The 230,686-nt window shown below is 58.3% G+C and carries 205 protein-coding genes and 2 tRNA genes (1 of these 207 cut by a window edge); 105 read left to right on the top strand and 102 right to left on the bottom strand.

Going from position 1 to position 230,686, the window contains the following annotated elements:
* A protein-coding gene (locus AC5S3R_RS04935) for a choice-of-anchor D domain-containing protein (protein ID WP_494265762.1) crosses the window boundary here: on the bottom strand, positions 1-420 show its beginning. 4,521 nt of this gene lie to the left of the window's left edge; the window shows 420 of its 4,941 coding nt (coding positions 1-420); its start codon is at positions 418-420; its stop codon lies off the left edge, out of view.
* A gap of 188 nt (positions 421-608) precedes the next feature.
* Between AC5S3R_RS04935 and AC5S3R_RS04930 the strand changes: the two genes are divergently transcribed.
* Positions 609-1,118: a GNAT family N-acetyltransferase gene (locus AC5S3R_RS04930; protein WP_494265760.1), complete on the top strand. Its 510-nt coding sequence runs from the start codon at positions 609-611 to the stop codon at positions 1,116-1,118.
* Between the two features lie 53 nt (positions 1,119-1,171).
* Here AC5S3R_RS04930 and AC5S3R_RS04925 read toward each other — a convergent pair whose 3' ends face one another.
* From AC5S3R_RS04925 to AC5S3R_RS04870, 12 genes are all read right to left on the bottom strand, one after another.
* Positions 1,172-1,516 (bottom strand): cytochrome C oxidase subunit IV family protein, encoded by a 345-nt coding sequence (locus tag AC5S3R_RS04925; RefSeq protein ID WP_494265758.1) that lies wholly within the window; start codon positions 1,514-1,516, stop codon positions 1,172-1,174.
* A 35-nt stretch (positions 1,517-1,551) separates the two neighbouring features.
* Positions 1,552-2,286 carry a cytochrome c oxidase subunit 3 family protein gene (locus AC5S3R_RS04920; RefSeq protein WP_494265756.1) on the bottom strand — a complete coding sequence of 245 codons (735 nt, stop codon included), beginning with the start codon at positions 2,284-2,286 and terminating at the stop codon, positions 1,552-1,554.
* The gene (locus AC5S3R_RS04915) at positions 2,276-3,946 is read right to left on the bottom strand and encodes a cytochrome c oxidase subunit I (protein ID WP_494265754.1); all 1,671 of its coding nucleotides are present in this window, start codon (positions 3,944-3,946) and stop codon (positions 2,276-2,278) included. The genes AC5S3R_RS04920 and AC5S3R_RS04915 overlap by 11 nt, the downstream gene beginning before the upstream one ends.
* Entirely contained in the window at positions 3,943-5,025 is a 1,083-nt protein-coding gene (gene coxB, locus AC5S3R_RS04910) for a cytochrome c oxidase subunit II (RefSeq protein WP_494265752.1), read from the bottom strand. The genes AC5S3R_RS04915 and coxB overlap by 4 nt, the downstream gene beginning before the upstream one ends.
* A gap of 4 nt (positions 5,026-5,029) precedes the next feature.
* The gene (locus tag AC5S3R_RS04905; RefSeq protein WP_494265750.1) at positions 5,030-5,947 is read right to left on the bottom strand and encodes an SCO family protein; all 918 of its coding nucleotides are present in this window, start codon (positions 5,945-5,947) and stop codon (positions 5,030-5,032) included.
* A gap of 39 nt (positions 5,948-5,986) precedes the next feature.
* On the bottom strand, positions 5,987-6,592 hold the full coding sequence (locus AC5S3R_RS04900) for a hypothetical protein (RefSeq protein WP_494265748.1): 606 nt from the start codon (positions 6,590-6,592) through the stop codon (positions 5,987-5,989).
* The gene (locus AC5S3R_RS04895; protein ID WP_494265746.1) at positions 6,579-7,865 is read right to left on the bottom strand and encodes a hypothetical protein; all 1,287 of its coding nucleotides are present in this window, start codon (positions 7,863-7,865) and stop codon (positions 6,579-6,581) included. Before AC5S3R_RS04895 ends, AC5S3R_RS04900 begins: the two co-directional genes overlap by 14 nt.
* Before the next feature lie 50 nt (positions 7,866-7,915).
* Positions 7,916-8,692: a c-type cytochrome gene (locus tag AC5S3R_RS04890; protein WP_494265744.1), complete on the bottom strand. Its 777-nt coding sequence runs from the start codon at positions 8,690-8,692 to the stop codon at positions 7,916-7,918.
* The gene (locus tag AC5S3R_RS04885; RefSeq protein WP_494265743.1) at positions 8,692-9,234 is read right to left on the bottom strand and encodes a DUF3341 domain-containing protein; all 543 of its coding nucleotides are present in this window, start codon (positions 9,232-9,234) and stop codon (positions 8,692-8,694) included. Before AC5S3R_RS04885 ends, AC5S3R_RS04890 begins: the two co-directional genes overlap by 1 nt.
* Before the next feature lie 112 nt (positions 9,235-9,346).
* Entirely contained in the window at positions 9,347-10,783 is a 1,437-nt protein-coding gene (gene nrfD / locus AC5S3R_RS04880) for an NrfD/PsrC family molybdoenzyme membrane anchor subunit (RefSeq protein ID WP_494265741.1), read from the bottom strand.
* Between the two features lie 6 nt (positions 10,784-10,789).
* Complete coding sequence (locus tag AC5S3R_RS04875; protein WP_494265739.1) at positions 10,790-13,939, bottom strand: TAT-variant-translocated molybdopterin oxidoreductase; 3,150 nt, start codon at positions 13,937-13,939, stop codon at positions 10,790-10,792.
* Entirely contained in the window at positions 13,936-14,787 is an 852-nt protein-coding gene (locus AC5S3R_RS04870; RefSeq protein ID WP_494265737.1) for a cytochrome c3 family protein, read from the bottom strand. The genes AC5S3R_RS04875 and AC5S3R_RS04870 overlap by 4 nt, the downstream gene beginning before the upstream one ends.
* 543 nt (positions 14,788-15,330) lie before the next feature.
* On the opposite strand from AC5S3R_RS04870, the gene AC5S3R_RS04865 reads away from it, so the two are divergent.
* Positions 15,331-16,074 carry a DUF4397 domain-containing protein gene (locus AC5S3R_RS04865; RefSeq protein WP_494265735.1) on the top strand — a complete coding sequence of 248 codons (744 nt, stop codon included), beginning with the start codon at positions 15,331-15,333 and terminating at the stop codon, positions 16,072-16,074.
* The gene (locus AC5S3R_RS04860; protein ID WP_494265733.1) at positions 16,075-16,851 is read left to right on the top strand and encodes a glutaminyl-peptide cyclotransferase; all 777 of its coding nucleotides are present in this window, start codon (positions 16,075-16,077) and stop codon (positions 16,849-16,851) included.
* 403 nt (positions 16,852-17,254) lie between these two features.
* On the opposite strand, the gene metF is transcribed toward AC5S3R_RS04860, so the two are convergent.
* Positions 17,255-18,112, bottom strand: coding sequence for a methylenetetrahydrofolate reductase [NAD(P)H] (gene metF, locus AC5S3R_RS04855; RefSeq protein WP_494265730.1), 858 nt, complete (start codon positions 18,110-18,112; stop codon positions 17,255-17,257).
* A 123-nt stretch (positions 18,113-18,235) separates the two neighbouring features.
* Positions 18,236-19,660 (bottom strand): adenosylhomocysteinase, encoded by a 1,425-nt coding sequence (gene ahcY, locus AC5S3R_RS04850; protein WP_494265728.1) that lies wholly within the window; start codon positions 19,658-19,660, stop codon positions 18,236-18,238.
* 110 nt (positions 19,661-19,770) lie between these two features.
* Here ahcY and AC5S3R_RS04845 point away from each other — a divergent pair, with 110 nt between their 5' ends.
* Positions 19,771-20,706 (top strand): ArsR/SmtB family transcription factor, encoded by a 936-nt coding sequence (locus AC5S3R_RS04845; RefSeq protein WP_494265724.1) that lies wholly within the window; start codon positions 19,771-19,773, stop codon positions 20,704-20,706.
* Here the strand turns inward: AC5S3R_RS04845 and AC5S3R_RS04840 are convergent.
* The 4 genes from AC5S3R_RS04840 to AC5S3R_RS04825 are packed head-to-tail and all read right to left on the bottom strand — an operon-like array spanning position 20,703 to position 23,489.
* Positions 20,703-22,124: a radical SAM protein gene (locus tag AC5S3R_RS04840; RefSeq protein WP_494265721.1), complete on the bottom strand. Its 1,422-nt coding sequence runs from the start codon at positions 22,122-22,124 to the stop codon at positions 20,703-20,705. The genes AC5S3R_RS04845 and AC5S3R_RS04840 overlap by 4 nt on opposite strands.
* A 3-nt stretch (positions 22,125-22,127) precedes the next feature.
* Entirely contained in the window at positions 22,128-22,436 is a 309-nt protein-coding gene (locus AC5S3R_RS04835) for a hypothetical protein (protein ID WP_494265719.1), read from the bottom strand.
* Positions 22,433-22,759, bottom strand: a complete 327-nt coding sequence (locus AC5S3R_RS04830; protein WP_494265717.1) for a hypothetical protein — start codon at positions 22,757-22,759, stop codon at positions 22,433-22,435. The genes AC5S3R_RS04835 and AC5S3R_RS04830 overlap by 4 nt, the downstream gene beginning before the upstream one ends.
* Positions 22,743-23,489 carry a prolipoprotein diacylglyceryl transferase family protein gene (locus AC5S3R_RS04825; RefSeq protein ID WP_494265715.1) on the bottom strand — a complete coding sequence of 249 codons (747 nt, stop codon included), beginning with the start codon at positions 23,487-23,489 and terminating at the stop codon, positions 22,743-22,745. Before AC5S3R_RS04825 ends, AC5S3R_RS04830 begins: the two co-directional genes overlap by 17 nt.
* Positions 23,490-23,559: 70 nt before the next feature.
* Here AC5S3R_RS04825 and AC5S3R_RS04820 point away from each other — a divergent pair, with 70 nt between their 5' ends.
* The 3 genes from AC5S3R_RS04820 to AC5S3R_RS04810 all read left to right on the top strand — a co-directional run bounded on the left by AC5S3R_RS04820 (position 23,560) and on the right by AC5S3R_RS04810 (position 25,022).
* Positions 23,560-23,910, top strand: coding sequence for an ArsR/SmtB family transcription factor (locus AC5S3R_RS04820; protein WP_494265713.1), 351 nt, complete (start codon positions 23,560-23,562; stop codon positions 23,908-23,910).
* A 111-nt stretch (positions 23,911-24,021) separates the two neighbouring features.
* Positions 24,022-24,771, top strand: coding sequence for an SDR family NAD(P)-dependent oxidoreductase (locus AC5S3R_RS04815; RefSeq protein ID WP_494265711.1), 750 nt, complete (start codon positions 24,022-24,024; stop codon positions 24,769-24,771).
* A gap of 50 nt (positions 24,772-24,821) precedes the next feature.
* A complete protein-coding gene (locus AC5S3R_RS04810) occupies positions 24,822-25,022 on the top strand; it encodes a hypothetical protein (RefSeq protein ID WP_494265709.1) in 201 nt (66 codons plus the stop codon).
* Positions 25,023-25,051: 29 nt separating this feature from the next.
* On the opposite strand, the gene AC5S3R_RS04805 is transcribed toward AC5S3R_RS04810, so the two are convergent.
* On the bottom strand, positions 25,052-26,086 hold the full coding sequence (locus AC5S3R_RS04805) for a bifunctional transcriptional activator/DNA repair enzyme AdaA (RefSeq protein ID WP_494265707.1): 1,035 nt from the start codon (positions 26,084-26,086) through the stop codon (positions 25,052-25,054).
* Positions 26,087-26,182: 96 nt separating this feature from the next.
* The gene (kdsB, locus tag AC5S3R_RS04800) at positions 26,183-26,968 is read right to left on the bottom strand and encodes a 3-deoxy-manno-octulosonate cytidylyltransferase (protein WP_494265705.1); all 786 of its coding nucleotides are present in this window, start codon (positions 26,966-26,968) and stop codon (positions 26,183-26,185) included.
* 330 nt (positions 26,969-27,298) lie between these two features.
* Here kdsB and AC5S3R_RS04795 point away from each other — a divergent pair.
* The 35 genes from AC5S3R_RS04795 to AC5S3R_RS04625 all read left to right on the top strand — a co-directional run bounded on the left by AC5S3R_RS04795 (position 27,299) and on the right by AC5S3R_RS04625 (position 54,488).
* A tRNA-Met gene (locus AC5S3R_RS04795) sits at positions 27,299-27,375 on the top strand.
* Between the two features lie 155 nt (positions 27,376-27,530).
* Positions 27,531-28,622, top strand: a complete 1,092-nt coding sequence (locus AC5S3R_RS04790) for a hypothetical protein (protein ID WP_494265703.1) — start codon at positions 27,531-27,533, stop codon at positions 28,620-28,622.
* Positions 28,619-30,481, top strand: coding sequence for a ParB/RepB/Spo0J family partition protein (locus tag AC5S3R_RS04785; RefSeq protein ID WP_494265701.1), 1,863 nt, complete (start codon positions 28,619-28,621; stop codon positions 30,479-30,481). Before AC5S3R_RS04790 ends, AC5S3R_RS04785 begins: the two co-directional genes overlap by 4 nt.
* Complete coding sequence (locus AC5S3R_RS04780; RefSeq protein WP_494265699.1) at positions 30,481-30,777, top strand: hypothetical protein; 297 nt, start codon at positions 30,481-30,483, stop codon at positions 30,775-30,777. The genes AC5S3R_RS04785 and AC5S3R_RS04780 overlap by 1 nt, the downstream gene beginning before the upstream one ends.
* Positions 30,774-31,106 carry a hypothetical protein gene (locus AC5S3R_RS04775; protein ID WP_494265697.1) on the top strand — a complete coding sequence of 111 codons (333 nt, stop codon included), beginning with the start codon at positions 30,774-30,776 and terminating at the stop codon, positions 31,104-31,106. Before AC5S3R_RS04780 ends, AC5S3R_RS04775 begins: the two co-directional genes overlap by 4 nt.
* Before the next feature lie 84 nt (positions 31,107-31,190).
* Complete coding sequence (locus AC5S3R_RS04770) at positions 31,191-31,484, top strand: hypothetical protein (RefSeq protein ID WP_494265695.1); 294 nt, start codon at positions 31,191-31,193, stop codon at positions 31,482-31,484.
* A 3-nt stretch (positions 31,485-31,487) separates the two neighbouring features.
* Positions 31,488-31,757: a hypothetical protein gene (locus tag AC5S3R_RS04765; RefSeq protein ID WP_494265693.1), complete on the top strand. Its 270-nt coding sequence runs from the start codon at positions 31,488-31,490 to the stop codon at positions 31,755-31,757.
* Complete coding sequence (locus tag AC5S3R_RS04760) at positions 31,747-32,124, top strand: hypothetical protein (RefSeq protein ID WP_494265690.1); 378 nt, start codon at positions 31,747-31,749, stop codon at positions 32,122-32,124. The genes AC5S3R_RS04765 and AC5S3R_RS04760 overlap by 11 nt, the downstream gene beginning before the upstream one ends.
* Positions 32,124-32,819 (top strand): hypothetical protein, encoded by a 696-nt coding sequence (locus AC5S3R_RS04755; protein ID WP_494265689.1) that lies wholly within the window; start codon positions 32,124-32,126, stop codon positions 32,817-32,819. The genes AC5S3R_RS04760 and AC5S3R_RS04755 overlap by 1 nt, the downstream gene beginning before the upstream one ends.
* A 145-nt stretch (positions 32,820-32,964) precedes the next feature.
* Complete coding sequence (locus AC5S3R_RS04750) at positions 32,965-33,318, top strand: hypothetical protein (protein ID WP_494265687.1); 354 nt, start codon at positions 32,965-32,967, stop codon at positions 33,316-33,318.
* Complete coding sequence (locus AC5S3R_RS04745; protein WP_494265684.1) at positions 33,318-33,950, top strand: hypothetical protein; 633 nt, start codon at positions 33,318-33,320, stop codon at positions 33,948-33,950. The genes AC5S3R_RS04750 and AC5S3R_RS04745 overlap by 1 nt, the downstream gene beginning before the upstream one ends.
* Positions 33,934-34,653 (top strand): hypothetical protein, encoded by a 720-nt coding sequence (locus AC5S3R_RS04740; RefSeq protein WP_494265683.1) that lies wholly within the window; start codon positions 33,934-33,936, stop codon positions 34,651-34,653. Before AC5S3R_RS04745 ends, AC5S3R_RS04740 begins: the two co-directional genes overlap by 17 nt.
* Positions 34,654-34,780: 127 nt before the next feature.
* On the top strand, positions 34,781-35,602 hold the full coding sequence (locus AC5S3R_RS04735; RefSeq protein WP_494265680.1) for a helix-turn-helix domain-containing protein: 822 nt from the start codon (positions 34,781-34,783) through the stop codon (positions 35,600-35,602).
* 250 nt (positions 35,603-35,852) lie between these two features.
* Positions 35,853-36,134, top strand: coding sequence for a helix-turn-helix domain-containing protein (locus tag AC5S3R_RS04730; protein WP_494265678.1), 282 nt, complete (start codon positions 35,853-35,855; stop codon positions 36,132-36,134).
* 149 nt (positions 36,135-36,283) lie between these two features.
* Positions 36,284-36,598, top strand: a complete 315-nt coding sequence (locus AC5S3R_RS04725) for a hypothetical protein (protein WP_494265676.1) — start codon at positions 36,284-36,286, stop codon at positions 36,596-36,598.
* A gap of 8 nt (positions 36,599-36,606) precedes the next feature.
* Entirely contained in the window at positions 36,607-36,834 is a 228-nt protein-coding gene (locus AC5S3R_RS04720) for a hypothetical protein (RefSeq protein ID WP_494265674.1), read from the top strand.
* Between the two features lie 44 nt (positions 36,835-36,878).
* Positions 36,879-37,754 (top strand): hypothetical protein, encoded by an 876-nt coding sequence (locus AC5S3R_RS04715; RefSeq protein ID WP_494265672.1) that lies wholly within the window; start codon positions 36,879-36,881, stop codon positions 37,752-37,754.
* Positions 37,755-37,884: 130 nt separating this feature from the next.
* On the top strand, positions 37,885-38,202 hold the full coding sequence (locus tag AC5S3R_RS04710) for a zinc finger domain-containing protein (RefSeq protein WP_494265670.1): 318 nt from the start codon (positions 37,885-37,887) through the stop codon (positions 38,200-38,202).
* 117 nt (positions 38,203-38,319) lie between these two features.
* Positions 38,320-38,760, top strand: coding sequence for a lysozyme (locus AC5S3R_RS04705; RefSeq protein WP_494265668.1), 441 nt, complete (start codon positions 38,320-38,322; stop codon positions 38,758-38,760).
* Positions 38,757-39,014, top strand: coding sequence for a hypothetical protein (locus tag AC5S3R_RS04700; RefSeq protein WP_494265666.1), 258 nt, complete (start codon positions 38,757-38,759; stop codon positions 39,012-39,014). Before AC5S3R_RS04705 ends, AC5S3R_RS04700 begins: the two co-directional genes overlap by 4 nt.
* Positions 39,011-39,562 (top strand): terminase small subunit, encoded by a 552-nt coding sequence (locus tag AC5S3R_RS04695; RefSeq protein WP_494265662.1) that lies wholly within the window; start codon positions 39,011-39,013, stop codon positions 39,560-39,562. The genes AC5S3R_RS04700 and AC5S3R_RS04695 overlap by 4 nt, the downstream gene beginning before the upstream one ends.
* On the top strand, positions 39,562-41,202 hold the full coding sequence (locus AC5S3R_RS04690) for a hypothetical protein (RefSeq protein WP_494265660.1): 1,641 nt from the start codon (positions 39,562-39,564) through the stop codon (positions 41,200-41,202). The genes AC5S3R_RS04695 and AC5S3R_RS04690 overlap by 1 nt, the downstream gene beginning before the upstream one ends.
* A complete protein-coding gene (locus AC5S3R_RS04685) occupies positions 41,196-41,651 on the top strand; it encodes a GNAT family protein (RefSeq protein WP_494265658.1) in 456 nt (151 codons plus the stop codon). Before AC5S3R_RS04690 ends, AC5S3R_RS04685 begins: the two co-directional genes overlap by 7 nt.
* Entirely contained in the window at positions 41,644-42,108 is a 465-nt protein-coding gene (locus tag AC5S3R_RS04680; protein ID WP_494265656.1) for a hypothetical protein, read from the top strand. The genes AC5S3R_RS04685 and AC5S3R_RS04680 overlap by 8 nt, the downstream gene beginning before the upstream one ends.
* Positions 42,108-42,461, top strand: coding sequence for a hypothetical protein (locus tag AC5S3R_RS04675; RefSeq protein WP_494265653.1), 354 nt, complete (start codon positions 42,108-42,110; stop codon positions 42,459-42,461). The genes AC5S3R_RS04680 and AC5S3R_RS04675 overlap by 1 nt, the downstream gene beginning before the upstream one ends.
* 8 nt (positions 42,462-42,469) lie before the next feature.
* A complete protein-coding gene (locus AC5S3R_RS04670) occupies positions 42,470-44,185 on the top strand; it encodes a portal protein (protein ID WP_494265651.1) in 1,716 nt (571 codons plus the stop codon).
* A gap of 5 nt (positions 44,186-44,190) precedes the next feature.
* On the top strand, positions 44,191-44,532 hold the full coding sequence (gene gp10 / locus AC5S3R_RS04665; protein ID WP_494265649.1) for a capsid staple protein: 342 nt from the start codon (positions 44,191-44,193) through the stop codon (positions 44,530-44,532).
* 6 nt (positions 44,533-44,538) lie between these two features.
* Positions 44,539-44,844, top strand: a complete 306-nt coding sequence (locus AC5S3R_RS04660; RefSeq protein WP_494265647.1) for a Bbp19 family protein — start codon at positions 44,539-44,541, stop codon at positions 44,842-44,844.
* Positions 44,834-45,502 carry a hypothetical protein gene (locus tag AC5S3R_RS04655; protein WP_494265645.1) on the top strand — a complete coding sequence of 223 codons (669 nt, stop codon included), beginning with the start codon at positions 44,834-44,836 and terminating at the stop codon, positions 45,500-45,502. The genes AC5S3R_RS04660 and AC5S3R_RS04655 overlap by 11 nt, the downstream gene beginning before the upstream one ends.
* Before the next feature lie 22 nt (positions 45,503-45,524).
* Complete coding sequence (locus tag AC5S3R_RS04650) at positions 45,525-46,520, top strand: major capsid protein (RefSeq protein WP_494265643.1); 996 nt, start codon at positions 45,525-45,527, stop codon at positions 46,518-46,520.
* A gap of 82 nt (positions 46,521-46,602) precedes the next feature.
* On the top strand, positions 46,603-47,016 hold the full coding sequence (locus AC5S3R_RS04645) for a Bbp16 family capsid cement protein (RefSeq protein ID WP_494265641.1): 414 nt from the start codon (positions 46,603-46,605) through the stop codon (positions 47,014-47,016).
* 212 nt (positions 47,017-47,228) lie between these two features.
* Positions 47,229-47,897, top strand: coding sequence for a phage connector family protein (locus AC5S3R_RS04640; protein ID WP_494265639.1), 669 nt, complete (start codon positions 47,229-47,231; stop codon positions 47,895-47,897).
* Positions 47,898-51,317: a phage tail protein gene (locus tag AC5S3R_RS04635; RefSeq protein ID WP_494265637.1), complete on the top strand. Its 3,420-nt coding sequence runs from the start codon at positions 47,898-47,900 to the stop codon at positions 51,315-51,317.
* Positions 51,318-52,097: a hypothetical protein gene (locus AC5S3R_RS04630; RefSeq protein WP_494265635.1), complete on the top strand. Its 780-nt coding sequence runs from the start codon at positions 51,318-51,320 to the stop codon at positions 52,095-52,097.
* Entirely contained in the window at positions 52,098-54,488 is a 2,391-nt protein-coding gene (locus AC5S3R_RS04625; RefSeq protein WP_494265633.1) for a M23 family metallopeptidase, read from the top strand. It abuts the gene before it with no gap.
* Positions 54,489-54,490: 2 nt separating this feature from the next.
* Here AC5S3R_RS04625 and AC5S3R_RS04620 read toward each other — a convergent pair whose 3' ends face one another.
* Together AC5S3R_RS04620 and AC5S3R_RS04615 are read right to left on the bottom strand one after the other, a co-directional pair.
* Positions 54,491-54,928: a hypothetical protein gene (locus AC5S3R_RS04620; protein ID WP_494265632.1), complete on the bottom strand. Its 438-nt coding sequence runs from the start codon at positions 54,926-54,928 to the stop codon at positions 54,491-54,493.
* 32 nt (positions 54,929-54,960) lie between these two features.
* Positions 54,961-55,185 (bottom strand): DUF3761 domain-containing protein, encoded by a 225-nt coding sequence (locus AC5S3R_RS04615; RefSeq protein ID WP_494265809.1) that lies wholly within the window; start codon positions 55,183-55,185, stop codon positions 54,961-54,963.
* A gap of 404 nt (positions 55,186-55,589) precedes the next feature.
* On the opposite strand from AC5S3R_RS04615, the gene AC5S3R_RS04610 reads away from it, so the two are divergent.
* Genes AC5S3R_RS04610 through AC5S3R_RS04600 form a run of 3 tightly spaced genes read left to right on the top strand, consistent with a single transcriptional unit; the run spans position 55,590 to position 65,910 of the window.
* Positions 55,590-62,591, top strand: coding sequence for a hypothetical protein (locus AC5S3R_RS04610; protein WP_494265630.1), 7,002 nt, complete (start codon positions 55,590-55,592; stop codon positions 62,589-62,591).
* A 59-nt stretch (positions 62,592-62,650) separates the two neighbouring features.
* Positions 62,651-63,391 carry a hypothetical protein gene (locus AC5S3R_RS04605; RefSeq protein WP_494265628.1) on the top strand — a complete coding sequence of 247 codons (741 nt, stop codon included), beginning with the start codon at positions 62,651-62,653 and terminating at the stop codon, positions 63,389-63,391.
* A gap of 8 nt (positions 63,392-63,399) precedes the next feature.
* Positions 63,400-65,910, top strand: coding sequence for a hypothetical protein (locus AC5S3R_RS04600; RefSeq protein WP_494265626.1), 2,511 nt, complete (start codon positions 63,400-63,402; stop codon positions 65,908-65,910).
* Positions 65,911-65,980: 70 nt separating this feature from the next.
* On the opposite strand, the gene AC5S3R_RS04595 is transcribed toward AC5S3R_RS04600, so the two are convergent.
* Positions 65,981-66,190 carry a hypothetical protein gene (locus AC5S3R_RS04595; protein ID WP_494265624.1) on the bottom strand — a complete coding sequence of 70 codons (210 nt, stop codon included), beginning with the start codon at positions 66,188-66,190 and terminating at the stop codon, positions 65,981-65,983.
* A gap of 251 nt (positions 66,191-66,441) precedes the next feature.
* On the opposite strand from AC5S3R_RS04595, the gene AC5S3R_RS04590 reads away from it, so the two are divergent.
* Positions 66,442-67,731 carry a tyrosine-type recombinase/integrase gene (locus AC5S3R_RS04590; protein ID WP_494265622.1) on the top strand — a complete coding sequence of 430 codons (1,290 nt, stop codon included), beginning with the start codon at positions 66,442-66,444 and terminating at the stop codon, positions 67,729-67,731.
* 265 nt (positions 67,732-67,996) lie between these two features.
* On the opposite strand, the gene AC5S3R_RS04585 is transcribed toward AC5S3R_RS04590, so the two are convergent.
* Entirely contained in the window at positions 67,997-69,910 is a 1,914-nt protein-coding gene (locus AC5S3R_RS04585; protein WP_494265619.1) for a sensor domain-containing diguanylate cyclase, read from the bottom strand.
* Positions 69,911-70,171: 261 nt separating this feature from the next.
* Here AC5S3R_RS04585 and AC5S3R_RS04580 point away from each other — a divergent pair, with 261 nt between their 5' ends.
* Complete coding sequence (locus tag AC5S3R_RS04580; protein WP_494265617.1) at positions 70,172-71,353, top strand: S41 family peptidase; 1,182 nt, start codon at positions 70,172-70,174, stop codon at positions 71,351-71,353.
* 212 nt (positions 71,354-71,565) lie between these two features.
* The gene (locus tag AC5S3R_RS04575) at positions 71,566-74,253 is read left to right on the top strand and encodes a penicillin-binding protein 1A (RefSeq protein WP_494265615.1); all 2,688 of its coding nucleotides are present in this window, start codon (positions 71,566-71,568) and stop codon (positions 74,251-74,253) included.
* Here the strand turns inward: AC5S3R_RS04575 and AC5S3R_RS04570 are convergent, their stop codons facing one another.
* The 4 genes from AC5S3R_RS04570 to ygfZ are packed head-to-tail and all read right to left on the bottom strand — an operon-like array spanning position 74,254 to position 77,770.
* On the bottom strand, positions 74,254-75,216 hold the full coding sequence (locus tag AC5S3R_RS04570; protein WP_494265613.1) for a bifunctional riboflavin kinase/FAD synthetase: 963 nt from the start codon (positions 75,214-75,216) through the stop codon (positions 74,254-74,256). It lies immediately after the preceding gene.
* A complete protein-coding gene (locus AC5S3R_RS04565) occupies positions 75,213-76,058 on the bottom strand; it encodes an MBL fold metallo-hydrolase (protein ID WP_494265611.1) in 846 nt (281 codons plus the stop codon). The genes AC5S3R_RS04570 and AC5S3R_RS04565 overlap by 4 nt, the downstream gene beginning before the upstream one ends.
* A gap of 6 nt (positions 76,059-76,064) precedes the next feature.
* Complete coding sequence (locus tag AC5S3R_RS04560) at positions 76,065-76,664, bottom strand: DUF1844 domain-containing protein (RefSeq protein ID WP_494265610.1); 600 nt, start codon at positions 76,662-76,664, stop codon at positions 76,065-76,067.
* 23 nt (positions 76,665-76,687) lie between these two features.
* On the bottom strand, positions 76,688-77,770 hold the full coding sequence (gene ygfZ / locus AC5S3R_RS04555) for a CAF17-like 4Fe-4S cluster assembly/insertion protein YgfZ (RefSeq protein ID WP_494265608.1): 1,083 nt from the start codon (positions 77,768-77,770) through the stop codon (positions 76,688-76,690).
* 148 nt (positions 77,771-77,918) lie between these two features.
* On the opposite strand from ygfZ, the gene AC5S3R_RS04550 reads away from it, so the two are divergent.
* Positions 77,919-79,493, top strand: a complete 1,575-nt coding sequence (locus AC5S3R_RS04550; RefSeq protein ID WP_494265607.1) for a hypothetical protein — start codon at positions 77,919-77,921, stop codon at positions 79,491-79,493.
* On the opposite strand, the gene AC5S3R_RS04545 is transcribed toward AC5S3R_RS04550, so the two are convergent.
* The 3 genes from AC5S3R_RS04545 to AC5S3R_RS04535 are packed head-to-tail and all read right to left on the bottom strand — an operon-like array spanning position 79,482 to position 81,862.
* A complete protein-coding gene (locus AC5S3R_RS04545; protein WP_494265605.1) occupies positions 79,482-80,531 on the bottom strand; it encodes an AI-2E family transporter in 1,050 nt (349 codons plus the stop codon). The genes AC5S3R_RS04550 and AC5S3R_RS04545 overlap by 12 nt on opposite strands.
* A gap of 26 nt (positions 80,532-80,557) precedes the next feature.
* Complete coding sequence (locus AC5S3R_RS04540) at positions 80,558-81,097, bottom strand: hypothetical protein (RefSeq protein ID WP_494265603.1); 540 nt, start codon at positions 81,095-81,097, stop codon at positions 80,558-80,560.
* Positions 81,098-81,862: a TIGR00266 family protein gene (locus AC5S3R_RS04535; RefSeq protein WP_494265601.1), complete on the bottom strand. Its 765-nt coding sequence runs from the start codon at positions 81,860-81,862 to the stop codon at positions 81,098-81,100.
* A gap of 219 nt (positions 81,863-82,081) precedes the next feature.
* Between AC5S3R_RS04535 and AC5S3R_RS04530 the strand changes: the two genes are divergently transcribed.
* Both AC5S3R_RS04530 and pyk read left to right on the top strand, forming a co-directional pair.
* Positions 82,082-82,969 (top strand): YihY/virulence factor BrkB family protein, encoded by an 888-nt coding sequence (locus AC5S3R_RS04530; RefSeq protein ID WP_494265599.1) that lies wholly within the window; start codon positions 82,082-82,084, stop codon positions 82,967-82,969.
* A gap of 134 nt (positions 82,970-83,103) precedes the next feature.
* Positions 83,104-84,633: a pyruvate kinase gene (pyk, locus tag AC5S3R_RS04525; RefSeq protein WP_494265597.1), complete on the top strand. Its 1,530-nt coding sequence runs from the start codon at positions 83,104-83,106 to the stop codon at positions 84,631-84,633.
* 193 nt (positions 84,634-84,826) lie between these two features.
* Here pyk and acnA read toward each other — a convergent pair whose 3' ends face one another.
* Positions 84,827-87,607 (bottom strand): aconitate hydratase AcnA, encoded by a 2,781-nt coding sequence (acnA, locus tag AC5S3R_RS04520; RefSeq protein WP_494265595.1) that lies wholly within the window; start codon positions 87,605-87,607, stop codon positions 84,827-84,829.
* A 438-nt stretch (positions 87,608-88,045) separates the two neighbouring features.
* On the opposite strand from acnA, the gene AC5S3R_RS04515 reads away from it, so the two are divergent.
* Positions 88,046-89,146 carry an alpha/beta fold hydrolase gene (locus AC5S3R_RS04515; RefSeq protein ID WP_494265593.1) on the top strand — a complete coding sequence of 367 codons (1,101 nt, stop codon included), beginning with the start codon at positions 88,046-88,048 and terminating at the stop codon, positions 89,144-89,146.
* A 48-nt stretch (positions 89,147-89,194) separates the two neighbouring features.
* The gene (locus tag AC5S3R_RS04510; protein ID WP_494265591.1) at positions 89,195-90,613 is read left to right on the top strand and encodes a chloride channel protein; all 1,419 of its coding nucleotides are present in this window, start codon (positions 89,195-89,197) and stop codon (positions 90,611-90,613) included.
* A 613-nt stretch (positions 90,614-91,226) separates the two neighbouring features.
* Here the strand turns inward: AC5S3R_RS04510 and AC5S3R_RS04505 are convergent.
* Entirely contained in the window at positions 91,227-92,321 is a 1,095-nt protein-coding gene (locus tag AC5S3R_RS04505; RefSeq protein WP_494265588.1) for an energy transducer TonB family protein, read from the bottom strand.
* A 170-nt stretch (positions 92,322-92,491) separates the two neighbouring features.
* On the opposite strand from AC5S3R_RS04505, the gene AC5S3R_RS04500 reads away from it, so the two are divergent.
* Positions 92,492-93,103: a YqaA family protein gene (locus tag AC5S3R_RS04500; protein WP_494265586.1), complete on the top strand. Its 612-nt coding sequence runs from the start codon at positions 92,492-92,494 to the stop codon at positions 93,101-93,103.
* Between the two features lie 21 nt (positions 93,104-93,124).
* Here AC5S3R_RS04500 and AC5S3R_RS04495 read toward each other — a convergent pair whose 3' ends face one another.
* Both AC5S3R_RS04495 and AC5S3R_RS04490 read right to left on the bottom strand, forming a co-directional pair.
* Positions 93,125-93,664, bottom strand: coding sequence for a DUF6580 family putative transport protein (locus AC5S3R_RS04495; protein ID WP_494265584.1), 540 nt, complete (start codon positions 93,662-93,664; stop codon positions 93,125-93,127).
* Between the two features lie 104 nt (positions 93,665-93,768).
* Positions 93,769-94,845: a metal-dependent hydrolase gene (locus tag AC5S3R_RS04490; protein WP_494265582.1), complete on the bottom strand. Its 1,077-nt coding sequence runs from the start codon at positions 94,843-94,845 to the stop codon at positions 93,769-93,771.
* A gap of 71 nt (positions 94,846-94,916) precedes the next feature.
* Here AC5S3R_RS04490 and ligA point away from each other — a divergent pair, with 71 nt between their 5' ends.
* Complete coding sequence (gene ligA, locus AC5S3R_RS04485; RefSeq protein WP_494265580.1) at positions 94,917-96,959, top strand: NAD-dependent DNA ligase LigA; 2,043 nt, start codon at positions 94,917-94,919, stop codon at positions 96,957-96,959.
* Here ligA and AC5S3R_RS04480 read toward each other — a convergent pair.
* The 10 genes from AC5S3R_RS04480 to rpmI form a co-directional block, all read right to left on the bottom strand.
* Positions 96,956-97,564 (bottom strand): hypothetical protein, encoded by a 609-nt coding sequence (locus AC5S3R_RS04480; RefSeq protein WP_494265578.1) that lies wholly within the window; start codon positions 97,562-97,564, stop codon positions 96,956-96,958. The two genes, ligA and AC5S3R_RS04480, sit on opposite strands and share 4 nt — an antisense overlap.
* Positions 97,565-97,952: 388 nt before the next feature.
* Positions 97,953-98,975 carry a VWA domain-containing protein gene (locus AC5S3R_RS04475; RefSeq protein ID WP_494265576.1) on the bottom strand — a complete coding sequence of 341 codons (1,023 nt, stop codon included), beginning with the start codon at positions 98,973-98,975 and terminating at the stop codon, positions 97,953-97,955.
* Positions 98,976-99,018: 43 nt separating this feature from the next.
* Positions 99,019-100,059, bottom strand: coding sequence for an RluA family pseudouridine synthase (locus tag AC5S3R_RS04470; protein ID WP_494265575.1), 1,041 nt, complete (start codon positions 100,057-100,059; stop codon positions 99,019-99,021).
* Positions 100,052-100,846, bottom strand: a complete 795-nt coding sequence (locus AC5S3R_RS04465) for a prolipoprotein diacylglyceryl transferase family protein (RefSeq protein ID WP_494265573.1) — start codon at positions 100,844-100,846, stop codon at positions 100,052-100,054. The genes AC5S3R_RS04470 and AC5S3R_RS04465 overlap by 8 nt, the downstream gene beginning before the upstream one ends.
* A 368-nt stretch (positions 100,847-101,214) precedes the next feature.
* Positions 101,215-101,526: a cell division protein ZapA gene (locus AC5S3R_RS04460; RefSeq protein ID WP_494265571.1), complete on the bottom strand. Its 312-nt coding sequence runs from the start codon at positions 101,524-101,526 to the stop codon at positions 101,215-101,217.
* A 5-nt stretch (positions 101,527-101,531) separates the two neighbouring features.
* Positions 101,532-101,912 (bottom strand): hypothetical protein, encoded by a 381-nt coding sequence (locus tag AC5S3R_RS04455; RefSeq protein ID WP_494265569.1) that lies wholly within the window; start codon positions 101,910-101,912, stop codon positions 101,532-101,534.
* Between the two features lie 67 nt (positions 101,913-101,979).
* The gene (gene pheT / locus AC5S3R_RS04450) at positions 101,980-104,088 is read right to left on the bottom strand and encodes a phenylalanine--tRNA ligase subunit beta (RefSeq protein WP_494265567.1); all 2,109 of its coding nucleotides are present in this window, start codon (positions 104,086-104,088) and stop codon (positions 101,980-101,982) included.
* The gene (gene pheS / locus AC5S3R_RS04445; RefSeq protein ID WP_494265565.1) at positions 104,085-105,191 is read right to left on the bottom strand and encodes a phenylalanine--tRNA ligase subunit alpha; all 1,107 of its coding nucleotides are present in this window, start codon (positions 105,189-105,191) and stop codon (positions 104,085-104,087) included. Before pheS ends, pheT begins: the two co-directional genes overlap by 4 nt.
* A gap of 118 nt (positions 105,192-105,309) precedes the next feature.
* A complete protein-coding gene (rplT, locus tag AC5S3R_RS04440; RefSeq protein WP_494265563.1) occupies positions 105,310-105,681 on the bottom strand; it encodes a 50S ribosomal protein L20 in 372 nt (123 codons plus the stop codon).
* A 183-nt stretch (positions 105,682-105,864) separates the two neighbouring features.
* Positions 105,865-106,062 carry a 50S ribosomal protein L35 gene (gene rpmI, locus AC5S3R_RS04435; RefSeq protein WP_494265562.1) on the bottom strand — a complete coding sequence of 66 codons (198 nt, stop codon included), beginning with the start codon at positions 106,060-106,062 and terminating at the stop codon, positions 105,865-105,867.
* 186 nt (positions 106,063-106,248) lie between these two features.
* On the opposite strand from rpmI, the gene AC5S3R_RS04430 reads away from it, so the two are divergent.
* On the top strand, positions 106,249-107,064 hold the full coding sequence (locus AC5S3R_RS04430; RefSeq protein WP_494265560.1) for a hypothetical protein: 816 nt from the start codon (positions 106,249-106,251) through the stop codon (positions 107,062-107,064).
* A 182-nt stretch (positions 107,065-107,246) separates the two neighbouring features.
* Here AC5S3R_RS04430 and AC5S3R_RS04425 read toward each other — a convergent pair whose 3' ends face one another.
* The 4 genes from AC5S3R_RS04425 to AC5S3R_RS04410 form a co-directional block, all read right to left on the bottom strand.
* A complete protein-coding gene (locus AC5S3R_RS04425; protein WP_494265559.1) occupies positions 107,247-109,391 on the bottom strand; it encodes a S9 family peptidase in 2,145 nt (714 codons plus the stop codon).
* A gap of 175 nt (positions 109,392-109,566) precedes the next feature.
* Positions 109,567-110,127 carry a translation initiation factor IF-3 gene (infC, locus tag AC5S3R_RS04420; protein ID WP_494265807.1) on the bottom strand — a complete coding sequence of 187 codons (561 nt, stop codon included), beginning with the start codon at positions 110,125-110,127 and terminating at the stop codon, positions 109,567-109,569.
* A 144-nt stretch (positions 110,128-110,271) separates the two neighbouring features.
* Positions 110,272-110,685, bottom strand: coding sequence for a hypothetical protein (locus AC5S3R_RS04415; RefSeq protein ID WP_494265558.1), 414 nt, complete (start codon positions 110,683-110,685; stop codon positions 110,272-110,274).
* Positions 110,686-110,870: 185 nt separating this feature from the next.
* Positions 110,871-112,283, bottom strand: coding sequence for a MiaB/RimO family radical SAM methylthiotransferase (locus AC5S3R_RS04410; protein WP_494265556.1), 1,413 nt, complete (start codon positions 112,281-112,283; stop codon positions 110,871-110,873).
* Between the two features lie 70 nt (positions 112,284-112,353).
* On the opposite strand from AC5S3R_RS04410, the gene AC5S3R_RS04405 reads away from it, so the two are divergent.
* The gene (locus AC5S3R_RS04405; RefSeq protein WP_494265554.1) at positions 112,354-113,559 is read left to right on the top strand and encodes an MFS transporter; all 1,206 of its coding nucleotides are present in this window, start codon (positions 112,354-112,356) and stop codon (positions 113,557-113,559) included.
* Positions 113,560-113,708: 149 nt separating this feature from the next.
* On the top strand, positions 113,709-114,974 hold the full coding sequence (locus tag AC5S3R_RS04400; RefSeq protein ID WP_494265552.1) for an ankyrin repeat domain-containing protein: 1,266 nt from the start codon (positions 113,709-113,711) through the stop codon (positions 114,972-114,974).
* Between the two features lie 54 nt (positions 114,975-115,028).
* Here AC5S3R_RS04400 and AC5S3R_RS04395 read toward each other — a convergent pair whose 3' ends face one another.
* A complete protein-coding gene (locus AC5S3R_RS04395) occupies positions 115,029-116,006 on the bottom strand; it encodes an SDR family NAD(P)-dependent oxidoreductase (RefSeq protein ID WP_494265550.1) in 978 nt (325 codons plus the stop codon).
* Positions 116,007-116,148: 142 nt separating this feature from the next.
* On the opposite strand from AC5S3R_RS04395, the gene AC5S3R_RS04390 reads away from it, so the two are divergent.
* Positions 116,149-116,745: a TetR/AcrR family transcriptional regulator gene (locus AC5S3R_RS04390; RefSeq protein ID WP_494265548.1), complete on the top strand. Its 597-nt coding sequence runs from the start codon at positions 116,149-116,151 to the stop codon at positions 116,743-116,745.
* A 7-nt stretch (positions 116,746-116,752) separates the two neighbouring features.
* On the opposite strand, the gene AC5S3R_RS04385 is transcribed toward AC5S3R_RS04390, so the two are convergent.
* Entirely contained in the window at positions 116,753-118,117 is a 1,365-nt protein-coding gene (locus tag AC5S3R_RS04385; RefSeq protein WP_494265546.1) for a hypothetical protein, read from the bottom strand.
* A gap of 322 nt (positions 118,118-118,439) precedes the next feature.
* On the opposite strand from AC5S3R_RS04385, the gene AC5S3R_RS04380 reads away from it, so the two are divergent.
* A complete protein-coding gene (locus AC5S3R_RS04380) occupies positions 118,440-119,189 on the top strand; it encodes a hypothetical protein (RefSeq protein WP_494265543.1) in 750 nt (249 codons plus the stop codon).
* A gap of 126 nt (positions 119,190-119,315) precedes the next feature.
* On the opposite strand, the gene AC5S3R_RS04375 is transcribed toward AC5S3R_RS04380, so the two are convergent.
* Entirely contained in the window at positions 119,316-121,298 is a 1,983-nt protein-coding gene (locus AC5S3R_RS04375; RefSeq protein WP_494265542.1) for a 30S ribosomal protein S1, read from the bottom strand.
* A gap of 499 nt (positions 121,299-121,797) precedes the next feature.
* On the opposite strand from AC5S3R_RS04375, the gene AC5S3R_RS04370 reads away from it, so the two are divergent.
* Positions 121,798-122,391, top strand: a complete 594-nt coding sequence (locus AC5S3R_RS04370) for an HIT family protein (RefSeq protein ID WP_494265540.1) — start codon at positions 121,798-121,800, stop codon at positions 122,389-122,391.
* Here the strand turns inward: AC5S3R_RS04370 and AC5S3R_RS04365 are convergent, their stop codons facing one another.
* A complete protein-coding gene (locus AC5S3R_RS04365) occupies positions 122,392-123,033 on the bottom strand; it encodes a TetR/AcrR family transcriptional regulator (protein ID WP_494265538.1) in 642 nt (213 codons plus the stop codon).
* A gap of 84 nt (positions 123,034-123,117) precedes the next feature.
* On the opposite strand from AC5S3R_RS04365, the gene AC5S3R_RS04360 reads away from it, so the two are divergent.
* The 3 genes from AC5S3R_RS04360 (at position 123,118) to AC5S3R_RS04350 (ending at position 126,267) form a co-directional block, all read left to right on the top strand.
* The gene (locus AC5S3R_RS04360; protein ID WP_494265537.1) at positions 123,118-123,996 is read left to right on the top strand and encodes an aldo/keto reductase family oxidoreductase; all 879 of its coding nucleotides are present in this window, start codon (positions 123,118-123,120) and stop codon (positions 123,994-123,996) included.
* Between the two features lie 368 nt (positions 123,997-124,364).
* Positions 124,365-124,991 carry a hypothetical protein gene (locus AC5S3R_RS04355; RefSeq protein ID WP_494265536.1) on the top strand — a complete coding sequence of 209 codons (627 nt, stop codon included), beginning with the start codon at positions 124,365-124,367 and terminating at the stop codon, positions 124,989-124,991.
* Between the two features lie 97 nt (positions 124,992-125,088).
* Positions 125,089-126,267, top strand: coding sequence for a class I SAM-dependent DNA methyltransferase (locus AC5S3R_RS04350; protein ID WP_494265535.1), 1,179 nt, complete (start codon positions 125,089-125,091; stop codon positions 126,265-126,267).
* Positions 126,268-126,270: 3 nt separating this feature from the next.
* Here AC5S3R_RS04350 and AC5S3R_RS04345 read toward each other — a convergent pair whose 3' ends face one another.
* Entirely contained in the window at positions 126,271-127,749 is a 1,479-nt protein-coding gene (locus AC5S3R_RS04345; RefSeq protein ID WP_494265533.1) for a DNA recombination protein RmuC, read from the bottom strand.
* A gap of 307 nt (positions 127,750-128,056) precedes the next feature.
* Here AC5S3R_RS04345 and acpP point away from each other — a divergent pair, with 307 nt between their 5' ends.
* Both acpP and fabF read left to right on the top strand, forming a co-directional pair.
* Complete coding sequence (gene acpP / locus AC5S3R_RS04340) at positions 128,057-128,305, top strand: acyl carrier protein (RefSeq protein WP_494265530.1); 249 nt, start codon at positions 128,057-128,059, stop codon at positions 128,303-128,305.
* A 4-nt stretch (positions 128,306-128,309) separates the two neighbouring features.
* A complete protein-coding gene (gene fabF, locus AC5S3R_RS04335) occupies positions 128,310-129,557 on the top strand; it encodes a beta-ketoacyl-ACP synthase II (protein WP_494265528.1) in 1,248 nt (415 codons plus the stop codon).
* 75 nt (positions 129,558-129,632) lie between these two features.
* Here fabF and AC5S3R_RS04330 read toward each other — a convergent pair whose 3' ends face one another.
* The 3 genes from AC5S3R_RS04330 to gyrA all read right to left on the bottom strand — a co-directional run bounded on the left by AC5S3R_RS04330 (position 129,633) and on the right by gyrA (position 134,461).
* On the bottom strand, positions 129,633-130,409 hold the full coding sequence (locus tag AC5S3R_RS04330; RefSeq protein ID WP_494265526.1) for a YIP1 family protein: 777 nt from the start codon (positions 130,407-130,409) through the stop codon (positions 129,633-129,635).
* Between the two features lie 159 nt (positions 130,410-130,568).
* Complete coding sequence (locus AC5S3R_RS04325) at positions 130,569-131,708, bottom strand: DUF5715 family protein (RefSeq protein ID WP_494265524.1); 1,140 nt, start codon at positions 131,706-131,708, stop codon at positions 130,569-130,571.
* A 155-nt stretch (positions 131,709-131,863) separates the two neighbouring features.
* A complete protein-coding gene (gene gyrA, locus AC5S3R_RS04320; protein WP_494265523.1) occupies positions 131,864-134,461 on the bottom strand; it encodes a DNA gyrase subunit A in 2,598 nt (865 codons plus the stop codon).
* 197 nt (positions 134,462-134,658) lie between these two features.
* Here gyrA and AC5S3R_RS04315 point away from each other — a divergent pair, with 197 nt between their 5' ends.
* On the top strand, positions 134,659-135,939 hold the full coding sequence (locus AC5S3R_RS04315; protein ID WP_494265522.1) for an MFS transporter: 1,281 nt from the start codon (positions 134,659-134,661) through the stop codon (positions 135,937-135,939).
* Positions 135,940-136,075: 136 nt separating this feature from the next.
* On the opposite strand, the gene AC5S3R_RS04310 is transcribed toward AC5S3R_RS04315, so the two are convergent.
* The gene (locus tag AC5S3R_RS04310) at positions 136,076-137,293 is read right to left on the bottom strand and encodes a glycosyltransferase family 39 protein (RefSeq protein WP_494265520.1); all 1,218 of its coding nucleotides are present in this window, start codon (positions 137,291-137,293) and stop codon (positions 136,076-136,078) included.
* A gap of 156 nt (positions 137,294-137,449) precedes the next feature.
* On the opposite strand from AC5S3R_RS04310, the gene AC5S3R_RS04305 reads away from it, so the two are divergent.
* The 3 genes from AC5S3R_RS04305 (at position 137,450) to AC5S3R_RS04295 (ending at position 140,047) form a co-directional block, all read left to right on the top strand.
* Positions 137,450-138,361, top strand: coding sequence for a glycerophosphodiester phosphodiesterase family protein (locus AC5S3R_RS04305; RefSeq protein ID WP_494265519.1), 912 nt, complete (start codon positions 137,450-137,452; stop codon positions 138,359-138,361).
* A 72-nt stretch (positions 138,362-138,433) separates the two neighbouring features.
* Positions 138,434-139,471 carry a Holliday junction branch migration DNA helicase RuvB gene (gene ruvB, locus AC5S3R_RS04300; RefSeq protein ID WP_494265806.1) on the top strand — a complete coding sequence of 346 codons (1,038 nt, stop codon included), beginning with the start codon at positions 138,434-138,436 and terminating at the stop codon, positions 139,469-139,471.
* An 18-nt stretch (positions 139,472-139,489) separates the two neighbouring features.
* Positions 139,490-140,047, top strand: coding sequence for a thioredoxin family protein (locus AC5S3R_RS04295; protein WP_494265517.1), 558 nt, complete (start codon positions 139,490-139,492; stop codon positions 140,045-140,047).
* Positions 140,048-140,113: 66 nt separating this feature from the next.
* Here AC5S3R_RS04295 and galU read toward each other — a convergent pair whose 3' ends face one another.
* The 3 genes from galU to mfd form a co-directional block, all read right to left on the bottom strand.
* Positions 140,114-140,989 carry a UTP--glucose-1-phosphate uridylyltransferase GalU gene (gene galU, locus AC5S3R_RS04290; RefSeq protein WP_494265516.1) on the bottom strand — a complete coding sequence of 292 codons (876 nt, stop codon included), beginning with the start codon at positions 140,987-140,989 and terminating at the stop codon, positions 140,114-140,116.
* Positions 140,990-141,051: 62 nt separating this feature from the next.
* On the bottom strand, positions 141,052-142,767 hold the full coding sequence (locus AC5S3R_RS04285) for a DUF885 domain-containing protein (protein ID WP_494265514.1): 1,716 nt from the start codon (positions 142,765-142,767) through the stop codon (positions 141,052-141,054).
* 55 nt (positions 142,768-142,822) lie between these two features.
* On the bottom strand, positions 142,823-146,401 hold the full coding sequence (gene mfd, locus AC5S3R_RS04280) for a transcription-repair coupling factor (protein WP_494265512.1): 3,579 nt from the start codon (positions 146,399-146,401) through the stop codon (positions 142,823-142,825).
* Positions 146,402-146,485: 84 nt separating this feature from the next.
* Between mfd and AC5S3R_RS04275 the strand changes: the two genes are divergently transcribed.
* Positions 146,486-147,355, top strand: a complete 870-nt coding sequence (locus tag AC5S3R_RS04275; protein WP_494265511.1) for a Nif3-like dinuclear metal center hexameric protein — start codon at positions 146,486-146,488, stop codon at positions 147,353-147,355.
* 23 nt (positions 147,356-147,378) lie between these two features.
* On the opposite strand, the gene AC5S3R_RS04270 is transcribed toward AC5S3R_RS04275, so the two are convergent.
* Together AC5S3R_RS04270 and AC5S3R_RS04265 are read right to left on the bottom strand one after the other, a co-directional pair.
* Positions 147,379-147,987 carry a thymidine kinase gene (locus tag AC5S3R_RS04270; RefSeq protein WP_494265510.1) on the bottom strand — a complete coding sequence of 203 codons (609 nt, stop codon included), beginning with the start codon at positions 147,985-147,987 and terminating at the stop codon, positions 147,379-147,381.
* A 2-nt stretch (positions 147,988-147,989) separates the two neighbouring features.
* Positions 147,990-149,435 carry a M20/M25/M40 family metallo-hydrolase gene (locus AC5S3R_RS04265; protein ID WP_494265509.1) on the bottom strand — a complete coding sequence of 482 codons (1,446 nt, stop codon included), beginning with the start codon at positions 149,433-149,435 and terminating at the stop codon, positions 147,990-147,992.
* Between the two features lie 281 nt (positions 149,436-149,716).
* On the opposite strand from AC5S3R_RS04265, the gene AC5S3R_RS04260 reads away from it, so the two are divergent.
* From AC5S3R_RS04260 to gatB, 3 genes are all read left to right on the top strand, one after another.
* A complete protein-coding gene (locus AC5S3R_RS04260; protein ID WP_494265507.1) occupies positions 149,717-150,649 on the top strand; it encodes a VOC family protein in 933 nt (310 codons plus the stop codon).
* Between the two features lie 173 nt (positions 150,650-150,822).
* Entirely contained in the window at positions 150,823-151,701 is an 879-nt protein-coding gene (locus tag AC5S3R_RS04255) for a creatininase family protein (protein WP_494265506.1), read from the top strand.
* A 1,078-nt stretch (positions 151,702-152,779) separates the two neighbouring features.
* Positions 152,780-154,255, top strand: coding sequence for an Asp-tRNA(Asn)/Glu-tRNA(Gln) amidotransferase subunit GatB (gene gatB / locus AC5S3R_RS04250; protein WP_494265505.1), 1,476 nt, complete (start codon positions 152,780-152,782; stop codon positions 154,253-154,255).
* 64 nt (positions 154,256-154,319) lie between these two features.
* On the opposite strand, the gene AC5S3R_RS04245 is transcribed toward gatB, so the two are convergent.
* Together AC5S3R_RS04245 and AC5S3R_RS04240 are read right to left on the bottom strand one after the other, a co-directional pair.
* Complete coding sequence (locus AC5S3R_RS04245; RefSeq protein ID WP_494265502.1) at positions 154,320-154,688, bottom strand: carboxypeptidase-like regulatory domain-containing protein; 369 nt, start codon at positions 154,686-154,688, stop codon at positions 154,320-154,322.
* A complete protein-coding gene (locus AC5S3R_RS04240) occupies positions 154,685-154,894 on the bottom strand; it encodes a hypothetical protein (protein WP_494265501.1) in 210 nt (69 codons plus the stop codon). Before AC5S3R_RS04240 ends, AC5S3R_RS04245 begins: the two co-directional genes overlap by 4 nt.
* A gap of 340 nt (positions 154,895-155,234) precedes the next feature.
* Here AC5S3R_RS04240 and AC5S3R_RS04235 point away from each other — a divergent pair, with 340 nt between their 5' ends.
* Positions 155,235-156,074, top strand: a complete 840-nt coding sequence (locus tag AC5S3R_RS04235) for a rhomboid family intramembrane serine protease (protein WP_494265500.1) — start codon at positions 155,235-155,237, stop codon at positions 156,072-156,074.
* A 111-nt stretch (positions 156,075-156,185) separates the two neighbouring features.
* On the opposite strand, the gene AC5S3R_RS04230 is transcribed toward AC5S3R_RS04235, so the two are convergent.
* Both AC5S3R_RS04230 and AC5S3R_RS04225 read right to left on the bottom strand, forming a co-directional pair.
* Positions 156,186-156,716 (bottom strand): FUSC family protein, encoded by a 531-nt coding sequence (locus AC5S3R_RS04230; RefSeq protein WP_494265499.1) that lies wholly within the window; start codon positions 156,714-156,716, stop codon positions 156,186-156,188.
* A gap of 156 nt (positions 156,717-156,872) precedes the next feature.
* The gene (locus AC5S3R_RS04225; protein ID WP_494265498.1) at positions 156,873-157,613 is read right to left on the bottom strand and encodes a hypothetical protein; all 741 of its coding nucleotides are present in this window, start codon (positions 157,611-157,613) and stop codon (positions 156,873-156,875) included.
* 149 nt (positions 157,614-157,762) lie between these two features.
* On the opposite strand from AC5S3R_RS04225, the gene fabD reads away from it, so the two are divergent.
* Entirely contained in the window at positions 157,763-158,707 is a 945-nt protein-coding gene (gene fabD, locus AC5S3R_RS04220; protein WP_494265497.1) for an ACP S-malonyltransferase, read from the top strand.
* A 205-nt stretch (positions 158,708-158,912) separates the two neighbouring features.
* On the opposite strand, the gene AC5S3R_RS04215 is transcribed toward fabD, so the two are convergent.
* Together AC5S3R_RS04215 and AC5S3R_RS04210 are read right to left on the bottom strand one after the other, a co-directional pair.
* Positions 158,913-159,338: a RidA family protein gene (locus AC5S3R_RS04215; protein WP_494265496.1), complete on the bottom strand. Its 426-nt coding sequence runs from the start codon at positions 159,336-159,338 to the stop codon at positions 158,913-158,915.
* Between the two features lie 663 nt (positions 159,339-160,001).
* Positions 160,002-160,520, bottom strand: coding sequence for a hypothetical protein (locus tag AC5S3R_RS04210; RefSeq protein WP_494265495.1), 519 nt, complete (start codon positions 160,518-160,520; stop codon positions 160,002-160,004).
* 213 nt (positions 160,521-160,733) lie between these two features.
* Here AC5S3R_RS04210 and AC5S3R_RS04205 point away from each other — a divergent pair, with 213 nt between their 5' ends.
* Positions 160,734-161,891, top strand: coding sequence for a D-alanine--D-alanine ligase family protein (locus AC5S3R_RS04205; RefSeq protein WP_494265493.1), 1,158 nt, complete (start codon positions 160,734-160,736; stop codon positions 161,889-161,891).
* A 91-nt stretch (positions 161,892-161,982) separates the two neighbouring features.
* Here the strand turns inward: AC5S3R_RS04205 and rpoC are convergent, their stop codons facing one another.
* The 6 genes from rpoC to AC5S3R_RS04175 all read right to left on the bottom strand — a co-directional run bounded on the left by rpoC (position 161,983) and on the right by AC5S3R_RS04175 (position 175,178).
* Entirely contained in the window at positions 161,983-166,173 is a 4,191-nt protein-coding gene (rpoC, locus tag AC5S3R_RS04200) for a DNA-directed RNA polymerase subunit beta' (RefSeq protein ID WP_494265492.1), read from the bottom strand.
* Positions 166,174-166,406: 233 nt separating this feature from the next.
* Positions 166,407-170,882 (bottom strand): DNA-directed RNA polymerase subunit beta, encoded by a 4,476-nt coding sequence (gene rpoB, locus AC5S3R_RS04195; RefSeq protein WP_494265491.1) that lies wholly within the window; start codon positions 170,880-170,882, stop codon positions 166,407-166,409.
* A gap of 695 nt (positions 170,883-171,577) precedes the next feature.
* Positions 171,578-171,955, bottom strand: a complete 378-nt coding sequence (gene rplL / locus AC5S3R_RS04190; RefSeq protein ID WP_494265490.1) for a 50S ribosomal protein L7/L12 — start codon at positions 171,953-171,955, stop codon at positions 171,578-171,580.
* Positions 171,956-172,081: 126 nt separating this feature from the next.
* Positions 172,082-172,618 (bottom strand): 50S ribosomal protein L10, encoded by a 537-nt coding sequence (gene rplJ, locus AC5S3R_RS04185; RefSeq protein WP_494265489.1) that lies wholly within the window; start codon positions 172,616-172,618, stop codon positions 172,082-172,084.
* 193 nt (positions 172,619-172,811) lie between these two features.
* On the bottom strand, positions 172,812-173,519 hold the full coding sequence (rplA, locus tag AC5S3R_RS04180; RefSeq protein WP_494265488.1) for a 50S ribosomal protein L1: 708 nt from the start codon (positions 173,517-173,519) through the stop codon (positions 172,812-172,814).
* A gap of 213 nt (positions 173,520-173,732) precedes the next feature.
* Positions 173,733-175,178, bottom strand: a complete 1,446-nt coding sequence (locus tag AC5S3R_RS04175) for an esterase-like activity of phytase family protein (protein WP_494265487.1) — start codon at positions 175,176-175,178, stop codon at positions 173,733-173,735.
* 414 nt (positions 175,179-175,592) lie between these two features.
* Here AC5S3R_RS04175 and AC5S3R_RS04170 point away from each other — a divergent pair, with 414 nt between their 5' ends.
* On the top strand, positions 175,593-176,162 hold the full coding sequence (locus AC5S3R_RS04170; protein ID WP_494265486.1) for a nuclear transport factor 2 family protein: 570 nt from the start codon (positions 175,593-175,595) through the stop codon (positions 176,160-176,162).
* Positions 176,163-176,820: 658 nt separating this feature from the next.
* Here the strand turns inward: AC5S3R_RS04170 and mnmG are convergent.
* Together mnmG and AC5S3R_RS04160 are read right to left on the bottom strand one after the other, a co-directional pair.
* Positions 176,821-178,764 carry a tRNA uridine-5-carboxymethylaminomethyl(34) synthesis enzyme MnmG gene (gene mnmG / locus AC5S3R_RS04165; protein ID WP_494265485.1) on the bottom strand — a complete coding sequence of 648 codons (1,944 nt, stop codon included), beginning with the start codon at positions 178,762-178,764 and terminating at the stop codon, positions 176,821-176,823.
* Between the two features lie 30 nt (positions 178,765-178,794).
* Positions 178,795-180,240, bottom strand: a complete 1,446-nt coding sequence (locus tag AC5S3R_RS04160; protein ID WP_494265483.1) for a PQQ-dependent sugar dehydrogenase — start codon at positions 180,238-180,240, stop codon at positions 178,795-178,797.
* A gap of 53 nt (positions 180,241-180,293) precedes the next feature.
* On the opposite strand from AC5S3R_RS04160, the gene AC5S3R_RS04155 reads away from it, so the two are divergent.
* From AC5S3R_RS04155 to AC5S3R_RS04145, 3 genes are all read left to right on the top strand, one after another.
* Positions 180,294-180,590, top strand: coding sequence for a hypothetical protein (locus AC5S3R_RS04155; RefSeq protein ID WP_494265481.1), 297 nt, complete (start codon positions 180,294-180,296; stop codon positions 180,588-180,590).
* A gap of 92 nt (positions 180,591-180,682) precedes the next feature.
* On the top strand, positions 180,683-184,081 hold the full coding sequence (locus tag AC5S3R_RS04150) for an Ig-like domain repeat protein (protein ID WP_494265480.1): 3,399 nt from the start codon (positions 180,683-180,685) through the stop codon (positions 184,079-184,081).
* Between the two features lie 56 nt (positions 184,082-184,137).
* Positions 184,138-184,725, top strand: a complete 588-nt coding sequence (locus tag AC5S3R_RS04145; protein ID WP_494265479.1) for an outer membrane beta-barrel protein — start codon at positions 184,138-184,140, stop codon at positions 184,723-184,725.
* On the opposite strand, the gene AC5S3R_RS04140 is transcribed toward AC5S3R_RS04145, so the two are convergent.
* The 5 genes from AC5S3R_RS04140 to AC5S3R_RS04120 form a co-directional block, all read right to left on the bottom strand.
* Positions 184,726-185,502, bottom strand: coding sequence for a DUF3108 domain-containing protein (locus AC5S3R_RS04140; RefSeq protein ID WP_494265477.1), 777 nt, complete (start codon positions 185,500-185,502; stop codon positions 184,726-184,728). It lies immediately after the preceding gene.
* Positions 185,503-185,571: 69 nt separating this feature from the next.
* A complete protein-coding gene (locus tag AC5S3R_RS04135; RefSeq protein ID WP_494265476.1) occupies positions 185,572-186,192 on the bottom strand; it encodes a methyltransferase family protein in 621 nt (206 codons plus the stop codon).
* Positions 186,189-187,223, bottom strand: coding sequence for a glycosyltransferase family 9 protein (locus AC5S3R_RS04130; RefSeq protein ID WP_494265475.1), 1,035 nt, complete (start codon positions 187,221-187,223; stop codon positions 186,189-186,191). Before AC5S3R_RS04130 ends, AC5S3R_RS04135 begins: the two co-directional genes overlap by 4 nt.
* Positions 187,224-187,283: 60 nt before the next feature.
* Positions 187,284-188,270 (bottom strand): tetraacyldisaccharide 4'-kinase, encoded by a 987-nt coding sequence (lpxK, locus tag AC5S3R_RS04125; RefSeq protein WP_494265474.1) that lies wholly within the window; start codon positions 188,268-188,270, stop codon positions 187,284-187,286.
* Positions 188,267-189,556: a 3-deoxy-D-manno-octulosonic acid transferase gene (locus AC5S3R_RS04120; protein WP_494265472.1), complete on the bottom strand. Its 1,290-nt coding sequence runs from the start codon at positions 189,554-189,556 to the stop codon at positions 188,267-188,269. The genes lpxK and AC5S3R_RS04120 overlap by 4 nt, the downstream gene beginning before the upstream one ends.
* A gap of 58 nt (positions 189,557-189,614) precedes the next feature.
* Between AC5S3R_RS04120 and AC5S3R_RS04115 the strand changes: the two genes are divergently transcribed.
* Both AC5S3R_RS04115 and AC5S3R_RS04110 read left to right on the top strand, forming a co-directional pair.
* Positions 189,615-190,277, top strand: a complete 663-nt coding sequence (locus tag AC5S3R_RS04115) for a hypothetical protein (RefSeq protein WP_494265470.1) — start codon at positions 189,615-189,617, stop codon at positions 190,275-190,277.
* A 79-nt stretch (positions 190,278-190,356) separates the two neighbouring features.
* On the top strand, positions 190,357-191,082 hold the full coding sequence (locus AC5S3R_RS04110; RefSeq protein ID WP_494265469.1) for a class I SAM-dependent methyltransferase: 726 nt from the start codon (positions 190,357-190,359) through the stop codon (positions 191,080-191,082).
* A gap of 60 nt (positions 191,083-191,142) precedes the next feature.
* Here the strand turns inward: AC5S3R_RS04110 and queD are convergent, their stop codons facing one another.
* From queD to pncA, 3 genes are read right to left on the bottom strand one after another with little or no spacing between them, the layout of a single operon-like run.
* Entirely contained in the window at positions 191,143-191,523 is a 381-nt protein-coding gene (gene queD / locus AC5S3R_RS04105) for a 6-carboxytetrahydropterin synthase QueD (protein WP_494265467.1), read from the bottom strand.
* A 43-nt stretch (positions 191,524-191,566) separates the two neighbouring features.
* The gene (locus AC5S3R_RS04100) at positions 191,567-191,830 is read right to left on the bottom strand and encodes a hypothetical protein (protein WP_494265466.1); all 264 of its coding nucleotides are present in this window, start codon (positions 191,828-191,830) and stop codon (positions 191,567-191,569) included.
* 16 nt (positions 191,831-191,846) lie between these two features.
* The gene (gene pncA, locus AC5S3R_RS04095) at positions 191,847-192,482 is read right to left on the bottom strand and encodes a bifunctional nicotinamidase/pyrazinamidase (RefSeq protein WP_494265465.1); all 636 of its coding nucleotides are present in this window, start codon (positions 192,480-192,482) and stop codon (positions 191,847-191,849) included.
* 359 nt (positions 192,483-192,841) lie between these two features.
* Between pncA and AC5S3R_RS04090 the strand changes: the two genes are divergently transcribed.
* Positions 192,842-194,170, top strand: a complete 1,329-nt coding sequence (locus tag AC5S3R_RS04090) for a phosphatase PAP2 family protein (protein WP_494265463.1) — start codon at positions 192,842-192,844, stop codon at positions 194,168-194,170.
* A 93-nt stretch (positions 194,171-194,263) separates the two neighbouring features.
* Here AC5S3R_RS04090 and yoaA read toward each other — a convergent pair whose 3' ends face one another.
* A complete protein-coding gene (gene yoaA / locus AC5S3R_RS04085; RefSeq protein ID WP_494265461.1) occupies positions 194,264-196,243 on the bottom strand; it encodes a DNA repair helicase YoaA in 1,980 nt (659 codons plus the stop codon).
* A gap of 115 nt (positions 196,244-196,358) precedes the next feature.
* Here yoaA and der point away from each other — a divergent pair, with 115 nt between their 5' ends.
* Complete coding sequence (gene der, locus AC5S3R_RS04080; protein WP_494265460.1) at positions 196,359-197,876, top strand: ribosome biogenesis GTPase Der; 1,518 nt, start codon at positions 196,359-196,361, stop codon at positions 197,874-197,876.
* Positions 197,877-197,884: 8 nt separating this feature from the next.
* Here der and AC5S3R_RS04075 read toward each other — a convergent pair whose 3' ends face one another.
* Together AC5S3R_RS04075 and rlmB are read right to left on the bottom strand one after the other, a co-directional pair.
* Entirely contained in the window at positions 197,885-199,843 is a 1,959-nt protein-coding gene (locus AC5S3R_RS04075; protein WP_494265459.1) for a M1 aminopeptidase family protein, read from the bottom strand.
* Positions 199,840-200,643 (bottom strand): 23S rRNA (guanosine(2251)-2'-O)-methyltransferase RlmB, encoded by an 804-nt coding sequence (gene rlmB / locus AC5S3R_RS04070; protein WP_494265458.1) that lies wholly within the window; start codon positions 200,641-200,643, stop codon positions 199,840-199,842. The genes AC5S3R_RS04075 and rlmB overlap by 4 nt, the downstream gene beginning before the upstream one ends.
* 78 nt (positions 200,644-200,721) lie before the next feature.
* On the opposite strand from rlmB, the gene AC5S3R_RS04065 reads away from it, so the two are divergent.
* From AC5S3R_RS04065 to AC5S3R_RS04055, 3 genes are all read left to right on the top strand, one after another.
* Positions 200,722-201,420, top strand: coding sequence for a YdeI/OmpD-associated family protein (locus AC5S3R_RS04065; protein WP_494265457.1), 699 nt, complete (start codon positions 200,722-200,724; stop codon positions 201,418-201,420).
* Positions 201,421-201,495: 75 nt separating this feature from the next.
* Positions 201,496-202,161, top strand: coding sequence for an RNA polymerase sigma factor (locus AC5S3R_RS04060; RefSeq protein ID WP_494265456.1), 666 nt, complete (start codon positions 201,496-201,498; stop codon positions 202,159-202,161).
* Positions 202,158-202,514 carry a hypothetical protein gene (locus AC5S3R_RS04055; protein ID WP_494265455.1) on the top strand — a complete coding sequence of 119 codons (357 nt, stop codon included), beginning with the start codon at positions 202,158-202,160 and terminating at the stop codon, positions 202,512-202,514. Before AC5S3R_RS04060 ends, AC5S3R_RS04055 begins: the two co-directional genes overlap by 4 nt.
* Before the next feature lie 21 nt (positions 202,515-202,535).
* On the opposite strand, the gene AC5S3R_RS04050 is transcribed toward AC5S3R_RS04055, so the two are convergent.
* The 3 genes from AC5S3R_RS04050 to AC5S3R_RS04040 form a co-directional block, all read right to left on the bottom strand.
* Positions 202,536-202,865, bottom strand: a complete 330-nt coding sequence (locus AC5S3R_RS04050; RefSeq protein ID WP_494265453.1) for a DMT family transporter — start codon at positions 202,863-202,865, stop codon at positions 202,536-202,538.
* Positions 202,866-202,943: 78 nt separating this feature from the next.
* Positions 202,944-203,237 carry an FmdB family zinc ribbon protein gene (locus AC5S3R_RS04045; protein ID WP_494265451.1) on the bottom strand — a complete coding sequence of 98 codons (294 nt, stop codon included), beginning with the start codon at positions 203,235-203,237 and terminating at the stop codon, positions 202,944-202,946.
* A 123-nt stretch (positions 203,238-203,360) separates the two neighbouring features.
* Entirely contained in the window at positions 203,361-203,918 is a 558-nt protein-coding gene (locus tag AC5S3R_RS04040) for a DUF2911 domain-containing protein (protein WP_494265449.1), read from the bottom strand.
* A gap of 217 nt (positions 203,919-204,135) precedes the next feature.
* On the opposite strand from AC5S3R_RS04040, the gene AC5S3R_RS04035 reads away from it, so the two are divergent.
* From AC5S3R_RS04035 to AC5S3R_RS04015, 5 genes are all read left to right on the top strand, one after another.
* The gene (locus AC5S3R_RS04035; RefSeq protein WP_494265448.1) at positions 204,136-205,092 is read left to right on the top strand and encodes an amidohydrolase family protein; all 957 of its coding nucleotides are present in this window, start codon (positions 204,136-204,138) and stop codon (positions 205,090-205,092) included.
* Between the two features lie 66 nt (positions 205,093-205,158).
* A complete protein-coding gene (gene prpB, locus AC5S3R_RS04030) occupies positions 205,159-206,046 on the top strand; it encodes a methylisocitrate lyase (RefSeq protein ID WP_494265447.1) in 888 nt (295 codons plus the stop codon).
* A 23-nt stretch (positions 206,047-206,069) separates the two neighbouring features.
* Entirely contained in the window at positions 206,070-206,453 is a 384-nt protein-coding gene (locus AC5S3R_RS04025) for an EVE domain-containing protein (RefSeq protein WP_494265446.1), read from the top strand.
* Positions 206,454-206,516: 63 nt separating this feature from the next.
* Entirely contained in the window at positions 206,517-206,774 is a 258-nt protein-coding gene (locus AC5S3R_RS04020) for a type II toxin-antitoxin system ParD family antitoxin (RefSeq protein WP_494265445.1), read from the top strand.
* Positions 206,775-206,838: 64 nt separating this feature from the next.
* Positions 206,839-207,057, top strand: a complete 219-nt coding sequence (locus AC5S3R_RS04015) for a type II toxin-antitoxin system RelE/ParE family toxin (protein ID WP_494265443.1) — start codon at positions 206,839-206,841, stop codon at positions 207,055-207,057.
* Here AC5S3R_RS04015 and AC5S3R_RS04010 read toward each other — a convergent pair.
* Together AC5S3R_RS04010 and AC5S3R_RS04005 are read right to left on the bottom strand one after the other, a co-directional pair.
* On the bottom strand, positions 207,048-208,037 hold the full coding sequence (locus AC5S3R_RS04010; protein WP_494265441.1) for a 3'-5' exoribonuclease YhaM family protein: 990 nt from the start codon (positions 208,035-208,037) through the stop codon (positions 207,048-207,050). The two genes, AC5S3R_RS04015 and AC5S3R_RS04010, sit on opposite strands and share 10 nt — an antisense overlap.
* A gap of 91 nt (positions 208,038-208,128) precedes the next feature.
* Positions 208,129-209,955 carry a peptidylprolyl isomerase gene (locus tag AC5S3R_RS04005; protein WP_494265440.1) on the bottom strand — a complete coding sequence of 609 codons (1,827 nt, stop codon included), beginning with the start codon at positions 209,953-209,955 and terminating at the stop codon, positions 208,129-208,131.
* Positions 209,956-210,213: 258 nt separating this feature from the next.
* Between AC5S3R_RS04005 and AC5S3R_RS04000 the strand changes: the two genes are divergently transcribed.
* Positions 210,214-211,875, top strand: a complete 1,662-nt coding sequence (locus AC5S3R_RS04000) for a S41 family peptidase (protein ID WP_494265439.1) — start codon at positions 210,214-210,216, stop codon at positions 211,873-211,875.
* 72 nt (positions 211,876-211,947) lie between these two features.
* Here the strand turns inward: AC5S3R_RS04000 and AC5S3R_RS03995 are convergent, their stop codons facing one another.
* From AC5S3R_RS03995 to AC5S3R_RS03985, 3 genes are read right to left on the bottom strand one after another with little or no spacing between them, the layout of a single operon-like run.
* The gene (locus tag AC5S3R_RS03995; protein ID WP_494265438.1) at positions 211,948-212,199 is read right to left on the bottom strand and encodes a DUF2442 domain-containing protein; all 252 of its coding nucleotides are present in this window, start codon (positions 212,197-212,199) and stop codon (positions 211,948-211,950) included.
* Positions 212,183-212,425 (bottom strand): DUF4160 domain-containing protein, encoded by a 243-nt coding sequence (locus tag AC5S3R_RS03990; protein ID WP_494265437.1) that lies wholly within the window; start codon positions 212,423-212,425, stop codon positions 212,183-212,185. The genes AC5S3R_RS03995 and AC5S3R_RS03990 overlap by 17 nt, the downstream gene beginning before the upstream one ends.
* Before the next feature lie 25 nt (positions 212,426-212,450).
* Positions 212,451-213,518, bottom strand: a complete 1,068-nt coding sequence (locus AC5S3R_RS03985) for an isoaspartyl peptidase/L-asparaginase family protein (RefSeq protein WP_494265435.1) — start codon at positions 213,516-213,518, stop codon at positions 212,451-212,453.
* Between the two features lie 80 nt (positions 213,519-213,598).
* Between AC5S3R_RS03985 and AC5S3R_RS03980 the strand changes: the two genes are divergently transcribed.
* Together AC5S3R_RS03980 and AC5S3R_RS03975 are read left to right on the top strand one after the other, a co-directional pair.
* Complete coding sequence (locus tag AC5S3R_RS03980; RefSeq protein ID WP_494265433.1) at positions 213,599-214,654, top strand: purine nucleoside permease; 1,056 nt, start codon at positions 213,599-213,601, stop codon at positions 214,652-214,654.
* 136 nt (positions 214,655-214,790) lie between these two features.
* Entirely contained in the window at positions 214,791-215,519 is a 729-nt protein-coding gene (locus AC5S3R_RS03975) for an MIP/aquaporin family protein (RefSeq protein ID WP_494265432.1), read from the top strand.
* A gap of 6 nt (positions 215,520-215,525) precedes the next feature.
* On the opposite strand, the gene AC5S3R_RS03970 is transcribed toward AC5S3R_RS03975, so the two are convergent.
* A complete protein-coding gene (locus tag AC5S3R_RS03970; protein WP_494265429.1) occupies positions 215,526-216,260 on the bottom strand; it encodes a 16S rRNA (uracil(1498)-N(3))-methyltransferase in 735 nt (244 codons plus the stop codon).
* 433 nt (positions 216,261-216,693) lie between these two features.
* Complete coding sequence (locus AC5S3R_RS03965; protein ID WP_494265428.1) at positions 216,694-218,106, bottom strand: L-serine ammonia-lyase; 1,413 nt, start codon at positions 218,104-218,106, stop codon at positions 216,694-216,696.
* 105 nt (positions 218,107-218,211) lie between these two features.
* On the opposite strand from AC5S3R_RS03965, the gene AC5S3R_RS03960 reads away from it, so the two are divergent.
* The 8 genes from AC5S3R_RS03960 (at position 218,212) to AC5S3R_RS03925 (ending at position 226,291) form a co-directional block, all read left to right on the top strand.
* Positions 218,212-219,771, top strand: coding sequence for a YifB family Mg chelatase-like AAA ATPase (locus tag AC5S3R_RS03960; protein ID WP_494265426.1), 1,560 nt, complete (start codon positions 218,212-218,214; stop codon positions 219,769-219,771).
* A gap of 174 nt (positions 219,772-219,945) precedes the next feature.
* Positions 219,946-220,152: a hypothetical protein gene (locus tag AC5S3R_RS03955; RefSeq protein WP_494265424.1), complete on the top strand. Its 207-nt coding sequence runs from the start codon at positions 219,946-219,948 to the stop codon at positions 220,150-220,152.
* Between the two features lie 525 nt (positions 220,153-220,677).
* Positions 220,678-220,896 carry a DNA-directed RNA polymerase subunit omega gene (locus AC5S3R_RS03950; protein ID WP_494265422.1) on the top strand — a complete coding sequence of 73 codons (219 nt, stop codon included), beginning with the start codon at positions 220,678-220,680 and terminating at the stop codon, positions 220,894-220,896.
* Between the two features lie 242 nt (positions 220,897-221,138).
* A complete protein-coding gene (rho, locus tag AC5S3R_RS03945; protein WP_494265421.1) occupies positions 221,139-222,389 on the top strand; it encodes a transcription termination factor Rho in 1,251 nt (416 codons plus the stop codon).
* Positions 222,390-222,468: 79 nt separating this feature from the next.
* Positions 222,469-222,930, top strand: a complete 462-nt coding sequence (locus AC5S3R_RS03940) for a hypothetical protein (protein ID WP_494265419.1) — start codon at positions 222,469-222,471, stop codon at positions 222,928-222,930.
* Positions 222,931-223,006: 76 nt separating this feature from the next.
* The gene (locus tag AC5S3R_RS03935) at positions 223,007-223,780 is read left to right on the top strand and encodes a DUF3142 domain-containing protein (protein WP_494265418.1); all 774 of its coding nucleotides are present in this window, start codon (positions 223,007-223,009) and stop codon (positions 223,778-223,780) included.
* Positions 223,777-226,164, top strand: a complete 2,388-nt coding sequence (locus tag AC5S3R_RS03930) for a hypothetical protein (RefSeq protein WP_494265417.1) — start codon at positions 223,777-223,779, stop codon at positions 226,162-226,164. The genes AC5S3R_RS03935 and AC5S3R_RS03930 overlap by 4 nt, the downstream gene beginning before the upstream one ends.
* Before the next feature lie 51 nt (positions 226,165-226,215).
* A tRNA-Ala gene (locus AC5S3R_RS03925) sits at positions 226,216-226,291 on the top strand.
* A gap of 209 nt (positions 226,292-226,500) precedes the next feature.
* Here the strand turns inward: AC5S3R_RS03925 and AC5S3R_RS03920 are convergent.
* Positions 226,501-227,814 carry a radical SAM protein gene (locus tag AC5S3R_RS03920; RefSeq protein WP_494265416.1) on the bottom strand — a complete coding sequence of 438 codons (1,314 nt, stop codon included), beginning with the start codon at positions 227,812-227,814 and terminating at the stop codon, positions 226,501-226,503.
* An 89-nt stretch (positions 227,815-227,903) separates the two neighbouring features.
* Entirely contained in the window at positions 227,904-228,416 is a 513-nt protein-coding gene (locus AC5S3R_RS03915) for a hypothetical protein (RefSeq protein WP_494265414.1), read from the bottom strand.
* Between the two features lie 87 nt (positions 228,417-228,503).
* Here AC5S3R_RS03915 and AC5S3R_RS03910 point away from each other — a divergent pair, with 87 nt between their 5' ends.
* Positions 228,504-230,303, top strand: coding sequence for an ABC-F family ATP-binding cassette domain-containing protein (locus tag AC5S3R_RS03910; protein WP_494265412.1), 1,800 nt, complete (start codon positions 228,504-228,506; stop codon positions 230,301-230,303).
* Between the two features lie 101 nt (positions 230,304-230,404).
* Here the strand turns inward: AC5S3R_RS03910 and AC5S3R_RS03905 are convergent.
* Positions 230,405-230,686: transposase (locus tag AC5S3R_RS03905; protein ID WP_494265411.1), on the bottom strand; the 282-nt coding region annotated here is incomplete at its 5' end.

Genomic DNA, 230,686 nt, shown 5'->3' with positions numbered 1-230,686 from the left:
GTTTGAGAACCAGACGCCGCCTCCGGTGGTTCCGATGTAGGCGGAATTGCCGGTTGTGTCAGATGGGTCGAATGCGATGGAAGAGATGCGGCCGCTTATCGTGCCGTAATAGGTCGAGGTTACGCCGGTCGGGCCGAGAGATTGCCACACAGCAGTGCCGGAAGCATATTGCGGATGCGCGGGGATGTGTTGCGCTTTCAGTCGAGGTGCGCGGCCAGATGGCATGCCGGGGCGTATGCCGCGATGCGCGAGAAACCGCTCCGCCTGTGCGGCGCGCGGAGGGATTGCGAACCTGCGCGGGCTGGTTTGCGCTGCATTATTGAGAACAGCGAAAAGCAGGGCGCACAGCACGGGTGCTACGCGGTTCAATTGGCCAAGGCACTTACGAAACGGCAAACAAAATACTGCAAAGACACGCATCCTGACTCCATCCGGAGGCTAAGCCGAAAAAGAGATGAGAAGACACGCAGCGGTCAGGGACGAAATTCTGTTACGAAATCGTGTAAGGCTTATGTTGTGTGTGAAATCTGATTTCATTCTAGGACAAAGAGCCAGCCTGCGCCCGGTCGCGAAGCGAATTATTCTGTCTAAGCATCGAATGATTTGGAATGCAGATTCGACTTCAACTCGCCACGGATGATGACGCGCTTTCGCTTGTGGCGCTGCGCACGGCTGTCAACGAACGGTTGACAGAGAGGTTTGGCTGCGGATACTGGTGTGAAAACCTGAGCGAGCGCGGCGCGCTTTCCGCCGTACGCGGTTCGCCCGTATATGTGGTGCGGAGCAAGGGACGGGTGCTGGCGACAATGACGCTGGCGACGCGCAAGCCGTGGGCGATTGATCCGGACTATTTTGCATTGCGGCAGAGGCCGTTTTATCTAACGAATATGGCCGTGCATCCGGATTTTCAGCGGCAAGGGTTGGGGCGAGAAACTATTGCGGAGGCGCAGAGGATCGTTATTGAGTCCGGCGGGGATGCGATTCGGCTTGATTCCTACGATGTGCCTGCAGGGGCCGGCCCTTTTTATGCCAAGTGCGGCTTTATGGAAGTAGGGCGGGCGGTATATCGCACCGCGCCGCTGATTTATTTTGAAATGCCCTTGAACGGAGCCAAATAAAAAGGCCGCCCTGGGGCGGCCTTTTTTTAGATTCACGCCCCTGTGAACTGCTTTTACCAGCGCCCCCAGGCGCGGCTGATGTAGTCCGAAAGCGTCATGGCAATCAGCACCAGAAACATGAAGATGCCCGAACCCACCGCCAGCTTGGTCAGCTTTGGGCTGTACTTGACGTGCATGAAGAAGAGAATCACCAGTGTTGCCTTGATAACCGCAATCGCAATGGCAACGATGGGGTTCAGCGGACCCATTTCCACGTAGGAGGCCGCAACCGTCAGTGCGGTTCCTACAAGGAGCGCAAAAAAAATCAGCAGGTAAATCTTCGGGCTGACAATGTGACCTTCGGTTCCGTCATGGTGTTCCGTCTCGCCATGCTCAATTTCGTTGTCGTGTTCGCTCATGCTTCTAATCCTTCCAAGAGATTGCCGGTTTCCTGTCACTGATGCCTGCTGATGAGATACAGCAGCGGGAAGAGGAAGATCCAGATGATATCGACAAAGTGCCAGTAAAGACCGAAGTATTCGACAAAACTGACATGGCCGCCGGTATATGCACCTTGATTTGCCTTCACAATCATGAAGCCAAGGATGCAGATACCGATAATCATGTGCAGCGCGTGCATTCCGGTCATAGCGAAGTAGAGCGAGAAGTAAATTTCCGTGTGGCGTGCCATGTCGAGCGGTAACGGCTTGTCGTCCGCAGCCTTTGCGGCTTCATCCGAAGAGGGATTCAGGAACGACTGCAGGCTGTAATGCGCGCCGGGGACGTGGTGCTTCTCAAACTTCTCCTTGTACTCAATTGTCTTGATGCCAAGGAAGGTCAGGCCGAGGATAAGCGTGAGAACAAGGCATAGGACCAGCTTGCCCTTTTCACGCATCTGCGCGAAATAGACGCCCATCGCCATCGTAAAGCTCGACGTAATAAGGACGCCCGTATTGAGCGTGCCCCAGAAGATGGAGAGCTGGTGCGACGCAGCTACGAACGCCGGATAATACCAGTTGCGGTAAATCAGATAGGCGCAGAACATGCCGCCGAAGAACATGATTTCCGTCAGCAGGAAGAGCCACATGGCAAAGCCGGTGGCGTCCACCTGCTGCTCCATGGTCTCAAAGTGATGCCGCTGATACGGAGGATGCGCATGCTCAGCGTGCGCAAGAGTGCTATCCGACACTAGGGACCTCTTTCTGCTTCTGCTGATTTTCCAGCCACTCGTAGTCGTAGGCGTCGTGATCGACGATTGGCATTTCGAGGAAATTCTCCGTGAGCGGCGGGGACTGAATCTGCCACTCAAGGCCCGTTGCCTGCCACGGATTGTCGCCGGCAATTTCGCCGTACTTCAGCGACCAGGTCAGGTAGAGAATCGGCAGCAGATAACCGATGCCGAGGATGGTTGCGCCAGCGGTAGAGAAGACGTTGAGAATCTGGAACTCCGGCGGATACGAAGCGTAGCGGCGAGGCATGCCGAGCGTGCCAAGAATGAACTGCGGGAAGAAGGTGAAGTTGAAGCCGATGAATGTAACCACGGCTGCCAACTGCGAAATCTTCTCCGGATACATGCGCCCCGTAATCTTAGGCCACCAGAAATGGATACCCGCAAGGAAGGCCATCAACATGCCACCCACCATGACAAAGTGAAAGTGCGCGACGATGAAGTAAGTTTCCGTCAGATGAATGTCCGTGCCAGTGGAGGCGAGAAATACGCCAGTCAATCCGCCGATAGTGAACAGGCCCATGAAGCCGAAGGAGTAAAGCATCGGCGTCTCAAACGTGATGGAACCTTTGTAAAGTGTGAAGGCCCAATTGAAAATCTTGATAGCTGAAGGCACCGCGACCAGCATTGTCAACAGTGAGAAGACCAGCGTGGAGTAGTTGGAGACACCCATGATGAACATGTGGTGTTCCCACACAAAGAAGCCGAAGATCGCGATGGCTACCGAACTGAACGCGACCGCTGTGTAACCGAAGACTCGCTTGCGGGCAAATGTTGAAACCGTCTCGGAGATGACGCCCATGCCCGGCAGAATCATGATGTATACAGCCGGATGCGAGTAGAACCAGAACAAGTGCTGGAAGAGCAGCGGATCGCCGCCCTTGGCCGGATCAAAGACGCCGATGCCGATGGTGCGCTCGAGAGCCACCAACACAATTGCAATAGCCAGAACCGGCGTGCCGAGCACCATGAGGATGCTGGCTGCGTAGTTGGCCCACACAAAGAGCGGCATCCGGAACCACGTCATGCCCGGTGCGCGCATCTTGTGGATGGTCACGATGAAGTTGAGGCCCGTAAAGATGGAGCTGAAGCCTGCGATGAAGATGGTCAGGCCCGTAGTCAGCACGTTGGTGTTGACGTAGTGCGTGGAGAGCGGAGTCGTAAAGGTCCAGCCTGTGTCCACACCGCCGGTCATCATGTTGTAGAGCGTCAACAGGCCGCCGGCCATGTAGAGATACCAGCTCAGCAGGTTAATCTTCGGCAGCGCAAGGTCCTTTGCCCCAATCATGATAGGGATGAGGAAGTTGCCCAGCGTGGCCGGCACCGAGGGCACCAGGAACAGAAAAATCATTACCACGCCGTGCAGCGTAAAGACCTTGTTATAGGTGTCAGTGGCCATCAGGTCCGACTGCGGCGTGAGCAGCTCAAGACGGATGAGGCCCGCGAGCGTACCGCCAATCGCGAAGAAGAACGTAATCGAGATGAGATACAGAATCGCGATTCGCTTGTGGTCGCCGGTCAGCAGCCAGCTAAGAATTCCATTTTCCCTTGTGAGGAAGTTGTCCTTCGGAATCCTGGCCGTTGACTGGTCGGGAAGACTGACAATTGTAGCGCTGCTCATTGTGTCACCGTCCCTTGTGCTGCAGGCTTGGGCGCTGTTGCGGCTGGAGTAGCCTTGCCCTCGCCTTCCGGCAGCAACCCGGTTGTGTTGAGCGTCTGTTCGACGCGGTAGTTCGAGTTCAGAGTCTTGATGTATTCCACGAGCGAGATGACGCCGTCCTCGCTGATCTGTCCTTGATAAGTCGGCATGATTGGAGCGTAGCCTTGCGTGATATGCTCCGACGGATTCAGGATTGCATCGCGGAGATAGGCTTCATCCGCCAGCTGCTGCTGTCCATTGCTTAGACGCAGCCGGGAACCATAGACGTTCGCAAGCGAAGGACCGCGTGCATCGGGTCGGCCATTGTGGCAGGCATTGCAGCTCAGGCTGGCGAAGAGCCGTTCGCCGTTCTGCGCAAGGCTCATGCCGCTGGTCGATTGCGCGAGCCACTTCTTGTAGTCCTCGGGGCTGAGCACCACGATATCGCCAATCATGTGCGAGTGCTCCGTACCGCAGTACTGCGTGCAGAAGAGATGATAGGTGCCAACCTGCGTGGGCTCAAACCACACCGTTGTATAGCGGCCGGGAATCGCTTCGCGCTTTACGCGGAAGGCGGGAATCGAGAAGCTGTGGAAGACATCCTGCGAGATGAGTGTGAGCTGAACCGGCTGGCCAGTGGGAATGTGCAGCGAGTTGATCTCGTGCTGGCCGCCGGGATGCTCGGCCTTCCACATCCACTGCTTACCGACGACATAAATGTTCATTGCGTTCGCTGGCGGCGTGTAGACGCGGAAGTAAATCAGCGAGCCCCATACGAACATGATGAGGAACAGACCCAGCGGAATGATGGTCCACGTCGCTTCGAGGATGGTTGAGCCCTCGATCTGCACCGCAACCGGGTGGCGCTTTTTGCTGTAAAGGATGGAGAAGCCAAAAATCAGCAGCGCAACGAGCGTGAGACCGACAAGGCTCACCAGCACCATGAAGAAGTAGAGCGCGTCCATTTGCGGCGCGATCTTCGACGCTTCCGGCGGGAAGAGCGCAAAGTTCGTCATCCACTTGACGAGAAATTGCCAGAGTACTGGGCTAATATGATCCATTCCGTTATCCGTTCACCTTTGTTGCGGGTCTCTGGAGATCTACTTTGTGTTCACGTTCGCGTTTCGCATCTGCCCGGAACATCATGTACATAAATCCGGCCAGTGTAAGCACCGTAACCAAGCCACCCAACTGAACAATCCGGGCAATAATCAGCGAGTGCTTATTGGTGCCGGGATCGTAGTGGTAGCAGTAGGTCAAAATGTTGTCCACCGGCGAGCCGATGCGATTGTCCGACGCCTCTGCCAGGCCGAGACGCAAATCCTTCGGGCTATACTCCACACCCATGTAGTACTGCGCTATGCGACCCTGCGGCGTGATAATTTGAATGGCGCTGGCGTGCGCATATTGCGTCAGTTTTCCATCGGGGCCGGGAATCTTTGTGTAGCCAAAACCCACTGCCTGCGTCAGCGCGTTGATGTTTGGTTCCGTACCAGTAAGGAAGTGCCAACCATACGCCGATTCCGGATGACCATAGCGCTTTACATAGCTGCGCTTCTTTGTCGCCGCGAGGTCAGTGCCTTCCGTGGGATCAATGCTGACAACGATAATGTTGAAGTCGCGGCCCGGCTTTTCATCCACCATCATCAGCGCGCCGGTGAGGCCGTTCAGCTCCTCAGAGCACAGCATCGGGCACTGGTAATAGACGAGCGCAAGAATGGCCGGCTTAGCGCCGAAGTAGCTTGCTAGCTGGACTTGCTTGCCTTCATCATCGGTGAAGGTTGCATTCAGCGGCAGCGATTGATTCAGATGCTGTGAGATGCCAACCTTGTCGAGAATCGACGATTTCTGATTCGCCGGGCCCATCTGCTTGTCGCCGTATCCGGCAACCTGGGCCTGCAAAGCTGCGGACAGCACTAGCGCAGTGCCCGCGGTGAAGATTGCTCCGCGAAAGACGCTCCGAGTTGTGCTCTGCAACTTCATAGTGAACCTCAGAAAACTTCGTCTCAACCGTGCGTTAAGTTACTGCTTCTCGCCCTGGACCTGCTCGGCTTTCTTCTGTGCTGCCTGTTCCTGCTCAAATGCTGTACGCGCAAAGCCTGTCGTCAACGGAGCTGTCACCATGGGCACGCTGTCCCCTGTCAGCGGCTTTTCGGTTGTCGCAGCGGGCGCAACCGGCAGGCCCTTCTGTGCAATCAGCTCGATGGCACGCTCAATCGGGATACGAACCTTGTCGGAGCCATCCACCTTGGAGTAGTGGTCGAGTAATAAATCCTCGCGCTCGTGCAAATCCGCTACATCCTGGTTGCCGTCGTCGGTCTGCACGCGCGGCGCAGGAAACTGCTGTGTCAGCTCCGCCACTTTGCTCTGGAGCTGCGGGTTTGTCGGCAGGTTGCCCAACTGGCGCTCATCGGCAACCTTGGCCCACTTGGAGTTCGGCCCGTCTTCCTTGTCCATGGCAAGGTTGATGACCTTGCCGATGCCCCAGCAAAGGACCGCCGCCACCACGACAAAGGTGCTGAGCGCGGTGAGAAAGACCACGATGCCAGTGACGCGAACATCGCTCTTCTCATAACCGTGCGAGGTATCTACCTGCTCGGGCTCGTGTCCGTCATTAGGCGTGTGCATGTTCGGGCTCCAGAATTTCCGCCAGGTGCGGATCGTTGACTTGCACCACGGGGCGGGTCTTCAACTGGATGGAGAAGAACGCAATCCAGAACGAGACAAGCGCCACGGGTACTGCAATGTATTCAAGAATGCCGAAGCTGAAGTGCAGATTGCGCGCGGCATCTTTGAAGTTGGGCTCGATGAGCCAGAAGAGATCGAATGCTTTGGCGAAGATCATCCACTGGCATACGCGGATGAGGCGCTTCTTATTGCGCTTCAGATCACGCGAGAGCAGCATGGTGAACGGGATGAGCCAATGAAAGAGGAAGTCCAGCGTGACGATGATGCCCCAGTGGCCGCGAATGCGATCGAGGTACCACGGAATCTCTTCCGGCGAGTTGCCCGACCAGATAATCAGGAACTGCGCGAAGGCGAGGTAGATGTTCAACATGACAAAGCCGAAGGTGAATTTGCCAAGATCATGCTGCTCGGTCTGGCGCAGAACCGTTTTGAATGGCTCGTATTTCGAGAGGCTGATGGCCGTGATGATGGAGAAGGCCAGCACCTGGTAGCCCTGCCCGACGAGGAAGAGCAAGCCATAAACTGACGAGTACCATGTCACATCCAGCGACATAACCCAGTAGATAACCGCCGCTGTCATGGTGAGCGCGTAGATGACGATGCCCAAGCCGCTCAGATTCTCGAACTTCTTAATCCAGACGGGCGTATTTTCCGGAGAGTCGGCATCGCGCTTGAGGCCGAGCGCGTTCAGCCTCCACATGTAGAAGGTCCAGATGACGAAGCAGATGAGGCTGACGACAACGAAAGCTGTCGGATTCAGCATCGGCGCTTTCCACTTGATGGCGTGGTCGATTGCTTCAACCTGCGCGTCGGTGATCTGCCCGAGCTTGAGAGCCTGGTCAACGAGGCCGTGATTTGCCCACTGGTAAAGCTTGCCCTGAAAGAATGCGATGGGCAGCCAGTAGATAAAGACCAGCGGAAGAGTGCGGCTCATTGCTTCGAGAGGACGGCGCAGCAACAGGCCCCACTTGCCGCCAGTGCAATACTGCAGCATCAGCAGGCACATGCCGCCGCAGGCAAAGCCGAAGGTCAGCATCAACCCAAGCAGCCATGCACGCACTACATGGTCAATCGACCCGTCCGCAAAGGCAAGGCCAGCAGCGATAACCGCAAAGACAACTCCGACGAGCAGTGCACGGGTCCTCCAGGTATTGACGACCTCGGGTGCGCTCAGATCGGCGGGCAGCGTCTTGGTATGAGATTCGTGAGCCATTGTTATTCCTTATCCCTGCTCCCAGTTCCGTTAGCTTCTGGTTCCGTTCTCTACTTGCCTACTTTGGTTGCGGGCACCTTAATCGTCGGGTCCGCCGGGTTGGCCGGAGCCATGCCGGGGGTGCCTTCCGCATCCTTATGCGGATAGGCTTGAACCGCTGTCTCGGGCAATGTCCATGGCTTTGCATAATCCGCAGGCAGGCCCTCTTGCGCAGCAATGTCCTTGAGGCTTTCCACCTTTGCGCCTGCTGGGACGTCACTTGCTGTCGCGGCCTGACTCAACTGCAGAGCGCGGATGTAAGCGGCAACCGCCCAACGGTCCGTGGGTGTAAGCTGCGCTGAATAATCCGGCATTGCGCCGTAGCCGTTCGTCATTACCCAGAAGTAGTGCGAGAGCGGCTGAGCGGTGCGCACCTGATCGTGGAAGTTGGCGGCTGGCTTGTAGCCACGCTGCACAATCTCTCCCAAGCCATTGCCTACGCGTGAGTGGCAGGGTGTGCAGTACACGTTGTAGCGCTCCTGCCCGCGCTTGAGCAGTGCGATGGAGACGGGTAGCTCCGCGGGAAGCTGGTCATGCTCTTCGCGATAGCCGCTGGCGCCCTCGGTCACGCCGGTGTAGAAGTAGCTGTCTTCATGAAGCTGGCCGCGGGCCACGGTGTTCACGACCTGCGGGCGTGCGCCGCGACCGTCATCAAATATCACGGAGCCGCGCTGCGGAAATATCTTCGGCTGATTGTGCATGTCCTGACGGCAACCGGCGATCAAAACAAGCGCGGAAGCTGCGGCGAGGCCCAGTACCTGCGAACTGGTGAGGCGGCGCATTGGCATTAGTACTCCACCTCCGTAATCGAAACCGGCGCGAGCGTTTCAAGGTAAGCCCGGGTTTCGATGAGGTCGAACTTGGGGTCCAATGCCTCAAGGCATAGGAAGAATTTGTCATCCAAGGCGCCGGCACGGAAGTTGGGCGCGTTGAAGAGCGGGTGATAGGGCGACGGCAGGCCATTCAGCGCCAGCATGCCGAAGGCCGCTGAAAGACCTGCCCACAGAATCGTCCATTCGTAGGCGGGCACAATGAATGCAGGCCAGGAGTACATCGGGCGTCCAGCAATGTTCAGCGGATAAGCCAGCGTTGAGACCCACGTCTCAAGGGAGAACATGGCAACCAGACCCATCATGCCGCCGATGAGTGTAAGCAACGGCACCTTGTTTTTGTGGAAACCGATAGCCTCAGCCGCTTCTTCCACCGGATAGGGCGTGTAGCAGTCCAGTCGGCGCCATCCCTCTTTGCGCGCCGCAGTGGCCGCGCGGACGAGATCGGAAGGCGTGTCGAATTCAGCCAGAAGACCGTATGTTCCTTGACGAGGAGGCATTAAAGAAGTTCCTCCGATTTAATCGCGGTTGAAAAGTTCATCCAAGGTGTTCTTTTCTTAAGGAAAAGAACACTTAAGATCCGTGACTTCGATGAGCTGCAATCGGAGAACTTCATACGTGGCTCTCTCCTGCTACCGCTTCTTTGGGCTTAATCTTGGCCCCCGGCAGCATCATCTTGATTTCGTTCATCGGAATCATGGGCAGGAAGCGCACGAACAACATAAAGAGCGCGGTAAAGAGGCCCAAGGTTCCGATATACGTCATGTAGTCCCACTTGGTGGCGCGATACGTGCCCCACGAGGACGGCAGGAAGTCGCGGTAAAGGCTGGTGACGACGATAACGAAGCGCTCGAACCACATGCCGGTGTTGACCACAATCGAAATGAAGAACATGAAGCCGATGTTGGTGCGCAGCTTGCGCCACCACAGCGTAGTCAGCGGAATCACGATGTTGCAGGCAATGAGCATCCAATAAGACCAGCCCATGGGCCCGAACATGCGGTTCCACATCATGAAGAATTCCCAGTGCGAGGCCGAGTACCACGCCATGAAGACTTCCATGCCGTAGCCGTAGGCGACGATGCCACCTGTTGCCAGCATGACCTTGCCCATGTTGTCGATGTGGCGCTCGGTCACCAACGATTCCAGGTGATAGAACTTGCGCAGCGGGAGAGCCAGCGTCAGCACCATCGCGAAGCCGGAGTAGATAGCGCCGGCAACGAAGTAGGGCGGGAAGATTGTTGTATGCCAGCCCGGCATGGCAGCCACTGCGAAGTCAAAGCTGATGACGGTGTGCACCGAAAGCACCAGCGGAGTGGCGAGACCAGCGAGAAGCAGTGATGCTGTCTCGTAGCGAATCCAGTGGCGAACCGAACCACGCCAGCCAAGCGAGATAAGGCCGTAAGCGTATTGTGCCAGTGGCGTCTTCGCGCGATCGCGCATGGTTCCGAAATCGGGAATCATGCCGATGTACCAGAAGACCACCGAAATCGTTGCATACGTCGAAACCGCGAAGACGTCCCAAAGCAGCGGCGAGCGGAACTGCGGCCACACCGTCATCGAGTTCGGATAGGGCAGCAGCCAGTAACCGAGCCACGGGCGGCCTACGTGAATGAGCGGGAACATGCCGGCGCAGACCACGGCGAAGATTGTCATAGCCTCGGCAAAGCGGTTAATCGAGTTGCGCCAGCCCTGCTTGAAGAGCAACAGAATCGCCGAAATCAGCGTGCCTGCGTGGCCAATACCAATCCACCACACAAAGTTGATGATGGCGAAGCCCCACGCGACGGGCTGCGTAATGGCCCAGATGCCGGTGCCTTTGAGAAAGAGCCAGGTAACGGCCGTCAGAAGAAAAACCGCCACCGCGCCGCCCATGCTGAAGAGCGCGAACCAGCCAAGAGGCGTGTTCGGCGTCAGCACAATATCGCTGATCTTCGCGGTGACAGACTTGAAGGTCTGTCCGGGCTCTAATACCCGGAATTCGCCCGTGGCCGGATCTATCCAGCGGTCGCTTTCCGGATTGCCAGGTCTCAGTTCGCTCGTTGCCATTGTGGCTTAACCCTTTACCGGCGCGTGTTCCACCGGAGTTTCTTCGAGTTCGCTGTTCGGATTGATGACCGCGGCTACATACGACGTCCTCGGTCGGGTATTGATGTCGGCAAGCACCTGATAGCTGCGCTCGTCTGCGCGAAGCTTTGCAACCGCGCTGCTCTTGTCGTTGAGATTGCCGAAGGTGATGCACTCAGACGGGCAGGCCTGCTGGCAGGCAGTCTTGATTTCCCCGTCGCGAATTGTGCGGTTCTCTTTGTCGGACTCAATCTTGACGGCCTGGATACGCTGCACGCAGTAGCTGCACTTTTCCATCACACCACGCGAACGGACCGAAACATCCGGGTTGCGCATGAGCTTGAGGCTCTCGGTCTCAAAATCAGAGAAGAGCAGGAAGTTGAAGCGGCGCACCTTGTACGGGCAGTTGTTGGAGCAGTAGCGGGTGCCCACGCAGCGGTTGTAGACCATCGTGTTGAGGCCTTCCGGCGTGTGAACCGTTGCGCCTACCGGGCAAACCTGTTCGCAAGGCGCGTTTTCGCAATGCTGGCAGGCCATCGGCTGGAAGTGCGCGCGAGGTGCAGACAAATCGCCCTCGTAATAGGTGTCAATGCGGAGCCACTGCATGTTGCGGCCAATGCGAACCTGCTGCTTGCCCACCACTGCAATGTTGTTCTCCGCGTAGCAGCCCACGATGCACGCGTTGCAGCCAACGCAGGAGTTCATGTCAATTGACATGCCCCACGCATTGCCTTCGTATGTCCAGTTGGGGAACAGCGAATTCCCCATCTCGGTCTTTTCGTAGTCCTTGTGTTTCTCGTCAGACTCATTGGCAAAGCCGGGATGCGCTTTGTACTCATCGAGCGTTGCGTAGCGAATGATGCCGCGCTCACCGATGGCCTCATCGCCTTCAATCGAGTTGTTGCCGTTGCCCTCTCCGCCGAAGAACTTGGAACGGTGGTCCTGATAGTGGCTCTTGGTAATCGCCACCCCCCACTTGCCGTCCACCTTCTTTACTGAGCCGGTCGCATAGAACGGCGCGTCTGTCGAGCGAATCAGGTATGCATTGAAGCCCGCCCCCGAGCCCACGCGACCTGCAAACGAACGTCCATAACCGAGGTAAACCGTGACGCTGTTATCCGGATGGCCCGGCGCTACAACAACCGGAGCCTTCACCTTGCGGCCATTCACGGTGATTTCGAGGATGTCGTCTTCTTCAAGATTGAGCTTGGTGAGTGTTGTGCCGGAAACCAACGCTGCATTATCCCAACTCAGGTTTGTGACCGGCTTAGGAAGCTCCTGCAGCCAGCCGACGTTCGAGAAGCGGCCATCATAAACATTCGGGTCTGGCCGGAAGATGATTTCGATAGCGTCTTTCGACGAAGGCGTGGGAACCGCCCCCTTCAAAGCTTCTGCCGTGCCGCCCGCCGTGAAGGCCGTTCCGTCAATCCAGCCCGAGTGCAGCGCTTTGCGCCAGCCTGTCTCAAAGTCGCCCTTGATGCTGATCTTCGCCGTCTCGCGAACTGCGTCGTAGGCGCTCAGCAGCGTGTCATTCAGCAAAAGCTGCAGAACATTGTGCGCGGTCTTGCCACCATAAAGCGGGTCGATGAGCGGCTGAATGATGGAAATGGTGCCGTCATAGCTGCGCGCATCCGACCATGACTCCAGCGAGTGCGCCGCAGGAATGTGCCAGTCAGCAATCTGCCCTGTCTCATCGACGTGGGAACCTAGATGTACCGTAGTCTTCGCCTTACCGAAGGCCGTGGCAAAATCCAGGTCCGCAGGAGCGTTGTAAATCGGATTGGTGTTCAACATCACTAGCCAATCCACCTTGCCCGCATTCAAATCTGCGACGAGCGACTTGAAGTCCGCAATCTGATCGCTGGGAATCGGGTTTATCGGCTGCGAAACCTGTACCGTCTTGCCCGTGTTGCCAAGCGCCTGGTTAATGTCTGCCGCAATCGCCGCCACTGAAGCATCCTGATAGAGCCCCGGAATCACAACTGACTTGCCAGCGTGCGCCTTCAAATCCTTCGCCAAGGCTGTCAGATACTTCTGCTGCTCACCTGTCCAGCTATACGAAGGAGCCGTCACAGCCGAAGCACCAACCGCCGCAGCCAGTGCCGCCGCGAAAGCCGGGACTTCGCTCGCTCGCAGTCCCAGGCGATGCTCCGCCTTCAGACCTGTCGTCGAAGGTGTGCTCTCAATCACATACAGCCGATTGAGGTTTTCGGGATTCTTACGTCGAGCTGCATATTCACGAACCAGCTTATGGAAACCCGGATACGCAGAGCCCGACAGGAAATCCGCATCGAGCGAGACAATCACGTCCGCATCGGTCAGCGAATATTGCGTCGAGTTAGCGCCGGTCAGCGCCGTCCCCGCAGCCGCCGGGTCATACTGCACCAGCCTGGCCTTGGGATATGCCTTCTGTACCTCGCTCCACTGCCGCGCCAGTGTTGGAGAAGTGACCGTCGCGCTCAGGAAGTAAATGCCCGTCCCATCCTTCGACTCGCTCACCGCATGCTGAAAGACTTCGGCAAACTCGTTGAACTCGCGGTTCTCACCGTCAAACGTAACTTTCTGCGAGCGGTCGGGGTCGTACAAATCCAGCAGCGAACCCTGCGTGAAGACATCCGAGGAGCCGGTGTTATAGGGATGCTCCGGGTTGCCGTCCACCTTAATAGGACGGAAGGAATCCGCCTTGACCAGCGTTGGCACAGCACCCGTCACAAAGGGATACGCCGTAGCAAAGTAGTTCGGCTTGCCGAGAATCAAATCCTCCGGCGCCTTTACATAGGGATAGATCGGCTCGTCAGGCTGCTTGGCGCAACCGGCCAATCCGGCCAACGCCATGCTTGCGCCCATCAGCTTCATAAAGCCGCGGCGCGAAACCGGGTCTACCCATTCCTGTGCGGCAGAGGGAAACTCGCGCTCCACGGCAGCCTGAAAATCAGGCGTGTTCGCCAGCTCATCCACCGAGCGCCAGTAGCGTTTCCCTTTGGTATTCTTCAGCTTCTCGCGCACCTGGACCAAAGTCATTCCAGCCGCGGAGCCGGCAGCCTGCGGATGCTTATTGTCTTTATCCACGCCGCTCCCCATAAAGTTGTTTCCGTTTTCCGCAGGCCCAATCCCCATGCTGCTTGTCAGATCGCTCATCGATGGCAAACCTCGCAGCTTGTGAGATCACGCGGAGTGCGAATCTTGTACTGCTTGACCAAGAAGTGTCCGAGCGCATCCTGGCTATCAAACTTCTGGTACACCGCCGGAACCGGCATCGCAGCAGGCGTATCACTCGCCGTTCCTGCAGCAGCCGTCTGCAGCAGAGCAACCTGTGGACCAGAGCCTGCCGGGTCCTTCGTCACGCAGTCAACCGACTGCGCCGTCGGCACACCATCCTTCGCATCCTTCACCGAGCACCAGACCGGATGGTCAGAGGAGGGCTTCTCCCATGCCATGTTGTAGATCTGGCTGGTCGGGCGAATGTTCTTGGAGGGATTGCGATGGCAGTCCAGGCACCACTCCATCTGGAGCGTGTTTTGCGCATACATCAGCGGCATCTGGTCCACGCGGCCGTGACAGGTGGCACATCCCATGCCTTTATTTACGTGAATCTCATGATTGAAGTAGGCAAAATCCGGGAGGTCATGCACGCGCATCCAGTTAATGGACTTGCCTGTCGCCCAGCTCTGGCGAACCGGTTCAAGCAGCGCCGCGTTGGTCCAGATTTGCGCATGACAGTTCATGCAGGTCTTGGTGGGAGGGATGCCGGCGTAGCTCGATTTCTCTACGGTGACGTGACAGTACTGGCATTGAAGTCCCAGTCCCTGCACATGGTGCTTGTGGCTGAACGGCACCGGCTGGTCCGGGCGCTGCCCCTGCCGCGTCACCCAGGGGGAACGCTGCAGTTGGTCGAGCGTAACTCCCAGGGCAATCACGATCAACCCCGTCAACACAAGGCTCATGCGAGCAAGTGCATTGGAGCTGCGGTCAAATATTTGCGCCATGAATGGTTTCCCTAGTTCTTACTGCGCTTGTTTATCGATAGGGGAATGCCGCTCGACGGGGCGAGCCAGCACACGCCCAAATGTGCTTGCCTGCTACTTTTCTTAACTTCCGAAGAAATTAACCGCATCTGCCAGGGGCAGAAATTCCGACGACCCAATATAGCAGTCCAATCACATTTCAGTCGCTACGTCTTTTCGTTTATTCCGAAAAAACCTCTCAGCATCTCACTATGTAATCCGCTGAAAAGAAATGGATTGGGTAAATAGCAAAAACAGGCCATAGACCGCCTTCCCGTTTCAGCCGTCGTTACATGTCCTGAAATCTTGTGGCAACAAATTATCACGGCAATCGCACAATTGACCACTACAGATTTTTTCTCGCATTGCGCGTGCCAAGAATGACACCCCTTGCCTAAGCTTCCCGCAACCAACTGGATTCCTCCATTGCATCTATAACGCGAATCCTCTCCTGCGCATCCAAAACTGCATGTACCATGAGGGGGAAGCTGGTCGCCTTGAATAAGGTGCACGCTGCCGAAAGACATGGACACAAAACAACAAATCAAGCGCAAGATCAGCCTGCCGTTTCTGGCAGTAGCGGCTGTTGGCTCACTTTTCGCGGCATTTGGGCTTTCCGCCTGCCAGACAGTGCAGGGATTTACCCCCACGGCGCTTGTTCGCGTCATCGATGCCTCTTATATCGCTCCAACCGCGAACGTCTACGTTGATGGACAGCTTTTCGCCAGCAATATCGGCCAGGGATATATCGGCACGTACGGCACGGTTAAGCCCTCAACTGCGGCAACCATTAAAGTGACCCCCGTTTCCGGGAAAACACCGGCAGTTACGGCAGCAGCCACACTCAGCGCTGGCACGCAACACTCTGTCTTTATTACGGATAACGGCGCGTCTGCTACGCAGTACGTGGTGAATGTGTTGGAAGACCAATCCACTCCAGCTTCGACCGGCCACTCTACTTTCCGCTTTCTCAACCAGGCGCCCCGCACCGGAGCCGTGGACGTATATATGGTTCCCTCCGACTCCACGCTGGCCGATGCAACTCCGCTCTGCACCAATGTGGCAGTGGGAGCCACTTGCGGCTACGTCAGTTTCTCTTCGCAGACCGTGACCATGGTGATTACGCCCACAGGCGTTACGACCGCAAAGACTAACTACTCCGCGCAGCTTGCACTCACCGGAGGCGAAGTTCGCACCGTGGTCGTCGTCGATAGCCAACTCACCACCAACCCTCCACTGTCCGCCATCATCGCTGACGACCTGAACTAAATGCGGCGACTTCCCTTTCTGCTCGGAGCGCTCATTTGCACGGCGCTGCATACGCAGTCCGCGGATACCTATCGCGTTCTCCATACTTATCCGCACGATGCGCATGCCTTCACGCAAGGCCTGCTCTATATGGACGGCCATCTCTATGAAAGCGATGGGCAGTATGGGCAATCTTCGCTGCGCATGGATGACCTTGAAACCGGGCGCATCCTGCAGCAGCTTCCGGTGGCAAAGGAATACTTCGCTGAAGGCCTCGCCTCCTACGGCAGCACACTCATTCAACTGACATGGCAAGAACACGTCGCTTTCGTCTATGACCGCTTCAGCTTCCGCCTGTTGCGTACACTCCACTATCCCGGCGAGGGCTGGGGCCTTACCTCAGACGGCAAGCATCTTATCTTCAGCGACGGCACTCCCGACATTCGTGTCCTCGACCCCACCGACCTGCATGAACTGCGCCACATCACGGTGAAAGACCACGGCACACCCGTCAAAGAAATCAATGAACTGGAATACATTCACGGCCAGATTTACGCCAACATCTGGCACTCCGACCGTATTGCGCGCATCTCTCCGCAGACCGGAGCCGTGCTCGGCTGGATTGATCTAACTGGCTTGCTGCCTGATAATTTACGCTCTTCACAAGAGGCCGTGCTGAACGGAATTGCCTATGACACCGCGCATGATCGGCTCTTTGTAACCGGCAAACTCTGGCCGCGGCTCTATGAAATCCGCGTGACTACAAGACAAAAACCACACGCTTCGAAGCAAAAATAACTAGCCAAAGTTTTATATCGTTACATTCTGTTACATTATTTTTGTTGAATTCTTAGAATTTGCAGGGTAGCGTCAAATCAGGCCGAAGAAAAATAATTCACCCTGACAGGCCACCGAATCCAATTTTTATATTCGCAATGCTTTGCTCGTTAGGCTATCGAGCTTCAGTCTGCGTCATTGCGGAGAGGTTTAAGGCCCATGGTTTGCCCTCGATGCTCATCCGAAAAAGTTAAAGCTTCTCGTGTTCAGAGTTGGGACTTATTTCAGCGCCTGGTTTTGCTCTCGCCGGTTCGTTGCCACACCTGCAACCATCGCTACTATGTGCCGCTGCCATTGCTGCTTTGGCAGCAGTGGGCCAAGAAGCGTAACGAACATCCAAATAGCTCGCACACAGCCTGAAAGATTACGCCGTAGCTCCCACAGCGAGATTGGCGCACAGCCGCAGCGTCGGGTCTGCCTGATTGATTGTGTAGAAATGCAGGCTGGGCGCGCCGTGCTTCAGCAGCGTCTTGCATAGCCGCGTCACTACTTCCAATCCAAACTCCTGCAGAGCGGGCTTATCGTCCTGCAAGTCTTCCAGCCGCAGCTTCAGCCAGCGCGGCAGGTCTGCGCCACAGCCTGTGCAGAAACGCACAATGTTGGCATAGCCCGTGATGGGCATAATGCCCGGCGTAATCGGGATTGTAATGCCGGCCTTCGCGCAGCGCTCGATGAAGTCAAAGTACGCATCCACGTTGTAGAAGAGTTGCGTAATCGCGCCATTCGCACCTGCATCCACCTTGCGGCGGAAGTTATCAAAGTCTGCCTGCGCACTCGTCGCCTGCGGATGCATCTCCGGATACGCCGCCACTTCAATCGTGAAGTAGTCTCCATGCGTTTTGCGAATAAAGCTCACCAACTCATTCGCATAGTTGAACTCGCCCGGCGCAGCCGCACTCATCGCCGTCGCAGGCAAATCTCCGCGCAGCGCAACAATCTTCTTCACGCCCACCGTGCGATATTTATCGAGAAGCGCGCCAATCTTTGCTTGTGTTGAGCCAATGCAGGTGAGATGCGGCGCAGCCACAATGCCGCACTCGCGCACCACGGTCAGCAGCGTTTCATACGTGCCGTCCTGATCAGAGCCACCCGCTCCATGCGTAACGGAAAAGTAGGAGGGCTTTGCCTCTGCAAGCTGGCAAACAACCGCGGGAAGCTTCGCCACACCTTCCTGCGTACGTGGTGGAAACAGCTCAAACGAAATAGGTGTAGACGCGCTCATAAATGCAAGTCACAGATGACAGGTTAGAGGTGATAGCTAAAAACAATAGCAACGGAAAACAGGCTACAGATGGCTGCGACAACAAGACTGTCACCGGTCATCTGTAACCTGTCACCTTGCTTCTTAGTAGCGATAATGCTCCGGCTTGAACGGCCCATCCACCGACACGCCGATGTAATCGGCCTGCTTCTGCGAAAGCTTCGTCAGCTTCACGCCGATCTTCTCCAGATGCAGGCGCGCTACTTCCTCGTCCAGCTTCTTCGGAAGCGTGTAGACGCCGACCTTGTAGACATCCTTGTTCTTCCAGAGGTCAATCTGCGCCAGCGTCTGGTTGGCAAAGCTGTTCGACATCACGAAGCTCGGGTGGCCAGTGGCGCAACCAAGGTTCACAAGACGGCCTTCGGCGAGGATGAAGATTTCATGCCCGTCGGGGAAAGTGTACTTGTCTACCTGCGGCTTGATGTTCAGCTTCTTCGCATCTGAAGCATTCAGGCGGTCCATCTGGATTTCGTTATCGAAGTGGCCGATGTTGCAAACAATGGCCTGGTCCTTCATCTTCTGCATGTGCTCAAAGGTGATGATGTCCACGTTGCCGGTCGTTGTTACATAAATGTCGCCGCGTCCCAGCGTGTCTTCCGTCGTGGTCACTTCAAAGCCTTCCATCGCCGCCTGCAGCGCGTTGATGGGGTCAATCTCGGTAACAATCACGCGAGCGCCCATGCCGCGCAGCGAATGCGCGCAGCCCTTGCCGACGTCGCCATAACCGCAGACCACAGCCACCTTGCCCGCCACCATCACATCAGTAGCGCGCTTGATGCCGTCGGCCAGTGACTCACGGCAGCCGTACAGGTTGTCAAACTTGCTCTTCGTCACCGAATCGTTCACGTTGATGGCGGGAACAAGCAGCTTGCCCTTCTCTACCATCTGGTACAAGCGATGCACGCCCGTCGTCGTCTCTTCCGAAACTCCGCGCCATGCCGCCACAACCTTGTGCCAGTGCTGCGGGTCCTCGGCATAAACACGCTTCAGCAAATCCTTAATCACCTGCTCTTCGTGGTTGCCGCTCGGAGTATCAACCCACTTGTCGCCGTCTTCCAGCTCATAGCCCTTGTGAATCAGCAGCGTCACATCGCCGCCGTCATCCACAACCAACTCCGGCCCCGTGCCATTCTTATGGCTCAGCGCCTTGTAGGTGCAGTCCCAATACTCTTCAAGCGTCTCGCCCTTCCACGCAAACACCGGAACACCCGCTGCGGCAATCGCAGCCGCCGCGTGGTCCTGCGTAGAAAAGATATTGCAGCTCGCCCAGCGAACTTCCGCGCCCAGGCTCACCAGCGTCTCAATCAGCACCGCTGTCTGAATCGTCATGTGCAGCGAGCCAGTCACGCGCACGCCGTCCAGCGGCTTCTCCGCCGCATACTTGTTGCGAATCGCCATCAGACCGGGCATCTCGTGCTCGGCAATGGAAATCTCCTTGCGGCCCCAGTCGGCCAAGCTCATATCGGCTACTTTGTAGTCAGCCGCGCCAATCTCCAGCGTTGTCGCCATTTCGGAACTCCTTATCCTTGCGTCTTTCGCGGATTCTGAACTTCTGCACCCACTTTGCACTCAATCCATCGACGCATCGTGATATGTTGATATGTATCAGAGTGCAATCCATGGCGTCAACACCCTCCATTGTGAAAATTCTCCGCGCCTCTGCCGATCCCAATCGGCTGCGCATTCTCCTTCTGCTCAAAGCCGAGGAGCTTTCCGTCGCGGAACTGCAGGAGATTCTCACCATGGGGCAAAGCACAATTTCTACGCATCTGGCCCAGCTCAAACAGGCTAGCTTAGTGGAAGACCGCCGCACGGGAAAGAGCAGCTTTTACAGCCTGAACAACACTACGGCTAATGGATTCCTCGAAGAAATCCTTTCCAAAGCCCGCAAAGAAACGCCGGAATGTGAGGCCGACCAGGCCGCCATGCGCCGCGTCGTGAAAAAACGCCAGGATCGCATGAGGGCCTTCTTCGACGATATGGCCGGGCGTTTGGGCCGTGACTATGTTCCCGGAAAAAGCTGGAAATCGCTCGCCGAAGCACTGCTGCGCCTCATGCCGCCCATGACCATCGCCGATCTCGGAGCAGGCGACGGTGGGTTTGCTCTCTTGCTTGCCCCAAGAACCCGGCGGGTTATCGCAATCGACTCCTCAGAAAAGATGCTGGAAGTGGGCCGTGAGCAAGCTTTCCGCGCGGGCGTCTCTAATATTGAATTCCGCCTGGGCGACATGGAAGAGCTTCCCATCGACACCGCAGCCGTGGACATCGCCTTCTTCTCGCAGTCGCTCCACCACGCCATGCACCCGGCCAAGGCTCTCGAAGAAGCTTTTCGCGTGCTGGTCCCCGGCGGACGGATTGCGATTCTTGACCTCGCAAAACATCGCTTTGAAGAGGCTCGCGAGCTTTATGCCGACGAGTGGCTGGGCTTTGGCGAAGCGGAGTTGGAGCAGATGCTGACCACTGCCGGCTTTAGCCAGATTGACGTCTCCATCGTCGATAAATCCGTAGAAACGCCGCAGTTTCAGACGCTGCTCGTCATCGCCATCAAGCCTTAAACCGCAGTCAGCTCCTCACGCCGCAAGCCCGCAAGCCGAGTCGTTTCCAACTCGCCGCGATAAAACATATTGAAAGTGTCGAACGGAATCAGCCGCTTCCCATCCGGATGCGCAATATGAATGCAGCTCTTCTTCACGCTGCGCACGTCAAAGGCCTCCGCATCGATGAACTGCACAATCAATATCCGGAACAGGTTCTTATAACCAATATCCTTCGGAATTAAAACCTTTGGCAGACAGCAAAGCAGCTCCCGCAGCGTAGAGGCCTGCGAACTCGGTGAATGATTCGTAGAAAACAGCTTGAAAATCTGCTCCCTCAGCCCTGCTTCCTGCTCATAGACAATCGTGTTCCGTGCGCCGTCAATCAGCACCTCCGGCGGAACCATCCCCGTCAGCGGAACCGTCTTCCCGCCCAGCTTCAGCGCATAAGCCATCGCCAGCGCATCCGGATGACAAGGCACCGGAATCAGATCCTCCGGGCGAAACACATCCGTCTGCTCCAGAATGCGCCGCCGCACTTCGGTCAGCGTCAGCCTGTGCTGCACCGAATCAAACCCCTGCACGCGCCCCGCCTGCTGCACCGGCTGAAACGTTACGCCGCGTACCGCCGGCTGTTTCAGCGCAAACTCGACAATCGCGCCCAGCTCGCCGTCATTCACGCCGCGTTCGACAGTCACAACCAGCGTCGTCGAAATCCCCAGCTTATTCAGCCGCTCCAGCGCCTTCTCGCGAATGCTGCGTAAATCCGCCCCGCGCAATTGCATCAGTGGCTCGCGTTGCAGCGAATCAAACTGCAAGTAAATCTCAAACTGCGGCATAAAATCAGCAAGTCGCTTCGCAAACTCCGCATCCTGCGCAATGCGAATCCCATTCGTATTCACCATCAGGTGGCGAATCGGCCTCTCCTTGCACATCTCCAGCACGCGAAAGAAATCCGGATGCAGCGTCGGCTCGCCGCCGGAAATCTGCACCACGTCCGGCTGCTTTTCATTGCGCACCACGCAGTCCAGCATGGCTTCTATCTGTGGGAGCGAGCGAAACTCCGTCCGATGCTGTCCGCTTCCCGCATAGCAAATCGGACAAGTCAGGTTGCACGCATCGCAAATCTCCACCAGCGTCAAACAGCTATGCTGCTCATGATCCGGGCAAAGCCCGCAATCGTAAGGACAGCCATATTTAACGGGCGTGTTGTAAACCATCGGCTGTTCCGGCGTTTTGATAAACACCTCGCGCGACCGCCGGTAGTAGTCCACATCGTCAGCCACCAGCACGCGCTCATGCCCATGCCGCGGACACCGCTTCAACATCCACACCTTGCTGTCTTCAAAAACAATCTTCGCGTCCACCCGCTGATAACACGTCGAGCAAATCGAAATCGCCACGTCATAAAACAGATAAGGCCGAAGCTTCTCAGTCATCCTTCACTCCTTAGGCCGCGAAAGCCGCTCAACAAGGTAAGACAAAACATAAGAGAACACAGCAACAGCAAGAGCAAGCCCTGTCACCGCCGCCAGCCCGGCCTCAACAATCATGTATCCAACGCCCGGACCAAATTCCTCATTAGCACTGGGCTTGATATGAAAAATAGCCTGGTAAAAGTCCACAAAAGATGGCGTCCCAAAGCAAAGCCCAATCTGCAAAATCAGCAGCGTCGCCAAAACCGTAATCGTCTTGGCCTTCCCGCTCTTATTCCGCCACCAATCCCGAAACCCCATCGCACCCCACTTCACTTCTTCTCATCATCAGAGCCATCAAGCAACTTCTGCAGATCATTACTGCCTCTACCAAAACCATTCACCACCGACGAAATCACCCACAGAACTGTAAAACCTGCTAATCCGAACGCTGATATTGCCATCGCAATCAGTTCCAGCACACCCCCAAGCATCAGCACCGAACTGACAAATGCCCCAACAGAATTTGTTGCGCTAGATAGGCGCGTTGAAGTGGTCACAAACCATGTAGCCCCACACAGCCCCAGCGCAATCCCAAACACGCTCGCCAGAATCGCAATCACTTTTGCAAAAGGAAAATTCTCAAGCAGCCGCGGCATCTTCCCGCACCCTCCAGTCGGCAATCCCCAAAACGCCAAGCACTCCCAGTCCCACCAGGCACGCCCATTGAATCACGTTCAGCCCGCCCACCAGCGGCTGCGGCTTCAGAAAATCAACCGCCACACGCCACGCCAAATATCCCGCCAGAAAAATCCGAAACCGCGCCCCGTCCGGCAAATCCCACTTACGCGAAACGACAAAGCCCAGCAGCGCCAGGAAAACAATCTCGTAAACCTGCACCGGATGCCGTCCAATCCCATCTCCCCAATCCACGGCCCAGGGCAGCGCCGTCGGCTTGCCATACGTATCATCTGCAAGCCCTGCAATCAGACACCCAACACGCCCCACCGCAATCCCCACGCACAGCGGCAGCGCAAACAAATCCCCCGTTCGTTCCCGAATCCCCACCACCAGCTTCATCGCTTCCACGCCGAGCCACCCACCCAGCAGCCCGCCCACAATTGTCTTCCCGCCCGGAGCCATCAGTAACGCCAGCCAATGTCCCGTCCGCCACGCCTCCACCACCATCGGCCACTGCTCCGCCAGCCCCAGCACGCGGCTGCCCACCAACGCCCCCACAGCCGCGGCGGCAATCACATTCCACCGCGCCGGCTCCGCAATCACATCGCCCTGCTGAGCCCGCAGCCGCCGATACACCGCATACCCTGCCATATACGCCAGCGTTTCAAAAACCGGATGCCAGAAGGGATGCGAGCCAATGCGCAGCATGGCGGCAGTATATCCGCCCCTCTGAACCTTCGCTGCGATACCATACATCTAACAAGACCGGACATTGACCATGAGCACCATTCCCCAACCCGAAACCGCGCCGAAAGCCAGCATGACGAATGAACGCCGCACCGCCATTCTCAAAGCGCTGGCCGACCCGCGCCGCTTCGAACTGCTGGAACAGATCGCCAAATCCGGCTGTCCTATGAACTGCTCCGCCGCCCGTGCCGCCATGCCCATCTCCGCCGCCACCATGTCCCACCACGTCAAGGAGCTTGAATCCGCAGGCCTTATTCGCGTCGAGCGCGACGGCAAGTTCCATCTCCTCAGTCTCGAACCCGGCGTTCTGGAAGCCATCGCCGAGACCCTGCAATCCCTCTCTACCGCCGTCTGCCCTCAGCCTCCAGCACCGCGAAAATAAATTTCCACAGCCAGTTTGAATCCTTTTCCTCTCGCCGCGAATCATTTCGATAGTTGTCGAAATGTCGAAACGATACCCGCTCCGGCATGCGACCAAAAAGGAGAAACAATCATGGCAAATCTAAAGGGTAAAGTCGCGCTGGTCACTGGCGCATCCAAGGGCATCGGGGCGGAAATTGCACGCGAGCTGGCTTCGCGCGGAGCCGCCGTTGCGGTTAACTATTCGAGCGACAAGGCTGGCGCGGAAAAGGTCGTTGCCGACATCACTGCCAAGGGCGGCAAGGCCATCGCGGTCAAAGCCAACGTAGCGGACACCGATACCATTGGCCCGCTCGTAAGCACCACGGTCAAGGAGCTCGGCCCCATCGACATTCTCGTCAACAACGCCGGCATCTATGAGTTCGGTCCCATCGAAGTCGTCACGCCGGAGCACTTCCACAAGCAGTTCAACGTCAACGTGCTCGGACTTCTGCTGACCACGCAGGCCGCGGTTGCCAGCTTCAGCCCCAACGGCGGAAGCATCATCAACATCGGTTCCGTGGCGGCAAATGGCGTACCCGGCGGTTCGGTTTACAGCGCCACCAAGGGCGCTGTGGACTCCATCACGGTCTCGCTCAGCAAGGAGCTTGGCGCCAAGAAGATTCGCGTCAACTCGCTGAACCCCGGCATGGTGGAAACCGAAGGCGTACACACCGCAGGCTTCCTCGGCACGGATTTCCATCACCAGGCAGTCAAGGACACGCCGCTTGGCCGCATCGGCCAGCCGCAGGACATTGCTTCCGTTGCCGCGTTCCTCGCGTCGGATGAGTCTTACTGGCTCACCGGCCAGACAATTCAGGCATCCGGCGGCGCGCGTCTTTGAACGTGGCTGAAGCACCCAACATTTGCAAGCCAAAATAAGGAGTTAAAACAATGACACTTGCATTCCTTCCTGAAATCGCGGCGGCAGCGGTAGCGCTGTTCGCCGTGAAAGCGGGCGACAAGCTCCGCAACCCGTTCTCCAAGCGCAACGAATGCGAGAACGCGGAGCAGAAAGCCGTTGCGTGGAGCTATGCTCCTGCAGCCAACGGCAAGGAAGCCTGGCGCCCAGTCATGCGCCACGGTTCCTGCTAAGTACGTCGCTCGTCTCGATGAGCAGAAGCTCAACCACGCTTCTGCTCTGCTTCGAGCAATTTCCTCTTCCGTTCCACGCCCCATCGATACCCGGTAAGCGAACCACTCACACCCACCACGCGATGACACGGCACCAGCACGGCAACGCGATTCACTGCGCAAGCCCTCGCCACAGCCCGCGTAGCCTTCGGCATTCCCATCTCTTGAGCAAGCTGGCTGTACGTCTTCGTCTCTCCGCGCGGAATCTGGCGTAGCGCCTGCCATACGCGAAGTTGAAAGACAGTCCCTCGCAAGTCCAGCGCGTCATCCCGCAAACGTCCCTCGCTCAAGTCATTGCCTTCCTGCACAAAGTTAAGAGCCGCATCCACCAGCGTGGATAGCGAAGAATCCCGCCGCAGATCTGCCGCCGGAAACTCTTCGCTCAGGCTGGCTTCGGCCTCCGCTTTCGTCGCGCCAAGCGCCAGCCAGCACAGCCCGCGCTCCGTCGCTCCCACAACAATCCACCCAAAGGGAGTACTCGCGGAAGCATAGCCGATCTGCTCGCCTTCGCCGCCACGGGCAAAGCGCGCAGGCTGCATTCCTAGCTGCGCCCCAGCATAGGCACGGCTCGGCGAACTATATCCGGCATCATAGATTGCATCGGTCACGGTATTCCCTTCTTTCAATGCGGAGCGAAGGCGCTCGGCACGCAACGCACGCTGGTACTGCAATGGACTCACGCCCATCTGCTGCTTGAAAAGCCGCTGCACGGTAAACGGGCTTAGCCCAGCTATTCGGGCGAGTTCCGCAAGCGGAACGGCGCGGTCAAAATGGCGCTCAATGTGCGCCCGAACCTTCTCCAGCACATCGCCGTCCGCAACACTTTCCGGCTTACACCGCGCGCATGGGCGAAATCCCGCCGAGCTCGCCTCCGCAACTGTATAGAAGAAGCGAACATTCTTCCGCAATGGCGGACGACTGGCGCAGCCAATGCGGCAGAAGATGCCTGTCGTAATGACAGCGTAGAAGAAACCAGCGCTTCGGTCGCGGCACAAAAGCTGCTGCCAGGCAGCGTCAGTGTTCATAACGAATTCAGAAACGGGTTGGGCGGTCGCGCTCATGGAAATATCGTGGACTTTTCCGGTCTCGCACGCACCCCATTTCTTGCGCGCAATTCTTTTTCAGTGCGAGCCGCGCTCAAGCAAAAGCGCCTCAGCTCTGCCGAGGTCTTCTTCCGTGTCCACGCCGATAGTATCGCCCGGAGCAGGCGCAACATAAATATCGATCCCGTTTTCAAGCAGGCGAAGCTGTTCGAGCCGTTCAACCTGCTCCAGCCATCCCGGCGGCAATGCGGCAAAGCGCTCCAGGGCCGCTTTGCGATAAGCATAGATACCGAGGTGCTTGCGGTAACCGGCGTAGCCTTGCGCATCGCGGTCAAAAGGAATGGTAGAGCGCGAAAAATAGAGAGCGCGGCCATCCTGCGCCGTAACCACCTTCACGGCATTGGGATTGGCAATCTCTTCCGCCGGGCACCGAACCGCCAGCGTACTCACCTGCACTTCAGACCGCTCAAACAAAGCCAGCAACGGGGTGAAGAAATCCGGCGTCAGTGTAGGCTCGTCCCCCTGGATATTGACATAAATATCCGCATCCACACGCGTCGCCACTTCGCGAACACGGTCAGACCCGCTGGCACAGTCAGGCGAGGTCATTTCAAGGGGAATTCCGCGCTCGCGGCAGACGGCAGCCACCTCTTCAGAATCCGTGGCAACGACAACAGGATTCATCAGGCCGCTATCCTGCGCGGCACGCCAAACCCACTCCACCATCGGGCGGCCGGCAATTGGCCGCAACACCTTGCGGGAGAGACGGGTAGAACCAAGCCGGGCGGGGATTACGCCGGCAATGCGAAGCGCGGGTTTCATTCTGACGAGTGTAATGGGGAGGGCTGCAGGGAGGGAAACCACATCTCCGTCCGGCCCATCTGGGGGAGGGGACCGGGCGGAGAATCGGTTTTATATAGGGGGAGGGACTACTGTTTACTCTGATGCCACGACACCATGTCAGGTTGTCCTGTTTCGGGGCACGCATACTGCATTCTGCGATGGCTTTTGTATGTGCTTGAAAGGAATCAAGCTCGGGACATCTACGTACGGGTATTTTTCCGAGAAAGCCTGCGGTGCAATTGCAGCCGTACCCTGAAATTCGGCGCACGCCGCCCAGTTTGACCGCAGGGCCAAGCACCCGTATCATGAGTAATTGGAGCCTATGGCGCGTTTCGCGCCGTTTTCCCTCATGGCGGAGTAGCTCAGATGGTTAGAGCGTGGGATTCATAACCCCAAGGTCGAGCGTTCGATCCGCTCCTCCGCCACCAGCAAAGTAAAAATCGCAGATTCTAAAAGGAATTTGCGATGATGCGTGGAACTCCAGACATTCAGAAGCGGTGGACCATGGGATGCCAGTCCCAGGGTCGGCCGCTTTTCGTGTTTTCGCGCTCTCGTCGATCGCTCCCCTTCGAAAAGGAGAAGCATGACGAGTATTCCGGGTACTCCAGCGCTCACCGCCTCTGAACGTGAGCTATTCGAATCAGGCGGCGCAGAGCCCTGCGCCGAAGCATCCGCCCACACGCAACCCATCCCCGCTGCCGGCCAGGCCGCGGCGCACCCGCTGGTCGAATATTTCAGTGCTGTATCCCGTCGACGGGTCGCGCACGCGCGGCAGACGGCCGAGCGTATCGCCGACGAAATTCGTGTGCTGATCGCGGAGATGGACGAGGCGGCCCAGAGTCCCGCGCAACGTGACGATCTGGACTGCCAGCGGCTATTCGGTGAGCTGCTTACCGCTGCGCAGCGGCTGGCGCTCAAGTGCGTTTCGAGCTCGCTGGCGTTCGCGTATGAGCACCTCGCCAGGGCGCCTTTCTTCCGGCAGTGCCAGATCTGCTTTCGGCATGCTGCCGGCGGCGCGGAGATCACACACGAAACCGAGTGCTGGGTCGGCCGCGTCGAGCGGCTGATTAACCACGTCCTCGAGTCGGAGGTTCCAAGCAACGCTGCCCCTGTCGGCCTTGGCGGCGCGGAGCAGCCGGAAACAGTTGCACCCGCCGCGGCGATGGGCACGATAAACAGGCAATGCGGACGGTGTCGGCAGAAAAACATCGCATGGATACCATCGAGCGCGCGTTTCAAGCTCAGGGACATGAAAGCGAATCAGTGCGCGACGGTCAGTGTCGAACGCGGTACGAGCTTATGGACGCACATGTGCTCTGACCTCACGCAGCGGCTCGTGAATGATGCGCTCACATCTGCGCCTGAGACGGCTCCGGATGCGCCAGCCCTGCTCAAGCTCGAGGATGGCGACGTGGAGGACCTGCGGCAGTTCGCGGCCCTTGAAACGGACCGCAACAAGCTGCTCATCCGCCTGATGTTTCTGGCGCGGACAAAGGTGGCGCGAGATCTGCGCACCTCGTACTGCGGGGAGTGCGGCGGGTATCTCGGCATCAATGGCCACGCGAAGACGTGCCTGACCGGAGAGATCTTGCAGGTGCTCCGCGGCCTGTGCTCACTGACCGGCGAGACATTGCCGAGCAGCGTTGACGCGTCTGCCTGCGGGGGTGTCCTGTGACGGCTACCGCGGTCGTAATGGCCGCTGAGCACGTACAGGAGATCGGCATTGAGCTGCTCTATATTGCGCCGGAAGAGACGCGCAGGAGTATCAACCAGGAGGCACTGGAAGACCTCGCGGAATCGATCCATGTCTCCGGCGTGATTGAGCCGATCCTTGCGCGGCCTGTCGCCAAGCGTTTCGAGATTGTGGCCGGGCAACGCCGCTTCCTCGCCTCGCAGAAGGCCGGCAAAAAGACCTGCCCATGCATCGTCCGCGAGATGTCAGATCTGGAGGCGCAGGAGATCCGGACTGTCAGCAACCTGCAGCGCGAGGACCTGTCGCCGCTCGACGAGGCGCGGGGATTTGAGCTGCTGATGCGGAGGCCAGGCACAACCGTCGAGAGCGTGGCGGCGCGGCTGGGCAAGAGCGCGAGCTTTGTGGCGCGCCGGCTGCGGCTGCTGGATGCGATCGAGCCCGTACGTCTGGCGCTCGAAGCGGGCGCGATTGAAGTGGGGCATGCGCTCGAGCTCGCGCGACTGGATGCAGCGCAACAGTCGCATGGGCTCGACTGGCTGAACTGCGGCTATTACGCGCGAGTCCAGGCCGCGCAGACAGAGCCGGGAACATGCAGGATATGCGAGTGCACAGAGGAAGATCCCTGTGAGCTGGAAGGGGAAGATGGGAGGACCAATTCCACCCAATGCACCTGGGCGGATGATACGCAGACGCTTTGCTCGAACCCTGACTGCATAGAGGCAGTTCAGCTTAACTTCCATCCCACCTCGATAACGCTTGGCAATCTGAAGCGCTGGATTGCGAATAGCTCGCTGCGGGTGCTTTCATCAGCTCCGTGGCCGCTCGATGCAGCGATCGCACCGATGCCCTGCACGGACTGCCCGAAGCGCTCTGCGAATGCGCAGCTGCTCTTTGATGACTGCGCGCAGGATACGTGCACGGACCGCGAATGCTTTGACGGGAAAGCGAGGGCCTGGGTGCGTCACGAGCTGGAAGCAGCCGAGACGGAAAAGCGCAAGCTGCTCATGCTTTCCTCGAACTATTCCGACTACGTCTCCGACCGCAAGATCCTCGCGACTTACAACGTGCGCCTTATCGAGCAGCCCTGCGAGCAGGCGGAAGAAGCGATCTATGTGGGCGGCGCGGAGACCGGGCGGCGCCAATGGATTTGCCGTAGCGCGAAATGCATAACGCACAAAGGCGATGGGCGCTTTGGGTCGAATGCTTCAGGTTCGCGACCCTCCTCTTCGAGCTCGCCGGCTGCAAAGAAGGAAGACGACGCCAAGCTTCAGGAAAAGCTGAAGGTGGTAAATGACTATCGGATGCGTCTCTTCAGGGCTGTTTTCGCGGCTGCGAAGCCGATGACCTATATCCAGGTGGGGCCTCTCCTCACCGAGATTGCGATGAAGGCATTTGGAGATCTCGATCCCAGCTGCGTGCGGTTGGCCGAGGTGCTCGGGATCAAAGCGGCATGGCTGGCAGTGGGCGAGAGCAACGAAAAGAAGCTCCGGAAGTGGCTGGAGGATCTGCCTCTTGCGGATCGGCTGATGGCCGCGCTGCTTGCTTTTTATGAGGACGATATCACCGTGGGCGCATACGGCCTGCCGCATGTAGGCAAGACCGAGCTCGACATAGAGAGGGTCGCGCGCCTGGCAAAGCTCGACCTTACAGTCATTCTTGATAAGCCGACACAACCAACGAAGTCCTCCCCCGGACAGGCAGCCGCCGTGAAGAAAGTACCGCCGAAAGGCACCACGGCGGCTGCAGCCAAAAAGTCTGCGGCGAAAAAATCTACTGCAAAGCCTGCCAAAAAGGTCGGCAAAAAGGCCGCTAAAAAGGCCACAAAGAAAGGCGGCCGCTGATGGCGCTGTTTGCGCCGGGCACGTGCCGGCACTGCGGCTGCCATGCGGATCGGCGGCACGCGATCGACGGCGACGAGTGCGCGTGGACGGATGGCACGCGCACCGTGTGCACTGCGCCCGGCTGCATCCAGGCGGAGCAGGCGCGGCTGCGGGCGGCGAAGGATGCGGCGCGCGCCGCGCGGCCAAAAAGTGTGTTCCACGAATTGATCCGGAAAGGCTACGGCATTGGGGCGGCGCGGATCGAGGAGCGCAAGCAGCGCGAGCGCGAGAGGCGCAGAAAGAAGAGGGTGGCATGAGTTCACAGATTCTAGAAACATTGCCGGCATCGCTGAAGCGGTACATGGTGCCGTGCGTAATCGACGGATGCGGCGCGCCAGCGGAGCTGATGCGTAACGGCGAGATGCTTTGCCGGAAGTGCTATGAGGAGACGGAAGTATACGAGCAGATGGCGGCCGAGGCATCTCTCAAGCACGAACGTAGGCAGATGCGCAGGGCTGCGCGGCGCGCGGAAGGCGCCTCGTGGGCGTATGCGGCTGTCGCGCTAGCCGGGTGGCTCTATCTGCTGTGGGAGTTCCGCAGCTTTTTCGTCGAGTGGATCGCCATGGTGCTGGGAGGCGCGAACTGATGGGGGGGCAATGGGTCACCAATCAGCACGGAGATCGAGCTCGCCTGCCTGCTGACGGACGAAGAGGTACAGTTTCGCGGTCGCATGCTGAGCGAGACGGTTACGCAGATGGACGAGCTGCGCAAGGAACGCACGCAGGCGATGAAGGGATACAAGGATTGCCTCGATGGCCTCGAAGAAAAGCAGCGTGAGCTGTCGAAGGCAATACGCAGCCGGATCGAGAGGCGGATGGTCCGCTGCGCTGTCGAGTTCCACGCGCCACTCGAAGGGGTAAAGCGCATCACCCGGCTCGATACAGGCGAGGTGGTACGCGAGGAGCCGATGTCGGACTCGGAAAAGCAGCTCAATTTATTCACCTCCACGGCAACGGAATGCTAGGCGATGACAGAGAAGCGGAAGCGGGACTTTACAAAAACCGGAGCGATTGTTGCCTACGCGGATTACCTGCGCAAGGAAAGCGATGCGCTGGCGGTGATTGTGATGCGGCCCGAGGATGGCGCTCTCTCTGTGCATGACAGCGTGGCGGCCAGGGATGTGGAGGCGATGATGCTGGCGCACCTGGAGCCGCTGGTTGCGGATCTGCAGAAGGCCAGGGATGAGAAGCGCGGCAAGGGCGCGCGTGTGAAGTGGGAGGAGATCGGTGGACGATAGTCAACTTGGCCTTTTTGCTACCGGCTCCGCGGTGCCAGCCGAGCCGGTTATACGCACCGCGGAGCAGGCCTTGATGCCGGTGGTGCTCGAGGCGGCGTACGCGGCCGGTATCGACGTGGCCGTAGTTGAGCCAGGGCCGGAGTTCGCAGCCTACGAAGGGCTGCAGAAGCGCCGCGCCGCCCGATTACACAGCGCGAAGTTCTGGCGCGACGCGCACGCACGCAGTGGGTTGAGCGGCGACTGGGAGCTGCGCTATGCCGCGGCGCTCACGCTGATTGCGAATGACATGGTATTGCACCCGGAGTATTACGCGCGGCAGCCGCCAAACATAGGGGATTTTGATTGGTGGAGGCTGGAGAGGGACTGATGAAAAAGACTCTGAAGCTTTGGCTGTATGAGCTGCGCGTGAGAGGGTTTGCCGGGCTGCTGCGTTTGCCGAGCCGCGCGATGTGGATGGACGAGGAGCTGCAGTTGCGCGGCAGGCAACTGCACGAAACGGCCCAGGCAAAGGCCGAGGTGATGTGGGCGCTTGAGTCGGAAAAGAAGTATCGCGCGATTGCGGAGAGCCGCGTTGCCAGGGAGTGCCGCGGTCGCGAAACAGCAGAGCGCATGCTGGACGAGACCAGGCGCGGCGCGGTCGGCGTGCTGAGCCTCCGCGCGGATGAGCAGGAGCGCCTGGCGATGTTGCTGCAGGCTGCGGCTCGCGTTACGGAGGCAGGCGCCGGAGTGCTGCGTAACGGATACGCATACGTTGGCCGCAATGCCACCGACTCGCACCGGACGGTGCTCGAAAAAGAGGTCGGCAAGCTTCGCGCAGTGCTGGATCTGATGAGCGATCGCGGCGATCTGCGTGCCGCCGACGTTGCGCGGTGGCGCAGGTCTGCGATGCCACCTCTGCTGCGCTTTTCGCGTTTTCAGGGGGTTGCGGCACAAGCGCCAGGCGATACGGGCATGGAGTGCATCTACTGCGGGCCTGGATGCGCCGGCGGCGCTGCGCACAATGCGCGCCTAGAAGATGGTGAGCTTTACAAACCTGCGGCCGGAAACGCCGCAGGGGATTGAGGGGTGAGATGCACGAATGCCCTGGCTGTGGCGAGGCGTGTGATTGCGACATGGAAGACCATGAGCAGCCAGCGCCCGATGACTGCTCGCATGCATGCGAGCTCGACGATGACGATGACGATGATTTTTGGGAGGGGAGGCTGTGATGGAAAGATGGCATCTTTCGGAAGGCGCGGCGCTGATTGAGCAGGAGCGCGAGCGGCAGATTAAGAGTGAGGGTTACACGGCGGAGCATGACGATGGGCATGATGATGGCGTACTCGCCGATGCCGCCCAAGCATACATCTCTACGGCATGCGTGCAGATAGATGGGCAGGTCGAAGAAGCAGGCGGGATCGATATTCCGGATGATATTTGGCCTTTTGATCTGGAGATGTGGAAGCCAGGAGAAGAGCCGATCCGCAATCTGGTGAAAGCGGGCGCGTTGATCGCGGCGGAGATTGATCGGCTGAAGCGGAAAGCTTCCCAGGGCAACCTTCCTGCGGGCGAGGTGAAGTGATGGCAAAAGTTCTATCCAGACTGAAGAAGCTCGAGGCAAGGCTGCCCGATAATCGCGACTATGTGCTGCAAGACGGCTTCGATGGCGACATCAGCGCTATCGACGAGTTTGTCACGGATGGCGTTGTGATCTTCCGGCGCGAGAGCGTGCTGAAGGGCGCCCCGAAAATCAAGCAGCTTAGCGGCGCTCGAGTCATAGACGAAAAGCAACTGCGTAGCCTGTGGAGCGCCTCGCAGTCCCGCATCGATGCGCCATTGCGCTATCTCGGATGCGTCCCTTCTTTCTTCGCGCTTGGCGCCATCGGGAAAGACGCTGAGCCCATTGGGTTATCTCTCGCGATCTTCCGCGACGATAACGATTGCCTGTACGTGGCAGACGCGGAGAGAGTCTCCTACCTATTGCTCATTCTGGGCGTCGATGCGGCTTTTGCCGCGGCAACGGCGGATCCTGTTCATGATCCCATTGCCTTTTACCGCGATGGGAGGGCCGTCGCATATCTGATGCCGATGCATTGGTCCTTTGCCTACATAGAGGGCTGGGATGTTGATGGTGAGGCGGTGCCCCTGGATGCAGTCATGAAGGGTCTGCTGAAAAAAGCAAGCAAAGGTGCCGGCGATGAAGCAACGGCCTGAATCGAGCGTGTCGCCGGATTTTAACGAGTATGGCGAGCTGGTCTTTTCCGGCGCTTTGGAGCATGGAGCGGTTATCCACCGCACGCCGGAAGAGCTCGGCTTGCCGAGAGTCGTCGTGGATGCGCCGGTGCGTCCGAGCTGGTACGTCCGCGACGAGTCGCCGCGGAAAGAAGCCTTCGCGGCACAGGTAAACCGGCTGCGAAGGCAGCTGGGGAAAGCTCCGCTCGATGTTCGTCCGGACTGGACGGATAAAAAGCCGCGCGGAACGCAAGGCAAAAAACGGGATCGTTTGCCGCAGGTGTCGCATGTGGCGCAAGTGGCTCAGCAGCGCGCGAAAGCGCAACAACCAGAGAGGAGAATTGCGGGTATGACAGAGACAGTGGCAGTAAACAAGGAAGGCCAGAAAAAGCGCGGCGGCGTTATCAAGCGCCATCCTGCGCCGAAAGTGGAAGTGGTAAAGATGGAGGCGGTGCCGGATCCGCCGGCATCCGAGCGCCATAACTTCAGCCCTGCAAGGGCGCTCTATGCAAGCCTGCTGAAGCTGGAGCCGGGCACCGCCGTAAAGGCGGAGTTCGCGACGGCCGACAATGGCGAGTACGTGCGCTACAAGATGCGCAAGCTGGCCAAAGAAGACGGCCGCCAGCTCAGCAGTAGCCGGAACGACAACGGAACCGTGCGGTACTTCTGGCTCGAAGCAGCCTAGCATTCAACCCAACAAAAACAACAGCGCCGCGGCGATTGACCGCGGCGCACTGGGGAATCTCTGTGATTTTTATGGGTAGTCTGGCGCATGGGTGGGGGGGCATTTCTATGCGCGGGGATAGTGCGCGATGAGCGTCCGGGCGAGTGCGTATGCCAAGGCGCTTGTTGTCTGTCCCAACGGCGAGATGATTACGCCGCGGGAAAAGCTCGTTTTGATCGTCCTGGCGGACTCTCACCAGGACAAGGCAGGACGTTTTACTTATCCCTCGATCAGCACGATTGCGGAGGATGCCCTGTGCGCGCCGCGCAGCTGCCAGCGGTACCTTGCCTCGCTTGAGCGCAAGGGAGTGATCAAGTGCCTGCGCCCGGAGCACCAGGGCCGGGGGATGAGCTGCTTTTACTTTTTCACGGCCCTGGACGAGGTGCCAAAAGGGTGGCAGCCTGTCACCCTTTTTTTTGGCGAAAGGGTGACAGAAGGACGACAGAAGGGTGACAGAAGGGTGACAAAATCGCGTGCTCCCCTAATGGAACGCGCGCGGGAACTTGAACAGGAACTGGAACTAAGTACAAATACCCCCCCTCCCCCGCAAGCGGGGGCGAGTGTTCCGCAGGAACCGCCCGATGAAAGCTTGGCGATAGAAACCGCCGTGGGCCGGATGATGAAAGATTGCGGGCTCACGGCGGCGAGGTTGCGGAAGAAGCTCTGCGTGGTTGTGAAGCAATGCGTAGAGCTGGGTGAGGAGCCGGTGGCGGTGGCTGCGGCTATGACTAGGGCGTGGAAGATGCTGGAGCGCGACTCTTCGTTACTCTTCAGGCCTGTACGGGCGGCTGAGTTTTTCGAGGAAAATCTCTGGCGGAATCCGGATCGCTGGCCGTGGGACAAGCAAGCGGTGCGCGAAGCACGCATGCGGTCGGAGGCGAGTGTTGGGACGGGGAGTTATTTGCAATGAGGCATTGGGTTGCGATCGGTTCGCTGCAGCGCGGAGCGTTTGCTCGCGAATACATAGGCGAGATGGAGCAGGCGCTGTGCGAAGAGGCGGCGTGCCGGGAAGGCGATTACAGTGCGCGCCAGGTGCGCACCCTGCGGCACGCACGCGTGCAGTGGGTAGGGGGGGCGTGATGGAGCGAGCAGAGAAGCACGAAAGGAAAGAGCAGGTCGAGCGCCTCATGCGGCTGGCCGCGAAAGTGAGGGTTGCGTAGATGAAAGGCAACAAACCGAAAAGCTATGAGGAGAACTCTTTTAATTCCCTGCTGGGGAGCGAGATCAAGTTGATCCGGATAGCGCGAGGAATTTCTCAGGGGGAGCTAGGTAGGTATGTAGGCGTTTCGGCGAACATGGTTAGTTACTACGAGAATGGGGGCGGGATTCCGGTATCTCGACTTGTAAAAGTGGCACAGTTTCTTGATTTTTCCTTGGGATCAGTGTTGAGAGAAGTAGAAAAAAATAATGCGGGTGTCAATTGTATTGGAATCGGCAATTAACCGTTTGCTATTGTAGTTTTCGTACGCATCACAGCCCGCTCGCCCTGAGCGGAGAAAAGCAGCCAAAGGCTTAGAAAAGCTAAGGCGTCGCTTTTTGGGAATGCCTGGCACCCATTCGCTGGCTCAACTGCAAGCCCCCTGCCCCCGGCATGTCTAAATCATCTCGCGTTTACAACGTAACCCGCCGCGTGTGGATGAAACCGGCCAAGCTTCGCGCGGCCTTTGAGGCCTGCGCGATCACCTGGCTTGAGGACGGCATAAGCGTGCGCGACCTTACCCTTGCCGAATCCATTGCCGCTCGGAATCAGCAGGCAAAGCTTGCGGAGCCGCTGCCCGCGTATGAGTTGTATGGCGTGGAGTTCCGGCTTGGCAATGGGCGCAATCAGGCTGTGTCGACCGAAAAAGCGATTGCCGCACAGGCTCGGGTATTTGCCCAGGCCGCCGTGCATAACTGCAGCATTTGAAGGAGCTCATGGATATCTCTTGGGTTGATCCGGCTTTGGTTGGCTTGGGACTCGCAATCAACTTTATCCGAGACGCCGGAAAGCGCGGCGCCAAGGATCAGCAGCTGGTGAGCAATACGGCACGGCTCAAGGTCCAGGACCGCAGGCTGGATGACGTAGAGGATGAGCTCAAAGAGCATGGCGAGCGGCTGGCTCGCGTTGAGGTTCGCGCCGGGATACAACACGGCGGCGATTGAGGGCAACCGGGCAGGGCGCTGCTCTGCAATGACGAGGAGGAAACGTGAATAACATGATTGCCGCGCTGCTTGAGCGCGTGATTGCGGTGTTGGTTGAGCGTGTCGCCGGAAGCTACCTGACGACGATTGCCGGATTACTGGGCATTGCTGCGACGGCTGTTAGCCAGTTGCCTGACTATGTGCCGGAGCAGTGGAAGCCATGGGTTGCGATGAGCGGCGTGATCCTTGCGGGTGTAGCAGCGATTCTTGGCCGGGATAAGGCGTTGGCTGCCGAGGCCTCTGCGGCGGAGACTGCGGCTGGCTCGACGCAGAAGCTTGGGGTGTTGATGTTGTGCGTGGCGTTGATTCCCCTGCCTTGGATGGCAGGATGCAATGCCAGGACGGTTGCGCAGAACATTGTGAACTGGACTCCGGCGCTGCAGTCGGCGGTAAGTGTGGTGGATACGACCGCGGCTGTGCTTGATCCGGCGGCGGCTCCCGCATTTGCGGCTGCGACGGTGGGCTTTGACGCCGGTGCTTCTGTGGTAGTGGCGCAGGCGAAGGCGTATCTGGCGAATCCTGACGCTACTATTCTGCAGCAGCTGCAAGCGGCAGTGGTTGCCTTCCAGCAGTCGGTGAATGCATCGATCCTGGCTGCAGCGAAGATTGTTAATCCGGCGAGCCAGCAGCATGCGCTCTCGGCGCTCAATGCCGTGGCCACGGCAATCAACACGATACTCGGGTTGGTGCAGTCGATCTCGAGCGGCACGCAGGTAGCGGCAATGGCGCATGCCTCGACGATCAAGCTGGCCAGCGTGGAGCCTTATCTGCGCCATGACGATACGGTGCGCATGCTTGGCGCGCATTACGGCATGAGCACTGAGGACGCGGAACACGCTGTGGATAACGGAATGACGCAGCTTGAGGGTGCGGGCTTCTAGTTGGGGCGGTGAAATGGGTTTTACGGGGTTGCCGGATCTGCAGGGACCGGCAATGCGAGTGGCGCTTGAGCGGCCCGGAACACTGCTCGCGCCACTTTGATTTGAGGCTCCACTTCTGAGGGGGAACGCTATGAGGCTTATCGCTAAAGTCGAAACGAAAGCGATTCAAGTTAAATGTCCAATATGCGCAGCGCCGCCTAATCATCCGTGCTGCCCTTTTTCGCGCAATCCTGCCCCGCCACCGATGAAGGGGTTTCATCTTGCGCGGAAAAAGTTAGCAAAGATGGGCGTTAAACAGCAGCCGACAATGGCGAACGTCTCTGTAGCTCAGTTCGATTCACCGCGGGCCAAAGACGATTTCATTTGTGGTCTAGTAGCCGCAGTAAGAGCTGGAGGAAACATAAGCGATTACGTTCTCGATGGTGCTGATCCGAGCAAGTTCAACTAGTACCGTCGCTACTTAAGCGATGTTTCCACTTGCGGCCCGGGGAATGCATGCAACGAAGAGGCGGTCGAGCGGCGCTGAGTAGGAAGCACGAAAGGCGCCGTTTTGATAGAGGTTGAGATGAGCGCGATGTCTTATAGCAAAACCGGATTGGCGCTGACCGAGCAGTTTGAAGGTCTGAGCCTGGTTGCTTACCAGGACGTCACCGGAGTGTGGACGATCGGTTATGGCCATACCGGCAAGGGTATTGTCGAGGGCATGACGATTACGCGGGAGCAGGCCGAGGCGTTCCTTGAGAGTGATATCGCGGCTGCTGCTGCTTACGTCAACAAGGTCGTCGAGGTTCCGCTGACGCAAAACGAGTTTGATGCGCTGGTTGACTTCGTCTTCAATGTTGGCCCGGCCGCGTTTGGTCACTCTGCGCTGCTAACCAAGCTCAACGAGGGTAAAACGCTGGCGGCTGCGGCGCAGTTCTCTCTGTGGGACCATGCAGGCGGGAAGGTTGTCGCAGGGCTGCTGAGACGGCGCGTTGCGGAAGAGCAACTGTTCGAGGCACGGTGATGTGGCTGGAGCTGCGCGAAGAGGAACTGGCTCCCCTGGTCGCGGCACAGTTTGCGGGCGGCAAGACGGTGGCGGAGCTGGCCACTGATTGGGAGCTGAGCAGCGACCGCATTGAAGAGATGGTGCGCGCGGAGTTATTGCGGTATGTTCCGCGGCGGAGTGGGGGAACGAAGCCGCCGCGCAGGGATTTGAGTTTGTGCAAGGCGGCGTGTGAAACGGACTGCACGCCGCTTCTTTTTGGGGTAGAGGGATGACGCCAAAGCAGGCAATCTTTGTCGACGGGGTAGTAGCGCACGGTAACCAGACCAAAGCTGCGCTTGAGGCTGGCTGTCCGGAGAAATCAGCGTCTGTGACCGCTACGCGTTGGATGAAAAAGCCAGAGATTGCGCAGGCAATATCCGCTCGCCGCGGCATCCTTGCCCGGCGAGCGGAATTCAGGGCTGAAGAGGTAACAGATGTGTTGCGCGCCATTGTGGGGCACGATCCCGCGGCATTCTTTGACGAGGACGGATCTCCGCTGCCGATTCGCAAGCTGGGACCGGATGAACGCATTACGGTCGAAAGTTTTCAGCACGTGGATCACTATGACAAGGCAGGAAAGATTAAAGCGCGTATCACGGCTGTAAAGAAGGCGGATCGTATTCGCGCGGCGGAACTCCTCGCGAAGATTATGGGGCTGTTGAAGGATCGCGTCGAGGTTGAGGACGTAACGACCCTGACCGATGAAGAGCGAGCCGCACGAGTAGCTGTCCTGGTGTCTGCTGCAAAATCGCGTGCCTCTAAGGTTGATGAGGCTGCCTGATGACAGCTTTTGATGCGTCGGTGCTTGCTTACCTGACTCCGGAAGAGCGAGCCGAACTGGATGAGCTGCTGCTTGCGGATAAGACGCTGTGGCGTCCGTTGCCCGCGCGCGATGGGGCGGAGAAGTCTCCGCAGCAGCTGGCGTACGAGTCACTTGCTGACGTGACAGGATATGGAGGCGCTGCCGGCGGCGGCAAGACAGATTTAGGATGCGGTCTGGCATTGACCCAGCATCGTCGTACCGCGATCTTTCGCGAGACAGGTACAGAGCTAAAGGCGATTATTGACCGGCTCGGTGAACTGCTGGGTACGCGCAAGGGGTTAAATAGTATCGAAGGTATCTGGCGCTTGAAGACGCCGGACGGCGTAGCCCGGCAGATCGAATTAGGCTCGTTTCCCAATCCAATGGACGAGACCAAGTATCAGGGTCGTCCGCATGACCTGAAGGTCTTTGAAGAAGCGGCCAATATGCGTCGCACTGCTGTGCTCTTCTTGATGGGGTGGATGCGTACCACGGTTGCCGGGCAGCGCTGTAGAACACTGATGACGTTCAACCCGCCGACAAGCGATGACGGCCTCTGGATCATCGAATACTTTGCACCGTGGCTTGACCCGATGTTTCCGAAGCCTGCGGCGCCTGGTGAGTTGCGGTATGCGGCGTCTCTGCCGGGAACGCCGGAGAATCCGAACGGGCGCGAGTTGTGGGTAGACGATGGACGGCCCTTCATCCTGGACGACAATGGCGAGCCGTGCTATGACTTCAATCCGCGCGAGCATGCAGCCGAAGACATCATCGAGCCGATGAGCCGCACGTTCATCCCTTCACGCGTAACCGATAACCCGCATCTGGTAAAGAGCGGGTACATCAAGACGTTGCAGGCGCTGCCGGAACCGTTGCGGTCGCAGATGTTGATGGGCGACTTCAGCGCAGGCCGCGCCGAGAATCCCTGGCAGGTGTTGCCGACTACATGGGTAGACGCGGCGATGGGACGGTGGACGAAGAAGGCTGCCACTGGAAAGATGCTTTCGCAAGGCAGCGACATCGCTCAGGGAGGACGTGACGATACTGTCATCGCGCGGCGGTATGAAGGGATGTATTTCGGTGAGCTTATTGTGCATCCTGGGAAAGACTGCATCGACGGACCTACAACAGGAGGCTTTTTGCTGGCTTCCGTGCGAGACGGCGCTCCACAGCATATTGATCTTTTTGGTGTTGGCGCAAAACCATACGGCCACCTGATGAGTCTGCATCAGCACGTGATCGGCGTGGATATGGGAGCACCTACAGCGGAATTAGATATTGACGGCACAATGGGTTTCTTTAATACGCGATCAATGCTTGTGTGGCGCCTACGCGAGGCGCTGGACCCGAACAATGCTACCGGTATTGCGCTGCCACTGGATCGCGAGCTGAAACGTCAACTTTGCGCCTTCACCTGGGAGCCGGTAGTTCATAAGGGGCGCACGTGCGTGAAAGTGTGCAGCCGGGAAAAACTGGTTGAGAAACTAGGGCGTTCTCCGGATCATGCGACAGCGGTATTTCTCGCCAATATGTATACGCCGAAAATGAACGATTTTCCATCGGCGGGTATCCGCGCTGCTGCAAGCTATGACCCAGTAAGAAGCAGGCGTGGATGGTAAAGCAATGCTCGGTTATGGGTGTATTACTGGATCGTGCTTTCCCTGCCTTGTGTGTGGAGGCGGAAACAGAATGCGCGAATCCTGATCTCTCCCGCGTCCAGGTGAATCAATCACTCTACATCGCAATGCAGGCGAGCGGCATGGCGCGATGCTTCCGCGTGAATGATGGCGACGAGATGGTCGGATTTGCATTGCTGCTTATCACTCCGTCCGCACACAACAGCAAGCTTTATGCGACAGTGGAAAGCTTGTTTGTCCGCAAGGCATCGCGCTCAGCTGAGTCGTGGAGGCAAATTAAAGCTGCAATCAAGCAGGCAGCCCGTGAGGCTGGATGCGAAGCCATTGCCTATAGCGCGCATGTAGGCACGCGGCTGGCACAGTTGCTCTTTCTTGAGAGCGATGAGTTCAAGCTGACCAACCACATCTTTATGCAGAGGGTCAGTGATTAACGCGCTGGCGATCCCTGGCGGTGTCTTACCTCCGACCAAGCCAGATGTGCTCGAAGCGATTCTGGCGCTTGAACGCATTTCGCTCGAGCAATGCCAGCAGATCGAGACGCCATTTGATCATTTGCTGCATGCGGGCATGTATGCACGTACGCTCGAGATGTCTCCAGGTACAGTTCTGACCGGCGCGCTGATGGAGCTGCCTACAGTCCTGATTGTTGTGGGGCACACCTGGATGCTGGCTGGAGAGGAGTGGATCGAGCTGCGAGGTTACAACGTGCTTCCGGCGAGCGCGGGACGCAAGCAGGTATTTCGATCAATCAGCAGGACATGGATTACAACCCTCTTCCCAACTGCAGCCAGGAGTGTGGAAGAGGCTGAGGTGGAAATAACGCTTGATAACGATAGGCTGGCCAGCCGGAGCTCACAGGTTAACTCGGTTCGGATAACGGAGGGGTAGTGGCATTCTCAGTCTCAACGACAACAGCACTTGCAATTGGGGCGATCGGCGCCGCCGCGGCATCGACTGGCGTTGGTATCTACCAGGCGAATAAGCAGAAGGCTGCGGCGGATGCTTCGCTCAAGCAGCAATCGCAGGCACAGGATCAGGCGCAGAGGCAGGCAATCAGTCAGGCGCGGAGCAGTGCTCTTGCCGAGAATGCGGCAAACCAGAAGACTCCGGATGTTTCCGGCATCCTGGCGCGCGCGGCGGCGAGCGGTGCTGGCGGCTTGAGCTCGACGATGCTAACGGGTCCGGGAGGCGTGAACACATCGAGCCTCAACCTGGGCGGTACCTCTCTGCTGGGGTCATAAGGAGATCTGTGGACGATACCACAAAATTGCAGCGAGAACTATGGAAGCGTTGGGTCGCATTAGAGCAGGAGCGCCTGCCCTTTTTTGAGATATGGCGCGACCTGTCGGATTACATTCTTCCGTGGGGCGGAAGGTTCTTTCGCACCCGCCCAGCAAGCGCTGACCGCTCCGAGTCTCAGAAAAGACAGCGTTTGATTTATAACTCTACCGCGGCGGAATGCCTGCGCATCCTGGCCGCTGGATTGATGGCCGGCGCAAGTAGCCCGGCGCGTCCGTGGTTCAAACTAGGGACGCCAGATGCCGATGTGAACAGCTATAAGCCTGCAGCGCTGTGGCTTTCTCAGGCCTCGGCGGCCATGCATAGCGAGTTTCAGCGCTCGAATACGTATCAGGCGCTCCCGCTTGTCTATCGCGAGCTGGGGCATTTTGGCACGCACGCCACGGTGTTTGCGGACAGCCCGGACGATTTAATTCACATGATGCCGCTCACGGCCGGCGAGTATTGTCTCGAAGTGGATTGGATGGGGCAGCCTTCGGCATTGTTTCGCAAGTTCACCTCGAACGTGGGTCGAGTGGTTAAGTTCTTCGGCAAAGAGAATTGCAGTGAGCGCGTGCGGAACGCTTATGACAGGGGAAATCTGTCGGATAGCGTGGACATTGTTCATGCGATTGAACCTCGCGCGGACAGAGATGATACGAAGCGCGACTCGAAGAATATGCCGTTTGCGAGCTGGTACTTCGAGGCTGGCGAAAATGGAAAGCTGTTGCGGGAGAGCGGGTATCGCGAGTTCCCAGCGCTTTGTCCGAGGTGGACTGTCGAAAGCGGAGACGTCTACGGAAACTCTCCTGCGATGGAAGCGCTAGGTACCGTGATGAGCCTGCAGGCAGATGAGTTCAACAAGTCAATGAGCCATGCCTGGCGTTCTGATCCGGCCCTGGGATTAAGCCCATCACTCAGGAACATGCTCGACCAGGTAAGGCCGGGCGGACGCGCTTTCCTTGATGTGCAGACGCCTGCAGGTACAAGACCGCTGGCTGAGCCTCTTGTTAATGTCAACTTCGATCCCAGCGGACTGATGGTTGATATCCAGGCAGCCGAGCAGCGTATTCGGGCGAGCTTCCTGACGGACATCTTCCAGTTGCTGTCGGAAGATAATACCGGGCGAATGACAGCAACCGAAGTAGCGGCGCGGAACAGCGACCGTATGCTGCAGCTCGGGCCAGTTCTCGGGCGCATGGATAACGAGCTGCTCCATCCGCTGATCGGCTATACGTTCCGGCGCATGATCGAGCGGGGTATGCTGCCTCAGCCTCCGGATGTCTTGAGCGGAATGCCGCTGGGCATTGAGATGATCTCGGTCCTGGCTCAGGCACAGAAGGCGGTCGCGCAGAATACGACCGATCGCTTCCTGGGCACGATTGGCACCATCATGCAGATGAAGCCGGGAGCCGCGGACAAGCTGGATGAACTTGCGACGGTTGATGTTGTCGCCGACACTCTTGGCGTCGATCCGCGGCTGATCGTAGCTAACGATCGAGTGGCTGTAATCCAGCAAGCGAGAGCCCAGGCACAGACAGCACAGGCCCAGGCCGCAGCGGCGCAACAGATGAGCGGCGTAGCAAAGAACCTGGGCGCTGCGCAGACCGGCAGCGGATCAAATGCGCTGAATGATCTGCTCAACCAATACAGCGGTTATGCGAGCCCCGATGGGGCGGGAAGGTAGGAGAGATGTCCAACCTGATTGACATGTCGTTAACGCAGGAGGAGATGAAGGAAGAGACGGTCATCGAACCGCATCCGCCGAAGTACCCTTACGGCCTGATTGTCTGCCTGAACCAGGAGACGCTGGAGAAACTGGGCATCAAGGACATTCCGGCGATCGGCACGGAGATCCACATCGTCGCCAAGGGTGAGGTGACGCAGAGTAGCCAGTATGAAGGGCAGGATGGGACGCGCAAGAGCATGGATGTGCAGATCACAGACATGGCGATTGCGAACCTTTCTGCCCTGGATGCGCAGGCGGGTATGGAAAAGATGTACCCGGAAATGTTTGCGACGAAGAAGGGTTAAACGCAAATGGACCCGAGAGATTTTCGCGCCAGGGCGGCTGCTCATGCGGAAGAAGAGCACCGTCGCAAGCGCCAGCTGGAGCAACAGAACGAGGACCTGCTCTGGTTGATGAGCGATGAGAGAGGGCGGCGCGTTGCTGCGCTGCTCCTCGAGGAGGCCGCGGTCCGCGATTCGAGCTTTGACACGAATGCGCTGAAGATGGCCTTCAATGAGGGATTCCGCAACTACGGGAGGATGCTGGAAGATCGGCTGCTTGGCCTTTTTCCGGAAGCTTACCTGCAGATGCTGAAGGAGCAAAAGAATGGTAGATGAAACTGTGGCCTCGGAAAATACAAACGACGGTGGCCAGGCGGCGTCCGCGGCGGCATCGGCAACGGCCGAGCCAGATGCGGGCACAACGCAGCAGCAACCATCCAGCGAGACTGTAGCGCAGCCTGAAGCACAGCAGCCGGCGGAGGGAACTCCTGCAGCGGCTGTGGTGGACGGAGCTCCCGATCAGTACGAGTTTACGGCCCCCGAAGGGTTGACCTATGACCCGGAGATGCTGAGCGCCTATAGCGAGGCAGCCAAGGCGGCAAACTTGTCGCAGGATGCAGCGCAGAAGCTGATCGCGTCCATGGCTCCAAAGCTAGCCGAAAGGCAGGCTGCGGAAATTGCCAAGGTGCGTGAAGGATGGGCTGAGGAAACGAAGAACGATGCGGAGATTGGCGGCGCCAACTTCCAATCGAACCTTGCCGCCACGAAGGCGGCTCTCAAGGAATTCGATCCCTCCGGCGAAATGCTGAAGCTGCTGAAAGACACCGGCCTTGAAAACCATCGCGCGGCTTTCCGGTTCCTTGCGAACGTGGGAAAGTTTCGCGCCGAGGTTGGAAAGGCGATCAGCGAAGACAAGTTCATGAGCGGCGGAGCTTCCCCAAAAACTCCAACGACCGCGAAAGAGCTGTACGACGCTGCCTTAGTCCGCTCCTAAGAGAGCAAGAAAGGTAATAACAGTGCCAACGATTGTACCCAGCAATCCGACAATCGCCGATGTAACGAGCATGATGCTTCCGGATGGTTCGCTCGACCGGAACATTATCGATATTGTGGCTCAGAAAAATGAGATCTTCGATGCGCTCACTTTTGTGGAGGCAAACGGATATCTGCAGAATGTGACTACGAACAAGACCGGCGATCCTGCCGGCACGTGGCGCGGATACAACACAGGCGCTCCGCCTTCTGTGGGGAAATTTGCGCAGCTCAAGGACGGCCTCGGCATGCTGGAAGACTACAGCAATGTGGACGTCGCGCTTGCTCGTAACTCCGGAGACGAAGCGACTTTCCGTCTGAACGAAGATCGCAGCCTTGCCAACGGAATGATGAAGACGATGGCCAGCACGCTGTTTTATGGCGATACGGCTGTGAATCCGAAGGCATTCGACGGATTCTCGAAGCGCTACAGCTCTCTCGAAGCTGAGAACGGCGAAAATATTCTGACGGGCGATGGTGTCGGAGCGGATAACACAAGCATCTGGCTCGTAGTGAACTCTCCGCAGGCGACGAACATGGTATTTCCGAAAGGTTCCAAGGCTGGAATTCAGATCGTGAACCTTGGGGAACATACGCACAGTGACGGCCAGGGAGGGTACTACCAGGTTTATCGCACCCATTTCAAATGGGATGCCGGCCTTGTAGTGCGTGACTGGAGGCAGGTGGTTCGCATCGCCAACATCGATGTGAGCAACCTGACGAAGAATGCTGCTACCGGTTCGGACATTATCGACCTGATGACGCAGGCGCTCGAAAAAGTCTGGGACGTTAGCGATGGCCGCGCGGCATTCTTTGTGAATCGTACCGTGCGTGGATTCCTGCGCCGGCAGATTGTGAACAAGACTGTCGCTTCTACGCTTTCCTGGGAGACCGTGGCTGGCCGCAAGGTTGTGATGTTTGGCGAAGTCCCTGTCTACCGTTGCGACGCGCTCCTGAACTCGGAAGCCGCTGTCGTCTAATCCCGATAGCTAAAAGTCAACCGGGCGCGCCGCGCATTGGCGCGCTCACCATTCCTGCATCTGGCAGGAGAAAGGCTTCGTGATGATTATCGATCAGATGCTCACGTTGGGAGAGAACCAGGCTGTCACGGCCACGGCTGCTTCGACCAACGTAATTGACCTGGGGCAGGCTGCTCCGAATTCTGGCATCAGCCAGCAGCTCAATCTCGTGATTAAGGTCACGCAGGATGTGGCTGCAGCCGGCGCTGCAACGGTTACCTTCAGTCTTCAACACGGCGATGCTGCAGGCGCGCTTGCAGACGTTATCGTCAGTGGGGCGATTGGAAAAGCCGCTCTTGTCAAAGGTGCGCAGATTGTTCTTCCACTTCCTCCAGTGCTGAAACGCTTTGTGGGCGCCAACTACACTGTCGGGACCGGACCGCTGACCGCGGGCGCATTCTCGGCGTACATCACTACGGGGTACGACTTTGCCCCCGCATACGACGACCAGCAGTAAGAGTTAATCAATGCTGGTTATTGCCAAACTGCAAGGATACTTTGGGCGTCTCATCCAGCCGGGTGAGACGTTCGAGGTGCCAGAAGGCACAACGGCCCGGTGGTTCACGCCGGCTGAAACACCGCGGCACAGTACGCCTGTAGAAGAGCCGTCCAGGTTGGAAGCCGAGGAAACAGTTACCGAGCAAGTGCGGCCCCGGAGAAAACGCAAAAATGGCAAATGAAGCTACCATCTGCAATCTTGCACTGTCTCACCTGGGCGAGAGGGCAAATATCGCCAGCCTTACAGAGAGCTCGACAGAGGCAAGGCTCTGCGCAACCTTTTACCCGTTAGCACGGGATATGGCACTTGAAGACGACTGGAGCTTCAATAGCACGCGCATACTGCTTGCCGAGGTTGCGAATTCCTGGCCACAGTGGCGGCATGCGTACGCGGTGCCGGCAAAAGCGCTACGAGTACTCATGGTTCTGCCAAAGGATGCGCCCGACGATTACGCGCAGTTGCAGGCAGCACGCTTTCGTGGAATTTCCCATAGGGCGATGGTTCCCTTTGGGTATGATGAGCGGCGTCGAGAGTACAAGATCGAGCTCGATGAGGATGGCAAGAAAATCATCTTTTCTAACATACCGAACGCGATGGCACGTTACACGGTAAGAGTAACCGATACAAACGTATTCTCCGCGACTTTCACGATGGCGCTCAGCCAGCTCCTGGCGTCTATGCTTGCCGGGCCGATCATTAAGGGGCAAGCAGGGGCTCAGATGGCACAACAGAAGCTTGCCCTTTACGAGGCAATGGCCGCGAAGGCGCAGGCCGACGACGCGAACCAGGAGCGCATCCACGTGGAGCACATTCCAGCCTCGTTGGCGGCGAGGCTATAGATGGCAAGCACAAAAACATTCAGCCAGGGATTTTCAGGGGGAGAGATATCCCCTGAGATGTTTGGTCACATCGCAGATGCCAAGTATCAGAATGGCGCTGCGAAGATGCGAAACTTTATCGCCAAGCCGCAGGGCCCCGCACAGCAGAGGCCTGGCTTTGAGTATGTGAACTCAACGAAGGCCAATGGTTCTGCTCGGCTGATCCCTTTTATTTATGCGATTCGGCAGGCGATTGTGATTGAGCTGGGTGATCATTATGCTCGCTTTCACGCGGAAGGAGAAACGCTACAGTACTCAACCGCAGGCGTAGCAGAATGGGTAGCACCCTCAGGCGACCTGACGGTCACCTATACCGCACCCGCGAAGATTACATGGGCCGCTCACGGGCTCTCAACTGGAGATCCGGTCCGCTTTTATGTGTATGACGACACGGGAAACTATGCGCTTCCCGTTGGCCTGCGAGTGGGATACACGTACACTGTGCAGGTTGTGGACGCGAACAACTTTTACATCAAGGATGGCAGTTCTCTCGTATCGCTTGCGCCGCCTCCGGGCGGCACTGTCACTTATACGAATTACCCCGGGGCTCCCGATACGCATGTGAATCTGCGTGTATCGCCCAATAGTACAGGGACGGCAAATTCACCCGCAGTCGGCAGTCTCGGGAATGTCGCCGTGCCCGGTGGCAATGCCGTACTGAAAGGCACTGGCCAGGTGTCTGGCTTTGTGCTCTACGGCAACTATGAGGTGTCTTTCCAGTACACGATGGATGGTGCGAATTGGTTTGAGTTTTATCTGATGGCCGGACCTGGAACTGAGCAGATCAACGTTCAGATTCCAATTACCAATCTTGACACTTTGCAGGTGCGTATACAGGCGAGCGGAACTGCGTTACCGAGTGGCAGCGTAAGTATGAATGCGACGCTGAGCGACTGGAGCGTAGATGTGCCTACGAGCTCCAGCGGCGGCACCGGCGCTAATCTTCGCGGATATCGGTATTACAGTGCCGGCCAGCTCGTGAAACATAATGGCAACGTCTACTATGCGGTGAACGATGACGGCGGCGGAACTGCGATTCCAGGCAGCGATGGGGCTGTGTGGTGGGATCCGGAGCCAGGGGATTTGAGTTATGAAATTCCAACTCCCTGGGCCGGTGCCGATATATTTGATCTGCATTATGCGCAGAGCAACGATGTCATCACTATCGTCCATCCAAATTATCCGCCTTATGAGATGAAGAGGTTGAGCGCGACGCAGTGGACGTGTACACCCTCGGTATTTACGCCGGCGATTACTCCGCCCCCCAGCGTTTCTGTTACTCCAATCTACGGAGAAAATCTGAAGGTCACATCCCTCACGCTGGCGAATCCTGGCGTATTCACGACCGCGGCGGCGCATCAGCTCGCGGAAGGCGACACCGTTTATATTTACAACCTGATCGCGGTGATTGGCAGTACGCAGGTAGATAAAAGCGGATTCTATGTGGTAAGTAGTATCCCTGAGGATGGCTCAGGGAATGTGATTCCGAATGAGCTGTCCGTTGAAGACTTGTCTGGGAACACGCTCGACACATCCACCTGGTCGAGCTCTAGTGGAGATGTAAGGATTCAATTTAGCAATCCTGCCTATTCGATCGAGAGCGATTACGCGGTCGCTGCACTTTCCAGTAACAATATCGACCAGAGCGAGCTAAGCTCCGTGGTAAGCGTGCAGAATGACCTGGACGCTGTCGGCGGAGCGAACCTGATCAAGTGGATGTCTGTTATCGGAGCTGGACGGTACATCGTTTATAAGAAAAGGAATGGGCTTTGGGGGTATATCGGCGAAACGACGGATGTGCAGTTTGTCGATGACAACATTGCGCCGGATATGAGTACAACTCCGCCGATTTATGAGGATGTGTTTTCGTCGGCGAATAACTACCCAGCCGCGGTAGGGTACTTCGACCAGCGTAAGGTGTTTGGCGGAACAAACGCTGCGCCTCAAACCTTCTGGGCAACCAGAGCTGCCACTGAACACAATATGAGCTACAGTCTTCCTGTTACGGATGAGGATAGGATTGAGGCTACGATTGCAGCCAACCAGCGTTGCGAGATTCGCCATATTGTCCCACTCGACCAGCTCCTGCTGCTGACAGACAGCTCCGAGGTTCGCGTGTCGCCAGTCAGCAGCGATGTGCTTAGCCCATCCAGCGTCAGTGCGAAAAGCCAAAGCTATATTGGGTCAAACAATGTTCAGCCGTGTGTTGTGAACACATCCGCCGTCTTTTGTGCGGCTGATGGCGGCCATGTGCGCGAGCTCGGATACAACTGGCAGGCAAACGGATACATCACTGGAGATTTGAGCCTGCGCGCTGCGCATCTTTTCGATAACCTCGACATCGTGGATATGACGTATCAGAAGGCCCCTGTTCCGATCGTGTGGAGCGTTTCAAGTGCCGGCATTTTGCTGGGCTTGACGTACATCCCGGAGGAAGAGGTTGGAGCATGGCACTGGTCGGATACATCTGGAATCTTCGAGAGCTGCTGCGCGATCCCGGAAGGAGCAGAGTACCGCCTCTATGTGGTTATCAGGCGAACAATCAACGGCAGCACTGTTCGTTATATTGAGCGCATGGGGACTCTCCTGCTGAAGGATCGCGTTCACGCCTTTTGTGTCGATAGTGGAAAGACCTTTGACGGAACCAACACCACCGCAACCACCATCGCGATCACGCGCGAGGTTTCGCCGGGCCAGGGATCGCGATATGTCCTGACGGCTTCTACGCCGATATTTAAAGCCCCATTAACCACGGACTACGGAGATCTTCTAGTCTTTACTCTGCAGGACGGTTCACAGCCTCGCATCAAAATCGACACTGAGGCCTCTACGACCGTTGCATATGCAGCCTGGCAAAGCACAGCTCCGGATCCTGATCCGCTTGCAGATGTTGTGACAACATCCTGGGCGTGGGCGCGAAATACTATTTCCGGATTGAGCTGGCTTGAAGGTGAAAAGCTCTCGGTGTTAGGGGATGGAGCGGAACAGTCCGCTGTAACAGTGCAGGCGGGCAATGTAAAGCTTGAGTACCCTGCTGTTGTGGTAACGCTCGGATTGCCGTATATCGGAGAGTTGCACACACTTCCGCCGGCACTCCAGATTGATGGTTACGGTATGGCCAACAGGAAGAACGTGAGCAAAGCTACCTTGCGCGTTTTTCAGACCGGTTCGGTCTTTATTGGTCCCGATACGGATAACCTGGACGAGTACAAGAGTCGCAGGAATGAGCCATATGGGTCGCCACCGGAATTGAAGTCGGAGCCCATCCAGTTAAATCTGACACCCAGTTGGCAGCAAGACGGCGTAGTAGTAATTCAGAACAAGGCGCCACTTCCTATCAGTGTTGTGAGCCTTTCGTTGCAGATCGAGGTTGGAGGGTAGATGGGCGGCTATAGTTCTTATGCCCCATATGCTGATTGGCGCATGGATGAATCGGCAACGCAGTTCTCTGCCCCTCCAACGACGATCACAGTGAATGGGGACAGACCGGGTTGGGGAATTGATACCGCAAGCCCTTACCTTGGCACGCAATTGCCTGGCAGTTCGATTCGCTTGAGAGTTCCTTCGACGAATGTGAACCCGTTGCAGACCAGTACGGCAATGAAAAACACCGGGCTGATTATGCAGGCGATCGGTGCGATCGGGTCGGCATTCGGAAACTTCTACCAGGCGCAGGCGCAGCAGGCTAACTATACGAGCCAGGCGCTGAACGATAGCTTTCAAGCGGGTCTCGCAGGGATCAACGCGCGCCGATCCGATAATGACGCGGAGAGTGTCCTCGAGGCCGGCAAGAGCCAGATCTTCAACTACACCATGCAGGCCGGCCAGGAGAAAGCAACCGAGAAAAATGAAGCTGCGGGCCATGGCATCCAGCTCGGTAGCGGAAGCGAAGCGGAAGTCGAAGCAAGCATGGATCTCGTGAAAGATATCAACGTCGAGAACATTAACCGCAATTCGGTGCAGCAGGCTGAGAATGATCGCATCGAAGCGCAGAATGAACGTAATCAGCAATTACTCTACGAAACCTCAGCAGCCAACGCCAGGCGCAGCGCGCAGTCGATCAGCCCTGGCCTGTCGTTAGTGGGCGGCCTTCTTGGCGGAACGGCTGGAGTGGGGTTGAACTGGCTGAGCGGGACGAGCTGGGCGAAGGGGGAAGCGTAAATGGCAGTGCAGTTGTTTGTTCCAGGTGTAGCGCAGCAGCCGAATCAGACGCCAAAGGCTACGGGGCCGAATGTTCAGCCATTTGAAAATCATGGTCCGGATAATCTGATTAACCTTGGCAATGTCGTCGAGCAGGCCGGCAGCCAGGTAGCGCGCACGGCCGAGACGATCGGCGATCGCATCCAGGATCGCATCAATGGAACTGCCGTCCGAAATGCTGAGACGCAAATGCTCACGAGTTCCATGCAGGTTCTCCACGATCCGAATACCGGCTATCTTCACACGACCGGAAAGGCGGCGCTCGACAACTACGATGCGACTGCGGACGCACTGCTGAAAGCGCGCAAGGATGCCGAGGGGACGCTGCAAAACAAAACACAGCTCCAGATGTTCGGCGCAATGGCGGATCAGCACATGGTCGGCTTTGATCAGCAGATTGGCGATCATCGATTCAGCCAGGTTAGTGCTATGGATGCGGAGAGCCGCAAGGCGCGCGTCTCTGCGCTGACAGATGCCGCTGTTTATGCGAGAGGCGCGTGGGATCAATTTGATGAGCAGGGACCGATTGGAAAGTTCCATCAGAACATTAACGCGATTGTCGATGAATCGAATGGAGCTGCAAACGCGCTTTATGGTGTAGGGCCGAAAGATGCAATCGCCCTGGCAATGAAGCAGGATGCCTTAACGAAAGTAGCCTCCGGAGTTGTGAGAGGTTTTTTAGACATTGATAAAAACTCCGCCGCAGCCAAGGCTTTCTTCAAGGCTTGGCAGGCGAATCGAATGATTGACCCGGATACTGCTGACCAGCTTAATCGCGAGATCGAGCAGGCCTCGAACAAAGACGAGATCCTTGATGGCGCCAACGTGCTGAACAAATATGCGAACAGCGATGGTCGCGCGGCGAAGGGTATCGCCGATTCAGGAATGCCAAACTTCCAGGGGCTCCCAGTGGTAGGATCTTCCTTCACTATCGGTCAAGGCCTCGGTGCTGACAGGTCCGGGCAAGCCGCGAAGTTCGGCGGATCGAGCAGCCACAATGGCATCGACATCCAGGTCTCAGAGAATACGCCTGTGGTCGCGCCGGCAGATGGAAAAGTCACGGAGGTTTATACGACACCGCGTGGAGGCCTGCAGGTAGTCGTCAATCATGGCGGCAGTTGGACGACAGGCTATGCGCACCTGAATACTTCTAATGTGCGCGTCGGCGATGAGGTCAAGGCTGGCCAGGTGATTGCTGCGACTGGCAAGACGGGTGATGCCACGGGGCCGGTGCTGCACTACACAATGACGAACGCGGCCGGCGTACATGTGGACCCACGGCAATATATCCAGGCGGATTCTGCGCTCAGATCCTTGCACGATAAAAACACACAGAGCATCAGTGATCCGAATGTACTCCAATCCGCGATCGATGAGGTGAACAACAGCGATCTTGAGCCGGAGGTTAAGAAAGACAAGATCAACTACATGCGTGCGCTCAGTTCGCAGCAGCGGCAGATTGAAACGGAGCAGCAGAGGAATATCGATCAGCAGGGGATGGACATCTATTACCAGAACAATGCAAATTGGACCTCCATTCCTGCGCAGGTCTACTCGAAGATGAGCCCGGAACTCCAGTACAAGCTGAAGCAGCCAGGAGAGCAAAAGAATGATCCGGATGTTTACTTCCGGCTTGCGACTGACCCGAATCTAACAATGGAAAAGGTGCAGGCTGCGCGGCCTTATCTTGAAACTGGGACATGGGTAAGCCTGGGCCGTGAGGCGATGGTGCGGCAAAAGCAGAACGAAGGTCTTATGGACGCCAGTATCGATATGGCGCAGATCAATCGCAGCCTGGCTCTCAATGGTATGTCGCAGTATATTGATCCAAAAAAAGGATCGCCGGAGCAGATTGCTGCAGCCAATCTGTACATGGGAATTCAGGATTCAATCCGCGCACAGCAGATTACCCTGAAGCGCCCACTTAATGACGAAGAGAAGCAGCGCGAGATCGATAAGGCCATTCTTTCGACAGTGCAGATCTGGAACTGGGGCGGCGGCTCAGCGAACGTTCCAATGTTCTCGCTTACGACAAAAAATGACGCCAAAGCGTTCACTCGATACAACGGAAGAGATGTAGCTTTTACGCCGATCCCCGATGATATCCGCGGTCTACTTGCGCAGGATATGGCGGCTCAAGGTAAGCCAACAGACCCGGCAAGCATTTATGCAGAGTGGGTTGCCCGTGGAAAACCACAGGTAGCGAACATGCGTGGCACAAGCTACACGACGAATCCTGACTGGTGGCACAGGTTCTTCGGTGTTCCAGTCGGGCGTGCGTATGAGTGGGACGTTAACAATGGTCGTACGCTGAAGGAATGGAGCGACGCGCTTGATCGTTGGGATAAGTAATGTTAGCGAAGGGAAGGGTCATCAAGGATGCGGGCAAGCTCAACGGTAACCTTGGGGCCGGTTGCCTGCATTGAGCTTTCGCGGAGCGATCGGATAGTACGCATATTATCTAAGGCAATTTCTGGCGTATTGCCAGCCTTTACTCCAAAATTTCTCGCTTCATTTCTCACATCTGATGATGAGTTTTTTAGCAATCCCTGAAGGTAGCTATTCTGCATAAGGTTTTCTTGCGCGCTTTGTAGATTTATTTCGTTAGCTAGCACGCGCTCTGCTGAGATAGGCGCAGCTCCCGTGCGAACATAATTATCGTCAGGAAGCGGACGCGATTGTGAGCTGCGGTAAATGTTCATTCTGATGTTGAATAGCACAATCACAAGCAGTCCTATAACGGGATAGGCTGCCCACACGTACTTTCTTGAAATTGTTTTATTTTCGGACATGACCATATCCTCCTGAGTTGAATTTCCTGCAATCAGTTTCGCACACCACCGTGATGAGAGCACGCGCCACGCCGGTGTCGGCTATGGCTGATCGTTCCATCCCTGCAGATAATTCCGTCTGATCCATATAGATTGGGAGCAATTACTGGGGCTGAGATGTAGGGCTGAGATGATGGTTTCTGGTAAGAGCTGTTCTGGTATATCAAAACAGCCGCAAGCAATCCAGCAGCAACAAGTAGTACAGATATTCCAAGCACACCGCATCCTGAAGATTTCTTGGTAACAGGAGGGAGCGGCAGCGTTTGTGCCTGCTCGCTATCTGCCGAGGTGCGCGGGCGAGGCTTGTCGCTTAAGTGATACAGCCAGGAAAGTGCAACGGATATTGCTATTAGAACTAGAAACGCTTTCCATTTTTCGATAACACGAATAATCAATAGAGCTAAGCATAAAAGCGCCCAGAGAATTCCGAGTATTTGCGGAGCCTTTTTCACGTGCAGCAATTGTAAATTTTCCGCCTCAGCTTAACGCGGTAAATGAAACCGCAAGGAGTTTTATGCCTCAAAATCGGACAATACAGCCCTCTATTCCTGCAAATGCTCCGCCTCTTTCAGGCGATCAAGTACTCGAAAATATGATCAATGCGGGGACAGTTCAGGAGGATTTGGCCGACAATAGCCGTCTTCTTACCTCGATTTCGCAGGCCGTTAAGCAAGATCCGAATATTGCAGGAGAAGCGCAGCGGCTCGGCATCCAGTTCGGGGTTGATCCCGATATGGCACAGCGGAATATGCAGGTTGTGCGTGGGATGTCCCGAACCAGATCAATCCTGGATCAGAATCTTCCGGCGGTAAATCCGCGGCTCGCGGCAATCATGCAAGACCCGAATTTTGCAGCCATTGCGCAGGATGATGTTCCGAATCTGTCTGCTACTGGCGCAATCTTTCAGGATGTGCGCGATCAGTTCTCAGCTGGCTCCATGCAATTTGAGCAAGGCCGTCTTGATTTCAAGCGGATGATGGGCACTGCTGGACCCGACGAGATTGAGCGTGCCGAAGCTCTTGATCGCAGGCTACAGGATATTGGTCCGCAGAGAACCTTCCTCGGAGGCCTGGCTAATTTTGGCGGGAATGTCTGGGGCATGGCTCCGGGAATTGCAACTGTCGGCGGAGTCGGTGCAGGGGTGGGAGCTGGCGTTGGTGCACTCTTTGGTGGCGTTGGAGCTGCGCCTGGTGCACTCGCTGGTTTTAGCGCCGCGGCCGAGTCGGAGTTTGGCGCCAGCACCTATGAAATGATGGCCGGCAATCTCTACCGTCAGATGTTGCGGCAGGGGATTAGTCCAGATCACGCCAAACAGGCATCCCTGGCAGGAGCAGCAATCAACACGGCCCTGCAGATGGGCTTGATGAAGGTGGCCGGAAGGCCTGCGGCTGACGCAATCAATTCAATTACGAGCCGGTTTATTGGAAGTGAAACTGCGGCTGCGCTTACCACTCCGACAGTGACGAAAGCTCTGGCAGGAACGCTTCGCGGCCTGGCACTCCAATCTGGCGAGGGCGGCGCTCTGATGGGTGGACAATCGCTTGTCAGCAACATGGCGCAAAGCTGGGCACGATCGGCTGATGATACGTCCGCTCCCAGCTACGATTTATTCCCTAAATCGCCCGAAGAGCAGGATGCGATGTGGGAGGATGCGGCGCGCTCTTTCCTGAGTGGTGCAGCTATGACGTCCGCTACTGGCGGCCTCAGCGCACTTCTTGATTTTCATATGCGCAATGCGGTTGTGACCGATGCGCAGCGGCGCCAGATGTTTATCCACGAGCTCGGGAAGAACGCCGCTGAGAGCAAGGTTCGCCAGCGCAATCCCGATGCCTATGAAAACTTCATCCGCTCACAGGCCGCGGGAACGCCGGTGCAGAACCTATATGTAGACGGCTCGACCATGGCCGACGTGCTCAGGCAGAGCGAGATTACTCCGGATGACCTGGACAAGACGCTGCCGGGGCTGAGCGATAAAGTGATCGAGGCTGCGGGGACTGGCGGCGATGTGGTAATCCCAACCGAGCAATATGCCGCTCGTCTGGCTGGAACACCCCTGGGGCAGGAGCTGGTCCAGCACCTGAGGACGAGCCCGGATGCGATCAGCGGTGCCGAAGCAAAGGCGGCTGCAGCGCGACATGTGGAGATATTTAACGAGGCGCGCGACCAGGCTGTACAGCAGATGTCTGCCAGCGAGGAATTTGCAAAAAGCGCCCGCGCCGTGGAAGGCGACATCTACGAGCAGCTCAAGGCTACGAAAGTCTATCCGGAAAATGTGGCGCGGATGAATGCTCGCTGGGTCCGCGACTTTGTGGCTGTGAATGCGCAGCGCATGAACCAATCTCCGGAGGAGTTTTTTCGGCAGCATCGCTATACGATTCAACGCGCCGCCGGCGATCTGCGCGGGCAGCTTGCGCAGAGCTTTGTACCGGCGCCGGACGGGGAGTTTCACTTTGGAGAGATCACTCCAGACGTAGCTCATGACGCTGGAATACCATCCGGGAAAATTCGCCTACGCGAGGGAGACGATACTCAGGGTCGCATACATATTGAGAAACAGCGCGGCGGAGATATTGCGAAGCGCTTTGGATCAATTGAAAACTTTGTTAACTATGTGTCGAAAAACTACGACGCGATTTACGAGACGCCCACATCACGCACCGGAACAGCGTACGACATTGTTGTCAAGGACCCTGCGAAGCCTTCGCGCGGAAGATTGATTGTCCGAATCGAGAAGGATGGTGAAGGGGATTACTACGATGTACGCACAGCGATGGAGGTGCGCGGGAACCAGTACAAGAATAAGCCGCCGCTATGGGAGCGGACCGGGACCAGTCCGTCACTTGCCGTGGCAAGTCCTCTTACGGTCCCTGAGGCCAAAGCAGCTAACGAGAGTATAGCTCCAGTTGAATCCAAGGTCAATCCCGACGAGCCGCTATATCAATCTGCTTTTCATGGATCGCCGTATCGGTTCGACCGTTTTACGCTTAACCATATAGGCGATGGAGAAGGCGCGCAGGCGTACGGTTGGGGTTTGTACTTTGCCGGGGATAAGAAAGTTGCGGAATGGTATCGCGACAAGACGGGAAAACACGTAGTCAGCTATGAGGGGAAGAATCTATCTTACAGTACGCCCGAGGGTAAAGCGGCTGGTCTTCTGATTTTGTTTGATGGCGACAAGTCGAAGGCGATAGAAGAAATCCAGCATAGCTGGGATATTAAAGATGAAGGCGAGGATTTCGCCCGGAAAACTGAACAGGCAATTCGCGATCTCGATTACAAGAAGCTTAAGATCGGCGGCCAGCTATACGAAGCAGATATCCCGGAAGAGCATCAAATGCTGCACTGGGACGAGTCTTTCGGGAATCAGCCAGGAGCGGTAAAGGAAGGTCTGCGTAAACTTGCCACTAGATTCTCAGAGTCAGGAAACGAGTATCTCGGGGAGGGTCTTAAGCAGCTGATAGACGATAATGCACCCGGTCGGCATATCTATAACTTTCTTGCCAATCCGGATGATGACGGGGCATGGCAGGATGCAGTAGATGCGTCAGAAAATTTACATGAGCAGGGAATTTCCGGAATTAAATACCTCGATGGGAACAGTCGCAGAAGAGGTGGTGACTCTTATAACTATGTCGTTTTCGACGACAAAGCTATCAAAATATTGAAGACGTACTATCAGTCCACAGATTTAGGCAGGCGCGGTGGTTTCGATCCGAGCCGCCTGACGACGATATTGACCGAAAAATCAGACGTTAGTACGTTTCTGCATGAGACGGCTCACTACTTCCTGACCGTCTACGCGGATCTGGCAGGCGATTCCAGGGCGCCACAGGAAGTCCGCGACAATATGGCCACGTTGTTGAAATGGTTCGGCGTAAAGGACCTGAGCACGTGGAATTCCATGTCGCTCGAAGAGCAGCGTAAGTTCCATGAGCAGTTTGCCTACAGCTTTGAAAAGTACATGGCAGAGGGGAAAGCTCCAACTGTGGAGCTGACGGGAGTCTTTCAGCGCTTTGCGCAGTGGCTGAAGCGCGTTTATAAGTCCATTACAGAGATCAACGAAACGTATCGCAAGCAGCATGGCGAGGATCTACCGATTCTGACGGGCGAAGTGCGCGATGTGATGGACCGCATGCTGGCCAGCGAGGACGATATTCGGCGCGCCGAAAGCCTTCGGTTCATGACGCCATTGTTTGCGAGTGCCGAACAGGCCGGCATGTCGAAAGAGGAGTTCGAGCTTTACAGGGCATCGCAGCAGGAAGCAACAGATTGGGCAGCGGCGGACCTGAGTGCAGCGAGAACGCGGGATCTGCGGTTCCTCGAAAATATTCGCACGCGGACTCTGAAAGACCTGGCGGCTGATGAGAAAAACAAGCGGGCTGCAGTGCGGAAGGATGTTGAGCGTGAGATGTGGAGCGAGCCTCTGCAGAAGGCGCTCCGCTTCCTGAAGAACGGCGAAGTGGAAGACATCAACGGAATTCCCGTCCAGGTTACGTCCGGCAACAAACTGGATGCCGATGCAGTTAAGGCCATGTATCCCTCGAGCGGTCTTGGTGAGCGGCCAAACTTCGCCAAGCTGAATGGATTGACGGCGAAAGACGGCCTCGATCCGCACCTTGTCGCGGAGATGTTCGGATTTTATTCCGCGGATCAGCTTGTGCGGACGATCGCAGATGCGCGCCCGCTTAAAGAGGAGATTGCGGCGCGCGTCGACCAACGAATGCTTGAACGCTATGGAGAGCTGAACACGCCGGAGCAGCAGGCAGAGGCAATCGAAAGAGCGCTGCATAATGTAGCCCACGCTCGCGTAATTGCGACAGAGTTTAAGGCCTTGGCAAAAGTAAACCAGCCGGTGCGTGAGCTGCGTGCGGCGGCCAGGATGACTGCCAATCGCATTCTGGCTGAAAAAACTCTGCAGGATGTGCGGCCGAGTGAGTATGCGGCTAACGAGGCCCGGCTAGCGCGTCAGGCGAAGGAAGCGCTGAGCCGCGGCGACAGCGAGGCCGCGGTCAGAGCCAAGCAGGGGCAGCTTATTCAGAATGCATTTTTCAGCGCCGCTTTTGAGATACGCGAGGAAGTGCAGTCGGCGTTACGCTACCTGACGAAGTTTGCAAATGCCAGCGTAGAAACAAGCAAGGCGATCGGCGCGGAGTACTTCGATAAAATCCAGCAACTGCTGAGGGGATACGATCCTGATCCGCAGCGGCGCGTGATGGATGCCAGCTCGCAGGAGCTGCTGAACTGGGTGCGCAGTGAAGGGCAGCGCACCGGGATTACTCCTGCTGTTCCGGAAGAGCTGGTTGCACGTCTGGGAACAATGAGTTGGCGAGACATGACGATCGGCCAGCTCCGCGATCTGCGCGATGCTGTTAAATCCCTCGAGCACGTGGGCAGGCGCCAGTCAGAGGTTGACCTGGAGGGGCAGGTTATCTCGCTCGATGCGCAGTATCTTGCCATGCGTGGCACCCTCGAAGGAATGGAGCGCAAAGCGCCTGTCGATATTCGTCCTGATCTTAAGTACGGCCAGGGAATGACGAAGGTAAATGCCGAGCTGCTCTCAAAGAAGAGCTGGATTCGCAGCATGGATGCTTCGCTCCTGCAGATCAACCAGGTACTGCAATGGCTGGATGCCGGCAGCCGGGCTGGATTAGAAGATGCACCTGTGAATGGTCCGTGGCAACGTATCTATCGCCTGATCGACGACGGTGCCCGTAAGCGTTATGAATTGCGCAAGCGAGCGCATGAGGCGCTGAGAGAAGAGCAACAAAGACTTGCTGGAGCTCGTATCGATCTGCGAGAGGTGCTGGACGTGCCGGAGCTGCCGCGCGGCGATGGTATGTGGGGAAGCGGAACGAAGTGGTACCGCGGCGACCTGCTGGCCATGGCGCTGAATATGGGCAATACGGAAAATAAGCGCAAGATGTTCCAATACTACAGCTGGAATCAGGAGCGCGTACTAAGCGTTATCAACCGCCTGCTGAGCAGGCATGAAATGGATTTTGTTCAGGCGATCTGGAACCTGATCGGCAGCTATGGAGATGAGATTGTAGCGCAGGAAAAGGCGCGTTCCGGACAGGCACCAAAGATGGTTGCTCCAGAGCCATTGACCACAGCGCACGGCCATTACGACGGGGGATATTATCCGCTCGTCTACAACTCCTTTCTGGATGAGCAGATCTCGCAGCGCCAGGCAAGGGCAGATGACAGCTTATTTGAGAACAGTTATTCCAGGCCAGGCACGGCTCATGGGCACACGATGGAGCGTTCTGGGTACGTGGGGCCTATATGGTTCAGCCTTGACGTGATACCACGGCATCTCGATCAGGTAACGCATGACCTTGCCTACCGCGATGCGATCATCAACGCGAACAAGGTTCTCAGTGACCCGCGTGTGCGCGGTCTTGTCGATCACACCTATGGACGAGAGTTTACGGCAAAATTTCGGCCATGGTTGCAGGCAATTGCGAATGACCGCGTCTTCGATACGAGCAATCTTACGGGCTGGGACCGGTTCATCCGGAATGCTCGAACTAACGTAACCATGGTAGGAATCGGCTTCCGGCTCTCCACAATCCTGAAGCACGGATCAACAGCGCTCTCGAACAGCGTTGGAGAGATCGGGACGAAGTGGCTGGCAAAAGGTGCCGAGCAGTTTGTAGGTATGGATCGCATGAAGGCGACACGCGATTTTGTGTTCGATCGCAGCCCCTTTATGGCGGAGCGCGCAACCCATGTCGACCGGAGCGTGACGGAGCTGCTACGTAATATAGAGCAGCGGGAAACAAGTTCCACGCCTCAGGGCAAGCTGATAAAGCTCGTACAAAACTCCCAAAAGTTTGCAGGCTACGGCGTAGCGATGAGTGATATGGCAAGCGCGATGCCTACCTGGATGGGTGCTTACCTGAAGGGCATGGCGGCCGGCGAGGATGGCGGCCTGAATATTTCCGAGCGAGATGCGATTGCGTATGCGGACCGTGCCGTGCGTAACGCTCATGGCGGCGGTGGCATCCAGGACCTGGCCGAGATCCAGCGTTCGCAGGGAGTCGCCTCTCTGGCAACGATGTTTTATAGCTTCTTTAGCCACATGTATCAACGCGAGCGGGATATTGCAAAGGGTTGGGTCGGGATCGCTCGGGGAAGAGCTGGCGTACGGGATTTTCCCAGGCTGCTCGCTCGCAGCTGGGCTTACCTCGTTATGCCGGCGTTAGTGCATTCGCTGCTCACGCCGGATAAGAAAAAAGAGGACGAAGACGGCAACGACCTAGGAAATTTTGCTGGGCGAGTAAGTGAAGCCATGATCGAGAACGCAGTCGCAGGCGTGCCGCTTGCAGGAACTGCTGTTTCCGCAGCCCTGGAGCATCGCGAATACGAACTGACACCGCTTACTGATGTAGGACGCAGCGTTGTAACAACCGCATGGAATGCGGAGAAGGTTATCCATGGCGAACCTTTGAGTAAGAGCGCCGGCCAGCAGTTCGCCAACACGATTGGTTATGTATCAGGCATTCCGGTTTCACAACCAGCAGCAACCGGACGCTTTCTTTGGGACGTGTGGGATGGAAAATCTCAGCCAGAGGATGTCTCAGATTGGTGGCGCGGTATCCTTACCGGCCACATCAACTAACCCATAAAAATCAGAACTCAAAATCACCGGGCGTGAGCTCGGCCGGAGGTTCGCGTCTTATGACGATCAGCTCGCAAGTGAGAATTGCTGGCCCATTTACTGGCAGCGGGGCGGTCTCAAGCTTTCCATTTTCTTTCAAGATATACGCTGCCGAGGATTTGATGGTTGTGAGCGTGGATGCTGCGGGTGACCAAAGCAATCTCGATCTTGATACCGACTATAGTGTCACGGTTAACGGTGACCAGAATGATGATCCGGGCGGTTCAGTAACTCTGCTCAGAGGGCCGCTCGCCTTGGGCAGCAAGCTGATCATCACCTCCATTGTCTCGCCGTTACAGCAAACTGAGCTGACCAACCAGGGCGGCTTTTACCCCGAAGTAATTACGGATGCGCTCGACAAGCTCACAATTCTTGTGCAGCAGCTGCAGGGGCAGGTGGACCGCTGCCTCAAGCTTCCGGTCATCGAGACGGGTCCAGTTGAACTCGGCCCAGCTAGTCAGCGCGCGGGAAAGATTCTCGTATTCAACGCGAACGGCGATCTGACGTACATGATGCTTGCTCCAGGAGCAGCCGTGCCTGCCGCGCAGGAGTGCGTTGGAGACGTTGACGGGGTGAACGCAACGTTCCAGTTCGTTGCGAGCGAATCGACTCAGCCCATCCCCACCGTGTACGCAGCCGGAATCTGGAAGAACCCGGTCACTGATTACGGACCCGTCACGCACGTCGGAGGAGATATCTGGGAGTTTACTTTCACGACGCCCCCCAACCTTGGCCCGATTATCGTGGCCCTTTTCGCTTAGGAGATACGATGAAAATAGCGATTTTAAACCTGCTTGCTATTGTTGCCATGCTGGGCTCCGCGCAGACGCCCGAGTATATTCCGAAAGGCGCAAAAGAGTACCACTCTTCTGGCTATACCTCTACAGACGTCTTTTGGAGTGCCGTTAAGCGGAACCAGACGGCATCCTCTGCCCAAGGGCAAGCATACGGAGTGATTGCACCTGGCTTCAGCACCACGACGAATGGATTCCAGCTGACTGCTCCGACTACAAATGGATATCCAACGTTAAGCTTGACGTTGAGCGGTGCCGGTGCTGGCCTCTATGCGCCGCAGACCTCTATCAGCCCCGCAACGCCGGCTTCTTTTACTGCTCCGCTTCTCAATTTTCCTCCGCTTCCATCCACTCTCACATCGAGCATTTCGAGTCACTGGCTCAATCCGCACATCAAAGACATCGGCATCAATATGCGCGGCGCGCCCGCTCCATGCGTGCTTGCTTATGCATGGTTCATGGGAACAATGGACAACGTCTCATGCCTGGGCTCAACGCTTAACAACGTGACAGGCGACACATCGTCCGGATCAGCGTGGATCGCGTTTGGCACAGTTGCAATGGCTAACGGAGGGTACGGCGCTTGCCCGGCAAGCACGAATTGCCTAGGCTTGAACTATTTCACACATAACGTGCTTGTCTGGTCAGGAAGCAATGCTGGCCCGGCCGATCTGACTGTAACGCTATCCGGCTCGACCGTCGCAAGCATCGCCGTCAGCGGGTACGATGGCAGCAGGCACTATGCCAACCCTGGGCCTCTGCCCGTGCTATTCAAATGTGGCGACGGAACTCTTACCTGCTATGCAAGCGGAGGCATTCCGGTTGCATATGCGACGATGGCTGCGGATGGCGCGGGGCTTTACACGGTGAGCTCTATAACTGTAACGACTGCTGGATCCGGCATCACCGCTAATCTTGTAGCTGCTCTGCCCGACACCTCGAGCTCCGCTTTCGGCATCGATGTGGATTCCGCTGATTCGACTTTCTACGATTTACAGGCTGGCGAAACCGGCGCGTATGCAGGCATTCACACACGCGCCGGAGCTTCGAATGCTTTTTATCATCCGCATCCCTGGGGCGAGGCGAAAGGTATCTGGGACTTCAATTACGGGCACTATTTCAACGCTGCAGAGCTCGACTCGCTTGTGCAGGCAGGCTTTGCGGTCAGCGGTAACACGAATACATCCCCCGCCAGCTCTACGGTTATCGACTCGCCCACGATTATCTACGGAACAGACGCGGGAAGCGGAATCTTCAGCAGTGTTCATGATCTGGAGCTGGGCAGCGGAGCAGTGAATGTGACCTGGATGAATCAACGATGCACGAACCTGAATCCGAACTCCGGCTATTACCAGTTCATCAACGGCTCAGGCCTTCCAGTCGATGTGGGGTATGGATGGTCAACGTCCAGTTATGGCGGATCCGCTTTCGGCCTGAACATGCTCAACCCGGGATTCACTGTGTTTAACAGCCATAAGTGTGCATCGGACCCAGCGCCGAGTAGTGGTGTCTACATCGAATCGCGGGGACTTGACTCGACGGACCCGAATCGCATCATGACGTTCACGACAGGCAATACTGCGGGTGCGGAAATTGCAACTCCATTTCTGCTCGCTGAGATGCCGGCGCCCAACGCTCCAACCACGCTTATCCATAGCTCTTTGACCGTGACACTTACGGGAGGGTTAGAACTAGGGGACAAGGCGAGACTGGTGATCCTGCTTGCCAACGAAAATGGCACGCTCAAATGGTCGACCAGCGGGAGCGGGCCGCAGGATCTATCCAGTGCGAGTGGCACTGGTATTTACCTCCGCGCGTACCGGGATGCGACCACGCACATGATAAATCTGTATCTCTACACAGGTTCCAACTCTGTTGCGAGTGTGCGATTTGATGGGGTGCTGGACAGCAATACGCACCTTGAGCCTCATCCGATGCAGGTTGCTCCGTCGGGCTCTCTCGTATATGACAGCTCGGATCCGGTCACATACAACGACGGGTTGACTTGGGCATCGAATATCTATTCGCGGACGGGTTCCAACCTGATTCTCAGCACGAAAAGCGGCGGCAACGTTTTGTACGGCGTCAATAATGCCAACATCGCAGCGCTAACTTCTACCTATTTTGGGCCGCTGTCTGGTGCGACTTTAAATCTAGGGCAATCCACTATGCCCTGGCAGAATGTGTACGCAACAACGGTCACATCAACAGGCACAAAGAGCGCGGCTGTTGTCGGCACAGATTCGTCCGGGGCAATTGTTTCGAGCGCCATTATGGGTACTGTTTCTTCCGCATCAGGCACAACTGTTACCCACAACTTCTCATCAGCCATGACGTCGCTCAGGCAGTGCCAGCTGACACCGACATCTAATAGTGGCTTTGCCTATCTGACGGCAGAAAATACAACAGGTGTGTCGATCACCTATGCGACGTCCGGAGCGGCTAGTTTTAACGTTGTCTGCTATGGAGCTGGAGGTGCGTGGTAGCGGTCAGGCCTCGAGTAGCGCTTCCGCTGATACAGGTATCAACGTCAACTAACTGCAGACACTCGAGGACTCAAAGTGACTGCTGTGCATCCTCGAGTGTCTTGATGAAGCCGCGGCGCAGCATGGCACGCAGGGATATCTCCACCACGTTCGTGCGTTCCTGGAAATTCTCTGAGGCGACCTGATCAACGCTACTGAGGAGATCGGGGGGAAGACGAAGAGCAATCGTTTTGCGAAGCTCTTCACTTTTCGGGCGGCCGGGTAGTTTTTTGCGTTGCATAGTCAAGCCAATAAATTAAGCGCTCCTGTTTTAATTTGCAACATAAATCTATTACGCATTGCAATGCAATGCGTAAATATGTGAAACTGGCACAGTTACCGCGGCGGTTTCTCTGGAATCAGATCCTTCTGCCTAAGAGAAACCCTGAAAGCTTGAACCGTTTCTCCGCTCGAGATGAAACGATTTATTAGCGGATTCATACGCTTTTCAGATCCGGCCGCAACGACTTGACAGGAGCGTATGCGGCCAGTATGAATAATGCCAACGATTCACATTTTCTTCATGTAGCTCACCAGGGCAGTATCTCCGGCTGCCCGGAGTGTGCGCGGGAATGGTCCTTGGTTCGCAGTAAACTTACCCCAGATTTGTTGTTTGCAGAAGCTTTTAAGATTTGGATCGGCCGCCGAACAATTGCAGAAAAAGACTGCAGGCAAAGCAAGGTCCGATATATTAAGCCCCGAACGCGTGAGGATTATGAAAATTGCGCGTCGGCCCTGACGAAGTTTAGGCTCTTCCAGCTAAAGCCGATCGGCGAGATCACGCCGGATGACTTGATGGATTACCAGGAAGCGCGCGGAACAAATGCAACTGACCGCAACGGTTCATGGTGGTGCCATAAAGGCAAAAAGCCGCAAGGACCGCATCAGACGTTAGAGGCTGCGGAATACTGGGCCGAAGAGCACGGCGGCGGCTATGAGTTCCTGCAGACGGTATGGGCGCTTCCGTGCGGCGCGAATCATCTCCGCAAAGAGGTAGCCTTGATGGTTCGCATCCTTCGCGACGCCAAACTGTGGGACGAAGAGCAGGAAGAAGCGCTACTGCGTGTACGCACAGAAGAGAGCGACGTTATCCATGCGATGACCGTTCAGGAGCAGCACAACTTTCTGCATGTTGCCGCAAGTAAGCTTTCCTACCGCTTGATCTATCAATATGCAATCGTGGCGCTGCAAACGACAGCCAGCACAAATGAGCTGCGAGCCCTGCGGTTATGCGACGTTATGCTTGCTGACCGGATCATCCAGATCCCGCCGGCGGGAGCTAAAAACTCGCATCGTTTTCGCGCGATTCCGATTCTTACGGAGGATTGCGTGTGGGCACTGGAAGGATTGATTGCAAGAGCCAAGTCGCTGGGCGCATCGCAGCCAACGCATTATCTCTTCCCGGCAAGAGTGGGCGGTGAAATATATAACCCGGCCGAGCCGATGAGCGCCTCCGGATTGAAGCGTCCATGGGGCGAGGTGCGCCTCGCGGCCAGGATGCCGAATTTACGCATGTACGACTTGCGTCATACCGGAATAACTCGTATGGCCGAGGCTGGGGTCCCGCTTACAGTAACGATGACATTTGCGGGTCACATGACCAGGCAAATGCAGCAGCGATATACGGCGATCTGTATGGCTGCTCAACGCGGTTGGGGCGCCTCTGTTTGGGGCGATGGCATGACACGTAAGACGGTCGAGGAGCCTGCAGGTCCCTGGCTCGCAAAGAAGCCAGTAGCGATGGAGCCGAGCCCATGGAACCAAGAAAGACAACGCGCTTAAAGGCTGTGGAAAACTTTTTAGTTGCTTTTTATTTGAGCCTCCGTTAGTTTTGCGAAAGTTGTTCGGGAAGCGATCGACGAAATTTGCGATTTTACTTTCCTGGGCGGCTGGAACCACGGATTGCTAAACCTCGGGCTACCGCTTCATAACCCCAAGGTCGAGCGTTCGATCCGCTCCTCCGCCACCAGCACTGCGCGTGCCGCGAACTGCGCGCTTTGCGCGCCACGCAGCCTTTCTGGTGCTCCCCCCAATCAAAGACAAAAGCTCACCGTGTACGGAACTCCCGGACACAGTTTCGCCCGTCGGATTTGGCTTGATAGAGCGCCAAGTCAGCGCATCGAACCAAGTGCACAGCGGACAAATCAGGCGTAGCAGCCAGCGTCGCACATCCAACGCTAACGGTGACATGGCCAGCCGGAATACCGGGATGGGGAATCTGTTTGAGCGCCACTGAGGAGCAAATCTGCTCCGCAAGCAGCCGGGCGTCCTCGGCATCCGTTGCAGGAGCAATCACGGCAAATTCCTCCCCTCCGTAACGCGCCACCATGCCGCCGGGGAGCAGCACACAGGATGCAATGGACCGGGCCACATCCTTGAGGCCCTGGTCTCCGGCTACGTGTCCTACGGAGTCGTTGTATCTCTTGAAAAAATCCACATCTATCATCAGCAGGGAAATGGTATCCGCCGATTGGGCGGCGTGGCTCCACGCCTCTACCAGGTAATTATCAAAAGAGCGACGGTTGTCCATGCCTGTCAGGGCGTCAATATTGGCAAGGTTCTGCACCGCACCAAGCGTCTTGCGCAGCTCCTCCTCTTCGGCTTTTCTAGCGGAGATATCCCGGGTGACGCTGACGATACTCTCGGCAATTCCGGTTGCCGGGTCGAGGTTGGCAACCAGGTGGAACTGCATCCAGAGATAGCTCAAATCCTTTTTCCGAGCACGAAAGTCCGCCACCCTTAGGGACTTGGATTCACGGCACTCCCGAAACATTCGGTTCACATAGGACAGGTCATCGGGATGCACGAACATCTTCCGGTCAATTTCGCGCATTTCCTTCTGGTCCCAGCCCAGCACCTGCTTGACCGACGGAGAAACATAGAGCCGCTTCTCCGTAGTCATGTCGTAAAGGATGATGAGGTCGGAGGAGTTTTCTGTCAGCAGCCGGAAAAGCCGTTCGCTGGAGCGAAGGTCGCGCTCAAGGCTGGTCTTCTCCGCAATCACCACATCTGTTACATAGAGAAACAGCAGGCAAACGAAGATGAATGCCTGCAGCGCAAGGGTATGGGAAGCCACCGAAGCAAAGTGGCTGAGCGCCACCGGCCCGTGTCCGAGGGCGGTCCCATATCCGCCAATTGCAACCACGGCAAGCAGTCCAATCGCAGAGCCTGAAAGCCCCAGCCGAATCTCAATCAGTAGCAGGAACGGAAGAATGCAGAACAGCAGCGGAAGAGCCGTCTGCCAGAAAACCACGCCGCTGACCGCGCAAAGCACTGCAAAGAGCGCAACAATCTCAGGCCACGGGCGGCTGGAAAACCAGGGCTTCCTCTGCAAACCAAGATAGAGCGGAATAAGGATGGAGTCGCCCAGCCCATCAGCGGTAAACCAGTGAGCGAAGCTCTGCAAAAGCGATTCCCCATCGAAGCGGGACAGCCCAAAGCCCGCCGCCAGGGAAGCGACTCCCGGCGCGACAATAGCCCCAAAGCCCAGCAGCCGCACCAGCTGCCTTGACCGGCTCATGTTCTGCCCCTGCGCAAACGTCGGGTAAAGCAACCATGCGGCCAGCGAAACCTCGATGACGTTGCACCCGGAGAGGTAGAAGTTCAGCCACGTCGGCTGCGCCGGGGCAAACAGCATATTCTCCAGCATGTCGCAGGCATAGCCCACGGCAAGATAGGCCAGCCAGTGCTGGCGGGGAGCGCAGAGCAGAACCCCGATAAGGCATCCCGTGGTTGGCCACAGGATGGTAATGCTCCCCAGCCCCCATACATTGCTGTTCAAAAAGCCCGCACCCGCGGAAAGACCGGCCAGCAGAACTGCGCAAAGGAGCAGTTTCCTGACTAGGCCCGTACTGTCCCGCGGAAGCCCCGGTGCAGGGTTAGCAACGGCGTCAACAGCCTTCAATTCCTGCATGGATTCAAGCATGGATATGCCGAAACCGCTCCTTTCCCCGAATGGCATGCGTTATCGTTTCCGATTCCTACGCGCCTCTACACACGGCCGTCTCTGTGCGAGAGCCCCTGAAATAGTACGAAGCATATTCAAGTATTCCACTCTATCGTCAAAATCATCGCCGATATCAGCCACTGGAAGCTTTCCCCGCCACCCGCACCGCCGGCGGATTTCAGACTGCCGTTCCTGCCTAAAACCACCGATTGAGGTATCATTGCGTCTATATCTGTATGCGGCTGGCGCATTCTGCGCCCTGCGATGGCGGTGTGAGTGTCTAAATTCGTTCAACGGCTCATTTTTGTGTTAGGCGCGGCGGTTTTTGCCGCTCTCGGACTGGGTTTTGCGCTGGGGCAGTTCGGCCTTTTCGGCGTACATGCCGGAGGCGAGCAGGATGGTGCTTACCGCCAGATGCACGTCTACGCCGAGGTGCTGAAGCGCGTGCAGTCGGACTATGTAACCGAGCCGAACATCAACGACGTGACCACCGGCGCGCTGCATGGCCTGCTGGAGTCGCTGGACTCGGATTCGAGCTACCTGACGCCCGCCGAATACAAGATTTACAAGGACCGCCCGACCACCGGCGTAGGACAGGTTGGCATCACCATCTCCAAGCGTGGTGGTTACGTGGCCGTTGTGGACGTAGTGCCCGGCTCTCCCGCTGAGCACGAGCACTTCAATGATGGCGACATCATCGAGTCCATCGGCGACACCTCCACCTACCAGATGTCCCTGGCAGTAGCCCGCATGATGCTGGAAGGCAAACCCGGCTCAACGGTAACGCTGAGCGTGATTCGCCCCCGCAAGACCGACCCGGAAAAGGTAACGCTGACGCGCGCGCTGATTTCCATGCCGCAGTTGAACGAGCAGCAGTATGAGAACTCGACAATTCTGTACCTGAAGCCCAGCTCGCTCTCCAAGGCCCACGTGGACGAGATTGCAGGCAAGCTCAAAGGCGCCAAGGGCAAGAAGGTCTTGCTCGACCTGCGCGATGTTTCCGCAGGCGATTCACAAGAAGGCATTCGCCTGGCAAACTTCTTTATCAGCCAGGGCACGCTGGCACAGCTCGAAGGCCAGAAGTTCCCCAAGCAGACCTTTGCGGCGGATTCGTCGCTTTATCTGACCGGCTCTCCGCTGGTGGTGCTGGTAAACCGCGGCACCTACGGTGCGGCGGAGCTGGTTGCCGCTGCAGTTGAGGACTCCAAGCGCGGCGACGTAGTCGGCGAGCGCACCTTCGGCGAGGGCAGCGTACAAAAGACGCTGGAACTTCCCGACGGCGCAGCCCTGCTGCTGACCGTAGCCAAGTATGAAGGCCCCGGCGGCAAAAAGATTCAGGATGAAGCAGTTATGCCGACCGTAGCCATGGAGCAGCCGGACGACTCCGACGACAGCGGCACCAGCAAAGGCGACCCGCTGCTCGACAAAGGCCTGTCCCTCCTGAAGGCAAAAAGCTAAGCAATACGGAGTAGGAAAACAAAAGCCCGGCGTTATGCCGGGCTTTTGTGCATTTGCAATTGTTTTCTATTCCCTACTCCCTGTTTTCCGTTCTTGCACACGCTGGTTCCCTCCCCCAGATTCACAGCCATAGGACGTCCTTTCCCGTGCTAGCCTCGGATGTGCGGGAGTGTCTCCACTCCTGCCTTTCAACTTTATGAGGCGTGTTGCACTTGGCTGCATCTTCCATTTCGGGCCCTTCTGCTCCCCGCACCTTGGGGCGTAGCCATCGGCTGCCGCCGGAAGATGACGGCCCTCCTCCGCAGAAGCTTCCAGGACGCAACCAGCGCAAGCTGGCTGGCCGCCCGGCCCTGATTCTGCTGGTAGTGCTGGCCGCGGTCGCAGGCGTGCTGGCGGGACTGACGCTGGTGTACTCCGCCGACCTGCCGCAGATTCACGACCTCGAACGCTACCGCCCCTCCACCACCACCGAGCTTTACGACCGCAAGGGCCGCGTCATCGGCTCATTCGCATTGGAGCGCCGCGTAGTCATCAACTACGACGACTTCTCCCCCGTGCTGCGCCAGGCCGTCATCTCCATCGAGGACAAGAATTTCGAGTCCCACGGCGGCATCAACGTCTTCCGCATCGTCGGAGCGGTCGTGCACGATCTCACAAGCCATGGCCGCGCACAAGGCGGCTCCACGCTAACGCAGCAACTGGCCAAAAACCTCTTCCTCTCCAGCGAGCGCACCTTTGGCCGCAAAATTCAGGAAGCCTATCTCGCCATCCAGATTGAGCGCGCCTTCACCAAGGAGCAGATTTTCACGCTCTACGGCAACCAGATTTACCTCGGCAGCGGCCAGTACGGCTTTGAGGCGGCCTCAGAGTATTTCTTCTCCAAGCACGCCAAGGATTTGACGCTCACCGAAGCCGCCCTTTTGGCAGGCCTGCCAAAGGGCCCCGTCGGATATTCGCCGATTCTCTACCCTGACAAGGCCATCAAGCGCCGCAATCTTGTGCTGAGCGAGATGGAAGGCGACGGCGTAATTACCCATGAGCAGGCCGATGCGGCGCGCAAGGCCCCGCTGGAACTGAACATCGCGCAGCCGGAAGGAGCCATTGCGCCGTGGTTCCAGGAAGATGTCCGCCGCGACCTGGAAAAGCGCTTTGGCCCCGACCAGGTGCATGAAGCAGGCTTGCGCGTCGATACCACGCTCGACCTTGATATGCAGGAGACCGCAAACCACGCCGTACTCGACGGTCTCGCCGCATACGAGCGCCGTCACGGATGGAAGGGCAAGCTGACCAATGTGCTCGCCAACGGCGAAAGCATCGAGAATTACAAACATCCCGACTGGGCCGTGCGCGCAAAAGCCGGCGACTACGTACATGCTGTAGTCACGCGAGTGCTGCCGCTCGAAATCCACGCCCGCGTAGGCGAGAGCGAAGTGCTGCTGACACAACCCGACTGGCAGTGGACCGGGCAGCGCCTAGCCGATGCTTTGGTAAAGCCCGGCGACGTAATTTATGTCCACCTGGCCGGAGCCCCGGAGGGCAAAGCCCCCGCAAAGCCGGTCAGCAGGCTGTTGAACGCGGAGTTTCACGGAACGCTGGAGCAGGATTCCGGTGCACAGGGCGCACTGCTGGCAATCGACAACACCAACGGCGACATTCTGGCGATGGTAGGCGGGCGCGACTACTCGCTCTCGCAGTTCAACCGCGCCACGCAAGCGGAACGACAGACTGGCTCCAGCTTCAAGCCGTACGTCTACAGTGCCGCACTCGAAGCAGGCGCAAAGCCGGACGACACCATCGTCGATGAGCCCGTAAGCTTTGGCGGCTGGAGCCCGCACAACTACGAGAACAACTACAAAGGTGCAATGACGCTGACCGATGCACTCGCGGATTCGCGCAACATTCCCGCAGTCAAGCTCGCAGCCCGCGTCGGCATTCACAAGGTCATCGACATGGCGCACCGCTTCGGCGTCACGTCCAACATCCCGGCATACCTGCCCGTAGCGCTGGGCGCAGCGGAAATCACGCTCGAAGAACAGGTCGCTTCCTACTCCGTTTTTCCAAACGACGGCGTGCGCGTAGCTCCGCGCCTGATTCGCAAGGTGTCGAATGCCGATGGCATCACGCTTTCCGATGAAGCTCCGGGAATTAAGGAAGTCATCAGCCAGCAGACGGCGCGCTCAATGGTTCACATGCTGGAAGCCGTAACGCACTACGGCACGGCAGCATCCGCCTCGCAGCTCAATCATCCCGTAGCGGGCAAGACAGGCACAACCAGCGGATACACCGACGCATGGTTCCTCGGCTTTTCGCCTTCCGTAACCTGCGGTGTCTGGGTGGGATATGACTCGAACCAGTCGCTAGGCGACAAGGAAACCGGTGCAGCCGCAGCCCTGCCCATCTGGATGAAGGTGATGAAGCAGGCCATCGTCGGGCACGAAGAAGAAAAGTTCCTCTTCGCGCCGCCGCGAAAAATTGCTCCAATGGTTCAAGCTGCAGTAGAGCCCGCAGTCAAGCCCATCCCCGTGCAGGCAACACCGGCTGCGGCAAAGCCTGTCGTAGCGGTTGTGACCAGCAATAGTGCGACAAAGACACTAACTACGGCTCCTGCAAAGCCCCCTGCGGCTACTACAGCAAAAGCTGCAACACCAGCTATCGCGAACAGCGCCCCAGCCAACGCGCTGAGGCCCACTGCAATCACTGGACCGAAACCCGCTGCAATCACACCAGTAGCCAATAGGACCATCGCCGCAAGCAACAAGCCGCAGAGTGCAGCAAAAACGCCTCCGGCCACAAAGCCCGCACCCGCTAAAAATGCGGTCAAGCCCAAGGTTGTCATTCCCAAAGTTGTGCCGCAGGTTACGCCGTCCACGGTCAACAAGCTGGATTCAATTCTGAACTGATTACGCTTGAGCCGCGCCGCCAATGCGTCCGGCAAGCCGGAAATAGCGTTGCGCGCGAGCCACATCGCGCATGATTTGCAGCCTGAGTTCCTGCGGCGAAGGGAACTTAATCTCAGGCCGCAGCCGGAAAAGAAACTCCAGTTCCAGCGGCGTTTCATCCGTCAGCTCAACAGGCTCAAAGTTGAGAATGTGCGTCTCTACGCTGAACCCCGCGCCCTCAAACGTCGGACGATCCCCTGCATTCGTAACAGCCTGAAAGCTGCGCCCGTCAATCGTGAGCCGCGTAATATAAACACCCTGCGCGGGAAGCAGCCCATCATACGGCGCAAGGTTCACCGTCGGCACAACCAGCCTGGCGCCAACGCCACGATCACGCACGGGCGTAGAGCGCACAACGAACGGACGCCCCAGCATCCAGCGCGCCGACTTCAAGTCGCCAATGCCAATCAGCTCCCGCACAGCAGAACTTGAAACCTCAAGCCCATGCACGCAGACCGGCTCATGCACCGTGAGGCCAAAGCCGAACTCGTGCCCAAACTCAGCCAGTTCCTGCACGCCAGCCTGTGCGCGATAACCAAAGCGGAAGTTCGAGCCTTCATGCAGGCCGCGAACACGCAACCCACGCACCAGCACCTCTTCCACAAACCTGCGCGCGGAGAGCTTGACCAGTGACTCATTGAACGCCAGCACCACAACCGCATCAATGCCAGTTTCGCCCAGCAGCACCAGCCGCTCATCATTCGGCGTGATCATTTTCGGCGCATACGCCGCATGCAAAAACTGCTCAGGATGCGGACTGAAAGTCACCGCAACAGCACGCAAACTACGCTGCCGCGCTTCCGCCACCACCGCGCTCAGAATCTTTCGGTGCCCACAGTGTACGCCGTCAAAGTTGCCGATGGAAACAACCGTCGCGCCAAAGTCTGCGGGAATCTCTTCAAGGGAGCGGTAAACAGGAATCATGCCTGCACCTCCTCACCAGCCTCGTTCTTGTTGGGATTAAGGCTCCTGTCCAGGTTCACCGAAAACTCCAGCCCATCATGCGCAAGCGCCATGCCCTCGGGCAACATGCGGTTCGTCTCCTCATGCCCCAGCTCATGCGCAATGTGCGTAAACCATGTCTGCCGCGCACCAATACGCCGTGCCCACTCCACAGCCTGCTCAACATTGGCATGACTAGGATGAGGCTTATAGCGCAGCGCGGGCAGCACCAGCGTATCCAGTCCCTCAAGCAGCGCATAACTCGACTCTGGAATCTCGCTTACGTCCGTAAGATAAGCCGCATTGCCAAAGCGAAAACCAGAGATAGCCTGCCTGCCATGAATCACCGGCACGCGCACAAACTCAGCCTCATGCACGCGCACCCTCTCCGTCAGCGACTGCAGCTCTACGCGTGCCTTGTTCGAGTAAGTTGAGTTGGGAGAAAACGTGTAGTCGTAAATGCGCTCAAGCGTCTCCGTAGTCGAAGCATCCGCATAAAGCGGAACAGGACGACCACTGATGCGAAAGGCATCCCAGCTAAGCGGGCGCAGGTCATCCAGGCCAAAGATGTGATCCGCATGGCCATGCGTGTAGAAAACAGCATCGATACGCGTAACGTCTTCGCGCAGCGCCTGCGTGCGAAAATCCGGGCCAGTATCGATGAGCACAGCGCGCTCACGACTGCCCGATATCCAGCGCAGCACAACCGATGGGCGCGTGCGCTTGTCATGCGGGTCCTTGGATCTGCACACCGCGCAATCGCAGCCCAGCGTGGGAACCCCCACAGAGGTTCCCGTACCGAGAAATGTCAGGCGTCCCTGCATTCCGTCCTATTTGGTTACCGGAGGCGGCGGGGGCGGCTGCAACGTAATCATGCTCGTAAGCTCAAGGAAGGCCATGCGAGCCTCAAAGAGCACCGTCTGCAGCATGCGGTCTTCCTGCGCCGAAAGGTTACCCTTCGTCTTGTCAGACAAAATCCCAAGCAGGTCAATCGTCTGCCGCGCGCCCACAATGTCTACGCGAGGCCGCTCGCCTTCGCGAGTGCCCGCGCCCATCTGGATCATGGCCGAAAGATAAAGCTGCTGCACAAGGCTCTCAAAGGTGACCGGCGGCTGCGGCTCCGCACCGGGGTTCTGCGCGCGGATAAGGTCTTCCAGCCGTTCCGCGGAAGTATCATAAGCAGACTTCTGCTGCGCTGTCTCCTCGGCAGTCGGCGCGGCAGGCATCGGAAATGCCTCGGCCTCCTCCGCCTGGGGAGCATCAGGCTCCGGCTCAGAAACAACAAGGCGAGGACCGGGCTGCGAAGCTGGCTGCGCTTCCGGCGCAGGCGTAGATACCGGCTCAGCCGGAGCAGAGGAAGCCTGCGCGGCCTCTTCTTCAAGCTTGCGCTTGCGCCGGTCAATCACTTCAAACTTGGGGATGTCGCTCATAGTCTTCGTTCCTATCCAAAAAATCAAAATACCAGCGGTGCGGCCAGAATACTTGCCGTCCCTGTGCCTTCTGCGGTTGTGTAGGACAGTGAAAGATTGCGTGCCTCCGCTTCGGCGCGCAGCATGGCAAGAACAAAGCGGCGCCCCGCAAACTCCGCTGACGAAGTTACTGTGCCGGCAGATGCGCCGGCCAGCATGAACTCGGTTCCAGCCGCAGGCAGAGGCCCATTCAGCTCAAGGTGCCGCAGATGGCGATGCACATTGCCGCGTGAGCGGATGCGCTCCACAATCTCCTGCCCAAGATAGCAGCCTTTATTGAAATGCAGCGTGCGTGTCTGGCTGGTCTCCTGCGGCAGGTCGCGCTCGGCAATGTCGATGCCATAAATAGGAATCCCCTCAGCAACGCGAAAAGCTTCAAGAACCGCCGAGCCAACAGGCTTTGCGCCAGCCTCTACAATCTGCTTCCAGAGCTGCGCAAGCACGTCAACAGTTCCCCAAAGCGCATAGTGGTCGCCAAGCACGCCATAGCCGCGAAAGACACGAAAGTCGAGACCATTGACCGTAGCCTCCGCCTGCGAGAGCGATTCAACAAGCGGCTGAACACCAATCTTCGCCAGTACCTCCGCCGCCCTGGGCCCGGTAAGGCCGATGGTAGTCACACCTTCAAGCCGTTCGAGCTCCACATCGTCCATGATGATGAAGTGGTCGAAATGCGCCAGCAGCTTTTCGTACTGGTCGGCGGCAATTTCAAGGCTCAACGCATCATCGCGCCGCCAAACCGTCACGTCGCCCTGGATGCGCCCTTGCGCATTCAGCACAAGGTTCCACGCGCCGCTGCCAGGCTTCAGGTCGTTAACGGTATTTGTAACCATGCCGCTGAGCCAGCGAAAGCGGTCTTCGCCGCGCACGCGCACGCCGCGCAGCCATCCCAGGTCATGCACCGCCGCGCCGGTCAAAAGCGCCTCTGTTTCCGGAGAACGCGCGTCCAACTCCACAGCAGTAAGCACGCCGCGATAGCCCTCAAGCCGCAAGCCGGGCTGTTGTTGCACGAGCAACGCGGCAAGCGGCGTTGCGGATAGCGTTTCGGTAAGTACAGTTTCCGTCATAAGATACGTCTCTGTGCAATTCCGGTCGAGAATTTTCTACCCAACCCCAGAAGAATCGCAACTTTCGATTATAGCCTTGAATCAGATGACACATAAGCGCGACAGGATGCACGGAGGGCAAATGAACCGGCGGTGGAAAGCAAGCATTTTGAGGCAAATTTGCCTTGTGGTAGCCCTTGGAATCCTTGGCGGGGCTTGCGGTTACGCACAGCAGGCTCCTGCGGAAAAAGCTCCTGCGGAAAAGCCCAAAACTGAGACACATATTACCCCGGAACAGGCCAAACAGCTCTTCTCGCTGGTGGATGACCTGTTGAAATTTTCGTCAATCGAAACCGGGCTCCCGGTAAGGAGCACGGTCAAGCGCCAACTGACCAGCCGCACCGAAGTGGAAAAGTACCTCAAGGAAAAATTCGACGAGGACCAGGGCGCAAAGAAGTTGCAGGAAGGCGAAATCGTCCTCAAGAAATTTGGTTTGCTGGACCACGACTTTGAGCTGAAGCCGTTCCTTCTCGCCCTCTTGAAGGAGCAGATTGAGGCCTATTACGACTCCAAAACCAAGACCGTAAACATGCTCGACTGGGTGGACATCGACGAGCAGAAACCCGTGCTCGCACATGAGCTGACACACGCCCTGCAGGATCAGCACATCGACCTCGAAAAGTGGAGCGACCAGACCCCCGACGAGGTTTCGCACAACGCTCATGAAGACCTCGACCACCTTGCCAAAGATGAGATGGACACAGCCCGGGAAGCTGTAGCAGAAGGCCAGGCAACGGCAGTAATGATCGACAACGTGCTGAAGCCGATGGGCAAGAGCCTCGTCAAGGACCCCGAAGTCGTCGAGTTCGTGAAGAACCAGATGGTCGGCTCAAGCGACTCGCCGGTAATGGCGCGCGCCCCGCTGCTGCTCTCCGAATCGCTCATCTTCCCCTATCGCGAAGGTCTCAGCTTCGAGCAGGACCTGTGGATGGACCGTGGCCAGCAAGCCGCCTTTGCAGGCGCGTTAGACAAGCCGCCAACATCCACGTGGGAAATCATCAATCCGCGTGAGTTTGAACGCTCCCACATTCCAGCGCTGCCGGTCATGCCAAACATCCACCCCATTGTGGATTCGGTTTACAAGCCCTATGACATCGGCCAGGTTGGGCAGCTCGATCTACACATTCTCACGCAATTGATTGGCGGCGATACCGCATCGCGTGACCTCACACCCGCATGGGACGGCGGCATTTACTGGGCCGGGCAACGGCTGAGCGCAAAAACGCCTGAAGAGCTCGCAAGCACAAAGTCCATCTCGCTCTTCTATCTTTCCGCATGGAAGAACGAGCAATCCGCACAGCACTTTGCGCAGTTATACATAAGCGGATTGGGGCGGAAATACTCAGGCCTGCGCAAGGACGCCAATGCAATAACGCCGGCAGATGCCCCTGCAGAAACCGACGAGCAGGTCTACAACACCAACGAAGGCCCGGTAGTAATTACAACGCGCGGCAAGCTAGTATTTATCTCTGAAAGCTTTGACCTGCCAATGGCGCGCAAGCTGGCAGAGCTCGCTCTCGACACGCAGGGAACAGGCGAGATGCGGCTGGCAAAGTTTTCCACTCCCGCAGCACCAGTTACCGGCCCCACATTAAGCGGTGGCCTTGTGCACTTCTTCGCCGAGTGCGGCGTAATGAAGTCTGCCGTGCACGCGTCCATGATGGCGGCGCAATCAACCCGGTAGCTCTACGGCGGGCTTGTCTTTCACCACCAGGTACTCATCCAGCAACACTGCCACCAATGCTGCAGTGGGTACCGAAACAAGCGCACCGACAATCCCTGCAAGCGACGAGCCAAGAAGCAGCGCCACAAGAATCGCAAGCCCCGGCAGGTCCACGCTCGACTTCATAATACGCGGCGTGAGCCACGAGTTCTCCAACTGCTGATAGATGAGGTAGAAGATGGCCACGCCCACCACGCGCTGCCACGAATCCACCGCAGCAGCAGCCACGCCCAGCACAATCGAGATAGTCACGCCAAGCACCGGCACAATGTTCAGCATGCCATTCAACACACCTAGCGCATCGGCATAGCGCACGCCAAGCAGCGAGTAAACAATCGTGCTCGTCACGCCGAAGATAAGCATCAACGCGCCCTGCCCCAGCAACCAGCGCCCCATGCGAATCTGCGCACGCTGCAGCGTTGCATCCAACCGCGTACGATGAGGCTCGGCAAAAAACGACAATCCCCAGCGATAAGCCGAGTCCCCTTCCAGCGTGAAGTAGACCGTAAGAATCAGCCCCATCAGCAGCGTAAAAACGGTGCTGGCCCAGTTCTTAATCGAGAGCAGCAGATACGAAACACTCTGCGTCGCCGCTCCCTGCGCCTGCGAAAGCAAATCCGCCGTATCCACCTGATCGGCAAAAGGAATCTTCTTCAGCTTCTCCATGATGGCCGGCATGCGCGAGGGCATCTCCTGCACAAAGGAGTGCAGGTCGCGAATCACCGGCGGAATTGCGAGATAAACAAAGGTGCACAAAGCGGCCAGCACCAGCAGTAAAAGCAAAAAGATTGCCGACTTGCGAAACGGATGCCAGCCGCGAATATTCAGCCGTTCAACAAACCCCACAACCGGGCGCAGCACAACCGCAAAGAGCGCGCTGACATAAAGCAGCAGAAGCTCCGCACGCACCAGCCATGCCACATAACAGGCAAAGGCAATAGCAAAGGTGAAAAGAATTGCATTACGTAAGGTGTGGGACCAGCCGTCCGATACTGCCATGCAGAATTTTTCCTCTAAAGCTAAGATTACGCGCCGCGCTTGCAGACCAGGTGATCGGCAGGCAGCCAGTTCCATTGTGCTGTCTTGCTTATCTGCCAGTCCATGGTGAAGGTATCGGAATTGACCACGGAAAATAGAAAACGATTGCCTGCATAGGGAGCCTTGGGATTGTTGTCTACCGCGGAAGTCATCGTAAGCACTCCGTTCTGCCAGCCATCCTCGCTGGTATAAACAGCCGCGCTGAAGTTATTCGCATCAAACTCAACCAGGCGTTTCTGCAGCGCGTCATAACCAATCAGATACTTCGCAAGATATCCGGTGGGAGGCTCAATATCCTGCTCCGTCAGCTCCAGCCATTTGGTGCCTACCACCACGGAGCCGTTCATCGTGGAACGGTGCGTTTTGCCATTGCCAAACGCACCTGCACAGTTCCATGCACCCTCAAAGTAAAAGCCCGCTGGAGTTGCGGCAAGCGGCTTGCCCTCCTGCGACTGAGCCGCAAAAGCCGTAGCCGAAACCATCAGGAATAACAAACCAATCCGCCTTACTCCACGAACTAATCGCATTTATTCCCCACTCAAAATAGAACCGACAATGCCGCCAATAACACCGCCAGCCGTGGCCTGCGGAATCTCACGAACACCCTCACGCGGCAGATACTTCTCAATCTGGTGCGCAAGGCGGGAGATGGGGAGCGTCTGCAGCCACACCGTGCCAGGCCCCGTCAGTTCAGCAAGAAACAAACCATCCCCGCCGAAGATAACGTTCTTAATGCCGCGCACCATGGTGATCTGAAACGAAACACTCGTCATGAACGCGCCAACATGCCCCGGATGCACGCGAAGCACTTCCCCCGGTGCAAGGTCTTTCTGAATCAGCTCGCCGGAAAGCTCAAGCCAGGCCGTGCCAACGCCGCCAACGCGCTGCAGCACAAACCCGTCTCCGCCAAAAATACCAGCGCCAAGCGACTGCTGAAAACCCACGCTGAGCGCAACCTGCGGCGTAGCGCAGAGAAAGCCATGCCGGTGCACCATGTACTCATAACCGTTGCCCACCTGCACAGGCACAATATGCCCCGGAACATGCGTAGCAAAAGCAACCTCGCCCGGATACTGCCATGCGCGGTACTCCGTCATAAAAAGGCTGCCGCCACCCACCACGCGCTTGAGCGCACCGAAAAACCCGCCTCCGCCGCCCATCTGCGTGTGGGTGGTCATCTGGATCGACTGCGTCATCCACGAAAGTTCGCCACTTTCTGAAAAAACGCTCTCATTGGGATCGAGCTGAATTTCGAGCACCGGCAAAGTGGTGCCCTGAATACGTGCCTGCATTCGTATGCCTCCAACTGCGAACAGTGTACCTGCCCGCATAAAAAGTTACCTGCTTAAATACGCCAATGGAATAATGAAAGTTCCGGCCTCACCGTTACAGAACCGCGCAACCTGCGTCCCCGCCGCAGCGTCTACCCAAACAGCAAGCTACGCGGGGCAAGAGCACAAATAGTTATTCATGAAAGCAGCAGTTTTGCTCTACTCTTGCTTCTAAGCCGTATGAAGCGCATTATCCCCCATCTTCGTTCCGCGCTCCTGCGGGCGCTCGATCATGACGTGTTCAACACGGCAAAGGCGGCCGCTTATTCCGGAATGCTCTGCTTCTTCCCCGCGGTCCTCGTAATTACCACCCTGCTGGCGCAAGTGGAAGAGGGGCCCTCCATTATCGGCACCATGCGCGGCACGCTCGACCAGGTTCTCCCGCCTGAATCCATGACGTTGCTTCAGGACTCCCTCGACACGCAGTCGTCACGCACCTGGCCGGTAATTCTTTCCGCCGCCATCCTGACAATCTTTGCCGGACTCGGCCTCATGCTCTCCCTCATGGAAGGTTTTCGCCGCGCCTACCAGCTACCGCGCGACGATTGGGACTTCTGGCAAAAGCGCCTGCGCGCCCTTCTGTTGGTACCCATCGCGCTGCTTCCACTGTGGATGGTCAGCCTGCTGCTCGTTTTTGGCCACCAGATTGAGCTGTGGATGATCGCCAACTCCGAACACGAGCTCCGCCTCGTCGTTATCGTCTTCTGGCGCCTGGTGCGATGGGGAATCTCCGGTGCCACGGCCATCAGCGTGCTCTCCGCGCTCTACCACTTCGGCACGCGCCGCAAAGAGCACTGGGGATGGGTACTTCCCGGCTCCATCACCGCCACGCTGCTGTGGTTTCCCGCCACGCTGGCCTTTGGCTGGTACGTAACAAGAATCGCCAACTACACACGTTTCTACGGCTCCTTCGCCGCCGGAATCGCAACACTGGTCTGGCTTTACCTCACTTCCTTCAGCGCCCTCCTCGGCGCGGAGCTGAATGGCGTGCTCTTCCATGGCCGCCAGGAACGGCGCGCCGCGGCGGCCACAAACTCCGAACAGGCACCTGCGCTCACCAGCCTCTAGGCCGGTTCGTCTGTGACGCCAGACGCCATACCACGCAGCCAGCGCAATGTACAATGAAGCGGGTCTCTTAAGTACATCGCTTTTTGTCTTTTCTTTGTCTTTTTCGCCGTTTTAACCTCGGGGAGTTTGTTTCGATGTCGTTTATTACACCCAGCCTGACTGGCCCTACGCCGCTGCGCCGCGCCAAGATTGTTTCCACACTTGGCCCCGCCTCCAACACCGAGCCTGTTTTCCGCGAGCTTGTTCGCGCCGGTGTCGATGTTGTCCGCCTCAACTTCTCTCATGGCACACACGAAGAAAAGCTCGCCCTCATCCAGATGATTCGCAAGGTGAGCGCGGAAGAAGGCAAGCCGCTTTGCATTCTCGGCGATCTGCAGGGACCAAAGATTCGCACCGCCAAGCTGGTAGACCGCAAGCCGGTTCTGCTGGAAGCCGGTAAAACGCTCACCATTACGCCCCGCGACATCATGGGCAGCGCCGAGATTGTTGGCACCACCTTCAAAACACTCGCGGAAAACGTGGAACCCGGTTCGCGCATCCTGCTCTCCGACGGACTGATTGAGCTGCGCGTAACCGCCGTAAATGACGGCGATGTAGTTTGCGAAATCATCAACGGCGGCATGCTCGGCGAACACAAGGGCATCAACCTGCCCGGCATTCCGGTCAAGGTTCCCTCGCTCACAGAAAAAGACGAGATCGATCTGGAGTTCGCACTCAAGAACGACGTGGACGCAATCGCCGTCTCGTTCGTGCGCACAGCGGATGACATCCGCATCGTGAAAAAGCGTGTAGCCGCGCTGGGCTCGGAAACATGGATTATCGCCAAGCTCGAAAAGCCGCAGGCCGTAGAACACCTCGACAGCATTCTCGAAGAAGCTGACGGCATCATGGTTGCCCGCGGCGACCTCGGCGTGGAAGTTCCGCCCGAGCAAGTGCCCGCGCTGCAAAAGCTCATGATTCGCAAGGCAGCGGAATACCGCAAGCCTGTCATCACCGCAACGCAGATGCTGGAGTCGATGGTGGAGAATCCACGCCCCACGCGCGCCGAAGCCTCGGACGTAGCGAATGCCATCTATGACGGTTCGGATGCAGTCATGCTTTCCGCCGAGAGCGCGACAGGCAAGTATCCCGTCGAAGCTGTCGCCATGATGAGCCGCATCGTGCTCGAAGCGGAGCGCACCATTGACGCGCAGAATGACGGCAAGCGCCGCAAGCACACCGCGCGCCTCTCGATTGCCGAAACAATCTGCGAAGCAACGGCGCACGCAGCCGAGGACCTCGACCTGCGCGGCATTGCTCTCTTCACGGAGTCCGGCACAACCGCGCGGCAGCTATCCAAGTACCATCCCGCAGCGCCAATCTTCGCGCTGAGCGCCCTGGACATAACAATCCACCGCCTCAACCTGCTTTGGGGAACCGTGCCGGTTCGCTGTCCCAAGGTGTACTCGACAGAAGCAATGGTGGACCTTGCGGAAACCCTTCTGCAGCAGGGCGGTTACGTACGTGCGAATGAAATTATCGCAATCGTAGCAGGCACGCGCACCAAGTCTGGCTCAACAAACTTCATGCGCCTGCATGTACTTGGCGAACAGTCACTCGATGCGGACAACTTCCTCACCGTGCACGATGAAGCCGAGCCCGTCGGCGCCGGCGCTAAGAAATAAGCACGTAACTATGCAAACACGACAGCCGGCGAGTTTTACCATAAAATGAGGGAACGGATAGGAAAGGCGGTGCAATAATGCCATCCGGCTTGCAGACTTTGAAAGCGACACCAAGCGTAGCCTGCTTATTTTGAGATAAAACTATGCGGACCGGAAATCCCGGCCCGCATAGTTTTGGCAACCTATCCTCCAGCTACTTCGCCGCCAACTGCCGCAGCACATACTGTAAAATGCCGCCGTGCTCGTAGTATTCAATCTCCTGCGGCGTATCGATGCGAACCTTCGCGGTGAAGCTCTTCACACTGCCGTCAGCCGCAGTTGCTTTGACCGTAAGTGTGCGACCATTAGCGAATTTGCTCTTCAGCAAATCAGTAAGCCCCGCAAAGTCATACACCTCTTCGCCCGTCAGCCCAAGCGACTCGACATTTTCTCCTTCCGCAAACTGCAGTGGAAGAATCCCCATGCCAACAAGATTTGAGCGATGGATACGCTCGAAGCTTTCAGCAATCACAGCACGCACGCCAAGCAGATTCGGCCCCTTCGCAGCCCAGTCACGCGAAGACCCAGAGCCATACTCCTTCCCCGCGAGAATGACGAGCGGAGTTTTGCGCTCGGCATACTTCACGCTGGCATCAAAGATGGACATCTGCTCGCCCTCAGGCAGCAGCCGCGTAACGCCGCCTTCCGTCCCTGGCGCAAGCTTGTTGCGCAGGCGCACATTGGCAAACGTTCCGCGCACCATCACTTCATGATTGCCGCGCCGCGAACCATAGCTGTTAAAGTCCGCAGGCTTCACGCCATGCTCGGAGAGATACTTCCCCGCAGGCCCATTCGCCTTGATAGCACCAGCCGGAGAAATATGATCCGTAGTAACCGAATCACCAAGCACAGCCAGCACGCGAGCATTCAGAATGTCCGTAATCGGCGCAGGCGTCATCGCCATGCCGTCAAAGTAAGGGGCCTGCCGGATGTAGGTAGAATCCGGCTCCCACTGGTAAACATCGCCCGTAGGAAACTTCAGTCCCTGCCAGTTCGCATCGCCAAGCGCAACCGTGGCGTACTCCTTGCGGAAGCCCTCGCTGCTGATACCCTTTTCAATCGCAGCCACAACCTCTGCCTGCGTCGGCCAAATGTCTTTCAAATAAACCGGCGCGCCATTCTGGTCCGTACCCAGCGGATCGGCATCAAAGTTATGCCCAATCTTCCCGGCCAGTGCATAGGCAACAACAAGCGGCGGGCTCATCAGGTAGTTCGCGCGAACATCCACATTCACGCGCCCCTCAAAGTTGCGATTGCCGCTCAGCACGCTCACCGCAACCAGCCCATGCTCATCAATGCTTTTAGAAACATCCGTAGGCAGCGGCCCGGAGTTGCCAATGCAAGTCGTGCAGCCATAACCAACCACGTTAAAGCGCAGCTTCTCAAGATACGGCAGCAGCCCCGCCTTCTCGTAGTAATCCGTCACCACGCGCGAGCCCGGCGCAAGCGAAGTCTTCACCCACGGCGGCACGCTCAAGCCCTTCTCCACAGCCTTCTTCGCAAGAATTCCAGCAGCAAGCATCACCGAAGGATTCGAAGTATTCGTGCAGCTGGTAATTGCCGCAATCACCACCGAACCATGATCGAGATACTTGTCAGGATCAACATCAAAGCGCTCTTTCACCGTGGTCGTAACGTGCAGAGGAGTCTTCTCCGCAACCGCCGTATCCGTCACCGTAGTCGTACGCTCCCACGCAGCCGCAGTACGCTCGCCAAGAGGCTTAGCCGTCGGCGAAAGCAGCGAAGGAAGCTGCTGCGCAAAGCTCGTCGCCGCGTCCTTCAGCAGCACGCGGTCCTGCGGACGCTTCGGCCCAGCAACGCTCGGCTCCACAGTCGCCAAATCCAACTCCAGCGTCTGCGTGTATTCCGCTTCCGGCGCGCCAGCCGTATGGAACAACCCCTGCTCCTTGTAATAAGCCTCCACAAGCGCAATCTGCTCGTCGCTGCGCCCCGTCAGCCGCAGGTAACGCAGGGTCTCCGCATCCACCGGGAAGATACCGCAAGTCGCACCATATTCCGGAGCCATATTCGAAATCGTCGCGCGATCCGCCAGCGGCAGCTCCGCCACGCCCGGCCCATAGAACTCCACAAACTTGCCCACCACGCCAAGCTTGCGCAGCGCCTGCGTCACTGTCAGAACAAGGTCAGTAGCCGTAGCGCCTTCGCGCAGCTTACCTGTGAGCTTGTAGCCAACCACCTGCGGCACCAGCATGGAAACAGCCTGCCCCAGCATCGCCGCCTCGGCCTCAATGCCGCCCACGCCCCAGCCCAGCACGCCAAGCCCGTTAATCATCGTGGTGTGCGAGTCCGTGCCCACCAGCGTATCCGGATAAGCAACCTGCTCCCCATCAATCTCCGTAGTAAACACCACCCGCGCCAGGTACTCCAGATTCACCTGGTGGCAAATCCCCATCCCCGGCGGCACGGCGCTGAAATTCCGAAACGCCGTCTGCCCCCACTTCAAAAACGCATACCGTTCGCGATTGCGCTGAAACTCCAGCAGCGAGTTCGCCTCATAGGCCTGCGGCGTACCAAACTCATCCACCTGCACCGAGTGGTCAATCACCAGCTCCGCCGGAATCAGCGGATTCACCCGCTCCGGGTCGCCGCCCAGCGCCTTTACGGCATCGCGCATCGCGCCCAGGTCCACAACCGCCGGAACTCCCGTAAAATCCTGCATCAGCACACGCGCCGGCATGTAGGCAATCTCGCGGCTCGGCTCAGCCTTGGCATCCCACTTCGCCAGAAACTCAATATCCGAAGCGGTAACATTCACGCCGTCCTCGCGGCGCAGCAGGTTCTCCAGCAAAATCTTCAAGCTGAACGGCAGGCGGCTGAGGTTGAACCCCTTGGATTCGAGAGCAGGAAGGCGATAAATCGTATAAGAGCGGCCGCCGGATTGAAGTGTTGCACGGCTCGAAAAACTATTCGACATCTTGGCAAGTACCTTTCTCGTCCGCCTATTCAGCGGGCGCAGTTCGGAAGGTTTCTCCGCGTCACAAGCGCACGGCGCTCATTCCGCACGGGGGAGAAACGAAAAATTTGTCGAAAACAGCTTAATTCAGGAAGTGCGCAGGATTCAGCGACCACGGTCACGACGACCGCGGCGAAAGCGCTTGAGAAACGGGCGGGCGGAAATGTCCATGCGTAAAGGCATCGGATTCGGCAATTATTTTAGCTCGAAGACAGGTTGACTGGAAATCATACGGCAAACCGCATGAAAAGCTCACGTATTCCCCGCCCCCAAACATTCATAAATTGACGGCATCCCGCAATCCACTCCTCAAAACAACGTAGGTACATCCCCGCATTTGGCCGTCTGCTTATAGATGCTACTATTGGCTCACTTTACGTCCATGCAGGGGAGTTCCCTATGCGACTGCGCACAGCCTTCTGTTTGCTTATCACGCTTACTTTTGCTTCAGCCTCAACTACAAGAGCCAACGCCCAGGCCCCAGCATCCCAATGGCACCCGCAAGACGGCACTGCCACCCTCCCAAACTTCCGCTTTGGCACCGGCGAAACCCTCCCCGAACTCAAGCTCCACTACGTCACCCTCGGCACTCCGCACCGCAATGCTGCCGGTCATGTAGACAATGCTGTCCTGCTGCTCCACGGCACCGGCGGAGACGCGCACTCGCTACTCAGCCCCGTCTTCTCCAACGTCCTCTTCGTCCCCGGCGGCATTCTCGACATCACGAAATACTTCCTCATCCTGCCCGACGACATCGGCCACGGCGAAAGCTCCCGCCCCTCCGACGGCCTGCACACCCACTTCCCCGCCTACGACTACGACGACATGGTGCGCAGCCAGCGCCTCATGCTCGACGAGATGAAAATCGACCATCTCCGCCTCATCCTCGGCACCTCCATGGGCTGCATGCAGTCCTTCGTCTGGGGTGAAACCTACCCCGGCTTCATGGATGCGCTCGCGCCATTCGCTTGCCTGCCCGTGCAAATAGCCGGACGCAACCGCATGATGCGCTACATGGCCATCAAAGCCATCCAGGACGACCCCGCCTACATGGGCGGCGAGTACAAAACCGAGCCCACCGAGGGCCTCCGCACCGCCAACGAAATGCTGCTCGTCATGGGTTCCGCCCCGCTGCAAATGCAGAAACAGTTCCCCACGCGCCAGCAGGCGGAAAAATACGTAGACACCTACATCGAAAGAACCGTGGCTCACACCGACGCCAACAACATGGTCTTCTATCTCAACGCCAGCCGGAACTACGACCCCTCGCCCAAACTCGAAAGCATCACCGCACCCGTGCTCTGGATTAACTCCGCCGACGACTTCATCAACCCGCCGGAACTGGGCATTGCCGAGCAGATGGTCAAGCGAATGCCCCATGCGCGCTTCATCCTGCTGCCCATCACCGACCAGACGCGCGGACACGGCACCCACACCATGGCCGCCGTATGGAAGGACTATCTCGCCGCATTCATGCGCGAAACCGAGCCAAAACCTTAGCGAAAAACCGTAGCTCTTATACTGGTACTAGCGAGGTTCCAAGACACAGTGAGTTATTCCGAAGGGCTTGCAGGTCTGTGGGCGCATTTTCTGGCGTGGCTGGGGCGCCGTATGCCGAGTGAACGGCAGCGGCTGCTGGCCTTTACCATCGTTGCCGGCGGCCTTTGCGGACTGGCCGCCGTGGCCTTTCACGGAGCCATCCTCGGCCTTGAAAAGCTGCTCATTGACCGCGCAAACCACGCGCCAGACTACTGGTGGGTCTTCTGGACCATCCTCCTACCCGGCCTCGGAGGCCTCGTCGTCGGCCTCGGCCTCACCTTCTGGGTTCCGGCAGCGGCGGGCAGCGGTATTCCGCAGGTCAAGGTGGCCTATGAGATGCGCGCCGGGCTGGTCTCGCTCAAGGAAACCATTGGGAAATTCGTTCTCTGCGCGCTGCAAATCGGCTCGGGAGCCTCGCTCGGCCTGGAAGGCCCAACCGTGCAGATTTGCGCAGGCGTCAGCAGCGCCCTGGCGCGCTGGGCACGGCTCAAGCCCCTTTACCAGCGCCGCATGGCCTCCGTGGGCATGGCCGCGGGCATCGCGGCAGCCTTCAACGCACCCATCGCCGCCATCACCTTTACCCTCGAAGAGCTGATTGGCGACCTCGACCAGACCATGCTCTCCGGCGTGATTGTCGCCGCTGCACTGGCCGCCGTGGTGGAGCACACCATCCTTGGCGGCAATCCCGTCTTCCACGTCTCGCAGCGCTATGAACTGACCCACTCCTCGTCGCTCATCTGGTACGCGCTGCTCGGCGTGCTGGCAGCCGTCGTCTCCATTGCCTTTACTGATTCCCTGCTCTGGCTGCGCGGACGCTTCAAGCAGCTCACCTCCGTGCCCAAGTGGGTACAGCCGGCGCTGGGCGGGCTGGCCACCGGAGCCATGGCCGCGCTAGCCCTGCAGCTTTTCCATCGCAACGGCATTGCCGGCGACCCCTACAAAACGCTCACCGAGGCCCTCACCGGAGCCATGCCGGTAGGCCTGATGATCTCCTTCTGCATCCTCAAGCTGGCGGCCACCGTCTGCTCCTACGGCACCGGAGGCTCCGGCGGCATCTTTGCCCCGGCGCTCTTTATGGGAGCCATGCTGGGCGGCTCGGTCGGCTGGATTGACGTAGCCGTCTTCCACCACTCGTCGGATTCGATTGGGGCCTTCGCGGTTGTCGGCATGGGGGCCGTCTTTGCCGGTATAGTCCGCGCGCCTATGACTTCGGTGCTCATCGTCTTTGAGATGACTGGCGGTTATGGTCTCGTTTTGCCGCTGATGATTGCCAACATGAGCGCCTTTGCCCTGGCTCGGCGCTGGCGGCCACTGCAGATTTACGAGGCACTGCTGGAGCAGGATGGCATCCATCTGCCGCATGGCCACCACCCGGATGAGCCTTCCGGTCCGCTCGGTATGGGGCAAACGGAAGACGCTACGGCGTAAAACTGCCTTCTTCCTTAGGGGTTATTTATGCGTCCGTGTGTATGCGCACAGCGGGGTGCTTTCCCATTTCTTTTGTTTTGTTTGGGTTGCGTGTGATTGCACAGGGACTGTGGAGTTTCTTTATTCCGGAACTGTGCAAACGGCAGGGGGTAGGGTATGGGGTATAGGGGATTGTGCTTGCTGTTGACGGCATTGGGTTCTCCTTTCTTTAGAATGAGCGAGCTAGCAGAGCTTCGCGCTTAGCAGGTTAGCGGAAAAACAGAACGGCCCGATTCCTTGGGAATCGGGCCGTTTTCTGCTTCTGATTCTATTGTGACAGGTTTCGCATAATTGAGCGCAAATTGATCGAAGATTTTTGGGTAATGGAATCAAGGAGTTAGAAAATACTTCCGGGTTTGGGGCTTGACATGAGATTTCCACAGGCTAAGGACGAAGGGCGAGGGACGAAGGACGAGAAAAGCAAAGACAAGAGCAACTGCAGATCCTTCGGCTGCGCTCAGGATGACGATACTCAGGGGATGGGAAGAACTGAGATGAGGAGAACTCTCGGTATGGGTATCCCCGGTCCCAAAATGCCAGAGACCGGGGGTACCCAAACTAATAGCGGCTTTTACTACTGTCGCTGGTTGTACATAAAGACTGCTCGCAGCTCCAGATAAGGCCCGTGGAACTCACGCGGCAACGGTGGGTAGCTGGAGCCCTTGATGGCGCCCCATGCGGCGCGGTCGAGGCCTGTGTCGCCGGAACGGCCCTCGAGCGTCATATCCGAGACCTGACCGTTTGGGAGCACTTTGAAGCGAATTACCACCACTCCCTGCTTGAGGATCGGCGGATTCACCTCGTCCGGAATCAGGGGGTCCCAGGTGCGCTCGGTCTCGCGGTGCCAGCGGATGAGCCAGTTGTTGAAATCGACGCCCTGCGTATCCGAAAGCACCTGCACTCCGCCGGTTCCCGCGCCGGGGTGCAGGTTCATATCGCCGTGACTGGTGGGCAACTGGCCGCTGCTGTAGCCACCCTTCTGCGCAGCGCCTTGCATCGCCTTCTGAAGCTGGTCCGCAGGATTGGCAGAGCCAAGCTGGAAGGCCTTGGCGGGCACAGATTGAGGCCGTGGAGCCTCCGCGGCTGGCGCGGAGGGCTGCGGCTGTGGAGCAGGCTTTGGCGGCTCCGGCGTAGGCAATGCAGGCTGGTCCACCTTGGCCTGTTGTGGAGGCGGCGCCTGCTGAGGCTGTGGCTGCGGCACGGGAGGACGGGGCTTGGCAGCCTCTTCCTTCTGCAGCGTGTCGAGCGTCTTGCGGTCAATCTGCGGCTGCTTCTGCGGAACCGGCTTGATGGCCACCTTGGGCTGGTACTTCTGCAGCAGGTCCGGCGGCAGGTCGAGATACTTCAGGTCTTTGCGCTTGTTGATGGCGTCAAACGGGTCAATCACCTGCGGCTGGCGCAGGATGTACTTCGGAATCCAGGTGATGCCGGAAAGCAGCAGAATGTGGAAGAGAATTGCCCAGAGAACGCCTTCTCGGAGACGCGCCCAGCGGCGCTCATCCTCCAGTTCGCTAATCATGTCGAGCAGTTCGTGCGTGTCGTAATCCACCCAGCGTGAGCCGCCTGCAGTACGGGCGCGTGGGCGCTCTTCCGAGCTGGACTCCTCGCGGGGCTCCATCTCCGGCTCTTCCGGCTGTTGGGCGTTGGTTGGCACTGCGCTGGTGGGCATTCCGTGAGCAGAGGGCAGCTATGCGCCGCTCCGGTTCGATTCCTTTCCGTCTATTCTCTCATCCCTGCGGCAGAGGGTAAAACCGGCAAGCGCGCAGCCGCCCGGACGGCCAGTCCCCAATTACAATGTTCTTTTGCATAGACGGATTTTCACCCTGAAAGGGATGGGTTTTGAAGGCTTTTCTCGCCAAAGTTCTGGCCAAGTGGAATCTCATCATTCTGCCGGCCATTTTGAAGCTGGGTTTCTGGGGCGCTTTCGCCGTCTCCGTCGTGGACGCCTCGTCGATTCCGGTGCCGATGGACGCGATTATTGCTCTCTACGTGTGGAAAGATCAGCCGCACTGGTGGGCTTACGTGCTGCTGGCTTCGGTGGGCTCGGCAATTGGCGGACTGGTTCCCTATGGCATTGGCCGTGCGGGCGGCGAGCTGTTCCTGCTGAAGCGGATTAACCGCCAGCGCTTTGACCAGTTGCGCCACCGCTTTGAAAAGCAGGAGTTCTGGGCGATGGCGATTCCGTCGATGCTGCCGCCGCCGACGCCATGGAAGGCCTTTGCCTTTGCCGCCGGGGTCTTTGAGATGCGCGTGATGCTCTACATCCTGAGCGTGTGTGTGGGCCGCATTGTGCGCTGGGGTGTGCTGTCAGTGCTGGTGCTGAAGCTGGGACCGGGCGCTGTCAGCATCGTGGCGCACCACGCCCGTACGGCGCTTGCAGTTCTGGCTGTGCTGGTGCTGGCCGGGCTGATTGCGTGGTGGATGAAACGCAGGCGGTCGCTGGCTGCTTAGAAGCCCTGGCAGCTAAGCAGACTACTTGCTGCGGGCGAAAGCGTGCGCAGGCTCTGCCGGAAATATGCGGTGCAGCAGCACCGGAAGGCCGAAGACCAGTCCGGCCACAACCGCCGTCGCTGCAACGTCATTGCCATAGAAGGGCAACGCAGCGCTGTAGCAGGCCACGAGACCGGCTGCCGTATGCGGATACATGTTGCTGCCGGCCCACACGGCAAAGTTCGAGACGAGGAAGAACGAGGTCGGCCCAAGGACAACGGCTGCGGCAACGCGCGTCACGGTCGTCTTATCGCGCAGCAGGATGCTGCCGAGTACCATGGCCGCCGCGTACCAGAGCCAGGTAATGACATATCCCTGCCATACGAAGCTGTAATGGTAGACCGCCGTGGTGAGCACGTAGTCGGTAGCCATCAGCGCGGCCATGGGAACCACCATCTCCTTCCACGAGCGCTTTGCGCCGAAGTAGAGCAGCATTCCGCCGACCGCGGTGAAGTTGAACCACGGGGCATGGGGAATCAGGCGGCTGGCAACGGCAACAAGCAAAAGAAGATAAGCAGGCATGGGAACCTCGATGGCTGGAAAATGCGCGCCGTGTCGGAATTACCTGATAACTGGCGGCTTCTTTCCATTCTGCGGCGTAGAAGCCTGCCGGTCAACCCATAAGCTCACTTTTGCTCGCGATGGCCGATGCCTTCGGCGGCTTCTTCGCGACCATCCACGATGTAAGTCCATCCGGAAAGACCGCTTGGAGTGCGGCCGGTGCTGTTGGAAAGAAAGGCGTAGGCAAAACGCAGGTCGGTGAACTCGACGGTACTCCATGTGCGACCGGGCGGCAGGTGGGGCGGGTCGATTCCGAGTACGGGGGCCTGGCCGAGATCGCGTACAACGGCCCATGTGCCCCAGTCGAGATAGACCTGTCCCAGAGGCGTGCGTTTGGCTGTTTCTACGGCTGGCGTCACCTCCGGCTTGTAGAGCACGTCGGCCTTGGGGTCGCTGTCGATGGACTGCGTGCGCGTGTTGATTTCCGCAAACTGGTAGTCGGACGGGGTTTCGACAATCGCGTGCCAGCGCCATGGGTTGACGGGGTAGGGTTCGAGGCCGACTCGCAGCACGGGTGCGTTGGTTATCGGTTGTTGCGCGAGCAATTGCTTTGCCTGCGACTGCTCAAACCAGCGCCAGATGCCTAGCGCAAGCATGCCGGTCAATGCGAAGATGGCCCAGCCTCTGCCTCGGAATGGAGTTTTGCGTGCGCCTATTTCGCGGTCGGTCATACCGAGGATGGCTGGCATGATGAGCGCGAGTACCAGCAGGGCCCATACGATGGGCTCGGCGATGAACCAGATGCTGGCTTCATACCAGCGTGGGTTGAATGGGAAGAATGGGCGTACGCCGTAGCTGTTGGTCCAGTCGAGAAGGATGTGGCTCAGTGCAGCGAGGAGCGCTGTTACGTAAAGCCAGCCCCATTGGACTGGAGCGGCTGGAGGGCGCTTTGTTTTTCGCGCGAAGTGGCAGAGAGCGATGACACCGACGACAACGGCTGCGGTGACGGGCGCTGCGAGGAATGTATGCGTGATGCCGCGATGGTGCTTGAGGCTTTCGACGGGACCGCGCAGGCTCCAGAGGACATCGAGGTCGGGCGCTTCGGCGGCGAGCGTTGCGGCTACGGTAGCGTAAGCCGTTTTGCGATTCAGGCCTGCTCGCCCGATGCAGGTTCCGGTGAGAAAGTGTGTGACTGGCTCCATGCGCTCTGCGGATTATCGTATCGCAGATGGGCGCGCTGACTTGCGAATATGCGGCCTCCTATAATCGGCGCATGAGTGTTACGCACGACAAAGAGCGCATCGAAGAGCTTCGCAAGCAACTGCGTCATCATGAGCACCTTTACTACGTGATGGATGCGCCGGAGATTTCAGACGCGGCCTACGACAAGCTGATGAATGAGTTGAAGCGGCTGGAAGAGGCGCATCCTGAGCTGGTGACGCCGGACTCACCGACGCAGCGCGTGGGCGGCAAGCCTGCTGAGGGATTTCAGAAGGTGGCGCACTCGCGGCCTATGCTCTCGCTGGATAACGCGTACGATGAGGCTGACCTGCGCGACTGGGACCGGCGTGTGCATGAGCTGGCGGGGAGCATGCCAGTGGAGTACGTCTCGGAGTTGAAGCTGGATGGGCTGAGTGTGGCGCTGCACTATGAGCCGACGGAGAGCGGCGGTGCGCGGCTGGTGCGCGGAGTCACACGCGGCGATGGGCAGATTGGCGAAGATGTTACCTCGAATATCCGGACGATTCGCAGCGTGCCGATTTCGATTTCTGCGGCGGCGTTGAAGAAGGCGAATCTGCCGCAGAGCTTTGAAGTGCGCGGTGAAGTGGTAATGCCGTTGAAGGGCTTTGAGCTGCTGAATGAGGAACGCGAGGCGCAAGGGCTGCCTCCTGCGGTGAATCCGCGCAATGCTGCGGCTGGAACGCTGCGCACGCTTGAGCCAGGCATCGTTGCAAATCGGCGGCTTGTTTTCTTTGCTTACTTTCTGCTGACGGAGGGTGAGTATCTTGCAGCGGGGCAGTCGGCCACGCTGGATGCGCTGACGGCGCTTGGCTTTCGCGTGAATCCTCATCGCGCACGGGCGCACTCTGTTGAGGAGATGCTGAGCTTCATTGCGAAGTCGGAACAACAGCGTGCAGGGCTTGGTTATGAAATTGATGGCGTGGTGATTAAGGTGGACTCGCATGCCACGCAGTTGCGTCTTGGCTATACGGGCCGCGCACCGCGCTGGGCTATTGCGTACAAGTTTGCTGCGCAGACTGCTGAAACAACTATCCAAGATATTCTCTGGCAGGTTGGACGCACGGGGAAGGTTACGCCGGTTGCAGATGTGGCTCCGGTTTTTGTTGGCGGCACTACGGTGAGCCGCGTAACGCTGCATAACTGGGAGTTCATTGAACGCCTTGGTGGGCTGCGGCCTGGCGATGTCGTGGAGATTGAACGAGGCGGCGATGTGATTCCCAAGGTTATCCGCGTGGTGAAGCCTTCGGACAATGCGCAGTTTGTGCGCATCAGCACATGCCCCGAGTGCAACAGTGTGCTGGACCGTGCGGAAGGCGAAGTGGACTGGCGCTGTGTGAATGCCGATTGCCCGGCGCAGTTGCGTGAGACGCTGCTGCACTTTGGCTCACGCGATGTGATGAACATTGAAGGGCTGGGCGAGGCTGTAGTTGCACAACTGCTTGACCGTGGGCTTGTGCATCACGTTGCTGACCTTTACTCGCTGACGGAAGAGCAATTGGTAAGCCTTGACCGCTTTGCGGAGAAATCTGCGAAAGCTCTGCTCACGGAGATTCAACGCTCGAAGCATGCAGGGCTTGCGCGCGTGTTGATGGGGCTTGGTATTCGCTTTGTCGGCGAGCGCACGGCGCAACTGCTTGCGGAGGAGTTCGGCTCAATCGACGAACTTATCGCCACCAGTGAAGCTGGACCAGAGGGAGTTGAAAAGCTGGAACGTGTGGAAGAGGTTGGGCCAAAGATTGCCGAGTCGATTCACACTTACTTTGCGCGGCCTGCCAATCGGCACCTTGTAGAAAGCCTGCGAGAAAAGGGCGTTGTGATGACTGCGGAGAAGAAGCAGCGTTCAACGGAGCTTGCGGGCATGACGTTTGTATTGACGGGCACGCTGCCGACGCTTACTCGCGATGAGGCTAAGCAAAAGATTGAAGCCGCAGGCGGGAAAGTCTCCGGCTCGGTGAGTAAAAAGACGAGCTACGTGGTCGCGGGCGAGGAAGCCGGCTCCAAGCTCGACAAGGCACGCGAGCTTGGTATTGCCGTGCTGGATGAAGCTGCGTTGCTGGCAATGCTGGCCAGCTAAAACTTGTGGCGGCGCGAACCGGCCTCGTTATGCTGGCCGCGTTCGCGCTCCCGTTGCCATGCGTCGGCTCGCCACTGGTGCGAAACATGCTTCGGTGCCGCTTCTGCTTCGCGGGCAACGGGCGTATCGCTTACTGGCTCCGTGTTGGTAATGAGACGTGCAGAAGAACCGAACTCATCGTCATAGGCAGAGGATGAGGTAAGGCTGGCGTCGATTGAGAAAACGCGCGGTTCCACAGATTTGCTTTCCGCACGTTGCGTTTCGGGGATATGTTGCGCTGCGAGATGCGGCTCTGGCGCTGCTTGTTCCGTTGAAGCTTCCGGCTCGGCGGCAGCGCGGTCTTCAGCAATCGTCTGCGCCATGAATTCATCAACCAGCTTGTGCAAACAGGTTTGCCCGCAAAGATGCCGCGCGCCAGCCTTCTTGCAAAATCGCGAAGCCCAACCGCCGATGCGTAGTTCCCCGCCCTGCTCATAGGCAACAAACCAGTGATTCGTCTGTTTCTTCTCTGCCCCGCAGATATCGCACGAAATTGCCAGCCGGATCACAGCCCTGCTCCCTGTACCGCTCTTCCCGGTATTCATCGGAGCGGCTGCGTGCGCCATCAGCCGCTGCGCGAAAAAAAGGTGACGAGTTGCGAAATGGGAAAAGAGGTGGGGAGGGTTTTCTGAAATGGATTTGCTTTTGCGAGTTAGCCGCGCTTTGCGCGATAGCGAGTTAGCAGGTTAGCGGATTGCTTTTCTGCGTATGACAAACCGGATTTTGGAACCTGCATGGCATTCAGAGAATAAGCCGGGGCTAAAGCCCCGCAAACCTGAGCCTCTCTTCAGGGGCCTGAAGGCCCCTGCTCCCTCCGAAGAATCAAATTCCGATTCGTCAGATACGGCTTATGTCTCTCGCTGGCGAATAAAAATGTCCGCTCTCATGTGTTGAGAGCAGGCATGGATGTTGATGTGTTTGCGACGCAGTAGCGGTTCGCCGTGCGCGCAGCACTTATTGTGCGGATGGCGCGAAGTATCCCTTTTTGGCGCGGACCAGATAGCGACGGTCGTTGCAATAGAGATAGATTGACCGGAAGGCTCCGTCGTATTTGAAGTCTGCCGGCGTGTAGGTCAGCAGGTACTGGCTGCGCAGTTCGGCTTGAATGTCCTTGAAGCTGGACGACATCTCTTCTACCGATGGTGGGAAGAAGACCTGTCCGCCGGTCTCCGTGGCCATGTCGGCGAGAATCTTGTCGCCCTTGCCGCGGCTCGGTGTCCAGTTGGTGCTGATGGCGTAGATGATGGTCTCGGAGCGCTGGCACATCTTGATGGCTTCGTCCTCGCGCACGCGGCTCTGGTTGTCATCGCCGTCGGTGATGAGAATCATGGCCTTGCGATAGGGCTCGGGGCCGCGTTGCGTCAGCAGCTTGTCGCGGCATGCGGTGTAGACGGCGTCAAACATGGCGGTACCGCCGCCGGGGCGCAGGCGGTTGATGCCGGTTTCCAGCGCATCAATGTTGTTGGTCCAGTCGGCCTTGACGCTGGGCGTCACGTCGAAGCCCATTACGAATGCCTGGTCGCTGCGGGCCTTGAGGGTTTCGAGCAGGAACTCGACTGCCGACTGCTGCTCGAATTCAAAGCGCGTGCGGATGGAGGTACTGGCGTCAATCACGATGCCTACACGCAGCGGCAGATTGGTTTGCTGACGGAAAGAGGTAACCCTGGCGGGCGCCTTCTGATCGTCGAGCAACGCAAAATCATTCTGCTGCAGGTTAGGGATGTAATGGCCGTGCTTGTCCGTGACCGTAAAGATCAGGTTCACTTCGTTGGCGCCGAGGTGCAGGATGGGGCCGTCGTCAGAAGCCTGTTGCTGCTGCTGAGCAGGAGCCTGTTGTGCGGGCTGCTGGGCAGGCTGTTGCGGAGCCGGCTGTTGAGCGGCCAGCGAAAAGACCGAGCCAATGGCCAGGAAGGCCATGCCTGTGTGCTGAAACAACCGCCGGCGAACCGGCGCAGAAGGGAAAACTCGCGCGTCCATGACTGCCTTTATTCTATCAATCGAAAATCTTGCAAGCATTCTATCAAGCGCTTTTTGACGCATCTGTGCCTGCCTCCAGACGTACAAGAAACTCTTCAAGCTCGGCAGGAAGAGGTGCATTCCAATGGACTTGCTTGCCGGTGATGGGGTGAGCGAATTCCAACTCAGCCGCATGCAGAAAGTTACGCTTAAGCGAAAGCCGCTCCGCTGGCCTGTTGCGGCGCGCGGCGCGGGTGGTGATGACGTTGGAGGCAACCTGATCGGTAAGCTGGCTGGATGCGCCGTAGAGCGTGTCGCCCACGACGGGGTGGCCGATGGAAGACATGTGCACGCGAATCTGGTGAGTGCGTCCGGTCTCGATGCGCACCTCGACGAGCGTGAACTTGCCAAACCGCGTGCTGATGCGGCGCAGAACGGTGTAATGCGAGATGGCGGAGCGGGCACTCTCTTCCGATACGCGGGTTGTCATGCGGGTGCGGCGTACCGGGTCGCGGCCAATGGCGGCGTTGATGGTGCCGCGGTCACGCTCGACGTTTCCCTGCACCAGCGCGATGTAGGTCTTCTTCATCTCGCGGCCAGAGAATTTTTTTGCGAGCGCGGCGTGGGTTTTGTCGTTCTTGGCTACGACGATGAGGCCGCTGGTGTCTTTATCGAGGCGATGAACGATGCCGGGACGGAGCTCGCCACCGGTTGAGGAGAGCTTGTGGAAACGGTGCAGCAGCGCGTTGACGAGCGTTCCTTTGCTGCTCTCGTCTTCATTCTGCCCTGCGCCTGCGTGGACCATCATTCCGGCAGGCTTGTTGAGGATGGCGAGGTTGTCGTCTTCGTAGAGGACGTCGAGCGGAATGTCTTCCGCTGTGGCCTTCAACGGCACGGGACGCGGTTCACCGTGGATTTCAATCTGCTCGCCACCGCGAAGCTTGAGGGATGCTTTGGGGACTTCGCCCTGGATGTGGATGCTGCCCTGGTCCAGCAGCAACTGCACGCGCGAGCGGCTTACGCCATCGAGCTGCGATGCGAGGAAGGCGTCGAGACGCTGTCCGGCAGCTTCTGCGGGGGCTACGAGTGTTTGAGAATCAGGCATGCCGCACCTCGGTTGCTTTTCTTTCGCGCAGCAATATGGAGCCTAACAGAACCATGAGGATGGCTGCGATTTGCGGGTAGTCGAGCGCGCCGTGCAGCACTGCGCCGCGGCCTTCGCGGTCACGCCAGAACTCCGTGAGGAAAAGAACTGCGCCGCCGCCCATGAGCGCGATGCCGGTGGCGTCGCCGGAGCGGGCGCGAAGATACATGAGGGCTACGAGCACGATTGCGAGTGTCAGCAATCCGAAAGCTGCGTAGGCCTGCACGGGATGCACCGGGACGCCGAGCGGAGTGCCGCTCCAGCGCGTTGCCAGCGGGTCGGTGTAGACAACGGCCCACGGCACCGTGGCTACGCTGCCAAAGCCGGAGCCAGCTAGCAGCGCGCCTACTTGTTCCAAGGCGAGGCCAAGTAACAGGGGAGCAGCAAGCACGTCGGCTGTTGCGAGCAGAGGCATCTTCATGCGCCAGGCATAGAATCCTGCGGCGAGAATGCCAGCGAGCGCTCCTGCGCCTGCGAGCAGAGGGTTGTGAATCATGGCCAGACCGAGCATCCACAGGGGATGCGCCAGCAGGTCACGCCAGTTGGCAAGGATAAGCAGCAGGCGCGCACCAACAAGGGCTGCGCACAGGCCAACAATGGAGAGATTCCATACCTGCTGTGGAATGAGGCCTGCGATAGAGGCCAGTCGCTGCGCAAGCAGAAGCGCGAGCAGCACGCCGACCGCGGCAATTGCGCCGTAGCTCGGGATGAATAGAGGACCGATGTGGAAGAGAACGGGATGCACCATGTTCAGGATAACTGGTGCACCCGCTTAGAAGGGTAGAACCCGACCCACTGGGCCGTGAGTGATGCGCCGGTGAACCCGTCCTAAGACGGTGGGACTCTCCGCGGTTCCTTAGGCATTCCGGACTGGCGGACACGGCACACAGAACCGATTATTCGAGTCGAGCCCCTGTTCAATGAATGTTGGTTCATCCGACGTTGACCACTGCACCTGCTTTGCAGGCCGGTTTCTATTGCGGATAGTAGGGGCTGCGGCGAGGAATTGCAAGTCTTGTGCCGGATGGGCAGGTTATGCTACGCGGCATAAGTCGTTTCAAATGCGAACGCCGCCCATATGCGGACGGCGTTTGCAGCACACATGTGCGTTCAGTGCTACGAAGCTGACTTGAGATCCGCTTCCAGCACCTCATCCAGCAAGCCACGCAGCGCGGCAGCGCGAACATGACCAAGCTTTACGCCCTTGGTTGTTTGCTGCGAGAGCGAAAGCTCGTCAGCAAGGTTGAGCGCGGCAAGAACGGCTACACGCAGCGAATCCACCGTACGTCCCTGCTCGGCAACGGCACGCATCTTTGCGTCCACTTGCGCGGCAAGCCCGCGGATGTGCTCCTCATCGTGACCAAACAGGTGATACGTCTGGTCATAAATTTCAACCGTTACGTAGTTGGCCAGTTCCTGCTGCTCCATAAGCGTTAAATCTCCAGCGCGTCGAGTTGGGAAAGCAGGCGCTCCACGCGTTCACGCACGTGTTCGCGCTCAGAGCGCAGCGACTTTACTTCGCCCTGCAGTTGCTCTACCTGCCCGAGTTGCTCAAGGATTTGTTCTTCGTGCTCGTTAATCCTGGTGGTGTGGTCAACCAGCTTGGCTTCCAGCTCTTTTACGTGGGTCTCGGCGGACTCGCGGGCTACTCGCTCGCGCTTGACGAGATTCACGGCGCGCAGCACGCGCTCTTCGAGAGCAGTGAACTCATCCACGCTCAGTGCCAGTGAGGCAGGCTCGGCGGCGCTGTTTGCGGGCTGCTGAATCTTTTCCGCAACCTCTGTTACTTCGGACTCTACTGTAGTTTCGGGCATCTAAAAAACCTCCACGCGGCGCGTGATTTCTGTACGAGTATAGACGCGCCACGGGAGGTTTCCTGGGCTAAGAACGCAGACGCGCACCAGCCTTGCTAACGGCCTGCACCACTTTGGCCTGCCATTCCTGCAATTCGTCTTCGCGCAGGGTGCGGTCCGGGGCCTGGAAGGTGACTCCGAGCAGAAGAGCGTACTCGCCTGCGCCCAGTTTCGGGTCGCGGAAGAGCTCGCGCGGACGCCACTCAACCAGTTCGGGAATTTGCAGCGAGGCCATAGCGGCGTTCACGGTTTCCCATGCGACGCTTTGCTCAAGGACGAGCGAGAAATCGCGGCGAACAGGCTGGAAGCGAGAGACTTCGCGAGCGGCGGGCTTGTGCAGCGGCAGCTTGTAGAGGCGGTCGAGATAGATTTCGCCGACTAACACTGCGTCTTTCAGCTTGCGTGCCGTGGCTTCTTTTGGATGCAACTGGCCGAACCAACCCACGGTGAGGCCATCGGCAACAATGCGGGCGGCGCGGTAGGGATGCAGCCATTCGGGAGTCAGGCCTGCTTCTGCGGGAAAGCGATCGAAATACACGGAGTCAAGCTGGAAGCGCGCCAGCACCTGCTCTATGACTCCCTTTATGTCGTGGAAGTCGATGGAGCGGCTGGCGTGGAGCGCTCCCTGCTCAGGCAGCGAACCTGCGGCGCCGAAGCTCAGGGCGGGGCGCTCTTCTACCTTTTCGGTTGTGCCGCTGAAGACTGTGCCCAGCTCGAAAAGGCGTACGTCGCTGACATCGCGATGCAGGTTGCCGGCGACCATGGCGAGCATGCCGGGAACGAGCGACGGGCGCATGACGCCGGCCTCTTCACTGAGCGGATTGCCGAGCGGAACGACGAGGCCGGGTTGAGGCGCGGTCAGTGCCGCATCTGTCGCGGAGCAGAAGGTGCTGGCGATGGCCTCGTGGAAGCCCGCGGCGCGCAGCGTGGCGTGAACGGTTGCTTCCGCTTCCGCCCATGGCAGGGCTTTGATGCCTTCTCCGAAGGCAGGCAGCGTGTTGGCAAAACCGTTGTAGCCGTAGACGCGGGCGACTTCTTCGATGAGGTCGATCTCACGCGAGATATCGAGCCGCCAGCTTGGCAGTGTGACTTGCCACGCGGGTGCTTCGCCGGGCTGCGCGGTCAGCTTGCAGCCCAATGCGGTGAGGACCTTCTCGACGGTTTCGGCGGTGATGCCTTCTTTGTCGATGGTTGTTCCGAGGAGGCGGTGGACTTCGCTGAGAGCCAGTTCTACTGGCTTGCGGTCGGCGGTCTTTGCTTCGATGGCTGGAACGCGCACATCGACAAATTCGCCTTCAATGTGGCCGCCGTTGGCGAGGAGAATACCGGTCACGATGGCCGAGGCGGTCTCGCATGCGTTGAAATCCACGCCGCGCTCAAAACGGTGACTTGCGTCGGTATGCAGGCCGTGGCGGCGGGCGGTGCGGCGGACGGCCATGGGGTCAAACCATGCGGCTTCGACGAGGACGTTCTTCGTCTCAGGCGTAATCATAGAATCCCAGCCGCCCATGACTCCGGCGAGGCCGAGCGGCTTGGCGTGGTCGGCGACGATGAGGTCTTCAGGGTCGAGCGCGCGCTCGATGCCGTCGAGGGTCTTGAGCTTTTCTCCCTTGCGGGCGCGGCGAACAATGATGCCCCCTTCGATTTTGTCGAGGTCGAAGGCATGCGTGGGCTGGCCCATCGCAAGCCATGCGTAGTTCGTGGCGTCTACGGCGTTGGAGATTTTCTTTTGTTCGAGAAGGCCGAAATACGTTGCGACTTCCGCACCGGGGAACCAGTCTTTTGTCTCGCCGATTTTTACGTCGCGCAGGACGCGGGCGGTGAAGCGGCCGCAGAGGTCTTCGGCTTCGATAGCGACAGAGAAGGCTGTGCCGGGCTTTGCTTCGGCCAGCGGATAGCTCAGCACTGGCAGAGGAAGGTTGTAGATGGCCGCGGCTTCGCGGGCTACGCCGTAATGGTTCATGGCATCGACGCGATTCGTCGTGATGTCCATTTCGTAGAGCGAGCCGTTGTTTGTGCCGAGGTTGTAAACGCCTTCGACCGCGATGCCGCGCAGAGTCAAATCTTCCGCGAGTTGTGCATCGTCAACAGGGAGTGCGGGGAGAATGGCCCGCAACCATTTCGTCAAAGTCTTCATGCAAACTGCCCCAGGAAGCGCATGTCTCCCGCGTAGAACTGCCCAATTTCACTCACGCCGTACTTCATCATGGCGATACGCTCGACGCCCATTCCGAAGGCGAAGCCAGAAATCTTCTTCGGATCGTAGGCTGGCTGTTTTTCCGCCGCGAAGGCGAAGACGGCGGGGTCCACCATGCCACAGCCGAGAAGCTCAATCCAGCCGCTCTGTTTGCACTTGCGGCAGCCCTTGCCGCCGCAGAAGATGCAGCTAATCTGCACGTCGGCGCTGGGCTCGGTGAACGGGAAGAACGAGGGAAAGAAGCGCGTTTTGACGGACGAGCCGAAGAGCGCCTTCATTGCGTAGTCGAGCGTGCCCTTGAGGTCGCTGAAGGTGATGTTGGTGTCCACGCAGAGGCCTTCCACCTGGTGGAAGATGGGCGAGTGGGTGGCGTCTGCCGCATCATTGCGGTGAACTTTGCCGGGGATGACGATGCGGACCGGGGGCGGCTGCTTTTCCATGGTGCGCATCTGCACGGGGCTGGTGTGCGTGCGGAGCAGCAGGCGGTCGCGCAGGGGGCGGCGGTCCTGATTGGCGATAACGAGCGTGTCCTGCGTGTCGCGGGCCGGGTGGCCGGGCGGGAAGTTCATGCTCTCGAAGTTGTAGAAGTCGGTTTCGACTTCGGGGCCGACGCCGACGGAGAAGCCGAGTGAGGCGAAGACGCTGACGATTTCGTTGAGCGTTTTGGTGATGGGGTGCTCGGCACCGGTGAGGCGGCGCGTGCCGGGGAGCGTGATGTCGATGGCTTCGGCGGCGAGAGCGGCGTCACTGGGGCCTGCTCCGGCGGCCTGGTCGAGCAGGGCTTCCACGGTGGCCTTCAGCGCGTTGAACTTCTGGCCGAGGAGCTTTTTGGCTTCGGGCGGCGCGGCTTTGAGCCACTTGCCGGAGACATCCTGCAGTCGGCCCTGTTTGCGGCCTAGCCATTCGAGGCGGAAGGCTTCGACAGCTTCGGGACCGTCGATGGAGGATGCGTCCGCTTTCGCCTGGGCTTCCAGCGCGGCGAAGGCTTTATCAAGGGAGGCTTCGTCGAAAGCCGTAAGAGTGGGAATCGCTTCGTTCGTCATGCGTAAGTCTCAGAATACTTCACGGATATACGTTGGAAGGAACGCGGGGCGTGTTGCATGCAAACGAAAAGGCCCCGCGCGATGCGGGGCCTTTTCAGGGACTGCTCGGCTCGCTCGCTTAGGCGGCTGCTTGGCTCGCCAGAGCGGCTTTCGCCTGCTCGACGAGCTTGGTAAAGCCAGCGGCGTCGTGGACGGCGATGTCGGCGAGAATCTTGCGGTCGAGTTCGATGCCGGCCTTCTTGAGGCCGTTGATGAACTGCGAATAGCTGGTGCCGTTCTGCTTGGCAGCGGCAGAGATACGCACGATCCAGAGCGAACGGAACTGGCGCTTCTTCTGCTTACGGCCGGTGTAGGCGAACTTCAGGCCGCGCTCGACGGCTTCCTGGGCTGCCTGGTAGAGCTTGGACTTTGTGAGGAAGTAACCACTTGCGCGCTCAAGAATCTTTTTGCGGCGGTCACTACGCTTGGTACTGCGTTTTACGCGGGGCATTGCTGTTTCTCCATTGGGTTGCTGTGGCTTACGCGGCTGGAGGCTGGATGGCCACAATGGCCGGCCTCTTCACTCGCTCAATTCTGTTCCTGATTCACTCGAACTTGTCTCTAAAGAAACTCGTTCGGGGGCCTTTCCACAAAGGCCCATTCTTTTGCCGCTCAACTGGAGCGGCTAAGAAGCTCAGGCGTAGGGGATCATGCGCGCTACCTTCGCGTGATCGCCGTCGGAAACGAGCACGGACTTGCCGAGCTTGCGCTTCACCTTGGGCGACTTCGACGTAAGGATGTGCCGCACTTTGGTCTGGTTCCGCTTGATTTTGCCGGTTCCAGTCTTCTTAAAGCGCTTGGCCGCGCCCGTATGCGTCTTCAACTTGGGCATTTTCTTCTCGTCCTGGACCGGGGTTCCCCCAGTCGCAGAGGCCTCCACACACGCAGATTCCGCGCGCAAAGGCACTAAATCAGTATATCCCAGAACGAGTTATTCCGCTATAAAACTCGATTGCGTTTGGCCAGCCTGACGCGTCAATATGACTGAAGAATGCGGCAAAGACGGAAATTCCAGCAAATGTTGCGGCCTTTGGTGGCAGCTCTGCTCCTTGCATTGCTGCGCACGGGCGGTCAGGCATGCGCTGCCGACTCCCCACGGCCTGCCGCGACTGCTGGCTTTGATTCTTATTTGCAGACGATTGAGTCCCGGTTGGCGCGTCAGCACCAGTCGCAAGCCGGTTTTGTGGCTGGGTTGAGCCTGGATGGGGAGACGAAAGCCCGGCTGCGCCGTGGGGAACTGGTTATTGAGAAGCCCGCGGATGGAGCAAATTCGGACTTTCCCGGTGCGATGCTGCACCACTGGCGCGGAACGGCGTTTGTGCCCGGAGGGCGAAGTGCGGAGTTTGAGCGACTGATGAAGGATTTCAACTCCTATCCCCGGTACTTTTCCCCTGAGGTTGTGCAGGCCAGGCTGCTGGGGGAGCATAGCGACCGCGGGGTGGATTACATTACCGCATCCATGCGGGTTCGCCAGAAGCATGTGCTTACCGTTGTGATGGATTTAAATTATGACGTGGCCTTTGCGCGGCTTGATGCACAGCATGGCTACAGCATTTCGCGGAGTACGCGAGTGGCGGAGATTGATTCCGCAGGGACGAGCAAGGAACGCGCTTTGAGCCTGCAGGAAGAACATGGTTTTCTGTGGCGGCTGAACAGTTACTGGTCCTATGAGGAAGGGGACGGCGGTCTGTATATCCAGATTGAATCCGTGTCGCTTACGCGGTCCATTCCTGCGGGATTGGGGTGGGCGATTAGGCCCTTTGTGGAAAGCGTTCCGCGGGAGTCTCTGGAGTTTACGCTGCGCTCGGCGGCGAATGTGCTGGGAAAGCACTGAGCAGGTGGCGGAGGATGAATGCCTTCGATCAGCCTACGTGAAGACAACTGCATGTCCTTTGGCTGCGCTCACGATGACAGGGCTTTTTACTTGTGGGAAAGCTTAGGCGGGGGGAACTAGCGGTATGGGTATCCCCGGTCCCCAAATGCGAGGGACCGAGGGCACCCGGCTGGCGTTTGTGGTTAGTTGACCCCGAAAGCCTTGTTCAGGAAGTCGATGATGTGCTGGCGGCCATCGTAGCCGTGCCATGGCTCTGGCGAGGGGCGTCCGAAGATGCCGGTAGCCAGCGGGCCGTGGTTTTCGCGGGGATAGGTGACGAGCTCGACGGGGACGCCTTCCTGACGGAGGGCGCGGTACATCTCCTCGGCCTGTCCTACGGGGTCGGTGGTGTCGGCTTGTCCTTGAATGAGCAGGAAGGGCGTTTTGGCCCTGGCTGCTCCGGAGAGCGGGCTTTGACGCCAGGCATCCTCGAAGTGCTCCCACGGCTTGCCGTAATACCAGCGGTCGTACCATGAGCCGCCTTCGGTTCCGTACTCGCTGAACTGGTCGATGACGGGCGCGCCGGAGATGATGGCCTTGAAGCGGTCGGTTTTGCCTTCGACGAAGCCAGCCATTTCTCCGCCATAGCTGTAGCCCATGAGGGCCATCTTGCTGGAGTCGAGCGGGAACTTGGAGAGGACGTAATCGACGCCGGCCATGATGTCCTGATAATCGCCGCCGCCGAGGTCATTTTTATTGGCCGCCGCGAAGGCTACGCCGTAGTTGGACGAGCCGCGTGGGTTGGGGCGGAGGATGGCCCAGCCGTGGCCGAGGAAGAAGTCCGCATAGGGGTCGTGACGGTTGGCCCATGCACCGAAGGGGCCGCCGTGGACATCGACCACGAGAGGAACTTTGCCGGACTGCGCTTGCGGGGGCAGGTAGAGCAGGCCTTCGATGGTGAACTTGCCGGACTTCCACTGGACCAGTTGCGGCTCTGTGGATTTGAGATCGGCGGGGGCCAGCTCAGGGATGGGCAGGGTGGTGCAAGGGCTGCCGAGGCTGGAGGCGTAGCAAAGTTTGGTGGGATTGCCGCCGCTTTCGGCGAGCCATACCCAGCCGGTTTGATTGGGATTGGTGTTGAGGCTGGAGGCTATCGCGGAACCGAGGTCGATGGGAGCGGGTTTGGCGCTGCCGTTGAGCGTGAGCTTGACCGGGGTGCTGCGTGTGCCGATGGCGGCTTCCGTAATGACGGAGCCATCGGGGAGGAAGTAGAGCGAGCCGCCGCGCAACTGGCCCGCGAAGCCGGAAGAGAGGCTGATGGGCTTGGCCGCGGCGCTGGAGGCGGGTACGGCGAAGATTTCATCGTAGCCTGGGGGCGCGTCTTCCGGCGTGAGAGCGGCAAAGACAAGCGTGCTGCCATCTTTGGAGAAAGAGACTCCGCCAACGGTGGCGGGAATGGATTCAACCTTGGTGGCGGTGCCGGGCGTGGCTGCGTCGAGGAGCCATGCGGAGGCTGCGGGGCCGAGGTCGGACTGCTCGTTGGGCTTGCCGGTGGTGACGACCAGCTTATCGGCAACGGGCGACCACTCGACGCCGCGCACTTCCGGCTCGACGCCGGTGAGCTTCAATGCTCCGTCGAGCGAACCATCTGGTTTGAGAGCGGCGAGATAGAGGCGCGTGCGGTGGGTTTCATGATTCACCCATTCGGCGTCGGCCTTGGCGTCGCGGGCTTTCTTTTCGCCGGGGGTTTGCGGGTCGCGGGCTACGATGGCGAGCCATTTGCCGTCGGCGGAGATGGCGTAGCTGTTTACGTCGATTTCAAGCTGCTCGTCTTTCTTCTCTTCCTTCTTGCTATCGGATTTTTTGTCGTCTTTCTTCTCAGCGCTGGCGGGAGGGATGAAGTTCTTCTCCTTGGAGTCATCGACGATGGGAGTGACCTTCAGCTCGTAGGGCTGGGCTTCTCCGCCGCGCAGGTCGAGACGATAGAGCTGGGTGTGTTCGCCGCGGTGGGCGAGGAAGAAGACGGCTTTGCCGTCGGGCGACCACTGTGCGCCGCGCTCGCCACGCTTTTCTGTCTGCGGGCCGTTGGTTAGCTGGCGCAGGGAGTCCTTGTCGCCGGAGGTGGAGAGAATCCAGATGTGGCTCTTGGCTCCATCGGCAGTGGATTCAGTGACGGTGAGGAGGACGGATTTTCCATCGGGCGAGAGTGTGGGGCTGCCAACGGCTTTGAGGTGGCGCAGGTCATCTGTGGTGGGGAAACGCGGGGAATCTGCCGCGTGAAGAAAGGCACCAAAGGCTAAAAACAGACCAAGGCTGAGCGATGTACGAGAAACCCTGTTGAAAGGCATGGGAACAGCATACATATGGGGTCAAAGGATGACGTGAGATTTTTAGGAGAACAGATTTTAGCTTTTAGCTGGATGGCGGGAGAGCGGGGACGGGAGAGCTGAAGGTATGGGTGTCCTACCCTTCCACAAACTACGCGGAAGGGTGGGACACAGGAGATTGGGGTGACCGGAAGATTTATTGCACAGCGGGGGCTGCGGGAGCAGGGGCCTCAGGTACTGCGGGCTTGGGCTTGGGGGCTTCGGCCTTTTTGCTGGGCGCGAGAATGGCGTGCAGGGTGGTGCCTTCCATGCGGGGCATGAACTCCACCGTTCCGGCCTCGCCGATGTCCTGAATGAGCCGGTTGATGATTTTGTAGCCGAGGTCGCGGTGCGCCATCTGGCGGCCACGGAAACGCAGGCTGGCCTTTACCTTGTCGCCACCGATGAGGAACTTGACGGCCTGGTTCTTCTTGGTCTGGTAGTCGTGCTCGTCCACAGTGACGGAGAACTTGACTTCCTTGATGGTGATGACCTTTTGCTTCTTGCGGGCTGCGCGCTCGCTCTTTTCCTTCTCGTAGAGAAAACGGCCGTAGTCCTGAATGCGGCAGACCGGGGGCTGCGCGTTGGGCGACACTTCGACGAGATCAAGCCCGCGTTCACGGGCGATCTTCAGCGCCTCAAAGGGCGGCAGAATGCCGAGCTGTTCCCCGTTTTCGTCGATTACGCGAATCTCGCGCGCTCGAATCCGGTCATTAATGCGAATAAAGGACTTGGCTGCTCGTTTATCGAATGCGATGGTACTCCTCCAATGTGTTCCCGTGGCTCATTTGGATACGATTGCCTGCGGGAAAACGCACCCTGAGTATACCATCGGTTTGGTTACGTTTGCGCGACAGATGCGTCAGTGGACGCCTGTTGCGCGGCGGCTTATGAGGACTTCGCCGAGTTCGAGGCGAGCGTTGCCGGTGAGGTCGAGAAAAGCTACGTGCTGCTGCTCGCAGAGGGCGCGGACCTGTGGCGAAAGGCTGGGCGCGATGAGCACCTGCATGGGGTGGCCTTTTCTGCCGGCGGAGCAGCGCTGCAGACGGGTTAGCTCCTCACGGACGTGCTCGGGTTCGCCGTCGGAGACGCCGCAGACGAGGCGGTGATGGCGGCCAAAAATATCAATGTTGGCGGAGAGGCTGCACCGGCTCCGCGCGGGCTCGAAGCGAATCTCCCGCGTGTGGATGGCGGAGGACTGGTGCAGCAGGGCGTCGAGAGCCTTGGCGGCTCGGGATTCGATTTCATTGGGTACGCGTGTGGTGGTGGATTTCATTGCACTTTCCTCCGTTCCGAATAACTGGGCGTGCCAGTTCAACTGGAGTTCGGGTCGCTGTGCCAAGGAATAAAAACGCAGCAGCCGCGTGGAACGCAGCTGCGATCGCTGGAAATTATTTGAGGAAGGTCGTGCCGGTGCTCGCCGTGATGCGGCTGTGATAAGGCTACTGCCGCTATTTGTGCTCAATCGTGCGCTTGTTCTGCGGCAGTGTCAAGCACGGGGCGCACAGGAGAGTGTGCAAGGAGTTCGTTGTCTTCTGTGAGGCTGGTGATTTCGAGTTGCAGAAGGGTGTTGGCGGGGATTTGAGCTTCCACAACTACGGGGAGGAAGTTGGCGGTGAGCGCGGTGGTTTTGCCAGAGGCTGCGAGGGTGGCGGAAGTGTGCAGCGTGATTGCGTCGAGGGTGCGGCCAATCATTTGGGCGCGGTGGGCACGGGTTTTGGCGGCGGCCAAATCGCGGAGGGCCTGCATGCGCTGCTCTACGACGTGGGGCGGCACGGGCGACTGCTGATGCAACTGCCAAGCGCGGGTGTTGGGGCGCGGAGAGAACGGGAAGAGGTGCAGGTAACCGAAGGGGAGCGCACGGATGAACTCATACGTCTCGGTAAATTCGGTGTCGGTTTCGGCAGGGAAGCCTACCATTACGTCTGCGCCGAGGGTTAGCTCGTCTCCACATGCGGCTGCGAGGGCGGCTACTTTTTCGACGTAGTGCCAGGGGCGGTAGCGGCGGTGCATGCGGCGGAGGACGGCGTCTGAGCCGGATTGCAGAGGCAGATGCGCGTGGCGGGCGAGGCGCGAAGGGCTGAAGTCGCGGAAAAGGGCGATGAGGTCGCCGGTCCAGTCCATGGGCTCGATGGAGCTTAGGCGGAGGCGGGGGAGGTTGGTTTCGGTCAAGATGATGCGGAGGAGTGCGGGGAGGGTTTGCTCGCTGCTTAAGTCGCGTCCCCAACGGCCGAGGTTGATGCCGGAGAAGACGAGTTCCCTACCCTGGTTGGCTATGAAGTTGCGGACTTGCCTGAGGATGGCTTCCGGTGGGAGGCTGCGGGAATTGCCGCGGGTCTGCGGGATTACGCAGAAGGTGCAGCGATTGGAGCAGCCTTCCTGAATCTTGAGATTGGGCCGAGTCTGTGCGCCGGGGGCTACTTGCGCTTCTTCTAAAAAGGAGTGGGCGAAGGTGTCGTCGGCCCAAATTGGCGCACCATTGCTGGTGAGCGAGGCTAGCGGGACTACGGGGGCAGATTCAGTTGCTGCGCTGGTTGCCAGGCTCAGAGCGATTTGTGGCGCGAGGGCCTTGTGACTGTTGCCGATGACGGCGGAGACGCCTTCGAGGGCGGAGATTTCTTCCGGGGCACGCTGGGCATAGCAGCCGGTGACGACGATTTTGGCTTCGGGGTTGAGGCGGCGGATACGGCGGATGTAGGAGCGGGCTTCGCGATCGGCCTCGGCGGTGACGCTGCAGGTGTTGACGACGACCACATCAGCTTCGCGGAGCGGCTGCGCGGTGAGGCCGGAGGCGCTGAGGCGCTCGGCGACAGCTTCCCCATCAGCGCGTGCGGCGCGGCAGCCGAAATTCTCGATATGGAAACCCGTTCCCATCTTGATTAGTTTACGTTCGCTTTGTCTCAGACGGCGAAATTGCGGAAGTTCCTGCTCTTTATAATGAAATGTGGCCTCCTCCACTTCTAATTTGACTGCGGCTAATTCGCCGCGCGTGGACAATGCGCCTACGGCGCTGCGCATTGTCAGCTATACGGCGTTTACGTTTGTTGTTTATCTCTCCATCGGGCTTCCGCTGGCGATTCTGCCGCCGCATGTGCATCTGCAGATGGGGTTTTCGGCGGCGCTGGCCGGGCTGGTCATTGGGATTCAGTACATTGCCACGTTTCTTTCGCGGCCCTGGGCGGGGCATATTTCGGACCATCTTGGGGCGAAGATTTCGGTGCTGTGGGGCATGGGAGTTTGCGCGCTGAGCGGTATTTTTCTGCTGGCGGCGGACCTGTTGCCCCATTGGCCTTGGCTCAGCATGACGGCTTTGATTGCGAGCCGGCTGGCGCTGGGTGTGGGCGAGAGTCTTGGGTCCACGGGCGCTACGCTTTGGGGCATCAGTGCGGTTGGGCAGGAGCACACGGCGCGGGTGATTGGCTTTAACGGCATCAGCACCTATGGCGCGATTGCCATGGGCGCGCCGCTGGGCGTGATTCTGGAAAGCCACTGGGGAATTGGCTCGATTGGCGTGCTGACGCTGATTGTTTCAACGGCCAGCCTGTTTTTTGCAGCGTCGAAGCCTCCGATTCCGGTGGTGCATGGAAAGCCGCTTTCGTTCAGCAGCGTGCTGGGACGCGTGGCTCCGCATGGCGTGGCGCTGGCGCTGGGCGGTGTTGGCTACTCCGTGCTGGCTACATTTGTGACGCTGTTTTATGCAAGCCGGCACTGGGATGGCGCGGCGCTTTGCCTGACGGCTTTTGGCGTGGCGTTTATTGCGGCGCGGGTCTTCTTTATTCCTACGATTGACCGCTTTGGCGGCTTTCGCGTGGCGATTGCATGCCTGTCTGTCGAGTCCGTGGGCATGCTGATTTTGTGGCTGAGCAATTCGCCGTGGATTGCGATGGTGGCGGCAGCGCTTTCAGGGTTTGGGTTTTCGCTGGTGTTTCCAGCGATTGGCGTGGAGGCCGTGGAGCGCGTGCCGGAGCAGAATCGCGGCTCGGCGCTGGGCGTATATACGGGCTTCTCGGATGTTTCGTTCTTCCTGGTGGGGCCTGCAGCGGGTGCGATTATCGGTGCGTTTGGCTATGCGAGTGCGTTTCTGTTTGCGCTGATCTGCGTGGTGATTGCGCTGGGAATTGTGCTGGTGCTGCATAAAGGCAGGGAGTAGAAACTGGTATAGACTGGTGCTGGCGCGCAGGGCGCCGCCAGTCCGCGGACAGGACCGAGTCCACCTGTGAAAAGCACAATCCAAGGTTCTTCACGAACCTCCTTTTCGCCCCGGTGAGCGGACACGGGCATATCCAAAGGAGGCTCGTTATGGCGAAACGCCACTTCCCTGTTCGTCCCAACCTCATTCAACTCAGGCATCAAGCTAAGGATTTTCTGCGAGCGCTGCATCGCGGCGAGACTGATGCCATTGCTGACCTGCTGGAAAACCATCCCGAGCACATCGCCCCGGCAACTGCGAAACTAGCCGATGCGCAACTGGCGCTTGCACGCAGTTATGGCCTGCCAAGCTGGCCGCGGCTGGTAACTGCCTGTCGCATGACGGACGCTATCTGGCGCGGAGATGTGGAAACTGTTCGCGCCCTTGTTCTGCACGCGCCGGAACTGCTTACAGAGGATGCACGCGGCGTTAAGGGCAACTGGGGACCACCGTTGTCGTACGCTGCCAACCTGGGGCAGGACGCAATTATCGAGATGCTGCACAAACTGGGAGCCGAGGATCTGCAATTTGCTTTTGGGCGAGCCTGCCTGCAGGGCCGGATTGAAACAGCTCGCAAGCTGCACGCCTGGATGGGCAGCCCGCGTCCACAAGATGACGCATTGGACGGGGCAGCTTACACGCTGAACTCTGCGGGCACGGCGTTGCTGCTTGAGCTGGGAGCGCGGCTATACGATGACAACGGCGAGAGGCTCGCGCCTGTCGATGTAGTGCTTGGAACAGACAGCCGCAGGCCCTTGGACAAGCATCGCATTCTGGAGCTTTACGCCGAGTATGGATTTGTTTTTCCGGATACGCCCGCGATGGCGCTGCACCGCGGGCGCATTGATTTGCTGGAAGATCATCTCCGGCGCGACCCTGAATTGCTGACACGGACGTTTCGGTTTGAGGAAATCTATCCGCCGGAGATGGGAGCGCTCGATGAGGTGACGGCAACGCATGGAACTCCGCTGGCTGGCGCTACGCTGCTGCATATGTGCGCTGACTATGGCGAGATAGAGATTGCGCGCTGGCTGCTGGAGCGCGGCATGAGTGTGGATGCGCGCGCCGCGATGGATGCGGATGGTTTTGGCGGCCACACCGCTCTCTTTTCTACTGTCGTTTCGCAGACGAATTTCTGGATGAATCATCACGGCGAAACGCCGGACGCGCCGTTTACGCGGCTGCTGCTGGAGCATGGCGCGGACCCGAATGCGCGCGCTTCTCTGCGGAAGGAGTTGCATCCCGGATATGAGATTCCGGGCGTGTACGAATATCGAGACGTGACTCCACTTGCATGGGGAGAGCGGTTTCACTTTAAGAAGCTGGTGAACACTGCGGCGCTGCAACTGATTGCGGAGTATGGCGGGAAGGAATAGGCACTGACCCACGTCCATGTTTTGGACGTGGGTCAGCTTGTAACGATGGTTGAGTTAGAAAGTTTCGCCGACGAGCTCTTCGCTCTTCTTCCATAGCGCTTCTGCATTGGCGAGGTTGAGCGCATAGCCGCGCACGCCTTCATTGAGCATGCCGAGCTGCGCGTCATCAGGAACAACCTCGCTGACGTGGCAGTTCTCGCAGTAGCAAGCGCCAACCGCATCCGCCGGAGCAACGATGCCAGCCCATACCGAGGTTGCCGCGCCCTGCGGAACGGTTTTGAACTCAAAGGGACCTTTGCCTTCGGCGGCGAGCTGTTCGTTGATGGTCTTCACCATGTTTTCCAGAGCACCATCCGGCATGTAGCGGGCAAGCTCCGTCATAATGCCGCCGGGATGCACGGCAGTTGCGCGGACTCCGCGAGCACGGTGGCGGGCGTCAAAGGCTACGGCGAAGAGGACGTTTGCGGTCTTCGAGCGGCCATAGGCTACGAAAGGCTCGTAGGGCGTGGACTCGAAGCCAGGGTCTTCAAGATTGACATTCGAGAAGCGGTGGCCGGATGAGGAGAGATTCACGAGGCGGCCGCCGTCGCGGATCAGCTTGGCGATGCGATTGACGAAGACGAAGTGGCCGAGATGGTTGGTGCCGAACTGCCGCTCAAAACCGTCCTTGGTGCGCTCGAAGGGTGTAGCCATAACGCCGGCGTTGGCGATAACGACATCGAAGAGCTCGCCTTTGGCTACGAGCTTGTCAGCAGCGGCGCGAACGCTGGCGAGGTCGGCGAGGTCAAGCTCGATGAGCTCGAAACCGCCGCCATTGGCTGCCGCGGCTTTGCGGACTTCTTCGGTTGCGGCTTCTGCCTTCTTAAGGTCGCGGACCGCGCCGACGACGTAGGCTCCGTGTGCGGCGAGGGTGCGGGCGGTCTCCACGCCGAGGCCGGCAGAGGTGCCGGTGACGAGGATGCGCTTGCCTTTGAGGTCTACGCCGGCGAGGACTTCGTCGGTGGTGGAGGTTGCTCCAAAAGTGTTTGCCATTTTGCTGAATCTCCTTGCGCAGGGCGCTTGCCTGGCCATTTGCCGGGGTTGACGTGCGCTTCAACTGCGAATAAAACGGAGAGTGTCTCCGTATTAGGAGTAGATAACCGGAGAGTGTCTCCGGATGCAGGAATTTTGTTGCATGACTGTGAAAAAAGCTGTGAGTAAAAAACAAGCTGCTCCGCGCAAGCTGCGCGCCGATGCGCAGGAGAACCGCGAACGCATTCTGACTGCTGCGAAGAAGGTCTTTGCGAGGTCGGGGGCGGAGTTCAGCATGGACGAGGTAGCCAAGCGCGCCAAGGTGGGCGCGGGCACGCTTTACCGGCATTTTCCTACGCGGATGGAGCTGCTGGAGGCCGTTTACGGCACGGAGTTGGAGAAGCTGGCGGCGGCGGAGCGAGAGTATTCTGCCAAGCTGCCGCCGGTGGATGCGCTGCGGGCGTGGATGCTGCTGTTTGTGGACTACATTGCGACGAAGCAGATTATTCTGCCGGCGGTGAATTCGATTCCGGGCGGGCCGGCGAAGGTCTTTCAAAACAGTGGATGGCTGATTACGGGAGCGATTGAGTCGCTGGTGCGGCGGGCCGTAGAGAGCGGTGAGATTCGCGCAGATATTGCGCCGATGGATTTGCTGCGGGCGCTGTATGGGGTTTCGACGGTTGCCGCTGTGCCGCAATGGCCGCAGAGTGCGCGGCGGCTGGTAGATATTTTGATTCAGGGTTCGCGCGTGCTTGCGTAGAGCGCGGTCAGAAGCTGGCCTTCGTGACAGTTGCGGCGGCTTGTGCTTTTTGATGCAGCTCCCTGAAGCGGCCATGGCTGTGAATGATGGACGTAATCATGTTCTGGACGTTCTGGTTCCATACGTCGCTGTGGTCGCTGGAGATGTTGGAATCCACGTTGAATATCCAGAAGGGATCGGTCTTATCCGCCGGGACTTCTATGCGGCTATCAATGCGTTGCAGGTGATATTGCACGGGCGGATTTTCTCCCTGAACTACGTTGAAGCATTCCGACTGAGGCTGCGTTTGTGGACAGCCTTGGATGGGGTTGTCGTCGGTGTGCAGCCATGGGGTATCAGCAGCGGAGATGAGATGGAAGTGGTCCGCGAAAAGGTCTGGGATGACCAGGTTGGCGATGGGCATTACGATGCCGGTAGCCCAGTCCGCGGTGGGAACGGCGGAGAAGGCGACATAGAGCGGGTCGGCTTTGCAGAACGATAGTTCGGGATGATTGGTGCAGATGAACTTGATTTGATGAAGACGGCGACGAGTTAGCTCGGACGATGTAGCTGCATTGCCGTAGATGATGAGGTCTGCGGGCAGCTCAGAGAAGGATCTGGATTGCGCTTCGCTGATGCTGTGGTGCTGGCTGCGAGCAAGCTTGACGGCGGAGTCAGCATTATCAAAATGCTTGCGCAGGAAACCGGGATGCTTTGTGCCGATTTGCAGGCCGTCGATGGCGTTTTCCATGACGCGCGCGCCGAAGGAGTGTCCCGCGAAGATGAGCATTGTGTTGCGGCGGACTTCCTTATCGGCGTTGACTCGTTTCTGAATGACTTGCACGACGTCGAACATTCGGCTTCTGCCGACGAAGCGCGCCCTGGAGCGTCCGGGCCAGTAGGTGAGGACGTGCTTGAAGGGCTCGACGTTGCTCATCCAGCCGTGCCAGGCGAGGTAGATGCCGACGATGGGCGGGGCTGCGCCATCGGGGGCTGCGGGGTACTCGTCCGCAAGGCCGGAGATGAAGGCGCGGAACTTGGGCACGTCGCCGCATTGCTCGCTGGCGTTGTTCTGCCAGCCGTGGGCGTAAACGAAGACAATTGCGGTGCGCTGCTTTGCGCCGATGAGGGCGAGGTTGAGCTGGTCGAGCGCATCGTTCAGCTCGTGCGGGTCCCAGTAGTCGCCGTTGTCTTTGATTTCGACATAGTTGATGGAGTAGGGATGATGGTTGGCGGTGCTGAAGCCCAGCTCTGAGGCCGATGGCTTACCCGATGCGAGACATGCCGTGTCCACTCGCGCGCAGCGATATTGCTGATCGGGGATGTTCAGTTGGGCGTGCGCTGTGGATGCAAGCACGCAGGCGAGGATCGCGACGCAAAAGTGCAGGCGCATGGCTTGCGGGTCTCCTGTGAATACTGCGGGAGAGGACGGGGGCGTTTCACGATTTAACGGAATATTGTGGGGAAAGACAATATGTTTTTTCGTGGTGTTTGGATGGGAAGCTTGAGTGAAGCGCTTTATTGCGGAGTGAAGGATGACATGGCATTTTTTTGGTGGGAGAGCGGGAATGGGGAGAACAAGCAGCTGAGGTATCCTACCCATACGCAAAAAAGCAGCTCATGAGTGGGCACTCATCCGCCCATACGATTCCTTGAGGATATGGCAGCTTTCCGTTCTTTGTAACAATGTCAATTTTCTGCTTTGGGAAGGGTAAATGAGACAAATGGCTGTTTGTCTTCTTGCTGCGTGGGTTCTTGGGATTTGCTCGCTTGCCGCTCAAGAGCCCTCTCGCGGCCCTGATGGCCGCACTAACACACACGTTCCAGGCGTGGTAGTGCTCAACATTCCGGACAAACCCTTCTCAGCTACAAGCAGCACCGAATGGACCAGAACGATGGAAGACGGCAGCGCACTCGTAACGCGCGTGGATGCTAAGTTAGCGCGCGACAGTATGGGTCGTGTCTATCGCGAGAATCACACCTTCGTCCCGGCAAACTCAGGGAAGAAATCTCCGCTCTATGAGGTCCATATTTACGATCCACGCTCGCGTTCCCAGACGGTTTGTTCTACGCATTCCATGCACTGTGTTGTGACAGACTATTACCCGCATACGTTCTTTGAAACTAGGCCAGCTGGTCCGTACAACAATGGAGACAAAACAATGGCACGTGAAAATCTGGGGGCAGATACAGTTGAGGGTTTTTCCGTAAGCGGCACTCGCGAGACCATCACCATCAATCCGGGTGTGAAAGGGAATGAGCGTCCTCTCATTTCAACAAACGAATTCTGGTACTCCAACGAACTGCAAACCAATCTTCTCGTAATTCGCACTGACCCGGCCGAGGGAAAGCAGGTTATCCGACTTTCGAATCTCTCCGTAGTTGAGCCCGACGCTCACCTTTTTGAAACTCCTATCGGCTATTCTGTTCAAGATATACGCGCCTCCGCACTACGCCACAGATAAAATAGGATTCCAAGCTCCTACTGGCCGTATCGTCTCATTGGCTAAACCTCACTACAATCACCAACACAAACACAAACGGCCACCCAAGAGGTGGCCGTTTGTATCTTGCATGAGTTAAGAGCGGAGTTACTCGCTCTTCTTCCAGTTCAACAGATCGCCAAGCGTCGTGGTGGAGCTGGAGGACGAACTCTTGCTGTCGGCCTTGTAGCTTTCCACAACATCGCGGCTGGCTTCGTGGCCGGAGGAACGCAGGCTGAGGCCCACCTTCTTTTCTTCCACGTTGATCTTGATGATCTTGAAGTCGTGCTCTTCGCCCTGATCCATCTTGGCCTGGACGCCGTTGTCGTCCACTGCTTCCGAGATGTGGCAGAGGCCTTCGACACCGTCCGCGATTTCGACAAAAGCGCCGAACTGCGCGGTGCGGAGCACCTTGCCGTGCACCACGTCACCCACGCGGTGGGTGGCGAAGAAGCTCTCCCAAACGTCGGGCTGGAGCTGCTTGATGCCGAGCGAGAGGCGGCGGTTCTGCGGCTCGACGCCGAGAACGACGGCCTTGACCTTTTCGCCCTTCTTGACGACTTCCGAGGGATGCTTGACGCGCTTGGTCCAGCTCAGGTTCGAGACATGGACGAGGCCATCGATGCCGTCCTCGATTTCGATGAAGGCGCCGAAGTCCGTAAGGTTGCGGACGCGGCCTTCCACGATGGTGCCCGCGGGATAACGGTCAACCAGGTTCTCCCAGGGGTTTTCGAGAAGCTGCTTCATGCCGAGCGAGATGCGGCGGTCATTGGGGTTGACAGCGAGCACAACCGTCTCAACCTCGTCGCCGGCCTTGACCAGCTTGGAGGGGTGCTTGAGGCGCTTGGACCAGGTCATCTCTGAGAGATGAACGAGGCCTTCGATGCCCTGCTCCAGCTCAACGAACGCGCCGTAGTCGGTGACGGACAGAACGCGGCCGCGGACCTGAGCTCCGACGGGATAGCGCTCCTGGGCATCGAGCCACGGATCAGGCGTGAGCTGCTTGAAGCCGAGCGAAACGCGCTGCTTGTCGCGGTCGTACTTGAGAACCTTGACTTGGATTTCGTCGCCCACGTTCACGAGATCGCGGGGGTGCGTGAGGCGGCCCCAGCTCATATCGGTGATGTGGAGAAGGCCGTCGATGCCGCCGAGGTCTACGAACGCGCCGTAGTCGGTGAGGTTCTTGACGGTGCCGGTGAGAACCGCGCCCTCGTCGAGGTGCTCGAGGGTCTGGCCGCGCTTGGCTGCCACTTCTTCCTCAAGGATTTCCTTGCGGGAGACGACGACGTTGCCGCGCTTCTTGTTGAGCTTGATGACGCGGACTTCAATCTGCTGGCCAAGGTAGCCGTCGAGATTGCGGACCGGGCGGATTTCAAGCTGCGAGCCGGGCAAGAAGGCCTTGAGGCCGATGTCCACGGTGAGTCCGCCCTTGACGCGCGAGACAACGGTTCCGATAACCGGGGTCTTGTCGTTGGCGGCCTTTTCGATGGAGTCCCATACGCGGAGGCGCTGCGCCTTGTCATAGCTGACAAGGTAGCCACCCTCGGGCTCTTCGCGCTCGATGACCACTTCGATCTCGTCGCCAGCGTTGAACTTGACTGCGCCGGTGTGATCGGTGACCTGTTCGAGCGGCACGAGGCCTTCGGACTTGAGTCCTACGTCAACAACGAGATGCTTTTCCGTCTGCTTAATGACCTTGCCGGTAACGATCTTGTCGCCGTATGCCTCGACAGCAGCAGCCTCAGCGGCCTGCTCTGCCTCGTAGGCTTCGAGCATGGAACCGAAATCTTCGGAATCCATGGACTCGTGTTCGGCTTCCGTAGCAGGCGCGGCAGCAACGGGCGCCGGAGTTGCAACAGCAACAGGCTCGGCGACTGTTTCGGCCACGGGAGCCACAACGGGCTCTTCGGCTACAGGTTGGGTTGTGGTATCGGCGTCCAGAGCGGGGGTGGCTGCGATTGCAGGGATCTCAGTTGTGGACGTGGATTCGGACGACGGCTGTTCCAGCTCCGCCGCAGGCTCAAGTACAGGGGTTTCGAGTTCGGTGCTCAGGGTTATGCTCTCGGGTTCAGGATTAAGGACGTTTGCCATCACAGGTGCTCCAGTATGAGCTTCCAGCACTTCATCACCCGTTGCAAGTGGAAGCCCACGGCCTCAAATTCCCGCATGGCTTAGTCCTGAGTCATCAGCGGGTTTTTGGGGGTGGCCGGTTGCCGGTCTGCTGTCACAGAACCTGACTCGCGGCTCGTCTCCGTGGGGGAATTCCGGCGGCAACTTAGCTGCCACTAAAGGCAGCGATCACTGCTGGTTTCCGCGCAGGAAGCTACATTACTAAGTGTAGTCCTCCCGCTGGGCTGCGTCAATTCAGGGCAACCCCTGGGACAGATAGGCAAACGGCGGGGGCGGGGTTGCGGGTTTTGGCCTGTGATTACTGGAGAAAACAGGGTTTCTGGCCGGCGGCGGGAAGTGGGAAATTTACCTCCGCTCGAAGAAAAATCCATCGAAAATTGACACTGGAGGATAAGGGCGAAGGACGAGTGACGAAGGACGAGAAAACCGTCTTGGGAGCTCGGCCTATACTGGCGAAACGATGGACATTCTTTGGACTCCTTGGCGGTATGCGTACATTACGGGTGCCAGTGCCGGCGCAAAGCAGGCCCGGCCGGGCGTTCCGGACGAGCTGGAAGAGTGGACCGGCGATTTGAGCTGTGTTTTCTGCAACTTAATTGCCGCGGTGGACTTTGCGATTGCGCAGGGGATGGACCGCGACAAGGCAGAGGCGGCGGCTTTGTTGATTTATCGCGGCCAGAACTGCTTTGTTTGCCTGAACCGGTTTCCTTACACCTCCGGGCACGTGATGGTGATGCCGTATGCGCACCTGGACCGGCTGGCGAAAGTTCCCACGGAGACGGCGCATGAGCTGATGGACCTGGCGCAGCGGACGGAGCAGGTGCTGGAACGGCTTTACCGGCCCCATGGGTTGAATTTTGGGCTGAACCTGGGCGAGGCGGCGGGAGCGGGTGTGGCGGGGCATCTGCATATGCACGCGATGCCGCGCTGGGTGGGCGATACCAACTTTATGACCACCATTGGCGAGACGCGGGTGATTCCGGAATCGCTGGAGGTTAGCTGGAAGCGGATTCGCGCGGGGTTTGCGGAAAGCGCTGATTCCAGCACGGACTAGCTAAGCCATTGCGGGGGCAAGACAGGCTTCGAGGTAGGTTTCCGCCAGAAAGACCAGTTCGTCGCGCATAGCGGGGAAATGTTTTTCCGGCGCGGGGGATTCGAGCAGGCGGCGGCTCACGCCGTTCAGCATGCTTTGCAGCATGGAGGCCACCATCTCCGGCTCTTTCGCCAGCGGTTCTGGGGCGGTTGCTATCAGGGCCACCACTTCTTTACTCACGCGGCGGGCGGTCTGCTGGGCGATGCGCTGCCCATCGATATCGGAACTGACGGAGTAGAGCGCCGCGCTGATTTTGGGGTCGCGCATTTTGGCGGCGAAGTAGGCATCGATGAGCGCGGTGGCCATCTGCAGGATGGGCCTTCCCTGCTGCTCGCTGCAGACGCGCTCGACAGCTCCGGCGACTTCTTCCATGTGGCGGCGCAGGGCGGCCTGCAGTAATGCGCTCTTGTTGGGGAAGTATTGGTAGAGCGTTCCGACGGAGACACCGGCACGCTGGGCGACGCGCGTGGTGGTCAGGCGTTCTTTGCCGTCTTTGAGTAAAACCTGAATGGTGGCCTGCAGAATGGCTTCCACCGTGACGGAAGAACGCTCCTGAATGGGCGATTTACGCGGGGTTAGCGAGGGTGCGGCGGCGCGTGCCAAATGCGAACTCCAAAACTGAAGATTCCTTCATCTAAGGAATTGTACGCGGAGATGGCGTGAAAAATCTTTGCGATGAGGAGAGAGATGGCGACTACGAAACTGGGTGGAGCATTTACGTTTCCGGGCACGGAGCTGACGGTGAATCGCATGGGCTATGGCGCGATGCAGCTTGCGGGCTCGGATGGCGACAAGCATGTGTGGGGATTGCCGAAGGATGTGCCGGGCGCGCTGGCCGTGCTGCGCGAGGCGATTGCGAGCGGCGTGAATCACATTGATACGAGCGATTTTTACGGACCGCATGTTACGAACCAGCTCATCAAGGAGGCGCTGCATCCTTATCCCGACAACCTTGTGATTGTTACGAAGGTAGGTGCGAAGCGCGGCACGAATGGCGAGTGGATTTTTGCGCGGTCGGGGCAGGATGTGACCAGCGCCGTGCATGACAACCTGCGCAATCTTGGACTGGATGCTCTGGACGTTGTGAATCTGCGGCTTGGTGGATTGACAGGGCCGGTGGATGAGCCGTTTGAAGAACCGCTGACGGCACTGGCGGAGCTAAAGCAGAAGGGGCTTATCAAGCACATTGGGCTGAGCACGGTTTCCGCTGAACAGCTTGCAACGGCGCAGAAGATTACGCCGATTGTGTGCATCCAGAACTTTTACAACGTGGCGCAGCGCGGCGATGATGCGTTTGTGGATTCGCTGGCGGCGCAGGGAATTGCGTATGTGCCGTACTTCCCGCTGGGCGGATTTTCTCCGCTGCAATCGGGCAAGCTGGATGAGGTTGCGGCTTCGCTGGGCGCAACACCGATGCAGGTGGCGCTGGCGTGGCTGCTGCAGAGGTCTCCGAATGTGCTGCTGATTCCGGGGACTTCTTCGGTGGGGCATTTGCGCGAAAATCTGAAGGCTGCGGAGTTGGAGATTCCAGCGGATACACTAACGATGCTGAACTCGATTGGCTGAACTTAGCTCATAAAACTTAGCTTGTGAAACTGGCCGCCGGCTGTGGGGAAACCCGCAGCTGGCGTTTGTTTTGAGGCAAATGGCCGCATGTGCCGGAGAAAAAATCTTGACACTCGTTGAATAAGCCCGGAATGATGCACCCAAGTACGGGCCCCTTCCTGAACGTTCCTACCCATCGAGGTCACAACTCAAGCAAGAGTTCCCTGAGGCGCTGGGCGCAGCGCGGAAACGGACGTGGACTGAGCCGCACTATTCTGAAGCGCTGGCTTTGCAGCCGGACGCGAGAATTTTGTTGACTCTCATCTTTCCCGCGAGGGATGATTCCCGAACCTTTTTTCTGGAACGGTTGCAATCTCCAGAGGTCTGCCATGAGTGAGAAAGAGTTTTCAGCAGCGCTGGACAAGGCGCTGCAACAGGTTTCCCCGGACCGGCGCAAGGTGCTGGGCATGATGGTTTCAGCGGCTGCGGCTTCCTTGCCGCTGGTGTCTTCCGCCGCCAGCGTGTTTGCTGCCGTGGGTGCGCAGGAGGATAAGAGCAAGGCGAAGCCTGCCACTGCACAGAAGGGCACGACTGCGACGAGCACGCGCATCAAGGGTGAGACAACGGCGCTGAAGTCCTCTTCCGGCAGTATCAAAGGCGAGACGAGCGGGTTGAAATCCAGTTCGAGCAGCATTAAAGGCGAATCTACGGGGCTGAAGTCCAGCTATGGGGATTACAAATCGACTGGCTATGGCGATTTCAAGAACCCATCTTCCATTAAGGATGAGACCACTTCGCTGAAAGGTGCTTCCACGATTAAAGGCGAGACTACCTCGTTGAAAGGCGCATCCACCATCAAGGGGGAGAGCGGAGCAATCAAAGGCGAATCGACGATCAAGGGAGAGAGCACGTCGCTCAAGGGCGCTGGCAATCTGAAGAGTTCCGACAGGATTGTTACACACGCAACAACGCCGAAGACTTCCGTCAAGCCTACGCAAAGTACGCAACATAAATAAAACACTGCTTATGCTGCTTGTCTCCTATGCGGCAGTGTGGGTGGTTCTATGACATGGCTGCTTCTGCAGAAGGCTTTGCCCCGGTAATCTTGCATTGATGGATAGACTCCCGAAGCGACGACCTAAAATCAATCCTGCTGTTGGGCTGACGCCTGTTGCCAATGGCTACGTTGGCTACAACGCCAGCGCCGAACGACTGCATGAGCTGCCGCCTTTGGGTGCGCTGGCCGCGGAGCTGGCGGATGGTTCTCGCACGGAAGAAGAGATTGCCGCGCTGCTGGAGCCGATGGTGCCGGAAGAGCAACGTGCCTCCATCGCCGAGTGGTTTGCGGATGGATATGAGAGCGGGTTGCTAATTGATTGCGAGCCTGAGCCGGCACGGTGGCTCTCTGCGCAGGAGCTGCATGAACTGGCGGACAAGCTGGCCGGCTGGGAGCGGTTTGAGCTGGCGATTGAGGTGCAGGAAAAGGCCGCGGAGCGCGCGCCGGGCGAGGCTGGCCACTGGTATCAGTTGGGCTTGCTGCGGCAGCTTACCGGGCAGCGCGAAAAGGCCGTCGAGGCATACGAGCGCTATTTCGAACTGAAGCCGGACGATGCGTATCTGCAACACCGGCTGACGGCGATGCGGGGCGAAGAGTCTCCCGAACGCGCGAGCGACGTGAGCATGGTGCTGGAGTTTGATTCCTTCTCCGCACACTATGACACGAAGATGCGCGAGAACCTGCAATATGCGGCACCGGAGCAATTGCTTGAAAAGCTTTGGCGTGAAGTGGGTGAGGCGCAGGGGCTCGACATTCTCGACATCGGTTGCGGGACTGGACTGGTTGGTATGGGGCTGAAGTCGCGGGCTGCGTTTCTTGCGGGGATTGACCTATCACCGGGCATGCTGGCGTTGGCTCGCGAACGCGGCATCTACGACCTGCTGGAAGAGGCCGAGATTACCGGCTGGCTTGAGAACGAAAATGCTTCAAGCAGCTTTGATGTGGTGACGGCTTGTGATTGCCTTGTCTACTTTGGTGATTTAAACCGTGTGGCACATGGCGTTGCGAAGCGGCTGAAACCGGGCGGATGGTTTGCGTTTACCGTGGAGCGCGGCGAGGATGATCCGCACAAGCTGATGGACAACGGGCGCTACAAACATCACGAAAATCATCTACGCGATGTGGCGGCAAAGGCCGGGCTTGATGTGCGGTCGATTGACGAAGGCTTTCTGCGTTATGAAAGCGGCGCGCCGGTGATTGGGTTTTACACGGTGCTGCACAAACCGGCTGCGTAACGATTATTCCTGCGTTGTTGTTTCGTCTGCGCTGGCTGCGAGTGCAAGTGTTGGTTCGTCTGCTTCCGAAGCATCCAGCAAATTCTTCGGCAGGGACTTGGTTGTGCGGATGCCGAGCTTCTTGAGCATCTCCACCTGGCGGACAAGATTGCCGGGGCCTTCGGAGAGTTTCTTGATGGCGTTGGAATAGCTCGTATCGGCGCTGCGAATATTTTTGCCGATGGCTTCCATGTCTGTAACAAAGCCGACGAACTTTTCGTAGAGCGCTGTACCGCGTTCCATCACGTCTTGCACGCTGCGCGCTTGCAGTTCTTGCTGCCAGAGCACGTTGACGATGCGGATGACGTAGAGCAGCGTTGTCGGGCCGACGAGCAGGATGCCTTGCTTGTATGCGTCGGACCAGAGACTTTCGTCGTTCTGCAATGCAAGCAGGAACGCCGGCTCAATGGGGATGAACATGACGACGAAATCCGGCGACTCGATGCCGGGCAGGCGATGATAGCCCGCATTCGCAAGCGTGGCGATGTGGCCGCGTACGCTGGCGATGTGCGATTTAAGCGCGGCATTGCGCGGTGCTTCTTCCGTGGCGTTGACGCAATCGGTGTATGCGGTGAGCGAGACCTTGGAGTCGATGACGAGGCTGCGGCCACCGGGCATGCTCACAATCACATCGGTGCGAACAACCTTGCCGCGCTCGCCGTTTTCGCTGCCTACGTTGGTGAAGCTCTGCTGGAAGCGATATTGCTCGCCTTCGCGCAGACCGGCCTTTTCAAGCAAGTCGCGCAGGATGAATTCGCCCCAATCGCCTTGCGCTTTTGCAGAGCCGCGTAATGCAGTGGAAAGATTTTTTGCTTCTTCCGCAAGCTGCTGATTGAGTGTATTGAGCGAACCGATGAGCGTCTTCAACTCCGTTACACCCGTGTTGGAGTCTTTCTGTGACTCTTCCACTTTTTTGCGAAAGTCTTCAATCTGCGACTTGAGCGGCGTGAGCAGGTTGCCGAGGTCTTTCTGGCTTGCATCGGCAAAGGTCTTTGATTTCTCGTCGAGGATTTTTCCGGCCAGCGCTTCAAATTGATTTGCAAGCGTGGTCTTGGCGGTTTCAAGCAGCGCGATTTTTTCCGCCATGTTTTCGCGCTCTTTGTTGAGAGCCGTTTCAAGCTGGCTGATGCGCGCGGCGGACTGCGTGGCGTTAGCCGTGTGGGTCTGCACTTCCGACTTCAACAAGCCATGCTCTGCCGTGAGGCGGTCGATGGCGAACTGGCGCTCTTCGGCCTGGGCTTTGAATCCGGCGAGCGCCTGAATATGCGACTGGATGCGGGACTGGGATTGCGCAACCTCGGCGCGCAGAGAGGCGGCGTCCTGCTCGGCCCGGTTCTTTTGCGATTCGAGGAGAGATTTTTCCGTTTTGGCGGAGAGATTCCGGAGAATGAAACCGGCTGCGATTCCGACGAGCGCCGCGATGACTGCGATCCAAGCCTGCATGATTGCCTCTTCGCTTAATTTACGCCTATTTCACTCCAGCCGCCTGTGCATTTCTCTGCCAAAATTTGCTTTCCTTGGTCCCTTGGTCCTTCGGTCCCTTTTTCCCTGCCTCTGTGCCTTTACACCCCGCCAATCGGCCCGTTAGACTTAGAGTTTCGGGACCGTGCGCGAAATTATCTCCGCTGCGGTTGTGTTCCCCCGCCACGAGAAAGTATTGTAGGCAGGCGGAGAACAGGATTTAAGCGTCCCCGGACAAAGCCTGAATTCGCAACTGGGATTTCCAACAGATTCAAGAGGAGAAGCACGCATGGCCGTCGAAGACAAAGTTAAACAAATCATTGTGGAACAACTGCAGGTGGACGAGGCGGAAGTTACTCCCGGCGCCAGCTTTCAGGAAGACCTTGGTGCGGATTCGCTCGACGTGGTGGAACTCGTGATGCAGTTCGAAGAAGCCTTCGACCTCGAGATTCCGGACGAGGACGCGGAAAAGATCAAGACGGTCAAGGACGCGATTGACTACATCGAGAAGCACGAAAAGACCGCAAAGGGCAAGTAACCAGGTGAATCGTCGAGTCGTCATTACCGGCCTCGGGCTGGTTTGCGGTGTGGGAAATACCGCGCCGGAAGTATGGCAGGGACTGTTGGCAGGTAAGAGTGGCGTTGGTCCCATCCAGGGATTCGACGCCACAGGCTTCCCCGTCACTTTTGCCGCCGAGGTCCGGAACTTCGATCCTCTCAATTTTGTGGATAAGAAGGAATCGCGCAAGATGGGGCGATTCACCCACCTCGCTTTTGCCGCAACGGCTGAGGCGCTGGAGCAGTCTGGCCTGAAGATTACGCCAGAGATTGCCGAGCGCGTGGGCGTGTTTATCGGCTCAGGCATTGGCGGCTTTGAGGTGATTGAGCGCGAACACACCAACCTGCTGAACGGCGGGCCGCGCAAAATGTCTCCCTTCTTTATTCCGGCGGCGATTATCAACATGGCCGCGGGACAGATTTCCATTCGCTATGGCGCGCAGGGGCCGATTTCGGCGACTGCGACGGCTTGCGCAACTTCGGCCAATTCGATTGGCGACTCTGTGCGCATGATTATGCACGGCGACGCCGATGTAATGATTGCCGGCGGCTCGGAAGCTGCGGTTACGCCCATGTCCGTGGGCGGATTTGCAGCAATGCGCGCACTGTCTACGCGCAACGATGAACCGACGCGTGCCAGCCGTCCTTTCGACAAAGACCGCGATGGCTTTGTGATTGGCGAAGGCGCGGGCATGGTGATTCTGGAAGAGCTGGAGTTTGCGCAGAAGCGTGGCGCAAAGATTCTGGCCGAAGTGATTGGCTACGGCATGAGCGCGGACGCCTATCACATGACGGGAATTGCTCCGGAAGGCGCGGGCGCGCAGCGTTCGATGCGTGCGGCGTTGAAGGATGCAGGCATTCGCCCTGACGAAGTGGGCTACGTGAATGCGCATGCTACTTCGACTCCGGCAGGCGATGGCAACGAATCCAAGGCGATTGAGCTGGTCTTTGGCGAGCATGCGCTTTCTAAGAAGCTCAAGGTGAGCGGCACCAAGTCCATGACGGGCCATCTGCTGGGTGGCGCGGGCGGCCTGGAAGCAGGCATCACCGTGCTGGCGCTGCAGAACCAGATTCTGCCGCCGACGATCAACCTGGACAACGTTGATCCTGAGTGCATTCTGGACTACGTGCCGAACACGCCGGTTTCGCATAGCTTTGATATCGCGCTGTCGAATTCCTTTGGCTTTGGCGGCATCAACGCCACGCTGATTATGAAGCGGTGGACGGAGTAAGTCACATTTCAGGAGTCAGAAAGACAAAGGGCGCGCATCCTGCGATGCGCGCCCTTTGTCTTATGAGCTTTTGAATCAGCCGCCAAAAGCCGCTCCAACACCAACGCCAATGAGCACCATCAAAATCCACCAGCCGAACACTGCGATATAGCCGGAGCTCCGCTTAACACCGGCAACAATGGCAACCCCGATAGCCGTAAGAACCAGGCACCATATATCCAGCGGATCAAGCGAGCGGGCCAGCGTGTAGAGTGCTCCGGAGTGCTGCTCCATGTAATATCCAATGTTGGTTCCAGCCACCTCTTTTGGATCAAACGATTCGGGAGCCATCCCGGCAAAGAGGGCTATGCTGCCGATCAGTAATTTGATCGGCCATAGCACCAGCGTGGCATACATCGTTACCGCCAGGAGAGAACCAAACTTAGCCCTGCCTCCGAAACCAAAGTTGATTGTGGGCCACAAGACCAGCGCAGAGATCATATTGATAATCAGCAGACCAATGGGAGAAATCGCCCATGTGACAGCTTGATTGATGGGCCCCTGCCGGTCCGCAATCGCACGCCGGTCGGCAGGCATATTTTCCATCATGTTCTTTGCGAATGCAGGCATAGAACGCTGCTGGTTTTCGTATACAGTCCGCCACGTCACTTGCTTGGTAATTGTGCCGTAAAGGATTCCGCCAGTAAGCAGAACAATCAGGAACGGTAGCCACCAGCTCTTGTGACCAGCCTTGATGTCTTCAAACGTTTTGGACGGCGCCGTGAAGGTATACACCACGCGCTGCCATTGCGAGAGTCCTGGCGTGGGCTCTGGCGTGGATTCCGCTACGGGCTGCACTGCAAAATCACTCATCGGTCTGCCTCACAGAACTGGAGATTGCCTAACTGTACTTTTGCAGCCGATTGTAACCCGAAAGCCCGCTCTCTGAAATCCCTGCTTGCGTAAATAAAAAACGGCGCGAAGTCCTCCCTGTTACAGGAGGAAATCGCGCCGTGGTAAAAGTTGCGAGTTTTACTTCGCTGTTTTTGCGGCGGGCTTGGCTGCTTGTGCAAGAGATGCCTGCGCGTATTCCTTGTAGACCGTGATGTGGAAGCAGGGCTGGCGGAACTCTTCTTCCACGTCCAGCTTGCCTTCCTGCTGCAGTTGCAACAGGCGGGTGCGCATCCACGCAATCTCGGAGCGGCTCATGCCGTTTTTGCCGATGTCGATGGTGGCGCCGGTGAGGTGTGGGCTGACTACGTCGCCCTCGGCGGCGGTGGCGTTGCCGTTTACGTGCATCAGGCGCTTCTGGTACTCCACGGTGCGCACGGCGGACGTTACCTGGATGGGCTCGTGGAAACTGGTGGAGTAGTCCTTCGACAGATCGCTCAGGAAATTCGCCGTCCAGGGGCGCACGTAGCGATGCGACTCGGCAAGGTCCGTGTTGACGCCAAGCGCAGAAGAGACCGGCACGGGTACCAGAACCTTGGTCGCAATGCGATTGTTCAGGTCGTCTTCGTCGAGGATGCGTTCGAGGCCTTCCTGCTCGGTACGCGTGTTCTGGCGCTGCAGCGACTCAAGCGAACCCTTGAGCGGCGCGGGCATGGCTCCGGTGAACTCAAATTTCGGTGCGGGAGCGGCTGCCGGCGCTGGCGTGGGCTTGACCTCAAGCTTGGGCTCGGGCTTCACTTCCGGAACGGGCAGCGAACGCGTGGTGTGCAGCGAAGCTGTTTCGATGCGCGGCTCGGGCTGGCAATGGCGGCAGCGGCGCACGGCCTCCTCGTACATGCGGCGCGCCTGAGCACGGGATTGCCCACGGCGGGAATCGCGGCGGTTGGCGGCGCGAAGCTCTGCGCGTGACTTCGGCCCGCGTGCGGAGCGCTTGTCCGAACGAAGCGAAGCACGGCTAGCTGCGCGGCTTGATACGCGTTCGGAAACACGACTGGTTTTGGTGGAAGCGGTTTTGCGGGAGGCAGCGGCTTTTGCTTTCGTGCGAACAGGTGCTGCCTTAGCCGGATGTGTCTTAGCTTGACGCGATGAGGCTGCCGCAGCATGCGCCTTATGTGTGGGCGCCAATGCCGGGGTATGACGATGCGCCTGCGTTGCCCGAGTGGCAGACGCGGAGGCCGCAGTGAAGGCTAATGTGAGAACCAGGCACACATTCCGAAACATAAGAAGTGTGCGGAGAATCAGAGCTTTTTCAGTTTAAGCCAGGGTTGGCTACGAAACGAGTAACAACTCGGGTGCGGGTAAGTCCGATAACATGCGTTCGCATATAAAAAGCGGGCTCCTCAAACGAGGCGCCCGCTTTGTTGTTGAAGGCAGTTTTACTGCAGCAGCGTTCCCTGTTCGTCTTCCTTGCCATTGGCTTCCTCCGGCGGGATGACGACAGCGGCAGCTACCTTGTCCTTGTCAGCACCATCTGCGTCGAGGTCGAGGAGCTTGACGCCTTGAGTGGCGCGTCCGGCGGCGCGAATGGTCTTCGTATCCATGCGGATGATCTTGCCCCACTGGCTGATGACCATGAGCTCGCTTGTTTCATCGACAAGCTGGATGGTTGAGACCTTACCAATACGGTCAGTAACGGCCATGTTCTTGATGCCCTTGCCGCCGCGCGTCTGGAGACGATACTCGGCAACATCGGTACGCTTACCGAAGCCGTTCTCGGAAACAACCAGGATGAGGTATTCCCCTTCCTTGTGCTCCTTTGGAGTGACGGCGACGCCGACGACGTAGTCGTTCTTGCCGAGGTCGATGCCGCGCACGCCGTAGGCCGGGCGGCCCATGGAGCGAACGTCGGACTCTTCGAAGCGGATGGCCATGCCCTCGCGTGTGGCGAGGAAGACAATCTCAGAGCCGTTGGTGAGGCGCGCGGTGACGAGGTCGTCTTCCTTGTCGATGCCGATGGCGATGATGCCTTTGGACATGACATGGGAGAAGTCCTTGAGCGGGGTCTTCTTGACCGTGCCCTGGCGCGTGGCGAAGAAGACAAACTTGCCTTCTTCTTCAAGATCGCGAACAGACAGGATGGCACGGACGGTCTCGCCGGCCTGAAGGCTGATGAGCGAGGAGATGTGCTTGCCCTTGCCGGCAGCGCCAACGTCGGGAACCTCATAGACCTTAAGCCAGTAGACGCGGCCGGAGTTGGTAAAGCAGAGGAGATAGGCGTGCGTCGAGTTGATGATGAGCTTCGCGACGAAATCCTCATCCTTCGTCTTCATACCGATGCGGCCCGTGCCGCCGCGGCGCTGCTGGCGATAGGTGCTGATCGGCGTGCGCTTCAGGTAGCCCTGGTGGCTGACCGTCACCGCAACCTGCTCGTCTGCAATGAGGTCTTCCAACTGAAGCTCGGCGGACTCATCGACAATCTGCGTGCGGCGCTTGTCGCCGTACTTGTCGCGAACTTCCTCAAGCTCCTTGATGATAACCGCGCGCAACTTCGCATCGCTGGCAAGAATCGATTCGTACTCCGCAATCTTCTTGCGGATTTCGTTCAACTCATTCAGGATTTCATCCACCGAAAGCTGCGTGAGGCGATAGAGCTGCAGTTCGAGGATTGCGTCCACCTGACGCAGCGTGATGCCCTGCTCTTCATGTGGCAAACGCGTGCGGTCAAGGTTGATGACGATGTCCTTACCCTTGCCCCATGCGTACAAATTCTCACGAGCTTCCGCACGCGAACCCGATGCGCGGATAATCCGGATGACCGTATCAAGATTGTCGAGCGCAATCTTGTAGCCTTCCAAAATGTGCTCGCGCTCGCGGGCCTTGCGCAGCAGGTAAACCGTGCGGCGCTGCACCACATCTACGCGGTGCTCGATGAAGGCGCGGATGGCTTGATCCAAACCAAGCTCACGCGGCTGGCCGTGCAACACAGCCAGGAAGATCATCGAGAAGCTTTCCTGCATCTGCGTGTGCTTGTAGAGCTGATTGAGCACAATCTCCGGCTGCGAGCCGCGCTTCAACTCGATGACGATACGCATGCCGTCGCGATCGCTCTCGTCGCGCACGTCGCTGATTTCGTCGATGATTTTTTCGTTGGCCAGCTCAGCAATGCGTTCAATGAGCTTCGACTTGTTGACCTGGTAAGGAATCTCGCTGACGATGATCGCCTGCTTTTCCTTGGTCAGATTTTCCGTCGCCACCCTGGCACGCATCATGAAGCGGCCACGGCCTGTCTTGTATGCCTGCGCAATGCCGCCCTTGCCGTAAACAAAGCCGCCGGTCGGGAAGTCCGGTCCCTGCACATGCTGCAATACTTCGGCAAGACCTGCATGAGGGTCCTTCACCAGGTCAATCGTGGCATTCACAATCTCGGTGAGATTGTGTGGCGGAATGTTCGTCGCCATGCCGACGGCGATACCGCTGGAGCCGTTGACGATGAGGTTGGGGATACGCGTCGGCAAAACCGAGGGCTCCGTCGTGGACTCGTCATAGTTGGGAACGAGGTCCACCGTCTCCATCTCGATATCCGCGAGCAATTCGCCTGTGATGCGCTCCATGCGGCACTCGGTGTAACGCATAGCCGCCGGCGGATCGCCATCAACCGAGCCGAAGTTGCCCTGTCCATCCACCAGCGGATAACGCAACGAGAACGGCTGCGCCATGCGGACCAGTGTGTCGTAAATCGCGGAGTCGCCGTGGGGGTGGTAGACACCCATGGCTTGGCCGACAACCTTGGCGCACTTGGTGTACTTCTTGTTGTGCTCCAGGCCCATCTCGCTCATCGCGTACAACACGCGGCGATGCACGGGCTTCAATCCATCGCGAGCGTCAGGCAGCGCGCGCCCGATGATAACCGACATCGAATAATCGAGATACGAGCGGCGCATCTCCTCTTCGATATTGATGGGAACGTGGCTGGGGTTGCCGGGGGGCGGGTCACCGCCACCAAGGGGGAGCTGGGGGTTCTGATCGTCTGCCATAAGGTCTTTTCTGCCAACACAGCCACAGGCTTAATTGCAGCCGAAACGGTGCAGGCTTACGCCTTTATTTTACGGTTTTAGAGCGCCTTTCCGCAAGGATGGAACTGCGAAATAAGCCTTTATTTTTCTTTAAGTTGAAGTAACCAAAGAGCTACCTCCCGCAGCCTGCCCGCCGCGGAATCCGGTAAAATCCAAACGTGCCCACCCCAACCGGAAATTTAAGCGAAAAACGCGTCAACTCACCCGCCCAGGTTTTGTTTGCCAGCCTGGTCGGCACCGCGGTCGAGTTCTTCGACTTTTACATCTATGCAACCGCCGCCGTGCTGGTCTTTCCGCACTTGTTCTTCCCTAAGGAAGACCCCGCCACGGCCTCGCTTGCCTCGCTTGCCACTTTCGCCGTGGCCTTCTTCGCGCGGCCCATCGGCTCGGCGCTCTTTGGACACTTTGGCGACCGCATTGGCCGCAAGCGCACGCTGGTGCTGGCGCTCGGCACCATGGGCCTCTCCACGTTTTTGATTGGCGTGCTGCCGGGATATTCAACGATTGGCCTTGCCTCGCCATTGCTGCTCGCCCTCTGCCGCTTCGGGCAAGGCATTGGCCTTGGCGGTGAGTGGGGCGGAGCAGTTCTGCTCGCCGTTGAAAATGCACCGCCATCCCGGCGCGCGCTATACGGCATGTTTCCGCAGCTTGGCGCTCCGGTGGGCTTTGCGCTTTCCGGCGGAATTTTCCTTTTCCTCTCGCAGTGGCTCAGCAATGAGCAGTTCTTAAGCTGGGGCTGGCGGCTTCCCTTCCTCGCCTCTGCGGTACTCGTGCTGCTCGGCCTCTACGTCCGCCTCACCATCACGGAAACGCCGGTCTTTGAAGAGGCTCGCAAGAAGAGCCAGCAGGTCAGCGTACCGCTGCTCTCGGTCTTCCGCCATCACTCGCGCCAGGTTATCGCGGGCATCCTCATCTGCCTGGCCACCTTTGTGCTGTTCTACCTCATGATTGTCTTCACGCTGGACTGGGGCACCACGGCGCTGCATTACAAACGCGCCAGCTTCCTTGGTTACCAGCTTCTGGGCACAGCCGCCTTTGCGCTCATGATTCCCGTGGCCGCATGGATTGCCGAGCGTGGCCGCCGCAGCTCCATGATTTGGATATCCGCCGCAATTGCCGCCTTCGGCTTTGTGCTGGCTCCCATGTTTGAGGCGAATGCCTTGACGATGCTTCTCCTCGGCCTGTCGCTCATGGGCCTTACCTACGGCCCGCTCGGCACGGTTGTCTCGGAGCTATTCCCCACGCCGGTTCGCTACACGGGCAGCTCCATCGCCTTTAGCACCGCCGGCATTCTCGGCGCATCACTCGCACCATACGCCGCGCGCTGGCTCGCAACGAACTACGGCCTGCAGTATGTGGGCTACTACCTCACCGCGTCCGCAGTGCTCACGCTCGTTGGCCTGTTCATGATTCGCGAAACCAAAGACGACGTGCTTTAAAGCAGGTCTGAAAGGAGACGACTTCAGTCGTGCCGAAAAAGTAGACAAAACACTGGGCTTTAGCCACTGAGGGAGGGTTTTCTACCTCAACTGACGCGAAAACGATTCGCCAGATGCTGCCCGGCCCCCGAGGTCTTTACTGCAATAGTCCCGGCAGACTCAGCAAGCAAAACACCACCTGCAGCAGCACAATTGCGCTGCCCGCGGCCAGCGCCAGCTTCTCTCGCGGGCTCTCATACGCATCCGCAAAGACTCCGCCAATGAACGTAAGCAGAAACGGCACCGCCCACAGCCATGGCGTTCCATGCACACCCGTCATCACCAGCAGGAAGCAAACCAACGCGCACAGCAGCGGAGTCGTGTTGCCGAAATACCGCGACCGCCGCAGCGCAAGGTACATCAGCGCAGCAGCCGCCGAAGCAATCGTGATGCCCGCATTGCTGAACGTCGAGAAGAACCGCTTGATGGGCTCAATGGAAACCCACAAAAATCCCGCCGCCGAACGGAAAAGATAGCTGAAGGCATCCGGCGAAAATCCATAACAGGCAAAGATGAGAATCAGCGCGCCCACGCTGGCCATCAGCACCACGGGCAAAATCTGGCTGCGCCGCCCCTCGGCAATCCACAGCATCAGCACCAAACCCAGCAGCGCCACAACCGGCAGCGCGGCAATGTGCGAAGCCGCCGCCACACCAAACAGCACCGTCAACAGCACAATACGCGGACGCCACTTGCGGCGCGGCCCCTGCATGGCATGCGCCACGCCAATACACGTATACACGCCGCCATACACGGCAAGCGCGGCAAAAATCTCCGGTCCCGGCGTAATGCTGGCCTTGATAATCTGCGGCGAAAAACAATAGAGCGCCAGCGCCGTGTATCCGCCCCAGTTGCCATAAAGCCGCCGCGCAACCCACCACAGCGCCCCGCCCAACACCACGCCAGCCAGCAGAAACGGCAGCCGCAACAGCATCAGTACGTAAGGCATCTGGTGCCGCAGCTCCCATGTGCTGAGAGGCGTGGAAGTCGAGGTCTGCACCACGCGTTCCTCAGGCTTGCGGAAGATGTCAATTCCGCGCTCAACAAGCAGGTTCAACGTAAGCGGCAAACCCGCCACGCGATACGCCAGCACGCCGTCATGAATGTTGCCGCAACTGGTAAAGTACCCCGCCAACGGCGAAGGCCTCTCCCACATCTCACGCCCGCAGCGCGCATAGTCGTAATCGCGCTCGCTGAGCGTCTGCCGGCTCATCAGCCAGAAACTCTGCGCCAGAAAAAGTACAAGCATTACCGCGGCAATACGCTGCGGCAGATTAAAACGGAATCGGCGAAGACGGGCAAACGGACGAGGCATGATTTATTAAGTCAGATTCAAGTTTAACGGACTGAATTTGGCCAATGTCCCACGTTCTTTCTCACACGCCTATAACATTGCATTCGTATGCTGAACCGCATGTCTCCATTCCAGTCCAGAATTGCTGCCTCACTCCTTCTCGGAGCTGCCATGCTGATGGCTTCCTCAGCCGGGACAGCCCAACCCGCAGCCCCCACAAATAAGTCCGCAGTCATTCTCGTACATGGGCATCGCGGCTCACGCGCCACGCGGCCGGAAAACACCCTCCCCGCCTTCCAGTTCGCCATCGACCACGGTGTCGATGTGCTGGAACTGGACCTTGGCGTGACCAAAGACAACGTGCTCGTGGTATCGCACAGCCCCTTTCTCGTGCAGGCCTCACCCAGCGCACAGGAGCGCGTTTGCAAAGGCCCGGCAGAGATTGCGCCCGGCACGCCCATCCACGCCATGACCTTTGCGCAGGTCGAGCAATTCGATTGCGGCTCCGTAGCGCTTGCGGCATTTCCCAAGCAGGTGCCGGTTCCAGGCACACACGTAGCCACCTTCGACCAGATACTGGACCTGCTCGCCGCCAATCCGAAAATCCAGTTGAACGTGGAAACAAAAATCACGCCGCAGCACCCGGAGCTGGCGCCCTCTCCCGCAGAATTTGTCCACCTGATTCTGGAAGCCATCCACAAACATCACGCCGATGAGTCGCGCATTATCCTGCAGAGCTTCGACTTCCGCACACTCACCGAAATGCACAAGCAGGAGCCGTCCATTCGCCTTTCCGCGCTGATTGCAGGTCCAACAGGCGGCCTCCCGGAAGCTCCCGCGGACCCCAGCCAGCTTTTCGTGCGCGTGCATCAGCTCACCGGCGCGGAAATCATCAGCCCGGAGTACCACGGCGTAACGCCGGAGCTCGTAGCCGCCGCGCATCAGGCGGGCATACAGGTCGTCCCGTGGACCGCCGATACACCCGCCGACTGGCAGAAGCTGGTCGATGCCCACGTGGATGCCATCATCACCGACGACCCTGCCGCACTGCTCGACTGGCTGAAGACGCAGAATCCGCCGCTGCACTAAACCCTGCGCTGAGGGAAGGATTCCCGGCTCGGATTGCCTGAGCGAGCACGAACTTATATTCTTCCCTCAGCCATGGCCATTGCCCGCGATAACTCTCCCGAACGTCTCGTCAGCGCATCACGCGCCGATGAAGAGCAGAGCTTTGAACTAAAGCTGCGTCCCAGGTTGCTCGGCGAGTTTATCGGCCAATCCAAAGCCAAAGAGCAGTTAGCCATCGCGCTTGAAGCCGCCAAATCACGCGGCGAAGCACTCGACCACGTGCTGCTCTTCGGACCTCCTGGCCTGGGCAAAACCACGCTCGCCACCATCATTGCGAATGAACTGGACGTAGGCTTCCAACAGACCTCCGGTCCGGCGCTGCAAATCCAGGGCGACCTCACGGCCATCCTCACCAACCTGCGCGAAAAACAAGTCCTCTTCCTCGACGAAATCCACCGCCTGCAGCCAGTGCTGGAAGAAAAACTCTACACCGCGCTGGAGGACTACAAGCTCGACATCATCATCGGCCAGGGCCCGGCGGCGCGCACGCACGTCATGGAGATTCGCCCCTTCACCTTTGTCGGCGCAACCACGCGCCCCGGCCTGCTCTCGTCTCCGCTGCGTTCGCGCTTCGGCATCCTGTTGCGGCTTGAGTTCTACACGGAAGAAGATCTGCGCGTCATCGTCGAGCGCTCCGCGGAAGTTCTCGGCGTGCCCATCGACCCCGACGGCGCATCGGAAATTGCGCTGCGTTCGCGGGGCACACCGCGTATCGCCAACCGCCTGCTGCGCCGCGTGCGCGACTACGCACAAGTGCGCGGCACCGGCGTCATCGACCGCCCCACGGCGCACGCCGCGCTCACTATGCTCGAAGTCGATGCGCATGGCTTCGACGAAATCGACCGCAAGCTGCTCAAGACCATCATTGAGAAATATGATGGCGGCCCTGTCGGCCTTGGCACGCTAGCCGCAACGCTAGCCGAAGAAGAAGACGCGCTCGAAGAAGTCTATGAGCCCTTCCTGATTCAAATAGGCTTCCTTGACCGCACACCACGCGGTCGCGTAGCCACGCGCCTCGCATACGAACACTTCGGCATCCCCATGCCCGGCAAACAATCGAACCTCTTCTAACCCCAAAGGAGAATCCGCATGGCACGCACCGAATCCACCATGCTCGCACTCGGCACGCCAGCGCCTGACTTCGCGCTGACAGATGTTGTTACCGGCAAGACAGTTCATCGCGACGACTTCAAAGGCAGTGAGGCCCTGCTCGTGCTCTTCATCTGCGCACACTGCCCGTATGTAAAGCACATCGAAAAAGCGCTCGCACAACTCGGCAAAGATTATTCAGGCAAGCCGCTCTCCATCGTAGGCATCAGCAGCAATGACGCAGACAACTACCCCGCCGATAACCCGGCAGGCCTCAAGCAGCAAGCCGAAACCGTAGGCTTCAACTTCCCCTATCTCTACGACGAAACACAGTCCGTAGCAAAAGCCTATGACGCCGTCTGCACGCCCGACATCTTTCTCTTCGACAAGGACCACAAGCTTGTCTATCGCGGCCAGTTCGATGAAAGCCGTCCCAACAGCGGCATCGCCGTCACCGGCGCCGACCTTCGCGCCGCCGTGGATGCAGTGCTCGCAGGCAACCCCGTACCTGAAGGCCAGAAACCATCCCTCGGCTGCAATATCAAGTGGAAAGCGTAAAAGCAGCCGGTCAGCGAGTCAGCAAAATGCTTATTCAATAAGCTGACTCGCTGACCGGCTGGCTTGCTAAAGCGAGAGCGCCTTCAAATAGGCCTTGAACTTCTCACCAAACTCTGGCCGCTTCAGCGCAAACTCCACCGTAGCCTGCAGCATGCCGAACTTATCCCCCGCATCAAAGCGCTTGCCTTCAAAGGTGTATCCAAACACCTTCTCCGACTCAAGCAGCGCAAGAATACCGTCCGTCAACTGAATTTCGCCGCCAGCACCCGGCGTGGTCTTCTCCAGCAACTCAAAGACCTTCGGCGTTAGAACATATCGCCCGATAATCGCCTGCTTCGACGGAGCCTCTTCAAACTTCGGCTTCTCCACCATGCCCGTGCAGTTGTAAATGCGCGGATTCGCCGCATCCTGCGAACCAGCCAGCACTCCATACGCAGAGATGCCCGGCCCATCAATCGTCATCGTGGCCAGTACCGAACCACCGCGCTCTTCATACACATCCATCAACTGCTTAATGCACGGCGGATTGGCGTCGAGCACATCGTCCGGCAACAACACCGCAAACGGCTCATCACCCACAAGATGCTTGGCACACAGAACAGCATGACCCAACCCAAGCGGCTCCTTCTGCCGCACGTAGCTGATGCGAGCCAATGAAGAAATCTTGCGCGAAAGCTCAAGCAGCTCCTTCTTGCCCTTCTTCTCCAGCGTCGCATCCAACTCATAGCTGATGTCGAAGTGGTCTTCCATCGCGCCCTTACCGCGCCCCGTGATGAAGATGATGTGCTCAATCCCCGCGGCCAGCGCCTCTTCCACGCCGTACTGAATAATCGGCTTATCCACCAGCGCCAGCATTTCTTTCGGAACTACCTTCGTCGCCGGCAAAAACCGCGTGCCGAGACCACCTGCAGGAAATACTGCCGTACGAACTCGTTTGCTCATGCGTTCAGTCCTCGTTTCAGAGTTGGATGCAGAAAACAGCGAAAGCGTAATGCGCCTATGCTTTACAAAACCGGCGATTCATCTCCTAGTAATGCTTCTCGCACAATCTTTACCGGCGGAAAACCCTGCTTCAGAAAATCATTGTGAAACTGTTCGAGTGAAAACGCTGCGCCCTGTTTTTTCCTCAGGTCTTCACGCAGTTTGAGAATCTCAAGCTTGCCCAGCGTGTAATAGAGATACGTCGGGTCGCTCGTACCGCGCTTCGTCTCTACAATCGCCGTCTCCTTCGACTGATAGCCTTCCTTCTGGAAGAACTCCACGGCATCATCAAAGCTCATCTTGCCCGTGTGCATCTCAATGCCCACAATAAAGCGCGCATTGCGCAACAGCGCATCCTGCAGTTGTCCAAGACGTAGGAACTTTGCCTCACGCTCATCCTTCGCACCTGCACCCGGCTGGCCATATCCCTCATCCAGCATCATCTGCTCGCAATAGTGCGCCCAGCCTTCTGCATTACTGCTTGCGCCAAGCAGCTTGCGCACGCGGCTCGGAGCGCTCGGCACCCACAGGAACTGCACATAATGCCCCGGATACGCCTCATGTACAGCCGTCGAAATCACCGTGCCAATATTGAACGCGTGCATAAAGCTCTCCACCTGCTCCGGCGTCATCTTCGGGTCCGGCAGAGTCACGTTAAAATAAGCCTCCGTTGCCTTCTTCTCAAACGGCCCCGGCGTATCCATACTTGCAAAAGTGGTAGCACGCATAAACGGCGGCGTCTCTTCCACAATCGGGCGAATGTCAGAAGGAATCGTCGCAATGTGATGCGAGCGGATAAACGCAATCAAGCTGTCAAACGTTGCGCGAAAGGCATCCAGCAGCTTATCCGGCGCGGGATGATTTGAGCCAAGCTCCTCCAGCACCTCGCGCGGGTCCTTCGACGGCTCCAGCTCCTTCGCAATCTCATTAAAGCGCTGCTGATTCTCCTTCATGTTTGCGCGGTCAATTTCGACCAGCTTATCGAGCGGAATATCCACCATCTCGTCATACGCAAGCTTCTTTGTAAACGCCTCCGCGCCAATGCGGAAGTCGCCATGCGAGCGCGGCAGCAGATCGGTCTTCAGCCAATCGAGGTAGCCGTTGAGCGCCGCAATCACCGCGCCGTTCGTCTTTGCAAACTCCGCTTTCACCGCCTCATCTTTCGCATCAGCAAAGGCCGAAGGCACGTCATTCTGAAAGAAGCTGACAATCCCCGGCAACTGCTCAATCGCAATCTCTGTATAAATGCGCGGCGGGTTCTTAAGGTTGGCTCGCGCTTCATCCAAACGCGACAGCGCCAGCTTTTCACGTGCAATCACAGAGCGCAGCCGCTCATCCGGCGAAGCAAATTTGCGCTCCATCAAAGAAAAGACAGTGTTGGAAATCGCGCCGGAATACGAATCAGGATTCTTCTCCCATCCGCGAATCGTTTCAAGCGAGAGCAACTGCGAGCGAATCGAGCCAAGCACCAGATCGCGGTCGCCGCGCGTAGCCTGGTCCAATCCAGCCGCGGGAAACGCCGCAACACGCGCCTCATACTCCTTAAGCGCGGCTACCTGCGCATCAATCGTCTTCCGCGAAAAGTCTTCAAGCTGCGTATCGTACTGGTGATAGCCGGAGAGCGTCGCACCCGTCGGCCCATACGGGAAATACACCTTGTCAAAGTACTCATCCGACAGCTTCTGAAACTTCTGCTGCGCTGTCTCCGCAGCGGCGGATGCCACAATCGCACTCGTCATGCACACTCCAACAGCAACGCTTCGCAAAGATTTCTTCATGCTTTCCCCGTTTCTTTTATGCGTGAACCGGCTGCTGCGTCAAGCGGCCCAGCAAATCTCGAATCTCCAACAAAATCTCGTCTGGCCTTGCAGCCACAAGCGGAAACTTCAACACACCCTGCGGCGTAAACTGCGCGCCCTTCTTGGCGTTCTTCGCCACCAGCCGCATCAGGCTCTGCGGATCGATGGCAGCATTTCCTGACGCGGCCTTCTCCGTAAAGCGAATCTGCAACTCGGCACGCTTGCGATCAATCTGCGCCACGCCAATGCGCTCGCATTCAAGCCGCAGCGAAGCCGCTTCCAGCAGATACACCGCCGCATCCGGCAGCGGCCCGTAACGGTCTTCCATCTCTGCGCGCAGCTCCGTAATTTCAGAATCACTCTGCGCACCGGCAATCTTCTTGTAGAGCCGCAGCCGTTGATTCTCCTCACCCACATAGCTTTCATCAATGCGCAGCGCAATGCCAAGATTAAGCTGCGTAGTCGGCTTCTCTTCCGTGCTCTCGCCCTTCATCTCCTTGACTGCCTGCTCAAGCATCGACGTATAAAGCTCAAAACCAACCGACTCGATGTGCCCGCTCTGCTCGCCGCCAAGCATATTGCCCGCACCACGCAGTTCCAAATCAAGCGCAGCAATCTTAAAGCCCGCGCCCAAGTCGCTGAACTCCTTCAACGCCGCAAGCCTGCGCCGCGCAATATCGCTCAGCCCCTTTTCATTCGGAATAAGCAGATACGCATAAGCACGGCGATTCGAGCGCCCCACGCGGCCACGCAACTGATACAGCGCACTCAATCCATGTGAATCCGCGCGGTTAATCAGGATCGTATTCGCCAGCGGAATATCGAGACCATTTTCAATAATTGTCGTTGCCACCAGCACATCGTACTCATGGTGCATAAAGGCCAGCATCACGCGCTCCAACTCGCCTTCACTCATCTGCCCATGACCAACAACCACACGCGCCGCCGGAACAAGCTCCTGAATGCGCGCCGCAATCTCGTAAATCGTCTCCACGCGATTGTGCACAAAGTAAACCTGCCCGCCGCGCTCCATCTCCAGCTCAACCGCCGAGCGAACAAGCTTCTCATCAAACTTCGCAACCACCGTCTGAATCGCCATGCGGTCTTTCGGCGGCGTTTCAATCACGCTCATGTCGCGCAAGCCAACAAGCGACATATGCAGCGTACGCGGAATCGGCGTGGCACTCATCGCCAGCACATCAATCTCCTTGCGCATCTGCTTCAACCGCTCCTTGTGCCGCACACCAAAGCGCTGTTCCTCATCCACAATCAGCAGTCCGAGGTCCTGAAACTTCAAATCCTTCGAGAGCAAGCGATGCGTACCGATGAGAATGTCCACCTTGCCCATCGCCACCTGTTCGACAATCTGCTTCTGCTCCTTCGCCGTACGAAAGCGCGAGATCATTTCAATCTTGATGGGGAACTGCGAGAAGCGCTTCTTGAATGTCTCAAAATGCTGGAAGCTCAACACCGTAGTCGGCGTAAGAACAGCCACCTGCTTACCATCCTGCACCGCCTTGAAGGCTGCACGCATGGCTACTTCCGTCTTGCCATAGCCAACATCGCCGCAGAGCAGCCGGTCCATCGGCGTGGTGGACTCCATATCTGTTTTGATCGCCGAGATCGCTGTAAGCTGATCGTCCGTCTCGGTGTAATCGAAGGCGTCTTCAAACTCTTTCTGAAACTCATTATCCGGAGAAAACGCCACACCCTTCGCATTATGCCGTTCCGCATACAGCTTCAACAGCTCATCGGCCATATCCTCCATGGCCTTGCGCACACGCGCCTTTGTCTTGGCCCACTGCTGCGAGCCAAGCTTATTCAACTCCGGCGCGGGCCCCGCATCCGTCGAGCGGTACTTCTGAATCAAGTCGAGCCGCGTCAACGGCACATAAAGCTTTGCGCCCTCGGCAAACTCCAGGATCATAAACTCGATTGCGAGACCATCCTGCACAATCTCCCTAAGCCCCTGGTATTGCGCAATGCCGTGCTCCACATGCACAACATAATCGCCAACGGTAAGGTCACGGAAATCCGAAACAAACGCAGCCGTCTTCGATTTTTTTGGCTCAACACGCCGCGCCGTCACATCGGCTTCGTCAGACAAATCATTCGCACCAAAGAGCACAAGATTCGCATTCGGCAAGCTCACGCCCGATGCTATCGGCGAGCGCACAATCACCGGCACATGCAAGTCATCATTCAGATAACTTGCTTCTTCCAGCACCGTCTCGCCGCCATGCACCAAACGGCTGCCCAGGCGATAAGGAATCTGGTACTCGCGCAGCACCGTTGCCATGCGCTCCACATCGCCCTGGTGCGCAGCAGCGATAACCACACGCGTCGGCACTTCCATCAGCTTGCGCAACTGCTCCGTCAATGCAGGAATGGAGCCATGAAAACGCAGCGTGGGCCGCGAGTTCATCTCGATCTCGCCGAGCGTAGTGTCTTCCTCAATCACGTCCACCGCGCCAAGCTGGTCAAGGTCCAACCCGAAGTGCGATTCAATCAGCCCCTGCAAAATCTCGGGGCGCATGAAGATATCTTCCGGACGAATGAGATTGCCAATGCCAGAGCGCTCATGCCGCTGCTCAACTTTTTCCCACCAGCGGTCAATCTGGTTGCGCATCATGCCCGGCTCATCCACAAACAGCACCGCGCGCTGCGCCAGCTTGAGCAGGTTAATCTCCGCACCCGCAACCGGAGCAAATAGCTCCCACCCCGGAAAGATGCTTACACCACCAGCAGCCGCAGCCTCAATCGCAAACTCCTCGCTGCCCTCATCACCATCCACCGCTACACGCTGCTTGCTCAGCCGCGCATGAATCGAGGCCAGCAACCGCTCCGTCACCGGAGTCTCCGTCAAAGGCAGCAATAGCGCTTCATCCATCCCTGTCTGCGACCGCTGCGTCTCAGGATCGAACTTGCGAATCGTCTCAATCTCATCGCCGAAGAAATCAAAGCGAACAGGCCGGTCCATCTCCGGCCCATAGACATCCAGAATTCCGCCGCGACGCGTAAACTGCCCCGGCATCTCAACCAGATCCATCTGCGTGTAACCTACACTGGCCAGGTGCGCCGTCAGCAGCTCAATATCAATCTCTTCGCCACGCCGCAGCGTCAGCGCAAGACTCGCGTAGTAGTCACTCTGAAAGAGCCGAAGCGCCGCAGCCTCCACCGGAGCAATCAAAATTGAAACCGCGCCCGTAGCCAGCTTCCACAACGCGCTCGCACGCTGCTCCTGCACATCGGGATGCGGTGAAAGATTCTCAAACGGCAGCACATCATGCGCAGGCAGCCGCACCACGCGCTTCGGGTCAATCGCGCCAGTCAGCTCGCAGGCGGCCTTCAACAGCGGCTCCAGAGCCTCGGCAGCCTTATTGTCAGGGACAAGCACAATCGCTGGACGCCCGGCAGCTTTCGTCATCAGCGGAATGTACAGCGCCCGCGCCGTCGTGGTCAGTCCAGACACACGCCGACGCCCCGCGCCAAGGCTCAAGTGCCTCTGCACGCGCTCAAACGCGGACGAGTGCTCCAGGTCCGCAAAGATCTCACGGACGAAGGGGAGAATCATGCTTTTTCCAGTTTATCAGCGCTGTGTTACAGCTCATGCCTGCTCATCCGAGCGCCAGCCAGCACATGAGATATGCTGTGGTGCATGCGAATTCCAAGCGCTTTCATGGCTCTTCTGCTCGCCGCTGCGCCCCTGTGCGCTCAGCAACAGAGCCTAACCGCCGCCGATGCCATCGCGCGCATCCAGCAGGCCATTCCGCAAAAGCCTCCCTCCGGTACGCTGGACACCATCAAGGCTGGCGACCCATCCACGCCCGTCACCGGAATCGTGACCTGCTTCACGGACTCAATGGACGTGCTGCGCCAGGCCGTCGCGCTGCATGCAAACCTGATCGTCTCCCACGAACCAACCTTTTATAACCATCGCGACGCAGACACGCTCTTTGTGAATGATCCCGTTTACCAGGAGAAGCTTCGTTATATCCAGGACCACCATCTGGTGGTTTGGCGTTTTCACGACCAGTGGCACCTTCGCAAGCCGGATGGCATTCTGGAAGGCTTTGTGGCTGCCGCCGGATGGAAGCAGTATGAGCGCACGGACAATCCGTTCCTCTTCACCCTGCCGTCCACCACATTGCGCCAGCTTGCACTGGACCTGCAAAGGAAACTACACGCACGCATCGTTCGTGTAATCGGCGACCCTAACCTGCACGTGACCGGCGTGGGTTATGCGCCGGGGGCTTCTGGTGAAGAAGCGCACATCAAAATCCTTGAGCGCGACGATATACAGGCGCTGGTCGCAGGCGAATCAGCCGAATGGGAAGCCGTCATGTACACGCAGGACGCCGTAGCGCAGCACCGTCCCAAGGCGCTCGTCCTGCTTGGCCACAGCACGTCAGAAACCGACGGCATGAACACCGCCGCAGGCTGGCTCCACAATCTCTTCCCGGAGATTCCCGTCCATTACATCAACTCCGCTGAGCCCTACTGGCTCCCCAGCCAGCCGCCAAAATAGCGCCGGGCAATTCGCAATCGGAACTAATGCGGCCGACCCGGCAGCACAAAGTGCTCCTCGCAGCGCGGCTCGTAGCCGTCCCCGGCCAGTATCACCGGGCTGTCATAATGCGCGGGCTTGCCATCAATCAGCCGCTGCGGATACAGCGCCTTCTGTCCGCAATGGCAATACGCCACCATCTCGGTAATGTTGCCCGCCGAGGTGCGCACCAGCCATGACAACGCCAGCATCTCGCCAAACGGAAGCCCGCGAAAATCCAGCTCCAGCCCCGACACCATCACGTCGTAGCCCTTTTCCAGCAGCCGCTTGGTAAACAAAAACAGGTCTGCAACAAACTGCCCCTCGTCAATCGCAATGCAATCCACGCGCTGGCCAATCCTGCTCTCGTTTTCCTTGATGATTTCCAGCACCGCCCAGGGATCCAATGCCGGAAACTCCGCCGCTTCCATACGCGAGCAGCCATTCATATTGCGGCTCTCCACCACGCCCGCGGCGGCCTTGGTGTCCGAGCTAGGCTTCAGCACCATCACATGCTGCTTCGCATACTGCCTGCGAATCTCCACACGCCGCAGCAGTTCCGCGGTTTTATTCGACCGCATCGTGCCAACAATCAGTTCCAACTTCCCTGTCATACCTACTTCGAGCCCAATTCCTTTGCAAACGAATAGAAAAAGTCCAGTGACTTCCAGTATGACTCGACAGGCAGCCGCTCGTCCTGCCCGTGCGCCCGCACGTCATCGCGCTCCAGCGCCACCGCCGAGTAGCCATAACAGGGAATCCCCGCCTGTGCGAAATAAATCGAGTCACTCGCGCCGTCTTCCATAATCGGCGTAACCTGCACGCCCGGCCAGATGGCTTGCGTTAACCGCGTCAACGGTCCAAAGACCTCCGGAATCGGCGGCGGTGGCACAATCGCCTTACGCTCCGGAGCCTTGTCAAATACGCCTCCCGCGTCCGAAACATACTTCACCACCAGCTTCCAGTCGCCAAACAGCGTAATCAACTGCTGCCGAATCTCCTCCGGCGAGTGCCCCGGAAAGATGCGGCAGTTCACATTCGCCTGAGCCGTCTGCGGTAGCGCATTGTTCGCATGTCCGCCGCTCAGCCGCGTTGCCACGCACGTCGTGCGAAAAGTGGAATTAAAGCTAGGCTCTTTGCTCAGCTGCGCCGCGGCTTCCATATCCGGCGGAGTCGCCAGAATCGCGTGAATATCCTTCGCAGTCGTCTCCGGCTCCGCCTTCGCAAGATTCGCAAAGTACGTGCGCGTCACATCATTCAGCTCAAACGGAAAACTATACGCAGCCAGCTTGTTCAACGCCGCCATCAACTCATAAATCGCGTTGTCAGGCCGCGGCAACGAGCTATGCCCTCCGGGATTCGTCGCCGTCACCTGGTAGTCGGCATACACCTTCTCCGTCGCCTCAACAGCCGCCACCGTAGGTTTGCCGTGATCCAGTTCCACGCCACCCGAATCAGGATTGATGACATACGCCGCATCCACCAGCTCGCGATGCTCATTCACCAGCCACGAAGCGCCATTAAACTTGCCGCCTTCCTCATCTGCAGTCAGCGCCAAAATCAAATCCCGCTTCGGCTTGTACCCCTCGCGATGCAACCGCAAAAACGTCGCCACCAGCGCCGCGTCGCCATCCTTCATATCCTGCGTGCCGCGCCCATAGTAGTAGCCGTCCTTCTCCACAAACTCAAACGGATTCGTATGCCAATCCGAAAGCAGCGCCTCCACCACGTCAACGTGGCAAAGAAACACCACCGGCTTCGCATCCGGCGTACCCGCAGCGCGATAGCGCACTACCAGATTCATCTTGTGCGGCGCAGGCCCCAACAGCTTCACATCCTCGCGCGCAAACCCCGCATCCAGAAAGCGCTTCTCCATCGCCGTCGTCGCCACCGTCACGCTACCCTTCGGCGTATCGGTAGTGTTGATCTCAATCAACTCCTTGAAAATCGCCTTCGCCTCCGCACGGTCTGCCACACTGGCGGCAACAATCCCACCCTGCCCCAAAGCAGGCAGAGCATAAGTCAAGGCAGCAAGAACAATAGAAACACGCTTAAAAAACATGAGCGAATTGTAAGTCCTCGCGCCTGAGAACCCCATAAAGCTCAGAGACAGGACACAAAATACTGTGGGTGCCCCACCCATGCGGCGTTGTTTGCCGCATGGGTGGGATATCTATAATTTTTTGGTTCCCATACAGCCTTTGCCCTTTATAGCTTTTGCGCTTTATCTAAAAACTGAAAACTGACCACTGATCCCTGACCACTGTCTTAGAGCACACTCCGCCGTTGCACCGCCTGATAAATCCATTTATCGTGTTCCGGTTCGCAAATATCGAGGTACCTATGCGCTCCAGGTTTTTCGCATCCGCCGCTTTGCTTCTCGCCTCCGCCGCCACGCTTACCGCCCAGCAACGCCCCAAAATCACCGGCATCTCGCACCTCGCCGTTTATACTTCCGACCCCGCCGCCACCGAGCGTTACTATACTTTCGCCATCGGCGCGGTAAAAATGCCCGACACAGAAAACCCGCAAGGCGTGAAATACGCACTCAGCTCCACGCAATACATTGAAGTGCTCCCGTTGCCCGCCAACGCAGGTCCCAACCGCCTTGACCACGCCGCCTTCAACACCGAGTCCGCCGAAGGCCTCCGCAAATATCTCGCCGCCAAAGGCTGGCAGGTGCCCGCCACCGTTTCCAAAGGCACAGACGGCAGCCGCTACTTCGCCGTCCTCGACCCCGAAGGCAACAAAATCGAGTTCGTCCAGCCGAATCCCAAGCTCAAAGTCGAAGCGCCCAACGCCATCGGACACCACATCATCCACGTCGGCTTTCTCGTCCGCGACCGCGCCAAAGAAGATACCTTCTACCGCGCCATCCTCGACTTCAAGCCCTACTGGTTCGGCGGCATGAACCCCGAAAAAATCGACTGGGTAAGCCAGCAAACGCCCGACGCGCACGACTGGCTGGAATACATGCTCACCAGCGGCCCATCCGGTTCGGGCATCCCCGCCAACATCTCGCAGCGCCAACTCGGCGTGCTCGACCACTTCTCCATCGGAGAAGATTCCGTAGACACCGCCTTCGCCACGCTCAAAAGCGGTGGCCGGCTGGAAGGCGTACGCAACGACGGCCACACGCAAATCGGCAAAGACGGCAAAGGCCAGTTCAACATGTACGACCCCGACGGCATCCGCGCCGAGCTAATGAACTGGAGCGCCACACAAAAGCCCTGCTGCTCGCCCTTCACCGCCCCCGACCCCACCCCGTCGAAGTAACACCACAAAACCCCGTGCCTCATCCTTCGAGCATTGTGTGTTCGAAGGGTGGGGTACCCATACCGCCGGATCTCCCGCATCAAGTTCTTCCCACACAATCCAATCCAACAAGACGCAACCGAACGCAATCCCTGCGGTATGCTTATTCAAACGTTACAACCGGAGGTATGCCCATGCTTCGCCGCTGTTGTGTCCTTTTCTCTCTTGCCCTTGCCGCTCTCACCACCCACGCACAAACCCTCTCCACGCACTGGGAAGAGCTAACCGCCTCCGACTTCATCAAGGCTATCCACCAGTCGCAAAACACCTGCGTCCTGCCCTTCGGCATTCTTGAAAAACACGGCCCGCACCTGCCCATCGGCACCGACCTTCTCGACGTCCGCTTCGCCGTCCTCAACGCCACCAAGCAGGAGTACGCCGTAGTCTTCCCCGAGTACTATTTCGGCCAGATCTTTGAAGCCCGCCAGGAGCCCGGCACCATCGCCTACTCGCTCTCCACGCAGCTCACACTGCTGCAGGAGACGGTAAGCGAAATGTCCCGCAACGGCTGCAAGAAAATCCTCATCGTCAACGGCCACGGCGGCAATGAGTCCCTGCTTCCGCTCTTCGCGCAGTCGCAGCTCGCCACGCAGCATGATTACGTCGTCTACGTCTTCGGCATTCCGCACCGCCAGGCTCCCTACGGCCCCAAGCACAAATCCAACCCCGCGGACGACCAGCACGCCGGCGAAACCGAAACCTCCGCCATGCTCGTCGCCCGCCCCGACCTCGTCCACATGGATCAAGCCAACGACGAGTCAGGCGTCAGCCAGGATCACCTGAAGAACCTGCCCGACACCGTCTACACCGGCATCTGGTGGTACGCCAAATATCCTGACCACTACGCCGGCGACGGCTCCGCAGGAACCAAGGAATACGGCGCAGCCGGCCAGCAATACTGGTCCCAGATGATTGCCGATGCCATCAAGGCAATCAAGTCCGACGAAACAAGCCTCAAGCTGCAAAACGAGTTCTTCGAAAAAACCATGCACCCCATCGACACCAAGCAGTAATTTTTCCGCTCTTCCACCAAACTGGGTGCCCCAGGTCTCCTGATTTTGGAGACCTGGGATACCACAGCAGCCCGTACCCTACTTTTCGTTCTCCCACAAAATTAAGCCATGTCATCCTGAGCGAAAGGGGCCCCGAGCGTTTTTCAGCTCGGGGTGGTGAGTCGAAGGACCTGCGGTTGTCTTTCGCCAGTCCCCCCCCACAAACGCCCCGTGCCCCATCCTTGCGCCTTCTTTCCGGCGCAAGGGTGGGAAACCACGCAGCGGGTCAGTTTGAATCCATAGACAGATCGAATTAGTGTTGAAAGAACGTGCCAATTTCCGAGTAGGCGACAATCCAGACGGAACTCGAAGAAGGTGTCCGTTCCATTGGCGAAATAGCCTATCCTGTGGCGATGTGGGTCATTTCGGCAGTCTGTTCGAGATTCTGGTTCTGTAGATCGAGGCAACTATGTCTCGAACTTCAAGGAAGCCTGGTACCAACATAACTGAGAATGGAGCCGTAAGTACTGTCAGGATTGTGCCAGCAATCGTTAGCGCCCCGTTGTGCTCGTAAATCCCCAAGGCGGCTGTGGTTAGTGAGACGGCGAACGGGAGGCAAAAAAGCGCTGTGATTCTCATAAGACCGAGTGATCTGCGCTTTTCATTTGATCCTAGATCGTCCCACTCGCGGGTTCCCGAAAGATACCTTTCACCACATTTACAGTAGAAGATCGGGGGGCCGAGAGGCGGGCTTCCATGGCCACGACTTATGCGGAAATGCTCAGTAATATCTGAGCCGCATTTGTCGCAGAAGTACACATTGGCGCGCTCGGGAAACCGGCTCCCTGGCAGGCTACCACCAAAATCTTCGTTGAGTCCGAGCAACTGCATGGCGGTTTGTCGCTCCGTTGAGGGCACGAGCCCAACAGTATTTAATTGGCTTACTATTCAATATAAACTTTTGGGTTTCAACTGGCTTGCTCAGGTTGGCTCCGGTGGATGACAGGTAAGTCGGAAGTTACTGATCTACCCCCTGAGATTCAATCAGACCCACTACCGAAAACCGCGAAAGCTCGCATCTCCGCGATAAAATCAACTCATGCCCGTCGCAGGTCTTTCACCTGAAATCCTAGCCAAATACGAGCCCGTCATCGGCCTCGAAGTCCACGTGCAACTGCTCACCGCCACCAAGGCCTTCTGCAGTTGCGCCAACAAGTTCGGCGCGGAGCCCAACACCAACATCTGCCCCGTCTGCCTGGGCCTGCCCGGCGCGCTCCCCGTGCTCAACGAGAAGGCCGTCGAGTTCGCCACCCAGGCCTCGCTCGCCATCCACTGCACGGTCAACCCGCGCTCCATCTTCGCGCGCAAAAACTACTTCTACCCCGACCTGCCGAAGGGCTACCAGATCTCGCAGTTCGACAAGCCGCTCGCCGAGCACGGCTGGATCGAAGTCCCCACGGCAGACGGCAGCATCAAGCGCATCGGCATCACACGCCTGCACATGGAAGAAGACGCCGGCAAGAGCATCCACGACGGATTCGCCGACTCCAACTCGCGCACCTATCTCGACCTGAACCGCTGCGGCACGCCGCTCATCGAGATCGTCTCCGAGCCCGACATCCGCACGCCCGACGAGGCCTTCGAGTACCTCACCCGCCTGCGCGAAATCCTCCTCTTCACCGGCGTCTCCGACGTCAACATGGAAGAAGGCTCGCTCCGCTGCGACGCCAACGTAAGCGTCCGTCCAAGGGGTCAGGAAAAATTCGGAACGAAAGCCGAAGTGAAAAACGTCAACAGCTTCCGCTTCATCCGCTCCGCCCTCGAATATGAAATCGAGCGCCAGATTGAACTCATCGAATCCGGTGGCCGCGTCGTGCAGGAAACCCGCCTCTGGAACTCCAACGAAGGCCGCACCTACTCCATGCGTTCCAAGGAGCAGGCGCACGACTACCGCTACTTCCCCGAGCCGGACCTTCCGCCGCTCGTGCTGACGCCCGACTGGATTCTGGCCCGCGAACGCGAGCTTCCCGAGCTTCCCGAAGCCCGCCGCGCCCGCATGATCTCCGAGTACGACCTCAGCGAGCAGGACGCCCGTACGCTCACTGCCACACGCGAGTTCGCCGACCAGTTTGAAGCCGCCGCCAAGACCGCCAAAAACGCCCGCCGCGTAGCCAACGTGCTGCTCAGCGAAGTGGGAGGCCGTCTCAAGGCGCTGGGCATCGAGCAGGACAAGTCGCCCGTCTCCATGCAGGGCATTGTGCTCGCCGCCGACCTGCTGGACGAAGGCAAAATCAGCTCCAAGCAGCTCAAGCAACTGCTCGACACCGCTTTTGAAAAGTCGGAAGACTTCCCCGTTGTCTACGAGCGCGAAAAGCCGCAGCAAATCACCGACACCGCGGCCATCGAAAAGCTCATCGACGAGGTAATCGCCGCCAACCCCAAGCAGGTGGAGCAGTACAAAGGCGGAAAGAAGACCGTCGCAGGCTTCTTCGTAGGCCAGGTCATGAAGGCATCCAAAGGCCAGGCCAACCCCGCCCTGCTCAACGAGTTGGTAACCAAAAAGCTCGACGCCTGATTCCAACTCAAAAACAGAAAGGGCCGGAACTTTGTTCCGGCCCTTTCTTCATCCAGCAAAAAACCTATTTCAGCTTCAACTCCGAAGCCACTTCCTTACGCGTATCCCATGAGCTGATGGTCTTCACGGCGCTCTTCTTGCCTTCCTTCTCAGCCCACAGCTCAAAGTCTTCCGACATGTTCACCTGCGTAAACCGGAAGCGTCCATCCGCCGGTGTAGTAAAGCTGCGGATAGCCTTCGACTTCATGTTGCGCAGAAAAACAGTAGCCCCGCCCAGTGGAGAATCACCGCTCTCCACCACGCCAATCACCACGCGCTGGCCAAAGTTCTGTGCATACGCGGTCGCACTTCCGCCGCCAGGATTCCCCGGAACCACCCCAAGCGCCAACGCCGCAAACACCACGCCGGCTGCTACCTTCAAGCTCCGCTTCATTCTTCCTCGTCCTCTTCTTCTTCCTCATCGTCGTAGTAGTCGTCCTCGTCCTCGTCATACTCGTCGTCTGAACGAGCCAACTCCACCGGATCGGTCCCCACTACCTCAAACTCCGTGCCACATTCGTTGCACGTCACCACATCGCCCTCTTCAATCTCGTCGAGCTCGATGTCCAGTTCGTTTTCGCACTCAGGGCAGCTGATCATGGCAGCCACTTCCCCTTTCCCTCTTTTAAAATTCCATCACCGTACTCTACGTCGGCGATTCTGCTCTGCAGGCTGTCTCTTACTATGTTATTCGAGTTCCGGGCCTCCCCCAAAACACCGAAAAACAGCCCCTTCGCTTCGCTAGTTTTAGACGGATGACCAGCTCAGGTCAAGTACAACAACCATCAAAATTCTCTCATTTCCCCTTACTGCACCACCGCCGCCGCACATTGCGCCCTATTCCTCAGACGGCAGAAACGCCCGTCGGTTTCAGTCCCAATCTCCCTGCTCCCTATTCCCTGCTCCCAGCCTGTCGATATACCCTGAATCCATGGCCCGCATGAGCCAACTCCCTCTCGCCTTCCCGGACTTTCGCGGAGCAACACGCCGCCTTGTCGTTATCAATCTCATTGCGTTCTTCGCGCTGCAGATTCTCTATCTCGCGCACCTCGGCCTCGGCATCTTCTCCATGTTCGCCCTCACGCCGGGCGACGTGCTCCACGGAGCCGTCTGGCAGCCGCTGACGTACTCACTTATTCACCCCTCGCTGCTCGGAACCCTCTTCGAGTTGCTCTCGCTCTGGTTCCTCGCCAGCTTCCTTGAGGGCTACCGCGGCCCCAGCTTCGTCACTGGCCTGTACATCGCCAGCACCCTCGGCACCGCCGCCGCAGCCATCCTGCTCGTCTTCCTCGCAGATAAATTCACCTGGCCACTCGGCGAGATCCTGCCCCTCTACGGCTGCATGGGCGCCATCTTCGGCATGCTCATCGCCATTGGCGTCCTCTTCGGTGACGTCGAGTTCCTAATGTTCTTCGTCATCTCCATCAAGGCGCGCTACCTCGCCATCATTTACGCGCTCATCGCCTTCGCCATGCTCTTCGGCGAAAGCCGCCTCGCCGCCTTCGCGCAAATCGGCGGAGCCCTCGCGGCGCTGCTCTACCTGCGCCTCGCCCCCGCAGGCCGCGCATCCAGCTATGGCAGCAGCTCCGGCAAAGGCCCCGGCTACTACCTGAGCGAGCGCTGGTACGCCCTGCGCAACGGCTACTACCGCTGGAAGCGCCGCCGCGCCGGCCGCAAGTTCGAGGTCTACATGAAGAAGCAAGGCCGCACCGTGCGCCTCGACAGCCGCGGCCGCCAAATCGACGACGAAGACCACGACGACCGTTCCCGCTGGAACTAAAAAGCAGGGGACAGTAAAAACAACGGCAAAAACAAAAGCAGGTCCAACTCGCTTAGTGCGAAGGACCTGCTTTTGCATTTCCTGTACCCTGCACCCCGTCCCCTGCCTTTTTCAGTCTTCCAGGTTCAACTCCTCCACCGGCTTCGCCTCATCCGCCAAACCTCGCTCAATCCAGCCAATCAGCGTCTCAGAAACCCAGTGCAGCAGCGCACCCAGCAAACCACCGAGCAGCACCTCAGCCCCGCGATAAAACCCCACCATCAACAGCGGCGTCTGCTTGTCAGAGGTAAGAAAGACAATCGGGCAGGTCCACATGCAGACCCGCAGCACCGGATACTTCCGCGCCACCACCGCAGCCAGCGCCACAGCCACCGCCATCTGCACAGCCACGCCCGCATGCAGCGGCGTCAACGCCTTGCCCACGGAAACAGCAATCGCCACGCCCACCACCGTGCCAAACAGCCGCCCCACGGTCGCATTATGCGTCTGCGTCAAACTTTCCTGGCTGACGATAATTCCCGACATCGCCGCCCACACCGGATGAGGCAAACGCACAAAATCCGCAAGCAGATAACCGCCCGTAGCCGCCGCTGAGCACCGCAAAACAAACGCGACATGGCGAACTGCTTCTTCTTTTCGCATAGAAAAATTCCGCTTACCCATCGGCACTTGGAATCAGTCTATCGCCGCCAAAACCACCGCATCCCCAGAACTGAGATGTGCAAGAAGAATCAGATATGGCATATCCATAAAATTCTTTAGAGCTTTTCGCCCTTTATCTCTACTCCTGCTCACTCTTCACTGACCACTGTGGAACAGCTTCCGATTCACATCCGGCCAGAACTCTTTCACCGCAAACTCAAGCGCATCCACGCCCACGCCAACACTCCACTGCTGCACGGTATTCCCGATCCCCCGCTCGCGGCCCGGGTAGTACGCATTCGAGAGCCCCGCCGAAGCGCCCGCGCCAACAACCTCGGAGATGTTGAACTCCTCGTGTCCCGCATCATTCCGCGTCACCACCACGCGGCTCATCGCATATCCTGTCCGCTTCCAGAACCCGCCATGCCCCAGCGTGTAGTAGCGCGGGTCCTCATGCGTGACCACCGGAAAAATAAATCCAACCAGGTAGTTCTCCGTCGTCTGGTCCAGCGCTGAGTGCCAGAAGTACCGCCCGTACCCCAGCGCGCCCTGTCCAAACTCCGGCGTAGCATTCCGCGCTTGGTCAAACCCCGCAATCGCCGCCGGCACAATCACCGCCGAATAATCAAACGAATCTTCCGTCGTCATCATGAACTTCTGTTTCACCGTCAGAGGAGGCAGCTTCTGGTCCGCACTCACAGACCTGAAGTTCGGAATAATCCCCAGAATCCGCTTCGTCTGCTGCGGCGCAGCGCCATTCCCCGTCTGCTGCGGCACTGGAGCATCAAAATCCACAACCGGCCCACCCACCTGCGCCGCCGCGCCAGCCGCGCCCATCATCAGCGCCGCCGCACCAATCCATCCACTGCCTAGAGAAAAAATAGATTTGAATTGCAATGTATAGGCCCTCGTTTCTTGCAGAGGTTCGTTTTCGTATAAAACTCCCGCATCAGCCGGGACTGCCCCGAGAATAACGATTGAGAATTAAGACAGGCTTAAGCCTTCCCGGCGTCTTGTCGCCCGTCTTAGTACAATCACCAGAGAACATGAGCAAGAAACTAGCATTCCTCTTTCCCGGACAGGGCTCGCAGACCGTAGGCATGGGCCGCGCCCTCGCAGAAGCCTTCCCCGTCGCCGCGGCCACCTTCGCAGAAGCCGATGAAGCTCTCAGCTTTCCCATCACCAGGCTCTTCTACGAAGGGCCGGAAGAAGACCTGCGCCTGACCGAAAACACCCAGCCCGCCATCCTGACCGTCTCGGTTGCCGCATGGCGTGTCTTAACCGAAAACGGCATCACGCCCGCACTCGCTGCCGGCCACTCCCTCGGGGAATGGTCCGCCCACGTCGCCGCCGGGACACTCTCTTTCGCCGACGCCGTCCGCGCCGTCAAAGCCCGCGGAGCCGCCATGCAGCAGGCCGTCCCCGCCGGAGTCGGAGCTATGGCCGCCATCCTCCAGCTTGCGCCCGAGATCGTAGCGGAAGCCTGTGCAGAAGCCGCCGCCGAAACCGGCGAGCCCGTAGCCGCCGCCAACCTCAACTCCCCGGCACAAACAGTCATCTCCGGTGCAAAAGCCGCCGTAGAAAAAGCCGCGGAAATTGCCAAAGCTAAAGGCGCACGCCGCGCCGTCATGCTTCCCGTCAGCGCACCCTTCCACTGCGCCCTCATGCAGCCCGCGCAAGATGCAGTAGCAGAAGTCCTCAGCAACATCCCCCTGAGCGACCCCAAAATCCCCGTAGCCTCCAACGTATCGGGCAAGCTGGTCACGACGGCAGAGGAAACCCGCACTGCCCTCATCCAGCAGGTAACCGGAGCGGTCCGCTGGGTGGAGTGCATCCAGACACTCGTATCCTCCGGCGCCAATGTATTCGTAGAGTCCGGCCCCGGCAAAGTCCTGACGGGCCTGATGAAGCAAATTGCCCCCGAGCAAAAGGCCCTCAACGTAGAAGACCCCGCCAGCCTCGAAAAGACCCTGGCTGAACTGCAAGCCTAAGACCAGAAACAAAGAGAGAGCCCGGCAATCACCGGGCTCTTTATTCTTTTGCTCGCAATTATGTCCCTGACGCATAAGCGAATGCACAAAAGGTAGGGCGAGGCTTCAGCCCCGGCCTACAGATAATGTGTGTTGGGCCTTCAGGCCCCGAGGCATGCTTTTGCCTTTCCTGGTCCCTAAGTCCCTACGTCCCTAGTCCCTGTCTTTACTGCTTCACAGCAATAGCCGAAATCTCAATCTTGGCATCGTCAATCAGCCCCGCAACCTTCACCGTCGCGCGAGCCGGTTTCGGATTCGGCATAAGCCGCATATAGACCTCATTCATCTTGGGAACGTCCTGCAGGTCGGTCACATAGACGGTAACGTTTGCAAGGTCCGCCATCTTAAAGCCCGCCTTCTCCACCACGCGCCTCACCGCAGCAATCGCATGCTCGGTCTGGAACTCAATGCTGGTTCCGACAACCTTGCCATGCTCATCCGGCCCCTGCTGCCCGGCAACATAAAGCGTGTTCCCCGCAACAATTCCCTCCGAAAACGGCATCTTCGGATTGGCATCAATCGCCTTATTTTGAGCATGAATGGCCAAAGGAGCCGCAAGCAGCAGAGCCGCACAAACAAGATACCTGGACATAAAAACAATAGCCTCCAAGAGGGGTAAGTAATTTCCTCTTCAAGAAATACACTCTATCCCCCCATCCTGAAAATATTTCCGGTCAATATCCCACCGGCACCGGGTGCCCCCGATCCCTGGCATTTTGGGACCGGAGATGCCCATACCGCCAATCGCCCCACATCTCAAACACCCCAAAAAGAGTATCGTCATCCTGCTCGAAGCCGAAGGATCTGCAGTTGCTCTTGTCTTTGCTTTTCTCGTCCTTCGTCCCTCGCCCTTCGTCCTTAGCCTGTGGAAATCTCATGTCAAGCCCCAAACCCGAAAGTATTTCCTAACTCATTGATTCCATTAAGCAAAATTCCCAGCCAAGTTTGCGCTCAATTATGGCCCTTTATGCCAAACTAAAAATAAGCAGAAGAACGGCCCGATTCCCAAGGAATCGGGCCATTCTGTTTTTCCGCTAACTTGCTAAGCGCGAAGCGCTGCTAGCTCGCTCATTCCAAAGAAAGGAGAACCCAATGCCGTCAACAGCAAGCACAATCCCCTATACCCCATACCCTACCCCCTGCCGTTTGCACAGTTCCGGAATAAAGAAACTCCACAGTCCCTGTGCAATCACACGCAACCCAAACAAAACAAAAGAAATGGGAAAGCACCCCGCTGTGCGCATACACACGGAACTCAATTCGCGGAGTACGACTCCGGATTGATCTCCACATCTGGCGGAGCAAAGCTCAGCGTATGGTCATGCGGGTCCCATTCCAGGCTCAGCGCCTTGCTCTTCCGCCCGTTGACGAGAATCGCCATCAGCAACTGGTTCCCATACATCCGCGCCGCCGCAATCCGGTGCGACTGGATCACGCCGTACTCATTATCCGGGCTGGTCGAACTCCAGTCTCCCTGGAACCGCGAAAACGGATACGTCTTGTGCTGGTCAAGATGGTTCTTCCAGTCCGTGTCATGAATCCAGACGCCGTAAGCCGTCTCCAGGTCGTTCTTCTCCACCGCATCCAGAAAATGATTCGCAGCCGAACGCCCCATCAGATGATTCGGCCAGTTCCACGGCCAGTCCACCGGACGCCCGGCAACAAACCAACCAAGCACGAGCAGCAAGAACACCGCCACAATCGCCGAAATAAAAATCGCTTGATTTCGCTTAGCCTTAGCCTCGTCATACGCCGGCGCATCGAGCAGGGACATGAAGAACTCCTTACAGTAGACAGGTTACAGATGACAGTGGACAGTTTATATCGCAGCAGCACTCTTCTTGTTAGACACCATGGCAGCAACTACGGTTCCCAGACTGATTCTCCCTGCGCATATCGCACTCTTGTTCCGCGCATAAACCCATCCTCTGCGCTCTACACTGAGACTTGCCGCCGCAAACGCGGCATAAAGGACGTAAAGAATCGAATGGCAAAGAAACTGCGGGTTGGCGTAGTGTTTGGCGGAAAAAGCGGAGAGCACGAAGTCTCGCTCCTCTCGGCAGCATCCATTCTCAAGGCAATTGACCGCCGCAAATTTGATGTAGTGCCCATCGGCATCACCAAGGATGGCCGCTGGCTAACAGCAAGCGATGCCGACAACCTGCTGCTCGGCAGCAGCAACGCAACAAGCGAGTTGAGCGCCGGGAATTTGCCTGCCACAACAAGCGCCAAGGTGCTTAATCAAGGCATCCCAACACTGCTCGCGCCGGAACCCGCAGCACTCGCACCTGCCGAAGCAAAGATCCAGAAGCTGGACGTCATCTTCCCCGTTCTGCACGGCACCTTCGGCGAAGACGGCACCATTCAAGGCCTCTTTGAACTGGCCGGAATTGCTTATGTCGGCTCGGGTGTGCTCGGCTCCTCCGCAGGTATGGACAAGGACGTGATGAAGAAGCTCTTCGCGCAGGCGAAGCTACCCATCGTCAAACACGTCACACTGCTTCGCCACGAGTGGGAGAGCTCTCCGCGCAAAGCCATCACAAAAATTGAAGCCGCACTCAAGTATCCCGTCTTCGTAAAGCCCGCAAACCTTGGCTCTTCCGTCGGCATCAGCAAGGCGCACAACCGCAAAGAGCTAGGCCCCGCGCTCACCGAAGCCGCCAAGTTCGACCGCAAAATCGTCATCGAGCACGGCGTAAGTGGCAGCAAAGGCGCAAAGGCCCGCGAGCTGGAAGTCGCCGTCCTCGGCAATGACGATCCCAAGGCCAGCGTCATCGGCGAGATCATTCCCGGCAAAGAATTCTACGACTACGAAGCCAAGTACCTCTCCGAAGGCTCCGTACCAGTAATCCCGGCAAAGCTAACCGCCACAGAAACCAAACAAATCCGCGCGATGGCCGTAGAAGCCTTCAAAGCCTGCGACCTCTCCGGCCTGTCCCGCGTGGACTTCCTGATGGAGCCCGACGGCAAGCGCCGCATCTACCTCAACGAGGTCAACACGCTCCCCGGCTTCACGCAAATCAGCATGTACCCCAAACTATGGGAGGCCACCGGCCTCAAGTACCGCGACCTAATCACGCGCCTAATCGAACTGGCTGTAGAACGGCACAAGGAAAAGGAACGGAATCAATACAGCAAGGACTAGGCCAGCAGCTTTAGAAAAAGAAAAGGCCCGGCGAATCGCCGGGCCTTTGTAGTTTGGCGTGCGAAGCACGCAGTTCGCTGGACGCGCAGTCCTACTCGGCTGCCATCTCTTCCGCTTCGCCTTCCTGGCGCATCATCTCCAGTTCGCGCTCTGCGGCTTCGATTTCAGCACTGACCTCCTGTTGCACCTTCGCCGCTGCTTCTTCAAGCTCAGGCGAGAGCTGCACGTTGCGGTAGTACTCGAGGCCCGTGCCCGCGGGAATCAGACGTCCCACGATCACGTTCTCCTTCAAACCGCGCAGGTTGTCGATAGCGCCGTTGATCGAGGCTTCCGTCAGGACACGAGTCGTCTCCTGGAAGGATGCTGCCGAGATGAACGAATCCGTCGAAAGCGATGCCTTGGTGATGCCAAGCAGCAGCGGGTGGCCAACCGGCGGGCGTCCGCCTTCGGCTTCCACGCGCTTCTTCTCTTCGTTGAAGCGGAAACGATCCACCTGCTGTTCGAGCAGGAAGTTCGAGTCGCCGATGTCGTCGATGCGGACCCAGCGGAGCATCTGGCGGACAATCACTTCGATGTGCTTGTCGCTGATGGCCACACCCTGCAGACGGTAGACTTCCTGGATTTCGTTCACCAGGTACTTCTGCAGTTCCTTCTCGCCGAGAACGTCGAGAATGTCGTGCGGGTTCAGCGGACCATCCATCAAAGGATCGCCAGCGCGAAGGCGTTCGCCTTCTTGCACGTTGACGTAGATGCCGCGGGGCACGGAGTACTCACGCTCATCGCCGTTGTCGGCGGTGACGTAAATCTTCCGCTGGCCCTTCTGCACTTCGCCAAAGCGAACCACACCATCGATCTCGCTGATGATCGCGGTCTCACGCGGCTTACGCGCTTCGAAGAGTTCCACAACGCGCGGCAGACCGCCGGTGATGTCCTTGGTACGCGTCGATTCCTTCGGAATCTTCGCGAGCACATCGCCCGGTCCCATCTCGTCGCCATCCTGCACCATAAGGTGAGCGCCCTTGGGCAGCAGATAACGCTTGGTGCCCTTTGCGCCCTTCATGATGAATGAAGGCTGACGCTTTTCATCCGGCGAGTCACCCACAACCCAACGCGAGAGGCCCGTGACTTCATCGACTTCTTCATTGAGCGTGATGCCTTCCTGAAGATCCTTGAAGTTCACCGTGCCGCCGATTTCGGTCAGGATCGAGTAAGTGTACGGGTCCCATTCCGCGAGCTGCTGGCCCAAAGCAACCTTCTGACCATCCTTCACATGGAAGCGCGCTCCATAAACTACCTGGTAGCGCTCCTTCTCACGGCCACGGTCATCAATGATTGCAATCGAGCCCGAACGGTTCATCGCGACAAGCGCACCGTCCTTGCTCTCAACCGTGTTCAGGTTGATGAAGCGAACGGTGCCGTTGTTCTTGGCATCGAGGCGCGAACGATCCTGCACGCGGCTGGCCGTGCCGCCGACGTGGAAGGTACGCATGGTAAGCTGCGTGCCCGGTTCGCCGATGGACTGCGCCGCAATGACACCGCAGGTTTCGCCAAGCTCAACCATGCGGCCCGAACCGAGGTTGCGGCCGTAGCACAGCGCGCAAACGCCGCGCTTGGATTCGCAAGTCAGCACCGAGCGGATCTTCACCTTTTCGGCACCGGCACCCTGAATCGCGCTCGCAATCTCTTCGTCGATGGGCTGGTTGATCTTGACCACGATGTTGCCGTCGTAATCCTTGATCTGTTCAAGCGAGACGCGGCCAATGATGCGGTCGCGCAGCGGCTCGATGATTTCACCGGACTCGACGATTGCACCTACGTCAATGCCTTCGCTCGTACCGCAATCGAACTCGGTCACGATAACGTCCTGCGCCACGTCCACAAGGCGGCGGGTCAGGTAGCCAGAGTCAGCCGTCTTGAGAGCCGTGTCGGCAAGGCCCTTACGTGCGCCGTGGGTCGAGATGAAGTACTCGAGCACGGTGAGGCCTTCGCGGAAGTTCGAGGTAATCGGCGTTTCGATAACTTCGCCCGAGGGCTTGGCCATCAAACCGCGCATACCCGAAAGCTGACGAATCTGCTGCTTCGAACCACGAGCACCTGAGTCGGCCATGATGTAGATCGGGTTCATGGCGCCTTCCTGGTCGGCGCGCTTCATGTTTCCGAACATTTCGTCGGCGACCTTATCGGTAACCGTGGACCACATCTGGATAACCTTGTTCGAGCGCTCGCCGTTGGTAATGGCTCCGTCCAGATACTGCTTCTGTACTTCGATCACCTTCTGATCCGCGTCATCGACAACGGTGTACTTCGACGCCGGAATGACCATGTCGTCGAGACCAACGGACAGGCCCGAACGCGTAGCGTACTGGAAGCCCAACGACTTGATGCGATCCAACATGCGAACCGTAGTTTCGAGGCCGAGGTTCTGGTTGCAGTAGTTCACCAACTGGCCAATGCCCTTCTTCTTGAGCAGGCCGTTGACGAACGGCATTCCAGCAGGCAGCGCGTCGTTCAGGATCACGCGGCCTACGGTGGTGGAGATGTACTCCTTGTTGAACTCAACCGGCTCGGTGTGCGTGAGGTCCTGATCGTCGTACGCCGTCGTCATGTCGAGCACCTTGCCCGTATAACGCAGACGAACCGGCGAAAGCGTCTCAAGCTCCTTCGCTTCGAGCGCCATCAGAACTTCTTCCACATTCGCGAAAACGCGGCCTTCGCCCTTGGTTCCCTTGCCTTCCTTCGTCAGGTAGTAGAGACCGAGAACCATGTCCTGGGTAGGAACGGTGATCGGCTGGCCCGACGCCGGCGAAAGAATGTTGTGCGATGCGAGCATCAGCACGCTGGCTTCAATCTGCGCTTCCGGCGAAAGCGGAATGTGCACAGCCATCTGGTCACCATCGAAGTCCGCGTTGAAGGCGGTACAGACGAGCGGGTGAATCTTGATGGCCTTGCCTTCGACCAGCACAGGCTCAAAGGCCTGGATGCCGAGGCGGTGAAGGGTTGGGGCGCGGTTTAGCAGTACGGGGTGGTCCTTGATGACTTCTTCCAGGATGTCCCACACCACCGGCTCCTGCATTTCCACCATTTCCTTGGCCTGCTTGATGGTGGTGCAGTGGCCCGTCTGCTCCAGACGGTGATAGATGAAGGGCTTGAAAAGTTCAAGCGCCATCTTCTTCGGCAGACCGCACTGGTGCAGCTTGAGGTCCGGACCGACGACGATTACCGAACGGCCAGAGTAGTCCACGCGCTTGCCGAGAAGGTTCTGGCGGAAGCGGCCCTGCTTGCCCTTGAGCGTATCGGAGAGCGACTTGAGCGGGCGGTTGTTGGCGCCACGCAGCACGCGGCCACGGCGGCCGTTGTCAAACAGCGCGTCCACGGCTTCCTGCAGCATGCGCTTTTCATTGCGCACGATGACTTCAGGAGCGTGCAGGTCCATCAGCTTCTTCAAGCGGTTGTTACGGTTGATGACGCGGCGATACAAGTCATTCAAATCCGAAGTCGCAAAACGGCCACCATCCAGCGGCACCAACGGGCGCAGCTCGGGAGGAATGACTGGCAGCACATCGAGAATCATCCACTGCGGCTTGTTCGACGACTTGCGGAAGGCCTCAACGACCTTGAGGCGCTTGGCGTACTTGATCTTCTTCTGCGCGGACGTTTCCGTCTTCATGCGCTCGCGCAATTCGATGGCAAGCTCATCCACGCTGACGCGCTTCAGGAGCTCCTTGATGGCTTCCGCGCCCATCATGGCCTTGAAGCCCGAGGGACGGAACTGCTGGTCGAGCTCGCGGAACTTGACTTCGTCCTTGATGATTTCGCGCTCGCGAACCGGGGCTTCACCCGGATCAACGACAACGTATGACTCGAAGTAGAGAATGCCTTCGAGGTCGCGGAGCGAGATGTCGAGCAGGTGGCCGATACGCGAAGGCAGACCCTTGAAGAACCACACGTGCGAGCAGGGCGAAGCCAACTCAATATGGCCCATGCGCTCACGGCGAACCTTGCTGACAGTCACTTCGACGCCGCACTTGTCGCAGATGACGCCACGGTGCTTCATGCGCTTGTACTTGCCGCACAAGCACTCCCAGTCCGTTACGGGACCAAAGATGCGGGCGCAGAACAAGCCATCGCGCTCCGGCTTGAAGGTGCGGTAGTTAATGGTTTCCGGCTTCGTGACCTCACCATGCGACCAGCTGCGGATCTTCTCCGGCGATGCAAGCATGATGCGGATGGCGTCGAAGTCAGTAATCGGGCTGGTAAGCTCAAACGGGTTTGAACGGAACAAGGTAACCCTCCCTGGCAGATGTGTTTTTCCACTCTGCCGCGGCAACTCCGGGGACTCTATTGAGGTTCTTCTCTCCCCGGTAAGCGGCTGGTTGCACCGCTCATAAGAAGAACCCAAAAATCAGCTACTAGCTCTTAGCTTCCAGCTCCTAGCCTCGTTGCTTTTTCCGCTGCATTGCCCAATCACTCAGCAATACGAGCTAGAAGCTAGAGGCTAGTAGCTAAAAGCTGCAATTAGTCAGCAACCGCAGGCAGCTCAGGCGCCGGGGCCTTGCGAACAAGGTCCGCGCGCTTAATCAGCTCTACGTCGAGGCAGAGCGACTGCAGTTCGCGAATCAGCACGTTAAACGACTCAGGCACACCCGGCTCGATGGCCGCTTCGCCCTTGACGATGGCTTCGTAGATCTTCGTACGGCCATAGACATCGTCGGACTTCGCGGTGAGCAGTTCCTGCAGGATGTACGCCGCACCGTAGGCTTCGAGGGCCCAGACTTCCATTTCGCCGAAGCGCTGGCCGCCGAATTGCGCCTTGCCGCCCAGGGGCTGCTGCGTAATCAGCGAGTACGGTCCGATGGAGCGAGCGTGAATCTTGTCGTCCACCAAGTGCGAGAGCTTGAGCATGTAGATATAGCCCACCGTTACCGGCTGCTCAAACTGGTCGCCCGTCATGCCGTCAAAGAGTGCCGTCTTACCGGAGGTCGGAAGACCCGCGGCTGTAAGCAGCGCCTTGATTTCGCCTTCCTGCGCACCGTCAAACACATTGGTGCCGAACCAGATGCCGCGCTCCATACCCATCGAGACACGAATCAGCGTCTCGTCGTCGAGCTCAAGCAACTGGCGAAGCGCCGCCGTGCCGGCAAACTCCTTCTTCACCTCTTCGCGAATGAAGTTCGCATCACCGTTCTGCTTGACCAGCGCGGCAATCTTCTTGCCGAGACCGGCTGCAGCCCAGCCGAGGTGCGTTTCCAGAATCTGACCAACGTTCATACGCGAAGGAACGCCTAGCGGGTTGAGCACAATCTCAACCGGCGTGCCATCGGGCAGGTACGGCATGTCTTCCTCAGGAAGGATGCGCGCGATAACGCCCTTGTTACCGTGGCGGCCGGCCATCTTGTCGCCGACAGAAAGCTTACGCTTCATGGCGATGTAGACCTTGACCAGCTTGATGACGCCCGGAGGAAGCTCGTCGCCCTTGGAGAGCTTGGAGATCTTCTCGTTCGTAATCTTGCGCAGCACTTCGATCTGGCGCGAGGTCATCTCTTCGATCTCGTCGATCTGCTCGTTCACCCGCGGGTCCTTATCGGCGTAGCGGATGCGCTTGAGGTTCTTCGTCGAGATGCGCTCGATGGTTTCGCGGTCGAGAATCGAATCCTTGGTCAACAGGCGCTTGTTGGTGCGCTCGTCGTGCAGGTCGGCGAGGACAACCTTGCCGCCCAGGATTGCTTCAAGACGTTTCAAACGCTCGTCTGTGAGAATGCGGATTTCGTCGCCAAGGTTCTTTTCGAGCTTGGAGATGTACTCTGCTTCGATCTGCTTGGCGCGCTCGTCCTTTTCCTGTCCCTTACGGCTGAAGATGCGCACATCAACGATGGTGCCTTCAATGCCTGGAGGGCAGGTGAGCGAAGCATCGCGAACGTCGCCGGCCTTTTCACCGAAGATGGCGCGGAGCAGCTTCTCTTCCGGAGTGAGCTGCGTTTCGCCCTTCGGCGTTACCTTGCCGACGAGGATGTCGCCATGCTTGATCTGGGCGCCGATGCGGATAACGCCGCTCTCGTCCAGATCGCGCAGCGAGTGCTCGCTGACGTTGGGGATATCACGCGTGATTTCCTCAGGTCCGAGCTTGGTGTCGCGGGCTTCGATTTCGTATTCCTCAATGTGCACGGAGGTGTAGTAGTCCTCGCGCACCAGCTTTTCGCTGATGAGGATAGCGTCCTCAAAGTTGTAACCGCGCCACGGCATGAAGGCCACGAGCACGTTACGGCCAAGAGCGAGTTCGCCCTGCTCCGTGCAAGGTCCGTCCGCGATCACCTGGCCCTTCAGCACGCGGTCGCCTTCGCGAACCACGGGCTTCTGGTTGATACAGGTGTTCTGGTTGGAACGCTTGAACTTGGTGAGCTGGTAGATGTCCGAACCAACTTCACGCGAGAGCTGCGTCGGGTGATGCTCACCTTCCACACGGATGATGATGCGCTCGGAGTCAACCGAATCGACAATACCGTTACGCTTGGCGAGAACCACGGCGCCAGAGTCGCGCGCCGTCACGCCTTCCATGCCGGTTCCGACAAGCGGAGCCTCGGCAACGAGCAGCGGCACCGACTGGCGTTGCATGTTCGCGCCCATGAGTGCGCGGTTCGCGTCGTCGTGCTCAAGGAAGGGCACGAGCGAAGCGGCAACCGAAACGAGCTGCTTCGGCGAAACGTCGATGTAGTCCACTTCAGCGCGGTTGACGAGCACGAAGTTGCCCTGGCGGCGAGCATTCACGAGGTCTTCCGTAATGATGCCCTCGTCATTGAACTCGATGTTCGCCTGCGCAATCGTGTGCTTATCTTCTTCCCACGCGGAAAGGTAGAAGCTATACGCAATCGTGTCGATGGTGCGCTTGCTGGCCTTCTTCAGCTCAGCATTGCGCTTGATCGCCTCATCCTTTTCGAGGTGATCGCCTACGCGCAGACCGCTTTCACCCGCGTTGACAACCTCAACGAAGTCGAGAATCTTGCCGTCCTTCACCTTGCGGTAGGGCGACTCGATGAAGCCGTACTCGTTGATGCGCGCAAAGCACGAAAGTGAACTGATAAGGCCGATGTTCGGACCTTCCGGCGTTTCAATCGGGCAGATACGGCCATAGTGCGTCGGGTGCACGTCGCGGACTTCAAAGCCGGCGCGCTCACGGGACAGACCACCAGGTCCAAGTGCCGACAGGCGGCGCTTATGCGTGATTTCCGAAAGCGGGTTGGTCTGGTCCATGAACTGCGAGAGCTGCGAGGAACCGAAGAACTCGCGGATCGCGGCCATAACCGGCTTCGCGTTAATCAGGTCGTGCGGCATGGCCGTGTTCAGTTCCTGATAGACGCTCATCTTTTCCTTGATGGCGCGCTCCATACGGACGAGGCCGATGCGGAACTGGTTCTCCATCAACTCACCCACGGCACGCACGCGGCGGTTGCCAAGGTGGTCGATGTCGTCCACGATACCGATGTTCTTACGCAGCTTGAGAAGGTAGCGAATTGTCGCGTAGAAGTCCTCCGGCGTCAGTGTCCGATGGTCGAGCGCCGTGTGCTCCTGGTTCTCGTAGAGCTTGATGTTGAACTTCAAACGGCCTACGCGCGAGAAGTCGTACTTGCGCGGATCGAAGAACATGCCTTCGAAGAGCGCAGTCGCGGTGTCGAGCGTCGGCGGATCGCCCGGGCGCAGCTTGCGGTAGATTTCGATCAGCGCCTCTTCCGGCTTGCGGATGGAGTCGCGGCGCAATGTGTTCGTGATGATGTTGCCTACATCGTCGCGCTCGGGGAAGAAGAGCTCGAAACTCTCTACTCCGCTCGAAAGAATCTTGTGCAGCTTGTCAGCGGTCAGCTCAACGTTGGCTTCCACAATGACTTCGCCCGTGGTCGTATCGATCACGTCAGCGGCGGTCAGAGCGCCATCGAGTTCAGCCTGCTCAACCTCAACCTTTTCGACGCCAGCGGCGCGCAGAGCCTTGAGCGTGTGCGCCGTAACCTTGCGGCCCGCGTGCGCAATCTCTTCACCCTTTGCGGAAACGGCATGCGCCGGCTTTGCACCGACAAGGTGCGTCGCGCCTTCGGTCGCCACATTCCAGAAGAGCTTGCCGTCAGCAATGCTCAGCTTATCTACCGTGTAGAAGGTCTTGAGGATTTCCTCGTCGCTCTTGAGGCCGAGCGCACGCAGGAAGATGGTTCCCAGGAACTTACGCTTGCGGTCGATGCGGACGTAGAGCGTGTTCTTCTGGTCGTACTCGAACTCCACCCACGAACCACGATAAGGAATAATCTTGCCGAGGAAGTAGGTGCGGTTGTTCGCCGTCTCAAAGAAGACGCCCGGCGAGCGGTGGAGCTGCGAAACAATCACGCGCTCCGTACCGTTCACGATGAACGTGCCGTTCGGAGTCATCAACGGAATATCGCCGAAGAAGACTTCCTGTTCCTTAATATCGCGAATGGTCTTGTTACCGGTCTCGGCGTCCTTGTCGTAAATCGTCAGGCGCACCGTCACCTTCAGCGGGGCGGAGAACGTCATGCCGCGCTCTTCGCACTCCTGCTGGTCATACTTGAGCTGCAGGCTCACAGGGTCGCCGCACTTGTTGCAGAAATCCGGCGTGTTCTTATTGTAGGTGCCGCACTTGGTGCAGAGCACGTCGCCAGGGAGGAACGGGTCGGTGATAACCGTGGCGCCGCAGCTCGTACAAGTGGTACGAAGGTGGTGCAGGCCCTTGAGGTGTCCGCACTTGCACTCCCAGTTGCCAATCGAGAAATCGACGAAGTCAAGCTGCGAGATGCCGCGGAAGTCGGTAATCGGGAAAACCGAAGTGAATACCGACTGCAGCCCCGAGTCGTCACGCTCGTTGGGCAGCTTGTCCATCTGCAGGAACCGCTCGTAGGAACGGCGCTGCACTTCAATCAGGTTGGGAATCTGGGTGGCTGTGGGAATCTTGGAAAAATCGAGCCGGCTGCGAATCGCGCGCTTCTCGTTGGACATGCTTCACTCCTGAGGCTCTTGTCATTGCCGCCTGAGACGCCCGCGCTGCAGGATGTGCGCTGGTTCCCATTCGGGCCAGTGAGCGCGAGTCTCGACGCGCACCGGCTAATACGTGAGCAGTTCGTGTTGCCTTTAAGACCGGGGGCACTGCCTTAATCCCGGCCCAAATCGCTACGCCAAGCCCAAACCGGAAAATCAGGCGAAAAATTCACAGCAAGCCGTTGCGAGGCATTTGGGGAGTACGCTATGCTGCGCACAATCGGAGAGAAGAAACGCTCGTTTGACTGAGCGCACTACTAATAAACCCTCAGGGAGACACGAAAAGCTCGTGAGGACGCGATTCCTCACGAGCGCGGCTCGTTGCCTATGCTCCCATCCGGATTCTCAAATCTCCGCTACCGCCGTTCCCAAACGCCGCTTATGCCGCTCGCCGGCCCAACCTCTCTCCCTATCCATAACTTCTTATTCCGCAATAAGATGGGAAGAGTTTGAACCCTCATCCAGTGTCCATCGCCGCTGCGCTTGGCCGCCGCCCCGACGCTTAAGACACCCGCCTGCTACCCGATACAAAATATCAGAAAATCAAGCCCGACTTCTGCCCCAGTCTCCGCACAACCACCTTCTGAGGACAGAAAGACGCGCAACGATTATCGTAGCGCGTTCTTTCCGGGCTTGCAACTTCTGAACCGCAGAGACTACTTGATCTCGACGGTTGCGATGCCTTCGAACTTCTTCTTGATCGTCTCGGCCTCTTCCTTGCTCGCATTCTCCTTGAGAGCCTTGGGAGCGCCATCGACCAAGTCCTTGGCTTCCTTCAGACCGAGCGCAGTGACTTCGCGAACGGCCTTAATGGTGTTGATCTTGTTCGCGCCGGCATCCTTGAGGATTACCTGGAACTCGGTCTTTTCTTCCGCCGCCGGAGCAGCACCGGCAGCAGCGCCACCAGCAACAACCACCGGAGCCGCGGCCGCAGCCGAGACGCCCAGGGTCTCTTCGAGTTCCTTCACGAGAGCCGCCGCTTCCAGCAGGCTCAGGCTAACGATTTGTTCCTTCAACTGTGCGAGATCCGCCATTTTCCTTCTCCAAACCTTTTGAAATTGTTTCTTACCGCGGCAGCAGTTCCAACTGAGAGTTTCCGACGCGCCAGACCAGCGCACCCTCGGCCTTCAATACTGCCCAAATTCTTGCCTGCCGCTTAATTAAGCAGCGCCAGCAAACTTTTCCTTCTCGACGCCCTGGTTGATAACCACAGCCAAGTCGCGCCCGGTGGCATTGACCACCGTGGCGAGCCGCTGTGCCGGAGCATTGATAAGGAACAGCAGCTTCGCGAAAATCTCTTCTTTGCCCGGCATGGTCGCCAGCGCCTTCACGTCTTCAACCGTGAGGAGCTTGCCGTCCACAATGCCCAGCTTGAACTGGAACTCGGCGTTGTCGCCGACCCACTTTGAAAAACCCTTGGCCAGAGCCACCGGATCGCCCGAAGTAAACGCTACCGCGCTCACGCCCTTCAGGCCCTTGAGCGCCTCTTCTACCTGGGTGCCCTTGCCTGCAATCGGGGCCAGCTTGTTCTTGAGCACGCGGTATTTACCGCCCGCCTCACGAACCACCTTGCGCAGCTCAAAATCCTGCGCCACCGTCAGCTTGGCAAACGTGCCAATAATTGCGGTCGTCGAAGTCTCGAGCTCCTTTGTCAGAAGCGCAACCTTCTCAACCTTCTTCGCTTTAGAAATTGCCATGTCTCGCTCCGCTCGACAGGGGACAGGGTGCAGGGTATAAGGGTGCAGTAAAAACTCAACCCTCGACCTTGAACTTCCTGACTCCCTTCAGCGCCATCAGGCGCCTGTTACGAATCCAAATCTCTTCTTAAAACCGGAGAACCGAGCCCGAACTCACAGATAACCCACTGCAGTCCACGCCCTGCTCCCTGTTTTACTTTCCAGCCGCCTCAGCCACTGCTGCGTCCAGCGGAACTCCGGGGCCCATCGTCGAGCTCAGCGTGAGGCTCTTGATATACTTGCCCTTGGCCGCCGAAGGCTTGGCGCGAACAACCGCCGCCACAACCGTATTGGCGTTGTCCACCAGCTTCTCTGCGTCGAAGCTCAGCTTGCCTACCGGAACGTGCACGAGGCTGGTCTTGTCGGCGCGAAACTCCACCTTACCGGCCTTAATTTCCTTGACAGCCGAAGCAACGTCCAGCGTTACAGTGCCAGTCTTCGGGTTCGGCATGAGGCCCTTGGGGCCGAGCACCTTACCGAGACGACCCACAACCTTCATCATGTCGGGCGTCGCGATCAGGGCGTCAAAGTCGGTCCAGCTTTCCTTCTGGATCTTCTCCACCATCTCTTCGCCGCCAACGAAGTCCGCGCCTGCTTCCTGCGCTTCCTTCTGGCGGTCGCCGGTGGCGATTACGGCAACGGTCTTGGTCTTGCCGAGGCCGTGGGGCAGGACCACCGTGCCGCGAACCATCTGGTCCGCATGGCGGGTATCCACACCCAGGCGCAGCGAAACCTGCACCGTCTCATCAAACTTGGCGTATTTCACCTTCTGCAGGAGGCTGACCGCGTCCGGCAGAGCGTAGGCTTCAGCGGTTACAGCCGCGCGCGCCTTCGCAATATTCTTGCTGGCTTTCTTTGCCATTCTTCCCTCGTCTCCCACCGCATTTGCCAGCCCTTTTTCAAGGGAACCCGCCGGGGAACAGCTTTCGCCGAATCAACCCAACCAGTCCAAATACCGTGGTGGTAGTGACTGCCCGGAATTACATTCCAGACACAATGTTGAATCTTACCTGAGGGAATCAAAAAAAGCAAGGGGTGCCTAGCCGCCGTTTGAACGGCGGCTAGGCGGATGTTTCTACCAGAAGAATGGTCCGGGGCCGAAACCGAAGGGGAACGGCGGGAACTGTTCCACCTTCTGCGGTTCATAGCGCGAGCCACCCAGGTCATCCTCGGTGAAGCTGAAGACGAAGAACTGGTTGTCGTTCGGGGTCATGCTGCCATCTTTCAGTGCTACCTGGTTCAGGAAGTCGTTGTCGTTGGCGATCCAGAGCGTGTGAACCTTGCCGTTCGAGGTCTGCACGTCGGGGCCGAAGGTCTCACCTTCAATCTTGGCCGGAATCTGCGCCGGGTCCCAGCCTGCTGCCGTCAGCGATGCGACAAGATCCACGAACAACGTCTTCGGCACGGCAACCTTGGCGGCATCGGTACCGTTGAGTTGGCTGATGTCGGATGCTCCGGAGAGGTCGATTTTGAAAAGCTGCTTGACCTTGGCCTTGGAAGCGTCGGCGCGGCCATGGCCGTCGCGCTCGTCTACCAGGAACTCGTGGTTGTTGAGCGCCAGAATCTCGCTTACGCCCGAGCCCGCGGTGAGCAGGTAGCCGTACTGATGCGTGACGCGACCGGAAGCGATATCGATGGTGACGAGACGCAGCAGGTTTGCCGCATCGCCGCCGAGGTTCGCATCCTGAATCAGCGCGTTCTGCATGATGCCTACCAACGTGCGGCCATCGGGAGTAATCGCGAGGCCTTCCATGCCCTTGTTGGCGACGCGGCCCGAGGTATTGCCGTCAATCTCAGTCTGGCCTATGGACGAGAGGGTGGTTACGTAGAACGAGGACGGCAGTGTGAAGGAGCGCGTGCGCTCTCCGGTGTAACGGTCGAACTCGTAGACGTAGGGGCCGTACTCGTCGGAGATGTAGACATGGCGGCCATCGTTGGAGACGCGCAGGCCTTCGGTGTCAAAGCGCGCATCGTTGGGGTCGCCAGAGTTGCGCCTGGGGTCGAAGTCATCGGAGCGTCCGGTGAAGTAATGCACCCAGAGGTTGTTGAACGGCGGCACGCCTGAGCCTACATCCAGTCCTTTGCCAGAGCCGTAGACAAGAGGCGTGGGGCTCCACAGCAGGGTTGTTGCCTGCAGTGTCGGCGTGAGTGTGAAGGGCGTTCCTGAACCGCTCCTGTTGGGCTTAAGGTCCATGGTTACGGTGTGGAAGCGGTTGATGTACGTGACGGTGTTATCGATTGCGTCGTTGAACTCGACGGCGTTGGGGCCGCGGTCCGGCAGGGCGAGGAAGGTGTTGCCGGAAACGTAGGTAAATGCCGAGCCCAGGCCGCCGAGCAGGTTCGCCTTGGCTCCGTTTTCAAGTGGATAGTTCAGGCCGGACAGGTCGGCCCATTGACCGGCGCGGGAGCTATCCATGGTGCCGACAGCGAGCAGAGGAAACGACTGCGCCTCCACGCGCTCCATTCCAGCAAGCGTCATTACGCCCGCAAGCACTGCAGTGCAGACAGAAATCTTCTTCACGGCTTATTTCTCCTTAAGCGAAAACCGGGGAGTGGTTTTTAGAAATACGGGAATTACCTTGAAGGCCGCGCTCCTGAGGGAGCACAGGGCCTCGCCGATACAAGGCAACAATCCGGGGAAGCCGCGAGGGCCCTAATACCCATTGCTGGCGCGGTAAGCGTTCTGAATAACGGCCCTGGAGAGACGAACTGTACTGAGTGGTGCACTAGTTTTTTGGGATTCCGCAAGGAAGATATCCCGCTGCATATAAAAACTCAACGGCTGGAGCCCTTTGGAAGCTGGGTTTTCTTCAACTTTTCATCTGGCTGGAAAATCTTTACGGCATGGGCCGCTGGCGCGGGGCTGGATTGCTCTCATATGGCCGTTTTGGCCCGTCCAAGAGCTATCATCAATGTTGGGAGCGATTCACCAATCATGTTTCAAATCAAGACCGGCCTGGCTTGCTTTTCTGCCCTTCTTCTTTCCTGCGCTGCAGCCTCTGCTCAATCGGCCCCGCCTGCTACGTCCGCTGTGAATGGCGTTGCCAGCACGGACAAGCCGGAAATTGCGGCTATCCAGAAGGTGGAAGATTCGTGGTCGCTTGCAGTCAGCAATCGCGACCAGTATGGCCTGGAGCTTGCGCTCTCGCCGCTTTATGTTGGGGTGGATTCCAACGGCAGCGTCAGCATGCGCAACCAGCAGGTGGCTGAGCTTATCAATGGGGACGATAAGACTATCCGCCTTGACCAGAAGGTGGTTACTGTTCGCATGCTGGGAGATGTGGCCGTAGCCAACGGCACCTATACCTTTCATCACAAGGGTGCGAATGGGCCGATTGATGAGAAGGGCGTGTTCACCCACGTTTTTCAGCGTGTGCATAACAACTGGTACTGCATTAACTCGCAGCGGACGCTGCTGCGCGAGGATGGACCTGCGGTGAAGCAGAAGAAGAAGTCTGACGCGGAGCTTCCCTTCCATATCCCGATCTTCAGCAAGAACAATTAGGACTAGCTGGCGCTGATAGGACGGTTCCTGGATTTTCCGTGAAGACTAGACACGAAGTGGTTTGTTTTGTTGAGATTACGGGACAGGCCACAGTCTCACAGGAATTCTTGCGCTCTATCTAGTTTGTTTTCATATATTTATGAGGTCTCTCCGGGTGTAGCCTTGCCGATTCGGCTTGTGGGATTATGTTTGCAAAATAGTTATTTACTCTTTGCTTAATGGGGCAAATTTCTTGTAAGTCATTTTTTATGTTTAGATTAGATTGGAATTTATCTGTTTACTGATTGGTAAGTAATCAAAGTTACTATTTTGGATTTTTTTGATTCTGGTGGATATGTGAGAGAAAAGCATGCCTCAGGGCCTAAAGGCCCGGTTCTTTCGGGCTGATGCTATTTGCCGGGGATAAATCCCCGGCCTACCTGTCAGGCACCTTCGCCATAATTGCGATGAATAAACAGAACGGCCCGATTCGATTGGAATCGGGCCGTTCTTCTGCTTATTTTTAGTTTGGCATAAAGCACCATAATTGAGCGCAAACTGGTTGAAGATTTTTGCTTAATGAAATCAATGAGTTAGAAAATATTTTCGGATTTGGGGCTTGACAAGGGTTTTCCACAGGCCAGGGAGTGGAGCGGCGTGCTCCCCCCTGAACTACGGCTTAGATAGCGGCTTTTACTCGCTTGGTTCCCTGCACCTTGATGGATAGGTGCACGAGAGAAAGCGCGGCGGGGGTTACGCCGGGGATTCGGCTGGCCTGGCCGATGGTGTTGGGGCGGACGCGCTCCAACTTTTCCTGCATCTCTCGCGAGAGGCCGCTGATGGCGTGGTATTCCAGCCAAGTGGGGATGGCTACGGCCTCGGCTGCCTTGAGCTTAGCGATGGATTTCTTCTGCTGGTCGAGGTAGCCGGCGAACTTGATTTCGGTTTCCACGGCGCGAGCCTCGTTGCGGGCTACGGCGCGGTCGATTGCGTCCTGTTCGCTGGACTCTGCCATGGGGACCAGTTCTGGGGTCTTCTTGAGTTCGTCTGCGACTGCACGCAGCACCGGCTCGATGGTCACTTCCGGGCGCTTGAGCAGGCCTGCCCAGGTTTGGCCTACGGTTGCGGTCAGGTTTTCGAGGCTAGCAGCCTTCAAACCGGCTTCCTCCACCTTCTTTGTGGCGAGCAGTTTTTCGAGGGCGCGCATGCGGGATTGCTTGGCTTCGAACTCGGCCCATGCTTCGTCCGAAATCAGGCCGAGCTTGCGGCCATAGGGCGTGAGGCGGCGGTCGGCGTTGTCGATGCGCAGGTGAAGGCGAAACTCGGCGCGCGAGGTAAACATGCGGTAAGGCTCGTTGGTGCCCTTGGAGATGAGGTCGTCGATCAGGATGCCGGTGTAGCCTTCGGTGCGGTCCATGGTAAAGGGGGCTTCGCCCTTGACCCACAACGCGGCGTTGATTCCGGCCATGATGCCCTGGCAGGCGGCTTCTTCATAACCGCTGGTTCCGTTGATCTGGCCTGCGAGATAGAGGCCTTCCATGGACTTGACCTTAAGGGAACGGTCGAGCTCGGTGGCGTCTACGCTGTCATACTCGATGGCGTAGCCGGGACGGAGCATTTCCGCTTCGTCGAGGCCGGGGATGGAGCGCACGATCTGGAATTGCACTTCCATGGGCAAGCTGGTGGACATACCGTTGACGTAGACTTCGTGCGTGTTGAGGCCTTCGGGTTCGAGGAAGAACTGGTGCTGCGTCTTGTCAGGGAACTTGACGATTTTGTCCTCGATGGACGGGCAGTAGCGCGGGCCGACGCCTTCAATCTGGCCGGAGTACATGGCGGAGCGGTGCACGTTTTCGCGGATTACGCGGAGGGTTTCCGGCGTGGTGTAGGCGATGTGGCAGCTTACCTGCGGCTGTGCGATTTTCCTGGTGCGGAAGCTGAAGGGGGTGGGCTCGGCGTCGCCGGGCTGCTCTTCAAACTGCTCCCACTTGATGGTGCGCCCGTCGAGACGGGGTGGCGTGCCGGTCTTGAGGCGGGTGGTGCGCAGGCCTAGACGGCGCAGGGCTTCGCCTAGCAGGACTGACGCCGGTTCGCCGGAACGACCAGCGGGGTAGCGCTCTTCTCCGCAGTGGATGAGGCCGTTGAGGAAGGTGCCGGTGGTGATGATGGTGGCTCCGGCGAGGAGTTGGCGACCGTCGCGCAGCTTGAGGCCGAGAACTCTTCTTTCCTCATCGAGAACGAGGTCTACGACTTCTGCCTGGCGGATGTGCAGGCCGGGTTGCGCTTCCAGAACTTCGCGCATTTTTACGCGGTAGAGTGCCTTGTCGCACTGGGCGCGGGGGCTCCAGACGGCGGGGCCGCGGGAGGTATTGAGGAGGCGGAACTGGATGCCGACGGCATCTGCAACCTCGCCCATGATACCGCCGAGGGCATCCACTTCTCGTACGAGGTGGCCCTTGGCTACGCCGCCGATGGCCGGGTTGCAGCTCATCTGGGCGATCAGGTCGAGGTTCATGGTGATGAGCGCCGTCTTGAGTCCCATGCGGGCAGCGGCCATGGCGGCCTCGCAGCCAGCGTGGCCTGCGCCGACTACGGCGATGTCGTATTGTTCGGTAAAAGCCATTCTTCTTTATTTTACGGGTGTTTTGATTTTTTAGCCGTGCCGGTGCACAAGATAGACCAATCCCAGATAGTCGTCGCTGAGCAGAAAACTATCCGGCCCGACGCGCAAAATGCCGCACGGCCTGCCATGTACCACCGGCTTGCCATTTTCCATGGTTAGAAAACCGGTGATGAAGTCCTGCGGTTTGCGGTCAGCAGGGGTAAAACGCGCTACGCGGTATCCGGAGCCAAGGCGCGGATGCCCCGCGCCATGCAAGGCTACAAGGAAGCCGTTGCCGAGGGTTGCGTCGCTTTTTGGGAAATACTCAAACCCCAGCGGCGAGCTATGTGCGGCAAAGGTTGTGTACGCCGGGGGGACTCCATTGCAGCTTGTCAGCGCTTGTGGGGCGTGTCCGAGTGCCGCGTTTGGGTCCGCGCCGCCCTGATGCCCGCCACCTGCGGTTAAATTTGTGCCAGCCGCTGCTACGCCTTTTTGCCGTCCATAGACGGAGTCTCCCGGCAGCTCTGCCATGTTTCCTGCAAGGTCATCCAGCTTAGGAAGAGGAGTGCGGTCCAGAACTGCTTTGCCGTTGGAGAAATAGCACGTTGGCCAGCCGTAATTTCGCGCGGTCGAGCCCATCTCCAGCTTGAAAAAAGTGTCTTCCGGCAGCCTGTCACCCAGGTGGTCGTCGCCCATGTTGCTTACGAAGACGGAACCATCCAGTTCCGGAACCTGCTTGATGGCGACTGCGTTGCGCAGGCCTTGCGCAATCAGGGTGGGGTGACTGCCGTCTGGGTCCATGCTTACGGCTGCGGCCCGCAACACTTCTTTTTCCTGGCAGTAGTTGCAGGATGACCCCGTGGTCAGCAGTATCTTGCTTTTGCCATTGAGCGTTGCCACTGTCACGGTGCGCGTGAGGTGCCAACCGCCATATTTGTAGTTCAGGCCATAATCGGGAAAGTGCATCAGCGTTTCCGGCGCGGATGCGGGCGCTTCTTCTCCCGCTTTGTAGCGGTAGCGCACCAGCTTGTCCGTCAGCGCGATGTAGAGCCAGTTCTGGCCTGTCGCTGGGTCGGTCCAGAAGGCGATGCTGTTCGGGTTTCGCAGATGGCTGAGATACTGCGTCACCTTGGTGAATTTCAGCGTGTTATTGTCCCATCCTTCGAGGATGTAGATGGTTCCGAGCCGGTTGTCGGCCAGGTTGTACATTCCCGTGGCAAAGATGCGGCCATCCGGAGCCTTGGCGAAAAAGCGGACCCGCTTCAGCCCGCTTGCTGTGAGATGGATATCAAACGGCTCCGGCATGGAAAGCGTGATTGACTTTCCCGGTGCATAGTTCAGCGTGTGCGGTTTCTGCGCCGTTAGATTTATGGCGGCAAGCAGCGTTAGAACAATCCAGCAAACGGCCAATCTCATGCGCCCAGTGTAGCGGCCACTCCTCATGCGAATTTCATCAGGCCACCAGATAGTCACTGGCAAAATTACGGCATCGGGCATACTATCCTCCCAAAGCATGCCCGTTCACCCTTATCCGGGAGGCCTTGCCGCTAATGGGATCTATCCAACTGAACTGGGAGCAACCCTCTGTTCCCGCTGCGCGCTTGCATCAGTCCCCAGAAGAACTTGCTGACGAACGGAAGAAGATTCGCCGGCTGCAGATGGTCGTCAACATGGTTTCGCAAGTAATTGCGCAGGATGCCGCGCTGTCTGTGGAAGAGGCCTCGGAGATGGTTGCCGATACTCGGCGGCTGGCGCTGGGGATGTTTCCTGATAAGGAGCTGGCCTTTAACCTGATTTACTGGCCGCGGCTGCAAAGGTTGATGCGCGAGCGCTACCGGATGCAGTAACAACCGAACATCCCATGACTCCGTAACGCCGCGCTTCCACCACTGATTTTCTTTTTCGGAAATACGGCGCGGGTATGGTATTTCTCGGACGTATGCCCTCGCATTTTGCCTTGAATTCCAACCGGCAGGGAACCTATCTGCGCCGTCCGGCTATCCGCTTGCTCCGGCTGGCTATCTTTCTGCTTACAGCGCTGGCCTCCGCACACGCAGCCACTATTCACGTTCCCGCCGACCAACCGACTATTCAGGCAGGCATCGATGCGGCCGCCAATGGCGATACCGTTCTTGTTGCGCCTGGGACTTACAAAGAGAATATTGATTTCAAGGGTAAGGCGATTACGGTTATCAGCTCGGACGGAGCGGCTAAGACAATCGTTGACGGCAGCCTGGGTAACAAGCCTGCGGTCTTCTTCACACACACGGAATCACGAAACAGCATTCTGAGCGGATTCACGGTTCAAGGCGGTGGGCAGGAACTCTATTACGGCCAAATGGGCGGCATTCTCATCCAAAACTCTTCGCCTACCTTGGTCAACGACATCATCACCAACAACCACTGCTATGGCGTGTGGGTGGAAGAGGACAGTGCGCCGTTAATTCAGAACAGCAACCTCAACAACACGCTGGATAACAACGGCGATTGCTCCTTCGCAGGCGGAGCGGCCATCTATCTGGATGGCTACAACCCCTCATCAGGCCCCACTGTCATCATCGGCAATACTATCGAAAACAACACACAATCAGGCTTGGAAGACGCAGGCGGCAACGGCGGTGCAGGCATTGCCGTCTGGGGCGGCACCCCGATTATTGAAGACAACATCATCCGCAACAATCACACGTTCGACGGCATCGGCGGCGCAATTCTTGTCTATGGCGCTGATGAAACTCCGGAAGCGTCCATTCTCATTGCGCAAAACCTCATCTATGGCAATGAGGCCGGAGGCGGAGGTGGCGCACTTGGGTTCGACGGCTATCTTGACGCCGGGCGGCTATACATTGTCAACAACACTATTGTGGACAATACATATAAAGATAACGAAGGAGGCAGTTCTAACGACTACGCGGTTTCTCAGATTTATTCAGGTGATTACGGCAGCGATGGCCCGAGCGCTGCGCTCGTCAACAACATCATTGCTGGAAATACCAGTGAACCCGCCATTCAATGCGGCTGGGGACTCAATTTACCCGATGAATCTCAACAGCCCATTTTCGACCACAATCTTCTGCTGAACTCCGGTGGGCCAATCTTTACATCGGACTGTATTGACGTTTCCACAAAATATGGCAATATCTCCGCCGATCCTAAGTTCGTCAACCAAAGTGGAAATGACTATCACCTGCAAGCGGGCTCACCCGCCATTGACGCGGGCAACACCAGCGTCCTGCAATCACTCGCCGCAAATGGCCTCACACTCAGCAAAGATTTCGACGGTAATCCCCGCGTCGCAGACGCAACTGGAAAAGGCTATCCCATTATCGACATCGGCGCGTATGAGCACACGGGCACGCAGGACGCCACACCGACAACCATTGTGCTCACGCCTTCGGCTTACACCCTTGTGGGCGGTACTCATCTGTCGCTCACCGCAAAGCTGATCTCCGCTCTCGGCATCCCCACGGGGACAGTCACGTTTTTCGAAGACGGGAAACAAATCGGAACCGGCACAATTGACAGCTCAGGCACAGCAACAATGAATACCCCGCCTGTTGTGCCGGGGACGCATAACCTGATTGCCCAATATCCCGGACAGGGAGGCTTTACCTCAGCCACATCCGTAGTCGTCATTGTGAACGCGGAAAACTATTCGGTCTCGCTGTCTCTGGCCTCCACGCCGAATCCGTCTTTCTCCGGCCAGAACGTCACCTTCACAACAAAAATCTCCACAACTGATTCCAACGGCCTTCCGAAACCAGACACCATCACTTTAACGGACACTTCGACCAACACCACGCTTGCCACGCTCACGCCCGATGCAAACGGCAATGCCAGTTACTCCACTGCGGCATTAGCACTAGGCGATCACTGGATACAGGCATCCTATCCCGGCGACTCTACTCATGCCGGCGCTTCCGCGGAAGTCGATCAGCAGGTCATCAACGGCTACGCCACTGCCACCACGCTCACCTCTTCGCGCAATCCCTCTGCTGTCGGCCAGTCCGTTACGTTCACAGCTACCGTCACATCTACGAACAACACTCCTGCCGGCACGGTACAGTTTCAGGACGGCAACACAACCATGGGGACCGTCACCTTGGCCAAGGATTCCGCCTCGTACACGACATCAACCCTCACTGCCGGTCAGCACACCATCACTGCCGTCTATCGTGCCAGCGGCAGCGACCTGGCCAGCACGGCGTCGCTTGTACAGACCGTCAATGGAGCTCCCACCACCACAAGCATCACCACCATCATCACGAACCCCACTCCGGCCTATACCTCCCCCACCATCTCCGCCGTCGTCCAACCGTCCGCATCCTCCAGCCACACGCCCACTGGAACTATCTCCTTCTCAATCGGCGGCAAGGCTGCCGGAACTGCGGCTCTCGGCCTCATTGGTGGTGTAGCTACAGCTTCGGCCTCTGTTAACGCAGGTCCCACTGGAAACTATCCTGTCCTCGCCACCTACAGCGGCGACTCTACGTTTGCTCCCAGCACCTCGGCGCCCGTCACGCTCGTTGTCGGCCAGGAAACTTCCTCCGTGGCGCTCGCCAGCAGCCTTAACCCCTCCGTCTTCGGCAGCGCTGTTACTTTTACTGCTACCGCTTCGGCGGGCGGCACAGGGACTCCGCTCAACGGCACATTTACCTTTTATGACGGCACAACGCAACTAGGCCAAGCGCAATCGGCCACAGGCACGGGCACCTTCACCACCAGTACGCTGGCCGTGGGCACACATCCCATCACGGTTGCTTACTCGGGCAACGCCAGCGTGGAAGCCGGCGCCTCCGCCACTTTGCAGCAGGTCGTCAATGCCTACCAAGGCGACTTCACGCTCACAGTAACGCCATCCTCCGCCAGCCTTTATACCGGCGCAGCAGCCAAGTTCACCGTCACCGCCACGCCGCAAAGCGGATTCAATCTGCCTCTGGCGCTCAGTTGCTCAGGCCTGCCCGTCAATGCCACCTGCACCTTTGTGCCGGCCACCCTCCAAAACGGTTCCTACTCCTCCACGCTCGTTGTGCAAACATCAGCGCCGGCACAAACTGCCTCCGCCAAAAGCCTTACCGGCGGAGCAACAGCCCTGGCCTCTCTTTTCACCCTCCTGCTCATTCCACGGCGTTTGCGCCGTAACTGGGTGCGCGGCCTTTGGTTTGGCGTTGCCCTGCTTGCTGCACTGACCAGCCTTTCCGCCTGCGGCGGTAACGGCACGCTCACCGGCGGCACGCCAACCGGAACGTATTCCATCACCATCACTGCCAGCACTACTGTCGTCGAGCCTCAACTGAGCCACACTGCGCCCGTCGCACTCACCGTGAAATCACTCTTTTAGCCATGCAAGGGAAACAGATGCCGTTTTTCTCAAAACCGGGCCCAGTCAAAAGCCGCATGCTGCATCGCAATTACTCCCGCAGCCTGCAATTCATTCTGGCTGTCGCGCTTTTCGCACTCTCGACAGGCACAGCATGGTCGCAGTCCTCCTATGCCGGCCGCCAGGACGTCCGCTCCATCTGGGCTGGTGGCGAATGCTCCTGGTTCTCCGCATCTTTTCCCTATCAAAGCGGCCAGCACATCTCCGGCTGCGGAGCCTTCGCCAATGTGCGCTTTACCTATCATCTTGACGTGGAAGGCAGCGCCCGCTGGCTGGCCTTTGGAGGCTACGCAGGCACCACGGAACGCAGCCTGCTCATCGGCCCGCGCTACATTATCCATCGCTATGGAAAGTTTGAGCCTTATGGAAAATTTCTCTTCGGGCAAGGTGAAATTCAGTATCCCTACGGCATCGGCTCCGGCAGTTACTTCGCACTTGCTCCGGGCGGCGGCGTGAATTTTCGTGCCTCGCGGCGGCTCACTGTGCGCGCCGAGTATGAGTACCAATTCTGGCGCGACTCTCCCGGCTTCGGGATTCAACCGCAGCATCGGCTCCATCCCAACGGAATCAATGTGGGTGTAGCCTACCGGCTGCTTTATTTCTAACTATTTATTTTCGTTGGCTGAGAGCTGGAAGGTGATGGTGCCCCAGAAAAGGCGTGCGCGCATCTGTACCGGCAGGTGGCGGTCATCGTCTGTGTACCAGATCCAGATGTTTCCGCGGTTCTTGACCACGCCGGCATCGGCGGTTGGCTGCACGCGGATGGTCTTGAAGGTGCCGAGCGGTGTCTTTACCGTCTCGCGGCCTTCCACCTTCATCGTGACTGGAACGGTGTGCAGCGCATCGACTACGGGCAGCACAAAGCTTTGGCCGACCGCGTCCATTGGCTGCGATGCGGCATAGAAGATTCCCGAGAGCAGGTCCGTTACACAACCGGCAATCGGCTGCTCGATGTGCTTGGTATCGCCCTTGACCAGGTTTTTCTCGTCCAGAATCGACTTCAACGCGCCGTAGTCGATTCGCAGCGAGGAGTTAATCTGTCGCCGTCCTTCTACCGTCTGCTTGTCGAACTCGTAGGTGCAGCCCTTCGCGCGGTCGAAGATGGACTGGAACTTGTCGCTCACGTGGAAGAGCATGTTGAGCGCGCCTACGGTGTCGGCGGTAGCGGAGATTTTTTCGCGGTCGCCCTGCTGCTCAAAGTGCAGAACGGCGGTTCCGGCGGGAAAGACACGCCAGTCTACCGCGTAGGTGAGCGTTTGCCGCTGGGGGAAGCTGAATCCCGGCTTGGGAGGAGGAAGAGTGAGCGCCTGCTGCGCCGTGGCGGCTGCAGCGAGCATGACAACAGACAAAAAGAGACCCAGGGATCGAGTATGTTTCTTCACCGGCAGCTTTTTAGCTCCTTGCAAATCTTGGACGATAGAGAGAAGCGAACGATTTACGCACAACATCTCTCAAGGCCGCGCGTGCAGCAAGAAACTCACTGCCGGCCTGAGAACGACCAGGCTGAAATACAGAAGAATTGCTCCTAATAGAGCATTGTACTCGCGGTGCTTGCGGTAAAGAGCGAAGGAAAACTGCCCCTTTTCCTCATCGGCTGCACTGGGAGCGGGCGTCAGGCGGGGAATCAAGCGCGGCACCTTGCGGCAGTAGGCGTCAAAGCCCGGAAAAGTGGCGCGCAGGAAGCGCTCCTCGCTGGCGATGACTGGGACGTAAATGGCTATGAACATGACGGTTAGCGCTACGGCTACCGGCCAGCTCAGGAGCGCAACGGCGAAGCCTGCGGCAATCAGGATGGAGCCCAGATAGAGCGGGTTGCGCACGAAGGCGTAGGGACCGGTGGTGGTAAGCTCCTGATTCTTTTTGACATATCCGGCAGCGTAGCCGCGGAGCCAGAGGCCGGGAAGCACCAGTGCGAGGCTCCAGGCCACGGCGACTGGTTGCGGCGCGCGGCGCCAGAGCTCGAAGAGGTACAGCGCGGCGGTGGCGAAGCCGAGCGGGACGCGAATGCGGCGCGCTACTTTTTGCCAGCGTGAAATCCAGTCTTCGGTCTGATTTATCTGAGGCCCCGTCAACGCACTGTCTCCGTAACTAACTCGTCTAAAGCTCCCAGAACATCTTCCGGGGTGATTGTGAGCAGGCCCGCTTCCGGCTCGTCTCGGCGGGTGTGGTCGCGCTTGCTCTCGGCGTGCCGCAGCACCCGGAAGGGTGCCCAGTTTCCCGAACCGTCCGGGGAGCGGAAGGGGCCGTTTCGGGCCGGGTCCGTGGGACCGAAGATTCCTACGACTGGCTTGCCGAGGGCGCAGGCGAGGTGGAGCGGGCCTGTGTCTCCAGCGACTACCAGCGCGGCGCGGCGGGTGAGCGCAACCAACTGCCCCAGCGTACACCGTGCAGGGGTTGCGGTTCCGCCGGAAAGCTCCTGAATGGTTTCGGCCAGTTCTTCTTCGCCGGGTCCAGCATTGACGATTACCCGGAAGCCGCGGCAGCCCAGACCGGAGGCTACGGCGGCGTAACGCTCCACGGGCCAGCGCTTGGCTCCCCAGCCTGCGCCGGGATTCAGCAGGATGATTTGGTTGGTGCTGCCTTCGAGCAGCTTGTCGCACCAGGCTTCGGTAGAGGCATCCACAGGAAGCTGCGGCTGGACGGGCTTGAGGGCGTCGCCTGCTACGGCTTCAGCTACTTCTACGTCCTGCTCGATGACGTGCACGCCCTGCGTGGCTACGCGTTCGGAGAAGAGCCACTTGGCCAGCGGCTCGCGTGGGGCGGCTTCCCCTATGATTCTGCGGCAGCGCGTCATGCGGGCAATCCACGCGGAGCGGACTGCGCCCTGGAACTCCAGCACGGCGTCATAATGGCGGGCTTGCAGGGTTTTCCGCAGGGTGCGGATTTCGTGGATGGTCTGGCCGGAGAGCGGGTCCTTGGCCCAGCCTTTTACGCTGGCGAGATGGATGCCGTCCACAAGCGGCTGCGAAGTGCCTCTGACTGCTTCAGGCGAAGCGGAAAGCAGGGGCGCCCATGCGGGCTCGACAACCCAGTCGATGGTCCACAGGGGGTGGGCCTGCCGCAGCGCCGTGACCGCCGGAAGCGCGTGCAAAAGGTCTCCCATGGCCCCCAACCGGACCACCAGTAAACGAAACTTGGATTGCGTCTGCAAGCCTCAATTTTCTCACACGGAGGGGTGCGGACTGGCCTTGCGAACCTGGCTCAGCAACCAGTCCAAAGCTGCGGATTCGTCTTCGATTTCTGTTCGCAGAGGAACTGTCTGCAAGGGCAGGCTGTCGGCAAGGCTGCCCAAACGGACGGAGTCTTTTTCCGTGGTCAGCAGGGTGCGGGCCTGCGTTCGGCGCAGGGCATTGTCGAGGCGCTGCCAGTCGGATTTTGTGTAGCGGTGATGGTCGCGGAAGATGAGTTTTTCGGCGATGCGCACGCCGGCCTGTTCGAGGCCGAGGAAAAACTGCTCCGGGCGGGCGATTCCGCAGAAGGCTACGATTTCGCCTTCAATGCGCGGGACTTGCATTTGCCTGCGGAGTTTCCAGATCGGGCCTTGCCAGCCCCAGGTGCGGAGTTCGGCTTCGAGTTCCGCTTCTTCCGTGGGAATGGCGATTACGCTTGCCCGCTTTGCGGCGCTTAACTCTTCGCGCAGGTTGCCGGCGGGCAGCAATTGGTCGCGCCAGTCGCGTTGATTGAGCAACAGCACATCGATATCGCGGTGCAGTTGGCGGTGCTGGAAGCCGTCGTCGAGCAAGTGCACAGCGAGGATGTCTGACCTTCGCTCTGATTCCGATAGCAGACCTGCCTTATAGCGCTGCCGCGCTACGTAGACGGACACATCGGCTTCGCGGGCAATCAGTAGCGGCTCATCTCCATACTGCTGCGCTGTGCCTTCTTTCTGGACTTGCTCTGTATCGTTGCCAGCACGACCGTATCCGCGCGAAAGCACATCGACGTATATGCCTCGCTCCGTCAGTGCCTGGGCTAAAGCAATTGTTAGCGGGGTCTTCCCCGCTCCGCCGGTTGAGAGATTACCGATGCTGATGACGGGCCACTGAAGACGGTTGACGGCTTCGCGGCCGGAGGCCAGGCGCTGCTCGCGCTGAGAAAGGCCGAAGCGGTATAGAGGTACGAATGGCTTGAACCAAGAGCGCGCGGTCATGCCTGCTTCTCCAACAACGCACGGATTGCCTCTACGCTTCGTTCGGTAGCTCCGGCCTGTTGCTCGAAGACGTGCCGTGCTCGTGCGCCCATGGCTTCTGCTGCGGGTTTGTTTTTAAGCAGTTCAATCAAAGTATCGGCTAGCGCATTTTTCTCTACAATCCGCACGGCATCCACGGCGCGGAGCACGTCTACGATTCCGCGAAAGTTTTCGTAGCTCGGGCCCATTACTACCGGGACTCCGAACTGGGCGGGTTCCAGCGGATTATGACCGCCAGCCGGAATCAGGCTGCCGCCTACGAATGCTACCGAAGCCAGGGAATAGACCGAGGCCAGCTCTCCGATGGTGTCGAGCAGCACCACACTGCCTGCGCCAAGACCATCCTGCGGGTCGGGCATCTGGGTCCACGCCGACCGACGCGCCCAGTAGATGCCGTCTGCGAGCAGCAGGCTGGCAACCGCGTCAAAACGCTCGGGATGGCGCGGGGCTATTACGAGAAGAAGATTCGGGTCGGCGGACAACAATTGCGGCCATACTTGCAACAGCGCCTGCTCTTCTCCTTCCAGCGTGCTGCCGGCCACGAGGATGCGCAGGGTTGGCGCGAGGCTTTTGAGGATGCGCGATGCCGTTGACTCCCCTGCTACGCGCACATCGAACTTCAGATTTCCGGCGACGGAAACGCGCTCGGGGACGCAGCCGATTGGGCGGAGTCTTTGGGCGTCGAGCTCGCTCTGCGCAAGGACAAGGCTCAACTTTTGCAGGAAGGGCTTCCAGAGGCCCCGCAGCGCCTGATAACGCGGCCAGGAGCGGTCGGAGATTCTGGCATTTACTACTGCGACGGGAATGCAGCGGCGAAAGCAGGCGGAGAGGAGATTGGGCCAGAATTCAGTCTCCGCGAGAATCAGCATCTTCGGCTTGATGGCTTCAAGATATGCCCGAACGGCCCATGGGAAATCCAGCGGGCAGTAGAAGACCCGATTTGCGCCGAAACGCTGCCGGGCGAGGTCCTGCCCTGTGCGTGTTGTGGTGGAAATCAGCAGGCGGTGGTCGGGCAGGGCAGCTTCCAATTCGGCTACCAGGCGGGAGACCGCCAGCACCTCACCGACGGAAACTGCATGCAGCCAGAGGACGGGCTTCTCTTGCTGCTTTAACTCTGCGGGGATGGCTCCAAGACGGGGAAAAAGCCCCTCGCGGTACTTCTGCGTGGTGGCGATTCTCCAGAGCCAGAAGGGCAGGCCGAGAATCAGCACCACGAGCAGGGCAAGGTTGTAGAAAAACAAAATCATCCGCTACGAATTGGGCCTTTCCGGTGTCTAATCCATCAAAATGATACAGTCGAAACCGATGCGAACCGTACGTGCAATCCCGCTGCTTGCTTTGGTTCTTACCTTACTGCCCTGTTTTGCGGCCAGCGCTGCGGATCACGTTCCTCCGCCAGTGCAGCCTGCCACCACATTTGCCGCGGTTGAAATTCATGGCGACGAGAAGGTGGCGATTGCAGCCGAGCCCTACGATACCAGGGAAAAAGAATCGCTTTTTCGCATCGATTATCTGGCGCATGGGGTTATGCCTATCCGGCTGATTGTGACGAATAACGGCGACCGGCCTATCAACCTGCAAGATGCGCGGATTCTGTTTGAGACGGCTGCCGGAGAGCGCATCCAGGCGGCGGAGCCTGAGGACGTGGAGCGGCTGATGACTCGCAAGGAACGTGAAGGCGGGAAGATTCCCATGCCGGGACCGATTCCGAGCATTAAGCTCAAGCCCAAGGCCAGCAACAAGGACATTGAAGCGGACTTTGACACCTTTGAGTATGGCGCCCTTGTGGTGGAGCCTCATACTACGCGTGCGGGGTTTCTTTTTTACGACGTTTCGCAGCTTGACCACCCGCTGAAGGGGGCGCATTTTTTGCTGCGGAAACTGCGCAATGCCGATGGCGGCGAGCTGTTTTACTTTGAGATTCCGTTTGATAAGTATCTGCAATCGAAGTCGAGTCAGATGGATTGAGGGTTGGCGGCGCGTGCCGCAGTGCTAGGATTGCGTGCAAGGTACGTCACTCCCCTGGCTGGCACGCGCGGAGACAGCATTGGCCCAAAAATCTGACTATGGCATTGACGCTCCCGGCGTTATTCGCAACCAGTTTCTGGCTGGTGCGGCTTTTCTGGTTGTTGCTCTCATATTCCCGAAAGTCCAGATTGGCAATGTTCTCTTTCTGCTTCAACCTGGATTCTTCTGGCCGGCGGGATGGTTTTTCCTGTTTGGCTGCCTCATGCTGCTTTATTCGCTGCGGGGCAAGTTTCGGCATCGCGACCGCATGCTGGCCAAAGTGCAGTGGACGGGCGCGGAGCAGGTGCTGGATGTGGGCGCGGGGCGCGGGCTGCTGCTGATTGGCGCGGCCAAGCGGCTTACTACAGGACATGCCACCGGCATCGATATCTGGAATGCGGAGGACCTTTCCGGCAATGGGCCGGAGGGGCTTAAGACCAACATCGCGCTGGAAGGCGTGGGGGAACGCACTACGATTCTCAGTGAAGATGCGCAGGCGATGAGCTTTCCTGACGGCGCTTTCGATGTGGTGCTCTCGAATCTTTGCATTCACAACATCTACAACCGGCCAGGGCGCGACAAGGCTTGCGCGGAGATTGCGCGTGTGCTCAAGCCGGGTGGGACGGCTGTTATCTCTGACTACAAGCATGTGCGGCAGTATGCAGGCGAGTTTGAAAAGCTTGGGCTGAAGGTGGAACTGCATCCGCTGGACTGGACGGGAACGTTTCCTCCACTGCGGATTTTGACGGCGCGTAAGACAGCCTGAGAACACAAACAAAGCGGCCTGATTGTCGTGGGAATCAGGCCGCTTTGCATGTGTTGAGAGCTACTTTTCGTAGTACGTGGCGGAGCTTGTGTCCGTCTCCCAGATGGTGCAGTCTTTCACCCGCACGCGACCTTGCGTCATGCCGTTGAGCTGCTGATTGGTCTCGTCGAAGAAGTATTTTGCGAGGTTTTCAGCTGAGGGATTGACCGTTATCCACGGCTCAATGTCGTTGAGCATCTGATGGTCGATGCGGTCAATCACGGGGCGCATTACCTGCTTCAGTAACTTGAAGTCGAGCAGCAGCCCGGTCTCGTCCAGCTCCGCGCCAATCAGCGTTACGCGCACCTTGTAGTTGTGGCCGTGCGGATTTTCGCACCGGCCATGATAGTTGCGCAGATAGTGGCCCGAAGAAAAACCGGCCTCTACGTTCACTTCATACATAGCTTCGCTTGCACTCGTTGGGGGAAAGATCCCTGCTTTGATTTTAGTTGGTTTTGCCCCGGCGCTTGTTTCGCGCTGCTATCCGGGCCTCTTCGCTGTGGCGGTCCACCTGCTCGAAGAGGTGGCTCATTACGCCGATGAAGGCGGCTACCAGCGCGGACAGAAGGAGCAGCAATGCGGCTGTTCGCCATAGCGAGCCGTTGGCGGGGAGGCCCGGTTGGTAGTTCGACGGGATCAGCGACATGGCTGCGGCGATCAGCGTGAAGAAGCCGAGAACAGCGGCCATGATGTAGAAGTTGCGGGACATAAAAGCTACTGCGATTCTACGCGCTGCGCGTCAACTCGGAGGAATCGACAACCTGCACGCCTGCTGCCGCGAATTCTGCTTCCATGCGCTCGACTGAGCCGGCCAGATTGATTGCTCGCGTGGCGTCACGGACGATTACTGCCGGAATTCCCAGGCGGCGGGCATCGAGTGCGGAAAAACCTACGCAGTAGTCGTAAGCGAGGCCTGCTAAAAAGATGCGCGTAATGCCACGCTCTTTGAGATAGCTTGCAAGGCCGGTTGCAGTGGTGCGGTCGTTCTCGAAAAAGGCTGAGTAGGAATCAATCTGCGGGCGGAAGCCTTTGCGCAAAATCAACTCGGCTTGAGGGAGATGCAGGGTGGAGTGGAACTCCGCGCCGGTTGTGCCTTGTACGCAATGGTCCGGCCAGAGGGTCTGCGTGCCGTAGGGCATTTCTACGGATTCAAACGGCTGCTTTTCTTCATGCGAGGATGCGAACGACGAATGGCCTGCGGTATGCCAGTCCTGCGTGAGGATGATGTGCTCGAAGAGCGGGGCGATTATTTGAATCACCGGAATAACGAGGTCGCCGCCCGCAACGGCCAGTTGCCCGCCGGGGGTGAAGTCGTTTTGTACGTCGATGACGATTAGAGCGTCCTGCGGAGTAATCTTCATATTCAGTTGGCGTATGAGCTTTGTGATGCGAACCAGTCCGTGACATGCGCTATGGCAACACGATCTGTTTCTTCGAGAAATCTGCCGAAAGTCGGTCCTGCAGGGTCGATTGTTTCTTTATCCCGCATTCCTTGATTATGCTCCGAAAAATATGCTGAAGCAGCTTGAAAGGTAAAGCCGCAGAGTTGTTTTGGGGGCGGCTTTCTGATGCAACTAAAGTTGTGCCCTGTTACAGAGCTCAGGACTGGCGATTGTGATGTCCCAGCGGAAAGCCGACTCCTGGCTTTCTCAACGTAATGTCAACCCTTCAACGCCACGAGAGCATTATCCCCTAGCCACATTCGCTATTATCACTGGATATGCGTGCCATCCGAACCCTCGTAACCATTGCAGCGTTTGCCGCTGTTGCATCGGCCCCAGCTCAGTCGCCACAAGACAACGCGCTTCGCGGTCTATCCACAGTGACGGTCTTATCAAAGACCGCACAAGGCCGGGCTGCGCTCAGTGCAAACCTGTCGATTACGAGCGGAATTCAGACGGGAGCCATTCCCCAACCAACGCTCCTGCCGGATGAAGAACAGCGCGGCCAGTCCCTGCGCGATGCGGATGTCACTTCAGCAACGGCTTCGCAGCTTGCCGACGCTTTAGGCACGGCGCTGGGAGCAGCCTACGTGGCCCGCGCACATGCCATTGATCGCACGCACTATACAGAGGCCGCAGCCAGCGTGACGCACATACTCTCCATCGCGCGACACGTCAGCGGTTCGCACTCCAACGCCGGCAAGTATCTGTTTGCCAATGGCACAACTAACGGTACGACCCCTGTACCGGCGGAAGAAATGAACATCCTCACGGGACAAGGCGGCCAGACAGACCCTTTTGGCCGCGCCTACCATTTTCCCGCGGGGAGCCCGAACGGCAATCGATTCGGCGACGCACGTCCGTTTCAGACAGCGCCGGAGCTTCGCCGCTTTACCGGTCGAGATTCCTTTAACCTGCTCGTAGATAACTCGCAGTATGTTCGCGGGCCAGTAACCGACCTGACCGATAGTCCTTCTTATCCAAGCGGGCATACTACGTATGGCTATACCGTGTCCGTAATCCTTGGCCTTCTCGTCCCTGAGCGCTATCCGCAAATGATTGCGCGCGGCGCGGAGTATGGCAACAGCCGCATCCTCATTGGCGCGCACTATGCCATGGATGTGCTGGGTGGCCGCACGCTTGCCCTGTATGACACCGCGCATCTGCTTGCGGAAGACAAGGCATACGGCAAGGACGCAGAAGGCTTCCGCGCTGCTTTGCTGCAGGCGAAGTCCGACCTGGCAAAGATACTCGAAAGCGCCTGTGGCAAGACGGTAGCGCAGTGCGCCACGGAAGACACAAGCCGCTTCAGCGATGCTGCGAGCGTGCACGCTTTCTATGCGGCAACCCAGACCTATGGCTTGCCCATGGTCTTCGCCACAACTGCAGCGGCGCAAGAAGATGTCTCCGCCATAGCCCCCGAGGCAGGTTACCTGCTCACGGTCGCTTATCCCTATCTCACGCTGAAGCAGGCTGACGACGTGCTGACGGAGACAGAGGGGCCGGGCGGCGGTTTTCTCGATGACGGCTCCGCGTTCGGCCTCTACTCCCGAATCAATCTTTATGAAGCGGCTGTACGTGCCGCACAAATGGCTCCGAGGAGATAAGGTTCCGCAGAATATAGCGGCGCGCTGGGCTTCGCATCTGCCCTGATGAACGCGCTTATGCCGAGGAGCGCCCTGTTACAAGACAAATCCACTCTACTTACTGCCTGAAAAGAACTCTTCCACATCCGTAATCGTCGTAGTCACTTTATACGGCGGCAGGCTGTCCAAAAAAGTTTTGCCGTAGCGCTGGCGGCGGATTCTTGGGTCCAGCAGCACCAGTACGCCACGGTCTTCTAACGAGCGGATGAGGCGGCCGAAGCCTTGCTTTAACGTGAGCACGGCTTCGGGGACCTGGTAGTCGAAGAAGGGCTTGCCGCCTGCTTCTTCGATGGCTTTCATGCGGGCTTGTACTACCGGGTCGTTGGGGACGGCGAAGGGGAGGCGGTCGATGATGACGCAGCTTAACTGTTCGCCCTGCACGTCTACGCCTTGCCAGAAGCTGGACGTGCCGAAGAGCACGGCGTTGGGCGTCATGCGGAACTCGTCGAGAAGCGCTTTGCGCGGGGCGCTGCCGTGCAGCAGGATTGGGTAATCGAGCACGGGCAGCAGGCGCTCATACAGGTCGCGCATGACGCCGTAGCTGGTGAAGAGGCAGAAGGCGCGGCCTTCGGTAATGTCGAGCACGCGACGGATGCACTCGGCGGCACGCTCGGCGAAATCGGGTTCGCGCGGGTCGGGCATGGACGGCGGCAGGTACAAGAGCGCCTGCTCAGCGTACTTGTAGTGCGAAGGGATAATCATCTCCTTCGCGCCTTCCAGGCCTACGCGCCGCTCGACGTGCTCGAATGCGCCCTGCACGGTTAGCGTGGCGCTTGTCATTACTACCGTGGGGATGGATTCAAAGACGGTTTCGCGCAACAGTTCGGAGACATCGATGGGTGTGGCCTGCACGAAGGTGTTGCGTGCGCCTTCGCGGCCACGGCCTCCGCTTGTTCTACGCTCAAGCCAGTAGACGAGGTTCGACTGCTCGCTTTCGAGGAGGAATTCCAGTTCGCCGCGCAGGCGGGCTACGCGCTTGCGAAGGCCGGGGGCTTCTTCGACTTTCTGCATGCCCTCGATGTCGGACTCCATGCGTTGCAGCGTGGCGCGCACGCTGAGGTACAGGTCGCCTTGCATTTCGAGAAATTCTTCGCGGGCAAGGAAGGGCTGGCGGCCATCCCCATTCATGGGCAGAGCGGAAAAGAACAAGCGTGCGCGGTCGCGCAGTTGCTGCGTTACGGCATGAATATTGCCTGCGCCGTCTTTGCCGCGCAGTTGCGTGTCTACGTCTCTGGCCAGCTCCTCAAACTTGACGTTGCTGACGGAGAGGCCGAAGTAGCTCGACGCGACTTCTTCGAGCTCGTGCGCTTCGTCGAAGATGACGGCGGCGGCTTCCGGGAGTACGCCTGCATCGGGCGCGCCGGCTGCTTCTCGTTTTACGTTCAAGTCCGCGAAGAAGAGATGGTGGTTGACGATGATGATGTCGCTCTCCATCGCTTTGCGGCGCATCTCGGTGATGAAACAGCGCTGGTAGCTGGGGCAGGTTTGGCCCAGGCAGGCTTCGCTGCGGGCGTCAAGCTTGGCCCAGACGGCGCTTGCTTCCGGAAGGCTGGCGATTTCGGCGCGGTCGCCGGTTTCGGTGGTCTGCTCCCACTCGGCAATTTGGCGGTACTGATCGATTTCTTCCAATCCGGAGAGGACAGGCTGGTCGCGCAGTGTGACAAGCTTGTGGCGGCAGAGGTAGTTGGCGCGGCCCTTCATGTAGCAAACGCGCAGGTCGCCGAGCAGCGATTCGAGGAATGGAATATCGCGGAAGTAGAGCTGGTCCTGCAGCGCCTTGGTGCCGGTGGAAACGATGACGCGCTGGCCTGTCCGCAGCGCGGGCAGCAGGTATGCCAGCGTTTTGCCGGTGCCGGTGCCGGCCTCCACAATGAGGTGGCGACGCTCGCTCAGCGCCTGCTCGACGGCTTTCGCCATCTCCAACTGGCCGGGGCGATACTCGTAGGGCAGCTTGGATGTGGCCAGGATTCCGCCCGGCGCGAAGAATTCGTGCAGGCTGGGCAGGGTCCGCGTTTGTGTGTCGAATGGGGGCATCGGCGTATCTCTTCATCGTACTAAGAGCCCCGGCTCCGCGCATTCCCTGCCCCAAATGCTTAATTCTTGGGATAATAGAAGGAGAAGCACGCCGACTTTCCTATGGACCGGCTGCATGGAGAAAACTTTGCCCAGCTACCGCCGATCCGTTATTCCTTCCCGTCCCGGAGCCTCCGCGCTTCCGCTTATCGCTATTGTTGGCCGTCCGAATGTGGGCAAATCCACGCTGTTTAACCGGCTGACCAAGACGCGGCGCTCGATTGTGGGCGACGAGCCCGGCATTACGCGGGACCGCATTTATGGCGAGTACCAGTGGTCGGGGCGGCGCTTTCGGCTGGTGGATACGGGGGGCATTATTCCCGATGACCCGGAGCTGATTCCGGCGGAGATTTACAGCCAGGCCAAGGTGGCACTGGAAGAGGCCGACGCGCTGGTGTTTGTGATTGATGTGCGCACGGAGCTGGCCAGCCCGGACTACGACCTGGCGCGGCTGCTCACGCGGAGCCGCAAGCCTGTTTTTCTGGCCGTCAACAAGGTGGAAAGCGAACAGCTTATTGGCGAGGCGGAAAACCTCCGCCAACTTGGCATCTCCGAGCTTTATCCCATTTCTGCTGAACATGGCCGCGGCATTGGCGACCTGCTGGATGCGATCGCCGAGGCTCTGCCTGCCGGGGAAGCCGCCGAAGAGACGGTTGCCGAGACTGAGGAAGAGTTGGCGGAGGAAGAAGAGATTTGGGAAGGGGCTCCACTGGAGCCGGGCGAAAAAAAGCTCACCGCCAAGCATCGTACGCATGGCGAGTTTGAGCAGCAGGAAACTTCTATCGCCATTATCGGCCGCCCCAACGTCGGCAAATCCACGCTGTTGAATGCGCTTACGGGATCAGGGCGGGCGATTGTTTCGCCGATTGCCGGAACGACTCGCGATGCGGTGGATGAGGTTGTCGAATTTGAAGGCAACACGCTGCGGTTTGTGGATACCGCCGGTATTCGCCGCAAGGGCAAGACGCACCTGATGGCGGAGAAGCTGTCTGTGGTGATGTCGCGGCGGCATCTTGAGGCGGCGGACGTGGCTCTGCTGGTGATTGATGCGACGGAAGGCGTGACCGCGAGCGACGCGACGATTGGCGGCTATGCGCATGAGAGCGGCCGCAGTGTCATCATCATTGTGAACAAGTGGGACGCGGTTACGACTGGCCGCACCGATGGCAAGCCGCCTGCGGACCGCGAGATCTTTGAGCGCCAGCTTCGCAGCGCGCTGAAGTACCTGAGCTATGCTCCGGTTATTTTTCTATCTGCGAAGGAAGGCACGAACCTTGGGCGCGTGCTGAAGCAGGTTGTTGCCATTGCCGCTGAGCGGCGCAAGCGCGTCACCACGGGGCAGATGAACCGCTTTCTGCGCGAGGTGGATTTTCAGCGCGCGCCGGTGCCGATGTCCAAGCGCATTCGCATCTTCTACATGACGCAGGCTGCCGTTGCGCCGCCTACGTTTGTGCTCTTTACCGATCGCGATGTGAAGCTGCACTTTGCCTTTGAACGATTCCTCGAAAACCAGATTCGTGCCTCCTTTGGATTTGAAGGCACGCCGATCTGGTTCAAGGTGAAGGCTCGCAATGCGGATAAAAAAGAGGACTAGTGCAGGAGCTAGTGCTGCTTGATGACGGGCGCCGAGCTTGGCGCGGGCGGAGCTGTGTCCAGCTTGGTTACGTGTACGGAGGCTGAGGTTTCCGGCACGGTTCCGTCATTCACCTGCACCTGCGTGGGCTTGCCCTGAATCAGGATTCGCGGGGCAACTTCCCCACGTGCCGGAACACGGACGCGCTGTGTAATCGTGGTGCCGGAGGCGCTTTGCACCACTACGGGAACCTCGGCTGTGGCGTAGCCCGCATTTGCGATGTGCGGCACAACCAGCCAGTTGCCGCTCTGCTCCGGACTGGAGAATGTATCCGTTATCGACAAATCCGGCAGGCCCTTGTCCGTATCAACCCAGTCGGCGAAGAACCACTTCAGATTGGTATTTGCAGCCTTTTCGAGGCGGGCTTCCAGCGGGACGTTGGCATCGTCGCTCAATGCAGTCTGCAGCGCGTCGTCACTGGTAATACCGCGCAGCATCCACAGAACGTAAGCGGCCTTGGTGCGGTAGTAGACCGGCGAAGTGGCTGCATCCAGCGGCTCACCGGCGCTTTGCCCCGGACTGCCGGGCTCAGCAAGAGCCAGCGCGGTGCGGCTGGATTCCAGTTGCTCCAATGCCTTTTCGCGGCCAAACTGCCGCTCGGTCCAGAGCGTTCCCATGAAATAGGCCAGCCCCTCGTTGAGCCATAGTGTCTGCGTGGAGGCATTGCTGGAATCTGCGAACCTGTGCGCCAGTGCGTGGACCATGACGGACTTTAGCTGCTCTGGGTCGGCGTCCTGAATGGGAGTTGCCAGCAGCGCGCCTGTCTCGTAAGGGGCGTCGCCGGTTTCTGGCAGGTCCAGCAGCGTGAGCTTGGCTCGCATGTGTAACTGCACGCCAGTCGGCATCAGCCATTGCTGAAGAAAGGGCGTCACAGCGGTTGCGGCCTGCTGCCATGCAGAGGCGTTCAGGTCATTTTCTGGCCGAGTCCATGCTTGCACCCAGTCCTTTTCATGCTCCGTGCGCTGAGCGACAAAGAGGCTTGGCAGATCATGCGCAAGAATCATGTTGGAGGCTTCGGCAGTGGCGACTCCCGGCACATCTTCACCAGCGGTCACGGAATCGGTCACGTTCAGGGTGAAGGGATAGCCATTGATGAGCGCTACGCTTGGGGCCTGCCCGTGCGGGAACTCCGCGGTGAGGCGAAGACGGAAGCCGGCGGCGGCGTTGCGGCGTTTCTGGTCGGCGATTTCATCAAAGAGGCGTGCGCCATCGCCCAGCACTACGGGCACTGCTGCCACGGGATACCAGGCAACATTGCCGAATCCGCGCAGGCCGGTGAATGACGTATCGATGCGGTCCCAGTCGGAGCGCTGCGCTACGTCTTCAGGCGTGCCGATTGCCACGAGACGCTGCGCGCTCACCTCAATCACGCCGGAGTACGTTGCATCGATGCGCAGTGTGGCTCCGGGGGCAAGCGGTTGCGGGAGTGTGATTGCGGCTTCGTGCAGTTGGCCAGTGTGATCGGCGTCGGAGTTCAGCACGGCGGCCTGGAAGGGCGTGTCTTTCCCCTCGATGCGCATGCGCTCCCAGTTCAATGCGGAGGAGATTTGCAGCGGAATTCGCTTGAGCGGCTCTTTGCTGTCATTCCGCACTATTACCAGCGCGCGGACGGCAATGTGATGCTCATCGGTGCGAAGGCGAACGTCGAGGTCGTAGTCCGTAAACGTAATTGCGGCACGCTCGGCGTCGTCGGCTATGGGAGATTTTTCCAGCTTTTCGGCGGACTGCTCCGGAACCTGCGTCTGCGTTTCGCCGTTCTCATCCAGCGAACGCGAAAAGATTACCTTGCCGTTTGTTTTGGCTGGCTGGGATGCCTGCGGTGTGGCAGGTTGTGCCTGCTGAGGCTGCTGCGGTGTTGCGGGAACCTGTGCTCCCAGAGCTGCGGCGAAGGACAATGCACTGACCGCAGCGAACTTACCAAACTTCATGAACCTAAACCCTTCTGCTTCTTCTTTCCATTGGACGTGGCTGCAGGCGTGCCGGAAGCCTCGCGCTCTTTGGCACGCCGCTGGCGGAATGCCTCATACAGCACGACTGCGCCTGCCGCTGATACGTTGAGCGAGCTGACTCCGCCTGCCATAGGGATGCTCACCATGTGATCGCAGGTACGCTTGACGAGGTCGTGCAGGCCTGCGCCTTCGCGGCCCAGCACCAGCACGCAGTTGCCGGTGAAATCGAATTGGTCGTAGTCGCTTTCGCCGCGCTCGTCGAGGCCAATCACCCAGAGATTCTGCTCTTTCAACTCTTCGAGTGCGCGAACAAGGTTCACCACCCGCGCAATGCGCAGATGCTCCGCCGCGCCGGCGCTGGCCTTCACTGCAACCGGGCTTAGCGGAGCCGAACGCCGCTCGGTGAGCACTACGCCATCCACGCCTGCGCCGTCGGCTACACGCAGCAGCGCACCGAGGTTCTGTGGGTCTTCTACGCCGTCGAGAGCGAGCACCAGGCGGGCTTTTCCGGGCTCGGTTCCCGTATACAAATCCTCAATCTGCAGGAACTCGGCATTGCGCACCATCGCCACTACGCCCTGGTGTGCAGCGGTGCCGGCGACCTGCGTCAGTTGCTCGCGGGACTCCTGCCGAACCCGCACGCCTGCATCGCGGCAGGCCTTCACCAGATGATCCAGCCGGGCATCCTGCCGTTCGCGAGCCACAATTACATGGTCAAAACGCCGCTTTCCGGCCTTGAGTGCTTCTTCGACCGAGTGGACGCCGTACAAAATCTCCATATATCTAGTGTAGAAGGCTAACGCGCTTAATTTCTTGTTTTATGCGCCTTTCAAGCGGCATACTGGCCCTCAAGCGACATGCCTGCCAAGCCTAAAACCTTTCGCGCCAAGCTGGAGCTGCTCGACAACGCTCTCCACTGGACCGTGGTTCGCATCCCTTTTGACCCGAAGGCGGTTTGGCCCGCCATGCAGGGCCGCCGCGTTCGCGGCACGGTCAACGGTGCACCCTTCCGCAGTTCCCTTATGCCGGGCCTTGAAGAGCAATCGCTTATCCTCATCGTCAACAAGCAGATGCAGCGCGCGGCGAAGGCCCGCCTCGGCGACCAGGTCACGGTTCAGCTTGAGCCAGACACCGAAGAACGCCCCGCCGAGCTGACGCCGGAATTTATCCGCATTCTTAAATCCGAGCCCACGCTCCGCAAGTGGTTCCAGACAACGCTCAGCAACTCCGATAGGCGTGAGATTGGCAGGGACCTCAGCCAGCCAAAATCCCCGGCTGCGCGCCAAAACCGCGCCGAGCAGACTGCCGAACGCCTCATGCTTACCATGGAAGGCGAAATGGAAACTCCGCCTATCCTCCGCATCGCCTTTGAGCGCCAGCCGCTGGCCCGGCAGGGCTGGCAGGCCATGACACCCACACAACGCCGCCGCCATCTGCTTGGCATCTTTCACTACCGCATGCCTGACAGCCGCCAGCGCCGCGCCCAGCAGGCTGTTGACGAGGCCATCGCCTTCGCCCATAACGGTAAAGGCAGTAAACCGCGTAAGATTGAGTAGTTTAAGTTTTGTAAAGTTGGAAGATTTTTCCATCTTCCGCAATTAATCTGTCGTCTATACCAACAGATGCGTACCTTGGCCTCACTTTCGAACGTCTTTTCCAGCTCCGCGAATGCCGTTACCGCGGAACAGGAAGCCGTTCGCCAGGAAAATCTGGCCATTGCCGCCGGTCTCAAGCGCCGGGAGGCGGGGTTGCTGGATGAGTTGATCGTTCGCTATCAGCACCGGCTTCTGCGCTACCTTGTTTATCTCACCGGCTCCCGCGAGTTGGCCGAAGACCTTTTCCAGGAAGTATGGATGCGCGTGCTCGTTCGCGGCGACCAGTTCAACGGCAAATCGCGCTTCGATACCTGGCTCTTCACCATCGCTCGCAACCTGGTCATCGACTACCGCCGCAAGCGTACGCTTGCCAGCCTTGATGAGTTATTTGAAGGCCCTGCCGATGACGACCGCCCCATGAATTTTGAGCTCGTGGACGGACAGCCTACTCCGTTTGACCATCTGGCGACCAGCGAAGATCGCGAGCACGTGGCACGGGCACTGCTGGAAATTGACACGCTTTACCGCGAGGTTCTTGTGCTACGCTTCCATGAAGAACTTTCCCTTCAGGAAATTGCAGCCGTGACCAAAGCCCCGCTTTCAACGGTCAAATCGCGCCTCTACCGCGGGCTCGACGCCATTAAGCCCAAGCTCACGCGCCATAACTTCTCTCCCACTGGGGCTGCAGGAGTTGCCGGATGAGCCGCGAAAGCGGTGGTTCGAGCACAAAGGGCGACCTTGCCGCGTCGCTAGCCGGAAATCTCACCGCAGACAGAGACCGCGACGTAGCCCACTCTACACGCCGCGTTGTTCTTGCTTCGCTTGGCGTAATGAACGACCAGCGCGAAGACCGCAAACGCATTCGCGCACTGGCCCTTGCCGCTGTAGTGATTGTCCTGCTGGTGGTTGGCCCGCTTATGTGGTGGGCGGTGGATGACATCATCGGCGGCGAGCATGTTGGCGACCTTACCAGCCAGTCTGCATTGTGGATTTGCATTCTCTGCCCGGCGCTGCTGGCGGCGGCGTTTCTGGCTGGGTGGCTCCGCAAGCGCTAATGCGCTGCAAGCAATCAGGCTTCAATGCGTTACAGTACGCGAGAACGCGTTCATGATGATGACTCCCACCACAACAAATGCAATGCCGATAAACGCAGGCCTGTCGAGGGTCTGTCGGTATAAAAACTTCCCCGCCAGGGCGACAAGGACAGTTCCCACGCCCGACCATACTGCGTAGGCAATCCCCAGCGGCAGCGTCTTCAAAGCCTGGGAAAGAGCATAGAAGGCCCCGCCGTATCCCGCCACGACAACGATTGAGGGGATGAGGCGGGTAAATCCTTCGGAAGCCTTCAACGTGCTGGTTGCAACCACTTCCGCAAGGATTGCAGCGAACAGCCAGGCAAATCGCATATCAGACCTATTGTTGTAATCCACACTTGCGCGCGCATTTGCGCAGGCGTGGATTACAACTGCAAGAGAAAGAACGAACTATTCCGCGCTCGACGAAGAACCGGCCGCCGGTGTGCTCGGCGCAGCCGGAGCGCTTGCAGCCGAATCCGCCGCGGGCTTCGCCGCACTCGTAGACGAGCCGCCGGAAGCCGCCTTTGGCGCGTAGTCGTTGATGTACCACCCCGCGCCCTCAAACTTGAACGCAGGCGCCGTCAGCAGCCGTTCCACCTTGCCGCCGCATTTGGGGCAAACCGTCTCCGGCTCGGCATTAAACTTCTGAATCTTGTCGTACTGGTGGCCGCACTGGGTGCAGCGATAGGCATACAAAGGCAAGGCTTTAAGCTCCAAACACAGGAAATCTCATAGCAACGCAGAATTTCCCGAAATCTCTATCTCTATTGTAGCGGCGGGGTGGAAGCTGTATGCAACTCCCACCCCGCCATACTGCTACCTGCGTTATTTGGTGTCCACGGTGACCGACGCTACGTGCTTCTCCCAGCTCAAGGTAATGGTGCCGGTTCCATCGCCCTTGTCGGTAAGCTCCCACTTCAAATTCTCGACAGTCGAAGACGGAACGGACATGGTCATCGGCGTTGTGCCAAGGTCCTTCGCCGGGTCATAGGAAAGCCCCCACTCACCCGTGGCCTTGCTCACAATCAGCTTCCAGTTGTCGGGGTCGGAGACATCGGCAAAGAGCGTGTAGGCTCCCGGAGTCACTTCCAGCGTGCCGATTTTCATTTTGCCGCTCACGATCAGCGTCGTAGCCGAGTTTGCCCCCGCGCGCCATACCGGGTAATGCGGGTCATGGCCGATAAGACCATCCTTGGTGAAAATCTTTCCCTCGCGCCCCTTCACGGCAGGCGAGGAGTATGCAATCCAGACCGACTTGCTGCCGATGGTTCCGACAGCCGCAGCCGGAGGGCTGGCCGGCTTTTTGGGCGCTGCCATCTGCATCTGCGCAGAGGCGGTCAAGCTGACGGCAAGAAGGCTGAGACAACAGAGAAGACGCTTCATGGGTTCGTGCTCCTTAATATCTGTTCAAAAGAAATTTGAGTTGGTAACAGCAAGAAGATGCGAAGATTAGACGCGCTCGATTGTCGCATATAGGCGCAAAATCAGAAAACATCTCTGTGCTATATTTCCAGGGTTCTTGACAATCCCATCCTCTTCCGCCGAACCTTGCAATAGAAAAATAAATCTGGATTTGAAAAATCTCATCCCCGGAACAACCATGCAAAGACGACAAGCTCTCAAGCTAGGCCTGGCAACCGCAGTCTCTGCCACCACCAATGCCTTTGCCTCACCACGCAAAACACCTGTCATCGATGCCCACATCCACCTTTTCGATCCCAGCCGTCCAGGCGGAATTCCATGGCCAGAAAAAAACGATTCCATCTACCGGCCATCACTGCCCCCGCGCTACGCCGCCATATCCCGCCCTTTCGGCATTGTCGGAGCCATCGCGATAGAAGCCTCCCCGCTCCCCGCTGACAATGATTGGGTTCTTAATCTCATTGCTGCGCACCCCATCATCCTCGGCTACATCGGCAACCTGCCTCCCGGCACGCTTGCCTTCGCGCAGCAACTTGATCGGCTCCATGCCAATCCCCTCTTTCTCGGCATCCGCTGCGGCAATCTGTGGAACCGCGATCTCTTTGCCGACGCTCAAAATTTGGCATTCCTCGCCGACCTGCGATACTTCTCTGCCACTGGCCTCACCTTGGAAGCCGCCAATCCTGACCTCCGCCTCATCCGCGCCGTCCTCCGCATCTCCCAGCAAATCCCCGAGCTGCGTATCGTTCTCGATCACCTGCCCAACGCCAAGATGCCGGGCAATGCTACCGATACAGCAGAATACTGGGCGGCCCTCAAAGAACTAAGCACCAACCCGCGCGTCTTCGCCAAACTCTCCGAAATCCCTGTCCGCATCGACAATCGAGTACCTACGCAGGTCGCATATTACCGAGAAAAACTGGATGCCCTCTGGAACCTCTTCGGCGAAGACCGCCTTCTCTTTGGCAGCGATTGGCCTAACAGCGACCACATCGCCCCTTACACCACCACTTTCCAAATTGTGCACAGCTACTTAGCCGAAAAAGGCCCTTCCGCCATCGAAAAATTCTTCACCCGCAACTCCAAAGCCACATACCGCTGGAGTCCCCGCAATCCTGCCCAATCCTCCGTATAGCCACCTGCTCAGCTTTCGTCCCTTGTCGCTCGTCCCTCCTCTCTACTATCATTCCCGCCATACGCTATGCCCACTGCATCTACTCCTGGCGCTCGTTTTCGCGCAGCTCTTGCGGAAGAAAAACCGCTGCAGGTGGCCGGAGCCATCAATGCTTACACCGCCCGCCTGGCTGAAGCTACGGGCTTCCGTGCGCTCTATCTTTCGGGCGGAGGAGTTGCGGCTAACTCGCTCGGGTTGCCTGACCTTGGCATCAGCACCATGGAAGATGTGCTGACCGATGTGCGGCGCATTACCGATGCGACTGCACTTCCGCTGCTGGTGGATATCGACACCGGCTGGGGCGGGGCTTTCAACATTGCGCGCACCATTCGGTCGATGATTAAGGCTGGAGCCGCCGCCGTCCACATGGAAGACCAGGTGGGCGCCAAGCGCTGCGGACATCGCCCTGGTAAGGAGCTTGTCCCTGCCGACGAGATGGTGGACCGCATCAAGGCCGCCGTGGATGCGAAGATGGATTCCAGCTTTGTACTGATGGCTCGCACGGATGCGCTGGCCAGCGAAGGCCTCGATGCAGCCATTGCCCGTGCGCAGGCTTACGTCGAAGCCGGGGCCGACATGATTTTTGCCGAGGCTGTTCGCGACCTTGAGCAGTACGCCGCTTTTCGCAAGGCTGTTGGCGTCCCCATCCTCGCGAATATTACGGAGTTCGGCCAGACGCCGCTCTACACTCGCGACCAGCTTGCGGATGCAGGCGTGGATATCGTCCTCTACTGCTGCGCTGCTTATCGGGCTATGAATGCCGCCGCGCTGAAGGTCTATGAGACTATCCGCGCGGAGGGCACGCAGCAGAGTGTGGTGCCACTTATGCAGTCCCGCGCCGACCTTTACAAGTACCTCAACTACCACGCCTACGAAGAAAAGCTGGACCAGCTCTTCGCCCAAAACAAAAGCTAGAAAGAACCTAGTAAGATTTCTCCATGCCTGCTTACTTTCTCTTCAAGACCGAGCCTGACGTTTACTCCTTCGACGACTTCCTCCGCGACCAGGAAACTATCTGGGATGGCGTGACGAATCCCACCGCCGTGAAATACCTGCGCGAGATGAAGGCCGGAACGAAGTGGATTTTCTACCATACCGGCGATGAGCGCACCGCCGTTGGCACTGGCACCGTGGAAAGCGTGGACCCGGCGAATCCCAAAGTACCCATCGTGAAGGTCAAGGTTGGCAAGAAGCTCAAAACACCGAAACAGCTAGCCGCCATCAAGGCTGAGACGATTTTTGCGGATTCGCCGCTGGTTATTATTGGTCGGTTGTCGGTAGTGCCACTGACGAAAGATCAGTGGGATTGGTTTGTGGGTTGAGTACACCAAGCAAGGAAATTGGCATACTATGCCAATTTCCTTATGCTGAGCCAGAGGTACCCAATGCCCACATGTAACGTTAATCTGACTCCGGAACTTAACCAGTTCATTACCACTCGGGTAGAAACCGGCAGATTTGCGAATGCCAGTGAAGTTATGCGTACAGCTTTACGGCTGTTGGTAGGTGATGAGCGTGAAAACGAGGAAAAGCTGATTGCACTTCGAGCCGCGCTCGACCATGGTCTTGCAAGCGGTATTGCGAAACCCGGCACAATGGACCGAATACGCAAGAAGTATGGTTTGCCTGCAAAGGAAGCATAAGAGTGCTGTCAATCAGGTTTTCTGAGGATGCAGATGCAGACCTGGAAGTCATCGCGGAATATACATGGGACAAAACCAACTCGCTAAATATATGCGTGAGTTGGATAGCTGCTTTGAGCGCATCCAGAAGAATCCTCTCATAGGAAGAGACTATTCTTCGGTTCATCATGGATTCCGGCGAATCGAGGTAGGCCGACATTCGGTCTTCTACATCATTGAACCTGATGGCATTGTGATTATCCGCATTTTGCACCAAAATATGCTGCCCACGAACTATTTCTGATTCAGCCATCCCTTCGTATTCAATAGCTGCCGATTCTCAAGCGCCCAGACTCTATCGGTGAACTCATCGGCGGCTTTGCCCTCTCGCGTGGCCTTTTCAAAGGCCAACTGCGCGGCCATCATCTTCGCATCGAAGTCGTCGATGAAGCTTAGAGCCAGCGCTTCGGGAATCATCGGCAGCTTGGGCGAGCCGAACTCCAGCTTGCCGTGGTGCGACAGGATGAGGTGCAGCACCAGCGTGCGCAAGCGCGGCGGGAAGTCGGGCAGCGCGTCTATCGTCTTTGCCGCAAGCTCGTAGCCCATCTGGATGTGCCCCAGCAGCACGCCTTCGACGGAGTACTCGAAGCCAATCTCCCACTGAAGCTCCTGAATCTTGCCGATGTCGTGCAGGATGACGCCCGTCATCAGCAAATCGCGGTTCAGGATTGGATAATTTGGCGTAATGCGGTCGGCCAATGTGAGTAGGCTCACGACATGCTCCAGCAAACCGCCGAGCCACGCATGATGCAGTTGCTTCGCCGCCGGAGCCTCGCGGAACTTACCGCCGATGTGCTCATCTTCGAGCAGCGTATCCAGAAGCAGCTTCAGATGCGGGTCCGTGAAGGAGTCCACAAAACCACGTAGCTGCGCCCAAAGCTCGTCCACGTCATACGTTGTCGCGGGCATCAGGTCGGCTTTGTCTGTTTCTTCCGCCGTAGCCTTGCGTAGCTGATCCACCTTCATCTGCAGCTTGCCGTCAAAGAGGGAGACGCTGCCGCGCACCTTCACCACATCGCCCTGTTCCACATCTTTTGAGATGCGCGGATCGTTCGGCTCCCACACGCGCGCTTCAAGCTGACCAGTCTTATCCGCAAATTGCAGGTTCAGGTATGGCTTGCCTGTTTTGGTGGTGCGCTGCTGTTTGGATAGGACAAGGAAAAAGCTGTCGAAGGGTTTGCCTTCTTCATAAGAGGCCAGGTCGGCGATAAAGATGTCCTTCATTATGGAGAAAGAATACGAGGACGAGGGATGAAACACAAACGGCACTCCGCATATGCGGAGTGCCGTTTGACTAACAGCGAATTGCTGCTTGCTACTGCTGCGGCGCTGGAGCCGGAGTCTGCGGGGCAGGAGCCGGCGCTTGCGGCGTGGTGGTTGGAGCACCCGCACCCTGCGCCTGCGGAATGGGTGTAGGCTGAGGAGCCGGAGCGTTCTTCTGCGACTCATCCGGCTTGCGCTGGCTAAAGCGCGTCTTCGCGGCATCCTCGGTTGCGGTGTTCTTTTTCTTCTTTTTCTTACTTGCGGTGTCGCCGCCCAGACCTAACGGCTGCGCCTGCGTCTGGCGATCGGCCAGTTCATCCGCAGCTGCTGGAGCAGGCGTGGTTGCATCCTGCTGTTGCTGCAGAAGGCCCTTCGACTTGGGAGCCTTGGGCAGCTTAGCGCGGTCGCTGAAGCGCGTCTTCTTCTCAGGAGCGGCCTGCTCAAGCGGATTATCCGGTTCCTGATTCTGAGCCGTTTGCGTTCCCGCAGCAGCATCTGCCGCCGTTGCGCCATTTGCGCCCGCTGCGTCTTCCGTCTGTGCCGGAGCCGCCGCCGAAGGCAGCGTCTTTGTCGGCGCTTTGCCGAAACGAATCTTTTCCTTCTTGCCCGGCTTCTCTGCCTTCGCAACCGTCTTGGTGGCTACTGCGGGCGTAGGAGCATCCGGCGTTGCCGTCGCTGCCGTATCTACTACCTGCGGACTCTTCTGGCGGAAGTGCGCGTTCTCGCGGAAGCGCGTACGCTCCACCTTCTTCTTTTTCTTGGCCGAAGGAGGCGTGTAAGCCGAGTAAGCAATCGGATTGATACGCTTGTTCGTCGTCGCGCCCGTATCCTCATATCCCGGCTTGATGTTGATGTAAGCGTCCTCGCGCATCTTGGTCAGATAGTCGCGCATGGCCGGTTCCATCTTGGACATGTAGTAGGCTTCTTCCACCTGGTTCTGCACGTCCTTGAACTGCGGCGCGCCGCCAGCAACATGCTCATTCACCTTGAGGATGATGAAGCCCTGCCGCGTGCGAATCGGCTCCGTGTACTGCCCCGCCTGCAGACCAAAGGTTGCGTCTTCCAGCACCTTTGCCAGAGCGCCGCGCTTGTACTGACCAAGGTCGCCGCCCTCGCTTGCAGTCTGTCCATCGCTGGAGGTACGCGCCAACTGAGTAAAGTCCGCACCGGCCTTCAGCTTCGCTTCAATGTCGTCTGCCTTAGCCTTGGCCTCGGCAACCTTGGCATCATCCGCGTCGCCGGTTCCGGTGGAGACCAGGATTTCGCTCAGCTTGACGCTCTCCGGCTGCACGTAGTCCTGCTTGTGCTCCTCAAAGTAGCGCTGTATTTCGCCGGGAGTGAGAGTGCGCGAGATATGCCCGCCCACTTCCTGCTGCATCACTTGCTGCGTGATGATCTGGTTGCGGATATTCGCCTTGAAGTCCTCGAAGGAGACACCCTGCTCCTGCGCCGCTTTTTCGAGGTCTTCCATGGTGTTCAGGTTGTACTGCTTGCGAATCGCGTTGAGGCGGTTCACCAGCTCGGTTTCACCGTTGATGCCCAGTTCCTTGCCCTTGGAGAGCCAGAGCTGCTGGTCGATCAGGTTGCGCAGCAAATCCTTGTGTGCCTCGGACATCTGCTGCATCGTCGCGCCGCGCTGGCGGGCTTCGTCGTCCAGCTCCTTCATGGCGCGGTCGTAGTCACCGCGCGTAATGATCTGGTCATTGACGCGGGCAAGAATCTCTTCCACCGTAACGCCGCCGTAGGGGCTGGAGGGATCGGCAGTCTTGGCCTGCGGAGCCGGGGCCTGCGGAGTTTGCGCAATCGCGGGGGCAACGAGCAGGACCGCACCCAGCACAGGCGCAGATACCGCGGAAATTCGAAGGAGTCTTAAAGTCATAGATTCGGCACACTGCAGGCAGACAATTTCGTTGCCTGGGTTATAGACGTCATTGTAAATGGCTGGGGAGCGAAAAGAGCAGAGACAAGGGAAAAGGGACAAGAGACGGGGGAGAAAAGCCGTCTGGCACGCGGATTGCTTACCGCCCGGCACACTGCAGAGTCCAATTCCCCAGTGCTATACTCTAGCTCACAAACCGGGCGTTTTCGGCCCGGGAAAAGGCGTTTGTGTCCACATCGCCTGGAGGTTCTGCCGCTTATGACTCCCCGCGCCCGCCGCGCACTTTTCTTCCTCGTCCTTTTCTTCGCCGTCATGGCCGTTGCCGGCTCCGTGCTGCAGCGCAAGGTCGGCGCGCAATCCTCTGAGGATGAGAGCCAGATTCGCGACAGCCTCAAGGCTTTTACCAACGTCTACTCGCTCGTGGAGCAGAACTACGCCGAGCCGATTACCGGCGACAAGGCTGACGCTGCCATCTATGACGGCGCGATTCCGGGCATGCTGCGAACGCTCGACCCGCACTCCAACTTCTATGATCCCAAGGCTTACGCCAAGATGCGCGAAGACCAGCGCGGTCATTATTACGGCGTGGGCATGCTGATTCAGCAGCAGCGCGACCCCAAGAACGGCAAGGACCAGGTCATCGTAAAGATTCCGTACGAGGGCACGCCTTCGTTCCGCGCCGGTATTCGTCCGGCTGACCAGATTGTGGCCATCGACGGCAAGCCGGTCACCATTGGCAATGCCGACCCCAACTCGATTAACTCATCCGACTCGGTGGCCAAGAACCTCAAGGGCCCCAAGGGCACGCACGTCCAGGTAAGCATGATTCGCAACGGGCAGGACAAGCCGCTCGTATTCGACCTGGTTCGCGATGAGATTCCGCACCCCTCGGTTGACCTGAAGTACGAGGTTCGCCCCGGCGTTGGATACATTCACCTGACGCAGTTTATGGAAACCAGCGCGCAGGAAGTGAATGACGCTGTGGACAACTTCGGCGACCTGAAGGGCCTGATTCTCGACCTTCGCGGCAACCCCGGCGGTCTTCTGAGCCAGGCGGTGGAGATTTGTGACCACCTGCTGGCCAAGGGACAGACGATTGTTTCGCAGCGCGGACGCGCCTACCCCGACCAGAACTACGTAGCCACGCACGGTAACAGCGGCAAGGTCTTCCCGATCATCGTCCTTGTGAATCGCAACACGGCTTCGGCGGCGGAGATTGTCTCCGGCGCGCTGCAGGACCACGACCGCGCGCTGATTGTTGGCGAAACCACCTTCGGTAAGGGTCTTGTGCAGACGGTCTACAACCTGAGCGAAAACACCGGCCTTGCGCTGACCACGTATCACTACTACACGCCCTCAGGCCGCCTGATTCAGCGCAACTATGAAGGCGTTTCGCTGCTCGACTACTACTACAATCACGCAGGCGTGGCGGATTCAAAGACTCGCGAAGTAAAGATGACGGACTCTGGCCGCACCGTTTACGGCGGCGGCGGAATTACGCCGGACGAGAAGGTGGACACACCGAAGTCGGACCACTTCCAGGATGAGATTCTCTACCGCGACGGCTTCTTCCGCTTTGCGCCGGTCTACATGGCGAACCACACCGTGGATAAGAGCTTCCAGGTGGATGACGCCGTGCTCACCAGCTTCAAGCAGTACCTGACCAGCGAAGGCGTGCAGTTCACCGATAAGGACGTCACCGACAATATCGAGTGGCTGAAGGTCAACATCAAGGACAAGGTTCTCTCCGCGCAGTATGGCCAGACCATCGGCCTGCACCTGCTGGCCGATTGGGATCCCATGATCCAGAAGGCGCTCACCTACCTGCCCGAAGCACAGGCGCTGGAAGATAACGCGCACAAGGTTCAGGCGCAGAAAGCGCAGGCTCGCAATGAAGCGCCGGTTGCGACTCAGCGCTAGTTACAGCTCACTACCAAATCAAAAGGACCGGCAATCGCCGGTCCTTTTGATTTGATTTGGTGATGAAAAAGTCTACGCTGCGAATGGCTTATTGCCCTGATCGCCGAGCCCCGCGAGCAATCCCGCAATAGAAATATCCTCGTTCAGTGCATCCCAGTGGAGTCCGCGACTGCTGAGCCGCACCTGCTCGCGCTGTTCCGGCGTACCATTCACCAGGCGGGGAAACCACGCGATAGGTACGCCAAGCGTGCGGCCATCGCTCAATTCAACCCACATGCTGTCTTCGTCGAAACGTACGCTCTTTGGACTAACCGAAGTGCTCATTCCATGCCCTTTCAATCAGTTCACGATTTGCTGTGACAATCCACTGAAGCTCGCGAAGTGTACGAGCATCGTAACCATCATTGTAGGCCACCTGAACTTGCGGATATAACCAGAATTTCGCTTCCACTCCATCTTTCTCCACGTGAATGTGCACTGGTTCCCGTGGATCTCCTTCATTGGAGTAAAAGAAAAAACGGAACCCACGTTCCCGAAAGACTGTTGGCATAGGATTGTGCCTAGTTTATCCTGCTTCACTTCTCGTCGTTATAAATCTGCACCGTAATCTTTCCACCTTCCGCCAGGCGCGCACGAAACATCCCCGGCGTATTAAAGCTGAAGGCCGTCTGCCCATCCGGAGTAACGGCAATCACTCCACCGTCTCCATGCAGCGCTTCCAGCTCATGATGAATCACTTCATCGGCGGCATCCTGCAGCTTCATCCCCTTGAACTTCACAAGATTGCAAACCTCGCGTGCCACGCCGAGGCGGATGAAGTATTCGCCGGAGCCGGTGCTTGAAACCGCGCAGGAATCATTCGACGCATACGTGCCCGCGCCGATAATCGGTGAGTCGCCAACGCGCCCCGGCATCTTGCCCTGCATGCCGCCCGTTGAAGTTCCGGCAGCGATATTGCCGCTGCGGTCGAGCGCCACCACGCCCGTTGTTCCGTGGCTACGCTTGTCCGCGCCTTCGTCATAAAACATGGCAACAGGAACAGTCTTGCCCGGCTTCTCCGGCACGCCCTCAGGCCGCGGCGGAATCGGCTTGCCCTGCTCCTTCAACTGCTTCACCAACGACTGCCAGCGCGACTCCGTGAAGAAGTAGCTCGGCGGCTCCTGTTGCAGTCCCACCTTCGCGCCAAACGCATCCGCGCCCGTCCCCGCCATCATCACATACGGCGACTTCTCCATCACCGCACGCGCCAGGCTGATGGGATGCTTTGTCTTCGTCACGCCGGCAACCGCGCCGGCCTTCAACGTTGCGCCTTCCATGATGGACGCATCCATCTCGTTCTTGCCCTCAGCCGAAAACACCGCCCCATGACCAGAATTAAACAAGGGGTCATCTTCCAGAACCTTCAGCGTTGCCTCGACAGCATCGAGAGCCGAACCGCCTGCATCGAGAACCTTCGCGCCAGCCTCCGTCGCCTCCGTCAAGCCCGCGCGATACGCTTTGTCTCCTTCTTCTCCCAATGCCGCGCGCTCAATGTCTCCCGCGCCGCCGTGCACCACAATGCTCCATTTGTGCGTAGCCGCTTGCTGCGCACCTGCGGCAGTACATACTGCGGTCATCGCCATTGCCGCTAAAAATCCCTTCATCGCGAGCATCCCCTTTCAACTGTTTTTCTCATCGTATAAGAATCTTTCCGCTTCGCACTCTTCCATTTACCATCGCACCCATGAAGCACTTTTTTCGCGCTCTCCTTACCTGCTCTCTTCTCGCCTGTTGTTGCGCCTCCTTCGCGCAGCCAACGCCCATCCCCGTCAAAGTCGTCGTCATCGCCATGTTTGAAATTGGCGCAGACACAGGCGACCAGCCCGGCGAACTTCAGTACTGGGTGGAACGCGACCATCTCGACCACGTTTATCCGCTGCCAGCCGCGTACCATTCCGTTCGCATGAATGACCGCGGCGAGCTTGCAGTTCTCACCGGACAGGGCACAGCCTCTGCCGCGTCCACTATCATGGCTCTTGGACTCGACCCGCGCTTCGACCTCTCGCATGCCTACTGGATTGTCGCTGGTATTGCAGGCGGCAGCCCCGACAAGATATCGCTAGGCTCCGCGGCATGGGCTCGCTACGTCATTGACGGCGACCTAGCTTACGAAATTGACTCCCGCGAAATCCCCGCCAGCTGGTCTACTGGATTTCTCCCTCTGCGTAAGACCAAGCCCTTCGAGCAACCCGCTACCCCCCTCCCTGGGCAGGTATATCAGCTTAACGAGCCGCTGACGCTGTGGGCCTATGCGCTCACCAGGGACACACCGCTGGCCGACACGGACAAGCTCAAGCAAATCCGCGCTAACTTTGACGGTGCCTCCGCACAGCGCCCGCCCTTCGTCACGCTCGGCGACACCATCTCGTCTTCAACGTACTGGCACGGAAAATTCTTTGACCAGTGGGCGACGGAGTGGACACGCTACTTCACCAATGGACAAGGCACATTTGCAACCACCGCGATGGAAGATACCGGCACGCTGCAATCGCTCAAGTTTCTTTCCAGCGCAGGCCGCATCGACTGGTCACGCATCCTGGTTCTGCGCACGGTCAGCAACTTTGACCGCCAGCCACGTAACCTTACCGCGCCGGAAAGCCTTGCGCAGCAACGCATCGGCACGTACAGCGCGTATCTGCCTTCTCTTGAAGCCGCCTATACCGTTGGCCACACGGTTGTAAATGAGTTGCTGAACAACTGGAGCAAGTACGCGGCCACGCCGCCGTCGCAAGCACACTAGCAATTGCACAAAGGTGCAAAGCGCAGTCCGCCGCCAGCGAAGGGCCTTGGCTAGTGTGGCCTCAATGCGGAACAATGCTTGCGTTCCGTATTTCGCCGTTCATATACGCGGCAAAGCGCGAGAGGAAAGCTGACAAATGCACTCAGTCTGGTTCGGCGAGTTTATGGGCACCCTGACCATCCTTCTCTTCGGCAATGGCGTCAACGCCGGCGTAACGCTTCGCAAGTCTTACGTCGCCGACTCAGGATGGATGGTCATTGCCACAGGATGGGGACTAGCCGTTCTCTGCGGAGTCCTTGTCTCGCAGGCTTTCGGCAGCTCAGCAGCACATCTCAACCCAGCCATCACACTTGCCGTCGCCGTTAAAACCGGCGACTTCTCGCAACTACTCTCCATCTGGTCCGCGCAAATGCTCGGCGCCATGTGCGGAGCCGCGCTTGTTACGCTGCACTACGCCAAACACTGGAGCCAGACAGATAATCCCGCAGGCAAGCTCGGTATCTTCTGCACCTCGCCCGCTATTCCCTCTCTCGTCTTCAACCTGCTCAGCGAAATTCTCGGCACCGCCGCGCTCATCATCGTTGCCACTGCCATCGGCTCTCGCGGAGTTTCACCCACAGGCCCGGCAGGCGGCGTTGGCCCGTGGCTCGTTGCAAGCCTGGTGTGGGGCATCGGCCTCTCGCTCGGAGGCACCACCGGATACGCCATCAATCCCGCACGTGACCTGGGCCCACGCCTCGTTCACTTCCTCGCGCCCATCCCCGGCAAGGGCGGCAGCAACTGGAGCTACGCGCCTATCCCTGCCATAGGCCCACTTATCGGCGGAGTGCTCGCTGGCTTCTTCCTTCGCGCTGCGAATCTTTAAGCACCACTACTCCAAAAACGAAGCCACCACGCTCAACGCCGCAATCGCCGCTGTCTCTGCGCGAAGAATTCGCGGACCAAGCGAAGCAGCCTTCCATCCATTCGCATCCAGCAGCGCTTCCTCATCCGGAGCCCATCCACCTTCCGGACCAAAAGCAAGCTCAAGGCGCGGCATCTCATTGCCCGCAGCGTTCACTGCCTCTGTTACTACCTCGCGCAACGTAACGCCACGCTCCTGCTCTGCAAGCACAATGCGCGTAACGCCTTCCGCAGCAGCCTTCACGCGCTCCGCCAGCGACATGGGATCAAGAATCAATGGCACATCCGAACGCCGCGACTGCTTCGCTGCCTCATGCGCAATTCTGCGCCAGCGCTCCACACGCTTTGCCGCAGCCTGCGCAAGATGCTTCTCCGTTCTCCGCGCAATCACCGGCACAATCGTCTCCACGCCAAGCTCCGTCGCTTTTTCGATACCCCACTCCATGTGGTCAAACTTGAAGACGGAGATCACGAGCGTAATCGGCAATGCAGGGTCGGCTTCCAACTCAGCAAGCAGGTTGAAACGCACCTCATTCGCTGCAACCGCTACCACCTCCGCATGAAAGACATGCCCACCCGCAACAACATCCGCTTCCATGCCCGGCGTTGCGCGCAACACACGCGACAGATGCTCAGCCTGCGCTCCTGTCAATGTTGCAGTTGCTTCATCCCAATGCTCGGCAATCCAGCGGCGGCGCGTCATGCGTATCGTTCCTTTCGTTCCATCAACCGTCCAACAGATTCTATCGAGTCCTTGCTGTAGCTGCAGAAACGTCGAAGGGGATGCCCGAGAGCATCCCCTTCACGTTGCCTGTTTTTGTTGCTGACCGTGAATTACTTTTTCTTCGTTGCCTTCTTCACGGCCTTCTTGGCTGGTGCCTTTTTGGCTGCCTTCTTCGTTGCCATGTTTGCCTATTCTCCCTAATCGATGATGTTCATCGATGACTGCAATTCATATTGCAGTTGAGGAATGTATAGATTTATAGAAAACAAGTGTCAAGAAAAAAACGCATGACGAGTGGAAAAAGTGGCAACAATTTTTCTGAATGGAACTCTGCGATGTTTTCCATTCAACTCTTCACACACTCATGCCGATGAATTATGTCTCGCATTCGCCACGCACAACACACTCACAATCAGCACTCAATTACATTCAACGCAAGCCCTGCGAGACTCGTCTCCTTGTAGCGAGACTGCATATCAAGACCTGTCTGATACATCGTCTGAATCACCTGGTCGAGCGATACCTTATGGCCTTCCGTCTCATTCATCGCAAGCCGCGTGGCATGCACTGCTTTCACTGCGCCCATCGCGTTGCGCTCAATGCACGGAATCTGCACAAGGCCGCCGATGGGGTCGCACGTCATGCCAAGGTTGTGCTCCATCGCAATCTCGGCAGCATGCTCAATCTGCGCATTCGTTCCGCCCAGCGCTGCGGCAAGTCCGCCTGCAGCCATGGAGCAGGCAACGCCAACCTCGCCCTGGCATCCAACCTCCGCACCGCTGATGGAAGCGTTCTCCTTGTACAAAATTCCAATCGCAGCAGAAGTAAGAAAGTAGCGCTGAATGCCTTCGTCGTTCGCACCCTCTATAAATTTTTCGTAATAGCGAGCCACCGCAGGCACCACTCCCGCCGCCCCGTTTGTCGGAGCAGTCACCACGCGACCGCCTGCTGCATTCTCTTCATTCACCGCCATGGCAAAGACCGTTACCCAATCAAGCGGTGCCAGCGGATCTTTACTTCCCTGCTCGCGCAAGCGCTCCGCGAGCCGCTTCGCTCTGCGCCGCACATTTAGCCCACCCGGCAACACACCTTCCGTCGCCATGCCGCGATCCATGCAAGCCTTCATCGTCTGCCAGATGGTCTCAATACCCTTGCGAATGCGCAACGCATCCACTTCACGCGTGCTGCTGTTGCTCAGCAACGCGAATTCGTTCTCCAGCATCAGCTCGGCAATGCTCTGCCCGCTCACCTCGGCCATCTGCAACAACTCCGCTGCACTATGAAAGGCAAACGGAACCACCGCGCACGCCAGCATGTCCGTACCCAGCGCGCCTACATCGCCATCTTCCACAATGAAGCCGCCGCCGATGGAAAAGTACGTACGCGCATCCAACAATGTACCCGCATCGTCGAAAGCCACAGCGCGCATTCCATTCGGATGCTGCATCTTCGCTCCGGGAGGAAACATCTCATCGCGATGCAGGACCAGGTCCCGCGCCTCCTCGAAGGCGACCTCCTGCATTCCATTCAGCACAATTCTTTTTTCGGAACGAATCTTCGCAATCGTTGCTTCAATCGCATCCGGCTGAACCGTCGCAGGCTCATTCCCCGCCAGCCCCAGCAACACCGCTCGGTCTGTCGCGTGACCAATCCCCGTCAGCGCCAGCGAACCATACAGCTCCACGCGCACACGCCGCACATCGTTCAATAATCCACGGTCATTGAGCCCACGCGCAAACGCACACGCTGCCCGCATCGGCCCCATCGTATGGGAGCTCGATGGGCCAACACCAATTTTGTAAAGGTCGAAAAGACTCGTAGCCACAATCAAATTCTAGCTGCGCGCCACGCTTCCTGCTTTCGTCTCTCGTCCTTCGTCACTCGCCCCTAACCGTTTTCTGCTACACTTCCTCCAACAAACCCCAACCTCATGCTCTTCAAATCCTTCAGCGCAGCTGTCTATGGAATTGATGCCAACCTCATCGACGTCGAAGTCGATTACAGCGGCACTGTTCTTGAAAAAGAAATCTTCCACACTGTAGGCCTGCCCGATGCCTCTGTTCGCGAAAGCCGCGACCGCGTGCGCGCAGCTATCAAGAACTCCGGCTTCCTGATTCCGCCCACGCATATCACCATCAACCTTGCGCCCGCGGACCTGAAGAAGGAAGGCTCCGGCTTCGACCTCCCTATCGCCATCGGACTTCTCGGAGCCTATGGCGCATTGCGCATCGATAACCTCAGCAGCTTTCTTCTCGTTGGCGAGTTGGGGCTCGACGGCAGCGTGCGCCCCGTGCCTGGTGTTCTGCCCATGGCGATTCTCGCTCGCGAGAAGGCCATTCCGAACCTGATTCTTCCTGCAGCCAATGCAGCGGAGGCCGCAGTCGTTGAAGGCGTCAACGTCTATCCCGTCACTTCGCTCACAGATGTGATTCAACTTCTCAACACATCTGTCGCAGGAGTTCTCCAACGCGAGCCTGTTCGTGGGTCCACTGAAACGCTGCTCACCGAACTGCAGCACTTCGCCGTGGACTTCAAAGATGTGCGCGGCCAACAGACCGCCAAGCGCGCTCTCGAAGTTGCCGCCGCCGGCTCGCACAACATCTTGATGATCGGCCCGCCCGGCTCCGGCAAAACCATGCTGGCAAAACGCCTGCCATCGATTCTTGCACCGCTCACCTTCGACGAAGCGCTGGAGACAACCAAGATTCACTCCGTTGCCGGAGTTCTCGACGCCGCAGCCGGACTCGTCACACAGCGGCCTTTCCGCTCGCCGCACCACACCATCTCCGATGCAGGTCTCATCGGCGGCGGCATGGTTCCGCGCCCCGGTGAAGTCTCGCTGGCGCACAACGGCCTTCTCTTCCTCGACGAACTGCCGGAGTTTCCACGCAACGTTCTGGAAGTAATGCGCCAGCCGCTCGAAGACCACACCGTCACCATCGCCCGCGCCAGCATGAGCCTCAACTTCCCTGCCCGCTTCATGCTCGCCGCCGCCATGAACCCGTGCCCCTGCGGCTTCTTCAATGACAAGTCCCGCGAGTGCATGTGCACACCGCCGATGATTCAGCGTTATGTCTCCAAGGTCTCCGGCCCACTGCTCGACCGCATCGACATCCACATCGAGGTCCCGGCCGTTCAATATAAAGAGCTGCGCGGCGGAGCAGCCGCCGAGGGCTCCACGGAAATCCGCGACCGCGTCCTTGCCGCACGCGAACGCCAGCGCAACCGCTTCCGCCAGCACGGCGAAAAAATCTACTCGAACGCGCAGATGACCACCCGGCAGATTCGCGCTTATTGCGAGCTGTCGCCCGACGCCGAGCGGCTTCTGGAACGCGCCATGCAGCAACAGGGCCTGACCGCCCGCGCTCACGATCGCATCCTGAAGGTCGCCCGCACCGTCGCCGACCTCGAAGGCGCAGAATCCCTTGCCGTTCCCCACCTGGCCGAGGCCATCCAGTACCGAACGCTGGACCGAAGCTACTGGTCGTGAGACGAGTTCTAAACGAGCTGTCCCGTTACACTTCTGCCACGTTACTTTGGTTCACCTGCTGCCTGTCGGACTTTCGTTCTCTTGTTGCAAATCGGGAAGAAACGTACAAAATAAGTCCCAGCACTCCCCAAAAGGGAACTGGGCCCATTACTGATTTGCACTCGGAGTTCGACCATGAATGGCGCAGAAACCCTGCACGGCCTTGATTTCTTTGTATTTGGCGTGCCTCTAATCTTTTTGCTGATTGTCGCGTTTTTCCGTCTGGACAACCTGCTTATCTCTTCCAAGGCCAGCCGCGCCGCCCGCGTTGCAGTACGTCCCTTCGCCAGCCGGGATACGGAGTCCATGTTCAGCGACCCCGATGGCCGCCCTTGGGAGTAACGCTGCTGCCAGTCTTGATGCCCCTTAGTTTTGCAGCCTGTATAGCCCTTTCGCAATGAAAGACCTATCTCAAAGAATCATAAGCAGTTAATAAGGATTTGTATCCACTGTCACAAGGCCCTGTAAAGCGGGAAAATAACTGTTGACCGTGATTCTTTATGAGTATAAAGTCAAGAGTGCCACCCAATAGGGCCGACCGGACTTTACGTTCCCTGCGTCCTTTTGTTCAATTCCCGCATCATAAAAGATGAAGAGCTTTGGCTCCGGGGCTGACACAGGGGTGTGTACCGCCTTTCCCCCAGTTCAAGCCGGGCAGCGCCAGGTGCACTGCAGGTCTGTGGATAAAAGGCGCAGCCGGTCCCGCATTGCGCAGGACCACACAAAAATTTATGAACTCCACGCATGGTGCGTGCGTCTAACCCCTTGGAATGAAACAAAGGCAGCCAGCAAGAAAGGCAGCCGACTGCATTCGCCGGCGCCAAAGCAGTTCCGGCCGGGCAGACATAGATGTGAAGGAGAATTGCAATGCGTTCCGATTTGATTTTTGGGGCACTCACTCATGTGTCCAACCGCTATCAGCTCTGTCAGCTAGCGAGCAAGGCGACCCGCAAGCTGCACAAGCCGAATACTCGCCTGCAGGACACCACGAATGAGGTTCTGGTCCGCTTTCACGGCACCAACCCTGCCGCGTCCACGCTTGCTGCCCCGGCAGCAACGCCCGTGCAGGAGCGCCGCGCTGCCTAATAGCAGCATGTACTCTGTTGTGAATGAGCTAGTTTCGGTGGTGGCGGTTCTCCCTTCCTGTTTTGGGAACCGCCGCCAAACGAACCATAATTCCCAACCATACTTTTCTGGAGAAATCCTAAGCACCGCCGCTATACTGCTCTCGTAAGAAGTCCCGCCTGATTTTCCCCGGCCTTGACCATTCCGGAGCACAATCCCACACAATCCCCTTCCAATCCATCCCTCCCTATTCGCAGGTGAACATGACCATCGCTGAACTCAAAGAAAAGAACATCACCGAACTGAGCCGCATTGCGCGCACCCTTGAAATTCCTGGCGCCAGCGGCCTTCGCAAGCAGGATTTGATCTTCAAGATCCTCCAGGCCCAAAGCGAAAAAGAAGGCCACATTTTTGCCGACGGTGTCCTCGAAATCCTTCCCGACGGCTACGGCTTCCTCCGCTCGCCGGATTACAACTACCTTCCCGGCCCGGACGACATTTACGTCTCCCCGTCGCAGATTCGCAAGTTTGACCTCAAGACCGGCGACTCCATCAGCGGCAACGTACGCCCGCCCCACGAAGGCGAAAAGTATTTCGCACTCGTCAAGATTGAAGCCATCAACTTCGAGTCGCCCGAAGAAACCCGCAACAAGATCCTCTTCGACAACCTGACGCCGCTCTACCCGCAGGAGCGCATCAAGATGGAGACCGTACGCGAAGCCACCAGCGGCCGCGTCATGGACCTGCTCACGCCCGTAGGCAAGGGCCAGCGCGGACTCATCGTTGCTCCGCCGCGTACCGGCAAGACGATGCTGTTGCAGTCCATCGCCAACTCCATCACGTCGAACCATCCGGAAGTCGTGCTCATCGTTCTCCTCATCGACGAGCGCCCGGAAGAAGTCACGGACATGCAGCGCAGCGTGAAGGGTGAAGTCATCAGCTCTACCTTTGACGAGCCCGCCGCCCGCCACGTGCAGGTTGCGGAAATGGTCATCGAGAAGGCCAAGCGCCTCGTCGAGCACAAGCGCGACGTCGTCATCCTGCTCGACTCCATCACGCGTCTCGCCCGCGCCTACAATACCATCGTTCCCCCATCGGGCAAAGTCCTCTCCGGCGGTGTCGATTCCAACGCACTCCAGCGCCCCAAGCGCTTCTTCGGCGCGGCTCGCAACATTGAAGAAGGCGGCTCGCTGACGATCATCGCCACAGCCCTCGTCGATACCGGCTCCCGCATGGACGAAGTCATCTTTGAAGAGTTTAAGGGCACCGGCAACATGGAAATCATCCTCGACCGCAAGCTCGTCGATAAGCGCGTCTTCCCGGCCATCGACATTCAGCGCAGCGGCACCCGTAAAGAAGAGTTGCTTATCCCCAAGGAAGACCTGCAGCGCATCTGGGTTCTCCGCAAGGTGCTCAACCCACTCTCGCCGGTTGAGGCAATGGAACTCCTCATCAGCCGCCTGGAGAAGGTCCGCAACAACGCGGAATTCCTCCAGAACATGAATCAGCTGTAAGTAAAATCGCAGCACCGGAACAACGAAGGCCGGGGCAACTCCCCGGCCTTTTATGCAAGCCCCCACACGGAGAGTCAAGATGAAACGCCTGTTCCAAGCCGCCCTCGCAATCCTGCTCGTCACCTGCGCCCTGCAAGCCTCCGCGCAACAGGACAACGGCGCATGGCAGCCGGCCAGCCGCACCGCTTCCAGCATCACGGGCCCTATCGCCATCTCGGAAAACCGGCTCTCCATCAACTTCCTCGGCTTCACCATCGTCACCCTCCGCGCCCTCAAGCCGGAAGAAGTGGCCGCCGTTTTCGATGCCGATGTGAACACCGCAGGCCCCGGCGCGCTCTACCATCTCAACGTCGCCGCCGAACAGCGCTTCCTCCACAAAAACACCCTCTGCGGTAGCGAAGCCACGCAATGGATGGCTACCTACGCCTATGGCAAAACCCTGCGCGTAGCCTTCTTCTCCGGGACGGAACCGCCGACGTTCACCTTCGACGCCATCTCCAACTCAACGGCTCTCTGCGGAACCTACACCTACGCGCGCTAATCTCAGCGCAGGCTTTTCCCGCCCCTCTTGATTTCCTGCGGCACTTGCCTCATTGTTGTACTGCAACACCATTGCCGTGCCGCGACGCACATCCATCTCTCACGACATCGCATTCGCCCTCGCCGCCCTGCTCTGTGCCTTCGGCGTCCGCTCAGACGCGTTGCCGCATTACCGCTCCCGCCTTTCCGCATTGCCGCACGTCACCCTCTGGGCATGGGAACGCCGCGAAGACCTTCGCAGCATTGATCCGTACAAATTTGCCGTTGCTTACCTCGACCGCACGCTCACCATCAGCGCAACTGTCAGTGCACAGCCGCGCCGCAACCCGCTCGCCTTTCCGCAGGCCGCAAAACAAATCGCAGTAGTCCGCATCGAAGCCCCGCAATACGCCGAGCTAAGCGACTCAAACCGCGCCGAAGCTGTCCGCCAACTCCTTGCAGTAGCCAGCACACCCGGCATCTCCGCATTGCAAATCGACTTCGACGCGACACAATCGCAGCGCGCCTTTTACCGCGACCTTCTCACCGACCTCCGCCGCCAGTTCCCCGCTAATCTTCCGCTCTCCATCACCGCGCTGGCCTCATGGTGCAGCGGCGACGACTGGCTCCGCGCCCTTCCGCCCAATGCCAGGCCCGATGAAGCCGTCCCCATGTTCTTCCGCATGGAGCCGGGCCGCCACCCCGGCGACCCAGAGACCTACACCATCCGCGAACCACTCTGCATGGGCTCCGCCGGCCTTTCGACAACCGAGCCATGGCCTGAAAATCTAGCAGGAAAACGCCTCTACCTCTTCCCCGACAACGGCTGGCGCAAAGACTCGCCCGCCTCTCTCGAACGGAGACTCCCGTGAAAGCGCCCCTCACCCGCCGCCGCATCCTCGCAATCGCAGCATTCGCCCTCGCCCCCCTGCTCTCGCCCAACGGCAGCGTAGAAGCCTGCGGCCCAGACTTTTCTCCCGACGTATTTGTGAACAACAGCCACCCTGACGACATATCCGCATTCGCCAGGGGCCAACTCGGCATTCTTCAGTCAGGCTTCGACTCCAACCACTATGCAGCGGCTTATCGCTATCTCATCGGCAGCTCACTCAACATCAAAGAGCAGACCGCCATCGTTCCCTTCGGCCTCACGCAAGAACAGATGACACCGGAACAGTGGAAGGCAAAAGAACAAGAGGCCGCTGAAGCAGGAAATCCGGACGAAGAACCCTCCAAGCTCTGGCACAACGCCCGCGCAGAGTTTATCCCGGATGCTGCTGCAGCAAGCAAGGCCGCCAATGGCAGTTCCGACAGGTATCTTGATGCGCAGGGCAATGTCGTCGTCTTTGGCGACTACTACAACTGCCCTGGCGCCGCATACACTAACGCAACCCTCACCCTTAGCAAGCGCGCCGTAACCTGGGGCAAATCCAGCCCCATACTGCTCGACTGGATTCATGCGCAGGATGCCGTCTTTTCTCACTGCAACGGACGCTCCGGCATTATGCCTGCCTCCGCCCCCGCACACGCCCCCGCACTGCTCCGTGCTGACCGCGCCTATCAGGCCGCATCCGCAGTCTTTTATGACAATCAATACGACGCGGCAATCCAGCAATTCACCGCCATCGCCAATGACAAGGACTCACCCTGGCACGACTGGGGCCTTTATCTAGCGGCCCGCGCCACCGTCCGCAAAGCCTTCAATATGGGCAAGCCAACCGAACCTTATAGCGGCGACCTCGCCAGCTTCGATCTGGCCACGATGAAGCAAGCACAGCAAATGCTGGAATCTCTACTGGCAGAGCCGCATCCTACGCCTTCGCGTGAGGCCATCACAAGCGAACTCAACTTCGTCCGCATCCGCACTGAGCCCGCTAAACGCATCGCGGAAATCTCTGCCGCACTCATCGGCCCCGCACACGACCCACACTTTGCACAGAATCTCGCTGACCTGAACTGGATTCTGTCAAAGGGCACCCTGAATGCGCCGGACAAAACCAGCACCAACTATCTGCAAATTGCACCCGCCAACCGACCACCACTGCTTAACTGGATCGCCGCCTGGCGAGGACTCATACCCACTTCCACACTCATCTCCAACTGGCAGCAGAGCCACGCACTCTCCTGGCTCGTTGTCGCAATCGCCAAGGCCAACGCGAAAACCAACGCCGCGGACATCCCCGCGCTTCTCACAGCCGCTGAAGCCGTCCCGGCCAACTCACCCGCTTACCAGACCGTCTTCTACCACCGCGTCCGCCTGCTGCTCGAATCCAATCGCCTCGACGAAGCCCGCGCCCTGCTTGATCCCGCGCTAGCCGCCACGCAATCCAGCAAGCCCGACTCCTGGAGAAACGCCCTCTTAGCCGAACGCCTCTCCGCCGCGCGCAATTACGCCGAATTCCTCACCTACTCTCCGCGCACCGCACTCGAAACCGGCTCGCAACCCTCTTGGGACCTCCACGCCCTCTGTCAGAAACGCGCTGACAAAAAGCCGGATGATTTTACCCCAGCGCCCTGCCCCGAGCTTGATAGCCCCCTCACCTTCGACACCGATGCAACCAGCATCCTCAACGAACAAACCCCGCTCCTGCGCCTCATTGAAGCAGCGAAATCCCCCGCTCTCCCCGTCAATCTCCGCCAGAATGTAGCCATCATCGCGTGGACCCGAGCCGTTGTTCTCGACGACACAAAATCCGCCGCAGCCCTTGCGCACCTGCTCCCCAAAGAAGCTGGCGTCACCGCGCAAACCGCCTCCGGATTCCCCGCCGTCGTCGCTATCCTGCGCAACGACGGCATGCAGCCCACGCTCGACCCCGGCATTGCCCGCGTTGCCAGCTTCAATCAATTCGACCAGTTCCGCGACAACGGCTGGTGCTCGCTCAACATGGACCTCAAACCCGAAAACGGAGCCACACCCCCACCCCAACCTGCACTGCCGCAGCCCGCGCTTTTCACACCCGAGGAGCAGCAACAGGCCGCCACCGAATACGCCCGTCTCAAAGCCCTTCCTGACTCGCAGGAACTTCTCACCCAGCGCGTTCTTGCCTACGCCAAGGCCCACCCGACCGATCCGCTTGTCCCCGAAGCGCTCCACCTGGCCGTGCGCGCCACGCACTTCAGTTGTAAGACCTACGACCCCAAAATCCCCTGGGACCAGCGCCCCCCATACAACCCCACCAGCAAAGCAGCCTTCCAGCTTCTGCACAAAAACTACCCCAACTCCCCGTGGGCGAAAAAGACACGCACCTATTACTGATCGGCGCTTTGCCATCGAGCCGCATCGCTGTTAAAATCAGAGAAGTCTCGTGGGGCTGTAGCTCAGCTGGGAGAGCGCCTCGTTCGCAACGAGGAGGCCAGCGGTTCGATCCCGCTCAGCTCCACCAAGAACTGGCCGTTCAGGCAACTGCGGCCTTTGGCCGCCACGCAGCATCTGTGGGCCTCCCGATGGTCGGCTGCTAATTCTTCCCTACTCCCTGAAAAATCCAAACAATAAAATGCGAGACGTGTTTTTGCTTCGCGCCTGATTCCTTTTGCCATGCAAAAAGGCGAAGCAATTAAGCCTCGCCTTTCGTCCAAATCCCGTAAATATCTCTTACGAATTCTCCGGCAACACATCCATAAACGGGCTCACCGAAAATACCGCCTTGCCCGGTCCCGGCTCGCCATATCCCGGCGGCGGCGGCAGCTTGAACTCCGCCAGCGTATCGCGATAAACCTCCAGCAGCCGCAGGTGATACTCCAGCGGCGCACCGTCCGGATTCGCCTTGCCCAGCGGCGTTGTCGGCTCCGGACACCAGGTCGTAAACCTCGGCACCACCCCATGTGACATGAAGAACTGCAGCCCCTCCTGCGTGGAAGCAACCGCCTTCTCCACATCGGTATACCCGTAAGGCTTCGCCATCTCAATACCCGCAACAAAATTCGGAATCACGCATGACGTACCGAAGATGCTCGCTGCATCCACCACGCGCTTAATCCACTCCTCGCGCCCAATGTAGCGGTTCTTCCCCGGTGAATACGCCGCAAACAAGTCCTTGTCCCAAACCTCGTAGTTCGGGTGATAAATCTTCGTGCCCGCATCCTTCAGCCGCTGCACATCTTCCTTCGGCCACGCCTGCGTAACAACCTTGCCAATCCAGCGGTTTGGAAACTTCTTCTCAATCGCCTCGACATACTGGCTGTAAAACTCCACCTCGGTCTGCCCACCAAGCTGCGAAGTAATGCTCCCACCCGTCACCGTGTAAGCCGTAGCCGAGCTGTTATTCGCCGCAATCACCTCAAGCGCCGCAAGAATATCCTCCACCTTCTTCACGCCCGTATACGGACGCCCCGCCGCAATCTGCTCGCGGTAGTTGTGGTTGATATCGCAGAACTGGCACTCTTCCTTCTCGCCAAAGTACTGGCAAATGCGAAAGACGGTGAGATAAATCAGGTATCCCCACTCAATCGTCGGCGCAATCTCCGCAACGCGCTTTCCATCTTCCAGCACGTGCCCATAGTGCTCCGGCATGGAAGGCAGCGTCACCTTCGCCAACAGCTCTTCACCCACCGTCAGCCAGCGCTCGCCCTCATGCACAACCACCTTGTACGGCGAAGCCGGATTCAGCCGCACCGATACAATCGTGCGCCGCAGGTTAAACTGCCCACCCGTCAGCGCAATCTCTTCCGGAGCCTTCCACTGCGTCGTCGCATCCAGCTCATTCTGCTTCACCATGTTGAACGAAAAGATGAAGTACGACTTTGGCTGATGCGCCGCCGCCGGGTTCGCCGGAACCAGCGCCTCCGGCGCAAACGTCACCCCGCGCCGCAAAAGATCGGCCTTAAGAATTGCCTCAACGGGAAGACTGGGATGACGCTCGATGTATTCGCCCAAAATGGGGCCAACGGATGCTGTTTCAACTGCCATATCTCTATTTTCTCTCATTCGCGCAGCGTCCGGCCAAAGCGGCCACTCTCATAGAGATTCCCGCAGCGCCGCCACGATTCATCCCAGCGTCATTTCGGCGCAAAAACGTGATACGTAACCCCATCCCAAGCATTGCGAATGCCGATAAACAGCAGCAGCAACGCCACCGCGGCCACTCCAAACTGCGACTCCCGAAACCACCCGCGCGAAGCAACCGCCGAGCCGGCCAGCGCGCAATAGGCCACCAGCGGCAGCAGCATGTAATACACCCAGTCCGTCGCCACCATCTTGTATGTGTTCTGCCTCGCGGCGCGCCATACCGTCAACAGCGAGTAGCCAATCCCCACCGCTCCCGCCACAAGCCACGCATCTTCCACTCCCGCAGCACTGCGCCACGGTGCGCACGTCACCGCGGACAACAACAGCACCATGCTGAAGTGGACAATCGTCGGCGTAGAAAACGCCTCGCTCGTGTCCTGCTGCACCGCCATGTTGGTCTTCTGCGCCACCAGCGTCATCACCACAAACTGCAGGCCAATCAAGGCTCCCGCAGACGAGCCGACAATCGTATAAAAATTCTCCCAACCCTCAAGTGGATTCATAGCCCGATTCTCGCATCCTCCGCTTCCCTGTTTTGCGCTGGCCGGAGAATACCACCCGCTCCTCAAACAAACTAAAATAGAAGAGGAATGCCCCCAATTCTCAACGCACAATCTGTCTCGAAGGCCTTCGGCGCCGCGCCGCTCTTCCGCAACATCTCGCTCACCGTCAGCGAAGGCGACCGCATCGGCCTCATCGGCCCCAACGGCGCGGGTAAATCCACCCTGCTCTCCGTGCTCGCCGGCATCCAGGACCCCGACTCCGGCGAAGTAGCCGTGCGCAAGCGCGCCCGCGTCTCCTACGTGGCGCAGGACTCGCTCTACCCCGCCGGCCTCAGCGTGCGCAACGTTCTTGAAAACGCGCTGACCTCCGCCCACATTGCCGAAGACGACCGCGAAGGCCGCCTGCGCGAGCTGGCAGGCCGCACCGGCTTTGCCGAACTGACAGACGAAGCCGCATCCCTCTCCGGTGGCTGGCGCAAACGTCTCGCCATCGCGGAAGCGCTCGTCGTACACCCTGACGTGCTCCTGCTCGACGAACCTACCAACCATCTCGACCTCGCCGGAATCCGCTGGCTCGAAGAGTTGCTGGAGCAAGCCGACTTCGCAACCGTCATCGTCAGCCACGACCGCTACTTCCTCGAAAACGTAGCCAACGAAATCGTAGAGCTGAACCGCATCTACGCCGAAGGCCTGTTGCGCGTGCGCGGAAAATTCAGCCGCTTCCTCGAAGAGCGCCAGTCGTATCTCGAATCGCAATCCCGCGAGCAGGAAAGCCTCCGCAATCGCGTCCGCACGGAAATCGAGTGGCTGCGCCGCGGCCCCAAGGCCCGCACCACCAAGAGCAAAGCCCGCATCGACTCTGCCAATGAGATGATTCGCAAGCTGGCCGACATGGACACGCGCTCCATCGTCAACAACGCGGGCATCGACTTCCAGGCAAGCGACCGCAAGACCAAGCGCCTCATCACGCTTGAAAATCTCTCCTACAAAATCGGCGACCGCACACTCTTTGAAAATCTCAACTTCGTCTTCACAGCAGGCACGCGCGTAGGACTCGTAGGAGCCAACGGCAGCGGCAAAACAACGCTGCTGCGCTTACTACGCAGCGAAATCGAGCCGACATCCGGCACCATTCAACGTGCCGACTTTCTACGCATCGTCTACTTCAGCCAGCTCCGCGAAATCGACCCGAAGCTAACACTGCGCCAGGCACTCTCACCCGATGGTGATGCAGTCGTCTATCAAGGCCGCCAGATTCACGTAGCAAGCTGGGCCACGCGCTTCCTCTTTGCCAGCGAACAGCTCAATCAGCCCGTCGAACGCCTCAGCGGCGGCGAGCGTGCCCGCGTACTCATCGCACGCTTGATGCTTGAGCCCGCCGACCTGCTTCTGCTCGACGAGCCGACCAACGACCTCGACATCCCCACGCTCGACATTCTCGAAGAAAGCCTGCTGGAGTTCCCCGGCGCACTCGTACTCGTAACGCACGACCGCTATCTTCTCGACCGCATCTCCACAACCGTGCTGGGCCTCGATGCCAAAGGCAACGCAGCGCAGTTCGCAAGCTACGAGCAGTGGGAAGACTGGCAGGCCGAAGCGGAAGCGCCCAGGGAAAAGCCCGCGCCACAAGCCGAAGCCGCGCCTGCCCCCAGGCAAGAGCCAAAGAAAAAACTCTCGTATCTCGAAGCAAGAGAGTTCGCCACCATCGAGCAGCGCGTAGAAGAAGCCGACGCCGTGCTGGTTGCCGCTCATGCGCGAGTAGAAGACCCAGCCGTAGCCACCAATTCCGTGGAACTGCAGAAAGCCCTTGCAGAACTGGAAGCCGCGCAAGAAGCTATTGATACTCTCTACGCACGCTGGGCCGAGCTAACAGAAAAGGCGGGCTAATAGCCCGCCTTCCATCCAGTTTTGAAAGGGCACGACGAAAGTCGTGCCAATAATAGGCAAAAATACGTCCGGCCTTTAGCCTCTGAGGGATGTTTTATTCCCTAGGCCGTATCGACAATTAGGTTAAGGATGATGGCAGAGCAGGCGAGTGCGACGAGGGCTTGGAAGCACGTTTTCGATTTCTCGTAGCGAGTGGCGAATCTGCGGAACTGTTTTAATCTGCTGAAACAGCGTTCGATGCGGTTGCGCAGCTTATACAAGGTTCTGTCGTACTCGCGCTGCAGCTTGCGGTTGGAGCGCGGCGGAATCACCGCCTGGGCTTTCATCGCCACTTTCACATGCGCGACGATCTTGTCCGAGTCGTAGCCCTTGTCGGCAATCAC

The sequence above is a fragment of the Occallatibacter sp. FHG110214_02 genome, assembly GCF_059115385.1.
This window is presented reverse-complemented; position numbering and strand designations above follow the sequence as displayed.

Coding starts and splice junctions, on each gene's coding strand:
- AC5S3R_RS04370 (WP_494265540.1), top strand. CDS start 121,798: ATGGACATTCTTTGGACTCCTTGGCGGTATGCGTACATTACGGGTGCC.
- AC5S3R_RS04695 (WP_494265662.1), top strand. CDS start 39,011: ATGACGCCAAAGCAGGCAATCTTTGTCGACGGGGTAGTAGCGCACGGT.
- AC5S3R_RS04385 (WP_494265546.1), bottom strand. CDS start 118,117: ATGCGCCTGCACTTTTGCGTCGCGATCCTCGCCTGCGTGCTTGCATCC.
- AC5S3R_RS04740 (WP_494265683.1), top strand. CDS start 33,934: ATGAAGCAACGGCCTGAATCGAGCGTGTCGCCGGATTTTAACGAGTAT.
- galU (WP_494265516.1), bottom strand. CDS start 140,989: ATGAGCAAACGAGTTCGTACGGCAGTATTTCCTGCAGGTGGTCTCGGC.
- AC5S3R_RS04805 (WP_494265707.1), bottom strand. CDS start 26,086: ATGAACACTGACGCTGCCTGGCAGCAGCTTTTGTGCCGCGACCGAAGC.
- AC5S3R_RS04820 (WP_494265713.1), top strand. CDS start 23,560: ATGAGCACCATTCCCCAACCCGAAACCGCGCCGAAAGCCAGCATGACG.
- AC5S3R_RS04145 (WP_494265479.1), top strand. CDS start 184,138: ATGCTGCATCGCAATTACTCCCGCAGCCTGCAATTCATTCTGGCTGTC.
- AC5S3R_RS04360 (WP_494265537.1), top strand. CDS start 123,118: ATGGCGACTACGAAACTGGGTGGAGCATTTACGTTTCCGGGCACGGAG.
- AC5S3R_RS04490 (WP_494265582.1), bottom strand. CDS start 94,845: ATGGAGCCAGTCACACACTTTCTCACCGGAACCTGCATCGGGCGAGCA.
- AC5S3R_RS04895 (WP_494265746.1), bottom strand. CDS start 7,865: ATGGCTCACGAATCTCATACCAAGACGCTGCCCGCCGATCTGAGCGCA.
- AC5S3R_RS04390 (WP_494265548.1), top strand. CDS start 116,149: ATGACTGTGAAAAAAGCTGTGAGTAAAAAACAAGCTGCTCCGCGCAAG.
- mfd (WP_494265512.1), bottom strand. CDS start 146,401: ATGATTCTCCCCTTCGTCCGTGAGATCTTTGCGGACCTGGAGCACTCG.
- AC5S3R_RS04260 (WP_494265507.1), top strand. CDS start 149,717: ATGCGCTCCAGGTTTTTCGCATCCGCCGCTTTGCTTCTCGCCTCCGCC.
- AC5S3R_RS04635 (WP_494265637.1), top strand. CDS start 47,898: ATGGCAAGCACAAAAACATTCAGCCAGGGATTTTCAGGGGGAGAGATA.
- pheS (WP_494265565.1), bottom strand. CDS start 105,191: ATGACGAACGAAGCGATTCCCACTCTTACGGCTTTCGACGAAGCCTCC.
- AC5S3R_RS04455 (WP_494265569.1), bottom strand. CDS start 101,912: ATGCCCGAAACTACAGTAGAGTCCGAAGTAACAGAGGTTGCGGAAAAG.
- AC5S3R_RS04475 (WP_494265576.1), bottom strand. CDS start 98,975: ATGGACGCGCGAGTTTTCCCTTCTGCGCCGGTTCGCCGGCGGTTGTTT.
- AC5S3R_RS04380 (WP_494265543.1), top strand. CDS start 118,440: ATGAGACAAATGGCTGTTTGTCTTCTTGCTGCGTGGGTTCTTGGGATT.
- AC5S3R_RS04530 (WP_494265599.1), top strand. CDS start 82,082: ATGAAGCGCATTATCCCCCATCTTCGTTCCGCGCTCCTGCGGGCGCTC.
- rplA (WP_494265488.1), bottom strand. CDS start 173,519: ATGGCAAAGAAAGCCAGCAAGAATATTGCGAAGGCGCGCGCGGCTGTA.
- gp10 (WP_494265649.1), top strand. CDS start 44,191: ATGTCCAACCTGATTGACATGTCGTTAACGCAGGAGGAGATGAAGGAA.
- ligA (WP_494265580.1), top strand. CDS start 94,917: ATGAGTGTTACGCACGACAAAGAGCGCATCGAAGAGCTTCGCAAGCAA.
- AC5S3R_RS04330 (WP_494265526.1), bottom strand. CDS start 130,409: ATGAGTGATTTTGCAGTGCAGCCCGTAGCGGAATCCACGCCAGAGCCC.
- AC5S3R_RS04065 (WP_494265457.1), top strand. CDS start 200,722: ATGCCTGCCAAGCCTAAAACCTTTCGCGCCAAGCTGGAGCTGCTCGAC.
- gatB (WP_494265505.1), top strand. CDS start 152,780: ATGCCCGTCGCAGGTCTTTCACCTGAAATCCTAGCCAAATACGAGCCC.
- AC5S3R_RS04410 (WP_494265556.1), bottom strand. CDS start 112,283: ATGGGAACGGGTTTCCATATCGAGAATTTCGGCTGCCGCGCCGCACGC.
- AC5S3R_RS04535 (WP_494265601.1), bottom strand. CDS start 81,862: ATGCAGGCACGTATTCAGGGCACCACTTTGCCGGTGCTCGAAATTCAG.
- AC5S3R_RS03995 (WP_494265438.1), bottom strand. CDS start 212,199: ATGAGCACTTCGGTTAGTCCAAAGAGCGTACGTTTCGACGAAGACAGC.
- AC5S3R_RS04735 (WP_494265680.1), top strand. CDS start 34,781: ATGAGCGTCCGGGCGAGTGCGTATGCCAAGGCGCTTGTTGTCTGTCCC.
- coxB (WP_494265752.1), bottom strand. CDS start 5,025: ATGGATCATATTAGCCCAGTACTCTGGCAATTTCTCGTCAAGTGGATG.
- AC5S3R_RS04355 (WP_494265536.1), top strand. CDS start 124,365: ATGAGTGAGAAAGAGTTTTCAGCAGCGCTGGACAAGGCGCTGCAACAG.
- gyrA (WP_494265523.1), bottom strand. CDS start 134,461: ATGGCAGACGATCAGAACCCCCAGCTCCCCCTTGGTGGCGGTGACCCG.
- AC5S3R_RS04630 (WP_494265635.1), top strand. CDS start 51,318: ATGGGCGGCTATAGTTCTTATGCCCCATATGCTGATTGGCGCATGGAT.
- AC5S3R_RS04770 (WP_494265695.1), top strand. CDS start 31,191: ATGCTGAGCGAGACGGTTACGCAGATGGACGAGCTGCGCAAGGAACGC.
- AC5S3R_RS04010 (WP_494265441.1), bottom strand. CDS start 208,037: ATGAAGGACATCTTTATCGCCGACCTGGCCTCTTATGAAGAAGGCAAA.
- AC5S3R_RS03975 (WP_494265432.1), top strand. CDS start 214,791: ATGCACTCAGTCTGGTTCGGCGAGTTTATGGGCACCCTGACCATCCTT.
- AC5S3R_RS04325 (WP_494265524.1), bottom strand. CDS start 131,708: ATGTTTCGGAATGTGTGCCTGGTTCTCACATTAGCCTTCACTGCGGCC.
- AC5S3R_RS04865 (WP_494265735.1), top strand. CDS start 15,331: ATGGACACAAAACAACAAATCAAGCGCAAGATCAGCCTGCCGTTTCTG.
- AC5S3R_RS04005 (WP_494265440.1), bottom strand. CDS start 209,955: ATGACTTTAAGACTCCTTCGAATTTCCGCGGTATCTGCGCCTGTGCTG.
- metF (WP_494265730.1), bottom strand. CDS start 18,112: ATGAGCGCGTCTACACCTATTTCGTTTGAGCTGTTTCCACCACGTACG.
- AC5S3R_RS04430 (WP_494265560.1), top strand. CDS start 106,249: ATGTTGCGGCCTTTGGTGGCAGCTCTGCTCCTTGCATTGCTGCGCACG.
- AC5S3R_RS04925 (WP_494265758.1), bottom strand. CDS start 1,516: ATGAGCGAACACGACAACGAAATTGAGCATGGCGAGACGGAACACCAT.
- AC5S3R_RS03940 (WP_494265419.1), top strand. CDS start 222,469: ATGAAACGCCTGTTCCAAGCCGCCCTCGCAATCCTGCTCGTCACCTGC.
- AC5S3R_RS04620 (WP_494265632.1), bottom strand. CDS start 54,928: ATGTCCGAAAATAAAACAATTTCAAGAAAGTACGTGTGGGCAGCCTAT.
- AC5S3R_RS04560 (WP_494265610.1), bottom strand. CDS start 76,664: ATGAGCGACATCCCCAAGTTTGAAGTGATTGACCGGCGCAAGCGCAAG.
- AC5S3R_RS04075 (WP_494265459.1), bottom strand. CDS start 199,843: ATGAAGTTTGGTAAGTTCGCTGCGGTCAGTGCATTGTCCTTCGCCGCA.
- AC5S3R_RS04930 (WP_494265760.1), top strand. CDS start 609: ATGCAGATTCGACTTCAACTCGCCACGGATGATGACGCGCTTTCGCTT.
- AC5S3R_RS04000 (WP_494265439.1), top strand. CDS start 210,214: ATGACTCCCCGCGCCCGCCGCGCACTTTTCTTCCTCGTCCTTTTCTTC.
- AC5S3R_RS03950 (WP_494265422.1), top strand. CDS start 220,678: ATGCGTTCCGATTTGATTTTTGGGGCACTCACTCATGTGTCCAACCGC.
- rlmB (WP_494265458.1), bottom strand. CDS start 200,643: ATGGAGATTTTGTACGGCGTCCACTCGGTCGAAGAAGCACTCAAGGCC.
- AC5S3R_RS04100 (WP_494265466.1), bottom strand. CDS start 191,830: ATGTCCCGCAACTTCTACATCATGGCCGCTGTTCTCGGCTTCTTCACG.
- AC5S3R_RS04120 (WP_494265472.1), bottom strand. CDS start 189,556: ATGATTTTGTTTTTCTACAACCTTGCCCTGCTCGTGGTGCTGATTCTC.
- AC5S3R_RS04775 (WP_494265697.1), top strand. CDS start 30,774: ATGAGTTCACAGATTCTAGAAACATTGCCGGCATCGCTGAAGCGGTAC.
- AC5S3R_RS04505 (WP_494265588.1), bottom strand. CDS start 92,321: ATGCCCACCAGCGCAGTGCCAACCAACGCCCAACAGCCGGAAGAGCCG.
- AC5S3R_RS04205 (WP_494265493.1), top strand. CDS start 160,734: ATGGCAAAGAAACTGCGGGTTGGCGTAGTGTTTGGCGGAAAAAGCGGA.
- pncA (WP_494265465.1), bottom strand. CDS start 192,482: ATGAAGATTACTCCGCAGGACGCTCTAATCGTCATCGACGTACAAAAC.
- AC5S3R_RS04750 (WP_494265687.1), top strand. CDS start 32,965: ATGGAAAGATGGCATCTTTCGGAAGGCGCGGCGCTGATTGAGCAGGAG.
- AC5S3R_RS04210 (WP_494265495.1), bottom strand. CDS start 160,520: ATGTCCCTGCTCGATGCGCCGGCGTATGACGAGGCTAAGGCTAAGCGA.
- AC5S3R_RS03955 (WP_494265424.1), top strand. CDS start 219,946: ATGAATGGCGCAGAAACCCTGCACGGCCTTGATTTCTTTGTATTTGGC.
- AC5S3R_RS04815 (WP_494265711.1), top strand. CDS start 24,022: ATGGCAAATCTAAAGGGTAAAGTCGCGCTGGTCACTGGCGCATCCAAG.
- AC5S3R_RS03990 (WP_494265437.1), bottom strand. CDS start 212,425: ATGCCAACAGTCTTTCGGGAACGTGGGTTCCGTTTTTTCTTTTACTCC.
- AC5S3R_RS04590 (WP_494265622.1), top strand. CDS start 66,442: ATGAATAATGCCAACGATTCACATTTTCTTCATGTAGCTCACCAGGGC.
- fabD (WP_494265497.1), top strand. CDS start 157,763: ATGAGCAAGAAACTAGCATTCCTCTTTCCCGGACAGGGCTCGCAGACC.
- AC5S3R_RS04050 (WP_494265453.1), bottom strand. CDS start 202,865: ATGCGATTTGCCTGGCTGTTCGCTGCAATCCTTGCGGAAGTGGTTGCA.
- yoaA (WP_494265461.1), bottom strand. CDS start 196,243: ATGCCCCCATTCGACACACAAACGCGGACCCTGCCCAGCCTGCACGAA.
- AC5S3R_RS04295 (WP_494265517.1), top strand. CDS start 139,490: ATGGCACGCACCGAATCCACCATGCTCGCACTCGGCACGCCAGCGCCT.
- AC5S3R_RS04400 (WP_494265552.1), top strand. CDS start 113,709: ATGGCGAAACGCCACTTCCCTGTTCGTCCCAACCTCATTCAACTCAGG.
- AC5S3R_RS04415 (WP_494265558.1), bottom strand. CDS start 110,685: ATGAAATCCACCACCACACGCGTACCCAATGAAATCGAATCCCGAGCC.
- AC5S3R_RS04825 (WP_494265715.1), bottom strand. CDS start 23,489: ATGCTGCGCATTGGCTCGCATCCCTTCTGGCATCCGGTTTTTGAAACG.
- AC5S3R_RS04860 (WP_494265733.1), top strand. CDS start 16,075: ATGCGGCGACTTCCCTTTCTGCTCGGAGCGCTCATTTGCACGGCGCTG.
- AC5S3R_RS04905 (WP_494265750.1), bottom strand. CDS start 5,947: ATGAAGTTGCAGAGCACAACTCGGAGCGTCTTTCGCGGAGCAATCTTC.
- AC5S3R_RS04765 (WP_494265693.1), top strand. CDS start 31,488: ATGACAGAGAAGCGGAAGCGGGACTTTACAAAAACCGGAGCGATTGTT.
- AC5S3R_RS04655 (WP_494265645.1), top strand. CDS start 44,834: ATGGTAGATGAAACTGTGGCCTCGGAAAATACAAACGACGGTGGCCAG.
- pheT (WP_494265567.1), bottom strand. CDS start 104,088: ATGAAGACTTTGACGAAATGGTTGCGGGCCATTCTCCCCGCACTCCCT.
- AC5S3R_RS04285 (WP_494265514.1), bottom strand. CDS start 142,767: ATGACGAGTGCGATTGTGGCATCCGCCGCTGCGGAGACAGCGCAGCAG.
- acnA (WP_494265595.1), bottom strand. CDS start 87,607: ATGTCGAATAGTTTTTCGAGCCGTGCAACACTTCAATCCGGCGGCCGC.
- AC5S3R_RS04020 (WP_494265445.1), top strand. CDS start 206,517: ATGCCCACATGTAACGTTAATCTGACTCCGGAACTTAACCAGTTCATT.
- AC5S3R_RS04150 (WP_494265480.1), top strand. CDS start 180,683: ATGCCCTCGCATTTTGCCTTGAATTCCAACCGGCAGGGAACCTATCTG.
- AC5S3R_RS04540 (WP_494265603.1), bottom strand. CDS start 81,097: ATGCGATTAGTTCGTGGAGTAAGGCGGATTGGTTTGTTATTCCTGATG.
- rpoB (WP_494265491.1), bottom strand. CDS start 170,882: ATGTCCAACGAGAAGCGCGCGATTCGCAGCCGGCTCGATTTTTCCAAG.
- lpxK (WP_494265474.1), bottom strand. CDS start 188,270: ATGACCGCGCGCTCTTGGTTCAAGCCATTCGTACCTCTATACCGCTTC.
- AC5S3R_RS04305 (WP_494265519.1), top strand. CDS start 137,450: ATGGCTTCCTCAGCCGGGACAGCCCAACCCGCAGCCCCCACAAATAAG.
- AC5S3R_RS03980 (WP_494265433.1), top strand. CDS start 213,599: ATGAAGCACTTTTTTCGCGCTCTCCTTACCTGCTCTCTTCTCGCCTGT.
- AC5S3R_RS04730 (WP_494265678.1), top strand. CDS start 35,853: ATGAAAGGCAACAAACCGAAAAGCTATGAGGAGAACTCTTTTAATTCC.
- AC5S3R_RS04780 (WP_494265699.1), top strand. CDS start 30,481: ATGGCGCTGTTTGCGCCGGGCACGTGCCGGCACTGCGGCTGCCATGCG.
- AC5S3R_RS04685 (WP_494265658.1), top strand. CDS start 41,196: ATGGTAAAGCAATGCTCGGTTATGGGTGTATTACTGGATCGTGCTTTC.
- rpmI (WP_494265562.1), bottom strand. CDS start 106,062: ATGCCCAAGTTGAAGACGCATACGGGCGCGGCCAAGCGCTTTAAGAAG.
- AC5S3R_RS04810 (WP_494265709.1), top strand. CDS start 24,822: ATGACACTTGCATTCCTTCCTGAAATCGCGGCGGCAGCGGTAGCGCTG.
- AC5S3R_RS04115 (WP_494265470.1), top strand. CDS start 189,615: ATGCGAACCGTACGTGCAATCCCGCTGCTTGCTTTGGTTCTTACCTTA.
- rho (WP_494265421.1), top strand. CDS start 221,139: ATGACCATCGCTGAACTCAAAGAAAAGAACATCACCGAACTGAGCCGC.
- AC5S3R_RS04130 (WP_494265475.1), bottom strand. CDS start 187,223: ATGGGAGACCTTTTGCACGCGCTTCCGGCGGTCACGGCGCTGCGGCAG.
- AC5S3R_RS04465 (WP_494265573.1), bottom strand. CDS start 100,846: ATGGTGCATCCCGTTCTCTTCCACATCGGTCCTCTATTCATCCCGAGC.
- AC5S3R_RS04015 (WP_494265443.1), top strand. CDS start 206,839: ATGGGACAAAACCAACTCGCTAAATATATGCGTGAGTTGGATAGCTGC.
- AC5S3R_RS04640 (WP_494265639.1), top strand. CDS start 47,229: ATGGCAAATGAAGCTACCATCTGCAATCTTGCACTGTCTCACCTGGGC.
- AC5S3R_RS04270 (WP_494265510.1), bottom strand. CDS start 147,987: ATGACAGGGAAGTTGGAACTGATTGTTGGCACGATGCGGTCGAATAAA.
- queD (WP_494265467.1), bottom strand. CDS start 191,523: ATGTATGAAGTGAACGTAGAGGCCGGTTTTTCTTCGGGCCACTATCTG.
- AC5S3R_RS04900 (WP_494265748.1), bottom strand. CDS start 6,592: ATGCACACGCCTAATGACGGACACGAGCCCGAGCAGGTAGATACCTCG.
- AC5S3R_RS04565 (WP_494265611.1), bottom strand. CDS start 76,058: ATGCAGGGACGCCTGACATTTCTCGGTACGGGAACCTCTGTGGGGGTT.
- AC5S3R_RS03915 (WP_494265414.1), bottom strand. CDS start 228,416: ATGAATCCACTTGAGGGTTGGGAGAATTTTTATACGATTGTCGGCTCG.
- rplL (WP_494265490.1), bottom strand. CDS start 171,955: ATGGCGGATCTCGCACAGTTGAAGGAACAAATCGTTAGCCTGAGCCTG.
- AC5S3R_RS04375 (WP_494265542.1), bottom strand. CDS start 121,298: ATGGCAAACGTCCTTAATCCTGAACCCGAGAGCATAACCCTGAGCACC.
- AC5S3R_RS04875 (WP_494265739.1), bottom strand. CDS start 13,939: ATGAGCGATCTGACAAGCAGCATGGGGATTGGGCCTGCGGAAAACGGA.
- AC5S3R_RS04790 (WP_494265703.1), top strand. CDS start 27,531: ATGACGAGTATTCCGGGTACTCCAGCGCTCACCGCCTCTGAACGTGAG.
- AC5S3R_RS03970 (WP_494265429.1), bottom strand. CDS start 216,260: ATGACGCGCCGCCGCTGGATTGCCGAGCATTGGGATGAAGCAACTGCA.
- AC5S3R_RS04170 (WP_494265486.1), top strand. CDS start 175,593: ATGTTTCAAATCAAGACCGGCCTGGCTTGCTTTTCTGCCCTTCTTCTT.
- ygfZ (WP_494265608.1), bottom strand. CDS start 77,770: ATGACGGAAACTGTACTTACCGAAACGCTATCCGCAACGCCGCTTGCC.
- der (WP_494265460.1), top strand. CDS start 196,359: ATGGAGAAAACTTTGCCCAGCTACCGCCGATCCGTTATTCCTTCCCGT.
- AC5S3R_RS04055 (WP_494265455.1), top strand. CDS start 202,158: ATGAGCCGCGAAAGCGGTGGTTCGAGCACAAAGGGCGACCTTGCCGCG.
- AC5S3R_RS04345 (WP_494265533.1), bottom strand. CDS start 127,749: ATGCAGGCTTGGATCGCAGTCATCGCGGCGCTCGTCGGAATCGCAGCC.
- AC5S3R_RS04705 (WP_494265668.1), top strand. CDS start 38,320: ATGAGCGCGATGTCTTATAGCAAAACCGGATTGGCGCTGACCGAGCAG.
- mnmG (WP_494265485.1), bottom strand. CDS start 178,764: ATGGCTTTTACCGAACAATACGACATCGCCGTAGTCGGCGCAGGCCAC.
- AC5S3R_RS04605 (WP_494265628.1), top strand. CDS start 62,651: ATGACGATCAGCTCGCAAGTGAGAATTGCTGGCCCATTTACTGGCAGC.
- AC5S3R_RS03910 (WP_494265412.1), top strand. CDS start 228,504: ATGCCCCCAATTCTCAACGCACAATCTGTCTCGAAGGCCTTCGGCGCC.
- AC5S3R_RS03985 (WP_494265435.1), bottom strand. CDS start 213,518: ATGAAGGGATTTTTAGCGGCAATGGCGATGACCGCAGTATGTACTGCC.
- AC5S3R_RS04090 (WP_494265463.1), top strand. CDS start 192,842: ATGCGTGCCATCCGAACCCTCGTAACCATTGCAGCGTTTGCCGCTGTT.
- AC5S3R_RS04155 (WP_494265481.1), top strand. CDS start 180,294: ATGGGATCTATCCAACTGAACTGGGAGCAACCCTCTGTTCCCGCTGCG.
- AC5S3R_RS03920 (WP_494265416.1), bottom strand. CDS start 227,814: ATGGCAGTTGAAACAGCATCCGTTGGCCCCATTTTGGGCGAATACATC.
- AC5S3R_RS04035 (WP_494265448.1), top strand. CDS start 204,136: ATGCAAAGACGACAAGCTCTCAAGCTAGGCCTGGCAACCGCAGTCTCT.
- AC5S3R_RS03960 (WP_494265426.1), top strand. CDS start 218,212: ATGCTCTTCAAATCCTTCAGCGCAGCTGTCTATGGAATTGATGCCAAC.
- AC5S3R_RS04215 (WP_494265496.1), bottom strand. CDS start 159,338: ATGTCCAGGTATCTTGTTTGTGCGGCTCTGCTGCTTGCGGCTCCTTTG.
- AC5S3R_RS04230 (WP_494265499.1), bottom strand. CDS start 156,716: ATGCGAAAAGAAGAAGCAGTTCGCCATGTCGCGTTTGTTTTGCGGTGC.
- AC5S3R_RS04660 (WP_494265647.1), top strand. CDS start 44,539: ATGGACCCGAGAGATTTTCGCGCCAGGGCGGCTGCTCATGCGGAAGAA.
- AC5S3R_RS04040 (WP_494265449.1), bottom strand. CDS start 203,918: ATGAAGCGTCTTCTCTGTTGTCTCAGCCTTCTTGCCGTCAGCTTGACC.
- AC5S3R_RS04720 (WP_494265674.1), top strand. CDS start 36,607: ATGGATATCTCTTGGGTTGATCCGGCTTTGGTTGGCTTGGGACTCGCA.
- acpP (WP_494265530.1), top strand. CDS start 128,057: ATGGCCGTCGAAGACAAAGTTAAACAAATCATTGTGGAACAACTGCAG.
- AC5S3R_RS04600 (WP_494265626.1), top strand. CDS start 63,400: ATGAAAATAGCGATTTTAAACCTGCTTGCTATTGTTGCCATGCTGGGC.
- AC5S3R_RS04585 (WP_494265619.1), bottom strand. CDS start 69,910: ATGCCATTCGGGGAAAGGAGCGGTTTCGGCATATCCATGCTTGAATCC.
- AC5S3R_RS04350 (WP_494265535.1), top strand. CDS start 125,089: ATGGATAGACTCCCGAAGCGACGACCTAAAATCAATCCTGCTGTTGGG.
- AC5S3R_RS04690 (WP_494265660.1), top strand. CDS start 39,562: ATGACAGCTTTTGATGCGTCGGTGCTTGCTTACCTGACTCCGGAAGAG.
- AC5S3R_RS04870 (WP_494265737.1), bottom strand. CDS start 14,787: ATGGCGCAAATATTTGACCGCAGCTCCAATGCACTTGCTCGCATGAGC.
- AC5S3R_RS04725 (WP_494265676.1), top strand. CDS start 36,284: ATGTCTAAATCATCTCGCGTTTACAACGTAACCCGCCGCGTGTGGATG.
- AC5S3R_RS04495 (WP_494265584.1), bottom strand. CDS start 93,664: ATGCCTGCTTATCTTCTTTTGCTTGTTGCCGTTGCCAGCCGCCTGATT.
- AC5S3R_RS04545 (WP_494265605.1), bottom strand. CDS start 80,531: ATGGCAGTATCGGACGGCTGGTCCCACACCTTACGTAATGCAATTCTT.
- AC5S3R_RS04480 (WP_494265578.1), bottom strand. CDS start 97,564: ATGGCGCACGCAGCCGCTCCGATGAATACCGGGAAGAGCGGTACAGGG.
- pyk (WP_494265597.1), top strand. CDS start 83,104: ATGTCGTTTATTACACCCAGCCTGACTGGCCCTACGCCGCTGCGCCGC.
- AC5S3R_RS04470 (WP_494265575.1), bottom strand. CDS start 100,059: ATGCCTGATTCTCAAACACTCGTAGCCCCCGCAGAAGCTGCCGGACAG.
- AC5S3R_RS04885 (WP_494265743.1), bottom strand. CDS start 9,234: ATGCCTCCTCGTCAAGGAACATACGGTCTTCTGGCTGAATTCGACACG.
- AC5S3R_RS04570 (WP_494265613.1), bottom strand. CDS start 75,216: ATGATTCCTGTTTACCGCTCCCTTGAAGAGATTCCCGCAGACTTTGGC.
- prpB (WP_494265447.1), top strand. CDS start 205,159: ATGCCCACTGCATCTACTCCTGGCGCTCGTTTTCGCGCAGCTCTTGCG.
- AC5S3R_RS04755 (WP_494265689.1), top strand. CDS start 32,124: ATGAAAAAGACTCTGAAGCTTTGGCTGTATGAGCTGCGCGTGAGAGGG.
- ruvB (WP_494265806.1), top strand. CDS start 138,434: ATGGCCATTGCCCGCGATAACTCTCCCGAACGTCTCGTCAGCGCATCA.
- AC5S3R_RS04645 (WP_494265641.1), top strand. CDS start 46,603: ATGATTATCGATCAGATGCTCACGTTGGGAGAGAACCAGGCTGTCACG.
- AC5S3R_RS04275 (WP_494265511.1), top strand. CDS start 146,486: ATGCGAATTCCAAGCGCTTTCATGGCTCTTCTGCTCGCCGCTGCGCCC.
- AC5S3R_RS04255 (WP_494265506.1), top strand. CDS start 150,823: ATGCTTCGCCGCTGTTGTGTCCTTTTCTCTCTTGCCCTTGCCGCTCTC.
- AC5S3R_RS04235 (WP_494265500.1), top strand. CDS start 155,235: ATGAGCCAACTCCCTCTCGCCTTCCCGGACTTTCGCGGAGCAACACGC.
- AC5S3R_RS04240 (WP_494265501.1), bottom strand. CDS start 154,894: ATGATCAGCTGCCCTGAGTGCGAAAACGAACTGGACATCGAGCTCGAC.
- AC5S3R_RS04395 (WP_494265550.1), bottom strand. CDS start 116,006: ATGGCAAACACTTTTGGAGCAACCTCCACCACCGACGAAGTCCTCGCC.
- ahcY (WP_494265728.1), bottom strand. CDS start 19,660: ATGGCGACAACGCTGGAGATTGGCGCGGCTGACTACAAAGTAGCCGAT.
- AC5S3R_RS04025 (WP_494265446.1), top strand. CDS start 206,070: ATGCCTGCTTACTTTCTCTTCAAGACCGAGCCTGACGTTTACTCCTTC.
- AC5S3R_RS04915 (WP_494265754.1), bottom strand. CDS start 3,946: ATGAGCAGCGCTACAATTGTCAGTCTTCCCGACCAGTCAACGGCCAGG.
- AC5S3R_RS04515 (WP_494265593.1), top strand. CDS start 88,046: ATGCGACTGCGCACAGCCTTCTGTTTGCTTATCACGCTTACTTTTGCT.
- rplT (WP_494265563.1), bottom strand. CDS start 105,681: ATGCCCCGCGTAAAACGCAGTACCAAGCGTAGTGACCGCCGCAAAAAG.
- rplJ (WP_494265489.1), bottom strand. CDS start 172,618: ATGGCAATTTCTAAAGCGAAGAAGGTTGAGAAGGTTGCGCTTCTGACA.
- AC5S3R_RS04845 (WP_494265724.1), top strand. CDS start 19,771: ATGGCGTCAACACCCTCCATTGTGAAAATTCTCCGCGCCTCTGCCGAT.
- nrfD (WP_494265741.1), bottom strand. CDS start 10,783: ATGGCAACGAGCGAACTGAGACCTGGCAATCCGGAAAGCGACCGCTGG.
- AC5S3R_RS04245 (WP_494265502.1), bottom strand. CDS start 154,688: ATGAAGCGGAGCTTGAAGGTAGCAGCCGGCGTGGTGTTTGCGGCGTTG.
- AC5S3R_RS04625 (WP_494265633.1), top strand. CDS start 52,098: ATGGCAGTGCAGTTGTTTGTTCCAGGTGTAGCGCAGCAGCCGAATCAG.
- AC5S3R_RS04265 (WP_494265509.1), bottom strand. CDS start 149,435: ATGTTTTTTAAGCGTGTTTCTATTGTTCTTGCTGCCTTGACTTATGCT.
- AC5S3R_RS04160 (WP_494265483.1), bottom strand. CDS start 180,240: ATGCCCGATGCCGTAATTTTGCCAGTGACTATCTGGTGGCCTGATGAA.
- AC5S3R_RS04460 (WP_494265571.1), bottom strand. CDS start 101,526: ATGGAGCAGCAGGAACTGGCCAACTACGTAACGGTTGAAATTTATGAC.
- AC5S3R_RS04830 (WP_494265717.1), bottom strand. CDS start 22,759: ATGCCGCGGCTGCTTGAGAATTTTCCTTTTGCAAAAGTGATTGCGATT.
- AC5S3R_RS04595 (WP_494265624.1), bottom strand. CDS start 66,190: ATGCAACGCAAAAAACTACCCGGCCGCCCGAAAAGTGAAGAGCTTCGC.
- AC5S3R_RS04425 (WP_494265559.1), bottom strand. CDS start 109,391: ATGCCTTTCAACAGGGTTTCTCGTACATCGCTCAGCCTTGGTCTGTTT.
- AC5S3R_RS04745 (WP_494265684.1), top strand. CDS start 33,318: ATGGCAAAAGTTCTATCCAGACTGAAGAAGCTCGAGGCAAGGCTGCCC.
- AC5S3R_RS04310 (WP_494265520.1), bottom strand. CDS start 137,293: ATGCCTCGTCCGTTTGCCCGTCTTCGCCGATTCCGTTTTAATCTGCCG.
- AC5S3R_RS04890 (WP_494265744.1), bottom strand. CDS start 8,692: ATGCCAATGCGCCGCCTCACCAGTTCGCAGGTACTGGGCCTCGCCGCA.
- AC5S3R_RS04710 (WP_494265670.1), top strand. CDS start 37,885: ATGAGGCTTATCGCTAAAGTCGAAACGAAAGCGATTCAAGTTAAATGT.
- AC5S3R_RS04840 (WP_494265721.1), bottom strand. CDS start 22,124: ATGACTGAGAAGCTTCGGCCTTATCTGTTTTATGACGTGGCGATTTCG.